This window comes from Winogradskyella sp. A3E31, from assembly GCF_046720935.1.
Lineage (GTDB): Bacteria > Bacteroidota > Bacteroidia > Flavobacteriales > Flavobacteriaceae > Winogradskyella.
The window spans coordinates 57672-269837 of the sequence record NZ_JBHNWH010000005.1 but is presented as its reverse complement, the minus strand read 5'-3'; the positions used below and the strand labels follow the sequence as shown (position 1 = coordinate 269837).

189 protein-coding genes, 1 pseudogene and 1 riboswitch (1 of these 191 cut by a window edge) are annotated in these 212166 nt (G+C 35.1%); of the genes and pseudogenes, 100 read left to right on the top strand and 90 right to left on the bottom strand.

Features of this window, described 5'->3' with window-relative positions:
* From ACFEMA_RS08370 to ACFEMA_RS08350, 5 genes are all read left to right on the top strand, one after another.
* Nucleotides 1–2082: T9SS type A sorting domain-containing protein (locus tag ACFEMA_RS08370; protein ID WP_411767687.1), on the top strand; the 2082-nt coding region annotated here is incomplete at its 5' end.
* Between the two features lie 179 nt (nucleotides 2083–2261).
* Nucleotides 2262–3356, top strand: coding sequence for a redox-regulated ATPase YchF (gene ychF / locus ACFEMA_RS08365; RefSeq protein ID WP_411767686.1), 1095 nt, complete (start codon nucleotides 2262–2264; stop codon nucleotides 3354–3356).
* A gap of 137 nt (nucleotides 3357–3493) precedes the next feature.
* Nucleotides 3494–5353, top strand: coding sequence for a DNA topoisomerase IV subunit B (locus ACFEMA_RS08360; protein WP_411767685.1), 1860 nt, complete (start codon nucleotides 3494–3496; stop codon nucleotides 5351–5353).
* The gene (locus ACFEMA_RS08355) at nucleotides 5350–5835 is read left to right on the top strand and encodes a hypothetical protein (RefSeq protein WP_411767684.1); all 486 of its coding nucleotides are present in this window, start codon (nucleotides 5350–5352) and stop codon (nucleotides 5833–5835) included. The genes ACFEMA_RS08360 and ACFEMA_RS08355 overlap by 4 nt, the downstream gene beginning before the upstream one ends.
* Nucleotides 5836–8529 (top strand): DNA gyrase/topoisomerase IV subunit A, encoded by a 2694-nt coding sequence (locus tag ACFEMA_RS08350; RefSeq protein ID WP_411767683.1) that lies wholly within the window; start codon nucleotides 5836–5838, stop codon nucleotides 8527–8529.
* Between the two features lie 52 nt (nucleotides 8530–8581).
* On the opposite strand, the gene ACFEMA_RS08345 is transcribed toward ACFEMA_RS08350, so the two are convergent.
* The 3 genes from ACFEMA_RS08345 to ACFEMA_RS08335 all read right to left on the bottom strand — a co-directional run bounded on the left by ACFEMA_RS08345 (nucleotide 8582) and on the right by ACFEMA_RS08335 (nucleotide 10201).
* Nucleotides 8582–9370 carry a TerC family protein gene (locus ACFEMA_RS08345; protein WP_411767682.1) on the bottom strand — a complete coding sequence of 263 codons (789 nt, stop codon included), beginning with the start codon at nucleotides 9368–9370 and terminating at the stop codon, nucleotides 8582–8584.
* A gap of 3 nt (nucleotides 9371–9373) precedes the next feature.
* Nucleotides 9374–9760, bottom strand: a complete 387-nt coding sequence (locus ACFEMA_RS08340) for a hypothetical protein (protein WP_411767681.1) — start codon at nucleotides 9758–9760, stop codon at nucleotides 9374–9376.
* Between the two features lie 81 nt (nucleotides 9761–9841).
* Nucleotides 9842–10201, bottom strand: a complete 360-nt coding sequence (locus ACFEMA_RS08335) for a helix-turn-helix domain-containing protein (RefSeq protein ID WP_411767680.1) — start codon at nucleotides 10199–10201, stop codon at nucleotides 9842–9844.
* Between the two features lie 302 nt (nucleotides 10202–10503).
* On the opposite strand from ACFEMA_RS08335, the gene ACFEMA_RS08330 reads away from it, so the two are divergent.
* The 3 genes from ACFEMA_RS08330 (at nucleotide 10504) to ACFEMA_RS08320 (ending at nucleotide 12795) form a co-directional block, all read left to right on the top strand.
* Nucleotides 10504–11652, top strand: coding sequence for a M14 family zinc carboxypeptidase (locus ACFEMA_RS08330; protein WP_411767679.1), 1149 nt, complete (start codon nucleotides 10504–10506; stop codon nucleotides 11650–11652).
* A 72-nt stretch (nucleotides 11653–11724) separates the two neighbouring features.
* Nucleotides 11725–12204 carry an Lrp/AsnC family transcriptional regulator gene (locus tag ACFEMA_RS08325; RefSeq protein ID WP_411767678.1) on the top strand — a complete coding sequence of 160 codons (480 nt, stop codon included), beginning with the start codon at nucleotides 11725–11727 and terminating at the stop codon, nucleotides 12202–12204.
* Nucleotides 12205–12285: 81 nt separating this feature from the next.
* The gene (locus ACFEMA_RS08320) at nucleotides 12286–12795 is read left to right on the top strand and encodes a DinB family protein (RefSeq protein ID WP_411767677.1); all 510 of its coding nucleotides are present in this window, start codon (nucleotides 12286–12288) and stop codon (nucleotides 12793–12795) included.
* Here ACFEMA_RS08320 and uvrA read toward each other — a convergent pair.
* Complete coding sequence (gene uvrA / locus ACFEMA_RS08315; protein WP_411767676.1) at nucleotides 12790–15579, bottom strand: excinuclease ABC subunit UvrA; 2790 nt, start codon at nucleotides 15577–15579, stop codon at nucleotides 12790–12792. The genes ACFEMA_RS08320 and uvrA overlap by 6 nt on opposite strands.
* Before the next feature lie 234 nt (nucleotides 15580–15813).
* On the opposite strand from uvrA, the gene ACFEMA_RS08310 reads away from it, so the two are divergent.
* The gene (locus ACFEMA_RS08310; RefSeq protein WP_411767675.1) at nucleotides 15814–16398 is read left to right on the top strand and encodes an RNA polymerase sigma factor; all 585 of its coding nucleotides are present in this window, start codon (nucleotides 15814–15816) and stop codon (nucleotides 16396–16398) included.
* A 234-nt stretch (nucleotides 16399–16632) separates the two neighbouring features.
* Here the strand turns inward: ACFEMA_RS08310 and ACFEMA_RS08305 are convergent, their stop codons facing one another.
* Together ACFEMA_RS08305 and ACFEMA_RS08300 are read right to left on the bottom strand one after the other, a co-directional pair.
* On the bottom strand, nucleotides 16633–17184 hold the full coding sequence (locus ACFEMA_RS08305) for a hypothetical protein (protein WP_411767674.1): 552 nt from the start codon (nucleotides 17182–17184) through the stop codon (nucleotides 16633–16635).
* A gap of 43 nt (nucleotides 17185–17227) precedes the next feature.
* Nucleotides 17228–17884 (bottom strand): endonuclease III domain-containing protein, encoded by a 657-nt coding sequence (locus ACFEMA_RS08300; protein WP_411767673.1) that lies wholly within the window; start codon nucleotides 17882–17884, stop codon nucleotides 17228–17230.
* A 35-nt stretch (nucleotides 17885–17919) separates the two neighbouring features.
* Here ACFEMA_RS08300 and bcp point away from each other — a divergent pair, with 35 nt between their 5' ends.
* Nucleotides 17920–18372 carry a thioredoxin-dependent thiol peroxidase gene (gene bcp / locus ACFEMA_RS08295; RefSeq protein ID WP_411767672.1) on the top strand — a complete coding sequence of 151 codons (453 nt, stop codon included), beginning with the start codon at nucleotides 17920–17922 and terminating at the stop codon, nucleotides 18370–18372.
* A gap of 34 nt (nucleotides 18373–18406) precedes the next feature.
* On the opposite strand, the gene ACFEMA_RS08290 is transcribed toward bcp, so the two are convergent.
* The gene (locus ACFEMA_RS08290; RefSeq protein ID WP_411767671.1) at nucleotides 18407–19861 is read right to left on the bottom strand and encodes a TonB-dependent receptor; all 1455 of its coding nucleotides are present in this window, start codon (nucleotides 19859–19861) and stop codon (nucleotides 18407–18409) included.
* Between the two features lie 90 nt (nucleotides 19862–19951).
* On the opposite strand from ACFEMA_RS08290, the gene ACFEMA_RS08285 reads away from it, so the two are divergent.
* Nucleotides 19952–20713 (top strand): MBL fold metallo-hydrolase, encoded by a 762-nt coding sequence (locus tag ACFEMA_RS08285; RefSeq protein ID WP_411767670.1) that lies wholly within the window; start codon nucleotides 19952–19954, stop codon nucleotides 20711–20713.
* Between the two features lie 2 nt (nucleotides 20714–20715).
* Entirely contained in the window at nucleotides 20716–21225 is a 510-nt protein-coding gene (locus tag ACFEMA_RS08280) for a hydrolase (protein WP_411767669.1), read from the top strand.
* On the opposite strand, the gene ACFEMA_RS08275 is transcribed toward ACFEMA_RS08280, so the two are convergent.
* From ACFEMA_RS08275 to ACFEMA_RS08255, 5 genes are all read right to left on the bottom strand, one after another.
* On the bottom strand, nucleotides 21222–21869 hold the full coding sequence (locus ACFEMA_RS08275; protein ID WP_411767668.1) for an alpha/beta hydrolase: 648 nt from the start codon (nucleotides 21867–21869) through the stop codon (nucleotides 21222–21224). The genes ACFEMA_RS08280 and ACFEMA_RS08275 overlap by 4 nt on opposite strands.
* Nucleotides 21869–22201, bottom strand: coding sequence for a DUF4870 domain-containing protein (locus ACFEMA_RS08270; RefSeq protein ID WP_411767667.1), 333 nt, complete (start codon nucleotides 22199–22201; stop codon nucleotides 21869–21871). Before ACFEMA_RS08270 ends, ACFEMA_RS08275 begins: the two co-directional genes overlap by 1 nt.
* Nucleotides 22194–23453 carry a dihydroorotase gene (locus ACFEMA_RS08265; protein ID WP_411767666.1) on the bottom strand — a complete coding sequence of 420 codons (1260 nt, stop codon included), beginning with the start codon at nucleotides 23451–23453 and terminating at the stop codon, nucleotides 22194–22196. Before ACFEMA_RS08265 ends, ACFEMA_RS08270 begins: the two co-directional genes overlap by 8 nt.
* Nucleotides 23450–25372 carry a BatA domain-containing protein gene (locus ACFEMA_RS08260; RefSeq protein ID WP_411767665.1) on the bottom strand — a complete coding sequence of 641 codons (1923 nt, stop codon included), beginning with the start codon at nucleotides 25370–25372 and terminating at the stop codon, nucleotides 23450–23452. The genes ACFEMA_RS08265 and ACFEMA_RS08260 overlap by 4 nt, the downstream gene beginning before the upstream one ends.
* 87 nt (nucleotides 25373–25459) lie before the next feature.
* Entirely contained in the window at nucleotides 25460–26467 is a 1008-nt protein-coding gene (locus ACFEMA_RS08255) for a glycosyltransferase family 2 protein (protein ID WP_411767664.1), read from the bottom strand.
* Nucleotides 26468–26558: 91 nt separating this feature from the next.
* Here ACFEMA_RS08255 and ACFEMA_RS08250 point away from each other — a divergent pair, with 91 nt between their 5' ends.
* Entirely contained in the window at nucleotides 26559–28451 is a 1893-nt protein-coding gene (locus ACFEMA_RS08250; protein WP_411767663.1) for a peptidase M61, read from the top strand.
* A 73-nt stretch (nucleotides 28452–28524) separates the two neighbouring features.
* Here ACFEMA_RS08250 and ACFEMA_RS08245 read toward each other — a convergent pair whose 3' ends face one another.
* The 5 genes from ACFEMA_RS08245 to ACFEMA_RS08225 all read right to left on the bottom strand — a co-directional run bounded on the left by ACFEMA_RS08245 (nucleotide 28525) and on the right by ACFEMA_RS08225 (nucleotide 34867).
* Nucleotides 28525–30012 carry a S10 family peptidase gene (locus ACFEMA_RS08245; protein WP_411767662.1) on the bottom strand — a complete coding sequence of 496 codons (1488 nt, stop codon included), beginning with the start codon at nucleotides 30010–30012 and terminating at the stop codon, nucleotides 28525–28527.
* Nucleotides 30013–30054: 42 nt separating this feature from the next.
* Nucleotides 30055–30825: a TIGR02757 family protein gene (locus tag ACFEMA_RS08240; RefSeq protein WP_411767661.1), complete on the bottom strand. Its 771-nt coding sequence runs from the start codon at nucleotides 30823–30825 to the stop codon at nucleotides 30055–30057.
* Between the two features lie 105 nt (nucleotides 30826–30930).
* Entirely contained in the window at nucleotides 30931–31392 is a 462-nt protein-coding gene (locus ACFEMA_RS08235; RefSeq protein WP_411767660.1) for a hypothetical protein, read from the bottom strand.
* A gap of 192 nt (nucleotides 31393–31584) precedes the next feature.
* Nucleotides 31585–31965, bottom strand: a complete 381-nt coding sequence (locus ACFEMA_RS08230; protein WP_411767659.1) for a RidA family protein — start codon at nucleotides 31963–31965, stop codon at nucleotides 31585–31587.
* 73 nt (nucleotides 31966–32038) lie between these two features.
* Nucleotides 32039–34867, bottom strand: coding sequence for a putative LPS assembly protein LptD (locus ACFEMA_RS08225; RefSeq protein ID WP_411767658.1), 2829 nt, complete (start codon nucleotides 34865–34867; stop codon nucleotides 32039–32041).
* An 84-nt stretch (nucleotides 34868–34951) separates the two neighbouring features.
* Between ACFEMA_RS08225 and ACFEMA_RS08220 the strand changes: the two genes are divergently transcribed.
* From ACFEMA_RS08220 to bshA, 11 genes are all read left to right on the top strand, one after another.
* Nucleotides 34952–36064, top strand: a complete 1113-nt coding sequence (locus ACFEMA_RS08220; protein WP_411767657.1) for an N-acetylmuramoyl-L-alanine amidase family protein — start codon at nucleotides 34952–34954, stop codon at nucleotides 36062–36064.
* 55 nt (nucleotides 36065–36119) lie between these two features.
* Nucleotides 36120–37064: an MlaD family protein gene (locus tag ACFEMA_RS08215; protein WP_411767656.1), complete on the top strand. Its 945-nt coding sequence runs from the start codon at nucleotides 36120–36122 to the stop codon at nucleotides 37062–37064.
* A 10-nt stretch (nucleotides 37065–37074) separates the two neighbouring features.
* Nucleotides 37075–38391: a 4Fe-4S dicluster domain-containing protein gene (locus ACFEMA_RS08210; RefSeq protein WP_411767655.1), complete on the top strand. Its 1317-nt coding sequence runs from the start codon at nucleotides 37075–37077 to the stop codon at nucleotides 38389–38391.
* Between the two features lie 14 nt (nucleotides 38392–38405).
* Complete coding sequence (locus tag ACFEMA_RS08205; RefSeq protein WP_411767654.1) at nucleotides 38406–39197, top strand: (Fe-S)-binding protein; 792 nt, start codon at nucleotides 38406–38408, stop codon at nucleotides 39195–39197.
* A gap of 5 nt (nucleotides 39198–39202) precedes the next feature.
* A complete protein-coding gene (locus ACFEMA_RS08200) occupies nucleotides 39203–39388 on the top strand; it encodes a hypothetical protein (RefSeq protein ID WP_411767653.1) in 186 nt (61 codons plus the stop codon).
* The gene (locus ACFEMA_RS08195) at nucleotides 39389–39904 is read left to right on the top strand and encodes a PH domain-containing protein (RefSeq protein WP_411767652.1); all 516 of its coding nucleotides are present in this window, start codon (nucleotides 39389–39391) and stop codon (nucleotides 39902–39904) included.
* Nucleotides 39891–41399 (top strand): PH domain-containing protein, encoded by a 1509-nt coding sequence (locus tag ACFEMA_RS08190; RefSeq protein WP_411767651.1) that lies wholly within the window; start codon nucleotides 39891–39893, stop codon nucleotides 41397–41399. The genes ACFEMA_RS08195 and ACFEMA_RS08190 overlap by 14 nt, the downstream gene beginning before the upstream one ends.
* Before the next feature lie 32 nt (nucleotides 41400–41431).
* The gene (locus tag ACFEMA_RS08185) at nucleotides 41432–41917 is read left to right on the top strand and encodes an ABC transporter ATPase (RefSeq protein ID WP_411767650.1); all 486 of its coding nucleotides are present in this window, start codon (nucleotides 41432–41434) and stop codon (nucleotides 41915–41917) included.
* Nucleotides 41918–41985: 68 nt separating this feature from the next.
* A complete protein-coding gene (serB, locus tag ACFEMA_RS08180; RefSeq protein WP_411767649.1) occupies nucleotides 41986–43209 on the top strand; it encodes a phosphoserine phosphatase SerB in 1224 nt (407 codons plus the stop codon).
* Nucleotides 43210–43328: 119 nt separating this feature from the next.
* The gene (locus tag ACFEMA_RS08175) at nucleotides 43329–46271 is read left to right on the top strand and encodes a glycoside hydrolase family 3 N-terminal domain-containing protein (RefSeq protein ID WP_411767648.1); all 2943 of its coding nucleotides are present in this window, start codon (nucleotides 43329–43331) and stop codon (nucleotides 46269–46271) included.
* Between the two features lie 91 nt (nucleotides 46272–46362).
* Entirely contained in the window at nucleotides 46363–47505 is a 1143-nt protein-coding gene (gene bshA, locus ACFEMA_RS08170) for an N-acetyl-alpha-D-glucosaminyl L-malate synthase BshA (RefSeq protein ID WP_411767647.1), read from the top strand.
* A gap of 50 nt (nucleotides 47506–47555) precedes the next feature.
* Here the strand turns inward: bshA and ACFEMA_RS08165 are convergent, their stop codons facing one another.
* Nucleotides 47556–48056, bottom strand: coding sequence for a hypothetical protein (locus tag ACFEMA_RS08165; protein ID WP_411767646.1), 501 nt, complete (start codon nucleotides 48054–48056; stop codon nucleotides 47556–47558).
* A 137-nt stretch (nucleotides 48057–48193) separates the two neighbouring features.
* Between ACFEMA_RS08165 and ACFEMA_RS08160 the strand changes: the two genes are divergently transcribed.
* A complete protein-coding gene (locus ACFEMA_RS08160; protein WP_411767645.1) occupies nucleotides 48194–51127 on the top strand; it encodes an FAD-binding and (Fe-S)-binding domain-containing protein in 2934 nt (977 codons plus the stop codon).
* A gap of 49 nt (nucleotides 51128–51176) precedes the next feature.
* Here ACFEMA_RS08160 and ACFEMA_RS08155 read toward each other — a convergent pair whose 3' ends face one another.
* Both ACFEMA_RS08155 and ACFEMA_RS08150 read right to left on the bottom strand, forming a co-directional pair.
* Nucleotides 51177–52028: a hypothetical protein gene (locus tag ACFEMA_RS08155; protein ID WP_411767644.1), complete on the bottom strand. Its 852-nt coding sequence runs from the start codon at nucleotides 52026–52028 to the stop codon at nucleotides 51177–51179.
* Between the two features lie 86 nt (nucleotides 52029–52114).
* On the bottom strand, nucleotides 52115–52963 hold the full coding sequence (locus tag ACFEMA_RS08150) for a UDP-2,3-diacylglucosamine diphosphatase (RefSeq protein ID WP_411767643.1): 849 nt from the start codon (nucleotides 52961–52963) through the stop codon (nucleotides 52115–52117).
* Between the two features lie 206 nt (nucleotides 52964–53169).
* Here ACFEMA_RS08150 and aroC point away from each other — a divergent pair, with 206 nt between their 5' ends.
* The 6 genes from aroC (at nucleotide 53170) to ACFEMA_RS08120 (ending at nucleotide 60648) form a co-directional block, all read left to right on the top strand.
* Complete coding sequence (gene aroC / locus ACFEMA_RS08145) at nucleotides 53170–54240, top strand: chorismate synthase (RefSeq protein ID WP_411767642.1); 1071 nt, start codon at nucleotides 53170–53172, stop codon at nucleotides 54238–54240.
* A gap of 85 nt (nucleotides 54241–54325) precedes the next feature.
* Nucleotides 54326–55771 (top strand): dicarboxylate/amino acid:cation symporter, encoded by a 1446-nt coding sequence (locus tag ACFEMA_RS08140; protein WP_411767641.1) that lies wholly within the window; start codon nucleotides 54326–54328, stop codon nucleotides 55769–55771.
* A gap of 49 nt (nucleotides 55772–55820) precedes the next feature.
* Nucleotides 55821–56858 (top strand): glutathione synthase, encoded by a 1038-nt coding sequence (gshB, locus tag ACFEMA_RS08135; RefSeq protein WP_411767640.1) that lies wholly within the window; start codon nucleotides 55821–55823, stop codon nucleotides 56856–56858.
* A 2-nt stretch (nucleotides 56859–56860) separates the two neighbouring features.
* Nucleotides 56861–57691, top strand: a complete 831-nt coding sequence (locus tag ACFEMA_RS08130) for an N-formylglutamate amidohydrolase (protein WP_411767639.1) — start codon at nucleotides 56861–56863, stop codon at nucleotides 57689–57691.
* Nucleotides 57691–59538 carry a flavohemoglobin expression-modulating QEGLA motif protein gene (locus tag ACFEMA_RS08125; protein ID WP_411767638.1) on the top strand — a complete coding sequence of 616 codons (1848 nt, stop codon included), beginning with the start codon at nucleotides 57691–57693 and terminating at the stop codon, nucleotides 59536–59538. The genes ACFEMA_RS08130 and ACFEMA_RS08125 overlap by 1 nt, the downstream gene beginning before the upstream one ends.
* Before the next feature lie 69 nt (nucleotides 59539–59607).
* A complete protein-coding gene (locus ACFEMA_RS08120) occupies nucleotides 59608–60648 on the top strand; it encodes a glutathione synthetase (protein ID WP_411767637.1) in 1041 nt (346 codons plus the stop codon).
* Nucleotides 60649–60678: 30 nt separating this feature from the next.
* Here the strand turns inward: ACFEMA_RS08120 and ACFEMA_RS08115 are convergent, their stop codons facing one another.
* Complete coding sequence (locus ACFEMA_RS08115) at nucleotides 60679–61095, bottom strand: thiol-disulfide oxidoreductase DCC family protein (RefSeq protein WP_411767636.1); 417 nt, start codon at nucleotides 61093–61095, stop codon at nucleotides 60679–60681.
* A 146-nt stretch (nucleotides 61096–61241) separates the two neighbouring features.
* The gene (locus tag ACFEMA_RS08110; protein WP_411767635.1) at nucleotides 61242–63410 is read right to left on the bottom strand and encodes an endonuclease MutS2; all 2169 of its coding nucleotides are present in this window, start codon (nucleotides 63408–63410) and stop codon (nucleotides 61242–61244) included.
* Nucleotides 63411–63497: 87 nt separating this feature from the next.
* Here ACFEMA_RS08110 and ACFEMA_RS08105 point away from each other — a divergent pair, with 87 nt between their 5' ends.
* A complete protein-coding gene (locus tag ACFEMA_RS08105) occupies nucleotides 63498–64172 on the top strand; it encodes a uracil-DNA glycosylase (RefSeq protein WP_411767634.1) in 675 nt (224 codons plus the stop codon).
* A 62-nt stretch (nucleotides 64173–64234) separates the two neighbouring features.
* On the opposite strand, the gene ACFEMA_RS08100 is transcribed toward ACFEMA_RS08105, so the two are convergent.
* From ACFEMA_RS08100 to ACFEMA_RS08080, 5 genes are all read right to left on the bottom strand, one after another.
* Nucleotides 64235–65089: a substrate-binding domain-containing protein gene (locus ACFEMA_RS08100; protein WP_411767633.1), complete on the bottom strand. Its 855-nt coding sequence runs from the start codon at nucleotides 65087–65089 to the stop codon at nucleotides 64235–64237.
* 23 nt (nucleotides 65090–65112) lie between these two features.
* Entirely contained in the window at nucleotides 65113–65982 is an 870-nt protein-coding gene (locus tag ACFEMA_RS08095; protein ID WP_411767632.1) for a nucleoside phosphorylase, read from the bottom strand.
* The gene (locus tag ACFEMA_RS08090) at nucleotides 65982–66911 is read right to left on the bottom strand and encodes a DUF1835 domain-containing protein (RefSeq protein ID WP_411767631.1); all 930 of its coding nucleotides are present in this window, start codon (nucleotides 66909–66911) and stop codon (nucleotides 65982–65984) included. Before ACFEMA_RS08090 ends, ACFEMA_RS08095 begins: the two co-directional genes overlap by 1 nt.
* Nucleotides 66912–66915: 4 nt before the next feature.
* On the bottom strand, nucleotides 66916–67245 hold the full coding sequence (locus ACFEMA_RS08085; RefSeq protein WP_411767630.1) for a translation initiation factor: 330 nt from the start codon (nucleotides 67243–67245) through the stop codon (nucleotides 66916–66918).
* A gap of 82 nt (nucleotides 67246–67327) precedes the next feature.
* A complete protein-coding gene (locus ACFEMA_RS08080; protein WP_411767629.1) occupies nucleotides 67328–68278 on the bottom strand; it encodes an isopenicillin N synthase family dioxygenase in 951 nt (316 codons plus the stop codon).
* A 143-nt stretch (nucleotides 68279–68421) separates the two neighbouring features.
* On the opposite strand from ACFEMA_RS08080, the gene ACFEMA_RS08075 reads away from it, so the two are divergent.
* Together ACFEMA_RS08075 and ACFEMA_RS08070 are read left to right on the top strand one after the other, a co-directional pair.
* Complete coding sequence (locus tag ACFEMA_RS08075) at nucleotides 68422–70425, top strand: thiamine pyrophosphate-dependent enzyme (RefSeq protein WP_411767628.1); 2004 nt, start codon at nucleotides 68422–68424, stop codon at nucleotides 70423–70425.
* Between the two features lie 138 nt (nucleotides 70426–70563).
* Nucleotides 70564–71040, top strand: a complete 477-nt coding sequence (locus ACFEMA_RS08070) for an Hsp20/alpha crystallin family protein (RefSeq protein ID WP_411767627.1) — start codon at nucleotides 70564–70566, stop codon at nucleotides 71038–71040.
* Nucleotides 71041–71091: 51 nt separating this feature from the next.
* Here the strand turns inward: ACFEMA_RS08070 and ACFEMA_RS08065 are convergent, their stop codons facing one another.
* Nucleotides 71092–72387, bottom strand: coding sequence for a dipeptidase (locus ACFEMA_RS08065; protein ID WP_411767625.1), 1296 nt, complete (start codon nucleotides 72385–72387; stop codon nucleotides 71092–71094).
* A gap of 546 nt (nucleotides 72388–72933) precedes the next feature.
* On the opposite strand from ACFEMA_RS08065, the gene ACFEMA_RS08060 reads away from it, so the two are divergent.
* Nucleotides 72934–73269, top strand: a complete 336-nt coding sequence (locus ACFEMA_RS08060) for a 3D domain-containing protein (protein ID WP_411767623.1) — start codon at nucleotides 72934–72936, stop codon at nucleotides 73267–73269.
* On the opposite strand, the gene ACFEMA_RS08055 is transcribed toward ACFEMA_RS08060, so the two are convergent.
* Nucleotides 73256–73822, bottom strand: a complete 567-nt coding sequence (locus ACFEMA_RS08055; RefSeq protein WP_411767621.1) for an ExbD/TolR family protein — start codon at nucleotides 73820–73822, stop codon at nucleotides 73256–73258. The two genes, ACFEMA_RS08060 and ACFEMA_RS08055, sit on opposite strands and share 14 nt — an antisense overlap.
* Before the next feature lie 129 nt (nucleotides 73823–73951).
* On the opposite strand from ACFEMA_RS08055, the gene ACFEMA_RS08050 reads away from it, so the two are divergent.
* Both ACFEMA_RS08050 and ACFEMA_RS08045 read left to right on the top strand, forming a co-directional pair.
* Nucleotides 73952–75466 (top strand): DEAD/DEAH box helicase, encoded by a 1515-nt coding sequence (locus ACFEMA_RS08050; protein ID WP_411767619.1) that lies wholly within the window; start codon nucleotides 73952–73954, stop codon nucleotides 75464–75466.
* Between the two features lie 99 nt (nucleotides 75467–75565).
* Complete coding sequence (locus ACFEMA_RS08045) at nucleotides 75566–76279, top strand: hypothetical protein (RefSeq protein WP_411767617.1); 714 nt, start codon at nucleotides 75566–75568, stop codon at nucleotides 76277–76279.
* Here the strand turns inward: ACFEMA_RS08045 and ACFEMA_RS08040 are convergent.
* Both ACFEMA_RS08040 and ACFEMA_RS08035 read right to left on the bottom strand, forming a co-directional pair.
* Nucleotides 76260–76829, bottom strand: a complete 570-nt coding sequence (locus ACFEMA_RS08040) for a pseudouridine synthase (RefSeq protein ID WP_411767616.1) — start codon at nucleotides 76827–76829, stop codon at nucleotides 76260–76262. The genes ACFEMA_RS08045 and ACFEMA_RS08040 overlap by 20 nt on opposite strands.
* Nucleotides 76830–76848: 19 nt before the next feature.
* Nucleotides 76849–77658, bottom strand: a complete 810-nt coding sequence (locus ACFEMA_RS08035; protein ID WP_411767614.1) for a DUF1853 family protein — start codon at nucleotides 77656–77658, stop codon at nucleotides 76849–76851.
* 81 nt (nucleotides 77659–77739) lie between these two features.
* Here ACFEMA_RS08035 and ACFEMA_RS08030 point away from each other — a divergent pair, with 81 nt between their 5' ends.
* The 4 genes from ACFEMA_RS08030 to ACFEMA_RS08015 all read left to right on the top strand — a co-directional run bounded on the left by ACFEMA_RS08030 (nucleotide 77740) and on the right by ACFEMA_RS08015 (nucleotide 81792).
* Nucleotides 77740–78858 carry a DEAD/DEAH box helicase gene (locus ACFEMA_RS08030; RefSeq protein ID WP_411767612.1) on the top strand — a complete coding sequence of 373 codons (1119 nt, stop codon included), beginning with the start codon at nucleotides 77740–77742 and terminating at the stop codon, nucleotides 78856–78858.
* A gap of 359 nt (nucleotides 78859–79217) precedes the next feature.
* Entirely contained in the window at nucleotides 79218–79982 is a 765-nt protein-coding gene (locus ACFEMA_RS08025) for a DUF6090 family protein (protein ID WP_411767611.1), read from the top strand.
* Between the two features lie 20 nt (nucleotides 79983–80002).
* The gene (locus ACFEMA_RS08020; protein ID WP_411767609.1) at nucleotides 80003–80743 is read left to right on the top strand and encodes a DUF6090 family protein; all 741 of its coding nucleotides are present in this window, start codon (nucleotides 80003–80005) and stop codon (nucleotides 80741–80743) included.
* 152 nt (nucleotides 80744–80895) lie between these two features.
* Entirely contained in the window at nucleotides 80896–81792 is an 897-nt protein-coding gene (locus tag ACFEMA_RS08015; RefSeq protein ID WP_411767607.1) for a polysaccharide deacetylase family protein, read from the top strand.
* 38 nt (nucleotides 81793–81830) lie between these two features.
* Here ACFEMA_RS08015 and ACFEMA_RS08010 read toward each other — a convergent pair.
* A pseudogene (locus ACFEMA_RS08010) lies at nucleotides 81831–82008 on the bottom strand (IS110 family transposase); the annotation flags it as partial.
* A 223-nt stretch (nucleotides 82009–82231) separates the two neighbouring features.
* Here ACFEMA_RS08010 and ACFEMA_RS08005 point away from each other — a divergent pair.
* The 9 genes from ACFEMA_RS08005 to ACFEMA_RS07965 all read left to right on the top strand — a co-directional run bounded on the left by ACFEMA_RS08005 (nucleotide 82232) and on the right by ACFEMA_RS07965 (nucleotide 90680).
* Complete coding sequence (locus tag ACFEMA_RS08005; RefSeq protein ID WP_411767605.1) at nucleotides 82232–84085, top strand: erythromycin esterase family protein; 1854 nt, start codon at nucleotides 82232–82234, stop codon at nucleotides 84083–84085.
* Nucleotides 84086–84184: 99 nt separating this feature from the next.
* Nucleotides 84185–84595, top strand: a complete 411-nt coding sequence (locus tag ACFEMA_RS08000) for a hypothetical protein (protein ID WP_411767603.1) — start codon at nucleotides 84185–84187, stop codon at nucleotides 84593–84595.
* Nucleotides 84596–84817: 222 nt separating this feature from the next.
* The gene (locus ACFEMA_RS07995) at nucleotides 84818–85582 is read left to right on the top strand and encodes a DUF6090 family protein (RefSeq protein WP_411767601.1); all 765 of its coding nucleotides are present in this window, start codon (nucleotides 84818–84820) and stop codon (nucleotides 85580–85582) included.
* An 83-nt stretch (nucleotides 85583–85665) separates the two neighbouring features.
* Nucleotides 85666–86481: a DUF6090 family protein gene (locus ACFEMA_RS07990; protein ID WP_411767599.1), complete on the top strand. Its 816-nt coding sequence runs from the start codon at nucleotides 85666–85668 to the stop codon at nucleotides 86479–86481.
* Nucleotides 86482–86643: 162 nt separating this feature from the next.
* Nucleotides 86644–87399 (top strand): DUF6090 family protein, encoded by a 756-nt coding sequence (locus ACFEMA_RS07985; RefSeq protein WP_411767598.1) that lies wholly within the window; start codon nucleotides 86644–86646, stop codon nucleotides 87397–87399.
* Between the two features lie 105 nt (nucleotides 87400–87504).
* Nucleotides 87505–88212: a DUF6090 family protein gene (locus ACFEMA_RS07980; protein WP_411767596.1), complete on the top strand. Its 708-nt coding sequence runs from the start codon at nucleotides 87505–87507 to the stop codon at nucleotides 88210–88212.
* Nucleotides 88213–88414: 202 nt separating this feature from the next.
* Nucleotides 88415–89017: a hypothetical protein gene (locus ACFEMA_RS07975; protein ID WP_411767594.1), complete on the top strand. Its 603-nt coding sequence runs from the start codon at nucleotides 88415–88417 to the stop codon at nucleotides 89015–89017.
* 67 nt (nucleotides 89018–89084) lie between these two features.
* Nucleotides 89085–89795, top strand: a complete 711-nt coding sequence (locus tag ACFEMA_RS07970; protein ID WP_411767593.1) for a CPBP family intramembrane glutamic endopeptidase — start codon at nucleotides 89085–89087, stop codon at nucleotides 89793–89795.
* Nucleotides 89796–89927: 132 nt separating this feature from the next.
* Nucleotides 89928–90680, top strand: a complete 753-nt coding sequence (locus ACFEMA_RS07965; RefSeq protein ID WP_411767591.1) for a hypothetical protein — start codon at nucleotides 89928–89930, stop codon at nucleotides 90678–90680.
* Between the two features lie 229 nt (nucleotides 90681–90909).
* On the opposite strand, the gene ACFEMA_RS07960 is transcribed toward ACFEMA_RS07965, so the two are convergent.
* A complete protein-coding gene (locus ACFEMA_RS07960; protein ID WP_411767589.1) occupies nucleotides 90910–93102 on the bottom strand; it encodes an acylase in 2193 nt (730 codons plus the stop codon).
* A 123-nt stretch (nucleotides 93103–93225) separates the two neighbouring features.
* On the opposite strand from ACFEMA_RS07960, the gene ACFEMA_RS07955 reads away from it, so the two are divergent.
* Nucleotides 93226–95106, top strand: coding sequence for a CocE/NonD family hydrolase (locus ACFEMA_RS07955; RefSeq protein WP_411767587.1), 1881 nt, complete (start codon nucleotides 93226–93228; stop codon nucleotides 95104–95106).
* Nucleotides 95107–95180: 74 nt separating this feature from the next.
* Here ACFEMA_RS07955 and ACFEMA_RS07950 read toward each other — a convergent pair whose 3' ends face one another.
* The gene (locus ACFEMA_RS07950) at nucleotides 95181–95621 is read right to left on the bottom strand and encodes a hypothetical protein (protein ID WP_411767585.1); all 441 of its coding nucleotides are present in this window, start codon (nucleotides 95619–95621) and stop codon (nucleotides 95181–95183) included.
* Between the two features lie 11 nt (nucleotides 95622–95632).
* Complete coding sequence (locus tag ACFEMA_RS07945; protein WP_411767583.1) at nucleotides 95633–95938, bottom strand: HPF/RaiA family ribosome-associated protein; 306 nt, start codon at nucleotides 95936–95938, stop codon at nucleotides 95633–95635.
* Nucleotides 95939–96064: 126 nt separating this feature from the next.
* On the opposite strand from ACFEMA_RS07945, the gene ACFEMA_RS07940 reads away from it, so the two are divergent.
* Nucleotides 96065–96538, top strand: coding sequence for a GyrI-like domain-containing protein (locus tag ACFEMA_RS07940; RefSeq protein ID WP_411767581.1), 474 nt, complete (start codon nucleotides 96065–96067; stop codon nucleotides 96536–96538).
* 1 nt (nucleotide 96539) lies between these two features.
* Here the strand turns inward: ACFEMA_RS07940 and ACFEMA_RS07935 are convergent, their stop codons facing one another.
* The gene (locus tag ACFEMA_RS07935; protein WP_411767580.1) at nucleotides 96540–97460 is read right to left on the bottom strand and encodes a peptidoglycan DD-metalloendopeptidase family protein; all 921 of its coding nucleotides are present in this window, start codon (nucleotides 97458–97460) and stop codon (nucleotides 96540–96542) included.
* 296 nt (nucleotides 97461–97756) lie between these two features.
* Here ACFEMA_RS07935 and ACFEMA_RS07930 point away from each other — a divergent pair, with 296 nt between their 5' ends.
* Together ACFEMA_RS07930 and ACFEMA_RS07925 are read left to right on the top strand one after the other, a co-directional pair.
* On the top strand, nucleotides 97757–98176 hold the full coding sequence (locus ACFEMA_RS07930) for a hypothetical protein (protein ID WP_411767578.1): 420 nt from the start codon (nucleotides 97757–97759) through the stop codon (nucleotides 98174–98176).
* Between the two features lie 6 nt (nucleotides 98177–98182).
* On the top strand, nucleotides 98183–99988 hold the full coding sequence (locus ACFEMA_RS07925) for an adenylate/guanylate cyclase domain-containing protein (protein ID WP_411767576.1): 1806 nt from the start codon (nucleotides 98183–98185) through the stop codon (nucleotides 99986–99988).
* 50 nt (nucleotides 99989–100038) lie between these two features.
* Here ACFEMA_RS07925 and ACFEMA_RS07920 read toward each other — a convergent pair whose 3' ends face one another.
* A complete protein-coding gene (locus tag ACFEMA_RS07920) occupies nucleotides 100039–100869 on the bottom strand; it encodes an alpha/beta fold hydrolase (RefSeq protein WP_411767574.1) in 831 nt (276 codons plus the stop codon).
* A 308-nt stretch (nucleotides 100870–101177) separates the two neighbouring features.
* Between ACFEMA_RS07920 and ACFEMA_RS07915 the strand changes: the two genes are divergently transcribed.
* From ACFEMA_RS07915 to ACFEMA_RS07905, 3 genes are all read left to right on the top strand, one after another.
* Nucleotides 101178–101729, top strand: coding sequence for a DUF4251 domain-containing protein (locus ACFEMA_RS07915; protein ID WP_411767572.1), 552 nt, complete (start codon nucleotides 101178–101180; stop codon nucleotides 101727–101729).
* Between the two features lie 177 nt (nucleotides 101730–101906).
* Nucleotides 101907–102500, top strand: coding sequence for a hypothetical protein (locus tag ACFEMA_RS07910; RefSeq protein WP_411767570.1), 594 nt, complete (start codon nucleotides 101907–101909; stop codon nucleotides 102498–102500).
* Nucleotides 102501–102650: 150 nt separating this feature from the next.
* Complete coding sequence (locus ACFEMA_RS07905) at nucleotides 102651–103232, top strand: hypothetical protein (RefSeq protein ID WP_411767568.1); 582 nt, start codon at nucleotides 102651–102653, stop codon at nucleotides 103230–103232.
* 2 nt (nucleotides 103233–103234) lie between these two features.
* On the opposite strand, the gene ACFEMA_RS07900 is transcribed toward ACFEMA_RS07905, so the two are convergent.
* On the bottom strand, nucleotides 103235–103954 hold the full coding sequence (locus ACFEMA_RS07900) for an arylesterase (RefSeq protein WP_411767565.1): 720 nt from the start codon (nucleotides 103952–103954) through the stop codon (nucleotides 103235–103237).
* 50 nt (nucleotides 103955–104004) lie between these two features.
* Here ACFEMA_RS07900 and ACFEMA_RS07895 point away from each other — a divergent pair, with 50 nt between their 5' ends.
* Together ACFEMA_RS07895 and ACFEMA_RS07890 are read left to right on the top strand one after the other, a co-directional pair.
* Nucleotides 104005–104694 carry an ABC transporter ATP-binding protein gene (locus ACFEMA_RS07895; protein ID WP_411767563.1) on the top strand — a complete coding sequence of 230 codons (690 nt, stop codon included), beginning with the start codon at nucleotides 104005–104007 and terminating at the stop codon, nucleotides 104692–104694.
* A gap of 44 nt (nucleotides 104695–104738) precedes the next feature.
* Nucleotides 104739–107237 carry an ABC transporter permease gene (locus ACFEMA_RS07890; RefSeq protein ID WP_411767691.1) on the top strand — a complete coding sequence of 833 codons (2499 nt, stop codon included), beginning with the start codon at nucleotides 104739–104741 and terminating at the stop codon, nucleotides 107235–107237.
* Nucleotides 107238–107315: 78 nt separating this feature from the next.
* On the opposite strand, the gene ACFEMA_RS07885 is transcribed toward ACFEMA_RS07890, so the two are convergent.
* The gene (locus ACFEMA_RS07885; protein WP_411767562.1) at nucleotides 107316–110561 is read right to left on the bottom strand and encodes a WD40/YVTN/BNR-like repeat-containing protein; all 3246 of its coding nucleotides are present in this window, start codon (nucleotides 110559–110561) and stop codon (nucleotides 107316–107318) included.
* A 118-nt stretch (nucleotides 110562–110679) separates the two neighbouring features.
* On the opposite strand from ACFEMA_RS07885, the gene ACFEMA_RS07880 reads away from it, so the two are divergent.
* The 10 genes from ACFEMA_RS07880 (at nucleotide 110680) to ACFEMA_RS07835 (ending at nucleotide 120903) form a co-directional block, all read left to right on the top strand.
* Nucleotides 110680–112701, top strand: a complete 2022-nt coding sequence (locus ACFEMA_RS07880) for a M13 family metallopeptidase (protein ID WP_411767560.1) — start codon at nucleotides 110680–110682, stop codon at nucleotides 112699–112701.
* A 178-nt stretch (nucleotides 112702–112879) separates the two neighbouring features.
* Nucleotides 112880–113386 (top strand): peroxiredoxin-like family protein, encoded by a 507-nt coding sequence (locus ACFEMA_RS07875; protein WP_411767558.1) that lies wholly within the window; start codon nucleotides 112880–112882, stop codon nucleotides 113384–113386.
* A 21-nt stretch (nucleotides 113387–113407) separates the two neighbouring features.
* The gene (locus ACFEMA_RS07870; RefSeq protein WP_411767556.1) at nucleotides 113408–113809 is read left to right on the top strand and encodes a VOC family protein; all 402 of its coding nucleotides are present in this window, start codon (nucleotides 113408–113410) and stop codon (nucleotides 113807–113809) included.
* A 110-nt stretch (nucleotides 113810–113919) separates the two neighbouring features.
* Nucleotides 113920–114834, top strand: a complete 915-nt coding sequence (locus ACFEMA_RS07865) for a mechanosensitive ion channel family protein (protein WP_411767554.1) — start codon at nucleotides 113920–113922, stop codon at nucleotides 114832–114834.
* An 85-nt stretch (nucleotides 114835–114919) separates the two neighbouring features.
* Entirely contained in the window at nucleotides 114920–115516 is a 597-nt protein-coding gene (locus ACFEMA_RS07860; RefSeq protein WP_411767552.1) for a 2'-5' RNA ligase family protein, read from the top strand.
* 130 nt (nucleotides 115517–115646) lie between these two features.
* Nucleotides 115647–116924, top strand: a complete 1278-nt coding sequence (locus ACFEMA_RS07855) for an aminotransferase class V-fold PLP-dependent enzyme (RefSeq protein ID WP_411767551.1) — start codon at nucleotides 115647–115649, stop codon at nucleotides 116922–116924.
* A gap of 70 nt (nucleotides 116925–116994) precedes the next feature.
* On the top strand, nucleotides 116995–118122 hold the full coding sequence (locus ACFEMA_RS07850) for a helix-turn-helix domain-containing protein (RefSeq protein ID WP_411767549.1): 1128 nt from the start codon (nucleotides 116995–116997) through the stop codon (nucleotides 118120–118122).
* Between the two features lie 88 nt (nucleotides 118123–118210).
* Nucleotides 118211–119752 (top strand): amidohydrolase family protein, encoded by a 1542-nt coding sequence (locus ACFEMA_RS07845; RefSeq protein ID WP_411767547.1) that lies wholly within the window; start codon nucleotides 118211–118213, stop codon nucleotides 119750–119752.
* 150 nt (nucleotides 119753–119902) lie between these two features.
* On the top strand, nucleotides 119903–120103 hold the full coding sequence (locus ACFEMA_RS07840; RefSeq protein WP_411767545.1) for a CsbD family protein: 201 nt from the start codon (nucleotides 119903–119905) through the stop codon (nucleotides 120101–120103).
* Between the two features lie 120 nt (nucleotides 120104–120223).
* A riboswitch (TPP riboswitch) is annotated at nucleotides 120224–120318 on the bottom strand.
* Nucleotides 120319–120474: 156 nt separating this feature from the next.
* Entirely contained in the window at nucleotides 120475–120903 is a 429-nt protein-coding gene (locus ACFEMA_RS07835; protein WP_411767543.1) for an FKBP-type peptidyl-prolyl cis-trans isomerase, read from the top strand.
* A 58-nt stretch (nucleotides 120904–120961) separates the two neighbouring features.
* Here ACFEMA_RS07835 and ACFEMA_RS07830 read toward each other — a convergent pair whose 3' ends face one another.
* Nucleotides 120962–121756: a sterol desaturase family protein gene (locus tag ACFEMA_RS07830; RefSeq protein WP_411767541.1), complete on the bottom strand. Its 795-nt coding sequence runs from the start codon at nucleotides 121754–121756 to the stop codon at nucleotides 120962–120964.
* A 416-nt stretch (nucleotides 121757–122172) separates the two neighbouring features.
* Between ACFEMA_RS07830 and ACFEMA_RS07825 the strand changes: the two genes are divergently transcribed.
* The 3 genes from ACFEMA_RS07825 (at nucleotide 122173) to ACFEMA_RS07815 (ending at nucleotide 127772) form a co-directional block, all read left to right on the top strand.
* Nucleotides 122173–123993 (top strand): transglutaminase domain-containing protein, encoded by a 1821-nt coding sequence (locus ACFEMA_RS07825; RefSeq protein WP_411767539.1) that lies wholly within the window; start codon nucleotides 122173–122175, stop codon nucleotides 123991–123993.
* Nucleotides 123962–125989 (top strand): hypothetical protein, encoded by a 2028-nt coding sequence (locus ACFEMA_RS07820; protein ID WP_411767537.1) that lies wholly within the window; start codon nucleotides 123962–123964, stop codon nucleotides 125987–125989. The genes ACFEMA_RS07825 and ACFEMA_RS07820 overlap by 32 nt, the downstream gene beginning before the upstream one ends.
* An 88-nt stretch (nucleotides 125990–126077) precedes the next feature.
* Complete coding sequence (locus ACFEMA_RS07815; protein ID WP_411767535.1) at nucleotides 126078–127772, top strand: transcriptional regulator; 1695 nt, start codon at nucleotides 126078–126080, stop codon at nucleotides 127770–127772.
* Between the two features lie 96 nt (nucleotides 127773–127868).
* Here ACFEMA_RS07815 and ACFEMA_RS07810 read toward each other — a convergent pair whose 3' ends face one another.
* Nucleotides 127869–128564 carry a LytR/AlgR family response regulator transcription factor gene (locus ACFEMA_RS07810; RefSeq protein ID WP_411767534.1) on the bottom strand — a complete coding sequence of 232 codons (696 nt, stop codon included), beginning with the start codon at nucleotides 128562–128564 and terminating at the stop codon, nucleotides 127869–127871.
* Between the two features lie 10 nt (nucleotides 128565–128574).
* Complete coding sequence (locus ACFEMA_RS07805) at nucleotides 128575–129570, bottom strand: sensor histidine kinase (RefSeq protein ID WP_411767533.1); 996 nt, start codon at nucleotides 129568–129570, stop codon at nucleotides 128575–128577.
* A 209-nt stretch (nucleotides 129571–129779) separates the two neighbouring features.
* Between ACFEMA_RS07805 and ACFEMA_RS07800 the strand changes: the two genes are divergently transcribed.
* From ACFEMA_RS07800 to ACFEMA_RS07780, 5 genes are all read left to right on the top strand, one after another.
* Nucleotides 129780–131024, top strand: a complete 1245-nt coding sequence (locus ACFEMA_RS07800) for a serine hydrolase domain-containing protein (protein WP_411767532.1) — start codon at nucleotides 129780–129782, stop codon at nucleotides 131022–131024.
* Between the two features lie 19 nt (nucleotides 131025–131043).
* On the top strand, nucleotides 131044–133041 hold the full coding sequence (locus ACFEMA_RS07795; protein WP_411767531.1) for a serine hydrolase: 1998 nt from the start codon (nucleotides 131044–131046) through the stop codon (nucleotides 133039–133041).
* 334 nt (nucleotides 133042–133375) lie between these two features.
* A complete protein-coding gene (locus ACFEMA_RS07790) occupies nucleotides 133376–134686 on the top strand; it encodes a DNA adenine methylase (protein WP_411767690.1) in 1311 nt (436 codons plus the stop codon).
* 7 nt (nucleotides 134687–134693) lie between these two features.
* Entirely contained in the window at nucleotides 134694–137153 is a 2460-nt protein-coding gene (locus tag ACFEMA_RS07785) for an ATP-binding protein (RefSeq protein ID WP_411767530.1), read from the top strand.
* Nucleotides 137153–138943 carry a hypothetical protein gene (locus ACFEMA_RS07780; protein WP_411767528.1) on the top strand — a complete coding sequence of 597 codons (1791 nt, stop codon included), beginning with the start codon at nucleotides 137153–137155 and terminating at the stop codon, nucleotides 138941–138943. Before ACFEMA_RS07785 ends, ACFEMA_RS07780 begins: the two co-directional genes overlap by 1 nt.
* A 512-nt stretch (nucleotides 138944–139455) precedes the next feature.
* On the opposite strand, the gene ACFEMA_RS07775 is transcribed toward ACFEMA_RS07780, so the two are convergent.
* The 3 genes from ACFEMA_RS07775 to ACFEMA_RS07765 all read right to left on the bottom strand — a co-directional run bounded on the left by ACFEMA_RS07775 (nucleotide 139456) and on the right by ACFEMA_RS07765 (nucleotide 143126).
* Nucleotides 139456–139971 carry a hypothetical protein gene (locus ACFEMA_RS07775; RefSeq protein WP_411767527.1) on the bottom strand — a complete coding sequence of 172 codons (516 nt, stop codon included), beginning with the start codon at nucleotides 139969–139971 and terminating at the stop codon, nucleotides 139456–139458.
* A 297-nt stretch (nucleotides 139972–140268) separates the two neighbouring features.
* Nucleotides 140269–142173 carry a tetratricopeptide repeat protein gene (locus ACFEMA_RS07770; protein ID WP_411767526.1) on the bottom strand — a complete coding sequence of 635 codons (1905 nt, stop codon included), beginning with the start codon at nucleotides 142171–142173 and terminating at the stop codon, nucleotides 140269–140271.
* Nucleotides 142174–142244: 71 nt separating this feature from the next.
* Nucleotides 142245–143126: an EamA family transporter gene (locus ACFEMA_RS07765; protein ID WP_411767525.1), complete on the bottom strand. Its 882-nt coding sequence runs from the start codon at nucleotides 143124–143126 to the stop codon at nucleotides 142245–142247.
* A gap of 241 nt (nucleotides 143127–143367) precedes the next feature.
* Here ACFEMA_RS07765 and ACFEMA_RS07760 point away from each other — a divergent pair, with 241 nt between their 5' ends.
* A complete protein-coding gene (locus tag ACFEMA_RS07760; RefSeq protein WP_411767524.1) occupies nucleotides 143368–143640 on the top strand; it encodes a hypothetical protein in 273 nt (90 codons plus the stop codon).
* A 123-nt stretch (nucleotides 143641–143763) separates the two neighbouring features.
* Here the strand turns inward: ACFEMA_RS07760 and ACFEMA_RS07755 are convergent, their stop codons facing one another.
* Both ACFEMA_RS07755 and ACFEMA_RS07750 read right to left on the bottom strand, forming a co-directional pair.
* Nucleotides 143764–144831, bottom strand: coding sequence for an alkene reductase (locus ACFEMA_RS07755; protein WP_411767523.1), 1068 nt, complete (start codon nucleotides 144829–144831; stop codon nucleotides 143764–143766).
* A 95-nt stretch (nucleotides 144832–144926) separates the two neighbouring features.
* Nucleotides 144927–145301, bottom strand: a complete 375-nt coding sequence (locus ACFEMA_RS07750; protein ID WP_411767522.1) for a hypothetical protein — start codon at nucleotides 145299–145301, stop codon at nucleotides 144927–144929.
* A 159-nt stretch (nucleotides 145302–145460) separates the two neighbouring features.
* On the opposite strand from ACFEMA_RS07750, the gene ACFEMA_RS07745 reads away from it, so the two are divergent.
* Nucleotides 145461–147722 carry a DNA topoisomerase 3 gene (locus ACFEMA_RS07745; protein ID WP_411767521.1) on the top strand — a complete coding sequence of 754 codons (2262 nt, stop codon included), beginning with the start codon at nucleotides 145461–145463 and terminating at the stop codon, nucleotides 147720–147722.
* A 115-nt stretch (nucleotides 147723–147837) separates the two neighbouring features.
* The gene (locus ACFEMA_RS07740; RefSeq protein ID WP_411767520.1) at nucleotides 147838–148329 is read left to right on the top strand and encodes a hypothetical protein; all 492 of its coding nucleotides are present in this window, start codon (nucleotides 147838–147840) and stop codon (nucleotides 148327–148329) included.
* Nucleotides 148330–148399: 70 nt separating this feature from the next.
* Here ACFEMA_RS07740 and ACFEMA_RS07735 read toward each other — a convergent pair whose 3' ends face one another.
* The 4 genes from ACFEMA_RS07735 to ACFEMA_RS07720 form a co-directional block, all read right to left on the bottom strand.
* Nucleotides 148400–148858 (bottom strand): cold-shock protein, encoded by a 459-nt coding sequence (locus ACFEMA_RS07735; RefSeq protein ID WP_411767519.1) that lies wholly within the window; start codon nucleotides 148856–148858, stop codon nucleotides 148400–148402.
* 343 nt (nucleotides 148859–149201) lie between these two features.
* Nucleotides 149202–149600 carry a hypothetical protein gene (locus ACFEMA_RS07730; RefSeq protein WP_411767518.1) on the bottom strand — a complete coding sequence of 133 codons (399 nt, stop codon included), beginning with the start codon at nucleotides 149598–149600 and terminating at the stop codon, nucleotides 149202–149204.
* Complete coding sequence (locus ACFEMA_RS07725) at nucleotides 149593–150528, bottom strand: M28 family metallopeptidase (RefSeq protein ID WP_411767517.1); 936 nt, start codon at nucleotides 150526–150528, stop codon at nucleotides 149593–149595. Before ACFEMA_RS07725 ends, ACFEMA_RS07730 begins: the two co-directional genes overlap by 8 nt.
* A gap of 31 nt (nucleotides 150529–150559) precedes the next feature.
* Nucleotides 150560–153040 carry a zinc-dependent metalloprotease gene (locus ACFEMA_RS07720; RefSeq protein WP_411767516.1) on the bottom strand — a complete coding sequence of 827 codons (2481 nt, stop codon included), beginning with the start codon at nucleotides 153038–153040 and terminating at the stop codon, nucleotides 150560–150562.
* A 145-nt stretch (nucleotides 153041–153185) separates the two neighbouring features.
* Between ACFEMA_RS07720 and ACFEMA_RS07715 the strand changes: the two genes are divergently transcribed.
* Both ACFEMA_RS07715 and ACFEMA_RS07710 read left to right on the top strand, forming a co-directional pair.
* Nucleotides 153186–153470, top strand: a complete 285-nt coding sequence (locus ACFEMA_RS07715) for a DUF3817 domain-containing protein (RefSeq protein ID WP_411767515.1) — start codon at nucleotides 153186–153188, stop codon at nucleotides 153468–153470.
* Between the two features lies 1 nt (nucleotide 153471).
* Nucleotides 153472–154713: a mechanosensitive ion channel family protein gene (locus tag ACFEMA_RS07710; protein ID WP_411767514.1), complete on the top strand. Its 1242-nt coding sequence runs from the start codon at nucleotides 153472–153474 to the stop codon at nucleotides 154711–154713.
* Between the two features lie 53 nt (nucleotides 154714–154766).
* Here the strand turns inward: ACFEMA_RS07710 and ACFEMA_RS07705 are convergent, their stop codons facing one another.
* Together ACFEMA_RS07705 and ACFEMA_RS07700 are read right to left on the bottom strand one after the other, a co-directional pair.
* Nucleotides 154767–155153, bottom strand: coding sequence for an acyl-CoA thioesterase (locus ACFEMA_RS07705; protein ID WP_411767513.1), 387 nt, complete (start codon nucleotides 155151–155153; stop codon nucleotides 154767–154769).
* A 43-nt stretch (nucleotides 155154–155196) separates the two neighbouring features.
* Complete coding sequence (locus ACFEMA_RS07700) at nucleotides 155197–156084, bottom strand: DUF72 domain-containing protein (RefSeq protein WP_411767511.1); 888 nt, start codon at nucleotides 156082–156084, stop codon at nucleotides 155197–155199.
* 230 nt (nucleotides 156085–156314) lie between these two features.
* Here ACFEMA_RS07700 and ACFEMA_RS07695 point away from each other — a divergent pair, with 230 nt between their 5' ends.
* Nucleotides 156315–156731: a glyoxalase gene (locus ACFEMA_RS07695; protein WP_411767510.1), complete on the top strand. Its 417-nt coding sequence runs from the start codon at nucleotides 156315–156317 to the stop codon at nucleotides 156729–156731.
* 3 nt (nucleotides 156732–156734) lie between these two features.
* Here ACFEMA_RS07695 and ACFEMA_RS07690 read toward each other — a convergent pair whose 3' ends face one another.
* The 6 genes from ACFEMA_RS07690 to ACFEMA_RS07665 all read right to left on the bottom strand — a co-directional run bounded on the left by ACFEMA_RS07690 (nucleotide 156735) and on the right by ACFEMA_RS07665 (nucleotide 160038).
* The gene (locus ACFEMA_RS07690) at nucleotides 156735–157412 is read right to left on the bottom strand and encodes a DUF2461 domain-containing protein (RefSeq protein ID WP_411767509.1); all 678 of its coding nucleotides are present in this window, start codon (nucleotides 157410–157412) and stop codon (nucleotides 156735–156737) included.
* 69 nt (nucleotides 157413–157481) lie between these two features.
* Nucleotides 157482–158048 carry a hypothetical protein gene (locus tag ACFEMA_RS07685; RefSeq protein ID WP_411767508.1) on the bottom strand — a complete coding sequence of 189 codons (567 nt, stop codon included), beginning with the start codon at nucleotides 158046–158048 and terminating at the stop codon, nucleotides 157482–157484.
* Nucleotides 158049–158090: 42 nt separating this feature from the next.
* The gene (locus ACFEMA_RS07680) at nucleotides 158091–158306 is read right to left on the bottom strand and encodes a hypothetical protein (protein ID WP_411767507.1); all 216 of its coding nucleotides are present in this window, start codon (nucleotides 158304–158306) and stop codon (nucleotides 158091–158093) included.
* Between the two features lie 11 nt (nucleotides 158307–158317).
* Nucleotides 158318–158488, bottom strand: a complete 171-nt coding sequence (locus ACFEMA_RS07675) for a hypothetical protein (protein ID WP_411767506.1) — start codon at nucleotides 158486–158488, stop codon at nucleotides 158318–158320.
* A gap of 95 nt (nucleotides 158489–158583) precedes the next feature.
* On the bottom strand, nucleotides 158584–159489 hold the full coding sequence (locus ACFEMA_RS07670; RefSeq protein ID WP_411767505.1) for a mechanosensitive ion channel family protein: 906 nt from the start codon (nucleotides 159487–159489) through the stop codon (nucleotides 158584–158586).
* Nucleotides 159490–159534: 45 nt separating this feature from the next.
* Nucleotides 159535–160038: a Dps family protein gene (locus tag ACFEMA_RS07665; RefSeq protein ID WP_411767504.1), complete on the bottom strand. Its 504-nt coding sequence runs from the start codon at nucleotides 160036–160038 to the stop codon at nucleotides 159535–159537.
* Between the two features lie 232 nt (nucleotides 160039–160270).
* On the opposite strand from ACFEMA_RS07665, the gene ACFEMA_RS07660 reads away from it, so the two are divergent.
* Nucleotides 160271–160492: a hypothetical protein gene (locus ACFEMA_RS07660; protein ID WP_411767503.1), complete on the top strand. Its 222-nt coding sequence runs from the start codon at nucleotides 160271–160273 to the stop codon at nucleotides 160490–160492.
* A gap of 62 nt (nucleotides 160493–160554) precedes the next feature.
* Here ACFEMA_RS07660 and truA read toward each other — a convergent pair whose 3' ends face one another.
* The 20 genes from truA to ACFEMA_RS07560 all read right to left on the bottom strand — a co-directional run bounded on the left by truA (nucleotide 160555) and on the right by ACFEMA_RS07560 (nucleotide 180617).
* On the bottom strand, nucleotides 160555–161340 hold the full coding sequence (truA, locus tag ACFEMA_RS07655) for a tRNA pseudouridine(38-40) synthase TruA (protein ID WP_411767502.1): 786 nt from the start codon (nucleotides 161338–161340) through the stop codon (nucleotides 160555–160557).
* A gap of 12 nt (nucleotides 161341–161352) precedes the next feature.
* Complete coding sequence (gene hisIE, locus ACFEMA_RS07650; RefSeq protein WP_411767501.1) at nucleotides 161353–161994, bottom strand: bifunctional phosphoribosyl-AMP cyclohydrolase/phosphoribosyl-ATP diphosphatase HisIE; 642 nt, start codon at nucleotides 161992–161994, stop codon at nucleotides 161353–161355.
* 70 nt (nucleotides 161995–162064) lie between these two features.
* The gene (gene hisF / locus ACFEMA_RS07645) at nucleotides 162065–162820 is read right to left on the bottom strand and encodes an imidazole glycerol phosphate synthase subunit HisF (RefSeq protein ID WP_411767500.1); all 756 of its coding nucleotides are present in this window, start codon (nucleotides 162818–162820) and stop codon (nucleotides 162065–162067) included.
* Between the two features lie 80 nt (nucleotides 162821–162900).
* Nucleotides 162901–163674 (bottom strand): 1-(5-phosphoribosyl)-5-[(5-phosphoribosylamino)methylideneamino]imidazole-4-carboxamide isomerase, encoded by a 774-nt coding sequence (hisA, locus tag ACFEMA_RS07640; RefSeq protein ID WP_411767499.1) that lies wholly within the window; start codon nucleotides 163672–163674, stop codon nucleotides 162901–162903.
* A 99-nt stretch (nucleotides 163675–163773) separates the two neighbouring features.
* A complete protein-coding gene (hisH, locus tag ACFEMA_RS07635; RefSeq protein ID WP_411767498.1) occupies nucleotides 163774–164421 on the bottom strand; it encodes an imidazole glycerol phosphate synthase subunit HisH in 648 nt (215 codons plus the stop codon).
* Between the two features lie 50 nt (nucleotides 164422–164471).
* Nucleotides 164472–165608, bottom strand: coding sequence for a bifunctional histidinol-phosphatase/imidazoleglycerol-phosphate dehydratase HisB (gene hisB, locus ACFEMA_RS07630; protein ID WP_411767497.1), 1137 nt, complete (start codon nucleotides 165606–165608; stop codon nucleotides 164472–164474).
* A 107-nt stretch (nucleotides 165609–165715) separates the two neighbouring features.
* Nucleotides 165716–166762, bottom strand: a complete 1047-nt coding sequence (gene hisC / locus ACFEMA_RS07625; RefSeq protein ID WP_411767496.1) for a histidinol-phosphate transaminase — start codon at nucleotides 166760–166762, stop codon at nucleotides 165716–165718.
* A gap of 130 nt (nucleotides 166763–166892) precedes the next feature.
* Nucleotides 166893–168179 (bottom strand): histidinol dehydrogenase, encoded by a 1287-nt coding sequence (hisD, locus tag ACFEMA_RS07620; RefSeq protein WP_411767495.1) that lies wholly within the window; start codon nucleotides 168177–168179, stop codon nucleotides 166893–166895.
* Nucleotides 168179–169036: an ATP phosphoribosyltransferase gene (hisG, locus tag ACFEMA_RS07615; protein WP_411767494.1), complete on the bottom strand. Its 858-nt coding sequence runs from the start codon at nucleotides 169034–169036 to the stop codon at nucleotides 168179–168181. The genes hisD and hisG overlap by 1 nt, the downstream gene beginning before the upstream one ends.
* A 332-nt stretch (nucleotides 169037–169368) precedes the next feature.
* Nucleotides 169369–170184, bottom strand: coding sequence for a prohibitin family protein (locus ACFEMA_RS07610; protein WP_411767493.1), 816 nt, complete (start codon nucleotides 170182–170184; stop codon nucleotides 169369–169371).
* A gap of 11 nt (nucleotides 170185–170195) precedes the next feature.
* Complete coding sequence (locus tag ACFEMA_RS07605; RefSeq protein WP_411767492.1) at nucleotides 170196–172229, bottom strand: vWA domain-containing protein; 2034 nt, start codon at nucleotides 172227–172229, stop codon at nucleotides 170196–170198.
* Nucleotides 172230–172277: 48 nt separating this feature from the next.
* Nucleotides 172278–173024, bottom strand: coding sequence for a 3-oxoacyl-[acyl-carrier-protein] reductase (fabG, locus tag ACFEMA_RS07600; RefSeq protein WP_411767491.1), 747 nt, complete (start codon nucleotides 173022–173024; stop codon nucleotides 172278–172280).
* 173 nt (nucleotides 173025–173197) lie between these two features.
* Nucleotides 173198–174070 (bottom strand): succinate--CoA ligase subunit alpha, encoded by an 873-nt coding sequence (gene sucD / locus ACFEMA_RS07595; protein WP_411767490.1) that lies wholly within the window; start codon nucleotides 174068–174070, stop codon nucleotides 173198–173200.
* 73 nt (nucleotides 174071–174143) lie between these two features.
* On the bottom strand, nucleotides 174144–174554 hold the full coding sequence (locus ACFEMA_RS07590) for a nuclear transport factor 2 family protein (protein ID WP_411767489.1): 411 nt from the start codon (nucleotides 174552–174554) through the stop codon (nucleotides 174144–174146).
* Between the two features lies 1 nt (nucleotide 174555).
* Nucleotides 174556–175491: a UDP-3-O-(3-hydroxymyristoyl)glucosamine N-acyltransferase gene (locus ACFEMA_RS07585; protein ID WP_411767488.1), complete on the bottom strand. Its 936-nt coding sequence runs from the start codon at nucleotides 175489–175491 to the stop codon at nucleotides 174556–174558.
* Between the two features lie 51 nt (nucleotides 175492–175542).
* Entirely contained in the window at nucleotides 175543–176109 is a 567-nt protein-coding gene (gene efp, locus ACFEMA_RS07580; protein ID WP_411767487.1) for an elongation factor P, read from the bottom strand.
* A gap of 14 nt (nucleotides 176110–176123) precedes the next feature.
* Nucleotides 176124–176912 (bottom strand): acyl-ACP--UDP-N-acetylglucosamine O-acyltransferase, encoded by a 789-nt coding sequence (lpxA, locus tag ACFEMA_RS07575; protein ID WP_411767486.1) that lies wholly within the window; start codon nucleotides 176910–176912, stop codon nucleotides 176124–176126.
* 2 nt (nucleotides 176913–176914) lie between these two features.
* Nucleotides 176915–178321 carry a bifunctional UDP-3-O-[3-hydroxymyristoyl] N-acetylglucosamine deacetylase/3-hydroxyacyl-ACP dehydratase gene (locus ACFEMA_RS07570; protein WP_411767485.1) on the bottom strand — a complete coding sequence of 469 codons (1407 nt, stop codon included), beginning with the start codon at nucleotides 178319–178321 and terminating at the stop codon, nucleotides 176915–176917.
* On the bottom strand, nucleotides 178308–179336 hold the full coding sequence (gene lpxD / locus ACFEMA_RS07565; protein ID WP_411767484.1) for a UDP-3-O-(3-hydroxymyristoyl)glucosamine N-acyltransferase: 1029 nt from the start codon (nucleotides 179334–179336) through the stop codon (nucleotides 178308–178310). Before lpxD ends, ACFEMA_RS07570 begins: the two co-directional genes overlap by 14 nt.
* A gap of 51 nt (nucleotides 179337–179387) precedes the next feature.
* Entirely contained in the window at nucleotides 179388–180617 is a 1230-nt protein-coding gene (locus tag ACFEMA_RS07560; protein WP_411767482.1) for an HD domain-containing protein, read from the bottom strand.
* A 35-nt stretch (nucleotides 180618–180652) separates the two neighbouring features.
* Between ACFEMA_RS07560 and ACFEMA_RS07555 the strand changes: the two genes are divergently transcribed.
* The 6 genes from ACFEMA_RS07555 to ACFEMA_RS07530 all read left to right on the top strand — a co-directional run bounded on the left by ACFEMA_RS07555 (nucleotide 180653) and on the right by ACFEMA_RS07530 (nucleotide 185385).
* On the top strand, nucleotides 180653–182206 hold the full coding sequence (locus ACFEMA_RS07555; protein WP_411767481.1) for a PglZ domain-containing protein: 1554 nt from the start codon (nucleotides 180653–180655) through the stop codon (nucleotides 182204–182206).
* A 255-nt stretch (nucleotides 182207–182461) separates the two neighbouring features.
* On the top strand, nucleotides 182462–182920 hold the full coding sequence (gene tsaE, locus ACFEMA_RS07550) for a tRNA (adenosine(37)-N6)-threonylcarbamoyltransferase complex ATPase subunit type 1 TsaE (protein ID WP_411767479.1): 459 nt from the start codon (nucleotides 182462–182464) through the stop codon (nucleotides 182918–182920).
* Between the two features lie 163 nt (nucleotides 182921–183083).
* Nucleotides 183084–183227: a hypothetical protein gene (locus tag ACFEMA_RS07545; RefSeq protein WP_411767478.1), complete on the top strand. Its 144-nt coding sequence runs from the start codon at nucleotides 183084–183086 to the stop codon at nucleotides 183225–183227.
* Nucleotides 183190–183723: a hypothetical protein gene (locus tag ACFEMA_RS07540; RefSeq protein WP_411767477.1), complete on the top strand. Its 534-nt coding sequence runs from the start codon at nucleotides 183190–183192 to the stop codon at nucleotides 183721–183723. The genes ACFEMA_RS07545 and ACFEMA_RS07540 overlap by 38 nt, the downstream gene beginning before the upstream one ends.
* A 77-nt stretch (nucleotides 183724–183800) precedes the next feature.
* The gene (locus ACFEMA_RS07535; protein WP_411767476.1) at nucleotides 183801–185000 is read left to right on the top strand and encodes an alanine dehydrogenase; all 1200 of its coding nucleotides are present in this window, start codon (nucleotides 183801–183803) and stop codon (nucleotides 184998–185000) included.
* 13 nt (nucleotides 185001–185013) lie between these two features.
* Nucleotides 185014–185385 carry a hypothetical protein gene (locus tag ACFEMA_RS07530; protein WP_411767475.1) on the top strand — a complete coding sequence of 124 codons (372 nt, stop codon included), beginning with the start codon at nucleotides 185014–185016 and terminating at the stop codon, nucleotides 185383–185385.
* On the opposite strand, the gene ACFEMA_RS07525 is transcribed toward ACFEMA_RS07530, so the two are convergent.
* Nucleotides 185382–186554 (bottom strand): proline dehydrogenase family protein, encoded by a 1173-nt coding sequence (locus ACFEMA_RS07525; protein ID WP_411767474.1) that lies wholly within the window; start codon nucleotides 186552–186554, stop codon nucleotides 185382–185384. The genes ACFEMA_RS07530 and ACFEMA_RS07525 overlap by 4 nt on opposite strands.
* A gap of 94 nt (nucleotides 186555–186648) precedes the next feature.
* On the opposite strand from ACFEMA_RS07525, the gene aroB reads away from it, so the two are divergent.
* A complete protein-coding gene (aroB, locus tag ACFEMA_RS07520) occupies nucleotides 186649–187719 on the top strand; it encodes a 3-dehydroquinate synthase (RefSeq protein ID WP_411767473.1) in 1071 nt (356 codons plus the stop codon).
* A 7-nt stretch (nucleotides 187720–187726) separates the two neighbouring features.
* Here the strand turns inward: aroB and ACFEMA_RS07515 are convergent, their stop codons facing one another.
* The gene (locus ACFEMA_RS07515) at nucleotides 187727–188803 is read right to left on the bottom strand and encodes a DUF3667 domain-containing protein (protein WP_411767472.1); all 1077 of its coding nucleotides are present in this window, start codon (nucleotides 188801–188803) and stop codon (nucleotides 187727–187729) included.
* Nucleotides 188804–189020: 217 nt separating this feature from the next.
* Here ACFEMA_RS07515 and ACFEMA_RS07510 point away from each other — a divergent pair, with 217 nt between their 5' ends.
* Nucleotides 189021–189710 carry a hypothetical protein gene (locus ACFEMA_RS07510; RefSeq protein WP_411767471.1) on the top strand — a complete coding sequence of 230 codons (690 nt, stop codon included), beginning with the start codon at nucleotides 189021–189023 and terminating at the stop codon, nucleotides 189708–189710.
* A gap of 171 nt (nucleotides 189711–189881) precedes the next feature.
* Complete coding sequence (locus ACFEMA_RS07505; protein WP_411767470.1) at nucleotides 189882–191315, top strand: hypothetical protein; 1434 nt, start codon at nucleotides 189882–189884, stop codon at nucleotides 191313–191315.
* An 84-nt stretch (nucleotides 191316–191399) separates the two neighbouring features.
* Here ACFEMA_RS07505 and ACFEMA_RS07500 read toward each other — a convergent pair whose 3' ends face one another.
* From ACFEMA_RS07500 to ACFEMA_RS07490, 3 genes are all read right to left on the bottom strand, one after another.
* Nucleotides 191400–192683 carry a glycosyl transferase family 1 gene (locus tag ACFEMA_RS07500; RefSeq protein WP_411767469.1) on the bottom strand — a complete coding sequence of 428 codons (1284 nt, stop codon included), beginning with the start codon at nucleotides 192681–192683 and terminating at the stop codon, nucleotides 191400–191402.
* Entirely contained in the window at nucleotides 192683–195121 is a 2439-nt protein-coding gene (locus ACFEMA_RS07495; protein WP_411767468.1) for a YfhO family protein, read from the bottom strand. The genes ACFEMA_RS07500 and ACFEMA_RS07495 overlap by 1 nt, the downstream gene beginning before the upstream one ends.
* An 85-nt stretch (nucleotides 195122–195206) precedes the next feature.
* Nucleotides 195207–195491: a DUF4834 family protein gene (locus ACFEMA_RS07490; protein ID WP_411767467.1), complete on the bottom strand. Its 285-nt coding sequence runs from the start codon at nucleotides 195489–195491 to the stop codon at nucleotides 195207–195209.
* Between the two features lie 106 nt (nucleotides 195492–195597).
* On the opposite strand from ACFEMA_RS07490, the gene ACFEMA_RS07485 reads away from it, so the two are divergent.
* Together ACFEMA_RS07485 and ACFEMA_RS07480 are read left to right on the top strand one after the other, a co-directional pair.
* Complete coding sequence (locus ACFEMA_RS07485; RefSeq protein WP_411767466.1) at nucleotides 195598–196491, top strand: transporter; 894 nt, start codon at nucleotides 195598–195600, stop codon at nucleotides 196489–196491.
* 43 nt (nucleotides 196492–196534) lie between these two features.
* Entirely contained in the window at nucleotides 196535–197653 is a 1119-nt protein-coding gene (locus ACFEMA_RS07480; RefSeq protein WP_411767465.1) for a GTP cyclohydrolase, read from the top strand.
* Nucleotides 197654–197701: 48 nt separating this feature from the next.
* On the opposite strand, the gene ACFEMA_RS07475 is transcribed toward ACFEMA_RS07480, so the two are convergent.
* The 3 genes from ACFEMA_RS07475 to ACFEMA_RS07465 form a co-directional block, all read right to left on the bottom strand.
* Nucleotides 197702–198961, bottom strand: coding sequence for an aminotransferase class I/II-fold pyridoxal phosphate-dependent enzyme (locus tag ACFEMA_RS07475; RefSeq protein WP_411767464.1), 1260 nt, complete (start codon nucleotides 198959–198961; stop codon nucleotides 197702–197704).
* A 200-nt stretch (nucleotides 198962–199161) separates the two neighbouring features.
* Complete coding sequence (locus ACFEMA_RS07470; RefSeq protein WP_411767463.1) at nucleotides 199162–200199, bottom strand: PLP-dependent cysteine synthase family protein; 1038 nt, start codon at nucleotides 200197–200199, stop codon at nucleotides 199162–199164.
* Nucleotides 200200–200268: 69 nt separating this feature from the next.
* Complete coding sequence (locus ACFEMA_RS07465) at nucleotides 200269–202329, bottom strand: S9 family peptidase (RefSeq protein ID WP_411767462.1); 2061 nt, start codon at nucleotides 202327–202329, stop codon at nucleotides 200269–200271.
* 76 nt (nucleotides 202330–202405) lie between these two features.
* Between ACFEMA_RS07465 and ACFEMA_RS07460 the strand changes: the two genes are divergently transcribed.
* Nucleotides 202406–202717 (top strand): YbaB/EbfC family nucleoid-associated protein, encoded by a 312-nt coding sequence (locus ACFEMA_RS07460; RefSeq protein ID WP_411767461.1) that lies wholly within the window; start codon nucleotides 202406–202408, stop codon nucleotides 202715–202717.
* An 80-nt stretch (nucleotides 202718–202797) separates the two neighbouring features.
* Here the strand turns inward: ACFEMA_RS07460 and ACFEMA_RS07455 are convergent, their stop codons facing one another.
* Nucleotides 202798–203817 (bottom strand): threonine aldolase family protein, encoded by a 1020-nt coding sequence (locus ACFEMA_RS07455; RefSeq protein WP_411767459.1) that lies wholly within the window; start codon nucleotides 203815–203817, stop codon nucleotides 202798–202800.
* Entirely contained in the window at nucleotides 203817–206231 is a 2415-nt protein-coding gene (locus tag ACFEMA_RS07450) for a zinc-dependent metalloprotease (protein WP_411767457.1), read from the bottom strand. Before ACFEMA_RS07450 ends, ACFEMA_RS07455 begins: the two co-directional genes overlap by 1 nt.
* 105 nt (nucleotides 206232–206336) lie before the next feature.
* On the opposite strand from ACFEMA_RS07450, the gene prfB reads away from it, so the two are divergent.
* The 4 genes from prfB (at nucleotide 206337) to ACFEMA_RS07430 (ending at nucleotide 210993) form a co-directional block, all read left to right on the top strand.
* Nucleotides 206337–207447 (top strand): peptide chain release factor 2 gene (gene prfB / locus ACFEMA_RS07445; RefSeq protein WP_411767456.1). Its coding sequence is split into 2 segments (ribosomal slippage): nucleotides 206337–206399 and nucleotides 206401–207447, totalling 1110 coding nucleotides; the frame shifts between segments, so codons are not numbered across the junction.
* A gap of 59 nt (nucleotides 207448–207506) precedes the next feature.
* Nucleotides 207507–207848: an arsenate reductase (glutaredoxin) gene (arsC, locus tag ACFEMA_RS07440; protein ID WP_411767455.1), complete on the top strand. Its 342-nt coding sequence runs from the start codon at nucleotides 207507–207509 to the stop codon at nucleotides 207846–207848.
* Nucleotides 207849–207858: 10 nt separating this feature from the next.
* Nucleotides 207859–208335 carry a hypothetical protein gene (locus tag ACFEMA_RS07435; protein ID WP_411767454.1) on the top strand — a complete coding sequence of 159 codons (477 nt, stop codon included), beginning with the start codon at nucleotides 207859–207861 and terminating at the stop codon, nucleotides 208333–208335.
* 120 nt (nucleotides 208336–208455) lie between these two features.
* Nucleotides 208456–210993: an outer membrane beta-barrel protein gene (locus ACFEMA_RS07430; protein WP_411767453.1), complete on the top strand. Its 2538-nt coding sequence runs from the start codon at nucleotides 208456–208458 to the stop codon at nucleotides 210991–210993.
* Nucleotide 210994: 1 nt separating this feature from the next.
* On the opposite strand, the gene ACFEMA_RS07425 is transcribed toward ACFEMA_RS07430, so the two are convergent.
* Nucleotides 210995–212166, bottom strand: partial view of a serine hydrolase gene (locus tag ACFEMA_RS07425; RefSeq protein ID WP_411767452.1) — the 3' portion only. Its footprint extends 196 nt past the window's final position; the window shows 1172 of its 1368 coding nt (coding positions 197–1368); its start codon lies beyond the right edge, outside the window; it ends in the stop codon at nucleotides 210995–210997.

Sequence of the window (212166 nt, the reverse complement as noted above, 5' to 3'; positions counted from 1 at the left end):
AACGCTTACAGTGCTGCAGACGGTACGACGATTTGGGTTCGTAGCGAGAATGCTGACGACAATAGTTGTTACGGAACGGCTTCCTTTATGTTGACAGTCTACGACAACCCGGACTTTGATGTTATGGACTTGGAGGATTGTGAAGAAGGCGAGACAGGTTCTCAGACTTTTGATTTGACATCAGCTGTCACCAATGCAGATCCAGGAACAGTTACATATAGTGATGCAGATGGTGTAATAGCTAATCCGGCAGCATATAGTGCAGATATAGGTACTACAGAGATTACGGTAAGAATAGATAATGACAATGATGGTGATGAAGGCTGTTATACAGAGAAGACTTTTGATGTTGATGTCTATGCTAATCCTGACGTAGATGTTCAAATAGGTGATACTACCTTATGTGTAGTCGCAGGTGATATAACAACAGTTACAGCAGCTCCATTACCTCCAGGGTCTTATGACTATGTTTGGACGGTACCTGTTGGTTGGACCGATCCAAATGAAATTATAGTAGGTGATAACCCAGGCAATGTAGCTAGTTTTGATACAGGTCTTATAGGAGTCTATTCTGTGACTATAACGAATACGGTTACAGGCTGTACAGCAATGGGTTCTGGAACAATAAACCCAGTATTTGAACAAGTAGACCCAATATCATTTGAAGATGATTATTGTGCATCTGATGCACCTGCGACCTTATTTGTAGAAGGACCTGAAGGTGTCGATTTAGTATGGTACAAAGTTGTTGATGGCGAGAAAATTCTTGTTCCAGATGACGAGTTAGGGGAAAATGGATACCCACTTGCTCCAACAGTACCAGGTGAATATCTATTTATAGTAGAGCAAGCCATTGGTGACTGTGAAACCTCATCAGATGCTTTAAGTACAATTACTGTTAACCCTAATCCAGATTGTGATATTTCTGGTCCAACTGATGTGTGTGAAGATATTCAACAGACATACACCTATTCAGGAGGTTCTGAAAACGTCAGCTATTTATGGAGCATTTCTGGAGCTGGGGATATTGATACTGACCCAACAGCGAGTTCTGTAGATGTTACGGGAAATGGTGTTGGTAGTTATACACTTACATTAATGGTTACAGACAATGAAACTGGATGTACATCAACGTGTAATTACGAAGTAACAACTTATGATTGCTGTGACTCTGAAACAGCCTTTGGTTATGATAATGGAGGAAATCCAGGAACATCTAATATTTGTTTCTTAAGTGATGAAGCAGAAGATTTAGGATTAAATACTAACCGTTGGGGATGGACAATTGAAGGTCTTGATTTAGAGACTGACATTAGCGCGGACCCTGGAAATCAGTATAACTCATACACTTTTGAGCTTTATGCTGCCAATGGTAATTCTTGTGATCCAAATGAGGGTCCTGGTACCTTAGTCGGTGATGTTACAGTAACAAGAGTTGGAGATAATTTGGTTGCTACTTATGATGTTAGTGGTGCACCAGAAGGGTTTGATTATAAATTATATACAGGTCATTTTAATGCATCGTGTGATCCATTCCCTATAAAACGTAAAGGAAGAATGAGTGGAGGTGGTAATCCAAGATTTGGTGGAATTATCAATTATACAGTTGCGCCAGGTCAATATACAGAATCTGCTGACGGCAATGGAGGTGATACGGTAGTGATCGAAATTCCTGTATCCGAAATGGATGGGTGTTTAAATGATTTCTACGTCATTGCCCATGCTGAAGTTGATATTTGTACAACAGAGCCATTCCCTAATGATGTTGTTCGTATTGCTGATATTATAGAGGAAGAGCCAGTTGACGAAGTTCAATTGACAGGAGACTTTAATATGTATCCAATTCCGTTTAAAAATGAAATTAATGTACAATACAATTTCAACTATGATACGGATGTGAACATTTCAGTTTATGACCTTAAAGGAGTTATGGTTTACAGTAAGACCTTTAATGGATATAGTGCTGATACAAAAGGAAGTGCAACAATCGATATGTCAAGACAGAGCAATCAGATGTTCTTTGTAAAAGTGTCTACCAACCGAGACGTTCTTACAAAAACAGCAGTATCAGAAGGCAAGTAACCTTCCAACCATGCATTGATTAATAGCGAATTTTTGCACAAAGAAGGCAGTCATTTTTTATAAAAATGGCTGCCTTTGATTTTGGATAAAACTGAAATTCAGACAAAAATTAAAATAACAGGTAATTAAATAATGTATTCATGTAAATACTTACATTTGCACTCCAAAAATAGCCAAATATGAAAGCAGGAATTGTAGGACTGCCAAACGTAGGTAAGTCAACCTTATTTAATTGCTTGTCTAATGCAAAAGCGCAAAGTGCAAACTTCCCGTTTTGTACCATAGAACCTAACATTGGAGTTGTTAACGTCCCAGATCCAAGATTATCAAAATTGGAAGAATTGGTTAATCCTGAGAAAGTGATTCCAGCAACGGTTGAAATTGTTGATATCGCTGGATTGGTTAAAGGGGCAAGTAAAGGTGAAGGTCTTGGAAATCAATTTTTAGCTAATATTAGAGAAACGGATGCGATTCTTCATGTATTGAGATGTTTTGATAACGATAACATTGTCCATGTAGATGGTAGTATCAATCCTATCAGAGATAAGGAGACTATAGATATTGAGCTTCAGCTTAAAGATCTAGAAACTGCAGAGAAAAAGCTAGATAAGGTAAAACGTGCTGCTAAAACAGGTAATAAAGATGCTCAAAAGGAAGAATCTATTCTTTTAAAAATAAAAGAAGGTTTAGAAACAGGAACTTCGGTAAGAGCATTAGATTTCTCAGAAGATGATTATGAAGATTTTGTAAAACCGATGCAGTTTATTACAGATAAGCCAGTGATGTACGTGTGTAATGTTGATGAAGGTTCTGCCACAACTGGTAATGCTTATGTAGAAAAAGTCAGAGAAGCTGTTAAAGGTGAAAATGCTGAAGTTTTGGTGTTGGCGGTAGGTACTGAAGCAGATATCAATGAACTAGATGATTATGAAGAGCGTCAATTATTTTTGGCAGATATAGGACTTGATGAGCCTGGTTCAGCAAAGTTAATTAGATCTGCCTATACTTTATTAAACCAGCAAACCTACTTTACTGCAGGGGAAAAAGAAGTAAGAGCCTGGACAGTGGATGTCGGAGCAACAGCTCCACAAGCAGCAGGTGTAATCCATACAGACTTTGAAAAAGGGTTTATCCGAGCAGAAGTGATAGCTTATTCAGATTATGTCGCTTATGGAAGTGAAGCCAAAGTAAAAGAAGCAGGAAAAATGCGTGTTGAAGGCAAAAACTACATTGTTAAGGATGGAGATGTTATGCATTTCTTATTTAATGTATAGAAATATAATAAAACGCAACAGAAGCCAATGTTCTCAACAACATTGGCTTTTTTATTGTTAATTACTTTGCCAATTCGGGGTTTCATTTTTTATGGTATAGTATTATATTAGCCTCCCATCATAATTTCCTTAAATCTATGACACAGCAAACTAACTATACTGAAGAAAATATACGCTCGCTCGACTGGAAAGAACATATCCGTATGCGACCTGGTATGTATATAGGTAAGTTAGGTGATGGTTCTTCGGCCGATGATGGTATCTACATCCTGCTAAAAGAGGTTATAGATAACTCTATTGACGAGTTTGTCATGGGTGCTGGGAAGACTATTAAAATTTCCATTGTTGGTGATAAAGTCATAGTTAGGGATTATGGCCGTGGTATTCCACTAGGGAAGGTTGTTGATGTAGTGTCTAAAATGAATACCGGTGGAAAGTACGATTCAAAAGCCTTTAAAAAATCTGTAGGGCTAAATGGTGTCGGTACAAAAGCAGTAAACGCATTATCATCTTATTTTAGAGTAGAATCCACAAGAGACGGAAAATCAGCGTCCGCGGAATTTGAACAGGGTAACCTCACCAATGAAGAGCTATTAGGTGACACCTCTCGTCGAAAAGGAACAAAAGTCTCCTTTGTGCCCGACGATTCCATCTTTAAAAAGTTTAAATACCGAAACGAGTATATCGAAAGAATGCTCAAAAATTACGTGTATTTAAATCCAGGACTAACCATTTTATTTAATGGTGAAAAGTACTATAGTGAAAATGGATTAAAAGATTTATTGTCCGAAAATATCAATGCCTCGGACATGCTCTATCCCATTATCCATTTGAGAGGTAACGATATTGAAATTGCCATAACGCACAGTAAGACACAATATAGCGAAGAGTATCATTCTTTTGTCAATGGACAAAATACAACTCAGGGAGGAACGCATTTGTCAGCTTTTAGGGAAGGTATTGTAAAAACACTACGAGAATTTTACGGAAAAAACTATGACGCTTCGGATATTAGAAAATCTGTAGTATCTGCCATTGCCATAAAAGTGATGGAGCCTGTTTTTGAGAGTCAGACAAAAACAAAATTAGGATCTACCGATATGGGAGGGGATTTACCGACCGTTAGAACTTATATCAATGACTTTGTAAAAACATACCTTGATAATTTCCTGCATAAGAACCCTGAGATTGCGGATAAAATCCAGAAAAAAATCCTTCAAGCCGAACGTGAGCGAAAAGAATTGTCTGGTATTAGAAAGTTAGCTAAAGATCGTGCAAAAAAAGCAAGTCTTCATAATAAGAAATTACGTGATTGCCGTGTGCATTTTGGTGATACTAAAAATGAACGAAGTTTAGAAACAACGCTTTTCATTACAGAGGGTGATTCAGCATCAGGTAGTATTACAAAATCAAGAGATGTTAATACGCAGGCAGTTTTTAGTCTAAAGGGAAAACCACTTAATAGTTATGGGCTGTCTAAAAAAATAGTCTATGAGAATGAGGAATTTAATTTGCTTCAAGCTGCGTTAAATATTGAAGAATCTTTAGAGGACCTAAGATATAATAATGTTGTTATTGCAACGGATGCTGATGTCGACGGTATGCATATTCGATTGTTGCTAATTACATTTTTCTTGCAATTTTTTCCAGAGATTATAAAAGAAGGACATTTATATATTCTGCAAACCCCACTATTTAGGGTTAGAAATAAAAAAGAAACCATTTACTGTTACTCCGAACAAGAGCGTAAAGATGCCATTGAAAAATTAAAGCCTAAGCCAGAAATTACACGATTTAAAGGTCTTGGTGAGATTTCTCCTGATGAGTTTAAACATTTTATCGGTCCGGATATTCGTTTAGACCCTGTGATGTTAGATAAGGACATGTCCATTGAGGAGCTTTTATCTTTTTATATGGGAAAAAACACACCATCACGACAGGAGTTTATTATTGATAACCTAAAAGTAGAACTAGATATCGTTGAGGAAGACATATGAGAACTGATAATGAGAAGGTAAGAGGCATTATTGTTTCGGTATATTTTGTTCTTATTATTTTAGCAATAATATTGGCTACGGTATTTGGGGCATTCAGTGAATTATCCGAAAATCCAGCACTTACGTTTTCTATTATCTTTTTGGTCTTTGTAGCGTTATTGTTAATGGTTTATCTTATTTCAAGATATTTTGAATATGATAGTGACGGAGTTAAGGTTGTGGTGACAAATAAAGGGCTTTTGTTGGGTGATAGATTTAATTACCGAGAACATAAGATTGAGTTTTATAAAAAGAATCTTGTTGGATTCAAATTCAGAAATTATCTTATTTATAAGACTTTAAAACTATTGATAAGACATTCCAACGGAAAAACAAAAAAATATGTTTTTAATGTCACTTTGGTTCAAAAGAAAAAACGAAAGTATATTAAAAAATCCCTTCGTAAAATGCTTAGGGAAAATGCAAAGAACAATACTGAATAGATGAGTGAAGAAAATGACGACTTAATGAATGAGGACTTACCTTCTGAGGATTCTGGAAATCAGGAAACCATCACGAAGGTAACCGGTATGTACAAGGACTGGTTTTTAGACTATGCCTCCTATGTTATCTTAGAACGTGCTGTGCCTGCAATTGAAGATGGTTTTAAGCCTGTACAACGTCGTATTATGCATTCCATGAAGGATTTAGATGATGGGCGTTACAATAAAGTGGCTAATATCGTCGGACATACCATGCAATACCATCCACATGGTGATGCCAGTATTGCTGATGCCATGGTACAGATTGGTCAAAAAGATTTGTTAATCGATACACAAGGTAACTGGGGAAATATCCTGACTGGTGACAGAGCAGCAGCTTCACGTTATATTGAAGCACGAATCTCAAAGTTTGGACTAGACGTTGTTTTCAACCCAAAAATCACGGAATGGCAATTGTCTTATGACGGCAGGAGGAAGGAGCCTGTAAATCTTCCAGTAATGTTCCCATTGCTGCTTGCACAAGGAGGTGAAGGTATTGCCGTGGGCTTATCTACCAAGATTCTGCCTCATAACTTTATTGAATTGATAGATGCTTCCATTAAACACCTTAATGGAAAGCGGTTTAAACTAGTGCCAGATTTTCCTACTGGCGGTATCATTGATGTTTCAGATTACAACGATGGTAATAGAGGAGGAAAAATACGTTGTCGAGCAAGAATTTCAGCTAAAGACAAAAACACCTTGGTCATTACCGAGATTCCATATACTACAACAACATCTTCTTTAATAGACTCTATTTTAAAGGCTAACGATAAAGGGAAAATAAAAATTAAGAAAATAGAAGACAACACAGCTGCTGAAGTTGAAATTTTAGTACACTTGCCTTCAAATATTTCTCCAGATAAAACTATTGATGCATTATACGCATTCACCAGTTGTGAGACTTCCATTTCTCCCTTAGGTTGTGTTATTGAAGACAATAGGCCTTTGTTTATAGGGGTTTCTGAGATGTTACGTCGTTCAACAGATAATACGGTCGATCTTTTAAAACAAGAACTAGAAATTAAACTCGGTGAGTTTGAATCCCAATGGCATTTTGCATCATTAGAACGGATTTTTATCGAAAACAGAATCTACCGAGATATTGAAGAGGAGGAAACTTGGGAAGGAGTTATTAAAGCTATTGACAAAGGTCTTAAGCCGCATACTAAGCATTTAAAACGTGAGGTTACGACTGAAGACATTACAAGATTAACTGAAATACGGATTAAACGGATTTCAAAATTTGATATAGACAAAGCCCAACAAAAGATTGAAGCTTTAGAAGATCAGATTGCAGAAGTAAAGCACCATTTAGCGAACCTTATTAACTATGCCATAGCCTATTTTGAAAGGTTAAAAAAGGAATATGGTGAGGGCAAAGAACGTAAATCTGAAATAGGAATATTCGACGATGTTGATGCTACCAAGGTTGTGATAAGAAATACTAAGCTATACGTTAATCGTAAAGAAGGTTTTATAGGTACGTCTCTAAGACGTGATGAATATGTCTGTGATTGCAGTGATATCGATGATATTATTGTGTTTACCGAAGAAGGAAAAATGATGGTCACAAAAGTGGACTCAAAAACCTTTATCGGAAAAAATATTATACATGTGGCAGTCTTTAAGAAAAAAGACAAACGGACTATTTATAACATGATTTACCGCGATGGTAAAGGTGGTCCTTCGTATGTAAAACGATTTGCGGTAACTAGTGTTACCAGAGACCGGGAATACGATATGTGTAATGGAAGTAAAAACTCTGCCGTATATTATTTTTCTGCGAACCCTAACGGGGAAGCCGAAGTTGTTACTGTACTATTGCGACAGGTAGGAAGTATTAAAAAATTGAAATGGGATCTCGATTTTGCAGAAATCCTTATTAAAGGACGAGGCTCAAAAGGAAATCTGGTTACTAAATATTCTGTAAAACGTATAGAATTAAAAGAGAAAGGGGTTTCTACCCTAAAACCACGTAAGATATGGTTCGATGATACAGTACAACGTCTTAATGTTGATGGTAGAGGCGAGCTCATAGGCGAATTTAGAGGGGAAGACCGTCTATTAATTATTAATCAGTCGGGTATTGTAAAAACAATTACCCCTGAGCTGACAACGCATTTTAGTAGAGATATGATTGTTTTGGAGAAGTGGATTCCGAAAAAACCAATTTCTGCAATTTATTTCGATGGAGAGAAGGAGCGTTATTATGTAAAACGATTTTTAATTGAAAACGAAGGTAAAGAAGAACTGTTTATATCCGACCATCCTAATTCCCAATTAGAGGTCATCTCTACAGATTGGAAACCAATGGCAGAAGTTGAATTCACAAAGGAGCGTGGAAAAGATAGAAAGCCAAACATGGAGGTAAACCTTGAGGAGTTTATTGCGGTTAAAGGCATCACAGCGCTAGGTAACCAGCTAACTAAGGAAAAAGTCAATCAAATAAATGTATTGGACCCATTACCTTACGAAGCGCCAGAAACTAAACCAGCCCAGGATATTGAGGTCGTTGATGAGGAGTCAGTCTCCGGTGATGATGAAAAGCCTGTTGAAGTGGAGTTGGACCCTAAGCCAAAGCGTAGTGATAAGAATAAAGGTGATGATGATGACTCAGAAAGTAACGATAATGGCCAAGGATCTTTGTTTTAGCTTTGGTTATTGATAACTGCCATAAATAATGAAAGAGTTATTGATTAAAAAATCATTTATCCTTTTTACGAATCCGGTGATTCAAAAACTCTACCATTAAAGAAAAAGCAATCGCAAAATACAAATAGCCCTTTGGTATCTCGCCGACACTTTTTCCAAAGAATGTAAAGTCAGATAAATGGGCGGATTCCGTGATTAACATAAACCCTATCAATATTAAAAATGAAAGACCAAGCACTTGAATGCTAGGGTGCGTGTCTATAAACTCCCGAATTGGATTAGCAAATACAATCATTATAATAATAGAAATAACAACAGCAATTATCATAAGGATTAGAGTGTAATCGCTATTGGGATGCAAACCATTTGTCATTCCAACAGCCGTTAAAATAGAATCTACGGAAAAAATAAAATCAATAATAAGAATCTGCGTGATTGCTTTCTTAAGGGTAGAAATCTTTTTCTTTTTTATTGCATTTTCATCATGAGAAGGTGCTTCTACCTTTTCCCTGATTTCTGAAGTACTTTTGTAGATGAGGAACAAACCACCAAATAATAATATTAAGCCTTGCCAACTCACACCAACTTGAAGCCAATCCCAATCAATAGTATAAAACGGTTCTTTAAGACTAACCAGTAAGGACACAAAGAATAAAAGCACGACACGCTGAACCATGGCAAGGATAAGTCCGATGTTTGTGGCTTTAGAACGCTGGTGCTCGGGCAATTTATTTGCAGCAATAGATATAAAAACAATATTGTCTATGCCCAATATTATTTCTAGAAATGTTAAGGTTAACAATGCGATAATAGCATCACTGCTCAATAAAAATTCTAACATAAATCAACGTATTACGTAAGCTGTACCTTTTTCTACTCGTAATGTGGAATTAGGTTTTTTTACAGCCAATTTGTATTCAAAAGTATATGAAGAGTCTGTTGTGCTCAATATTTTCATGTGTATTGGCGCTTCTTCTGCACGGGATTGAGGATTTATTTTAGTTTGAATAAATTCACAATCATTAATCCATCGTATGGATGCAGAATCGACTTTGCCTTCAAAGTAATCAATGTTTAAATCTTCTGTCCTCGTGAATTTCCCTGAGTGCTTTTCACCATTAACCGAATAGTTGAACGAAAATGTACCTTCTTTAAAGTCTTTGCAATTTCTTTCGTTTGAGTAACACCCATAGAGGCAAATTCCAATAATCAATGCTAAAATTCTCTTCATTTATATGATTTGTGCAAAGGTACTAATTATTGGGTATTGGCTGATGAGCTATTTAGCTTTTCAAGTTGAAAGTATAGCAATTTAGTTTTGGTAGCTTTTAAAACTACCGTCTTTATAGAAAATTATTATTTTTTCTATCTCTGAAGAAGTTTCAGAGCTATTTTCAGTAATAGGCTCTTTTGAAGCTTTTGCAATGTTTGGTGAGATTTTTTCTTTTTTAGGAAATTCTCCTTTTCCATTCATTAACCAATACAGTTCAACTTCGGGATAGGAGTGTAGCACTTTCATAACAAAGTCTAAACTCGGCTTATTTCTTCCAGATAAAATGTGTGAAATACTTGAGCGTTGGACACCAATTTTTTCAGCAAAACCAGATGCTGTTTCCTCGTAAAAATCAATGACTTTCTGCAAACGTTTAGCGAATTCGGTGTTGTTTATCACTGTAAACTTGAGGTTTTCATATTTAACGTTACAAAAGTAAACATTGTTGCGTTAATACTATAAAAATAAAGAAAATAATGTACATATAATCTAGAGTAAAACTTTATATAAATATGATTAAAATTCTGAAATATAATATATTAATTACATAATATGAATTTGATTAATAATATTTCAATGAGTATTTTCATTGTAAAGATTAAAACTTCAAATATGTTTATAAATGTAAATTTATTAGACATTATTTTTGTTTACAAATGTAAATTTACAATTGTATACCTTTGTCTTTTAAAAATTTCTGAATGACTTCAAAAACGTTGCACAAACTTTATATTTCTAATAAAGAAAAGACATTATCCGGACGGTATATTACTGTCGATATGATTGCTCCGTTAGTTAAGAAAATGACATCAAATTTTAAGGTCAATAAGATTGGGGATTCTGTTGAAGGTGTACCTATTCATTCCATAAAACTTGGCTCTGGACCAAAAAAAGTTTTATTGTGGTCTCAAATGCATGGCAATGAGTCAACGACGACTAAAGCTCTATTTGATCTTTTGAATTGCTTTTCTGAGAACAATGCTAGTGTCCAAAATATTTTAGAATCTTGTACATTGATGATAATGCCAATTCTAAATCCTGATGGAGCACATTATTATACAAGGGTAAATGCTAATGATATTGACCTTAACAGAGATGCACAAGATCTTTCACAACCAGAAAGTAAGATCCTTAGGGAGTTGTTTGACGAGTTTAAACCAGCGTATTGTTTTAACCTGCACGGTCAGCGCACTATTTTTGGAGCAGGAAACTCTGGAAGATCTGCAACACTATCCTTTTTAGCTCCAGCTATGGATGCTGATAAAAGTCTTCCGATGCATAGAAAACAAGCGATGTGTATTATAGCATCCTTACACTCTAGACTTAGTGTTGAATTAGATGGTGGTATTGGGCTTTATGACGATGGTTTTAACCTTAATTGTGTAGGAGACACGTTTCAAAACCTTGGCGCAAGTACAGTTCTCTTTGAGGCTGGGCACTTTCCAGACGATTATAACCGTGAAGAAACACGAAAATATATCTTTTATGCACTCTATCATGCTTTAACGCATATTTCAAGAGGTGTTGCGGTAGATGATTATCAGCAGTATTTTGATATTCCAAAAAATGAAGTGTGCTTTTACGATGTTCTTATAAAACACGCGAGGCTTTTTCAAAGTGATGAAAAGACTGTAGATATAGCCATACAATTCAGGGAAGATTTAGTAGGTAATAAAGTGGTATTTGTTCCAGAAATTATCAAAATCGAAGATTTGGATGGTTATTTTGGCCACAAAACTATCGATGCTAAAAATTCGGTAGTGTGCGATTCAAAAAATAAGACGCTTAAAGTAGGCTCCGAAATCGATTTCGTAATATTAAATAATCGTAAAATCTTGATAAAATCTTAAATATTTTAAAATTTTGTGCATTATTAATAATGAAATTCTTTTAACTTTGCACATTATTTAATAAAATGACTTATGGCTAAATTTAAATTAGACGAAATTGATCATCAGATTTTGGATATGTTAATCGATAATACACGTGTTCCATTTACTGATATTGCAAAAAAATTATTGATTTCCGCAGGTACTGTTCACGTAAGAGTTAAGAAAATGGAGGAGGCGGGAATTATCCGTGGATCATCCTTAACCTTGGATTATAAAAAACTAGGTTACTCTTTTATCGCTTATGTAGGAGTTTTTCTTCAAAATACATCGCAGACCAAGTTTGTATTGGAACGTATCAATAATATACCAAATGTTACTGTTGCACATATTACCACTGGTAAGTTCAATGTTTTTTGTAAAGTAAGAGCTAAAAGCACAGAACACGCTAAGGATATTATTTTTAAATTAGATGATATTGAAGGGGTATATAGAACCGAGACTATGATTTCTTTAGAGGAAAGTATCAATGATAAAAAGCGTTTGATGCATACTATTTTTAACGAACTCTAATTGTTATAATAAATTTTAAAGAGCCCTTAGCAGAAATGTTAAGGGTTTTTTGTTAGGTTTATACTCCTAATTAATTAAACTATGAAATTAAATCCGACCGAATATAACTCGTACTATCAGCCATATATCGATAAAGCAATTATTGATTCTACATTTTCTAATGCCTTGGAGGAAAATGGAGATGTAATCCATCACTTCTATAGCTTAATACCTGCAGATAAATTAGACTACAGTTACGCAGAAGGGAAGTGGACAGTGAAGGATATTTTATTGCATATCATTGACGCTGAGCGTGTATTTGCTTACAGAGCTTTAAGAATAGCGCGACGGGATACTTCTGAATTACCTGGTTTTGAACAAGATGATTATGTAGTTACTGGTAATGCCACTAAACGTTCTATTAAAAGTTTGCTCGATGAGTATAAAGCAGTGAGAAAGGCTACCGTAACATTGTTCAATTCATTTTCTGATGAAGATCTATTATCTACTGGTACTGCCAGTGGTTCATCGATTTCAGTACGAGCTATCGGCCACATCATTATTGGTCATGAAAATCACCATAAGCAAATCATTACTGAACGCTACTTATAGTTTTTCCTTTAAATAAGTGCCTGTTACAGATTTCGGGTTTTTAATAACTTCCTCTGGTGTTCCAAAGGCAACAAGTTCTCCACCGTGTTTTCCTCCTTTGGGGCCTAAATCTATAATGTGGTCAGCGCATTTTATCAATTCAATATTGTGCTCTATGACGATTATAGAGTGTCCTTTTGAAATTAAGGCCTGAAAGGATTTTAACAGCTTTTGTATATCGTGAAAATGAAGCCCGGTTGTAGGTTCATCAAAAATAAAGAGCGTATTATTCCCCCGTGTTCCTTTGCCTAAAAATGAGGCTAGTTTTATACGTTGTGCTTCTCCACCAGATAGGGTAGAAGAACTTTGCCCTAATGTTACATATCCCAAACCAACATCTTTTAACGGCTGTAGTTTGTTTGTGATTTTTGTTTGGTTATAAGTGTCAAAAAAGCCAACAGCATCATCAATGGTCATGTTTAAAACATCATCAATGGATTTACCTTCAAAAGTTACTTCGAGAACCTCTTTCTTAAAGCGTTTTCCATGGCACGTTTCACAGGAGAGGTGGACATCGGCCATAAATTGCATTTCAATAGTCACTTCACCTTCACCTTTACAAGTTTCACAGCGACCACCATCTACATTGAAACTAAAGTGTTTGGCCTGGAAATTTCTAATCTTGCTCAATTTTTGACTAGCAAACAGAGCTCGGATATCATCATAGGCCTTAATGTAAGTTACGGGGTTAGACCGTGATGAACGCCCGATAGGATTTTGATCTACAAACTCGAGCTGCTTAATATTTGTGTAATTTCCTTTAAGCTCCGTGAATTGCCCGGCTTTATCACCAAAGCCTGTTAATTCTTTTTGTAATGCCGGAAATAATATTTTTTTAATTAAGGTGCTTTTTCCACTTCCAGAAACGCCAGTAATAACTGTAAGCATACCAAGAGGAAAATTTACATTGATATTTTTCAAGTTATTTTCTCTTGCGCCAATGACTTCTAAAAAATATTTTGAAGTTCTTCGTTTTTCAGGCACTTTAATCTTGGCATCCCCATTAAGGTATCTTGCAGTTAGGGTGTCACTAGAGAGTATATTTTTAAAGTTGCCTGTAGCTACAACCTCACCGCCAAAAGTACCTGCTTCTGGGCCGATATCAATAATTTCATCAGCGGCTTTCATAATATCTTCATCGTGCTCAACAACAATAACTGTATTTCCTAAATCTCTTAAAGATTTTAGGACTCCGATTAAGCGTTCAGAGTCTTTTGGGTGTAGACCAATGCTGGGTTCGTCTAGGATGTACATGGATCCAACCAAGCTGCTTCCCAATGAGGTCGCTAAGTTGATCCGCTGACTTTCTCCACCAGAGAGTGTATTAGACTTTCGGTTTAGTGTTAGGTAGTCCAAACCAACATTTGATAGGAATTCGAGCCTTGTATTGATTTCTTTCAATAAGCGTTTAGCGATTTTTGTGTCATTTTCGCTTAGCTGTAAGTCTTTAAAGAATTCGGCTAGCTCGTCTAGTGGGGAATCTACTAAATCAGTAATTGTTTTATCTGCAATCTTAACGTAATTTGCCTCTTCTCGTAACCTTTTACCTTTACAAAGGCTACACTTTGTTTTTCCTCTATATCGAGAGAGCATCACACGATTCTGAATTTTGTAGGCCTTAGACTCCAATTCGGCAAAGAAGCTATCCAGGCCTTCAAAGTATTCATTACCAGACCAAATAAGAGTTTGTTGCTCCTCAGTTAATTCAAAATAAGGCTTATGTATTGGGAAATCGAATTTATGCGAATTATTGACCAACTGGTCTCTGTACCAGCTCATACTCTCGCCACGCCATGGAAAAATGGCATTCTCATAGACGGATAGGGCAGTATTTGGGATAACTAAATCTTCATCAAGGCCGATAACATCACCATAACCTTCACATTTTGGACAAGCTCCATAAGGATTATTAAAACTGAATAAATGAGCATTTGGCTCGAGGAACGTCATGCCGTCTAATTCAAACTTATTATTAAAAGTCGTTTGTTTTTTGTCTGACAATGATTCAATAATACAACTGCCATTACCTTCAAAAAACGCCGTTTCTATAGCGTCAGCAAGACGATTTAAGAAATCTTCATCCTCTTTGTATATAATTCTGTCAACAACTAAATACAAATCTTTAATTGAAGTGATATTTAACTTTAAAGCCTCTTCAATTCGGATAACCTCACCTTGATGCTTTAAACGCGCATAGCCTTGTTTAGATAAAGTCTCAATTTTATTTTCGATTGTTCTGCCTTCTTCAAGATAAATCGGGGACAGCAACAATAGTTTTGAACCTTCCTCAAAACGTGATATAAAATCGATAACATCTGAGGTGCGATGCTTTTTTACCAAATTCCCCGAAATAGGAGAGTAGGTCTTCCCAATTCTGGCAAACAATAATTTTAAATAATCATAGATTTCAGTAGTTGTACCAACTGTAGATCTAGGGTTTGTAGAATTTACTTTTTGTTCTATTGCTATAGCTGGAGCAATCCCTTTAATGTAATCCACTTTGGGTTTATTTAACCGTCCCAAAAATTGACGGGCATAACTACTTAGGCTTTCTACATAGCGTCTTTGGCCTTCGGCGTAAAGTGTATCGAAAGCTAAGCTTGACTTTCCAGAGCCGGATAACCCCGTAATAACCACTAATTTATTTCTTGGAATGACAACATCAATATTTTTGAGATTATGGAGTTTTGCTCCTTTAATAATGATGTTTTCTTTGGGATTAACGTCCAAAACAGGATTTGTCATAGCTTTTGAGGTGTAATTTTGCAAAAGTACAACTTCTATTTTACAGGAAAAAGCTACAAATCATTACTTTAAATGTTAAATTTTGGGGTCAAATTTTGTTTTTTCGGAATGATTGTTGTTATATTTGAAATCAATTCAATAACAAAAGAACTGCGTATTACATAATATTACTTTAAGAATTCAGCTAAACCCCTAACAAAGAAGGCAACTTCTATAGCTTAAAGTACTAATATTATGAAACAAGAACTTATCCAAGATGCAGTTTTAGTAAGCGATTACATAAACGGTGACGAAAACGCTTTAGCACAATTAATAAAGCGACACAAGCAAAGAATCTACAGTTTTATTTATTCTAAAGTGTACGATAGAGATATTACAGAAGATATTTTTCAGGACACTTTTATAAAAGTTATACGTACTCTTAAAAGAGGGAAGTATAATGAGGAAGGTAAATTTTTACCTTGGGTAATGCGTATTGCCCATAATTTGGTGATAGACCATTTTAGACGTAATAAAAGAATGCCAAAATTCGATAATTCGGGCGATTTTAATATTTTTTCCGTGATTAGTGATTCCTCATTAAATGCTGAGAAAACCATGATTAAATCGCAGGTGGAATTAGATGTAAGGCGTATTATTGAAGAATTACCCGAAGATCAGAAAGCCGTTTTAAAAATGCGGATGTATAAGGATATGAGTTTTAAGGAAATTTCAGAACGTACTGGTGTCAGTATCAATACAGCTCTGGGAAGAATGCGTTATGCACTCATAAATTTGCGTAAAATTATTGAGCAAAACAATATCGTTTTAACAAATTGATACAATAAAGAGAATTTAGTTGCGTTTACTGTTTTGTATTAACTTATAAACCCAGCAAATGGCAAAATTTTACTCTGATTGTACTCCAAAAAATGATCAACTTAAACCAAAAGACGAAACGGTTAGTTTCCTTTTGAGTTATTCAAAGGCTTTAAGTGTTAATTGTTATAAAAATCTGAAGTTTGAAGCACTTCTAAATTAATTTAAAGTGAAAAATCCTAATTAGTTTTCTAATTAGGATTTTTTTATAAACTTCAATTCCTCATAATTTTCAAAAGTAAGGTATTGGGATTTTAGTGTCTTTAAGTATTCAATGACCTGGTTTTTTAGTGGATGATTATCCAATAAACAATTTCTAATATCCTCGTCATAAACAGTTAATCTAATATACCAATGACCTTTTCTGCTGGTGTAATTATTGTCAAATAGTGTTGTATTTGCTTTTTGTTCAAGTGTTGCATCAATAAAAACTAGTGGTAAGTTAAGAGTTTCATCCATGCGTTCTATCTCATAATACGTAAGGTATAACGTTTCTCCATTTAATTCAAAAGGAACATTGAAGCCAACATTTACATGATCTAACTCATATTTTGAATTTATAAAATCATAAAAATCACCCGCATCTTTAGGGTCTTTAAAGATAAAGGAGGTTTCTCGTGGCAGCTTACGTTGAAACTTTTTGGCAACCATCACCCTATAGTCTTTATTCTTAAAACGAGGGGCAACTTTGACGGGGATACAAGATAGAATAGTGAATGAAAGGGCTAATAATAAGAGGCGTTGCATAGTTGGTTGTTTCCTGAGACACCACAACAATTATACCAGTAGCCTATTTTTTCTTTTTATAATACTCATCTAAGACTGACTTTCTTCCAATAGTTTTAGTAATGATATCTTTTTCTAAATCCCAGCCTCTTGCTGGTGAGTATTCGCGTCCATACCAAATAATCTGGAGATGAAGATCGTTCCATAATTCCCTAGGAAATAATCGTTTTGCATCTTTTTCTGTTTGAACGACATTTTTACCATTGGTCAAATTCCAGCGATACATTAATCGATGGATATGCGTATCTACAGGAAAAGCAGGAATACCAAATGCTTGGGAAAGGACTACAGCTGCTGTTTTGTGACCGACCGCAGGTAGAGCTTCTAAATCTTCATAAGTTTTTGGCACTTCTCCGTCATGTTTGTCAATCAATATTTTAGATAAGCCATGTATACCTTTACTTTTCATAGGGGACAACCCAACAGGTTTTATAATTTCCCTAATTTCTTCGACAGAGAGTTTAATCATATCATAAGGGTTATCAGCCCGCTCAAACAATAAAGGAGTGATTTGATTAACTCTTACATCCGTACTTTGTGCAGACATCAATACTGCTATGAGAAGTGTATATGGGTCTTTATGCTCTAATGGAATTGGAATTGTAGGGTATAGACGATTTAACGTATTTATAACGAATTCTACCTTTTCTTGCTTTGTCATTCATTGTATTTTTACAGAAACCAAAGTTACACAATATGACACATTTAAAAGTAGGAGATAAGGCGCCAGAATTTGAAGCTTTAGATCAAGATGGAAACACAGTAAAATTATCAGATTACAAAGGAAAAAAATTAGTGGTTTTCTTTTATCCCAAGGCGAGTACACCGGGTTGTACAACAGAAGCTTGTAATTTAAGCGATAATTATAAAACCTTTACAGACCAAGGATATGATATTGTTGGGGTATCAGCAGATAGCCAAAAGCGCCAATCTAACTTTAAAAATAAGTACGGGTTTCCATATCCACTTTTAGCAGATGAAGATAAAAGTGTTATTAATGCATTTGGTGTTTGGGGACGTAAAAAATTTATGGGGAGAGAATATGATGGTATACACAGAACAACATTTGTAATTGACGAAGATGGAAACATTGAAGATGTGATTACTAAGGTGAAAACTAAAGACCATACCAATCAGATATTAGGGTAATAAAAAAGCGATTCAATTTTGAATCGCTTTTATTTTAATAGTTTCTCATAGCTTCTTCAGATTCGCATCCGAAGAGGCTTTTTTCTTTAATCAGTTTTGAAACGCCTTCTGGTAACATTGGCTCCCATCCATCTTCTCCTTTAGCAATTTTGCTCAATACTGTTCTTGAGAAAATAGAAAGTATAGAAGGGTCATAGTCCGTGATATCAACAACCTTTCCATTGTACTTAAAGAACTTGTATAATTCCTTCATACGAGGATGTACCTTTAAGTTTTCGCTAGTTGTAAGTGAACCATCATCATTTTGCATAGGATAAAGGTATACTCGTAAATCTTTAAAAAAGAGCTTTCCAAAGGCTTCCAGTATGCCTCCACTCAAATGGCGATAATATTTTTCATCAAAAATATCTACAAGGTTATTCACTCCCATGGAAAGTCCCATTCGGTTTTTAGAGTATTGTGAAAAATACTCTACCAGTTTATAGTATTCTTTAAAATTAGAAATCAATACTGTTTGGCCAAGAGAGCATAACAATCGTGCACGGTCCATAAAATCCTGCTCATCAATCTCTCCTTCAGCCCTAAGGTTAGATAACGTGATCTCAAAAATTACTTGTGTTTGGTCCTTGTCAACCTTATTTTCTTTAATAAACATCTCGTAAGATTTCTCAAACATATCCATGTTTACTTTGGTCACAGGTCTAAAGCTACCTCTCAGCGCCAATATATTTTTTTTGTAAAGTACTCTTGCAGGTAAGACGTTGTTGCCATCTGGAGCAAACATTACGGCATCTGTCATTTCATTTTTAACCAATTGAAGACTCATCAATCTGTTGTCAATATCCTCAAAAACAGGTCCAGCAAAATTAATAGTATCTATTTCTAATTGGTCTTTGTCTAGGTGGTCGTATAAATAGCGTAACAATTTACGGGGCTCGTTATACTTATAGAAAGCTCCATAAATAAGATTGGTACCTAGTTTTCCTAAAGTTTCTTGTTGTAAACGTGCATCATTTTCCTTAAAACGAATATGGATTACAATATCATTATAATCTGCATCTGGTTTTACCTGAAACTTAATGCCCACCCAGCCATGGCCTTTGTATTTTTTTGCAAAATCAATTGTTGCAACCGTATTGGCGTAAGAGAAGAAGATTTTATTCGGATGCTTGTCACGGGTAATACGCTGTTCCATTAGCGTGATTTCGTGATTCAACATTTTTCTAAGACGTGCTTCTGTAACGTAACGTTTGTCATCTTCTATGCCGTAAATGGCATCGCTAAAGTCTTTGTCGTAAGCAGACATAGCTTTTGCAATCGTGCCTGAAGCTCCACCTGCCCTAAAAAATTGGCGTACTGTTTCTTGGCCTGCGCCAATTTCAGAGAAGGTGCCGTAAATATCTTCGTTTAAATTAATTCTCAAACATTTGTCCTTTAAGGATGGAATGTTTTCAAATTGTCTATCGGCTTCATATGTAATTTCGGGCATAACGATTGCTGTTTTAAGCTCTTACAAAGGTATGATTTTAGCCTATCAAACAAAAAAATAAACTTATTTTTGTGATAAATCTTAACGCTTTTGAAGATAACATTTTTAGGAACAGGCACATCTCAAGGTATCCCCATAATTGGAAGTGAACACCCTGTTTGTTTAAGTAATAATCCAAAAGATAAGCGATTAAGAGTGTCAGTTTTGGTCGAATGGGATACGTTTACTTATGTCATTGACTGCGGTCCAGATTTTAGACAACAGATGTTGCGCTCTAATTGTAAGAGAATTGACGGCATTTTATTTACCCATGAGCATGCCGATCATACTATGGGTCTTGATGATATAAGGCCATTTTTCTTTAGGCAAGGAGATATTAAACTGTATGCGCATGACCGTGTTTTTAAGGCTTTAGAAAGGCGATTCGAATATATCTTTGAAACGACAAACAAATATCCTGGAGCACCTAGTGTTGTTAAGCAGGTGGTGAAAAACGAAGCGTTTCCACTAGGAAATATAGAGGTGACACCAATTGACGGCTTGCACCATAATCTACAGGTGTTTGGATACCGTTTTAAGGATTTTGCTTATTTAACGGATATGAAAACAGTTCCTCAGAAAGAAGTTGAGAAATTAAAAAACCTGGAAGTACTTGTTGTCAATGCATTGCGTGAAGAACCCCACCAGTCTCACTTTAATTTAGAGGAAGCCTTAGAATTTATAGCAATTGTAAAGCCCAAAAAGGCTTACCTAACCCATATAAGCCATCTTTTGGGCTTTCATGATGAAGTACAACAAAAGCTCCCAAAGAACGTTTTTTTAGCTTACGATAACCTGCAGATAACGATATAATTATGAAGAGTAGAATTTTTATGTATTTGTTTATTTTTTCTGTTTTACTGATTGTTTTTCAGTATGTCAACTCAAAAAATATACTCGATAAGTATGAATCTGATATTGAAATATTAAAGAAGAAAAAGGCTGAGTGCGATTCTTTAACTGATCAATTAACCGATACTAATCTTGAACTAAGTTATTTTAGAATTGAAAATAATGAGGACGCTTTGAGTTATTTTGAAAGCTTTGGTTATAAAACAGACGATCTTATCCCAATTATAAAAGACGAATTATACAATCTCAATGATTACGAAGGTGATGATCACCCTATTGTGCCTTACGCTTCAATGACCGAAAATAAAATACTGATCAATAAGATTAGGATTTTAAATCACAAATGGTTGGTAGCAAACTTTACCGATGGAGAGCATTGGGGAGAGATCTTCGTCAATTATTCCATAGACGAGAATGATGATTTAAAGTTTACCTTGACGGATTACTTGATGTATCCTGTCAATCAATTTTAAATTCTTTTTTTGAGCCATTCGTTAAACTCGTAAAAATTTTGAGGAGCTACACCATGACCAACAGGGAATTCAGAATAGTGGTGTTCTACATTTAAGCCCTTAAGAAATTCTATCGATTTACGTGCCCAATCGACAGGAATAACCTGGTCAACACTACCGTGCGAACAGTAGAAACTGAGGTGCTCAAACTTGGATGGGTTCATATTCGTAGGTATGATGCCTGTGTTAACATAACCACTCAAAGCGATTATATTATTTACCTTTTCAGGATAGGTTAGGGCTACGCCATAACTTAGTATGGTACCTTGACTAAATCCAAGTAGTGTAATATTGTTGTTGTCAACAGGATAATTGTTACAAGCTTCGTCAATAAAATTGGCAATTAAGTCTCGAGAGGATTTAGCTTCTTCGTCATCGCTCCATTTACCTTTTTCAGCATCAAAATTTATAGTGTACCAAGCATTACCATAAGGTTGCATAGGATATGGAGCTCTAACTGAAATGATAAATAATTCTTCCGGTAGTTCAGAGGCAAAGGAAAATAAGTCATTCTCATCGCTTCCGTAACCGTGAAACATAATCAATAATGGTGCGTTGTCATTTAGGCTTGAAGGCCTTGTAATGTGGTGTAATAAAGAACTCATTATTGACCAATGTTTTTGAAGATGTTTTGAAAAAATGACCCTAGAATAGGCACTTCATTGTATTTGCCTGTGATAGCACCAATAATTCCGAAAATAAAAAGTACCGAAAAAAATATCCAAAAAGACATGGTAACCATCCAGCTGTCAAACCCACCAACAACATAACCTAAAATCATATACATCAACCATAGCCCAAGAGATTGCCTTATATGAAACGACGTAAACTCGTTACGCTTTTCCTGGTTCATAAAAAAGGCTATTAAAGTACCGATTAAAGTTAAATAAGCGACAAAAGCGTATGTTTTACCTTCGTTAATAGTATTGTTAGTCATGCTTTAGCATTATTTTATTATTCGCAATGCTTCCGTAAACTTCTCCTTTGAGTTTAGCTCCTAAGAAACATGAATTTTTAGATTTAGAAAGAATGTCTTTTTCCTTAAATTGATATTCACTAGAAGGATTAAATAAGGTAAAATCAGCATTGGCACCTTCCTCAACTAGTGTGTTTTGTATACCAAACCTTTCCTTTCCTTTAGTCAGCAGTGCGATTACTTTTTTTGTGGTAAAAATAGTTTGAAGTGCTCCAAAAGCAGATTCCAGACCGATTGTGCCATACATGGCATTATCGAATTCTACTTTTTTGTTTTCAATATCTATAGGGTTGTGGTCCGTAGTGACCATATCAATGGTGCCGTCTTTTATGCCTTCGATTAGTGCAAGCCTATCAGCCTCGGTACGTAAAGGCGGCAAAGTCTTAAAATTAGTTTCAAAATCACTCAGTGCGTCATCTGTGAAGAACAGATTCTGTATGGCAACCGAACACGTTATATTTAAACCTTTCGCTTTTGCTTCTCTGATTAAGTCAACAGACTTCGAAGAAGAAATTGTTGGTATATGTAATTTTCCTTCGGTGTATTCTAGCAAAAACAAGTCCCTAGCAACTTGAATCTCTTCAGCTAAACTTGGATTTCCTTTTAGTCCAAGCTTTGTGCTGTTAACATTTTCGTTCATCACTCCTAATCCAGTAATTTTTGACTCTTGAGGAAAAGCACACACCAGACCATTAAAATTACTTGCGTATTGCAAGGCAATTTTCATAAGATTAGGGTTGGTAATTGGTTGCTTGTAATCATAAAAGGCTACAGCACCTGCTTTGTGCATGTCGTATAGTTCCGCTAAATCAGTACCATTGCCCTGCCAAGTCAGTGCTCCAATAGGGTATAGGCTTACCAAATGGTCATTCGCTTTGGATTTAACAAAAGAAATATCTGCACTACTATCTACAACAGGATTTGTATTAGCATTTAAAGCGACGTGTGTAAAGCCAGAAAGTGCAGCAGTTTTTAATCCGTTTGCAATAGTCTCTCGTTCTTCAAACCCTGGCTCCCCAAACGACACGCTGCTATCAAACCAACCTGGGGAAACATGTAAATTGTCTAAGGAAATTTCTTTGTAACTCTTAGGGTTGGAAATCCGTTTAGAAATTTTAGAGACAACCCCCTTTTCGATTAAAATATCAACAGTTTCATTATGAAATTCACTTTTAGAATCAACAATTGTAGCGGATTTTATGAGTGCGTTCATTTAAGATATTTTAAGATGAGCTTTTCTGTAATCAGAAATATCACGGCAAAAATAACAAACCATTTCCATAGCTCATTAACATTTGTGCCACTTTTTATGTCTTCGATTGCAGAACTTAAGCTAGAACTCAAGGAATAGTCTGCATTTAAACTCATATTGTGGTAATTGAGATCACTTTCACTTCTGTTATAATTAAAACTGAGCTTTTTCAATACCTCTTGCTTGTCAACGACATCTATAATACCAGAAGCCTTAGGAAAATCATTTAAGGTTAAACTCACTTTATTACTATACGTTTGCTGTAAAGGAATAGTAGAAGCACCATCCGTTCTAAGCATTAAAATGTCATCTTGCCCTAGGTCGGTCTTAATGTCTATTGTATTTAAATTTCCGATAGTATAATACAGTTGAGGCAATTCTAAACTCTGTTTACCAATATTATATAATGCAGGAACAATTAATGGCGAACTTTTAAAATTACTATTGTCATTATTTAAAGATCCTGTAAAAACATAGACCTTGTCCCTGCCTGTTAAAAAAGGACTACCGTCTTCAAAAGCATAGATAGCATTAGAGGATGATGACATTCCATAACTTGTATTTGCTTTTGGATATTGAAAATTGGTGACTCTATTGTAAAAAGCGTTTGCTAAAACAGGATGATTAAATTGTATTGTAGTTACCTTTTTTTCAATGTCATTTAAGCCAGTATAGGTTGTGCTATTTAAAGTTGTAAGTAATTGGTTATAAGAATTAAAAATAATTTCAATTGAAGGAATGATTAATATTGAACCTCCATTAGATTTAAAGGTCTGTAAATTGGTTATTAATGGATTCGGAATACTTTCCAACTCGTTTAAAACAATAAGGTTTTGCTCAGATACAATATTGTAATTAAGGGTGTTAATTGAAGTGCTGGTGTACAGAAATTCATCATCCGTATAAATGCGACTTAAGAATTCATCATCCGTATTATTAATAGACAACACCTTTATTTTTTCTTCAGAATTGATATTAAAATAAAACGTATTATCATATTCAAGTCCAGAATCTTCAATGGACACCATGCCGTCTATTGGAGTATTTGTAGGCAATGTAAAATTAGTGATGTCAGAAGTGTTAAAATCAACCGCTGATTTTGCAAGTAATTCTGAACCATTATACAATGCTACAGATGCTGAATTATTAGTACTACCGGTTTTACTGAGCTTAACGGAAAGCTCAAGATTATCGGGTGAAACCGTATCTATAAATACAGAATCAATAGAAATGTTGGCTACATTAACAGGGTTAGATTGTACGATTTTTAAATTAATACCAGAGTCTTCTTCAAAGTCTAGCATATCTGACGCCTGCTGAAAATCGGATACCATAACGAAGTTTTTCAAGGTGCTGTCATCATTTGAAAAGTAATTGGTTCCCTTTAAGTAAGCAGCTTCATAGCTCAATTGATTAGGAGAAAAACCAAGACCAATAAGTTGATTTGATATTGCTTTAATGTTGGTGTCCTTAAAGACCTCGTCATTTGTAAAAATTGTAATGGGCTCCTCTTGAGAAATATGAGTGAGTAAAGCCTGTATGGCTTCGTTTAACAACGTGCCATTACTGCCTTGAGCGCCCATACTGTGGGAATTGTCAATATAAATAACCGTCTCTGATGCTGTTTTAAAATCTGTTTTATCAGAAGTATAAGGTTGTGCAAAAGCTAATATAACACAGGCTAATAAAAATAATCTCGTAAAGAGAATCAGCCATTTTTTTATTTGAGAGCTTTTCCGTGTTTGCTGAACGACATTCTCTAAAAATTTCACATTGGTAAAATCTATTTTCTGAAAGCGGCGTAATTGAAAAAGATGGATAATAATAGGAATAACAAGCAGCAATAATGCCCAAAGTAGTTCTGGATGTTTAAACTGCATTCCTGATTAATGAATTTTAAAGTTCAGTTGTAAATATAGACAAAGCCTGAGGAATTCCTGAATTCGATTTTGAGAAATTTAACGTTTCTAACAGAAAAAGAAATAATCGTAAACAGGTTTTAGGTTTAATGATTCAAAATAATTGACAATGGATTTTTGCTCATTATCATTAGCCACCGTTACAATGGTTTGTGGGCTTTTTAGGGAGGATAAAAATTCAAATGGCTGCAAGGTCTGTCCATAGATGTCTTTACCAATTTTTTTTGGGTTGTCGCAAATCCAATGAAACGGGACCTTATTTTTAATTAACCCTTTAGCAATAGTCTTGCCTTTAAAGCCTGCCCCCCAAACCGTAAGTGGCCTTTTGGGCTTGTGGTCTAGCTTTAAGAAGTAGTGCAATTTTATATCTAAAAAATAATTCTGGGCATAATGCTCATGGGTTCTCGAGGTCCGAGTAGGGTAGTCGCGCCAATAGTGTAAAAGTTGATTGGATGGGATGCATTTTAATCCGTGCTCATAAAACCGAAAGGTTAAATCGTAGTCTTCTGGGTAAAGATTAGGCTCGAATGCCCCGCATGTTATTAAATCATATTTATGCACCATCCAGCAGGGTGAAGGAATAACACACTCTTTATAAATTTCAGAATAATTGCTTCTGGTTTTGGTTAGTCGATTCAACCAAGCTTCATATTTAGCATAACCATCACTTATGCCAGCCTTACTGAAATACTTCACCAAGCCAAGAGCTACATGATTTTTACCATAGTCTTCAAGCTGTGAAACCATGTGTTCAAGCTTATTTTCAGCCATGATATCATCACTATCCATTCGTGTAACAAATTCTCCCTTAGATTTTTGAAAAGCCTGTCTTAAAGCCTCAATGATGCCATTACCTTCTGCTTTATAAACCTTGATTCTGTCATCTGATTTTGAATATTGATACAAGGTTTCATAAGAATTATCCGTAGAATGATCATCAATGGCTAGTAGTTCCCAATCTTCATATGATTGAGCAATGATACTATCGATACAATCTTGAAGATAGGGTTGAGAATTCTTAAACGGCATTAAAATGCTAACGAGACGGTTCTGCATGGCACGAATATAAGAAATGGGATTTTAACAATTCTTTACAGCAAAAAGTCTTCTATAATTGTAGATTTGTGCGTTTTAAAAATTTAATATAATGAAGAATGTATTTGCCATTATTGGCTTGAGTGTAATTTTAGTAGGATGCGGTCCTACAAAACCAAAGGTTGATGATTCAGCAGTTAATAACCCTATTGTAACGGCATTAGATCTTAACAATGTTGTTGAGGATAAAGTCCCAGTGACTATAAATCCCGGTCGTTTTAGCGTAGAAACTGTAACGTACAGATTGCCAAAAGTAGTACAAGGGACCTATTCTGTGAGTGATTTTGGAAAATATGTAGATGATTTTAAAGCATTGGATTATGATGGTAATGAAATAGCCTTTACCAAAGTCGATACCAATACCTGGTCTATTACAGACGCAACCAAATTAGATAAGATTACCTATTACGTTAATGATACTTTCGATATCGAATCTTCTGGTGGCATCGGAGGAGAGCAGCCATTTTCACCGGCAGGTACAAACATAGAATCTACAAACTATGTATTGAATCTTCATGGTTTTATCGGGTATTTCGATAGCCTAAAGAACAATCAATACGCTTTAGATGTTACAGCACCGATTGACTTTAAAAGGTCTTCTGCAATCCCTGAAAAAGCATTAACACCTTCAGAAGATGGAAAAAGTGCAACGACCAGTTATTTTGCGGATCGTTATTTTGAAATCACGGACAACCCAATGATGTATGGTGAGTTGGATGTCGAAGAATTTATGGTTGGTGATATTAAGATTGTATTGAGTGTGTACTCTCCTAATGGAACACATACCGCAGCAAGTATGAAGCAAACGGTTTTCGATATGATGAAAGCTCAAAAAACATATTTAGGTGATGTAGATAGCACTCCACGTTACGATATTTTCTTGTACTTATCTGATGGTGCAGATACCTCACCAAAAGGATTTGGTGCTTTGGAGCATCACACATCAACAGTAGTTGTATTGCCAGAGGCATCATCAAAGGAAGGTTTAGCTAAATCTATGATAGATGTTGTGGCACATGAGTTTTTTCATATTGTAACTCCTTTATCTGTGCATTCTGAAGACGTTCATTATTTCGATTATGCCAATCCAACATTCTCTAAACACTTATGGATGTACGAAGGTGTGACTGAATATTTTGCGCAACACTTCCAGGTGTATGAAGGGTTGATCGAAGCTGATGAGTTCTACAACGTGGTCATGCAAAAGATTAATGTTTCACGTCGTATGAATGACGCCATGAGCTTCACGATAATGAGTGAGAATGTTTTAAAAGAGCCTTATGCGGAACAGTATTACAATGTGTACCAAAAAGGAGCGTTGATTGGGATGTGTATTGATATTTTAATGCGAAAAGAAAGCAACGGCACAAGAAGTATGTTGTCTCTGATGAAAGAATTATCTGGTAAGTATGGAAAGAGCAAGCCTTTTGAAGATGACAACCTTATTGCTGAGATCACTGCAATGACATATCCTAGTGTTGGTGAGTTTTTAAACACACATGTTCAAGGAGATGTACCTATCAATTATAATGAATTTTTTGAAATGGTTGGTTTAACCGTAGGCGAAACTCAGGTGGCGACCAACTATATTTTTGCGGGTGGACAGAACATTATTTTTGACGCTGACCAAGCGCAAGGAACGATTTCCTTCTCTGCTGTAGCCTTAGAGAATTCTTTCTGGAAAGCTCAAGGAGTTCAAGCTGGTGATATCATCAAAGAAGTCAACGGTCAGGAATTAAAATTAGCAAACGCACAGCAAGTGATTGGTGGTATGTTCTCTTGGCAAGAAGGTCAAGATATTACTATGAAATTAGAACGTAATGGCGAGCCTGTTGAAATTAAAACTAAGTTGACCAAGGCTTATGCCATGTCCAAAGGATTGGTTGAAGCTGAGGATGCTACAGAAGAACAAAAAGCGTTAAGAACTGCTTGGTTAAAAGGGTAAGACTTATTTGTATATAATTAAAAAGGGCTTCAATTTTGAAGCCCTTTTCTTTTTAAATTATTTCGAATATTTCTTAATATTTCGCCGCTTTACCATTAGTTGAAGAATTCTTTATAAACTCGCGCAAATCGTCGTTGGCTTTAATAAGATCTTCGTTGCGTAAATACATCATGTGGCCACTGCGATAGCCTCTAAAATACATGCGGTCTTTCATTTTTCCGCTAGGATCAATTTGCCATTGGGAGTATTTTGCGGCAAAATAAGTCGTAGCCCCATCATAATAGCCAGATTGGGTCAATATCTTTAAATATGGATTTTGAGCCATGGCTTGTCTTAAATCGTCCCTAACATTATCATTGCTTCTGTCCCAATTACCGACATTGCCAAAGACGTTATATTTTACATCTGTTTTAAACCCTAATTCGTTTTGAATGTAATAATTAATGGCTGGGGTGAAAGAATGTAGCCAGGATGTTAATTCTGCACTATAATCAGGACCTATACCAGTTTCTACTTTGTCGATTCCTAAATATCGCGAATCTAAACGTCCAATCGTTTGTCCTGTTTTATCGCGTAATAATTCTTTCCAGAAGAAGCGGTTAGGCACGTCTAAATTTTGTTGCAGAATAACTTTTTCAGACAAGCCTGAATAGTAACTCATTTTTTTGGCAATAGCTTTTCGTTCTGAATCTGAAATAAATCCACCTTTTGCAATAGCAGGAATCAACTCATTGACCGCGAAATTTTCAGCTTCTGGTAAAACCTCCAGTAAATCTTTATTCTGAAGCTCAGAAGGCAACATGTTATGATACCACGCTGCGGCTGTGTAGTAAGGCAAGTTTAAACTAGAGGCGAGTGGTCCACCAACACGTAAGACTTTATAATCTGCAGGTGACACCATGATGACTCCGTTAAGGTACATCCATTGGCTGTTCTGTAGCTCTAATGCTAAGCCCATAACACGAGTGCCGCCGTAGCTTTCTCCAATAATATATTTAGGCGATTCCCATCGGTTATGTCGGGTCACAAAAGTATTGATCCATTCAGCTAAATATTCAATATCAGCGTTTATTCCGAAGAACTCTTTATCATCGGCATATTTACCATCAGCTAGTTTTACCTTTCGGGAATAGCCCGTATTCACAGGATTCACAAAAACAATATCGGCGACATCTAAAATTGAATTCGGGTTGCTTTTTACTCCATAGGGTTGAATAGGGTAGCCTTCATTATCAATATTCAACACTTTTGGACCTGTGTAAGCCACATGCATCCAAACTGAAGCAGAGCCTGGGCCTCCGTTAAATGAGATGATTAGTGGTCGTTTATTACCAGTTTTATCATTGGTGCGTTTATAATAGGTGTAATATAAAGAGGCTGTGACTTCGCCTTCTGAGTTCCAAACAGGCTGAAATCCTGTATTGGCAGAATACGAGACAGATTGTCCCTTAATGGTTGTTGTATGGCTGGTGACATAAGCTGTGTCTATCGGTATTTCTAAATTCTGGGAGAATCCCAATAGGCAAATAAGACTTAAGGTAAAGGAGTAATAAATTTTCATAATTAAGATTGGTGTTAAAAGCTTAAAGATAAGCAACAGCGATTAAAATCCTTCAAAAACACCCAAGCCAAATAATGCAAAATCATATTTAACGGGATCTGTAGGGTCTAATTTACGTAAGGCTTTGTCTAATTCAGACAGGGCTTTTGCGTCATTTTGTTTTCGTTTCAGCAGACCAAGCTTGCGTGCAACGTTCCCAGAATGCACATCGAGCGGGCAGCTGAGTTGAGAAGGGGACAGGGATTTCCAAATACCAAAATCGACACCGTTATTGTCATTCCTGACCATCCAACGTAAGTACATATTAATTCGTTTAGCAGCTGAATTTTTAAGAGGATCACTAACATGTTTTTTTGTTCGTTCTAAATGTTCGATTTCAAAAAAGTGAGTTTTAAAATGATGAATACTGTTTTGAAGCGAGTTCGATTCAGCATATTTGGAAAATACGGCTTCAAGACCATCATGATGCCTGTAAATGTGTTTTAAGCTATGTACAAACTGAATAAAATCATAACCATTAAACGTTCGGTGAACAAAGGGGAGTAGAGCTTTTAAATCTGCCTCTTTGTGATTCATGATAAAGTCATAAGGTGAGTTATCCAGCAGATGCATCATGCGATGCGCATTTTTAATGATACTTTTTCGATTTCCCCAGGCAATAGTTGCTGTTAAAAATCCTGCGATTTCAATATCTTCTTTTTTGGAAAACTGATGTGGGACTTGTATGGGGTCGCTCTCAATAAATTTGGGATGGTTATACTGAAGTACTTTTTCGTCTAGAAATATTTTGAGTTCGGTTTTGTTGAGCTTCAAGGTTAAAGATTGGATTATGGAACTACGAAAATAAAAAAAACCGCCTTAAAAAAGACGGCCTTTCTCCTAACTAAACTAATTAAACCAACTCAAAAATAAGTTTTATTAAAATCCAATTTTTACACGAGGAGTATTGATTCTTACTCCAGTACTAATAGTTGTGCTTCGTCGTGGGTAACGCTCATAATAATACGTTCTATAGCCATGGTGATAATAGGATGCATGGTAATAGTAATATTCATTATGATGGCAATGCGAGTTACAATGATTGTAATGCTCTGCATAGGCATCTCTCTTACCTTGCATATATGCTCTATAGGCCGCTCTGTCTCGTCTTTTTAACTCTTTTTCGTAGTCTTTTTGATCTTCCCAAAACTGTTCTTCTTCATCTTTACTTTCAGCTTTAAACTGTTGCTCAAATTTGGCATCTTCTTTAGCACGCTGTTCGTAATATGTTTTTTTATCTATGGTTTGTTCTGACTCTGACGTAGACTCTTGTGCTATTAATGGCACGTTATAGCCAATAGCTAGGGTAATTGCTAGTATTATTATTTTATAAGTTTTCATTGTTGTCATTTTTACTGGAACAAAAACGAATAACGCTTTTATTCCCTGTTTCTATAAGTAAGACAACTGAAAAACGATTTACCCTACCTTAATTCAAAAAATAGTTTGATTAGGAATTTAAAAAGTAAAAACAAGGGGTGATGAGACTTTATGAACTAAATCTCTTAAGAAAGGAGTAATGTGCTAACTAATTTATTTAACAGCAATCATACTAATCTCTACATTCACAAACTTAGGGAGATTAGCCACCTCAACCGTTTCGCGGGCTGGGGCAGTGGCTTCATTAAAATAACTGCCATAAACGGCGTTGATTTGGCTAAAGTTATTCATGTCGCTAATAAAAATCGAGGTTTTAATCACGTTTTCAAATGTCATTCCTGCTTCGGTCAAAACGGCTTTCATGTTTTCCATAACCTGTTTAGTTTCTGTTTTGATATCGTCCAAAACAAGTTCCATAGTTTCTGGGTGAAATGCTATTTGGCCAGACGTGTATAATGTATTACCAGATAAAACCGCTTGATTGTAGGGCCCTATAGGCGCTGGTGCTTTTGACGTATTGATTATTTTTTTCATAATATTTTTCTGCTATGGCAGAAATCGTTTTTAGATTAAACAATCCAAAGATAGGAAATCCAGCCCTTTAAATTTAATTACCTAAGCGGCGATCTGGTTGACGACGTTGCTCGTATTTAAGATCTTGTAGGAAATTGGATTTTATACCAATAAAGAAGTTCCAAGAAGAGCGATTGCTAAAAGGCACCCAACTAAAGTTCATTCGCCAGCTCAACAAATCTCGCTCAAAGCGTAATTGTGTATATGTAAAGCCTTTGTTGAGCACATCATAACCAGAAGAGCCTCCAACAGACCATTTTGGGGATAATTCAATATCACCCGAAAACATGATGGAATGTGATGAAATTTGATCATTTCGCCTTGTATTATTATAATTTACGGCATAGGCCAAACGCAAAGACCAAGGAATTTTATAGTTGTAGAGTTCAGATTCAGTGTCTTTTTTATCATTGTCATCAATACCAATACGGTTTGAAAAATCCTGGGGTTTACCAAAAAGGTCATCGTCCCGACCTCCAGACCGTCTCGATTCTTCCAAAGCTCTTTTTTCAGCATCATCTGTTTCCCCACCGTCTTTATCTTTTTCTTTACTAAATGTTTCGTTACTTAAGGAATAGCTAATGTTCATATTGGCAGAAGTTAATCGAAATAAGCTTCCCCCATTATTAATATTGAACTTGTCAATCTTGTTGTTATTGCTGTCCAAAGCATAAGGATCTAATGTAGCGCCAAAATTGACACTCATTTTATTGTTAAAAATTTGTGTACCACCACTCATTCTAACTGGAGAAATATTTAAGGAATCGGCTGCCAAATCATAGGCAGTTGAAAAATTTAAGTTGTTCAGTAGAATGATTTTCTTAGCCTCTGTTTCTGTAGAATCTTTCGGCCTTATCTTAGCTTCGATATTATTGCCTAATGAAAACCCTACAGAACTTGAGTATCGATTGCCTGGTGAACCAAACAAAGAATTTTGAAACCTGGTATAAGATACTTCATCGGACGTGGTACCATCAGCACTAACGACCTCATAAGTTTCATAATATTGATCAAAAGCTGGCGTAACCGTATAACTCAGTGACGGTCTAACGACATGCCGTATGGCTTGTATTTTAGGGTCTTTTCCTTCTTTTTGAAAATTAAACAACCCGTACAACGTGGTACCCACACTTGTACTGAAATTATAGGTTCTAAATGCGTCGAAACCATTTAGGTCAACAGTTTCTACATCACCAGTTGTTGTGTTTTGAAAACGACGAATGGTATTTAAAGTCCAAGTTTCCTGATAGTTGGTACTGGCACTAACGCTAAAGTAATCGAAGAGCTTAAAGTTAGTGGTAATTGGTAAATTATGTTGCATACCAGCGAGGGCATCATCGAACATTTCGCTTTTACCAAATAATGAATCCGTTGTACTGATGCGATATTCCGCTCGTGAGTTGTACTGAAAATTGATATTTTGAATAATTCCTTTTTTACTACCGTTTTTTGGTGCAAAAGGGTAGACCCTCCCAACGGACAACTGCATGGTCGGCAAGGTTAAATTAATGCTTTCTGTCTGTGTATTTTGAGAATGCGTAGCACTTAAGTTTAAGTTGACCTGTGGTTCCCCTTGAAAGGTTTTTGAATACGACACCGAGGACGCCAAGGTGTTATTTAAAAAATTCGATTGGTTCAGTTGGTTAATGGATTGCTGATAGTATTGGCTACTTCCTAGGTTGACGGAGGCAGAGAACCTTGAGTTTGGGTTTGCCTTGGCGTCTTGCGAGTGCGACCAACGAATATTGTATATGGTGTTTTGTGCAAAGTCAGGGAAACCACGTTCGCTATTAAGTAAGTTTTCGTACCTAAAACTCATGTTACCGCTAAATTTATAGCGTAAGGCATAATTAGATTCCATTCTTAAACCATAACTACCATTAGTGTAATAGTCTCCAAGCACCGCTAAATCGGCATAATCACTAATCGCAAAATAATAGCCACCATTTTGGATAAAATAGCCACGATCATTACCAGTATCTTCACCAAACGTTGGAAAAATAACACCAGAAACTTGTTTGTTCTTGGTTAATGGAAAATATGCAAACGGTAATGCAATCGGCGTTGGCACACCATAAATTTCCATAAAGGTAGGGCCGACAACAATTTTCTTATTTGGTACCAATTTTATTTTTGAGGATATGAATTGATACTCGGGGTCGTCTAAATTTTCTGCTGTTGTAAAGCGAGCATCCTTCATAAAAATGACGGAATCATTTTCACGCTTTGTAATAGGAGCAAAAATGTTGAATCCAGAATCTTCGGTTCTAGAATTGAATATAATCGCTTTACGTGTTTCAGAATTAAAAATAATCGAGTCAGGCTCAATCACGTTAGGCCCTTGCTTAAAAACTGGTGCTTGAGAGTAGCCTGTTGAATCTTTTATACGGCCTGCATAGACAAGATTAGTACTGTTGTCGATAACAATGACCCCGGCCTTTATTTCTAGGTCTTGATAATAGACTTCAGCTTCGTTGTAGAGATAGATTTTTTGTTCACGCTGATTAAAACGCACATAGTCCGTTGCTTTGTACTTTACAATATCATCAAGAATGCTTTTTTGTTTGGTACTATCTGTTTTTACCGAATCCACTTGTTTAATAGGAGGGTTGAGAGCTGCAATGGAATCTAAAACAACAGTTGTAGAGTCTATGGTCGTTTTAGGTTTTATAACGGGCTTGCCTTTTATAGGGATTTCTTGCGCAAAGCCCAAAGTGTTGATAAACACTGTAAAACTCAAGGCAAAAAGTATCTGTAGGCTATTTGTACGCAAACCTTTTAATGTATTTTTGTAAAAGTATGGCTCGGTTTTTGAAACGCCAAAATTACATATATTTTTTTGTTGAGGTTTTATTAACGGCATTAAACTTTCAAATTAAAAAGTAATATAAATTTAGACACAAAATAAGCAGAGTTCATTACCGTTAGGATTATGATGCAAACGAACATGATATACAGATTAGTATTTATCTCCCTTTTATTTATAATAGGTTTAACACCGCAAGGTATGGCCCAAGCTGACGATGATAAGTTTGTGGTTGTATTGGATGCTGGTCATGGAGGAGGAGACCCTGGCAATTTAGGGAATGGTTATAAAGAAAAGAATATTGCTTTAAAGGTTGTTTTGGAAGTTGGTAAGGCTTTGGAAGACAATCCAGATATTAAAGTCATCTACACCCGAAAGACCGATGTGTTCTTAGAATTACATGAGCGTGCAGATATTGCCAATAAAGCTGATGCTGATCTTTTTGTGTCGGTTCATTGTAATTCTCATCATACCCAAGCTTCTGGTACTGAAACTTTTGTTCTTGGAGCAGCCAATACAGCTAGAAACTTTGCCGTTGCCAAGAAGGAGAATGAAGTTATTTTCTTAGAGGATAACTATGAGAAAAACTACGCAGGGTTTGACCCAAGCTCACCAGAATCGACTATAGCCATCGGAATAGAACAAGAAATATATGTAGAGCAGAGTATAGTTTTAGCGCGTAAGATTGAAGATAATTTCGTTAAGAACGCCAAACGTAAAAGCCGTGGTTTAAAACAAGCCAGCCTTTTAGTCATTAGAAATACCTATATGCCAAGTGTATTGGTAGAGTTAGGTTTTTTAACCAATAACCAGGAGGGGCCATATCTCAATTCTAAAAGAGGGCAGCAGAATATGGCTGTGGCTATAGAAAAGGCCATTATTTCGTATAAAAATGAACTTGATCAAAATATTGGGGATAGTTTTCTGCAAGCCGCAGAAGACATAAAGCAACATACCCCATTACCTCAAAGAGAAACTAGGATTATTGAAGACGTTACTTTTAAAGTTCAGATAGCAGCAAGCTCCAGAAAGTTAGAGCCTAAACCGTATAATTTTAATGGTTTGGACGATGTTTCACGAGAGCAGGTAAATAATCTTTATAAGTATTACTATGGAGCTACGTCCGATTATAATGAGATTAAAAACCGTAAGCTGAGGGCTGCTAAAGTAGGCTATGATTCTTGCTTTATAGTAGCATTTAAGGATGGTGTGCAGATTTCCGTAGATGATGCTCTTAAATCCACTTCAAATTAAATCTTAAAGTTCTAAATTAATTCCTAATTTTGTTTGGAACAAAAGTTTCTAAGCATTGAAAATTTCAAGAGAAGTTAAAACAGCGATTCTGGTGATTTCCGGAATTTTGTTATTCATATATTTATTCAATTATCTAAAGGGTGAAAACCTGTTTGATGATAAGACCAATTTCTACACACAATTCGACTATAATGCCCTAACAATGTCTTCTGCTGTGACCATAAAAGGCAACAGAGTGGGCAAGGTTGAGGATATTAAATATGATTTTGAATCAGGAAAAACATTGGTGTATTTTTCTGTCGACCCTCAACTAAAATTTTCTAAGAACAGTACAATCCGACTCTATGAAACTGGCCTAATGGGCGGTAATGCTTTGGCTATTATTGATGCTGAAGATGGAGAAACTGCACAGAAAGGGGATTTTATTAAATCTGAAGTCCAGCCTGGGCTCATCACATCTTTAAAAGAGAATTTTACAGGTTTAGGTAGTAATTTAGACAGTACGCTTCAGTCTGCCGATACCCTAATGGTAAACTTAAATAAGATTGTTGCCAGTGATTCGGAAGACGGCTTAAAGGCTACCATTGCGGAATTGAACAAAACGATTAAATCGTTTAGAGGATTATCCTATTCATTTAACGAATTGGTTAAAAACAATGAAGATAAAATTGACTCCCTGTTGGGCAACTTTAACAATACCAGTAAAGAGTTGGCTATACTCGTTAAGGACTTAAACGATGCTGAAATTTCTAAAACCATTAAGGATTTTGATGCGACATTGCTAAAGATTAACGGGCTTATTGAAGGTCTTGATGCAGGTGAAGGTACTATGGGAAAACTGTTAAATGATGATGCTTTATACAAAAACCTTGAAGGTGCATCTAAAGAGTTAGAGCTGCTATTGTTGGATATAAAATTACACCCCGCAAGATACAGGCGTATTTTATCTAAACGGGAAATTCCTTACGAGCCTCCCACCGAAGAGCAAATGAACGACTAGAACAATTAACATGCAGTACCTTCCAAATATAATTTTTGCCATTATCCTTATTGCTGGGATTGGTTATTTTACTAAAAATGTTAGGCTTCTTATTAGAAATATTAAGCTGGGCAAACCTGTTGATGCTTCTGACAGTAGTTCTCAGCGATGGAAAAATGTAGTGCAAATTGCATTGGGCCAGAGCAAAATGGTAAAACGGCCTATTGCAGGTTTTCTTCATGTTATTGTGTATATAGGCTTTATTATCATCAATATAGAAGTCCTCGAAATTATCATAGATGGTTTATTAGGTACCCATCGCATTGGCTTAGAAATCCTTCCTTTATCTGTATATGGTTTTTTAATAGGAAGCTTTGAAATTCTCGCGCTTTTAGTATTAGTATCCGTAATCGTTTTTTGGTTACGTCGAAACATCATTAAGCTAAAACGGTTTCTAAGTGCCGAAATGAAAGGCTGGCCAAAACAAGATGGTAACCTTATCCTTTATTTTGAAGTCGTTTTAATGTGCCTATTCCTTATCATGAATGCTGCTGATATCGAATTTCAGAATATGGCATCTGGAAATATTATAAGTCAATTTATCGCTCCTTGGTTTGAAGGGTTTTCAGAAAACACACTTCATATTATAGAGCGCACTGCTTGGTGGTTACATATTGTTGGTATTTTGGTGTTCTTAAATTATCTCTATTTTTCAAAACATTTGCATATTATATTGGCATTCCCTAATGTGTATTATGGACGTGTTAATCCACAAGGGCAGTTCAATAACTTAGATGCGGTTACCAAAGAAGTGATGTTAATGATGGACCCTAATGCAGATCCTTTTGCTGCTCCACCAGAAAGTGAAGATGATGGTGAGCCAGAAAAGTTTGGTGCAAGCGATGTTATGGATTTAAGCCAGGTACAATTATTAAATGCCTATACCTGTACCGAGTGTGGGCGCTGCACGAGTGAATGTCCTGCAAACCAAACAGGTAAAAAGCTTTCTCCTCGAAAAATTATGATGGATACCCGTGACCGTCTTGAGGAAGTTGGTAAAAACATAACAGCAAATAAAGGTGTATTTAAACCCGATGATAAACAATTACTCAACGACTATATCACTAAAGAAGAACTTTGGGCCTGCACCAGTTGTAATGCTTGTGTTGAAGCATGCCCTGTGAGTATTGATCCATTATCTATTATCATGGATATGCGTCGTTATTTGGTAATGGAGGAGAGTGCAGCACCGATGGAGCTGAATAATATGATGACCAATATTGAAAATAATGGTGCTCCATGGCCTTACAACCAAATGGATCGTTTAAACTGGGCGAATGAGCAATAAATAATTAAGCAAGAATGAGCGAACAACTTAAAGTGCCAACAATGGCAGAATATATGGCAGAAGGAAAGCAACCAGAAGTATTGTTCTGGGTGGGATGTGCTGGTAGTTTTGATGACAGAGCTAAAAAGATAACAAAAGCATTTGTAAAGCTTTTGCATAAGGCTAATGTGGACTTTGCAGTTTTAGGAGCTGAGGAAAGTTGTACTGGGGATCCTGCAAAACGTTCTGGAAATGAATTCTTATTTCAGATGCAGGCAGTGACTAATATTGAGGTGATGAATGCTTATGAGATAAAAAAGATTGTGACGACATGCCCACATTGTTTTAATACTCTGAAGAATGAGTATCCTTCCTTAGGCGGCAATTATGATGTCGTACACCACACACAATTTTTAAAAGGCCTTTTAAATGATGGCAGAATTACCATTGAAGGAGGGCAGTTTAAAGGAAAACGAATCACATTCCACGACCCCTGTTATCTAGGTCGTGCCAACAACGTCTATGAAGCGCCGCGTGACTTGATTAGAAAACTTGACGCTGAGCTGGTTGAAATGAAAAGCTGTAAAAGTAGAGGCTTGTGTTGTGGTGCTGGTGGAGCACAAATGTTTAAAGAGCCAGAGCCAGGAAATAAAGACGTTAATATTGAGCGTACGGAACAAGCTTTAGAAACTAAGCCTCAAATTATCGCTGCAGGTTGTCCTTTCTGTAACACCATGATGACAGACGGCGTTAAGAACAAAGAAAAAGAATCTGAAATTCAGGTGATGGATATTGCTGAATTGATTGCAAACGCTCAGGATTTATAAAAGTTATGTCCGATAATAAACAGCTTATATATGCTGCATTAAAAAATGGACTGCTTTGGACGACAGTGCTTCTTATTCTTACCTACTTCAAAAACGGTCAAATTAATTGGGTATATATGCCCTTATGGTTTTTATTCTTTGCAGGTACAGGAGCTGCAAGAAAATATTATTTTTTATCAAAGGAAAAATAGATGTTCACAAATGCTCAAATAGAACTAGAATCATTGCCAAAATTGGATGACGTTACTATGACGCCAATATCCAAGAAGTATTTAAACATTATTCTCATTAATAAATTCATCCTATTCGCTATTGCTTATAGTGCATTAATTATGGCAAATATTTTTGCAAATGATGTGTTGTTTACAGAATATTTCTGGTATTTGATACTAGTATTGACAGTGATTCTAGCTGTTAATTTAATTTTTTCAGTTCTTGCCTTTCGTAAAAGAAAATATGCCTTAAGGGAAAAGGATGTTATTTATTCAAAAGGGCTTCTATTTCTTAAATTAACTGTTGTGCCGATTTCAAGAATTCAGCACATCGAGGAAACCAGGACTTGGCTTGCAAGACAGTTTGGTTTGGCGTCTCTTAAATTATTCACGGCAGGGGAGTCAGGTACAGATTTAAGCATTCGAGGCTTAACCGAGGACGAAGCCAGAAGAATCAATGATTTTCTAAGCGCCAAAGTTGATGCAGAAGATTGATTTTTCACAACCAGTAAGACAATCGCCAAAGGGAGTTATCGTCATTTTTGGTTTGAAATCGGTTCAGTTTGTTCGACGGTTTTTTGTCTTGTTTTTAGCGCTTGGGGTTTCAATTTTTAGAAAAAATTCTTTTGCTAATTTAAGCATTGCAGTCATCATAGGAATACTAGTACTGATTGTGATTGGTATATTGGTGTATTCAATCCTAAGATACCTCAACTTTAAATTTCATGTGAGTCAAGATGATTTCCACCTTTCTAGTGGCATTTTAAATAAAGACACTATAGTTGTTCCGAAATCTAAAATACAGAACGTCAATATAAAGCAGAATTTTTTACAACAATTGATAGATGTCGTCTCCATAAATATTGAAACTGCGGGCGATGATAAATCTGAAATAACGATTAATGCTTTAGATAGGGGCAATGCAACACGACTAAAAGAACAGTTGTTTGTAAGGCGCTCATTATCTGAAGAAGCTGACATTGATGTATCCAAAATTGATAAATCTGAGAAAAAGGTTTTTTTCAAGGCCTCAATAAAACGTTTGCTTTTAGAGGGTATTTCTGAGAATCACTTTAAAAGCTTTTTAATTATTGTTTCATTTTTTGTCGGTATCTATTATCAAGCAGAAGAGTACTTTGAAAGTTTCGGTATTGAAGAGCAGGTTGAAAACAACATCCAATTTGCTGAAACCGTTTTTATTGGGTCACTTTTTATTGCGCTGATTGCTGTTCTTGCTTTTCTGATTATTTCAATATTATTTTCAGTAATAAAAATGCTCATTATTAACTTTAATTTAGAAGTGATTGAGCACCATAAAAATATTGAAATCAATAAAGGACTTTTCAATAAGATGTCCTTGACGCTTACTCCAAGCCGCATTCAAAATATAGTCGTAAAAACAAATCGTATTAAAGAATGGTTAGGACTTTATAGACTTTCAGTAAAACAGGCAATGTCTAATAAAAAGCAACAGAAGAATTTCGCCATTGTTGCTTTAGACGGCTTACAGCTCGACTATTTAATCAATAAATTATTAAAAATCTATTCTAAACCTGAAAATTTTCTCAAGCCAGAAGGTTATTTTAAATACATTCTATGGTTGAGGCTTTTATTGGTTTTTGGATTACTGAATATTCCAGCTTATGCCGTCATCGGTAAAGGCTTCTGGCTAATAAATTTTCTGTTTCTTGTATTTATAGCAATTTACGTTTATGTACGTTACAGAAAATCAGGCTATTTAATTTCTGATAATTTTATTACAATAACCAGCGGTTTTATTGATACAGTTACCAATATTTTGGAAATTCATAAAATTCAATCTATAGAAATCAGCCAAACTATTTTTCAAAAACGAAGGGGCATCACATCGGTAATAATTGCAACGGCTTCCAAGAGCATTACCATTCCTTACATTAAGGAAATAGATGCGCAAGCTATTTGTAATAACCTGCTTTATAAGGTCGAATCCTCTAATAGGGATTGGATGTAATATTGTATTTTTGTTACTGAAAAAATTAATTTATGTTAGTAGAATTTGATAAGCTCCCGGATGAATCTAGAGTATGGATTTACCAAGCCAATAGATCTTTTACCGAAGATGAGATTGTTGAGATAAAACATAAGCTGTCTGAATTTTTAACACAATGGACTGCTCATGGACAAGATTTACAAGCTGGCTTTAATATTGTATATAAGCGTTTTATAGCTATAGCTTTAAACCAAAGCTTAAACACCGCAACAGGTTGCTCCATTGATGCTTCTGTACGTTTTATTCAACAATTAGAAAAAGAGTACAATGTTGATTTAATGGATAAAATGAATGTGTCTTATAAGCAAGGGGAGTATATTGCTTACAAACCTTTACTGGATTTTAAAAAAATGGCCAAGCAAAAGGCTGTTTCCAAAAACACCATCGTGTTTAACAATTTGGTAAACAATATTGCTGAGTTTAAGGAAAACTGGGAGGTACCAGCCAGTGAAAGCTGGCATAGTCGGTTTATTAAATAGTACTAACTTCAAATAAACTTTTATAATTCAATTAGAATAGCCATTTTTACGCTTCAAAATTTTGAACCTTGGCTACAGACATTTTTTTACTAAATATTTCAGGACAAGATAAACCGGGACTAACATCTGGATTGACCAGTGTTTTAGCTGAATATGGTGCAAAAGTACTGGATATCGGTCAAGCTAATATTCACGACACCTTATCTCTCGGTATATTATTCGAAATTCCTTCAGGTAAAAAATCAGCTGCAGTTCTAAAGGATTTATTGTTTAAATCTTACGAATTAGGAATTAAAGCTAAGTTTACTCCCATATCACTTGAGGATTATGAAAACTGGGTAACCCTTCAAGGCAAGGATCGTTATATAGTCACTATTCTGGGTGAAAAATTAGCGGCCAAGCAAATATCGGATGTCACTAAAATCATATCGGACAAAAACCTAAATATTGATTCCATAAAGCGTTTAACAGGACGTTTGTCCTTGGTGAAATCTGAGGAATATCCAAGAGCATCCATTCAGTTATCCATTAGGGGTAAAATTGAGAATAAGGCTGAGTTGACGGAAAAATTTGTCCAGATTTCAAAGGATTTAGATGTCGATATTGCATTTCAGGAGGATAATATTTTTAGACGCAATAGACGATTGGTGTGTTTTGATATGGATTCAACCTTGATTCAGACAGAAGTCATTGATGAGTTAGCGGAATTTGCAGGTGTTGGTGAGGAGGTTAAAGCGATCACTGAATCTGCTATGCAGGGCGAAATTGACTTTCAGGAAAGTTTTATAAGACGAATGAAATTGTTGAAAGGTCTAAAAGAAGAAGTTTTACAAGAAGTAGCTGAGCGATTACCGATTACTAAAGGAGCTAGACGTTTGGTTGATACCTTGCATAAATATGGCTTTAAAACGGCGATATTATCTGGTGGGTTTACGTATTTTGGGAATTATCTAAAAGAAAAATTAGATATTGACTATGTCTATGCCAATGAACTTGAAATAAAGGACGGTGTGCTTACCGGTGGTTATGTAGGTGACATTGTGGATGGCGATAAGAAAGCGCAACTTCTCAAGGAATTAGCTGAAAAAGAAGGCATAGATATAGGGCAGACCATTGCCGTTGGTGATGGAGCTAATGATTTGCCAATGCTCAATCTTGCAGGTCTTGGTATTGCTTTTCATGCCAAACCTACGGTAAAGGAAAATGCACAAAGTTCTATTTCTAGTATTGGTTTAGATGGTGTGCTCTATCTTTTAGGCTATCATGATCGTCATATTGATTTGTTGGAGTAACAGTCTCAAATTGTTAATTAAAGTCTTCATAAATCCCTCTTAAAATGCTTCTTACTTAGTTGCAATTATGCTAATTTGGCACAGTATTCGTTGTAAACCTATAAACGATAATATTGTTAATGCGAAACTTAGCCCTCTTTCTTTGCTGTTTGTTGACTCAATTCAGCTTTTCTCAAATAGATTTAGATAACCCATTACTTGCGGATGATTTAAAAGCCCAACAAAAATGGGTGGATAGCGCCTATGAATCTATGACGCTGAAAGAGCGAATAGGTCAATTATTTATGGTTCAGGTGTATTCAGATGAAAAACAACTTAATGTTAATGAGGTTGTAAAACTTGTAAAGGAACAGCACATTGGCGGAATTATATACACAAAGGGTGGCCCTTACAGACAAGCCAAGCTTAACAATGATCTTCAATTTGCGGCAAAAACACCTTTGTTGATTGGTATGGATGCCGAGTGGGGATTAAGTATGCGACTGGACTCTACTTATGCATTTCCATGGAACATGACGCTAGGCGCAATACAAGACAATAAACTTATTGAGCAAACGGGTTATCAGATTGGAGAACACTGTAAACGATTGGGAGTGCACTTTAACTTTGCACCAGTTGTAGATATCAATACAAATCCAAAAAACCCGATTATAGGCAATCGCTCTTTTGGTGAGGATAGAGATAATGTCACATCTAAAGGATTGGCTTTTATGAAGGGCATGCAATCTGCGGGAGTCTTGGCCAACGCAAAGCATTTTCCAGGTCATGGAGATACCGAAGACGATTCGCATCACACATTACCAACCATTAATTTTTCTAAGCAAAGAATTGATTCAGTTGAGTTACACCCGTATAAGACTTTGATTAAAGAGGGGCTTTCTAGTGTTATGGTGGCTCACTTAAATGTGCCCAATTTAGAATCCAAAGCAGGATTACCTTCATCACTTTCTAAACATATCATAACAGATATTCTAAAGAAACGCTTACAGTTTAAAGGCCTTATTTTTACTGATGCTCTCACCATGAAAGGAGCAGCGGATTTTAATGAAACGGGCGCTATAGATTTAGCTGCATTTATGGCGGGTAACGATGTCCTTTTAATGTCTGAAGACGTTTCAAAAGGCGCGGCAAAAATTTTGAGCGCCTACCAATCTGGTACAATTTCTGAAGGTCGCTTGTCGCACTCAGTAAAGAAGATCTTGATGGCAAAATATAAGGTAGGCCTTCATAATTATGAGCCTGTTGGGCTATATAACTTAGGCAAGGATTTAAACCGTATTAAGGACGATTTGTTGTATGGTGAATTGATGGAAAATGCCATATCCGTCGTAAAGAATGATTCAGACTTGTTGCCTATTAGGGCTTTAGAGCGCAAGCAAATCGCTTATGTGAAATTTGGTAACGATTCTGGTTCAGAATTTCTTTCTGAACTAAAAAAATACACCAAAGTCGATGAGATTAAGTCTGATGATTTAAACAGTTTAATTGTAAAACTTCAAAAGTACAACACTGTAATCATTGGCCTCCATAAATCTAACGATAACCCTTGGCAGGGCTATAAATTCACGGATAAGGAGTTAGTGTGGCTTCAAGAGATTGCTCGTACCAATCGGGTGATTTTAAATGTATTTGCAAGACCCTATGCTTTAATGGATATTACATCTATTGAGAATATTGAAGGCGTTGTAGTCAGTTATCAAAATAGTGACATTGCTCAACAAAAGTCAGCACAATTATTGTTTGGAGCTATTTCTGCAAAAGGAAAATTACCAGTATCTGCAGGTGAAAATTTTAAAGCGAATAACGGCATTGAGTTTAAAGCTATAAAAACCTTAGGGTATGCATTGCCAGAACGTGTTGGAATGGATTCAGAAAAATTAGCAAAGTTAGATTCTGTAGCTAACTATGCCGTCGATAATGGAATGACGCCTGGTATTCAGCTTTTGGTAGCTAGAAAAGGAAAAGTCATTTATAACAAGAACTTCGGAAAACATACCTACGAGGGTAAAAAAAAAGTAGAATTTGATGATGTTTATGATGTAGCATCACTAACCAAAATTTTAGCAACCCTACCGCTCTTGATGGAAATGGAAGAACAGCAAGTGTTCTCCTTAAATAATAGTCTTAGGGTACTTTTACCAGAGTTTGAATACAGCAATAAGTCTAGAATAACTCCAAAACAGATGCTATCGCATTATGCAAGACTAAAACCTTGGATTCCTTTTTATGTAGCGACCTTAGATAGTATAACAAAAAAACCATCAAAGGATTTTTATAGCACTAAAAAAAGTGATGTTTTTGCTGTTGAAGTAGCAGAAAACCTTTTTATGCGAACCGATTATCAAGATTCTATTGTTGAGATTATTAAACAGTCTGAGCCCTTATCCCGTTTGCGATACCGCTATAGTGATTTGCCATATTATATCTTTAAAAAATATATTGAAACACATTATAATAAGGGGCTTGACGAGTTGGTACAAGATCATTTTTATCAATCCTTAGGGGCGAATTACACGACGTATAAACCACGAGAAAAATTTGATTTAGAACAAATAATACCAACGGAGGTTGATGACTATTATAGGTTCCAAACCGTGCAGGGTTATGTACATGATATGGGTGCAGCCATGCAAGGTGGAGTAGGTGGGCATGCTGGTATTTTTAGTAACGCTAATGATGTTGCCAAGATCATGCAGATGTATCTTCAAAAAGGCTATTATGGTGGTAAACGTTACCTAAAAGAGGAAACCGTTAACAAATTCAATTTTTGTTATTACTGTAAAAATAATAACCGCCGAGGTATTGGTTTTGACAAACCTCAGTTAGGGGATGTAGGGCCAACCTGTGGCTGTATTTCCATGAAAAGTTTTGGACATTCTGGTTTCACAGGGACTTACGCTTGGGCGGATCCTGATGAAGAAATTGTTTATGTCTTTTTAGCCAACAGAACCTATCCTACCGCAGGGGCAAATCGCCTTTTAAAAGAGAATATCCGTACGGAAATTCAACGTCTTATTTATGAAGCTATTACAGAAGAAAAGGAAAGTTATATTGATCTTTAAACGTTAAAAATCCTTAATTTTTCATCACTTGTCTCACGGTTTATTGATGGTATAGTTACCTTTAAAGCTGAAGAATCAACTAAACATATAGATGAAAATAGGAATTGTTTGTTACCCAACTTTTGGGGGAAGTGGCGTTGTAGCTACGGAACTAGGTTTAGAACTATCTAAGCGAGGGCACGAGATTCATTTTATAACCTATAAACAACCAGTGCGTTTAGAACTTTTGGGTTCCAATCTTCATTTCCATGAAGTCCACGTGCCAGAATACCCATTATTCCATTATCAACCATATGAGTTGGCCTTGTCAAGTAAGTTGGTAGATATGGTAAAATTGCATAAAATTGAATTGCTCCATGTCCATTATGCCATTCCGCATGCCTACGCAGCTTTTATGGCGCAACAGATGTTGAAAGAGGAAGGACTGTTAATTCCCATTGTAACGACTTTACATGGGACAGATATTACTTTGGTTGGTAGTCATCCATTTTATAAGCCTGCTGTAGCATTTAGTATTAATAAATCCGATGCGGTGACATCGGTATCAGAAAACCTAAAAAGAGACACGCTTCGATTATTTAATATCAAAAAGGATATTTCTGTAATCTCCAATTTTATAGATTTGGACAAGCATCAAAATGGTTTTACGGATTGCCAAAGGGACATGATGGCGGATGAGTCCGAACGTATTATAACCCATATCAGTAATTTTAGGGAGGTTAAAAACATACCAGACGTTGTGAGTATATTCAATGGTATTCAAAAAGAGATACCTGCAAAGCTAATGATGGTAGGTGAAGGGCCAGAAAAGGTGAAGGCTGAGAAGATGATTGATGATCTTGGCCTGCAAGATAAAGTGGTGTTTTTTGGAAACAGTAACGAAATTGACCGAATTCTCTGCTTTAGCGATTTATTCTTATTGCCATCTCAAACAGAAAGCTTTGGTTTGGCGGCCTTAGAAGCCATGGCATCAAGTGTGCCTGTGATTTCAACAAACTCTGGCGGGTTGTCAGAAGTTAATATAGATGGCTTTTCAGGATATTTAAGTGATGTTGGTGATGTAGAAAGTATGATTGAAAATGCATTGAAGATTTTAAAAGATGAAGATACACTCCAAACCTTTAAAGCGAATGCAAAAGCACAGTCACTAAATTTTGATTTACATGCTATTGTTCCTAAGTACGAAGCCATTTATGAGCAAACGCTTAAGCAGTACCTCATGACTTTTAAATAAAAAAAAAGCCATTTCATCAGAAATGGCTTTTCAATATATTTTAAACAAGTTTAGAACTGATATCTTATACCTAAAGCAATATCAAAGTCTAGGTCATCATTGTCAAAACGGTCATCTCCGAAACCAAACTCTGGTCTAAAATCCAAAGACAATAATAAAGGGATATCAAAATTGTATTCTATACCAATGTCTCCAGCGATAAAAACAAACGTATCACTAAAATCATCATCAAAATCATTATTCCTGTTATCAAATTCGTAAGCACCTAGTCCGCCACCTACGCCGGCATACCAGTTAAAGCCTCCATCAATGTTCCATACCCATTGGTATAATCCAGCAATTTTAAAACCATCAAAATTATTTCCATCTCTCCATCCGAGGGTAAATTCTAAACGTTCGTCTGAAGCAACTGCTCGTTGATAAGAAATTTCACCACCAAATCCATCACTATCACCGAGACGTAAACCTAGTGCGTTGTCAGAAATTATTTGTGCATTAGATAATGCTGTAAAGCCTATAAAGGCAACCACTACCAAAACTATTTTTTTCATAATTAAAATTTTAAGTTAGATTGTTTTAAGGATGTCATCCATCCGGAAATTATAACGACAAAATTATGTTAAAATTGGATGAATAGCTTTATTTTTAGGACAATTTTATAATTCATTTCACACTAAGATTAACTCTAATGCTAGTAGAGCACCCCATAGATTTTACCACAATTAAAGAAGAGTTTCAGGGGGAGTTGTCTGCAGACCATTTATTGAAACTTTTATATGCTACAGATGCTTCAGTATATAGAAAGTTGCCTTTAGCAGTTGCCTATCCAAAGACCATTGAAGACCTAAAGCTACTTATAGATTTTGCAAAGCAGAATAGTACATCTTTAATTCCCAGAGCTGCAGGCACGTCATTAGCGGGTCAATGTGTTGGAAAAGGGATTATTGTTGATGTTTCTAAACATTTTACTCGTATTCTTAGTGTCAATGAGGCGGAGAAAACAGTTACGCTACAGCCAGGTGTCATCAGGGATGAGTTGAATAACTTTTTGAAACCATTCGGATTATTTTTTGGACCAAATACATCCACCTCTAACCGTTGTATGATTGGAGGCATGGTTGGCAATAATTCTTCAGGAACTACGTCCATTCAATATGGTGTGACCAGAGATAAGGTTGTTGAATTGAAAACACTTTTAAGTGATGGTTCTGAAGTCGTATTTAATACTATAAATAAAGAGGGGTTTCTAAAAAAGGTAGAACTTCAATCATTGGAAGGGGCTATCTATAAAACGGTTTATGATGAATTGAAGTCCAAAGAAGTTCAAAATAGAATTAAGAGAGATTTTCCACGGTCTGAAATTCATAGACGTAACACTGGCTACGCTATAGATGCTCTTATTAACAACAATGTATTTACGGAAACGCAGGATGACTTTAATATGTGTCAACTTCTTTCTGGTAGTGAAGGTACATTAGCCTTTACCACAGAAATCACTCTCAAGTTAGGTGAGTTACCACCTTTAGAAAGTGCTATGGTCGCTCTGCATTTTAAAAGTATTCAGGATTGTATGTCTTCAGTTAAAAAAGTTATGCAGCATCACTTGTATACTTGTGAAATGATGGATGATACTATTTTAAATCTCACCAAACACAATAAGGCACAAGAAGCAAATCGCTTTTTTGTGGAAGGCAGTCCTAAGGCTATATTAATGTGCGAATTAAGGGCTGTAGATGAAACATTATTAAATACTCAAATCAATGCGTTTCTTCAAGTTGTTGAAAAACAAGGTCTGTCTTATGCAAACCCTGTGCTCAAAGGTAATGATATAGAGAACGCATTAGAGCTTAGAAAGGCAGGTTTGGGTTTGTTGGGAAATATGATTGGTGATAACAAAGCTGTGGCTTGTATTGAGGATACAGCTGTTGTCTTGGAAGATTTGTCGAGCTACATCAATGAGTTTTCCAATCTAATGGAATCTTATAAACAGAAACCTGTATACTATGCGCATGCTGGTGCAGGGGAGTTACATTTACGGCCAATCCTGAACTTAAAAAAAGAAGAAGACATCATTCTTTTTAGAAAAATCACTACTGATGTTGCCAAATTAGTCAAAAAATATAATGGTTCCCTGTCAGGGGAGCATGGTGATGGTTTGGTCCGTGGAGAGTTTGTTCCCTTTATGATCGGTAAGGAAAACTATGAAATTCTAAGACGAATTAAAGCCGTATTTGATCCGCAAAATATTTTTAATCCTGGGAAAATAGTAGATCCATCACCGATGGATAAAAATTTGCGCTATGAGCCAAATAGAGAAGAACCTGAAGTTTCAACATTACTGGACTTTTCATCGTCTAAAGGTATTCTACGAGAGGCTGAAAAATGTAATGGCTCTGGGGATTGCAGAAAACTTCCAGAATTTGGTGGTACCATGTGCCCAAGTTATCGTGCGACTAAAGACGAAAAGGATACTACAAGAGCTCGTGCAAATGCGCTTAGGGAGATTTTGACACATTCGGAAAAGAAAAATCGCTTTGATAGCGAAGACTTAAAAACTGTTTTCGATTTGTGTTTAAGCTGTAAAGCATGTAGCAGTGAATGTCCGAGCAGTGTTGATGTGGCAAGTCTTAAAGCAGAATTTCAATACCAATACCAAGAAGAGAATGGCTATAGTTTTAAGAATCGATTTTTTGCTAATGCCACTAAGTATAATAAGATGGCGTCTAGATTTCCGGGATTGTATAATGCTATTTTTCAGAACCTCTTGACTTCAACCCTTATTAAAAAGTGTTTAGGGATTCATCCGAAACGTAGTTTGCCGAAAGTCTCAAAATCATTTTCTAAAATAAATACTTTAAATAAAGGGCTGGGAGAAAGACAAAGTCAATCAACACAAAATAAAACAGTGTATTTATATATAGATGAATTCACTAATTATTTAGAATCTGATATTGCCTTAGACACCAAATTGGTATTAGAAACTCTAGGGTACAAGGTAAAATGTATTGACCATTTAGAAAGCGGACGTGCTCACATATCTAAAGGCTTTTTAAAGGAAGCTAAGGCTATTTCAAATCAAAATATTTCATTTTTAAAAACAATAATTGCAGAAGATACTCCTCTGGTTGGCATTGAACCTTCTGCAGTTTTCAGTTTTCGGGATGATTATTTACGCTTAGTTGATGATAGAGAAGGAGCGAAACATATTTCAAAACATGCATTTTTAATTGAAGAGTTCATTCAAAAAGAAATAGGATTGGGTTATATAAACAGCCATCAATTTACTGAGGAGTCTAAAACCATTAAGCTTCACGGACATTGCTATCAAAAAGCATTAGCTAACACAAAGTCTAGCTTTGATATGCTAAATTTGCCTAAAAACTACTCCGTGACTATAATACCAAGCGGGTGCTGTGGAATGGCTGGCAGTTTTGGATACGAAAAAGACCACTATGATATTAGTATGACCATAGGCGAGCAAACACTTTTTCCAGCGATTAGAAAATCGTCTCAAAGCACAATCATCGCTGCAAACGGAACGAGCTGTCGCCACCAAATTAAAGATGGCACTAATCGTTTGGCATTACACCCCATAACCATATTAAAAAACGCTTTAAAATAAGAAAGCACCGCTGATAGCGATGCTTTACTCATATTTATTCGATGTTTTTTTAATTGACGACGTAACTGTCAATGTCTTGAGTGTTGGACACGCTTAACGTTGTTGGAAAATCTAACGTTAATCCTAACAAATCTAATATACTTACAAAATTAGCATCTAATGTATAGGTTTGATTTGCTTCAGACTTAATTAAACCAATATCTTCTGCAAAATAATTTTTGATGACCAAGACATCTTGACTTTCTATTATTGTCACATTAGTACTCACGTCATTAACAACTACAGTAGTTGACAAGTCGAGGTTTAAGGTTATTTCTGATGTTATGACATCTGTAAAGGTTTCACCGTCCACATTAATAGAAGAAACATTTGATGTTCTGGTGTTAGTTATGCTATAAACTGCAGTCAACGGAAAAGAACTTCCATCAATATCGATAGTTTCATTAAGAACTCCTTCTAGTGTTGAAAGACCTGAGTTTATTCCTGCATTTAAATCATACAGTAAAAAATTAGTTAGTGTTAAAGACGTTTCAGATAAAAAATCTAACTCGGCTGGTAATGGCAATTCACCATTTAAGGCCAAGGTCGATGCAGAACGGGTTAATGTTCCAGTATTTAAAATAGCATTCATTAAACCAAATTCTGGTGATGTATCGCTATTGACATTAATTGTAAAAGAACTTCCGGTTTCAGAATTAATGGTGACTAAATCCGTACCAGTATAATCCAATTCAGGATTTGAAGTACTGCTATTATCAACATTATAAATCCATGTGTTATTCGCTGATGACGGATAATAGTTTCCTTCGATAGGTTCACTAGGCGTGTTAGAATCATCACTAGATGAACAGGCAGTAATAAGTCCAAGAGTAAGTAGAAATAAAAGGGCTTTATGTTTCATAATTAAGTATTTAAGTGTCAAATTTAATAAATTATTAAAGAGATTTGTGTTTTTTTACGTTTATGTTTAACGCTTAACTTAATTATCTATTGCTTTGTTTCTTCAGATTGTTGCACAATAGTAATCGCTGCAATTAGATCTTTGACCTCAAGTTCTTTAAGGTCTTCGTCAACAGAAAACGGAATGAGTTTGTCCTTGTTGTAGTTGTAGATTTTCCAACGCTTAAATTGGTACTCAAGAGCAGTAAAATGTTCAACCCAGTCACCAGAATTTAAATAGGTGGTCTTCCCTTTGTTGTTTTCTATGATTTCTATTTTGGGTTGATGTATATGGCCACAGATCACATAATCGTAGTTATTCTCAATGGCAAGGTCGGTTGCGGTCTTTTCAAAATCATTAATGTACTTAATGGCTCCTTTGACACTATTTTTTATATGCTTTGATAAAGAAAAACGTTCTTTGCCCAATTTTTCTAATGTCCAGTTAACAACTCGGTTTAGGAGAATGAGCAAATCATAGCCATAGCCACCTAATTTGGCAAGCCATTTTGCATTTTGAATTGAAATATCAAACACATCCCCATGGAAAAACCATGCTTTTTTTCCGTCTAACTCTAAAACTTTCTTGTCAACAATCGAAATATTTCCAATAGTAGTACCGCTAAATTTTCGCAACATCTCGTCGTGGTTTCCTGTGATATAGATGACTTCTGTACCATTTGCAGCAAAATCCATTATTTTTTTAATGACCTTTAGGTGCGATTTAGGAAAGTAACGTTTGCTAAACTGCCACATATCCACAATGTCTCCGTTAAGTATGAGGGTTTTTGGTTTAATACTGCTTAGATAGTTGACAAGTTGTTTGGCATGGCAGCCATAGGTACCCAAATGAACATCTGAAATGACCACAACTTCAAGTTTACGTTTTAGATCCAAAGGCAAAGTGTTTATTATTACAAAGAACTTATTTATGGGTTAATTAAACGTTATAGCATAATTATTTAATGATGAGGGAATTGTTAGATTAATGTTATAGCTAAACGCTGTATGTTAACTTAATAAAAAGTAAAAGCTGTTTTAAAAATCGCATATCCATTTTTGTTTCTGTGTATTTACATTTACTTTAGCGAAAATTAATTATAATGGCAGGCAATTCCTTCGGAAAATTATTTAAGCTTACTACTTTTGGTGAATCACACGGTAAAGCCATTGGCGGAATTATTGACGGATGTCCGGCCGGAATACCCATTGACTTCGAAGCAATTCAGCTCGACATGGATCGCCGTAAACCTGGTCAATCTAAAATTGTAACACAACGAAAAGAGCCAGATACTGTTGAATTCTATTCAGGTATATTTGAAGGAGTAACGACTGGTACCCCTATTGGTTTTGTTATTCATAATACAAATCAAAAATCTAAGGATTACTCCCATATTAAAGATGTTTATCGTCCTAGCCATGCCGATTATACGTACGACAAAAAATATGGTGTTAGAGATTACAGAGGAGGCGGGCGAAGCTCAGCACGCGAAACAGCGTGTAGGGTAGTTGCAGGTGCTGTTGCTAAACAGTTTTTAAAAGATTTAAAAATAAATGCTTTTACATCTGCAGTTGGTGATATTAAAATTGAAAAGCCGTATCAAGAATTAGATTTTAGCTTAATAGAATCTAATGTTATCCGATGTCCAGAACCTGAAACTGCTGAAAAAATGATCGCTAAAGTTCAGGATATAAAAAAGCAAGGCGATACTGTTGGGGGAGTTATTACGTGCGTGTTACAGAATGTTCCTGTCGGATTAGGAGAACCTGTTTTTGATAAACTCCATGCCGAATTAGGTAAAGCCATGCTGTCGATTAATGCCGTAAAAGGTTTTGAATATGGTAGTGGTTTTATGGGCTCTACGATGAAAGGCAGTGAGCACAATGATTTATTTAAGGAAGATGGAACCACTACGACTAACCTCTCGGGTGGTGTGCAAGGAGGCATTAGTAATGGTATGGATATTTATTTTAATGTGGCATTTAAGCCCGTAGCAACTGTCCTTCAAAAGCAAGATGCGTTGAATAGTTCTGGCGAAATTGTAGAAATGCAAGGCAAAGGGCGACACGACCCTTGTGTAGTGCCTAGAGCCGTGCCTATTGTGGAAGCTATGGCTGCTTTGGTTATGGCGGATTATTCGCTCCTGCGCAGACAAGAGTCACGTGATTGGTAAGTTTAATATAAAATAATAGATTCCTGCCTTGCGCCACCGCTAAAGCTTTAGCGCACGCGGTCGCAGGAATGACAAATAAAAAAACATGAAAAAACTCGCTTTACATTGGAAAATTATCATCGGTATGGTACTCGGTATCATTTGGGCTTTGTTATCGAGCTCAATGGGCTGGAGTGAATTTACCATAAATTGGATTGATCCTTTCGGAACAATTTTTATCAATTTATTGAAACTCATTGCCGTACCTCTTGTTCTGTTTTCAATCATAAGTGGAGTTGCAAATATTGGTGACCCTAGTAGTTTAGGACGTATGGGAGGTAAAACCCTTGGTATTTACCTTTTAACAACAATTATGGCTATATCATTGGGTTTAATGTTGGTCAATGTTATAAAGCCTGGTAAGTTAATAGATGAAGAAAGTCGTATTGACAATCGTATTAGTTATGAAATTTGGGCAGATAGTCAAGGGTATGAAATTAAGGACGGTGTCAATTATTTAAAGGATCCAGAATTTCTTCAGCGTGCCCAAGAAATTTCGGAGCTTTCTAAAAGCGAGTTACAAGAAGCTGCTGTTGCTGATAAAATGGAGACTGTAAAAAGCAGAAAAGAAACAACACCACTTCAACCATTAATTGATATTGTACCTAGCAATTTCTTTTACTCCTTATCTAATAATGGATTAATGCTTCAAATTATCTTTTTTGCTGTGTTTTTTGGGGTGTGTTTGCTTTTCATTCCAAGTAATAAATCAAAACCTGTTTTAAACTTGGTGGATGGTATAAACGAAGTCTTCTTAAAGATGGTGGACATTGTGATGCAAGCTGCACCATTTTTTGTGTTTGCACTTTTAGCAGGTGTGGTATCTAAAATGGCGGGTAATGATATTGGTAAGGTAGTAGAGATATTTAAAGGGCTGAGTTGGTATTCATTGACCGTTTTATTAGGACTTCTACTAATGATTTTTGTAATCTATCCAATAGTGCTAAAACTCTTTGTAAAGAAAATACCATATTCCGGGTTCTTTAAATCCATGAGTCCAGCACAAACATTGGCATTTTCTACATCTAGTAGTGCTGCTACACTTCCTGTTACTATGGAGTGTGTTGAGCAGAACTTAGGTGTTGACAAAAAAATAAGCAGTTTTGTATTGCCTATTGGTGCTACGGTTAATATGGATGGAACAAGTTTATATCAGGCTGTTGCAGTAATTTTCTTGGCTCAAATGCACTTAATTGATTTAACATTAGGTCAACAGATTACTGTAGTACTTACGGCAACTTTGGCATCTATCGGTTCTGCAGCTGTGCCGAGCGCAGGGTTAGTGATGCTCATTATTGTTTTGGATTCTGTAGGGTTAAATCCTGCATGGATTGCCATTATTTTTCCTGTTGATAGAATTCTTGATATGTTCCGAACTGTAGTTAATGTAACGGGAGATGCTACTGTATGCTCAATAATTGCTGATGGCGAGAATATGTTAGAGTATTCAGGAAAAGAAGATCCTTCAGAAACGTTCGATTTGGACTCATAGTTTAGGCTTAATTTTGTTATATTAAGCACTACTTAAAATTTAGAGACCAATGAATATCTGCTTTATAATGTACCCTTGGGAAAACATAGATCCTGAGAACGATACCAGTTTAGCCCTAATAAAAGAGTGTGTTAAAAGAGGGCATGGTGTAGCTATATGTACTCCAGCCAATTTAACCATCCGTGATAGTGTTACCAATGCTTTTTGTAAAGTCATCGGCCGTATGGACAAAACTCCAAGTACCTTAAAGGCGTTTTATAAAAAAGTTCAATTAAGAGATGAAATGCTGCCGCTTGCAGGTTTTGATACCATTTTTTTTAGAGCAAATCCACCGCTTGATCCTATAATGTTGAATTTTTTGGATTCTGTTAAAAATGATGTCTTTATCGTTAACTCATTGCAAGGTATGCGAGAGGCCAATAATAAGCTCTATACAGCAGCTTTCGGTGATGCACATAGCAATATTATTCCAAATACCCATGTGTCAAAAAACAAGGATTATTTAACCCAACAGATTAAAGAGTCTAAAGCAGATAAAATGATTTTAAAGCCATTGAATGGTTTTGGAGGTTCTGGTGTTATTCTCATTGAAAAATCTGCAATGAATAATATCAATTCCTTGCTCGATTTTTACATCACTTCCGGTGATGGTGAATCTAATTATGTCATACTTCAAGATTATATTGAAGGGGCAGACCAAGGAGACGTAAGGATTTTATTATTGAATGGAGAGCCTGTTGGTGCCATGAAACGTGTTCCAGGGACCGATGATCATCGCTCAAATGTGTCTGCTGGCGGTTCTGTTCAAAAGCATTCTTTGACTAAAGCAGAAAAAGCGTTATGCAAACAGATTGGCCCAAAATTAGTTAAGGATGGTCTTTATTTTGTTGGTATTGATGTCATCGGCGGAAAACTTGTTGAAGTTAATGTAATGTCACCAGGCGGTATTACCTATATCAATAAAGTCTATAAGAACAAGCGTAAGGTTGAAGAAAAGGTTATAGACTTTCTAGAAAGTAAGGTATTGGATCAGCTTCAGGCATTTGATCGAAGAACACGATTGCGAAAAACAGTAGAGGAAGCATAATTATGGAACGACTTTCAATTTCAGAAATTATTGAAAAAATCAATAATGAAGAAACCTTTCATGCTGTTTCCGAAGATTATTCACTTACATTAAAAATTGAAGATTACACCTACTATGCCTGTGCAGCAATTCATAATGGACATCAGTTCAGAAAGTCGTTGTGGAAAAATTGTATGCATACTGAATACGAGCGCTGGTACGAAGAAGATCCGGAAACTAAAACGATGATACAATCCCATCCTATAGTTTTGGCAGGTTATGATTCACGATTTGAATATGACCTTAACCGAGATTCTGAAAACGCTGTGTTTGAAACAGCTTGGGGGAAACAACTTTGGAAACATCCTTTGGAAGAATCAGAAAAAGAAATAAGCCTTAATAAACATGCCAATTTCTATAAGGTAGTGGATGCATTACTGTCTAAATTAGAAGAGAAATTTAAAGTCGCCATAGTTTACGATATGCACAGTTATAATTGGCAACGTTGGGATAGGGAAGTGCCAACATGGAATTTAGGTACATCTAATGTTGATAACGAACGCTTTGGTGACATTATTGAATCTTGGAGACAATCCTTGGCATCCATTGAGTTACCTCATAACATAAAACAAACATCTACTATAAATGATGTGTTTCAAGGCAATGGTTATTTTTTAAAACATATTACAAATACCTTTAAAAACACTTTGGTTTTAGCTACAGAAATTGCAAAAGTATATTGCGAAGAGTATCAACAAATAATTTACCCAGAGGTGGTGTGTTCAGTGGAAACACAACTAAGGGAGCTTTTACCTAAGCATGCTGAAGCATTCTATAATCGATTTAAATCTTAATGGCACCAGTAAAAACAGTTCATAAAATTGAGGATTCGGTTATTGACAGAATCTGTAATACGATTAAAAATCAAAAACCGGTTAATGAAGTACTTCCGGAAAAAGGGATTATTCATATTGATAAATTGATGCCTTTTATCTGTATTTATAGGTTTAGTGAGTTAGATGTCTATTTCGCTAGAATTATAAGAACCCAAGCATCATATGTATTGGTAAATGACCAAGTTGATATTTCACATTTGCTTGAGTCCATTAGAAAAGTAACCTCAAAAAAATTTGAAACTTTTTTAGTACTCGAGTTCTGGCCTGAACAAGACAATCAAAGTACTACCTTCAACATTTCTTGCCCGGTAGGAAAGTCTCCAGCAACCATATCCGCATTACAAAGCGGGTTTAAAACACTAAATGAAACCTACCCAAATATTAAGGTAGATGTTGATGATACGCATCAAAGGCATCCTAAGCACCTAGAGCCATTATATAATACTGAAGACTCCAAAAAGAAAGGTGTTTTATTTATTGGTGTAACCATGCCTATTCTTTATAAGAACAATAATACGGAGGAACTGTATTCGCTATTTTTTAGGCAATATTACTCTGTGTTTTCAGAGACGATTAAACGTGCTGTTTTCGAATTTATTAGGGTGCAGACTTCTGATGATTTTGAGCATTATTTAATGCTAGGTAAAACCAATATTGATGAAGTAACACTTAAATCGGATAAGGATTTAGCAAAAATAAGTGAAGGGATGTCTTTTTTGTTGAGAACGACTCCTGTTAACAGTAATGAAGAGTGGAAGAATTTCAAAAAAAATAATTTCAAAAAAAATCCTTCTTTTAAGTATCGACTGATCGCTTTAGATCCTGAGCAAGAAAAACGAAAACTTTACAATATACCAATAGATGAAGTTGATGACCCTACGATAGCATTTATTTTGAGAGGAAAACGGCTAGAGATAGAAAAGCAACTCACGATGCTAGAGGAAAGAGGCACCAAAAACTTTAGGTTTGTCGGTGAAAGCTTATATGGGGTTATTAAAAAGAATGTCCTTAAAGAAGCACGAAAAATTCTAAAAGCCTTTCCAAAACGAGTAGAGGGAAAAAACAACAAGAGGTTAAATTGTCATGAATTTGCAGATATTGCAAACGAAGAACTCGCATTCTACAATAAAAAATTTCCTGATATTGAATTATCACTAGAGATTAGAGATGATGTTGCCGGAATTATGGTATCCAAGTCAAAACTATTGATAAATAATGAAGTTACTTTTGGTGAGGACAGAGCAGATGCATTGATACAGCACGAAATCGGGACACATCTATTGACCTATTGCAACGGAAAACAACAGCCCTTTCACCAAATGTATGAAGGTTTTGAAGGCTATGACCAGTTGCAAGAAGGTTTGGCAGTTATTGCCGAGTACCTTGTAGGAGGCCTTACTATTAATAGGCTACGTTTGTTGGCAGGTAGGGTTGTAGCTGTCAAATCTATGACCGACGGTCGTAATTTTATAGAAACCTTTAGCCTTTTACGAAAACGACATGGTTTTTCAGAACGTATAGCGTACTATATTACCATGCGGGTCTATAGAGGTGGAGGGCTAACAAAAGATGCAGTATATCTGGCAGGATTGATAGACGTTTTAAATTATCTTAAAAATGGGGGAGAGCTCGAAAATTTATATTGCGGTAAATTTAATACCAACCACATTGAATTAGTAGAAGAATTATTATACCGAAAGGTTCTAAAAAAACCAATATCACCAAGATTCCTTGAGCGTGACGAAGTAAAAAAACGATTAAAAAGACTCCGTAAAGGAATTGAAATAACAGAGCTAATAAATTAAGGGATACCGTTAATACATATCTTTTATTAGAAGTAGTTTGCATTAATTAATCTGTCTAAATATGTATTTATGAAACTCGCCTTTATTATAAATGACCATGAGACTGAAAAAGCAAACTATACAACACCTTCTTTAGGCTACTCCGCTTACAAGAGAGGACACGATGTTTATTTTATAGGGGTAGGTGAATTATCATACGCTTCTAGAGGGCATTTAGCCGTTCGTTGTAAAACTATTTCGGGACGAAATTTTAATAGTGTAGATACGTATTTTAAAGCTTTACAAAAAGAAAAGTTGACTAAGGTTACGTCTAAGGATTTGGATGTTCTTTTTTTAAGAAACAATCCGTCGGACGAAATAAATGAAAGAGATTGGGCACAAAATGCTGCTTTTATTTTTGGTGAAATTGCTATGAGGAATGGTGTTTTGGTGCTTAATCACCCTAATAGTCTGGCAGGTGCAGTTAATAAAATGTATTTTCAGCATTTTCCAGAGATTATTAGGCCTAAAACAATAATCACGAGAGATCATGATGAAATAAAGGCGTTTTTTAAAAAACAGAAGCAAAAAATGATCTTAAAGCCATTACAAGGCTCAGGTGGTACCAATGTTTTTTTAATGGATAAAAAAAATGAGCACAACCTTACGCAAACCATTGATGCTATATGTAGAGATGGTTTTGTAATTGCTCAAGAGTATTTATCCGAAGCACCTAAAGGGGATACACGTTTATTTCTTATGAACGGTGAGCCGCTTATGGTTAATGGACAATACGCCATTATGCAGCGGGTTAATGCTACTGGTGATATTCGTAGCAATATTCATGCAGGAGGAAGGCCCGAAAAAGTTAAGATGACAGATAAAATTCTTCAACTAGCAGATGTGGTACGTCCAAAATTGGTACAAGATGGCATGTTTTTGGTGGGAATTGATATTGTCGGGGATAAACTCATGGAAATTAATGTGTTTAGTCCTGGCGGTTTAAATGTTATGGGAGATATGTACGATCAAGATTTTTCTACCATAGTTATCGAAGCCATTGAGAAAAAAGTGTATTACAAAAAGTTTTATTCAGACTATTTATTTAATAGTAGGTTGGCGACATTATAATTTTTTAGAATAAATTAAAACCTTAGACACTTAATCCAAAAACTTAGCCTTTAACTCTGGAGTGGGAATCATGCATTGCTCTTTTTTACCATACCACTTATAGCGATTCTCAGCAACAAAGTCATAGACCCAATTTCTAATGAATCTGGGAATTATAAAAAAGACTGCAGAAAGATTTAAAGGGAATTTCAGTTTTTTAGCGACATGCAGTGCTGCAGAAGACTTTGTTTTAATTCCAAAATCAGGGTTATATAAAATTATTGAGTCTGTTTCTTGAGAATCAATATTATACTTTGAAATAATTTGTTGCCCAATATCGCCTTGTAGTGGTGCGAATAAAAAGTGATCTTTCGGATCGTTCTTTATTACCTTTAATACTGAGCTATTGCAGAGATTGCAAACACCGTCAAAAAGAATTAATTGCTTGTCTTTGGGAATTTCTATCATAATTTGTCATTCCTGCGAAGGCAGGAATCTATTTTAATATGTGATCCTAACTTATGGATTCCTGCATACGCAGGAATGACATAATCCTACAAAGATACGACTACCACTTATAAGGTATTTAAAAGTTCCGTTAAAACAATAATGTTCTATTTTTTAGCCTCTACCAATTCCAATAAATCCATACTGATGTTTGTCGTAAATAAGCCATAGTTTACCGTGGCTTTATTTTTTTCAATGGTATCAATACTACCAACAGCTCGTCCGTCGTGCATACGTACGCGGTCACCAACTTTTAATATTGGTTTAGGTGGTGAAGGTTTCTCTTTTTTCTTTTTCCTTTCCTCCTTTTTCTTCTGTCTTATGACTTCAACCTTCTTTTCGGCTTCCTGTTTTACTTGTTTTTCCTTAGCCTTTTCTGCACGCTTTTGTTTAGCAGATACTTTTTTACGTTTGGAATTTTCAATCTGAACCAATTTAAAAAGCTCTCCCATTAATTCACGCTTCCGTTTATTATCCATAAACTTTTCTGCTAGGTCATTGACTTTCTGACCTAAGTAAATGAGGCGTTGGTTACTATCGTACAATTCTTGATAGCTTTCTAATTTCTTTTGGATTCTATCATTAGTTACCTCTAATTTCTCAGCTTCAGAAAGTTTCTTTTTTTCATTGGCTTTTAACGATTGTTCAGTTTTTTCTAATCGACTTCTTTGTTTCTGAAGTTTTGCTATAGTAGCATCAAACCTCACTTTACCGCGTTCTATTTTCTTTTTGGCCTTATTGATTAGGCTGTAAGGAATTCCATTTTTTTGAGCAACTTCAAAAGTAAATGAACTACCAGCTTGTCCTGTTACCAATTTGTACATAGGCTCTAAACTTTTCTCATTGAATAGCATATTGGCATTCTGCATGTGAGGTAATTCATTGGCCAACAGCTTTAAGTTTGAGTAGTGGGTGGTTATGATTCCGAATGCTTTTCTATCATAAAACACCTCCAGAAATGCTTCAGCTAAAGCGCCACCGAGCTCTGGGTCACTTCCCGTCCCGAACTCATCAATTAAGAAAAGGGTTTTAGCATTGCATTTTTTTAGAAAATAATTCATCTGCTTCAGACGATAACTATACGTACTTAGATGATTTTCTATAGACTGGTTATCACCAATATCACTTAGAATCCGTTCAAACAGGCAAACAGTACTTCGCTCGTGCACAGGAATTAGAAAGCCACTCTGAATCATTACTTGTAATAAGCCAACTGTCTTTAGTGTAATACTTTTTCCACCAGCATTGGGACCTGATATTACAATAATTCTACTGTTTTTATTTAGTCCGATGGTCTGTGGATAGGTGGTTTCTTTCTTTTCTTTATTAGTTAAATAGAGTAGTGGGTGATAGGCATCTTTTAGAAACAGCTCTTTGTCGTTTGAGATTTCTGGCAAAACAGCATCCATGCTTTGTGCATATTTAGCTTTTGCTGAAATAACATCAATCTTAGTTAAAAACTCTTGATAAGAATTTAATAATGGTAAATAATCACGAATGAGATCAGTCACCGATTTTAAAATCTTAATGACTTCTTCTTTTTCTTCGTATTCTAAATTATTAAGTTCTCTAGAGTACTGAAGCGTAGTTTCTGGTTCTATATAAACAATACTACCTGTTTTACTTCCTCCCATTATGGCTCCCTTTACCTTACGGCGATACATGGCTTTTACGGCGAGAACACGCTTATTATCTACAACGGACTCTCTTATATCATCTAAATAATCGAGATTGTGATACGTGTTTAAGGAAGAACTAAAGCTGCTGTTTATTTTTCCTTTGAGTTTATTAATGCCTTGTCGTAATTCTGACAAAAGCGGTGAGGCATCATCTTTTACATCACCAAAGCGATCTACGATTCTATCTACTTCATCAACGATCTCTGTGGTTACTTCAATATGTTGGCCTAATAGGTTTAAGTTTGGATAGTACTCGTTGAACTTTTTTAGAAATTTTAAAATAGAATTCGAGGTTAAGGATATACTTACTAATTTTTGGAGGCTTTTTACTTCGAGATATGTGTTCTCAATACCCAAAAGCTTTAATTCCTTGGTAATAGCTTCAAATCCATGATTAGGAATACGGTTGTCGTTTGCAAAAGACGCTACATACTCATTGGTGTAATGTAGTTCTCTTTTTAAAGTTGATTCATCTTTGTAGGGTATAATGGATAACACCTCCGATTTACCCAGAGCAGTAATACATAATTCAGCAACCTGTAAGAGTACTGTTGGAAACTCTAAATCCTTTAACGTTTTTGGATGAATGTTAATCATTAGATGTAAAAATGAGTTGCAAATTTAATTGAATTATAAGGATATGCCTAATGCAAGTTTACCACCCATTCCTATTATATTTGTTATATGAATGTGAGCATAGACAACAGTTGGAAACCATTACTCAAGCCTGAATTTGAGAAGCCCTATTTTTCTGATTTGGTCAATTTTGTAAAACAGGAATATAAAAAGCATACATGTTACCCAAATGGTCAAGATATTTTCAATGCATTTAATCATTGCAGGTTTGAAGATTTAAAAGTAGTCATTATCGGTCAAGATCCTTATCACGGCCCAAACCAAGCCAATGGATTGTGTTTTTCTGTACATGATGGTATTCCGCATCCACCATCATTAACCAATATATTTAAGGAGCTAGAATCGGATTTGAAATTACCTTATCCTACAAGTGGTAATTTAGAATCTTGGGCAGATCAAGGTGTATTGTTATTAAATGCGACATTAACCGTGAGAGCTCATACTGCGGGAAGTCATCAAAATAAAGGGTGGGAAATATTTACAGATACTGTCATCAAAACCATAAGTGACCATAAAGAAAACGTTGTTTTCCTTTTATGGGGTGGTTTTGCAAAAAAGAAGACGAAACTAATAGACCCTAAGAAACATCATATATTAACATCTGGGCATCCATCACCACTTAGCGCAAATCGAGGCTATTGGTTTGGAAATAAACACTTCAGTAAGACTAATGAGGTGCTACAGCAAGACGGGGCTGAGAAGATTGACTGGTCGTTAATTTAGGATTCGGCTGGACTACTTAGGTTTTCTAAGTTGCACCCTTAATAGATAAAATGTATTGTCGATTATAGTTGCTTGACTATCTGTTGGTAGGGCCATTTTTCAGGAATAATATTTAGATCAAATAATTCATTCTGAACATTACTAATTGTACGCTCCGGGATCAAGGTCTGAGACCATTCAGTAATAGATAGCCACTCTTGCACGTCTTCAAGCTGTTGATGATAACGCTTGGCAATAATTTGGTCAACCTCTTGCACATCTTTAAATTCTTCAGTGTACTTGTTTATGATTTTTAGAATGGCACTTAAGTCCTCTGGGTTCTCTTTTATAAAACGGTCTGTTGCTGCAATCACAAAACATGGCCACGGAGAAGGGCAATTTCCTATTCGTCTAAAAACATTAGTATCAACAAGTGGTTTTGTCGTAAACTTTTCCCACATAAAATAATCGGCATCTCCGTTTGTTAAGCCATTGACTGCTCCTTCTAAGTTTTTTATGACCTCAAATTTTAAGTCCTTTTCAAGATTCCATTCTTGGTTTTTGGCGTTGACATAGGCCATGAGGTGAGATCCAGAACCATAACGACTAATAGCCGCTCTTTTTCCTTTGATATCTTCTAGTGTTTCAAAACCTGAACCATCAGCTACGTGAATGCCCCATATCAAAGGGGTTTTTACATAGGTTTGGACAATTTTTGAAGGATTATCTGCAATGATGTCTTTTATGATGCCCTCAGTTAATATTACGGCAAGGTCTATGTCATCATTTCTCAACGCCTTGCACATCTCGCCAGTACCGCCATGGTAGTCCTCCCATCGAAGATTAATGCCTTCGCTTTTAAAGTCTCCATTTTTTAGTGCAAAATACCACGGTAGGTTAAAATGTTCTGGCACGCCACCAATTTTTACTTTTTTCATTTGACTAATCTATAAGTAACCTACTATTCTACCAATTTATTTAAAGTATAAACAATCAATTTTTCTATCAATTTAGATGGGTTTTCACTAAACTCACCTGTGGCTCTGTTTGCTAAAATTGCATTCATGGAAATCGCGTTATGCCCTAGTAGTTTTGATAAACCATAAATACCAGCAGTTTCCATTTCCAGATTTGTGATCTGCAGATTATTGTATTTAAACTGTGCCAACTTCTCATTTAGCTTATTATCCTTTAATTTTAATCGTAATACACGCCCTTGGGGGCCATAAAACCCAACGTTAGTTCCTGTAAAGCCTTTAAAGGTATGTTTTGATGATAACTTATTAAAAAGTTCCTTTGAACAAGAGACGACATAAGGATGGGATTTAAATTCATCCCAACTTGTAGCTTCTTTTAACGCTTTTGTAACGTCCTTTTCTTGGACTGAATCACTTTGGTAATAGTGTAGTAAGCTATCAAACCCAACAGCATATTCACTTATTAAAAATGAGTTAATTGGAATGTGTTTTTGTATAGAACCAGAAGTGCCAATCCTAATAACATCAAGAGTTGTTAAAGTATCTTTAACCGTTCTTTTTTTTAAGTCTATATTAACTAGGGCATCTAATTCATTTAATACAATGTCGATATTGTCGGTACCAATGCCCGTAGAGATTACAGTTATCCGTTTGCCTTTGTAAGTACCTGTTTGGGTATGAAATTCCCGCTTTTTTATTTTAAATTCAACGCTGTCAAAATACGTTGTAACAGAATCTACCCGATCTGGATCTCCTACAGTAATTATTGTGTTTGAGATATGCTCTGGTCTAAGATTAAGATGATAAACACTCCCATCAGGGTTTAATATGAGCTCTGAAGCAGCTATTGACATTACAGGACTTTTATAAGTTTGTTTTCTTCGTTATCGAAATAATAACGCAGTCGGTTAACAGCACCATAGGTTATGTTATTGCTTAATTTCATTTCGGAATTCACTTCTCCGCTCAATACATTTTCGCCCTTATCAGTTAGAGTAAAACCATTTTTAGATTCACTAAAAAGATGCTCCATGTGACTTAAAAGTCTTTCAAATTGTATATCACCATAACCGTAATACCCTTGGTGATTAAGGCAAAGCCCAAGTAATTGATTTCTTGTCGTTACCTTGTTTTCTTTAATTAATTTTAAAATTGTTTCTTCCAGCACAGATAATCCATTTTTAGAATTTGGAAAACGCTTTAGATGGGCTTTTAAACAGTTGCTTAAGTATTTAAAAGAAGACCCTTGGGTAATGTACATTTTAAAGATGTTATGGTCAGTGCCATTATAGGTTCTCCACAGGGCTATCATTAACTCCATATCTTCTTTGACTAATCGTGTTCGAGCTTCATAATGATCTTTTAGCTCTTTGGAGTTAAGCTCACTTAGCCCAGTAAGTTCTTTTCTGCCTTCAACACGACCACTGCACACTAAGGATAAAGGGGTTTTAATTTCTTTTTGATGTAAAAGGTTAATGACACCAATGAGGTTGATATGGCAAAACAAATCGTACTCAAACCATAAAACGATTTCATCAAACTTGTTTGCGTCATCTAATAATGCTAATTCTGTTTCTAGTTCTTTTTGATTGACCTCAATGTCATAAAATTCTTTTAAAAATTCCGTACGGATGTTGAAGAACTCAGCAGAATCAATTTTTGGTATTGTCGGTCCTTCACACAGCATTTCTTGCCAGGTGAGGATTTCGTCAGTATACCCAAACCTTACCATGTTGTTGGTAAGGCTATATCCATTAGTGATATGTAAAATTTGTTTTGACATGTATCTAACCGCCAACCCGTTTAACATTAAAACCTAACGATTTTAGTGTCGTCATAATCTTATCTCTATAATCTCCCTGTATGATTATGACGTCATTCTTAAAGCTGCCACCAACACTAAGGTCTTTTTTTAGCATTTTGGTCAATTCTTTAAAATCTTCATTGGCACCAGTATACCCTTCTAGAATCGTAATTGGTTTTCCTTTTCTTTTTTCATACTTACAGATGATAGGATCGTCTTGTAACCAAAGGCCGTGGTCTATATCTTCTTTTTCGTCAGTTTCTTCGGGTTCATGGTCCGGAAAAAGATTTTTGAGCTGGTCTTGTAAATCCATTGGTTCAGTTTTCAGTCTCAGTTTTCAGTCCCAGTTATTAATTTGTGATAGCCAAATGTCTACTGTGACTGCATACTGGATTCTATTTTTTAATTAGTCCTAATTCTACCAATCGTTGGTTTAGGAATTCGCCAGCTGTGATGTCACTGTACAATTTAGGATGCTCATCATCGATACAATTATCTAGAACGTCCAATTTCATTTCGCTGATAGGGTGCATAAAAAATGGAATGGAATAACGAGATGTACCCCATAATTCGCGAGGTGGATTTACAACACGATGGATTGTAGATTTTAATTTGTTATTGGTGTGGCGCGATAACATGTCACCAACATTGATCATAAGTTCGTCCGGTTCGGCAATAGCATCAATCCATTCGCCCTTATGGTTTTGAACTTGCAAGCCTCTTCCTTGTGCTCCCATTAAGAGGGTGATTAGGTTAATATCTCCATGGGCAGCAGCTCTTACAGCATTTTTTGGCTCTTCAGTGATTGGTGGATAATGGATTGGTCTTAAAATGGAATTACCATTATGGATATATTCATCAAAATACGTTTCTTCCAAACCTAAATATAAAGCAAGTGCTCGGAGTACATATTTAGCCGTTTTTTCTAGCATACCGTAGGCTTCTTTTCCAACCTCATTAAAATGTGGTAACTCCTTTACTTCAACATTTTCAGGATATTCTTTACGAAGTTCATCATTATCTTCAACATACTGTCCAAAATGCCAAAACTCTTTTAAATCACCTTCTTTTTTACCTTTAGCACTTTCTTTTCCGAAAGAAACATAGCCGCGTTGACCACCAATCCCCGGGATTTCATAACTTTCTTTTACCTCTAAAGGAAGCTCAAAGAAATTTTTAACTTCTTGATAAAGATTATCTACTAGCTCATCATCTAGAAAATGACCTTTCAGTGCAACAAAGCCTATATCTTCATAAGCTTTTCCAATATCCTTGATAAATTGCTCTTTTTTAGTGTCGTCGTTAGAAATAAAATCTTTTAAATCTACACTTGGTATTCTTTCCATCAGTCTATTTTACTGTATTAAACATCACGTAAAGATACTAATTTCGCTTTATAAATCTAACGCTATTACATCGAGAGCATTAAATATTTTAATAATATTTGTGTCTATTTTAAGTACATTTGGTTGCGAGTATAACATAATTTATGGCAACAGAACAAACACAAGGTATTACATATAAAAAAAATCATGGCTTAGATGCTGAGACTCTTTTAAAGCTCTACTATAATATGTCGAAACCGCGACTTATAGAAGAGAAAATGCTGATTTTATTACGTCAAGGGAAAATTTCAAAATGGTTTTCAGGAATAGGCCAAGAAGCAATTTCTGTTGGGGTAACAATGGCCTTACATTCGGATGAATATATTCTGCCTATGCACCGCAATCTTGGGGTTTTTACCACAAGGGAAGTGCCACTACATAGGTTGTTTTGTCAATGGCAAGGCAAAGCTAGTGGTTTTACAAATGGAAGAGACCGCTCTTTTCATTTTGGAACGCAAGATTATAAACTCGTGGGAATGATTTCTCATTTAGGACCACAACTTGGTGTGGCGGACGGTATTGCTTTAGCTAATCTTTTAAAAAATGATGAAAAGGTTACAGCCGTGTTTACTGGAGAAGGAGGGACAAGTGAAGGTGATTTTCATGAAGCTTTAAATGTTGCTTCTGTTTGGCAATTACCGGTATTGTTTTGTATTGAAAACAATGGCTATGGTCTTTCGACACCAACGAAAGAGCAATACAATTGCAAGGATTTGGCGGATAAAGGTATAGGCTACGGAATGGAACCTCACATCATTGACGGAAATAATATTATAGAGGTCTATTCTACTTTAAAGGCATTAGCCGAGAGCGTCAGAAAGACCCCAAGACCTATTTTATTAGAATTTAAAACATTTAGACGTAGAGGACACGAAGAAGCCAGTGGCACAAAATACGTTCCCGATGACCTTATGGAGGAGTGGGAGGCAAAAGATCCAATTGATAACTACAGAAATTTTCTTCTATCTGAAGGAATTTTAACCTCTGAAGCCGATACAAAAATGAGAGAGGACATCATGTCCGAAATAAACGAAGGATTAGACTCTGCTTATGCAGAACCAGACATTATCCCTGATTTAAGTAAAGAACTAAATGACGTTTATAAACCATTTCAATATCAAGACATTGAATCTAATTCAGAATCTAATGAAATACGTTTAATTGATGCCATTTCAGATGGCTTAAGGCAATCGATGGAACGGCATAATGATTTGGTTATCATGGGTCAGGATATTGCTGAATATGGAGGTGTATTTAAAATCACTGATGGGTTTGTTGAGCAGTTTGGTAACGAGCGTGTAAGAAATACACCTATTTGTGAATCTTCAATTGTCGAAGTCGGAATGGGGTTGTCCATTGCAGGAATGAAAGCAGTTGTAGAAATGCAGTTTGCTGACTTTGTGTCTTCAGGATTTAACCCAATCGTCAATTATTTAGCGAAGTCCTATTACAGATGGGCACAAATTGCAGATGTTGTTATTAGAATGCCTTGTGGTGCTGGTGTTGCTGCAGGTCCGTTTCACTCCCAAACAAATGAGGCTTGGTTTACAAAAACACCAGGGTTAAAAGTAGTATATCCGGCTTTTCCTTATGATGCTAAAGGGTTATTAGCAACAGCTATCAATGACCCAAATCCGGTATTGTTTTTTGAACATAAAGCTTTGTACAGAAGTATACGACAAGAGGTTCCAACGGATTATTTTACGCTTCCTTTTGGTAAAGCTTCACTATTAAGGCAAGGGGAAGATATTTCAATCATTACTTATGGTGCAGGAGTTCATTGGGCTTTAGAGACATTAGAAAATAACCCTACCGTAAAAGCAGATCTCATTGATTTAAGAACGTTACAGCCTTTAGACATGGAGACTATTGGTGAGTCCGTTAAAAAGACAGGCAAAGTCATTATTTTACAAGAAGATTCTCTTTTTGGGGGTATTGCCAGTGATATTTCTGCCACAATCATGGAAGACTATTTTGAAGATTTAGATGCTCCAGTAAAACGAGTCGCTAGCCTCGAAACACCAATTCCGTTTTTAGATAAATTGGAAGATCAATACTTGCCGAAACAACGATTTGAAGAAGAATTAATTCAGCTACTTAATTATTAAAATTCACATAAACCTCTATTTAATAGAGCTTTACAGTGAAATTATGTCAGTTATTCTGAAATTTTTTCAGTCAAATGACTTTGGTATTTAATTTGCTCATTATACATAAAACAAATGTTTAATTTAAAATTTAATATTATGAGTAATTTAATTGCAACAAAAAATGGCACTGAAAGAAACTCTAGATTAGGTTTTAGTGCACTTCCGAGTATATCATCTTGGATGGACGATATTATCAATACTAATTTTGGTAATGAATTTGTTTCTAATTTTAATACAGGTATTACATTGCCGGCAGTAAATGTTTTGGATAATGATGAAGAATATAAGGTTGAAATGGCTGTTCCTGGATTAAAGAAATCTGATTTTGATATCAGTTTAGATAATCAATTATTATCTATTTCAGCTGAAACTAAAATAGAGGATTCAGAAGAGAACAATAACTTTACTAGACGAGAATTTGGCTATTCTTCGTTTAAAAGGACGTTTTCGTTACCAGAAACGGTAGAAACAGATAAAATAAATGCCAAATACGAAGATGGAATTCTAAAAGTGACTTTGCCTAAACGTGAAGAAGCTAAAAAGAAACCTCTAAGACAAATAGAAGTTTCCTAAATTAGACTTGAATACATAATTAAAGGCTCGCATTTGCGAGCCTTTTTTATATCAAAGTGTTTTCGAAATCGCTTGGACTTCATCCAGTACTCGAAGTAAATTACCAGACCATAATTTTTCTATCTCTTCCTCAGTATAACCACGTTTTACCAATTCATGAGTGACATTAAAAGTCTCAGAGGCATCGCTCCAGCCTTCAATCGCGCCACCACCATCAAAATCACTACTGATGCCCACATGATCAATACCCATTTTTTCGACGAGATAGTCTATATGGTTTACGAAATCCTCAACATTGACAGGCTTAGGGTAATCTTCCATAGCCGCAATTTTTGTTTCGGCTAAATCATTGATGGTTCTTAAGTAACCAGACTCTATTATAGAATCTCTTAGAGTTTGTTCTAGCCCTCTTAATTCTCTCCGACCATAGTATGTAACACCCATAGAATCTGCAATCGACTTCTTAATTTCTAATTCTTTATTATTTCTAACTTCGTACTTTTCAGTATTTAAATACGATTTAAAAGCGACGGTCTGCACTACGCCACCATTGTCTTTTATCCATCCTAGTTGCTCATCATCTAGATTTCTACTATGATCACATAATGCTCTTGCAGATGAATGCGAAGCTATAACAGGTGCTTTTGATAATTCTATCATTTGTCTAATGGCTTCTTTGGACGGGTGTGAAACGTCAATCATCATTCCGACCTTGTTCATTTCCTTTACGACCAACTTTCCAAAATCACTTAGACCGTTATGTAACCAAACATCATCTGCTTCACCAGTATTGCTATCACTCAATTGACTGTGCCCATTGTGAGCCAATGACATATAACGTCCGCCACGATCATAGAATTTCTTCACGTTACTTAAATCCAAACCAACGGGATATCCATTTTCTATACCGATCATAGCTACTTTTTTACCAGCATCAACGATACGCCTTACATCATCAGAATTAAGGGCTAATTCAATTTGGTCTGGGGCTATTTCTTTAGTTAATCGGTGAATGGCATCAAATTTTGAAATGGCATTCTCATACGCTTTTTCAAAACCAGCTTTATTTAAAGAATCTTGTCCTGTATAGACTATGAACCAAGCAACGTCAAGACCACCTTCATTCATTTTAGGGAGATTTACCTGATTGTCTAAGCGCTGTGTGTAATTGATAGAGTCCGTAAAATTTTTGACGTTAATATCGCAGTGCGTGTCTAAAGTGATGACGCTCTCATGTATAGCTTTAGCTCTTTTTAAAATGCCTTCAGGGCTGTTGTCAACTTCCTTTTTACAACTCATGGCACTTATTAAAATAATTAGAAATAGGGTAGTGGTTTTAAATTTCATTGGTTTAAGATTTCCAATAAAAGTAAATAGAATACTCACTCAAAACAAAAAAACCAACACATTTACGTATTGGCTTTTTCAGACTAACTCAAATAAAGAGGTTTCTCTCATGCTTTAAAAGTTTCTAGGTCATCATCTAAGCTGTTAGATGTATTGACGATTTTGTTTAGAATTTTCATTGTGATTTGATTTTGTTGATTGATGAATAATCCGTTGTGCTTAACGGTAACGTCTCTTACTGTTCCAATTAAAAGATCTGGTTTCAGTACTTGTACTCGACAGTTGATTGTTGTTTAATGTTCTCATGATTGTTCGTTTTTAAATTGATTTGATTTAATTGATGTTATACTATATAGACGACTATTAAAAAACAATGTTACATGATTTGCTTGTTTTTAACTTTCGTTAACGTTATGTAACATTAGGGTAACGCTATAATTTTTGTTGTATATTTTCAAAATGAAAAGGTTAACTGTCGTCTTCTTATTTTCTCTGCTATATTCTTGCAACCAGCCTAAGATCGATAACTCTTTTACTTGGGAATGTATGAAGGTGAGAGCATCGGCTTATAATTCATTAGCAAACCAAACGAGCTCAAACCCGTTTATCACTGCGTTTGGGGATAGCATAAAACCAGGAGATAACTATATAGCCGTGAGCCGAAATCTATTGTGGGGGCCATTAAAAGAGAATACCATCGTGAGTATTGAGGGTTTAGATAGTCTTTATATCGTAAAAGATAAAATGAACCGTCGCTACTGGAATACCATTGATGTGTATATGGGACTGGATGTAAAAGCGGCCCGCAAATGGGGCCGCCGTAATGTGACTATTTGTTACCAAGTTAAAGTACTTAAGGACTCCATTGTTAATCAGCCCTAATGGTTTTAGCTTCAGAAAGTATAAAAGGATAAGCGTCTTTTACAGCTTTTAATTCTTCTTGGGATAAAGCTTCAGGTGATTTGTTATAGATGTTTTTTGCATAAGCTTCACGCAACTCATAGTATGCTTTAGTGAGCTCATCCTGTACTTCTATAAACAATTGGTATTTAGTAAAAGCCCCGTGTTGTAAAGAGATGACAGCGTTTTGCGGTGACGTTGAAGAATTATCTAACTGATTGCCATTGCAATACTCACAAGTACCATTACCGTTATTATCAATAAAATTCTTAGCTAAACCCTTTACTTCAGAAAGTGTTACAATGTCATCCTCAATCATAATCTCTTGGTTGTCATTAATCAAAATGCGAAGTACATTTCGTTCTTTTAAAGGTTCCGAGCAAATTTGTCCAGGAGGACAGTCCTTGGGTAATTTTCTTAAAATGCCTTTGTCTGCCGAAATAGTCGTAGTGACCAAGAAAAAGATTAGTAACAAAAAGGCAATGTCGGCCATAGACCCTGCATTTACTGATGGGGCGTTGCGTCTAAATCTCATAATGTTGATGTATTGGTGAGTTAAAGAAGTCACAAAAACAGTACCAGTTTTCAAATGTTGTTAACAAGAGCTTTGATAACTGTTATTATGTGTTATTTTTGCAAAATTAACTTGTCGCAAGTCCAAGATATGTCTACAACTACTACTATAGAAACAGAAAAGTCTAACAAAAAACGTCTTTATGACTACCAGGTTGCTGACCTCAATCGCATTTTTGAGGTTATGGATAGTTGCTCAGATGATTTTAATTTGCTCTACCAATTGCCTACTGGTGGTGGTAAAACGGTTGTCTTTTCTGAAATTGTAAGACGTTACATTAAGGAAAAAAATAAGAAAGTTGTTATTTTAACCCATCGTATTGAGCTGTGCAAGCAAACCTCAAATGTATTATCTGGTTTTGATGTTAAGAACAAGATTATCAACAGCAAAGTAAAGACCTTGCCCGATCAAGATGATTATCAATGCTTCGTCGCTATGGTCGAAACCCTGAACAATCGTCTAACTGAGAATGATTTTGAATTGCGTAATGTTGGTTTGGTCATTATCGATGAGGCGCATTATAATTCGTTCCGAAAATTATTCAAGTTTTTTGATAATTGTTTTATTCTTGGTGTAACGGCAACGCCTTTGAGTAGTAATATTAAACTACCGATGAAGGATAATTATGACCAGTTGATTGTTGGTGATGACATTTCTACATTGATAAAAAATGGGTTTTTAGCAGAAGCCGAAACGTATTCGTACGATGTAGGCTTAACGTCTTTAAAAGTTGGGATCAATGGTGATTACACGGTAAAATCTTCAGAGGTATTGTACACCAATAACATTATGCAGACCAAGTTGATTGGCGCTTATGAAGAAGTTGCAAAAGGGAAGAAGACGCTTATCTTTAATAACGGAATTCACACCTCTCGCGAAGTGTATTATACCTTTAAAAAAGCGGGATATGATGTTCGGCATCTCGATAATACAGCAAACAAACAAGAACGTAAGGAAACTTTAAAATGGTTTAAAAAGACCCCAGGAGCGATTTTGACTTCTGTGAGTATTTTGACCACTGGTTTTGATGAACCATCTGTAGAAACTATCATCTTAAATAGAGCAACACGATCTTTAACCTTGTATTTTCAGATGATAGGTCGTGGCTCTCGGATATACAAGGACAGAAAATCTTTTCAAGTTGTGGATCTAGGTAATAACATTGCTAGATTTGGGCCTTGGGATCAGCCAGTAGATTGGCAGCATATCTTTAAATATCCAGACTACTATTTAGAAAACATATTGGATGATGAATCCCTTGAGCGTGATTTTACTTATGAAATGCCAGAATCCTTGCGCTTAAAATTTAAAGGTTCTAAATCTTTGGATTTTGATGTTAAATCTGAATATAAGGACGTATTAAAATCTGGCAAAAAGTCGTTTACAGTTATAGAACGTTCTATAGAACAGCATTCTAAAATTTGTATTGAAAACTGTGAGGATGTTTTTGAAGCTCGTGAGCGCATTAAGGATCTTCAAGATGAAATTGCGTATCGAATAAAGCAATATTGTTATTGCATTATGAATAGTACACAAAACTACAAAGATTGGTTGTTTGAAGAATATAACAGACGTCTTCGACTATCCTTTAACGGAAAGTTTTAACTTTTTTTTGAAAGGTTTTCAATTTTTATCCGTTTAATTTGAAATAGGAATGATTTTTGATTCATATAGAATGAATTTAAATCACTTTTTTAAATTATTATGAAATACCGTTTTATCATAACCTTATTCACTTTTGCCTTCGGCATGATGCTGAATGCGCAAGGTCCTGATAAAGAGAAAAAATCGATTCGTATTCCTGCTGTAAAGTCTGAAAAGGAAAAGGATTCTACTCCCAAAAAAATAAAAGTCGCTCCAAAAGATAAACCCTCTAATGAAAAGGATTCTTTAAAGTCTGGCGGAGATGAAAAAGAACTTAAAAAATTTGTGATTAGAGAGTCTGAGAAGCCATTTTCAATGATTGAAGATGATGGGTTGAGAAGTGCCGGTGAAATCTTTGAAGAGCGCTGGAACAAGAATGCAGAGAAAATCGGTATTAGACGCACCATGTCTGACCAATTTTTGGGAGAACACCGCATAGATAGCAAGTTTGTAAATATTGTGTGTCGAGATCATCAATATCCAGATGGAGATCGCGTACGTATTTTGGTTAATGAAGAAATAGTTCACCTCAATGTTTTATTAACAACCCAATACCGCAGGTTAAAAATAGATTTAGCGGACGGCATTAATAAGATCGATATTCTTGCGTTAAACCAAGGTGATTCTGGACCAAATACTGCTGAATTTGTGGTGTACGACGATAAAGGTCAAGTCGTATCGTCAAAAGAATGGAATCTGTTGACAGGTGTAAAGGCGACTATTGTTTTTATTAACGAAAAAGTGACTATTGTTCCTAAGACTGCTCAGAATTAATTGCTTTAAAGTTCCCTGGTTGCAAATCATCAATTTTATAATCCCCAACTCTAACTCTTACCAATCGTAGTGTCGGAAAACCAACTTTAGCTGTCATTTTACGAACTTGTCTAAACTTGCCTTCAGTAAGAGTTATACTAATCCAAGATGTGTCTCCGTGTTTATCATCCCTTACAAAACGTTGGATAATATGGGATGTGTTTTTAAGCATAGAAACTTCACAAGGCTTAGTCGGGTATGGTTTTCCGTTTACAGAGATGTCAATACCATTTGACAATTTTTCTATGGCTTCATTAGAGATAATACCGTCCACCATGACATGATATTCTTTTTCAATTTCAGAACTTGTAATGTGTTGGCTAAATTTTCCGTCTGTGGTTAGTAACAAAAGGCCTTCAGATTTTTCATCTAATCGACCTACGGCCATAAGACCTTCAGGGATTCCTTCAATATCACTCAATAATTTTTTATTCCGACGTTTATTTTGGTGATTGACGAATTGACTTAAATAGCCGTAAGGTTTATAGAGTTTATAATATGTATATTTCAAATTATGAGTTATTATCAAATTATGACCACCAAGTCACAAAACACTTTTGAAGGGAGCCATTTTTATCTTTTAGCCATAGCATCGGGGATCTTTTTGATTCTAATAAAGCGTCCAATTCAGCTTTAAGATTAGTATAAGTGTCCCATTGCACAGACAAATGAGGTTCTATCAACCAATCTAATTTTTCTGGGATGTAAAGCTCATAGCCTTCTAATAGAATACGGTTATTTTGGTTGAGATAAAAGCCATAAATACAGTCCTTATTTAATGGACTTATATCTATAGCGTCTATTTTAAGAGGCACAAAAAGTTGCGCTTTAAAACAAATCTTTTGAATGATGTCGTCTGAAGATAAACCCAGTTGATGTAAGGCAGATTTACATTCAGGATGGTAGAGTAGTGGTAACTGTTTTTCTTTGAGCTTTTTAATCTTTAAACTCAGATGATCCTTTCGATTGGGACCAATCCAGCAATCTAAAGTTTGTTTTCTGATATAGTTGGGGTCAAACAAATAGAACTTATAGGCTATTTCTAAATGGATGGGCTGATGATTCTGTAAAAATAGCATGTCTAATTCTCCAATGGTTTCCCTGTCTTTTTTAATCTGAATATTCTCAGCAAGAATATTTATGTCTTTTGAGTGTTCCAACTGGACATTAAGAAACTGTTCTACGCGCTTACCCAAGCGCCGATTGTAATTAATAGTATCAGCTATTGTTATAGCAATGGTGTCTTCAAACTTAAAATGCTGTAATCCATAAAGATCATCTTTCCATAAATATGGTGTATTTAAAAAGCCTGAATATTGTCTTTGAATTCTATTGCTCATTGGGATGTCAAAATACAAAGAAGCGTTCAATTATTCTTTAAGCCATACTATTAGTTTTACCTTTGCAAAAATTATAGATGTATGTCCACGTTTAAAGATCTCGGTGTAGAAAAACCTTATGTAAAGCGTTTGTTAGAGCTTGGTATCGAAACACCTACACAAATTCAAGAAGCTGTTATTCCTTTGCTCTTGCAAAATAAAATGGATTTGGTGGGTTTGGCTCAAACAGGTACTGGTAAAACGGCTGCTTTCGGATTACCATTATTACATCATATAGACCCTAAGTTAGATCATGTGCAAGGATTAATTATTGCACCTACACGAGAATTGGTACAGCAAATACAGAAACAGCTATTTAAGTTTACCAAGCATGTAAAAGATAAAATTTTTGTTGAAGGTGTTTATGGAGGTGAAAAAATGGATATTCAAATGAGAAATTTGAATAGAACAACCCATATCGTCGTTGCGACACCAGGTCGTTTACTGGATTTAATTGAAAGGGCTGCTGTGGATATTAGTAAAGTCAATACGCTAGTGCTAGATGAAGCGGATGAAATGTTAAGTATGGGTTTTAAGGAAGACTTGACTAACATTTTAAAGTTTAATACTGGGAATCGACATACGTGGCTATTTTCAGCAACGATGCCAGATGAGATTAAGCAAATTATTAATAATTATATGGCCAAAGATGCAGTGCGAATTGAAGTGAATAAAAATGCATTGGTCAATGAAAATATTTCTCACCACTATATTCCAACAACCATCAAGGAAAAGTTGAGTACTATCATGCGGCTCTTGGATAAACGTCCTGAAGATAGGGGAGTGATTTTTTGTAGAACAAAAGCAGGAACAAATGCTTTAGCCAAAGAGTTAAAGCACGAAGGTTTTGCCGTTGATGCCTTAGAAGGCGATATGCAACAGAAAGAACGCGACAAAGTGATGCGCGCTTTTAAAAACCAATCCCTTCAGGTTTTAGTATCTACTGATGTTTCTGCTCGTGGTATTGATGTTAATAATTTAGCGTTTGTCATTCACCATCAATTGCCAGATCATTTAGACTATTACACGCACAGAAGTGGTAGAACGGCACGAGCTGGTAAAACAGGGCAGTCGATTGCGCTCATTATTCCTGGAGAAATGCAAAAAATAATAGATATCCAAAAAGAATTGGGAATTACATTTAAGGAAATGCGATTGTAACATAAAATTATCCCAAGCTGTTCACTGAGGTATCACACTGAGCTTGTCGAAGTGCTCTCGAAGTGATCGAATGACCATCCAATTTAATATTCTAAACATACTTATGTGGCTTAGAGAACATATTTACGTACCCAAGTGAGCCGTCTCAGCTATTAAAAATGTAGGTTTTCTAAAAAGTGCCTATATTGAACTTTGAATTATTGAACCAAAGCGATAGGAATGTAAAAAATTACGAAAAACCGTCGCTATCCCTCCAAATAGGTATTTTATGGAACATACGATAACGGATATAAACAAGTTGTGCTTCATTATTCCTACGCTGAAGCTTCGGAATAGAAACTATGACCAACCAATAACCAATGATAAAATTCTTTAGAAAAATTAGACAAGATTTACTTTCAAAAGGTAAAACAGGAAAGTATCTAAAATATGCCATTGGAGAAATTATTCTTGTGGTAATTGGAATTTTGATTGCCTTACAGATTAATAACTGGAATCAAGAACGATTAAATAATAAGCAAGAACAGCAAATTCTTTTGCAACTTAAAAGTGAATTCAGGGAAAATCTTAACGAATTGGACAGAAAAGATATAATGCGAGACAGAATGATTTTGTCAATAGAACAGTTGTTCAAGATTAAAAAAGCTAGCAACCATACTGAATTTACTATTGACTCTCTTAGGCAATACATTTCATGGACCTATAATACACCTACTTTTGATCCCGTCATGGGAACAACAGGTGAACTTTTAGCCTCAGGAAAACTTTATATATTAAGAAATAATGAACTAAAAACCAGACTAACAAATTGGTCTGGTCAAGTAGATAGATTGAGGGAGTACGAGCAAGATTTACGACAATATATCGCTATTACTTACGACCCTTTTATAACTCAGAACTTTTCAATTAAGTATCTGTTTGATGGTATTTGGCAAGAAAAAGAATATTTTACAAATAAGGAAAACAGAAATAAGGCAGTTAAAGAATTTATTGAGAATAACGCTATAGACGACTATTTGTTCAGTATTATATCAATAAGCAATGCAGCAAAAGAGGAGTCGTTTCTGGTAAGAAACTATTTAAACGAGATCTTAAGACTCATAAATAACGAACTAGAAAGTTAATGTTTAATTGGGGCAAGAAAATGATAAAATTCTTTAGAAAAATTCGCCAAAAATTACTCACTGAAAATAAATTCAGCAAGTATCTGTTTTACGCTATTGGAGAAATCGTACTCGTGGTTATTGGTATTTTGATTGCTTTACAAATCAATAATTGGAACGAAAACAGAAAACAACAGATAAAATTACAGCAAATTTACCATGAAATACTAGCAGATCTAAAAAGAGAAAGAGATTATGCAAATTTTATCATTAACAAGTTTGAAGGGCAACGAAAAGCTTACTCGGATTACCTTGAGAGTTTTAGTAATACAAAAATCACAAGAAAATCAATATACCGAAAGCTACTAGAGCTTAATATGGAAGGGTATCCGATAAATTCTAATTCGAGTATTGTTGAATCCTTACAAAATAGTGGCGAGATTGTCCTATTACCTCAATCAATAAGAAACAGACTTATCAATTTAAGGCGTCAACAAAATAAAATCATAGTGGATGAAGGCTTGGATAATCGGGGAAGAATGGGTGTTATGGAACGACTAACGATGCTCATTGGTTCCTTAAGTTTAGATGAAAGATTAGAGAATCAAAAAGAACTTAGATCTGAATTAAAAATTGAAGAAAACATTAATCAAATTGTATTAGGTCTGGAAGCTGCACAAGCATGGATGGATTTTTCCGAATCAAAATCGATACGCCTATTAAAGGAATTTGTTAATGAAATTAATGCAGTAGAGAAGCTGATCTTAGAAGAAACTAAATAACGAAAGTACAACAACGGCTATAGTTCATTGCGGCGGAATTTCCTCTTGGGAATTCCTGCACTTTTGCTATCTTTCGGTTTACGTCGGAATAACACTGCGTGTCATTCCGCAACGAAACCATACACTAGACTGGTAGCTACAATTTGAAAAAAATGAAACGATTAATCATTATAATCTATGGTTGTTTTTCGCTTTGCTCATCCTGCATCGAAAAACCAAGTTTTATTGACTTCACTTACCCAGGTGGTAAATACAAAGCATTAGTATTAAGTTATGATGATGGAACTATTCAAGATATTGAGTTAGCTCATTTGTTTGACCAAAACAATCTTGTTGGAACATTTAATCTTAACTCAGGATATTTAGGAGTTATTCGTGGTTGGCCACAAACAGATGGAGACACTATTTTTCAAAAATATGTTCCAAAAGATTCATTATTGATTATCTATAAAAACCATGAAATTGCCGTACATGGTGCTCTACACAAAAATTTCACTGATATTACGAACGATAATATTCTTGAAGAAGTAAATACTGACCTAGAAGTTTTAACTCAACTTACCAATAGAGAAATAATCAGTATGGCATACCCTTTTGGAAATACCAACGGTAATATTTCAAAATTGATCGCCAAAACAGGAGTTATAAATGGAAGAACAGTTGCTGATACTTACAAGTTTGATTTACCACAAAATTATATGATATGGAATCCAACCTGTCACGATAGTAAAGCATTAGATTACCTAAATGAATATTTAGATTTGGACAGACAAGAATTATCGCTTTTCTATGTTTGGGGTCACTCATGGGAATTTGGGGATCAGAAGCGCTGGGATAATATGGTTGAGTTTTGTGAAAAAATTGGAAAATCGAACGACATTTGGTCAGTTGGCAACGGCAAACTAACACAATATCTACAAGCTATTAAAAAAGTTCAAATTGACAGCGATAAGATTACTAATCCACAAGAAAACCAGGCAATATGGTTAAAACTATCAACTGGAATTGAAAAGCTTGAAGCTGGTGAAACAATTGAAATAAAACTGTAGCCAACAAAGTACTGTGGTAAAAACCAAGTAAAAAAGTATTAATTTTTCACTAAAGTACTTCTATAACTATCATCATATACCAATCCTGATTTTGCTATTGCAAAAGCCTGTTTCAAAAGCTTATTACACACAGCTATCAATGCCAGTTTTTTACTCTTGCCTTTAGTAACCAACCTGTCATAAAGTGCTTGAGACCTTATTATATTTGCACGCTGAGAACACTGCAATAAGCCCAGTGTGCCATTCTGAGCCATCTAAAAGGGTGAGATTTTCTAAAAAGTGACTATATTGAGGAATGAATTATTGAACCGAAGCGATATGAATGGTAGAAATAACAAAAAACCATCGTTATCCTTTCAAATTAACAGTTGATTGAACATTCAATAATGTATATAAACACGTTGTATGCCATTAAGTACAATCCGATAGTTTAATATTAATGACAGTTAAAACGAACCTATTACTAGCCCTTCTATTATTGGTTTCCTGTGCTGAGAAATCAGCCGAAGACCACGTGACTGAATGGATATCTGAGAATGCAATTCAAATAAGCACTGTAGAACCTGGAAATGGATTTGAAGACCTATTACCAATTGGTGAAATGATTGGTGATGCTCGTATCGTATCCCTAGGCGAACCTACTCACGGAAATCGCGAGGTATTTCAACTTAAACATCGGATGATTGAATATCTGGTAGAGAAAAAAGGCTTTAACATTTTCGCACTTGAATGTCCTTTTGGCGCAGCTCGCGATATCAATCGGTACGTAGTAGATGGCATAGGAGATCCTGAAAAAGCACTAGCTGGTATTTATATGTGGGCGTGGGATACTGAAGAAGTTCTCGACCTTATTGTATGGATGCGCGAATACAATTCAAACCCAGATCATAAGGAAAAAGTTAAGTTCTATGGATTTGACCCTCAGCACCCAGAAAGAGCGGCAAGGGTTATGCTTGATTATCTTGCTAAAGTTGACCCGCCTTTGGAGGGTAAAGTTCGCCCAGAACTTGGCATATTGGAAATACCTTTTTCAAATCCTGAGATTATAGGGCTTCGACAGTGGATACCTCAAGAATGTGATTCATTATCCTTTCAAAACATAAGTCTAGTAATGGATTCATTTGATAAAAACAAGGATCAATATGTTCAAAATTCCAGTGCTTCAGAATGGGAACTCGCTAAACAACATGCACGACAAGTAGAAATTTACATCGAAGAAAATTCCGAAGGGGCAGATTATAATAACGTAAGAGATCTAGGTCAGGCTCATAATTTAAAATGGATTATGGAGCATGAAGGCAATGATGCCAAGATGATAACATGGGCCCATAATTGCCATGTATCGAATGCTTCTTTTGAAGGTGTCAACCATATGGGGTTTAATCTGAAAAAATGGTATGGAGATGACCTAAAAATATTTGGTTTTTTCTTTAACCAAGGTAGTTTTAAAGCCATAGATGGAGGTGTTCCTTCAAAAGGAATCCATGATTTTTCTGTAGGTACAGCTCCTGAAGAAATTTTTGAGTATACCATGGCAAAGACAAAAATGTCTCTAGCAGCGATTGATCTAAGTAAAATTAAAGATAAAGGGGTTGTTTACGATTGGTTTAATCGAGAACATAGAACGAGACATTCTGGAGGATGGTTCAATGAAAAAGAACCTTTCTACTGGCCATATAATCTAGCAGAAGCTTACGATGGTCTTATATATTTAGACTCAACCTCTGCAGTAGTTGATATTAATGATGCCGATCAAGACCATATGTGGCTGATTACCAAAAAAATGGATCAACCTACAAATACCGATTTTGAAAATAATCGTCCCGGAGAAGCTCCAGATGGTTGGGTAGCTTGGTCTAAGTTTGAACGCTTAGGTGTGAAAATGACAGTAAGTGATGAAGATCCTTACAAGGGGAATTACTCAGCCATGTTGCAGCGTGCAGAAGGTTTAAAGTATGGAGAAATTGCGGCCAATCTGAGACAATATATAGATGCCGAGCCTTACCAAGGAAAAACTATAATACTTAGGATAGCAGCTAAGGCAGAAATTGCTGAATCCAACTTTGCCTTTCTCAGATTATCTATAGACGCTGACCCCTTCAGTGATGCATATTATGACCTGCCACCACTTTTTGATAGTCTTGACAAATATCGAGTGGAATCAAACGAATGGAAAATCTATGAAATTGAAGCCCAAGTAGATGATAAAGCAGATATGATACACTATGGAGTTTATCTACGTGATTTTGGAACGGTTTGGATAGATGATGTTGAGATTGAAATTGTAGAATGACATGAATAATAAAAAATAAAAACGGCATACAACATTGTATATAAGCCATTAAAATGGTTCATATACGAAGACGTTAGGCAATATTAAAATAACATAACAATGAAAAAAATAGGTTATATTTTAAGTACAGTAATTATTTTGACTTTTATTTCTTGCCAAGATAAAACAGAATCAAAAATTTCAGGCACAAACAATGTTACTATGGAAGAGAAAAAGAAAGGAACAATAATGCAAATCGTTAAATTAAAAACGGAATTGTCAGAAGAAGAACTTTTAAAAATAGCGAAAGAGCGAGAACCACAATTCAAAGCGATTTCTGGAATCGTTCAGAAATACTACGTTAAACTTGGAACTTCAGGTGAATATGGAGGTATATATATATGGGATTCAATGGAATCATTGGAGAAATTTAAAAAATCTGAACTTGCAGCTAGCATTCCAAAAGCCTACAAAGTGGTTGAAGCTCCGTCAGTAGAAATCGTTGATATAATGTTTAAATTAAGGGAATAAAACATTGCCTAACACTATATACAAATTATTGCTAGTTCAAGCCTACTTACGAAAATTGTTAGCGCCAGTTCGCTTCGCTCGTGTCTTGCGGATTTTCTATTCGGGTTGTATTTGCTAACTTAGTTTCCTAAACAAAACAAACCATGCACAAAAACGTTGTGTTTCATTATTTAAAGTTCACTATTTGATTTAAAGTCATACATTTAGAGAAACTAACCTCTAATGATAAAATTCTTCCGGAAAATTCGTCAAAGATTATTGACTGAAAATAAATTTAACAAATATCTGCTATATGCAATCGGAGAGATTGTTCTTGTTGTTATTGGAATTTTAATTGCATTAGGAATAAATAACTGGAATCAACATCGCATTCAGAATAAAGAAGAACATCAGGCTTTAATAAATTTAAAGCTGGATTTTGACTATAATTATATTACCCTAGATAGTATTATAACCAGAACTGAAAAATCTATTGCACTACAAACTACTATTCTAAATCATACTGGCAATAAACCACGTCCTAATACAGAAACTGAGTTCGATAACGCAATTAATGCCCTAGCGGCTTTATCAATATATTTTCCAAAGAATGGTTATTTGAATGACCTGTTAAATTCTGGGAAATTAGACATTCTTAAAAACACAAACCTGAGGAATAGATTGTCATCTTGGAATTCGGTTTTAAAAAATATTAAAGACAAAGAAAGAAATGTAGAAGATCAAATAGATAAATTCTATAATATTATGTATAAGCGAGGAAGTTGGTTAAATCTTGATGAAGTGGCAACAATTTCGGTCCTCACAAATGATCCACTTCCAAAATCCGGTTTCGATATTGATAATAGACATTTGTTAGACTTAATAGAGTTTGAAAATACAACTGAAAATATAATATTTCAAAATAGATCTGTTTTAATACGTCAAAAATTGGGTTTAGATTTAATTAGAGAAATCAAAGAGTTATTAGAAAAAGAAATTAAAGAATAACGAAAGCGCAACAACATGTATAATCCATGGCTATTCTCTTACTTCAAAATTAATTAACCTACCTTTAGAGAAACCAATCTCTAATGTTTAAATTCTTTCGAAAAATCCGTTACGACCTTATGGAGAACCCGCCCGAACGTACCAGTTCGGTACGGGCGGGAAATAAAACCAGTAAGTATTTAAAATATGCCATTGGTGAAATTATTCTTGTAGTTATTGGAATTTTAATCGCACTAAGTTTAAATAACTGGAAAGAAGATCTTGCCGACCAAGGAGAAGAAACGCGAATACTTGGAGGGTTGAAGCAAGAATTCGAAGTGAATCTCGCTGAAGTTAGCAGAAACATTAAATTAAATACTTCGACAAGAGAATCGACCATAGCTCTTATCCAACTTATTCATACGGATGAACCCTTTGCGAATCAACGCTATTTAGATAGTCTTTTAAATGAAGTTTACATGTTTGGGTCCTTCGATGCGCAAACAGGATTGGTCAATGAAGTCATCAGTTCTGGTAAATTATCCATTATAAAAGATACAGAGTTACGGAGTAGATTAACTGGCGTTTCAGGGCTTTTGGATAATCTTGAGGAAGATTATATAATTCGTAATGACTATTATTATAATCATATCATTCCATACTTAAGCAAATATGTTTCGATTATCAACCAAGACAAATTCATGAATTTTTCAGGGTGGTCTCAATCTTATGAATCAAATAAACTAGAAGACTCGCCTTTTAAACAGAAATATAATGACATTGATCTACTTCAGTTTGAAAATTTATTCGCAATACATAAAGTGAATAATGATTTCGTTAATCTGGATGAGTACGATTTGAAAGAGTTTTTTACTCAAACCCTAGAAATTATCAATAATAACTTAGATCTTAAAGAATAAAAAAATGAAAGCATTAACCAATGATTCAATTTTTTAGATTATCGAAACTCAATTTTGCTTTGCAAAATCAAATGTCTTGCTTGTCCGAAGAAGCACTTTGTGCGAAGGCGGATAGACATTTGCTTGAGATAGCCTCTTGCGGAAAAACTAAAAGTTCAAAACATGATTAAGTTCTTTAGGAAAATACGTCAGCGATTACTCACTGAAAACAAATTCAGTAAGTACTTGCTTTATGCAGCAGGAGAGATATTACTCGTCATGATAGGGATTCTGCTGGCCTTGAAAGTAAACTCTTGGAATGAAGAGCGAAAACATCGCAAGAAAGAAGTACAGCTGTATGAAAATCTTCTGGAGAGCTTGGCCGCGGATTCTGCAGATTTGATAAGAGTTCGGGGGCTTTTTGATCAGGGAACAAATGCGCTTCGCTTCGTCATCAGCAAATCAAGTCAAGAACACCTCTATGAGAATAGCCTTCATGCACTCAAGGATAGCATTGAAATGACAACAAATATTGGTTTCAGCTTCTTCCCCAGATACAGTGCCTATAATCAGATAACCAACAATGGATATTTGGACCTGATACGCTCTGAAGAGATCAAATCAAAACTGGCAGAGCTGTATGACAGGACTTATGTGCGCTATCAACATGTTGATGCCTCTATGGATGAGAAATCTGAATTCTATCTTGAACCGATCATGCGGGGAGATTTACAGATAATGGAATCTGAATCTGGCCTTCCTTATAAAAAGGACCTGGATCAAGAACTTTTCTTAACTCATTACCCCAGGTTTAAACGCGAATGCCTGAGCATTTTAGCGACATCTGTCTATGCCGAACGTTCGCTCATAGAATGCTATGAAGGCAACCTTGAACTATTGATACTCATCCGAAATAAACTAGAATCATCGAATCCATGATAAAATTCTTTAGATTATCGAAAAATAATTTTGCATAGCAAAATCAAAGGTCTGGTAGACCTTTGTTTGAGATAGCCGCTTGCGGAAAAAATAGAAACGAAAAACATGATTAAATTCTTTAGGAAAATACGACAGCGATTACTTTCTGAAAACAAATTCAGTAAGTATATGATTTATGCGATTGGAGAAATTATACTTGTTGTTATTGGAATTTTAATTGCATTAAGCATTAATAATTGGAATGAAACAAACAAAAATGAGCAAGAACAGATTGTTTTTTTAAATAATCTAAAAAACGACCTCACAAACGATTTAAAACAGTTAGATGAAATATTAAAATTTCAAAAAGAAAAATTAAGCTCAGTCAATGAATTAAAAAATCAATTATTGACAAACAGAGATTTTGAGAAAATCGAACAGCTTTTTGCCAAAATTTCATCATCAGGTAATGACACCTATTTTCCTAACACTGGTTCATACACAACATCAGTGTCGTCGGGTAAAATAGCTTCTCTAAATCCAAGTTCTCTAAGAATAGCAATTACAAATCTATACGAACGCTTTTATTTTAGATTAATTTACAATGGAGAAATTTACGATAAACGAGATGACGAGGTTGCATTTAGTCAAGGGAAATTTTTCAACAAATTAACATTAAAACTAAACAGCAAAGATGTAATTGAAGATAGTGAGTTTGTAAATTTGATCACAATTGTGTTTGACGACAATTCAACTTATGTGCAGAGAGGTGATGAAACCAAAAGTGAAATTTTAAATGTTCTAAAATTAGTAGATCAAAGACTTAAGGAATAACGAAAGCACAACATTGGATATTAGTAACCAGCCCGACAAGCTGGTCTGGTGGATTGCTTGCCTGCCTGTCGGCAGACAGGTTCTCGCCAACTTCTTAAAATCCGCAGGAATTTTCTAATTGGGTTGTATTTGCTAAATTACGTACTTAAACACGCAACTAATCTCGATACAACAACGTTTCCATTAATACCGAAAAAACAGAATGCAGAAATTTTGGAAGATAAAAGGTTCTAAATCTAATAAGCTGATTTATATAAAAGACAAAACAATTTATAAGGGAAACCCTAAACAGGAAGAACTGAATAAACTGAATGCTGAAACCTCAAATTTATCTTTTTTAGAAAACCTTTTTAGTATTCCTTATTCTTACATTAAAAGAATTGAGAATCAAAGCGGAAAAAATGAAATCAAAATATTTTATGGGAGTGGTTCTGAAGATGAATTAATTGTTAAAAATAGAGTCATTAAACAGGAAATATTTGGTTTTTTAAAGTCAGACTTACCTAATTTTAATTATAGCTCTAAAATTCCAAGTATTCTAAATTACGGTAAAGCTCAATTTTTTGCCTTATTATTTATGACAGGGATTTTTGTTTGGTCACTTTATTTAGCAATTCAAATTCAAAATGGAGCTGAATATGAAATTATTGGAAGCGGTCGAAGTATAACTGGGGTCGTATTGTTTTTGGCTAATTTTGGAATAATAAAGAATATTATCGGATACATTGTAATTTTATTTATAATAATAATTTCTCTTGTGAAAAAATTAAAATCAAGAAGTGAAATGGAAATTTTAAAGAGATAAAGTACTAATGGCAACATCTTATAACCACAATTTACCCACTAATGTTTAATTTAAACCAACTAAGTCAATGATAGGAATATTAGTAGCAATTGCCATTTCCTGGTTACTTCTATACTTAATTGAAAAGAAAAATATTTTAGCATTAGGATTTCTTCCAATCTCCAAAAGATTAAAACAATTCTTAATCGGATTTTTGATAACTGGGATACTTTGTGTTCTTGCCCAATTATTAGAAGCATATCTAAAGTCATCAACTTGGATTTTGAATGAAAATATGACCGTCGGAACTATTTTAAAATCATTTTGGTGGGATGTCAAATCCGTATTGACTGAAGAATTGATTTTTCGTGGAGCTTTACTCTATATTCTAATCCAAAAAATAGGATCAAAAAAAAGCATATTGATTTCTGCAATTGCGTTCGGAATTTACCATTGGTTCTCCTATGGAGTTTTAGGAAATGTAATGGCTATGATTTTGGTCTTTATCGGCACTGGACTAATGGGTTACGCTTGGGCTTTGGCTTTTTTAAAAACCAAATCAATAATGCTACCGTTTGGACTTCATTTGGGCTGGAATTTTATCTATAACACCATATTTTCCAATGGTCCATTAGGCGAATTATTACTAATTTCAAAAGGTGGAAACGAATTGACGGATTGGATGTCGCTATTGAATTTTGTGAGTGGTTTAGTTATTGTTCCAATTTTAGTCTTAATTTACGTCAAGTATTTTGTTAAAGATGACACTGAATCAAACTTAAGAGGTATAAAAAAATGACTATTTTAGGCTAATCTTAAAGCTTGTTTCACGTTTGCTACGTTTGCGTTTCCTTCGGAAAACCCTCAAACGCAAACCTGTATCTTTTCATATGTAAAACTATAGCGCTTCATTATAACCAACCATTAACCAATGATAAAATTCTTTAGACACATACGGCAACAATTACTTTCAGAGGGTAAAACTGGTAAGTATTTTAAATATGCCATTGGGGAAATATTACTCGTAGTTATTGGGATTTTAATTGCCCTTCAGATTAATAATTGGAATGAAGAAGTTGGTAAATCACAAGTTGAAAAGGAAATTATACAAGAGATAATATCTGATCTCAAGGAAAGTAGAAACAAACTTATAGAACTGTCAAAAAAGGATAGCGGAAAGTTGCCTGAATATATAAGGTCAATGAAGTTGGTTGAAGATTATTTTATTGACCAACCAGTTTACAACGATTCTATGGGTATTCATTTTACCCGAATCTTTAATTTTTCAAATATTGAATACAAAATAACAGGTTACGAAACACTTAAGTCAATTGGATTTAATATAATTAAAGATAGAGAAATAAGAAAGGATATAGGTATATACTTTACTCAAACCGTACCTCAAACTTATAGACAGTTTGAATTGGTGGAAAAGGAACAATATGAATATATAACTGAACATCAAAAAAAAGACTTTAATACAATATTTTTAGAAAATTCTACTGAAAGTAAAGTTATTCATATACCCATTGATTATAAAAATTTAAGACAAAATAGAGATTTTAGACAAGCTGTAAAAATGTATCGTTTTATCACTGACTTATACTTTGAAAACACGAAAGAATCTCTTAGTGAAACTAATAAACTGATTTCAACACTAGAAGAATATCTTAACAACTATTAAAGATATAAAAGTTGCTTATAAAAATTAAATTAGGAAGAAAACAAAATTAAGACAGCTATAAGTAACCAGCCCGACAAGCTGGTCTAGCTGGTTGCTTGCCTGCCTGTCGGCAGACAGGTTCTCGCCAACACTTCGGCAAGCTCAGTGCATCGCTTCTTAAAATCCGAAGGGATTTTTAGCTTGGTGTCTATTTCTAAGGTTGAGTACTAAACTACTCACAACTAAACCACTATTCCTTATCCCGCTGCCCTGGGTGGTATTCTTCCTCAGCAACTTTTAAAACATCGTCTTTGTAATACGGAACGGTTTTAAATTCTTTATCTGCATAACGCTGTGCTTGGTCATTAAAATGAGGCGAATCTGGGTCACCACTTTGCCCACCGGCTAGCATACTTTTTGCCTTTACGGTATCACCAAATTCAACAACAGCAACAAAACTGTTACCTCGTGTACCATAAATCTTTTTGGCTTCCGGATTGGAATAGCTTACACCATAAGCGGCCAATGCTCCCCAACGACCCGATGCAAATCCAATAGGAATACTTGGCTTGCTGTCATCAAACTCTTGTTGAATATCGCCATTTAATCTCTGGTAACGATTGACTTCACCCCAAGACAGTTGCCAGGTTCTAAAATCCGTTTCTAAATCTTTTATAACAGACTCAAAAATTTCTAAACGTTCTTCTTCAGGGGACTCTTTCCCAAAGTAGATATGTGCCTCTATAGCATTATCAATATGATTAGGCCATTCTGCATCACGATACATTGCAGTACCATAAAAATGGGCTAAGGTCATCGCAATTGAAGATTTTGAAGTTTTAAAATCCCAATTCCTCAGAATATCAATAGCAGGTTTCAGACTTTCGTTTTTAGGACTTGAATTGTTATAAGCGCTAACCAATCCAGGGATAAGGTCCTTAAAGGCTGGCAAATAAGGATCGTGAGCCAATTCAATAACAGAGTCTAAAGTGTAGTCTTTGTTGTTTGATAACAAATCAATGGCGTGAATTCCTCTAAAGTTTTCTCTATCTACAGACATATAATTTGGGTAATTCTCACGCTTTGGACTAAATTCTGCCGCCGAAGTAAATGGAGTGGAGTTGCAATTTTGAAGCCATCCATTTTCAGGATTTAAAAGCGTAATGTGGTCATCAACGTCATGTAGGCCTTGCCAATCCGTATTAGGGTTACTGCCATCCACTGGTTGTCTGTAATTAAAAGATGTATCCCGCTTTGGAATAAAATTGCCGTGAAAATATGCAATATTCCCTTCAGCATCAGCATACACGGTATTATTAGACGAGTTGGTCTTAATGTCCATCATCTCCCTAAACCCTTTATAACCGTCTTGCTTTGTCCTGATAAAAGATTGCTCTAATGCTTTCACAGGTTCCCACATCATCGCCGTTGCCGTCCATTTGCCGTCATTTGCATGGGTAATAGGCCCATGATGCGTTCTGTACATAGGAAACGTTTTTTCAGAAAGACTATCACCATCTTTAAATTTTAAGCTCACTTCTGATGTTTCCACTTCTCGTAATTCTTCACCATAGCGATACATGAGTTTATCATCAATTTTAACCAGATCCTCTTTAAATTCATCAATAACGTCTGTATAGGTCGATGTATGCATCCAACCTGTTTTTTCATTAAACCCTTGATACACAAAAAACTGCCCCCAAGTTACAGCTCCATAGGCATTAAGGCCTTCTTCACTAACCACATGAACTTCCCCTCGAAAGAAAAATGAGGTATGTGGATTGATAAGTAAAATTGGATTCCCCGACTGCGTCAATTTTCCTGAGATAGCAATGCCATTAGAACCAGCAGGTTCCAATTCTTCTTTTTTAGATTGAATTGAATCCAGTTCTGCAGTAGGAATTTCCATATCCCCTTCATAAAAAGCTTTTATTTTTTGGGTAGAAACGCGTTCAATATCACCACCAATAGAGCCTTCAGAAAAATACATGGGCATCCATGGTTCAAATTTTGTCAATAGTTTTGGAGTAACTTCTGGGTGTGTGTGTAAGTAATAATTTATACCATCAGCAAAGGCATTACAGAGGTCCTTTAGCCATTCGGGGCTTTTTTCATAATTCGCTTTGGCTTCATCTTCGGTCATAAAAAGCTTTGCCCTTAAGTCACTATAAATAGCCTCTTCACCTTCAACTTCGGCCAATCGACCAGTTGCCCATATATAATTCTGTTCTACACGATTAAAATCATCCTCACATTGCGCATATAACAAACCAAAAACGGCATCAGCATCAGTTTTACCATAAATATGGGGAACACCAAAACCATCACGGATAATGGTAATATTCTCAGCTTGTTGCTGCCAACGTTCTACATCAGAATTTGCACTTTTTTTACTGTCACACGCCGTTAAAAGGAAAAGAAATAGGAATGGAAAATATTTCATGTCTCTAAAATTTGATGCGTGAAGTTAAAAGTCTAAACAAAGAAATCCTAAAAAAGTAAGGACTAAATTATTGCCCATTTTTTGAGTATCTTTAGTCAATTCTAACTAAACCAATCTCAAACAATGAAATTCAGATGTGTATTGTATTTATGGGGACTACTTTTTGTGGTACCTCAAATGACTATTAACGCTCAAAGTGATATTCTCGAAGAACTTTCCGAAATAGCCATTATCGATCAAAAAGTAATGATGCCTATGAGAGATGGTATTCGTTTAGCTACGGATATTTATCGACCTAAGACTAATGAAAAAGTACCCATTATTTTTTCTAGAACTCCGTATAATTTTAACTCTTGGGGTGATGGAGAGCAGCGTACCAGAACCGCACAAAGAGCTTATGAAGCTGTAAAAAGAGGATATGCTTATGTGGTACAAAATGAGCGTGGTCGGTATTATTCTGAAGGCGAATGGGATATTTTAGGTGTTCCGTTGACTGACGGTTATGATGCCTTTACTTGGATGAAAGACCAATCGTGGTCTAACGGAAAAATTGGAACCTTAGGGTGTTCATCAACGGCAGAATGGCAAATGGCCGTTGCAGCATTAGATCATCCTTCTCATGCAGCCATGGTACCTCAAGGTTATGGCGCTGGTGTTGGTCGTGTTGGCAATTTTATGGAACAAGGCAATTGGTATCGTGGTGGAGTAGAGCAGATGTTATTTTTCTCTTGGTTATATGGGGTGGAACACGATCAATTTAAACCTCGTATTCCAAAAGGAGCGACACAAGAAGATTTAATTCGTATTTCTAGATTCTATGATTTGGCACCTGAAAATCCTCGTGTAGATATGGCAGAAGCATTACAGCATTTGCCGATTCAAGATATATTGAAAAATATTAACGGGAAAAAAGAAGTGTTCGATAAAATGGTACGTAGAAAACCTAATCATGCAGATTGGTATAAAGGCGGACTGTACCACGATGATATGGATTTTGATGTGCCTAGTTTTTGGTTTGCATCATGGTACGATGTGTCTATAAGTCCGAATTTGGCACTTTTTAATCATGTAAGGACTAATGCAACTTCTGAAGAAGCTAGAGATAATCAATATTTGGTAATTGCTCCGACTCTACATTGTGGATACACCAGAGCTACTGAAAATACTGTTGTAGGTGAACGTCATATAGGTGATGCACGTTTAAACTATGACGAGCAAATATACGCTTGGTTTGATTTATGGTTGAAGGGCGAATCCAACGATTTTAAGGAAACCACTCCGAGAGTTCAATACTATACCATGGGAACTAATGAATGGCAATCTTCCGAATCATGGCCACCAGAAAGTACCGAAATGGTCACTTATTATTTAAACAGTGGAGGTGACGCAAACAGTCTTTTTGGTCATGGAACCTTGACCACAAATAAACCAACTGATGACAATCCTGATAGTTTTACTTACGACCCAATGAATCCGGTTAAATCCTATGGAGGAAATGTTTGTTGTACAGGAAATGCTGTGCAAGGAGGAGCTTTTGATCAGCGCATCATGGAAACCCGAAATGACATCTTGGTCTATACTACTGATGTATTGCAAGAAGGTGTTGAAGTGTCTGGATTTATCGAATCTACCTTATATGTATCATCTGATGTCAAGGATACTGACTTTACCATAAAATTAATTGATGTACACCCCGATGGAAAAGCGTATAACTTAGATGAAACCATTCAGCGGGTTCGTTATAGAGAAGGTTACGATAAAGAAGTTTTTATGAAAGAAGGCGAAGTTTATAAAGTGGATTTAACACCAATGTCCACAAGTAATTACTTCAAAAAAGGGCATCGTATTCGTGTTGAAATATCGAGTAGCAATTTTCCGAGATTTGCAAGAAATCTGAATACCGGAGGGAACAATTATGATGAGTTTGAAGCTGTTGTTGCACATAATAAAGTGCATCACTCTAGTGTGCATCCTTCTCAAATACGTTTACCGATAAAGAAATAAAACAATATCAATAAAGAATCCCTAACTATATGGTTAGGGAATCTTTTGGTGTTAAAATGTTTAGATGTACTTATCTAAGAAATAAAATTGTCGTTGTCAGAAGTTTTCTTTGTTGTAGGGTCTTCAGTATGAAACGTTTTGTTTAATCCTGCTGAATCTACATCCATATGCTTAAATAGAGCAGTCGTAGAAAAAACATGCTCAGTAATATTACCGTTGGTTATAATTGCACCTTTAAAGCTTGAAGGATTTTTTTCGATAACCTTTATCCAATCTTTTTCAGAATAGTCAGAAACATCATCTATTTCTTCAACTGTAGTTTCATCTATAAAAGATTTTACACTTGTACTTAATGTTTGAGCCAATTCTGCCCAAACCGTCTGTGAGGGCATTGTTTTCTCAACATCAATAGCAATAGAAGACTTTTTTAAGGATTCTAAATACGCCTTCAATTGTTTACCTAGGTTTGAAGACCCTGCAAATATTAAATTAACCTGATTTTGATGTCGGCTCATCACTCCCATTTTTAGTATGTTTTCATTTTTTGCTTGCGTTTTTCAAGTTGTCTTAGCAGCTCTGTCACTGTCACGTCCACAGACTCTTCAAACGTATTTTTTGAAGATTCAGAAAACAAGCGTGGACCAGGTGCACTTAATCTTATACCACATTTCTTGCCTGTTTCGTCATTAGAAGTGTTTTCCGTCTTAAAAAAGACATCAGCTCTAATAACAAACTCATATCTATCAAAAATCTTATTCAATTTTTTTTCAGCAAACGCTTCTAAACGTTCACTGGCTTTGACATCTTTATATTCAAATATAACAGTTCCCATAGTTTTTATTTTAGTTCTTCTAATTTACGAAGAAATGATACCGTACCCAAGAAATTAATAGAAGTTTAGTAGCTAGATAGCAAATGAGCAAATAATAATTTAATTTAGGCGCATTAAAAATAGAGTATGATATCGCCAAAAATTGTTGAGCTAAAAATGAGACATTCTGTTGGGTTAAAGAAGACAATGTCAATGGCTCCAGAACACATAAAAAGTCTTTGGCAAGAATTTATGCCACAACTGCATAAAATTGAAGGCAGAAAGAGTCAAGAGTTAATAGCACTTCAAGATTTTAGCAATTCCGATCCAAATAATCCGACAGATTTATTTGATATGTGGGCATTAACTGAAGTAAAGGAGGAAAATGCTTTTCCAGATGGTATGACGCCATTCAATATTCCAGAAGGGGTGTATGCTGTATTTCTTCTAAAAGGCACAGATGTGCAGGGCTTAATGACGTTTATTATGAAAGATTGGCTACCGCATTCTGAATATAAGCTAGACGCTACTCGGCCTCATTTTCAAATTATGGGCAAAACGTATAAAAACAATCATCCCGATTCTGAAGAGGATTTTTACATTCCGATCTTGAGAAAGTAATCTAAAGGTGTTCTATTAGAATTTTTTGACCCACTTTAATGACTGAAGACCTGCTAATTTTATTAGTCTTGCAAAGTGCTGCTATAGACACATTATTTCGTCTAGAAATTCTTGAAAGTGTGTCTCCAGGCTTAACCGTATAATACGTCAGCTTAGGCAACAAGTTGGCTAATGCCAATTCCTCATTATCCAAAATATCAAACTTGCTTAATCTATAGGCACTGTGTAATTGTGGATTGGTGTGCTTTCTAGTGATCCAAATTTCACTTGCTCTGATGCCATTATCTTCTGAGAAATCGAACAAATATTCTGGATGGATAAAATTGCCCTTGTAATTAGCAACCAAGTGCAAATGGCTACCTGTAGAACGTCCTGTATTGCCTCCTTTGCCCAATAAATCACCAGCCTTAACGGAATCATTAGGCTTTACTTTTATTTTTGACAAATGCGCATACACTGTCTCTAAACCGTTGTAATGCCTAACAACTACGGTATTGCCATGTCCATAACTATACTTTGCAAAACGCACAATACCATCGAGCATGGAAACCACGCTATCCCCAGTAATTAAATCAATGTCAATACCTTTATGAGGACGCCCTCTGCGCCAGCCATAACGAGAAGTAATCACTTTTTTGCGGGTTATTGGAGAAACATAAACGGAATCATTAAATTCTATTTTGATAGGGTATTTTACTAGAGCTTCCTTATAAGGATTAAAAACTGTGGTATCCCAATATTCGGAAGTAATATCCACAGAGGTATCTTTTTCTTTGACAGGAATGACCAAAGGGCCAATTTCCTTACCTTTAATTGAAGTTGCCTTCAATTCAATTTTTATGGAATCTTTAGTCTCTTGAGACTGTGAAAACAATTGGCTTGTAGAAACTAGAATACAAACCACAGCAATAAAATATTTCATTCTTAATTAATGATGACTGATGAACGGTAACTTTTTTCTGATGATTGGCAAATAAACGACATTCGTTCCTAAATTATTGTTTAGTATTTGTTAAATCTTGAGTTATACGTTTAGGATGCTCAATTGGATGTGTAGGTAATAATTTTTCAAGATTTATTAGGTGTACATTCAAAATAATAGCGTATATTTATGATTATCAATCACTTCCCTAAGTTTACTCTTCACCATTTGCGTTAAGGTTACCCTATAGATAATTAATAGCATTATTTAATTTGTAACCAATTAAACTTTATATTATGCCTAATCCAACAAACACTGTTGTAACATTATTAGTAAATACTGCTACGATTAATCAAAACAACAAGAACAGCAAAGTTACGTTTAGTGATAATCAAGGAGATCCTGCAGAAAATCCGGGAAATCCAAATGTATATTACTCGAGTGTAAATGTAGGTGCCCAAATTTCGTGGATCGGTCAATCTGAAAATGGAACTGATACAGTACAAATAACATCGGTTTCCCAAAAAACTACTGATGGGGGATCTGATATTCTGCAGTCAATCGGTAACCCTAACAATGGTCAAGTTACTGCTATTGCTAGAAGCGTATATGTGTCAGGTGATGAAAATTATAATGTCTCATTTACCATAAACAACAACACATCTAATCCTTATACCATTGATCCTAAAATTAGAATGAAAGAAGGTGCAAAATAAATATTTATGCTAATTAATATTAAGACCTATTGTATAATAGGTCTCTTTTTTTTTGGGTTTCATAAGTCTTATGGTCAAGATCAGCGGAGAGCTGATAGTATTAAAATTTTATATAAATCAGGAGATTATAATTTAACAGAGTTTAGAATCTTATCACGTATTTCAGAATTAGAAACGAATCCAGATTCTTCTTTATATTATGCAAATATTTTAATAAAAATAGCAGCTAGTGTTTCCCCTAAAGATTCGTCACTATATGCCTTTCGAAACGGGTATTTAGCTAAGGGTAACGCCTATTTATTTAAAGGAGATAATTCTAAAGCCATTAAGGCTTATTTAAGCAGTCTTGATTATGCAGAACAAATGAGAGATCGGCGTTCAATTGCATATTTACAAATTTCGTTAGCCGATACCTATGCACTAATGGAAAATAATGAGAATGCCGAAATGTATTATATACGCGGTATAGAATTATTGAGAGAAGCTGAAGACCATGATAATTTGGCATCTGCACTTTTAAATAAAGGGGATTGGCTATTTAATAATGGCAAATATGATGAGTCCCTAAAATATTTTGAAGAGTCTTCAATTATTTGCGAACAAATAGATTTTCAATTAGGTAAAGCATACAATCTAGGTAATATAGGCTTAGTTTATGCAGAACAAGATAAAGATGAACTTGCTGAGGAAAATATCAACAAAGCCATTCACATATTAGAAGGTTTAGAAGATTATTATCCAGTATCAGTTTACCTAACCTATTTGGCCGCTATATATGTCGATAAAGGGAATAATGAAGAAGCCTATAAATATGCTGAACGAAGCCTTGAATTAGCAAAGAACTATGGACTAAAGGAACAAATTAGTGATGCAAATCTTAAATTATATGAGTTGCACAAAATCTCTGGCAATCTAAATAAAGCATTAAACCATTATCAAGAATATATAATCTATAGAGATAGTGTAAGGAATATCGAAGAAGTACAAAAAATTGCAAATGAAGTGACGCAGCGACAACAAACAGAAAATCAATTGTTGACTCAAAAACAAAAAACCAACCGTATCATTATGTATTCAACGGCAGGTGCAACGCTCTTTATTGGCATTTTTGCTTTTGGTTTATACCGAAGAAATAACTTTATAAAGAAAACCAATAAAATCATTTCAACTGAGAAAGAACGCTCAGATCATCTGTTGCTAAATATATTGCCAGAAGAGACAGCACAAGAATTAAAAGAAAAGGGTACAGTAGAGGCTAAAAAGTTTGAATCGGTAACGGTTTTATTTTCAGATTTTAAGGGCTTTACCCATTATGCTGAAAATTTAGAGCCCGAAGAATTGGTGAGCACCGTTGATTATTATTTTTCTGCGTTCGACGATATAGTAGAGAAATACGGTCTGGAAAAAATAAAAACAGTTGGTGATGCTTATATGGTTGCAGGAGGCTTACCTTTTGAAACTGAAGACCATGCAGTTAAAATGACAAAAGCTGCCTTTGAAATGGCAGAATTCGTAAATGCTTCAAAAGCAAATGAAGCTACATCAGCTACGTTTGATATCCGAATAGGCATCAATACAGGACCGGTTGTTGCAGGTGTTGTTGGCAGCAAAAAGTTTGCCTATGATATTTGGGGTGATGCCGTAAATATTGCCTCTAGGATGGAATCTAATTCTGAGCCAGGAAAAATAAATATTTCGGAGAATACCTATAGTATTATAAAACCTGAGTTCAATTGTACCTACCGAGGAGAATTAGAAGTTAAAAACCGAGGTAAACTCAAAATGTATTTTGTAGATTCAGAACAAACATAAAGGACAGCCAAAAATGGCTGCCGTTTATTTTTATGATTATAATTTTTGTACTAGGATTTCAAAAAATCCAATAAAATTGAATTCAATTTGTCTTTGTGTGTAAGGTTCAATCCATGAGGACCATCCTTGATAATTTTATAGGTAGAATTACTGATACCTTTTGCGGCTTGATCACCAGAAGTAGCTTTTGGCACAATATTGTCGGCATCACCATGTACCACTAAAGTAGGGACGTCAACATTTTTTAATTCTGCTCTAAAATCCGTTTTGGCCCATGCCAATGCTGCCTGTATGGTTGCATTTGGTGACGCATGAGAAGCGATTGAAAAATCATAATCCAATTGCGCTTTACTTACCGTTTCATTGTCTTCGGTATAGTTATAAAAGTTTTTATGGAACTTTTTTAAGAAACCAACGCGATCATTTTGTAATGCTTTAATAATTTCCTCTAAATTTTCCTGAGGAACACCATCTGGATTATCATCTTTTTGAGCAACCAACGGAATTATAGAACTTACCAACGCAACTTTAGATATGTTAGATGTTCCAAAATCTGTGCAATACCGAACAACCTCACCGCCACCCATCGAAAACCCAACGATAGTTACATCTTTAAGCTCTAATTGGCTGATTATGGCATTTAAATCTGAAGCTAAAGTGGAGTAGTCATAAGATCTCCAAGGAGCTGATGAGTTTCCAAAACCTCTTCTGTCGTAAGCGATACAGCGATATCCGGCTTCTACAATTGCCCAAGTCTGCTGCTCCCAAGCTTGATGGCTTAAAGGCCAACCATGTATTAAAATTACGGGTTGACCATGACCGTGATCTTCAAAAAAAATATCTACGTTTTGAGTTTCTGTTTCGTGTGTTAAAAATGGCATGTCTGTATGTGTGTTTTGAATTAATACTACGTTTAATTTCAATATAGAATATCGTATGGAAATCGTTAACTCTAATCATTGAGATAAGTGCTTAATTCCTTTTACATTTATAATAGATTGAATAATGGCTTATTAAATGAGTGAAATGGTCTTATCAATGAGTTAAATGTCACTGTAGTTGCCTCCAATTTTTGTAACTTGGTAATAAAAATTAAAGCTATGAAACGAGCATGTTAAAAGCCTATCAATCAAGGGAATGATTAATAGCGAACTGCATGTGGCCGTTAAAAAACAATAAATAAAAACTCATGAAAACATATATTTATTTTCTCGTATGTATAAGTCTTTTGCTTTGTAGCTGTGCCTCGTCAAAGTCTAAAGCATCACCTCAAGACATTGAAAACTTAAAGGAATTAGTAGAGTCACAAGACTTTCGTATAGAATCAGATTGGGCTTTTCCACAAACTACATTTGCTGTTCAGCAGGTGATGAATACCTTACTTTTACCTCAAAACGGTTCAGCAAATAGAATAAATCTTATTGGCAATAGTAATTTTCTAGAAATAAAAGGGGATAGTGTTTCTTCTTATTTACCATATTTTGGAGAACGCCAAATGAATGTACAGTACGGAGGTAAGGATAGTGCTATCCAACTCAAAGGGTTGATGGAAAATTTTTCAGTTGAAGAAATTAAGGGTAGTAATTACCTTATTAAGTTTGATGCAAAAAGTAGCAATGAAAGCTTTCAGGTCTATCTAACATTAACACCTGGTTTGAGTTCTAACCTTATTGTTAATAGTAGTTCTAGGCGTACCATTCGATATTCTGGACAGGTTGAACCCTCAGAAGAAGAGCTTTAACATTATTTATTAATCACGTTTAAAATAGTGCACAATTTCTCAACTACATGATATCCATAAATTTATACCGTATATCGAAAAGCATTCTTTTTATCGGATTTTGTATATGCTTTATATGATTTTTTAGGGGTAACTGTGTTTATGGGATAAATTTATCTCATTAAATAAGCCCCTATTATGAAAACTTTAAAACTTCTAGTCTTAGTCGCCTGCATTTTAAGTGCAGTTGCTTTAAGTGCCCAAAATGTTGAAATCAGTCCCACAAGTGAGTTTGCCTTAGATCAATTAGATTCTGAAGCGACTATAACTGATTATGATTCCCAAGATCAAAAACTTAAGATTACAGGAACTGTTTTTAAAAGTGATGGTGTTACTCCAGCAAAGGACGTTATTATTTATATAGATCAGGCCAATGCAGATGGAGAATATATTTACGAAGAAAACGATAAAATTAAACACCGTACCGCAATAAAAACTGATGCCAACGGTAATTACACGTTCTATACATTTGTTCCTGGGTCAGCATACATACCAATGACGTATCCAAAACGATTGGGTATGAAAACCATTAATATGGTCGTAAAAGCTCCAGGTACTCTGGCTTATGATTACGATCCTTATGTTTTTGCAGACGATCCTTTAATGACAAAGCGTTGCCTTAAAAGATTAAAAAAGAAACATTATACTGGGATTCTTATTCCCGAATTAAATGGTGATATTCTCGAAGCACACCGCAATATTGTATTGGATGTTAGCTATGCAATGAAGTAGGATTTGAATTTTAAAATTTTAAACCACCGTCTTATAAGCCGGTGGTTTTTTTATATGTCAAACTTATCCTGTATTAAGTTTGACATTCTTTTTGCATTTTTTTATAACCAATAATCAATTGGTACTCTACTTTTACCTAAAATTATCTATATGAAATTTAGCTATTACATAATTATACTACAATTGCTCAATGGTTTTATGGCAGTAGGTCAGGAAGATAAGGGGCTGCATATTTTAGTGGCTGATAGTACTTGGGGTAAGGAAATTATTCCTTTTCCAATTGATTGGGCACCAAAAGTAACTTTGAGCGGTTTTGAAGAACTTCGTTTTGCTCCCAATTGGTCTAAGCCTGAAAGTGATACCTTTTGGTCTTTGGTCATGGCTTGGAAAGTAGATATGGATGAGCCTCTTTCTTCAAAAGATGTTGGCGTTAACATTAAAGGTTATTTTGATGGTCTTATGAAACCTAATCATTGGGCAACGAAATTTCCGGATCCTGAAGTTTCGCTATTAGAAACTGACACGGAATTATCTTATACAGGATCTATGAAACTATTCGATGGTTTTTATACGGGGAAAGTGATACAGCTAAATTTTGAAGCTAAGCAGTTTTGGTGCCCAAGACTAAAGCAATCAGTATTGATTATCTGGTGTTCGCCTCAAGAGCGTTCCCATAAAATTTGGCAAAAACTAAAGGAGGTTTACGTACAGACTGATTTCTGTAGTAATTAGGTCTACAACATTGGTTTTAAAATCGTCCAAACATTTTCTGCTACAATTTTGTGACCTTCAATATTAGGGTGAATTCCATCTCCTTGATTGAGTTCTGCTATACCACCAACATCTTCTAAAATAAAGGGGATATAGTCTGTATTGTTTTTTTCTGCTAATTCTGAAAAGATATCTTTAAACTCAGTAGTGTATGCTTCACCCATATTTGGGGGTAACTGCATGCCTGCTAAAATTATTTTTGTACTTGGGTTTCTCTCACGAACCATATCGATAATTGCTTGAAGGTTAGCTCTGGTTTCAGATAAAGGAACACCCCTTAAACCATCATTAGCACCTAATTCTAGCAAAAAAATATCTACCTCCTGATTTAAAACCCAATTCACCCTACTACGACCACCTGCAGATGTCTCGCCACTTAATCCTGAATTAATAACGGTATAGTCCAAGCCAAGCGAGTCAATTTTAGATTGTAATAAGGCAGGATAGGCATTATTGGTGTCATCAAGTCCAAAGCCAGCAGTGATGCTATCTCCAAAGCAGAGAATTATTTTATCGGTATCAGTTGTACTCGTGGATACTTCCTCTGATTCGGTTGCAATGATGTCTTCTTTATTGTTTTCATTTTTTGCGCCATTACCACAAGAGAAGAAAAAGAGAACTGAAATAAAATAACAAAACTTTAAGAATTTCCGCACAGCATAATACTGATGAATTAAAACCATTTGTTTATTTTGAGCCGTGTACATAAATAGTAGAATAAATTTGTGATTGCATGTCAAAGATATTAAAGATTGATGGGCTAGAAAAGACATATACTAGCGGTTCTAAACAATTAACAGTTTTAAAAAATATTTCGTTCGAGGTAGATCAAGGACAGACCTTTTCTATAGTAGGACCATCAGGAAGTGGAAAAACGACCTTATTGGGTCTTTGTGCTGGGTTAGATAATCCTAATGTCGGTAACGTTGAACTCTGTGGTTATGATTTAAATACTTTAAACCAAGATGAACGCGCACAGTTACGAAACAAAGAAGTAGGATTTATTTTTCAGGATTTTCAGCTACTACCAACTCTTACAGCATTAGAAAATGTTTGTGTGCCCCTAGAATTACAAGCCGCAAAAGACAGTATTCAGCGCGGTAAGGAATTATTGGATAAAGTTGGGCTTACGGACCGTTACCATCATTATCCATCTCAACTATCTGGTGGAGAACAACAACGCGTTGCATTAGCTAGAGCATTTTCAAATAGACCATCTATTCTGTTTGCAGATGAACCAACAGGAAATTTAGATGCCAAAACAGGGGAAACAGTAACACAATTATTGTTCGACCTTAATAAAGATGCTGGTACAACAATGGTTATTATTTCTCACGATTTAGATCTAGCCAATAAAACGCAACAAATTCTTCAGCTTAAGGGTGGTGAAATAGTGTCTAACCAAATGACTCAAGTCCATTGAGAGATCAGTTAAAAACAAAACAACCTATTTCCTGGCTGTTTAAAATGGCTTGGAGGGATGCTAAGGCGAGTAGAGGCCGCTTGGTTTTATTTATGGCTTCCATAATATTAGGTATTGCAGCTTTAGTTTCTATTCAATTATTTCGTGATAATTTAAGGGACAACATTCAGCAACAGTCAAAATCATTGATGGGTGCTGATTATATTATAGACAGTCGGCAAGAGCCCAACGAAAGAGCTCTAGAGCTAATAGACTCTTTAAAGCCTGATGCTTCCGAAGTAAATTTTGTGTCGATGGTCGCCTTTCCTAAGAATGGTGGTACTAAATTGGTGCGTGTTAGAGGAATTCAAGGGCCATTTCCATTTTATGGCGCTATGAAAACGCAGCCAGAAACTGCTGGGACTAACTATCAAAATGAGGGTGGAGCATTAGTTGATGCGACCCTTTTATTACAATTTGATATAAAACCAGGTGATTCCATCAAAGTGGGAGAATTAACCCTACCCATTTCAGGAGCCTTAAATTCAATGCCAGGGAGTTCTGCAATTTCTACATCTGTAGCACCACCAGTAATTATCCCTAATCGTTTTATTGATAAAACAGAGTTGCTTCAATTTGGAAGCAGAAAAGAGTATCAATACTTTTTTAAAGCTTCGGACACGTTGAATTTAGAGCGACTAGAAGACCAGTTAGAGCCTCAATTTGATGCAGAAAATATTGATTTAGACACACATACGAGCACAAGTAGACGACTCGGAAGACGCTATGAAAATGTAGGACGCTTTTTAAATTTGGTCGCCTTTATTGCTCTATTACTTGGGTGTATTGGGATTGCAAGTTCTGTTCATATTTATATAAAAGAAAAGCTGAAATCCGTTGCCATATTAAAATGCATGGGAGCAACGAGAAAACAAAGTTTTTTAATATTTCTTATTCAGATTTCTGGGATAGGGGTTTTAGGAGGGCTTATTGGCTCTGCAATAGGAGTAGCTCTTCAGGAGGCCTTTCCATACATACTAAAAGACTTTTTACCCTTTGATGTTGTTATAACAATTACAATGAAACCTATTGTTATGGGGATCGTTCTCGGTTTCATAATGTCCATTCTTTTTGCTGTTTTGCCATTACTAAAAACGTGGTATGTATCGCCTTTGGAGGTTCTCCGTGTTGGCGGAAGCCCAGTTAAACAATCCAAAAGGGCTAGGTTTCTTGTACTTGCTGCTATTCTTTTGTTTCTATACCTTTTTTCTTGGTGGCTCATAAAAGATGTAATATTTGCCTTTGCGTTCGTTATTGGTGTATTGGTCACTTTTTCAATACTTGCTGCAATTGCATGGTTATCCATGAAACTCATCAAAACCTATTTTCCAAAATCTTTTGGGTTCACCACAAGACAGAGTTTGTTAAACCTTTTTAGGCCTAATAATCAGACTTTGGTCTTGATTTTAGCCATTGGTTTGGGAACATTTTTAATCAGCACGTTATATTTTACTAAAGACATTTTATTAGCTAAAACCAATGTCGGACAAAGTGAAGCAAGCGCCAACCTCATCATTTTGGATGTGCAGAGTGATCAGCGAGAAAATCTAAAAAAATTAGTGCTATCTAAAGATTTAGAACTCATTGACAATATTCCGTTGGTTACTATGCGTATGCAAAGCATAAAGGGCAAAACTGTTAATACCATTAGACAAGATACTACATCTCGAGTAAGGGGTTGGGTTTTAAATCATGAGTTCAGAACCACCTATCGTGATTCTCTAATAGCGTCTGAAGAAATTATTGAAGGTGAATGGATATCAAAATATGAAGCAGGTAATGCCATTCCCATTTCCATTTCAGACAATGTCGCTGAGGATGCTAAGGTAACTGTTGGAGACAGTATTGTCTTTAACGTCCAAGGGGTATTGATGAATACCGTGGTTGGTAGCATTAGAAGGGTAGATTGGGGGAGATTACAGCTCAATTTTTCAGTCCTATTTCCTGAAGGTGTTCTAGAAGATGCCCCGCAATTTAGTGTGATGACCACAAACGCTCCTAATGAGAATAGTTCAGCGGACTTGCAGCGTAACTTAGTGGCTCAATTTCCTAACGTGACTATAATAGACTTACGACAGGTATTTACAATTGTAGAGGATATACTAGATAAGGTGTCTTGGATTATCAATTTTATGGCCTTCTTTAGTATCCTTACTGGTATTATTGTATTGATTGGTTCTGTAAGAAATAGTAGATATCAGCGTATAAAAGAGAGTGTTTTATTGAGAACTTTAGGTGCTAAAAACAATCAGATTTTAAAGATATCTGCACTTGAATACTTGTTCTTAGGTATTGTTGGCAGCTTAGTCGGCATCATACTGGCCTTATTTGGTAGTTTCTTATTGGCTGTCTTTGTATTTGAGGTTCAGTTTGTCCCTTCATTAATGCCATTTTTAGTGCTGTTACCTGGAATTGCAGGGTTGGTTGTTTTAATAGGGCTTGGAAATATTCAATCAGTACTGCGAAGCTCACCGCTTAAAGTTCTGCGCGGATCAAAGCTGTAAACGTGCTTTAAGACACACCAGTATATATAAAAAAGGTCTGCATTTGGCAGACCTTTTATTCAATATAATTAATAATTTTTAATTCTCAATATAAGGGGCTCCAGCCTTTTGTAACTGGTTCTCAATAGTTGAAAGTTGAGCTTTAATATTTTCTAATTTAGTATTAGCAGCATTCAATTGTTTTTCTATGATTCGCAATTGTTCTTTATGGCTTGTCGTCGGACCATAAGTAGAACGTTCTAAGCCTCTGTATATAGCAAACATTCTTTCATTAACCGTTGGCGGATTTTTTTCACCCACTTCAAATTTTGCAGTATTACCATAATATGAAGATTGTAACTTGTATAAGTTCTTTTTAGCTTGGGCTATTGATGTCATAATGGACTGCGGAGAAGCTGTACTTCTCAAAAAGGCAACTTCCATGGCTTTGACTCGTTTAGTGGCTTTAGATACTTCTGAATCAAACTTTGATGACATGCGCATAGCGTCCTCATAAGATCTCCAAAATTTAGAAGCTAAATCTGGACTTACCCCTTCTAGTGCTCCATTGTACAGAGATTTTACCGTAAATGACACCGATTCAGATAGTTTTTCTACACTGCCATTATGATTTAGGTACATAGTCACAGAATAATCACCTAGAGGTGCTAATAATCCACTAAGTTCTTCACTTTCATTATTTCCTAATAATATTGGACTCATATCTGCATACCTCAAATCCCATGAGGCTCTATTGATACCAGCCTTTGCAGGCACTCTTATGTTTCTAACAATTTCACCTGATGAATTTGAAACTTCAAAAATCAAGTGCGGTTTTGTATCTAATAGCTCTTCTTCTAAGGCATCCCACCCAGGAAAAGAAACATCACCTTTTAGTGACTTTTCTTTAGATTGTCTCAACTCTTCTTTTGTTTTAGGGACTTCCTTTAAGAAATAGGTAAATACCGCTCCAAAATCAGGATTAGGAGCTACAAAATGAGAATCTCCTTGACTTCCTTTGCCACTATCAAAGCTTAGGTGAGATCTCGGAATATACCACCATGCATCTCTTACTGAAAAGAGTTTAGCCTTTTGTTCTAAAGTGGATGCAGTCATTTCTCTTAATGAGGAATAATCATCAAGAATATAAAAGCCTCGTCCAAAAGAGGCAGCAACTAAATCATTTTCACGTTTTTGAATCGCTAAGTCCCTAAAAGAAATGGTAGGAACATTGCCATTTAGCTCATTCCAATTATCACCACCATCAATTGAGAAAAATAGGCCAAATTCAGTGCCTATAAATAGTAATTTTGGATTGATATGGTCCTGTACTAATCGCCATACCAAATGCTTTTCTGGAATATCGCTAGACAAAGACACCCAGCTATTCCCTTTATTTGTGCTTTTTAATAAATAAGGCTTAAAATCACCATATTTATGATTATCTAAAGCCACATAAACCGTATTTGCATCATGAAGGTCAGCTTTTATATCATTAACAAATGCAGTAGATGGTACACCTGGTAAATCACCAACCTTAATGGACTTCCAACTGCCACCATCGTTTTCACTAATATTTATTAAGCCATCATCCGTACCTACATATAACAGCCCTTTTTGTTTTGGCGATTCTGCTAAGGATGTTATAGTGTTATAATTAGACATTGCTGACACATCCCATGCATTATCCCAGGATTGTGTACCTCCCATAATAGGTAGAGCTAAGCGTTCTTCATTTTTAGTTAAGTCACCAGAAATAGCTTCCCAATCGTCACCTCTGTTTTCAGATTTCCAAACGCGTTGAGATGCAAAATAAATGGTAGTAGGTGAGTGTGGGCTCACTAAAATTGGGGCATCCCAATTAAAACGTTCATGAACTTCGTTCTCTCCAGCTTGTGGTTGAATATCTATAACCTCACCCGTACTGATATCAATTCGCGATAAAGTTCCTTCTTGGCGTTCAGCATATATGATATTGGGATTTCCAGGCTCCGTTGCTGGCTGATGGCCATCCCAATTTAATACAACACGCCAATCACTATTTTGAATACCATGTACATTATCAGTTCTAGATGGACCGCCTTCGGTACTGTTATCTTGTGTGCCTCCATAAATATTATAAAAAGGTTCTGCATCATCAACAGCTAATTTATAAAACTGTGTAACTGGCAGGTTTTCAATATATTTCCATGACTTAGTTAAATCAAAAGATTCGTATAAACCACCATCGGTTCCAACCAATAGATAATTAGGGTCATTCTTCTTAAAGGCTATAGCATGGTTATCCCCGTGTTTACTTCTGTTATTCATTCGGTAAAAGGTCTTTCCGCCGTCTTCAGAGATTTGCATCGTATTATCCATAAGATACAAACGTCCTTCTTGATGTGGTGAAGCAAATAGCTCTTGGTAATAATGAGGTCCTGTACCACCAGAAACCGTATTGGATAATTTTTCCCACGAACCTCCGCCATTTTCAGAACGATATAAGCCGCCTGTTCGTCGATCTAGCTCTATGGCTGCATAAAGCACATCTGGATTATGTTTTGAGATATCTAGCCCTATTTTACCCATTGATGATTCAGGTAGTCCATTACTTAATTTATTCCAAGTATCACCAGCATCATCACTACGATACAATGCCGTTCCGGGCCCACCGCCCAAATAGGCTGCAACCGTCCTGTGTCTTTGCCAAGTTGCGGCATACATTCTGTTAGGGTCGCGTGGGTCGTAAACAAGTTCCGTTACTCCTGTCCAAGCATCGTCACCTAACGTTTTATTCCAACTTTTGCCACCATCAACAGTTTTATAGAGTCCACGGTCACCACCTTTATTCCATAACGGTCCCTCAACGGCAACCAAAACGACATTACTATCTTCAGGATGAATGATAATTTTAGAAACATGCTGAGAATTCTTGAGTCCCATATTAGTCCATGATGTTCCTCCATTAGTACTTTTATAAACCCCATCGCCAAAGCCGACATGGCGACCACCAACGTCTTCACCTGTACCGACCCAAATGGTTTCAGGATGGTTAGGGTCTATGGATACTGTACCAATAGAGTAGGAGCTTTGGTCATCAAAAACGGGTGTCCACGTGGTTCCTGAATTTTCAGTTTTCCAAACACCGCCAGAACCAACAGCCACATACCAGATACTTTCGTTGTGGGGATGGATAGCAACATCTGCAATTCGTCCACTCATAAAGGCAGGACCAATACTACGGAGTTCTAACCCTTTAAAAGGATCTTCTTTCTTGTTTTTGTTTTTGTCTTGTGCATTAAGTGCCAAGGATAAAAAAAGAATACATGCGAGTTTGCATGTTTTTTTGATACGGTTTTTCATTATAAATTACGGTTAGGTTAGACTTTAAATTTACGGAATATTTCTGTTCTTTTTTCTGCAATTAAAGTCACAGCACATTTATAACTAACTATTCTTATCTTTGAGAAAACATCAGATCATGAAACACTTATCTTTTCTTTTATTAATTCCTATTATTTTATTATCCTGCAAAAACGACACTGAAACCTCAGAAAAGGCAGAAGTTAAACCTGTCGTTTTTGACGGTATTTCCGAATCCATTAAACCTGGGGATGATTTTTTTAATCATGTCAACAAAGTTTGGATGGACTCGGCTCAAATCGCTGATGACCAAGTTGGAGTAGGAGCCTATCGCTTTTTAAATATTCCTCAACAGGAATTATTAAAAAACATTTTAACTGAAGTCTCAGAACAAGACCACCCCAAAGGCAGTATTGAGCAAAAGGTTGGTGATTTTTATGCTTCAGGAATGGACACCATCAGTATCAACAAACGTGGCATGACCCCCATACAGACGATTTTAGATCGTATTGAAGCTATAAGCGATGTGTCATCATTAAACACATTTGTAGCAGAGCAAATCCCTACTGGAGATTATTCAATGATTGCAGGTTATATTTCACCAGACCAAAAAGATAGTAATAACAATATTTTACATTTTGTGCAAACAGGTCTAGGTCTTCCAGATCGTGACTATTACTTTAGAGATGATGCTTCAGTTAAAGAAATTCAAGAAGCTTATAAGACATACATGATGACTGTATTTGAATTAGTGGGAGATGCCAATGCAGAGGAAAATGCAAATACAGTTTATGAGATAGAAAAGCAATTGGCAGAATCCCACAAAACACGAATAGAACGTCGTGATGTACAAGCCAATTATAATAAAATGTCAGTGTCTGATTTAGACAAAAAACATTCTAATATTGATTGGTTAGCAATGTTTGGGATTATAGGTTTTGAAACGGACTCAGTAGATATGCGCCAACCTGAGTATTATGATACTTTAGATAAAATGCTTGCATCTGTACCATTAGACGATTGGAAATTATACCTAAAAGCTAATTCCATTGGCTCCCATGATGGTATTTTAAGCAAGGAATTTGAAGATGCTGCCTTCGCTTATAGTAAGGTGATTTCTGGACAGTCAGAACAACAATCAAGAAGTAAACAGATGGTACGTCGCGTGGATAACCAATTAGGTTTTGCACTTGGGCAATTATATGTTAAACGTTATTTTAATGAAGATGCAAAAGAAAGAGCATTGGATTTGGTCAATAATTTTCAGAAAGTATTAGAAAAACGAATTGACGCCTTGGACTGGATGAGCGATAGCACTAAGGTTAAAGCTAAGGAAAAACTATTCGCCATAAATAAGAAAATTGGCTATCCAGATGTCTGGAGAACCTATGATGTTGACATCAACAGAGATGAGTTTTTTGAAAATGTTGTAGCGTTACGAAAAAATGACTTTCAGTATGAATTACAGCAACTTAATAAACCACCAAACCTTGACGAATGGGGCACCACACCGTCTACTGTAACAGCTTATTACAACCCATCACTGAACGAAATTGTATTCCCAGCAGGAATCTTACAGTCACCTTATTTTGATTTGTATGCTGATGATGCTGTCAATTATGGTGGTATTGGGATGGTCATTGGCCATGAGTTTACACATGCTTTTGATGACCAAGGGGCGCAGTTTGATAAGGATGGGAATGTTAAAAATTGGTGGACAGAAGACGACTATACTAAGTTTAAAGCCAAGACAGACCAAATTATTGAACAATACTCTGCATTTACTGTATTAGACAGTGTGCATCTCAAAGGAGCACTTACGGTAGGGGAAAACACTGCTGATAATGGAGGTATTGCCATAGCGTATGATGCTTTTAAATTAACCGAGCAAGGTAATGACTCTACTAGGATTGGTGGCTATACTCCAGACCAACGTTTCTTTTTATCCGTTGCTAATATTTGGCGTGTAAAAATGCGAGATGAATTCCTTCGTAATTATGTGGCTAATGATCCACACTCACCACCGCGATGGCGTGTTAATGGACCATTAATGAATTTTACACCATTCTATGAAGCATTTAATGTTAAAGAAGGAGAAGTTAATTATAGAGCAGAGGATGGGCGTATTAAAATCTGGTAAATAAATAATGTAAATTAAATATAAAGGTCTCCTCTGAGACCTTTTTTTTATTCTTTTGTTGAGAAATACATCTTATGCTTAATAACTGTATAGTTCTTGGGTTTTTCAATCAATATTTATAGCAATAGAGTTCTATATTGGTTTTTATCTATTGTATTTTATTGTTAAACAATAAATTATGATAAAACCTAGAGTAAAGACACCAGACTTGTCAATTAAACTGGTTAATGGTGCAGAATGGACACTGAGTAAGCAATCCCCAGAATCTTTTACAATGATTGTTTTTTACAGAGGACTACATTGCCCTGTTTGTAAAAAATACTTAGAAGAATTTGAATCTAAATTATCTGATTTTCAGGATTTAGGGGTTAATATAATTGCTATTAGTAGCGATACTGAGGAAAAAGCGAAGACAACACATGATGAATGGGATATTTCAAGCATTCCATTAGGCTATGACTTTCCTATTGAAGAAGCTAGGGAATGGGGTCTATACATTTCATCAGGAATAAAAAAAGAGCCTGATTATTTTATTGAGCCAGGACTATTTGTAATTCGCCCAAACCAAGAACTTTATTGTTCCTCGATACAAACCATGCCATTTGCAAGAAATGGAATAGACGATTTAATTAAAGCCATAACGTTTGTGAAGGATAAAGATTATCCTGCACGCGGAGAGGCTTAATAACTTATAAAACAAAATATTATGAAAGTACAACCGTATTTAGCCTTTAAAGGCAACTGTAAAAACGCATTAGAACATTACCAGTCAATTATAGGTGGGGCCATTACCAATGAGCAAACCTATGAGGATGCCAAAATGGATATTCCGAATGATTATAGACATAAGCTACAGCATGCAGAACTGAAAGGAGATGGATTTCATATCATGGCTTATGATGCTTCGCCAGATACCCCATTGACTAGCGGATCTAACATTAACATGAGCGTAGATTTGGAGACTAGGGAAGAGGCAGAGCAAATTTTTAACCAGCTAAGTCAAGGTGGTAAAGTACATACACCTTTTCAAGATGTACCTTGGGATGCTTGCTATGGAAGATGTTCTGATAAGTACAATGTAAGTTGGATGATCAACTATAAAAAATAAGTCGCATCTAATTAGGTGTATATTATTTAGAATTCATTGGCTAATCCATTTTGAAAGGATAAAGGCTTCCTAAGTCTCAATTAATTGAGGGAAGAACAAAAACACAAGCAATGACATTGAACTTACAATCAGCTACAGAAATGATTACGAATTCTGTAGAAAATTATTACGAAAAGTTACTGACTCTTCTACCGCGCATTACATTAGGTATTTTAGTGGTAGTTGCAGGAGTTTTAATCGCCAATTTATTAACCAGTATCTATAGAAAACGTATTCTCAAAAAGGCGGAAGACCCCTTGATGGCTCGATTTCTTGCACAAGCTATAAAAACAATATTAGTAATTATAGCAATATTGTTGGCCTTACAAGTCGCTGGATTAAGCGGTGTAGCAACAGGAATATTGACTGCTGCAGGTGGTGCCGCAATTATCCTAGGGTTTGCTTTTCAGGACATAGGGAAAAACTTTTTAGCAGGAATTATATTGGCTTTTAATCGACCATTTAATGTCAATGATACTATAAAAATCGATTCCCATTTTGGGAAAGTTAAAGCTTTAAATTTTCGATATGCGCACATCAAAACTTTTGATGGTCGTGACATCTATGTGCCAAATAGTGATGTTTTAACCAAGCCTGTTGAAAATTATACCGCAGATGGATTTTTTAGGAGAGACTTTGTGGTAGGTATAGGTTATGAGAATGACATAGATTTAGCAAAGCAAATTATTATTGATATTCTTGAAAATAACGAATATATAGTCCATGATGAAGAGCACGAAAATTTTGTCTTTGAGGACGAACTCGCAGCGAGCACGGTCAATTTAAAAGTATACTTTTGGGTGAATACTTTTGATTATCGTAAATCTGCCATAGTTGTTCGTGGTGGTTTAATAAGGTCTGTTAAGGAAGCACTAGAAAAAGAAGGCTTTAATCTTCCGGCTGATATCAAAGAGTTGAAGCTGTATGGTAATGAGGAAGATATTCCTTTACGTGTGCGAAAAGACACTAGTGATATAGAAAGATAACCTTTTTAATTATTCTTATTGAACTTTGCTTAATTTTATAAAGCCTTTAATGTTAAGAAAAGAGAATTTAATAATAAATCAGAAGATGGATATATTAAGATTTGACAGTAAATTGAATGGTCACACTGTTTCTTTCGGGGTGAGAGAATACCTATTCATCCATAGCCCATCAATATCAATCAGTAATGATGTTCAAAGGTTTAAGAAAGACTTAAGTAATCGATATGGCGAGTTTCGGTATGGAAATTCTAAGGCTCATATTTCACTGAATCATTTTTTAACTTTAACGACACCAGAAAGAACAATAAAGAAGGAATTATATCTTTCGTTTCATCAATGGAAAAGCTTTAATGTTAATATTTTAAATTTTGGAATGTTCCCGAATTCCAGAACTATTTTCTTGAATACATCAAGCCATGAAATTTTAAAATTGCAAAATTATTTGAGGACTATATTGAGACAACGTGTAAAAGTTCCAAAAAAGTTTACACAACCCTTAAGCAAACCTCATATTACAATAGCCAGTGATATTTCTAAAAACATATTTGACGAGTGTTGGAATTACTTCAGTAATAAGACTTATGAAGAGCAATTTGTTGCTAACAGAATAACTGCACTATGTAGAAACCTTTCTTTAGAGGAAACTAAATTCAGAAAAGTTTTTGAGATAGAGTTTAATTAAATTAAGAGTAGACATTTGGTTGATTGTTTGAGTGTGTTTTATATTTTGTAATCTACTTTAGTATCAAAACAGAAATATTACAATGTAAAATTATGTAACTTAAAGACGTAATATTATAACTTCACTAGCCATGACACAACGTAGAGCTTTTCTAAAATCTGCAGCTTTAGCAGCACTCTCAACTCCCTTTTTATCGTTCGACTATAAGCAAGACTGGTCATTGTCACCACTTCTTAAATCATTTGAGAATTCTGAAGACTATTGGAATATGGTCCGAAAACAGTTTCCACTAAAAGAAGGGCAGACCTATTTTAACAATGGGACCATGGGGCCTACACCAGGTTACGTGCTAGATACCATGATTAACCACATGCTGCATTATAACAAGGAAGCGGCAACTATTGATTATAAAGACGGCTCAGGACCAGAATTACTCAGTGGTTATTTTCCTTATGTTGAATTGCGTACAAAATTAGCTAAACTCATTAACTGCAATTATCAAGAAGTCTCCTTGACCCAAAATGCCACATTTGGGATGAATTATGTTGGTATGGGTCTTGACCTAAAAGCAGGGGATGAATTGCTCAACACCAATCAAGAGCACGGTGGAGGCTTCGGTGCTTGGCAAACTTTGGCAAAACGTAAAAGTTGTATCTATAAACAAGCGGTTATGCCAATGCCAGCTAATGATCCTCAAGAGATTATCGATGCCATATTCAAAGAGGTAACACCAAAAACCAGAGTAATAGCCGTACCACACATTGTGTCTGTATACGGCACTGTTATGCCGGTAAAAGAAATCTGTGCCGAAGCTAGACGACGTGGTATTTTTACTGTGTTAGATGGTGCCCAATGTGTAGGGCACATTGATGTGGATGTTCAAGATATTGGCTGCGACGCCTATTACAGCAGTTTACACAAATGGTTATTGGCACCTGCAGGAAGTGGGTTGTTATACGTCAATAAAGATGTGGTCACTGATATTTGGACTACCGTAGCCAGTTATAATTGGGACAATGAAGATGATCATGGCTTCCGATTAATGCAAAATGGTACAGGAAACCCAGCTATGATTGCAGGTTATAATGCTGCAGTAGAATTTTTTAATACTATAGGTAAAGACAAATGGTTAGCACGGATTAAGGAGTTAGGACACTATTTGCGCAGTGGCTTAAAAACAATGCCACATGTTACGATATCATCTTCTACCAACGAAGCCATGGCTGCTGGGATTACGACCTATGCTGTAAAAGGCTTAACAGGCCCCGAACTTCAAAAAACACTATGGGAAAAAGAACGATTGCAACCGCGTTCTGTAGGTGAGGACCTTATGCGGCATTCGGTACACATTTATAATTCTAAAGCTGAGATTGATAAAGCGTTGAATGTTATCCAAACATTAGGGTAATAAACAACTAAATCTTAAAATGGAATAGCTTAAAAGTGTTTCAAGGGTTATCTTTGAACAAATTTTGTTAGTGGAATTACTCTCCGACTTTCTTTTTATTTCTGCGCTAGTCTTTGTAGCTCTTTATATATATACCTTATATAAGGCCAAGGATAAAGGGTTACATAAAACTATTTTGATTTTATTTTTTGCAATACTTGGGTTTGTTTTACTAGATTATTACGCTTATTTGCATCAAGTAAAAAGCATAAGATATTTAAGTTTTTTACCCTCACATAGTTCAAAATTTATCTTAGGGCCTTTTTTACTTGTCTATATAAAAGCACTATTTTTTGAGGATAAAAAGGTTTTAAAATCAAGTTATAAATACTTTATTCCATTCATACTATTCTTTAGTGTTGTTAGCGTTCCGTATTACATCCATACAATTTTTAGTGATTTTGATTCAGCCTATGTATCTTGGATTATAGATAATGGCCAAATCATTCGAGTTATATCGGATTTGGTATTGTTATCCTTTTTAATTCTTTGTTTTAGAACTTTTTCAAACTTTAAAGCTGCTCTTAAGTGTCAGTATTCACATATTGAGCACAACAATTTTATATGGGTTCGTTATTTGTTAATAGCTACAACAATGATTACTCTATTGGACATTTTCTTTGTAGGTAACCAGTTAATATTTAATATTTTTAATTTAAGAACGCAAAATATAGTTGTAGCTTTATTAGGACTTTCATTAATATATGGAGCCTATTATGGTGCTCGGCAATCTAAAGTCCTTATACCATACTTTTTGTTAGATAAACAAACTGAAAATGAAACACCTAATCAAGCATTGATTGGTAAGCAAGAAAAAGAATTTGAAACTTTAGCATCTTTACTAGAAAAGTCAATAAGAACTGAAAAACCTTATTTAAATGAAGATCTCACTCTTAATTCTTTAGCGCAACTTATTGGGACAACCGATAAAAAATTATCAGCGTTGCTCAATAGTTATCTAGACACTTCTTTTTACAATTATATTAACCATTACAGAATAGAGGCTTTCAAGAAAATGGTGCAAAACCAAGACTATCAAGAATATACCATTGAAGGGATTGCTAATGACTGTGGCTTTAAATCTAAAGCTAGTTTTTACAGACTTTTTAAAAAGGAAACTGGTTTATCCCCTTCAGAATATATTAAATCAAAGAAATAATATAATTTCTTGTCTCATTAGATGCAGTGAGACTCTGAGTCCTTAAGATTTGTATTGTTTTGCATTTTAATCAAAAAATGTAAACAAAATGAAATCAAAATTATCAATTAAACAATGTGTTATTGGCTTTATTGTCTTAATTACTATTGCTACTTCAGCAGTATCTTGTAAAATGATGTCCGAAATTAATCATGTTTTAGGGAAGCATACCGAGGTAGTCGACACCTCTCAATTTAAAGTTTTCTACGGAAAATTAGCAATTACACATATCAATGTGCTATCTGAGGATTCAGAATTAATGATACCTAATCAAACGGTATTAATAAACGGCAATAAAATTGAAGCCATAGGGGATTCTATTCATATTGCGAGTGATTATAAAGTCATAGATGGTAGTAAAAAATATCTTATCCCTGGGCTGATAGATTCTCACGTGCATATTAAAAAAAGTAAAAACGATTTACTATTGTATTTGGCTAACGGTATCACACAAGTCGGAGAGATGACAGGAATGAAAGAGCATTTTGAATACCAAATGGAAATCGAGAATGGAACTTATTTAGGTCCTAAGACATATATAGCGTCACCTAAAGTTAGTAGTCAAAAAGGTCTTAATGCAACTTTTAGAAGTTGGTTTGAAAGGAGACAACAGAATTACCCATCGTCCAATAAAGCCCGAAAGGCTGTTAGAAGTTACAAAGCTAAAGGCTATAAGGCCATAAAAATAAGTTCAGACCTTTTTGACAGGGAAATCTACTTTGCAGTTATAGATGAAGCTAAAAAACAAAACATGCCAGTAATTGGTCATTTGCCTCCTTATGTATATATGAAAGATTTTTACAGTTCAGGGCAATCGCAGATGTCCCATATTGCATCGATCACCCAATCCGAAATGAATGAATATGGTGGTGTGAATGCGGAAAATGCAGAAGAGTTTTTAGAGTCTTTCAAAGCTAAGGCAGATAGTATTGCCATTAAATTAAAAGAAAGTAATATCACGGTAAGTTCTACCATTTGGATATATGAAAGTATGCCTAAGCAAGATTTTGATCTTACTAATTTCCTTAAAACTATTGAGCTACCGTATCAAAACCCAGGTTGGGTAGAAGGGTCTAAAATATCTGGAGGTTGGTTGCCAGGACGTGGTAACTCATATGAAAATCCAAATAATTTAGATACAGAAAGCAAACGAAAAAGCGAAATATTTTGGACGACTCAAACAGAGGCTATTTATGTCATGACACGTGCCTTGATTCGACATGGGGTGACGATTACAGCAGGAACAGATGCGCATGGGGCTAATGGAGCAATACCTGGGTTTTCTTTACATGATGAACTAGAATCTCTAAATAAAATCGGTATGAGTAATGCGCAAGTATTGCAAGCATCAACTTTGGCGCCGGCAAAATGGATGAATATCACCAGCGGTAAAATAAAATCTGGTTATAACGCTGATCTTGTTATATTAAATAAAAATCCATTGACGAATATTAGGCACACAAGAACGATTGAAGCTGTTATTGCTAACGGAAAATTTATCGATAAAAACACTACTGATGCTATGCTCAAAGCGGTTAAGGAGGCTAACAACAGAAGTAGGGAAGTACCTATTAATGCCTATCTTAATTAGTATTAAGAAAGATTATTATATATGCCTTTAACGGTTTATAGTGTTTGTATCAAAAATTAGTGGTTTTGTGGCAATCTTTGTTTTCGAATTACTATAAATTGATAGAAGTGATCCAAGGCGGATTATATATTAACTTAAAGCAAACGAATTATGCCTAAACCATGGCAAGATAAAGCAGAAGGTAATTGGAATATTGCCAAAGGAAAATTAAAACAAGAATGGGGAGATCTCACAGATGATGATCTGGACTACAAAGAAGGTCAGGAAGATGAATTACTTGGCCGAATACAAAAGCGTACTGGGGAGACCAAAGAACGCATTAATGATTTTTTAGATAGTCTCAAATATTAATATTCATAATAATACATAGAAAATCCCGTCTTACACGGGATTTTTTTTATGCTTTATAATCTGGTAAGCTACTTCATTAAATAAACAAAGGGAATTGAAAGATGCGTTACATCATTAATTCCCTTTGGTATCCTAATTCCTTCAGTTGGCATTATCCGTCGAAGTTCAATGGGTCTATTTTCAGCTGTTTAACTTAAGCACCCCAATTAAGATGACTAAATATAGGAAAAATAGTTGATATAACCAAGTGTATTGCACTAAATTCTATATGAGTGGTTTTCAATCTCTAATGTTTTATGGAATTCATTCTTTAAGCCATTTTATACTTCTTATGTTTGCACCGTTTTATTAAAAATCACAAACAGATAATTATGAGTAAAGTAAGAGAAAATGACGTTGTAAAAGTACATTACACAGGTAAACTAAGTAATGGACAGGTATTTGACAGCTCATTAGAAAAAGAGCCATTAGAAGTTTCATTAGGTCAAGGTCAATTGATACCAGGATTTGAAAATGGACTTATTGATATGGAAGTGAACGAAAAGAAAACAATTACAATAGGTAAGAAAGATGCTTATGGCGAGGTTAACTCTGAGCTTTTTCATAAAGTACCAAAATCAAATTTACCTGAAGATATTAAGCCAGAAGTTGGTATGGGCTTGGTAGGTTCTAGCGCAGATGGATCTCAACAGCAATTTAGAGTTGCAAAAGTTGAAGCTGAGGAGGTTATCTTAGACGCCAATCATCCCTTGGCAGGTCAGGATTTGGTGTTCGACCTTCAGTTGGTTGAAATATTATAGAAAAGCAAATCCAAACTATATATATATAAAACGTCTTACCGCATTGGTGAGGCGTTTTTTATTTCCCTTTTTTAACCTGTTCGCGTTCCCAAAGTGTTGGACTCCCAAAAAGGATATTCAAGGTCTTTTTTGGACGTTTCCAGACATCTACCACTAAATCTCCCCAAGCATGAAATACTAAATACAAGGGGTTGAACGAGTTTACTGGTTTTGTAATACCATAAATGGCCTGTTCATTTTCAGCTTTAAAAGACCCAAACATACGATCCCATATAATTAGAGTAGAACCGAAATTTTTATCGATATACTCATCATTTACAGCATGGTGCACACGATGGTGAGATGGAGTTACAAAAACGTATTCAATAGGTCTTGGAAGTTTACGTATCAATTCGGTATGAATCCAAAATTGGTAGAGGATTTCTAGTTGGTGCACAATAATAAACACAACTGGATCGAAACTTAACATAATCACTGGTAAAAAGAAGACTAGCTTTAGGTTTTGCACCCAAGATAAGCGAAAAGAAGTTGAGAAATTATAATATTCAGAACTATGGTGTACCACGTGTGTAGACCACCAAAAACGCTGAAAATGTGAGATTCTATGCGACCAGTACCTCACAAAATCCAGACACACAAAACAAAGTAAATAAGACCACCATGTATGTGGAATACTCCAAGGGGTGATGTTGTAGCAAATAACAACAATGTAAAAAATACCGACTTTGGTTAGTGCATTGACAAACAAATTACCAAAACCGATAGTGGCTGAGGCTAAAAAGTCTTTGCCGTGATAAAGTTTTTTATTCTGTTTTGTTGAGAGATAATATTCTATAGCCACCAAAAGGAACATTATAGGTGCAGCAATCCAAATAATAGTATTAAAATCTAATTGAAGTAAGGCGTCTAGGGTAAGCTTCTTGTTTTCGATGCTAGGGTAAATTATAAATATTCTTAATAAAAGTAAAAGCGTATTAATTTAGTATAAGCGCCATTACTATAGTTTTTAACGAAAAATCTGCAAGTTACGTATTCAAAAGTGAACTAAAGTATTGTTGGTCATATAATACAGAAAACTTTTGCGTAATGTTATTTATTAATCCCATTAACTTACCAAAAGCTTTGTCTTTATAGCTTTTAAGAAATGAGTAAAAGGATTTTTAAATGCTGACTCATAATAATCTGTTTTTAAAACAGAACGAAATTTATTACTTTGGTGTTTCGGTAATTTAAATTACCAGCCTTAAATATGCTAAAACTATAACGCCTTTGAATAAACTACTATATAACCTACTCCTTTTATTATTTGTAATTACTCAAGGGTTTAGTCAGGATATTGCTATTAAAAAGCATTATGAAAAGATACTAGTGTCTAATGACACTTCTTTTGTGAGGAATGTGAGTATTATATTTAAGAAAATGGATAATTCTACTGTTTTTCCAATTTTCTACGACACTAAACTAGAGAAGGTTTCAAACATTCAAGTTTATTATAAGAAGGGTAGAAAGTATAAACCTGTAAAGAAAGTTAGGGTAGAAGAAAAAGAACTAGAATTGGACTATATCTCTAGTAAAAGTGTTAAATCTGTAATTCTTTTCCCAGAGTATGAAGCCAAAATAACATATACGGTTGAATGTCCAGAGTTAATGTACTTCTCTAATCTTCCGCTTTTTTCATATAATGCTACAGACACACTCGAATACGATATTCAAATACCTAATAAATTCTCCTTCCTACACAATACCATTCACTCTGACTCACTTAATTATATGGTAATGGATTCTACAGCTATTGACAGTTTTATTAAGTACAATATTGCTGCAGTACCCAAAAAAGCAAAGACAGATATTTTAACTTTGTTTGGGATATATAAGGATCAGAGAAATCCATTGATAAGAACTTTAGTCGTTCCAAAACCTTACAACAACAATGGTAGAAAATACATAAATGATTGGTATCTAAATGAGGTCGATAAAAGAAAAGGCTTAAGCCCTAGAGCACAAGCAAAGATTAATGAGCTTACACGAGGCGTATCTGACAAAAAGAAAATTATTGAAATTTTATATAATTATGTACATCACAATTTTAAGTATGTTGCTATTGAAATAGGCATGGGTGCATTTATTCCGTCACATGTAAATGATGTATATAATAATAAAGAAGGCGATTGTAAGGATCTTTCAAATTTTCTATCAGAAGCATTGACCTTTAAAGGTATACATAGTGATATAGCGCTTGCTGCAACATTTCATCATATTAGCGATTGTGATTTCCCCTCTCTGATTTCTGCTAATCATGTTGTTTGCATTGCATATCTAGATAATGAGCCAATTATTTTAGACCCGACCGACCCTATTCATTATATGGAATCACCCGTAGAAAGTCTTCAAAACAGAACAATTTTAATTATCAATAAAGAGGGTGGAGATTGGTTAAAAGTGAAAGCCAATAGTAATCAGCAAAATTTAATCGAATATAACATCGATTTAAAGGTAAATTCAGAAAAGACCATAATTGATGGTAATTTTTCAGTAAACTATCATGGCATTTCTGGTAATTTTCTAAAAAGAGAATTTCATTATCTTAATGATAATGATGAGATTAATTTAACAAAAGATCATTTAATATCTGTTTTTGGCAATCATTCTGTGTCAGATTTCACCATTAAAAAATCAAATAAAATCATAGAGGCCAAGGGAAGTCTTAGTATTAATAGTAGAATTTTTAATGATGCTGAAAATCAGATATTGATACTTGATTTTTTACCACGCCTTATAGAAGCAGAAGAAAGAGACGAAATGATAGTAGGCAGCCATTTGGGTACAAACTATGAAAAGGTGTTAAAATTAAGAATAGAATTAGATCAACCATTTTTAGATTTTGAGCCGAAAGAATTAAATAGCACTAAAAATGGTGTCGATTTAAACTTGAAAATAGAAAAGACTTCTGATACTGTCATTGACTGTGTCTATACCTTTAATATAGACCATCAATCTGTTGAAGCTAATAATTTAGAAATTATAAATGAAACGATTCAATCATTTAATACTACAATAAATGAACCTATTATACTTAAAAAGAAAGGTTAAGCCCATAATCATAGTGATTTTTGCTTCATTGGCTTGCTTTAGTTTTATATCTAAGGACTCTTCTTCAGAGAATGATTTTTTAGAGATATGTAAAAAATCTGATGCCTACTTTATCCATAACTATACTGATATAGCCTTTACAAAAAACTGGAGTGGTAGTTATAACAAAACGGTTTCGATTGTCACAAAATTGGTAGTTAATAATAGTATTGGTGTAGATAAATACGCATATTTAGATTTGTCTGAATTTGTAAGTAATAATATTAAGAAGATTGATGTAAAAACTTTAAAAGTAAACGGTTCGGTTATAGAATTAGACTCTAGCCTTGTATTTCCTAAAAAAGCAAGGAACGAGGACTTTGGTGCAATACATTATCCTATTCCTGGAGTTGAACCTGGTGATACTATTTCTACAAGTTATACCTATTCAGAAAATTTAAGAAAATATGAAATGAATGGGTTTGGCTATCTCTATTCCGAGTTGCCAAGTTTAACTACGGAATTCACAATTCGAAGCACTCCTTCACTTACAGTTATGTACAAGCAGTATAACGAATTTCCCGATCCAGAGGTAGTTACAAACAAAAACTTAATTTATTGTCAATTTAAAATGAACAATGTCATAGGGTTAAAACCAAATGAGTATACCTGTATACCTTGCGAATTGCCATATATGTACTACTCTTTAGATACAGAAAATAGTGAACTGACAACATGGAAAGATGTCTATAATGAAGAATTTAATTTTATTACCCAACCATTGTCAATTGACTCAAATAATTCTACCTATTACAACCGGTGGAAGAGAAGAGTATTGGGCGAGGCTAAGGATAGTAGTAAGTACCATCAGTTTAAAAAGCTACATAAGTATATATTGGACGAATTTGATGTAGAGGACTTAGAAGGTAGTGAAATCGTAAAATCAGATGGTTACTTCTTAAAACAAAATCGTTTCGACCCCTTAAGTATACGTCGTATGTATAGGCGTATGTTAGAGGATTTGGAAATAGACTATTGGGCTGTATTTGCAAGGAGTAAGCGGGCAGGGGCGATAGATCCAGATTACATAAGGAAGGGAGAGTTTGATCATATTTTTTTCGCATATAGAGACGATAACAATCGAATGAATTTATTATATCCGCATGATACTCAGTATAAATATCAAATTAATGAAATACCTACTTCCTTATACAATACTCAGGCGATAATGGCAAAGCCAATTCTTTCGGACAAGGAGAAAAAAAAGAATAGATTTATCGATCTCGATCTAGAATTAGCCGAAGCAGATTCAGTATCTATCAACTTGGTTAAGTTACCGAGTCCGTCAGCAGACCATAATAAAGTCAACCAATTAATCTATAGTAAAGTAGATTTGGTCAATAAGAAGACACCTTTAAAGTACCGTTTTTCAGTTTCAGGTGGCATGTTTACAGAATTACAAGCTTTTTTTACACTATTAGAGAATAATAAAGAAATGAGCGACCTTTATGATGCGGTATGGGAAGTAGAAGGAGATAAAGAAGCGATAGTTATAGATTCTATTACTGATTATAGTTTTAAAGAAGTGAATCCGTTTAGCTATACCATGAGTGCTACGGGGAGTTTAAAAGAGGTGATTAGTTTTTTAAACGATGATTTAGTGAGTATTTCATTAGAGCATATACTTGATCATAATCAGGTAGAAAGTGAAGATGGTACTCTAGACTTTAATTATTATTTAGATTTTGGTTATACAGACCAATTTATGGCCATTTTTAGTTTTCCTAGTGATATTGAGATTTTAGGTATTGATGATTACAATGAAAGTATAAAGAATGATACAGGTGAATATTCCTTTAATTTAAAGCATATTGGGGGGAATGAAGTCACATTGCAATCCATTTATAAAATCAATAGCGATATAATACCTAAGGACGATTTGTCCAATTTGGAAGCCATAAACCAATTAACAAATAAAATAAAGAACAAGCGCTTAGTTATAAAAATAAAAAAATGATAAAACTTATTGGTAGCAAGCTTCTTAAATACAAAAAATAGAAGCATATTTCACGTATATTTGGTAAACCAACCAACTTCCTTTACAATTGACACTATTAAAACGAGTTCTACTCATAGCGTTATTATTTCTTTCCAATAGAGCGCAAGCCCAAGACCAACTAACTAGCGAGGAAGCCCTAGCCAAATATAATGAGATTAAGCAGACGATTAGGTCCAAAAAATTGGCGTTCACCAGTGAAACCTATTGGTCATACTATTTTAAATTAGATGGTTTAGTAAAACAAATGCCCCATAATCACGAGGTTGTTTCTCTTTATTATTACAATACAGGATATAATTTTAGGTATTTAGGTTTACCAAAGGAAGCTATAAAAAAATACAAACAATTTTTTAAGTACCATGATGATCATGATTACCATTTAACAGCGAAAGAAAAGGAATACTTTATTCACTATCGGGCACACTCCTATGGTTATTTAGCTGATATGTATGCCAAAGCGTCGTATTTGGATAGTGCAAATATTATGCACCAAAATAATATAAAGCTGACAAGCAATATAAAAAAATTAAACCATGCATCGGCCCTCAATAATTATGGTTTGTTCTTTTATTGGACTAAGAAGGAGTTAGATTCTGCATTAATATATTTTAATAAATCTTATGAGCTTACAAAAACGATTTTGCCTATCGATCATTTACTAGGAAGCGTAAGAGATAATATTGCAGATGTTTATGTAGAACAAGGCAAAATAGATGAAGCCAACACCTTGTATCAGGAGAATTTTGAATATTATAAAACATCAGAAACTGAAGCTTACAATGGAATAGATTCTAAGCGACTGGTGGCTGCCGGTGTGCAGCTCATAGATACGTCCATTGAACTTGGGGAGTTGAACTTAGTCGAGACTATCTTAGATCAAATGAATGCGATACTAGACGATACTACTGGTACTATAAGACTATTTCCCATTTCTAAACTTCACTATTTACAGGCCAAAGAGCGTGTCTTATTGGCGCAAAACAAAACCGAAGAGGCCTATATGGTGGCTAAAGACGTTAAACACTTATCCGACAGTATAACGGCTATAGACAATGCCAATAAAAATACTGTGGAATCCACCATTAGTGAGTTAACGTTTCAACGATTAAAAACCGAACACCTATTAGAAAAGCAAGAAAAGGAAAGTAAAATATACAATCAGCGCTTAAAACTCTGGATTGTCTCCATCACTTCGATTGCAATATTAGGGTTTATCATCGCTTTATATATGCGTAGAAAGCAACGACTGGTCAATGCACGTATAAAGCAGCAGGTGACCGAATTACAGAACGAAAAACTAAATACTGAAATAGAAGCAAAGCAGCGCGATTTATCGGATTTTGCCATAAACCTAACACAAAACCAAGCTTGGGCTGCGGAACTGGCTGATAAGTTAGAGCAATTAAAAACCACCAAAGGGCGAGAACGCAAAAAGCTATTCGATGCCTTTGAGCAAGATGTACAGAATAAAATACGTTTCGATGATAATACAAAGGAGTTTTACCAACGCTTAGATACACTTAGTGACGCTTTTTACAGTAAGCTACAAAATGAGTTTCCTAAGCTCAGTAAAACAGAAAAACGCTTGTGTTCCTTAATCCGTCTTAAAATGGACAGTCACGATATTGCAACATTGCAGAACATAACAGTGTCCTCTTTAAATACAAGCCGCTATCGTTTACGAAAGAAACTAAATTTAGCTCCAGAAGAGGATCTCGATGAGTTTATACAAGGGTTGTAAAAGGCCCTACTTAGTTAATGGGGTGCTCTTTTTTGTGAAGGGGTAGGGTAGCGGAATAAAATGTATATGGAACAGTTCAGAATTGTGGTAAATGTTTTATAGCTTCGCTAAAGCTTCTATTTTTTTAAAAACAAGAACCTTATACATAGCACTGACAGGGACTTTAGTCGTTTCAATATACAAATGTGTTTTGGTGGTTTTTGTAACACGTTCTAAATTGGCAATGTATGATTTATGTGTGCGTTGGAAATTTTCAGATAATAGCGTTGTAATATTAATAAGTGTTTCGGAGATGAGATACATTCTCGCATCCGTAAAAATCTTCAAATAATTTCCAAAACTCTGAATGTACAATATTGACATAAAGGGAATATTAACAGGAACACCATCGTGTTTTATTTGAAGTGCTTCATTTTCTGTGTTCTTTTCAGGTGGTGTTATTTTTGAAGCCACAACTTTGTTTATGGCTTTTAAAAAACGTTCAATCTTAATCGGTTTTAGTAAATAATCGACAACACCATAGTTATAACTTTCTAAGGCATACTCTGAATACGCCGTCGTTAAAATAACTTTGGGTGGTTTTATCATAGAACGCAAAATTTCCATGCCGTTAAGTTCTGGCATTTGTATGTCAAGAAAGATAAGGTCTACATCATTTTGCTGAACGAAATTGACAAATTCAAGAGGATTACCAGTACTTAAAACCAATTCAAAGTTGTCAATTTTAGAACAATACTCTTCTAACACTTTACGTGCCAACACTTCATCATCTATAATACCAATTTTAACCATGCTCTGTGTATTAGTGTACGTTTAAATCTATGGATAAATTTACTTCATATTCTTTTTTTCTATCATCAATTTCTAATGTGTGAGCATCAGGATATAATAGTTTTAAACGTCTTTTTACATTGTCTAGACCCATGCCTTTTCTTTTTGAGGTCGTATCCATTTTGGGCTTAGAATTAGCTAGTAGAAAATGAAGTGTGCTATTTTTAACTGTGGCAGAAACACTAATTGTACTTTGCTCATTGGTACTTTGAGCACCATGTTTAATGGCGTTTTCAACAAATGAAATGAGTAACATTGGAGCGATCTTTAGGCCCAATACATCTCCATCAATCGAAAACTCAATACTACAGCGTTTGCTCAATCTTTTTTCTTCAAGTAACAAATAGTTTTCAATAAATTCTAGCTCTTCCTTTAATAAAACCATATCCTTTTTAGAACTTTCTAATTGATATCGCATTAATTCTGAAAGCTGCATCACAAGATCAGGAGTTTCTGGTGATTGCTGTCTAGACAGTGCATAAATACTATTTAAGGAGTTGAATAGAAAATGAGGATTTACCTGCTCTTTTAAATAGGTAAGCTCCAGCTCTTTTTGTAATTTTTCTTTCTCGTCATTTTCTCTTCGGACTATTATATTTCGCCTTAAAAAAAAAGCAGCCATACCAGTGCCTGTAGTGTAAACAAGAAAAGAAGACATTTTAGTAATACCAACCCAGTTAAATTCCGGATATATTTTTATACTGACTCCAATAAATATAGCTCCAATAAGCAGGAGTCCGTATAAAACATATTTTTTCTTATCAAAAAAATATGGGATAAGCACAAAATGATTGACCCATATAACTACCATAATACTGATGGTATAACCAAGCCCCCATAAATAAAAAGAATAAAGTGTCTCATGTTTATCTATAAGCATCCATCCACCTAATAGCTCAAGGATGAGCACCAATACAAAGGCACCTATGTTAAGGAGTAGTGTTTGCTTTAAAGAGGTTTTATTCATAAGTACTTTTATTAAAATCTAATAAAGATACTATCTATAGCTAAAAATGTCACGATTTCTTTACAAAAGGGGGATATCAATGACGACATGCTTTTGTCATTTAATTGTTGGGTTTATCAACTTTAAGGTATTAAACATTGATTATACTCTATTTTTAGACAACACTTAATGAATAAATCTAAACCAAATATTTATAAATAATGAAAAGCATGAAAAATATAACAGCACTACTACTTATACCTCTTCTTTTTCTTGCATGTAAAAACGAACCAAAAACGGACGCTGAATCATTAAACACTTTAAGTCCAAAATATGAAACGTACAATTACACTGGATTTACAAAAGAAGAGATTTATGGATTCCATAAACACATTCACGAAGGTGGACGCTGGACTACATATGGTGATTTAGAACGCTATTTTTATCTGAACTTTTCCGAAGTACAGAACCACTCGCGCATACTTAGGTCGGATACGCCAAAAATTCTAGAAGAAACACCAAGAGATGATGTGAAGAATTTTATGCTGCCTGCAGATTTAAAAAAAGGAGGCGGACTATCATTAAATGACTATGTACAGCAAGTAGAAGTTAATGGTTTAATAATCATTCATAAAGGCAACATCGTCTTTGAAGGTTATCCAAGAATGTTCCCAACCGATTTGCACGTTAATTTTTTAATCACTCAAGTCTTTGTGAGTACTTCAGTAGCTATTTTGGAGGATAGAGGTTTAATCGATACTAGCAAACCTATAGATGACTATTTTGAAGCTCTTAAAGGCTCAGGTTGGGAAGGTGTTCCCGTAATCGATATTCTTGCTATGAGTTCTGGAATTGAGCGTGCGCCATTGGAGAACTATGAGAAAAGTTTTGACCCAATTGAAGATTTGGCTACCGCGAATTCTGACACCCCTTCAGGAACAGAATATCAATTTTCGAATGCTGATACGATGCTATTAACCTTACTCGTTGAAAAAATTAGCGGTCTTATGTTTAAAGATTTTGTGGAACAAGAAATTTGGAATAGGATAGGAGCAGCGTATAGTGCGCTTTTAGGAAACAACACTAATGGAACATCTTTGTCGTATCTCGCTGGCATGTCAACAACGCTTCGAGACCTTGCTCGATTTGGTTTGGCGTTTACACCCAGTGGTAGAAAAAGCGACAATCCATTAATTTCTGATGCACACTTAACTAAAATCCGAGATGTGAATGAAAACCTTAAAGTAACATCACGTTCTTTAGGAGAGGATATTTATAAAAGTTATCAATGGGGCGCAGTTTACGAAGATGGTGATTTTTATAAAGGCGCACATGGCGGACAAGGTCTTTATATATCGCCTTCTAAAGATTTGGTTATTGCATTTTTCGGAACTTCCAATATGGATCGCGAAAGGAATCAACTTGATGTCATTTCTCGACAACTTTCCAAATCTGGACTGTTCGATATTGAGTAAAATGACTAAAAAAAATAATATGAAATATCAAGGCTTAAGTAAACAAATACTAAAACCCATGAAAAGCAAAACAGGACTACTACTATTAATTTTTCTTATACAATTAAATAATAGCTTTAGTCAAGAGACCAATGGCTCTTCTTTAGTATTACCACAAATTCAAGTTGTTCCAATACAAGATTCTAAGACTGAAAGAAACTATGAATTGTATATAGAATTGCCAGAAAGTTATTCAGAGAACGAAAACAAATCGTATCCTGTTCTTTATTATACAGATGCGATGTGGCATCTCGAAATGCTATCTGGTTCTTCAGAATTTATACTAGAAGATGTTATTCTAGTTGGGATTTCCTGGCAGAAGGGCATTTCAGAAGATTTAATGCAAAAGTATGGAGCACATGCCAGCCGATTTACCGATTATTCCTTCTGGAAAAAAGCCAATCCTAATCATCCCTTACTTAAATTTGGCGAAGCTAAAAATCACTTGACCTTTATTCGCAACGATGTTATCCAATACGTAGAGAACAACTATCGTACTGACCCAAACAGTCGTTCCTATTTCGGTTACTCACTCAGTGGTGCATTTGGTGCTTATATATTATTGACACAACCTGATACGTTTCATAATTACATTCTTGGCAGTCCATTAAATAAAGGCTTAGTGCCTTACCTTACTGAGATTAATGCTGAACTAGGAACTGTAGAGTCAAATAAGAACACTGCATGGCATGCTAACGTATTTATCGGCTATGGTACCTTAGAAAAAGATAAAGACGAACCTATCGACGACTATCTTAACTTACTGGATGACAGAAAAAATTTAAGCTTATCCATTCAAAATAAAGCCATTGATGGTGATCATAGTACAGCCTTCCCAATGGTTGCTGTACAAAGTGTTGCTTGGTTGTCGTCCATGATGAATCCTATTTCAAATACTACCGAAGAGCTCTCATTTTGGTCGATGCCGCATCTCAATAATCCATATGTCAGTACAACACCAGAGGACAGAAAAGACGGCATATTGGTTGATACATTATCAGTAAATAGCAATGATAAAAACGCAATGATAAACCTTTCACAAGAAATCTTTGAAAGCAAACATGGAAGCTATGATGCCTTACTCATTTCACACAAAAACAAACTCGTTTATGAATCCTATTACAAAAAGGGCCGCATCAATGTACCTCATGGGCAAGCATCAGCTGTAAAGGCGTATACCAGTTTGGTTTTAGGTAGAGCCATTCAAATGGGTTACTTGTCTATGGAAGATCTAAACAAACCCTTGATGAGTTTCCTTAAAGATACTGATCCCCAAAAACTTACCGAAGGCGCAGAAAAAATCACACTTCATAAAGCACTGACCATGCATGGTGGACTCAATATAGATAGCGATAAATGGAAAGCCATTGAGAAAGATTCACTACGCCTAAAAGGCCAAGGCTTTGTTAAAACCTTATTTGAAGAAAGCGCACCCATAACTTCCGCGTCTCAGACCTATTTGTATGGTAATTATAACCCAATGTTGGTGATGACAGTCATTGACGCTGTTGTTCCAGGAACAGCTGAGGACTTCATTAAGACAGAGCTATTGGACAAACTCGGTATTACAAATTACAAATGGTCCACACATAGTAGTGGTTTTCCAGAAGCAGGATGGCGTGCCAGTCTCTTGTCTCGCGATATGCTCAAATTAGGTCATTTGGTTCTTAATAAGGGCAAATTAAACGGCGAACAACTTATTTCTGAGGACTATCTTGCCAAAGCTACCAGTGGCATTGTGAAACCTACTCAAGATTGGATGCCCAAAGACTATCGTTATGGTTATTTTTGGTATCAAACACCTATAATGGTTGGTGATAAAAATTATGATGCCACCTTTGCTTGGGGAGGTGGCGGACAACGTGTTATCGTGATAGAAGAACTTGAGGTAACCATTGTCATTTCTGGTCATGATGGTGATGATAAAATAATGACTCAAATTTCTGAAATTGTTATACCTGCGTTTGTAAAACACTAATACTATTTGGTCAAAAGCTCATTTTAAATAATACTTTCGGTTAAACGAAGAGAAACCAATTAGCTCAAAAGAGATTCACGAATACCTATTAAAAAATATAAACCACATGAGTAAAGGGTAGAGTAGTGGTGGTAAAATCGTGCTTGCGAGATTCACGAATACCGATTTGATGAAATGATTCTCCACGTGAGTAAATGTGTGTGGAATGGTTTATAAAGTGTAAATTTGTTTTAACAATTCAATTTATTAAGTTCTTTAAAAAACATATAATAAGTTGAAAATTGTTTTATGAAATTGTGTATATTATCCATTTGAAAATAATACTTTGACACCAGTGCCAACAACAAATCTTATAAAAAAATCTTTAGAATCTATTAGTATTGAAACACTTAATGGAACTAACTTTAATAAAAATGATTTTGCGAGAAAGATAATAAACTATCCTGCTATGATGGTTCCTAGTGTTCAAGAATCAATCATTAAACACCTTGTTTCTTCTCTACCAAATAATGCATCACTGATTGATCCATTTATGGGAGCTTCTAGTACATTAGTTACTGCAATGAAGTATGGTATAAATGTATCAGGACAAGATATAAATCCACTATCAATTCTAATTAGTCAAGTTAAAACCAATATTTATACTGATAATATCATAGAGCAATTCAACTCTTTATTGACTTCAATTTCTCGTTCTTGGTCTATTAAACCAGATGCTCAATTTAAAAATATAAATAAGTGGTTTAAAGAAGATGTTCAAGTAGAATTGTCTCAAATATCACGAGCAATTAAAAGAAGTGACGATTTATATTTTAGAAAGTTTTGTTGGGTAACGCTTGCGGAAGTAATTAGATTGACAAGCAATGATCGTACTTCAACATTCAAAATGCACGTTAGACCTATTGAAGAAATTAATCGGAGAGAGTTATCACCAATGCAATACTTCGAAAAGATTGGTAAACGAAGTATAAATGATTTATTAAATCTTAAGTCTGTGTTACAAGAAAAAGGATTAATAGAAAATGACTCTTACGTTCGCAATATTGAAGTTAAATGGGGAGATTCTAAAAAGGGACTTGTTTCAGAAAGAATACATAATTTATTAGTAACATCACCACCATATGGTGATAATCAAACAACAGTAACTTATGGGCAATTCTCATATTTACCACTGCAATGGATTCCTGTAAGTGATATTGATGACACCATAGATTTTGATTATTTATCCGTTATTCAAACGATTGATAAAAATAGCTTAGGTGGTAAAAAAGCAAATAACTATTCGGAGATTGAAGAATCGTTATTTGCTAAATCTAAAACTCTTAAATCCTTCTTTGATAAGTTAAATAAAGAGGAGAAATATAAAGCTATGAAAGTAGTTGTATTTCTTAATGATTTAGATATTACAATAGATAATTCATTAAATAAATTATCTGATGAAGCTTATTTAGTTTGGACTGTTGGAAACAGAAATGTCAATAACAGAGAGGTTGAAAATGACAAAATTTTAAGAGAATTAATGAACTCAAAACGAGTGAGTCATATTACCGATTTAAAAAGAGATATTCTTGCGAAAAGAATGCCAGAAAAAAATAATTTTTCTAAAACTATGAGTAAAGAAAAAATTTTAATCTTTAAGAAGTAAAAAATAAATGGACGAAGATTATCATTTTGATATAACACCACATATTGTAAAGCAATTAGGAGAACAATTAGTTTCTGATGAAGTTACTGCACTTCTTGAATTAATCAAAAATTCGTATGATGCTGATGCTAGTTATGTGTCCATAGAAATAAACACTACTGGGACATACATAAAGGACGGATTATTTTATGAAAAACACAAAGGCTATATAATAGTTGAAGACGATGGTTTTGGAATGAATAAAGAAACCATTATGAAGTCATGGTTGGTAATATCGTATTCGCAAAAAAGGAAGTTTAAAGAAGAGAAAAGAAAAACACCAAAAGGACGAACACCTTTGGGTGATAAAGGTTTGGGAAGATTAAGTACGCAAAGGCTTGCTGATATTTGTGAAATTTACACAAATGAAAACCCAAAAACTGGAACGCATATAGCCTTTAATTGGAAGGATTTTGATAAAGAAGAAATATTAAGTAAAGTAAAGATTCAATCTAAAAATTTTGTCCCCACTGAGAAAAAAGGAACAACATTAGTCCTTTCCAACATTAAAAACTTAGAGGTTTGGAAAGGTAAAAATCTTGAAAAATTTAAAGGTCAAGTATCTCAAGTAATTTCACCTTATAAAGAAAATAGACCATTTGATGTTTTCATTAAAATTAATGGTATTACTGTTGATATTGAAAAATCGAATGAAAATTTAAGAGATTTAGCAATTTCTCGATTTCGTTTTAGTTTTAATGGTTCAGAGTTATCTATTTCTGGAAAAACTAAACTTTCAAAGTTTATCGGGCAAAAAAGAGAGGAATATAGAAATTATATTGAAGCGGATTCTGGAAAGAAATTCATAGAATTTATTAAAAAGAAAAATAAGGATATAAAAATATCTTCTGAAAATAAATTTGTCTTTAGTTTTAAAAAAAAATTCGAGTTTTCTAAAGACATTGGAGGCTTAGAGATTTTTGATGGTGAACGTGCTAATCCAGGAGCATTTAATGGAGTTATAGATGAATTTTCTTTAGACAGTTGGTTGTCTGATGATGAAAGACTTCAAAATCTTTTTGATAATATTTCAAATTATAAGACATTCGTTAAGAGTCAAATAGGTATTAAAATTTATCGTAATGGAATTGCGGTAATTCCATATGGCTTAGAAGAAAATAATGATTGGTTAAATTTAAAAGAATCTCAAACTAAAACTTCTTTTTATGATTTAAGACCAAATAACGTGATTGGTTATTTTTCTATTGATGAAGGAGTAAATTCTAAGTTAAAGGATAAAACAGATAGAAGTGGATTAGATAATAATGCTTATAAAAGAAACTTTTTTGTTTTAGCCTATTTCATAAGAGATGAAATAAATAGGTATCAAAGAAAAATTCGTAAAGCTCATAATGAATATTTAAATATTTATAAAACGGAGAACAATAAAATTCGCACTACAACTGAAGCTTTTGGTACTATCAAGAAATTAGGTACAGACTCTAAGGAAACTATAGCTGAAGCTAAAATTGCTAGTGGAATTTTAGATTCAACTGTAAAACAAGAGGAAAAGGAAATTCAAACGGTGGAAAAAAATCCTTTGTTTTCTTCAGATATAGATAAAAAAAACCTTGAAAAATCTAAAAATTTACTAGAAAAACTAAAAACTATACAGGTTACTCTTTTAAAATTAGAAAAAGTAGTTTCTAAAACAGAAAAACTTAATGAAGTAATTGATGTTTTAGAGCCTAAATTACAAACTTTAGAAGAACAGCTTGACAATTTCTCTGAGTTAGCTGGTTTAGGTCTTACAGTTGAAGCTGTTAGTCATGAATTTGCTTCTATAGCTGATAGATTAGCTGAAAAATCGAGCTTTTATTCAAGCAAATTAGAAAACAATAAATTGTCACAAAACGATATTTATGTTTTAATGGAATACATTGAAACAACTGTTAATGGATTAAAAGTACAACTACGTCATTTGGATCCAGCATTAAAGTACCATAGAGAGAAAAAATCAGTTATTTCTTTTTCAGAATTTTTTAAACAAGAATCAGCCTATTATTCAAATAGATTTGAAAAATCACAGATTTCTTTTGAAATAAAGATAGATGATGATTTTGAAATTAATGCTAATCAAGGGAAACTTACTCAAATTATTGATAACATTTTTAATAATTCTGAATACTGGTTAAAGCAAAAGAAAGAGAATGAAAAATCTTTTAATCCTGTCTTAACAATAAGAGTTGAAAAACCATGGGTTTATATTTATGATAATGGTTATGGGATTTCTAAGGCTATAGAGAATCATATTTTCGAGCCTTTTGTAACTACAAAACCAAAAGGAGAGGGTCGAGGTTTAGGTCTTTTTATTGTGGTACAACTAATTGATTCTTTGGGATGTTCTATAGCATTAGAACCTAAAATCAATAAGGAAGGAAGGAAATATATTTTTGCTATAAACTTCTCAAATATTATTGAAATTTAATGAGTACTACTACAGAGATAACTCCAGAGCAAAAAATAAGAAACAAAAAGATTGCTCAAGCAAAATCAGCAATAGAAAGTTTCTTAAGAGAACTTAATATTAATAAAATACTTTATGTTGATGATAAATGTTCTATTAATGATTTAAAAGAAATATTTATTGGTAATCTATTAATTCTAAAAAGAGATAATCCAAAAGAAGAGTTATTTGGAAGTTGGTCTGGATCTAATATAGCTTTTAAAAGTCGTGTTACAAAACTCTGGGATGATGGGAGCGAAGCCGAGAAAAGAGAATTATATGTAAAATTACTTGAGTTTGAGGGTAACCAAGAAGATATTGAAAACTCCATGGCACCACTTAAATTGAAAGAGCATTTAGGTAATAAAATAGATCTTTTTTCACCTACTGAATGGGTTAATCAAAAAGATGCAATTTTTGCACGATTGAATTCAGATTCAAAGGTACTATGTTTATTTGATATTGATTTTGGAACTGCTCCACCACCAGATGGAAGAGATGGTAAGGATTTAGCTGTTGAAGTTCTCTCAATAGACGCTATTAGTGATTTTGTATATTGTGGTATCTTTTCTCATTTATTCAATGTTAGCCAAGAGTTTGAACAAAGAAATGAAATTTCTGAATCACATAGTTTGGATAAAAACAAGTTTTATACCATTTCTAAAAAACGTTTTACTGCATCGGATTATTTACCCGCACTAGCAGAAGGTATTAGAAACACATTATTAATTAGTGAAATCGAATATTTAAAGAAAGAATCAACAGCAATTATTAAATCCTCATTTAATAAATCTTTAAAAGAATTAAAAGAGCTTACACCTGATACATTCAATCACATAATACAAAAATCTTCTAAAAAAGAAGGGAATTGGGAAATGACTAATTTATTGCGTATCAACTCGATTATTAATACAGATAAATCTTTACATAATTTATTGTCAAAAAGCAAAAGAGAAAAAATAAATAAAAGCCTTTCCAAAATAAGACGAGTAGAAAAAATAAAAACTGGTGGTGACACACCTTATGATAAAGATCAAATTATTAGCCTAAGGAAACGAGAGATTTTTGTTGATGCTAAAATATTGAACGAATTACATTTTCCAATTTCAAATGGAGATATCTTCAGAGTTGAGGATAAGAACTATATACTATTAGGCCAACCGTGTAATTTGGCTCTAAGGTCTAGTGGCAAAAGAGATATTCGAGGTGGTCAAATATTTAGTACTGCCTTCTTACTGGAAATAGAGGTAGTTGAAAATTCAGTATTATCTAAGGTCGCAAAAAATCAATTACTAACAATGGGCTTTATTGAAAAAACTGATATTCCAAATGATAAATCAAAAATTATTAGGTTTCCGTTATTTAAAACTATTAGCCTGGCACCATTGGACTTAACTGTTTTTAATAGTAACGGAATTGCAAGTATTGACTTAAATCAAGAGGAATGTTCCTCACAAACACTTCAAGATTCTTGGAAAGTTAGATACATTCAATTGCACAAGCAATTCAGTAATTATAGAGATAACATAAGAATATTTAAAAAGTTAAAAAGTACTGAGAAAGATAATTTAAAAAATTCCATTTATTACGGAAGTATATTTAAAGGATTCAAGATTAACAATGAGGAGTGTCTTAATGCCAGATCAACTAAACTAACATTAAATATTGAGAGGACTGGTCATTACAAATCACCTTATTCAGCTGATTTACTTCAACAATTTATGAACTATTTATCAAGAAATGCTTTCGAAAGAAATTTTTTAAATGACTAGTTTTCATTAAACTAAAAAGTTTTATTTTTAGAGAATCGACCTCATAAAATTTTGGTTTAAACAGGGCAGAACGTTAAGAATTAGTCCAGTGGAATAATTTAGTGAATGAGCCAGCTGGCGCAAAGGAAATTAATAATGCAACTCACCATTGCAAGCCTCTGAGAATTAGTTAGAATTTTTTATCACGTACATTTTGTCGTTTACGGAATTTATGGTGAGCCACAATTAGCTCAACATAATCATTATCGTTATAGTACACTACGTGATGCTAGAACTATGATTACATTGAATATCGGCCCAAAGGCGTTATTACGCTAATTGTTATAGTCAATAATACTTTAAGGTATTATAACAATCATATAGTTTCTATTTGTTTTAATATGTAATCATCCACTGGATAATCAAATATTAAAAATGTCCTATAATTTACATTATGTAAAATAAGATGTAAAGACGGTAGGTGCCCTCTTTTGCTTAGGCACCTACATAATGTTTAACTCAGTTAAACAATCTTAAATGGTCAATCGCACGACTTTACGATCGGTATCGTTGAGTAATTCAACTTTATAATTAATAGTCTTTGTAGCGCTCTGTGTGTTATAATCTATCTTACACATCGTGTTCCCAATATGATAGCCTGGATTTTCCTTGATTAATTTTTGGCTAACGCTTAGCGGTAATCGGATATCCTTATAGACTTCCTTGCATTGTAAAATATTACCATTGTTGTCATAGGTTGCTATAACCTTGTTTTGCCCTTCTTTAAAATTAACGGTATACACGGATTTTTCCTTAGCGTCATACTCGTCTGAGGTTTTCAAATTGTATGCTGCAACAAGGGTTCTCAATTTTAAGGCGCGTTCTGCCATAGCCTCAGTATCAATACTATTGAGGTAATTGGCGTTTGCCTTCATTGTTTTACTACTGGCCTTAGTGAGTTTAAGATTGGTCACTGCGGCAATGTCATTCTGTGCTGTTGTTGTGTGTAGTATGCCTATACAAAGACATATCATTAAGTACGTTTTCATCTGTAATACGGTTTTTGGTTAATAGTCTTCTATCTCTTAGGATTCATAAAAAAGAATCCAAACTACATAGGGTGAAAAAAGTACTCTGCAAAGTTGTTATGCTTTCGCACAACGGTTTTTGATTAATCATACTCTAATGTACATTACAACACTGGTTTAAACTAATATTGGCAATAGACAAATAATGAACAAAGCATTGAACAGATGCTCAAAACCCCTGTAAACACTAGGGTTTAAAATGCTTATAAACTTTAAGGAAAGGATTATGACTTATGATTAAATACGACCAATAGCGTCTTAATTTTTAGCAATCATAGCCAGATATAAAGGATCTACAGACCGGATAATGTCTTTTAATTGTGAGTTACTGAGTTTGTATAATTGGGTCAATAGCGGTTTCGACGTGTCGTATCCTTGTATTTGTTTTGTTTTGGCTTTCATCCAATCGACATAGACGTCAATAATCATTTGGTTCGATTGTCCTGTTGGTGTTGAACTCACACCGTTGAGCATGTTTGCCAGTTCTAATTTTGGGGCATCGCTAAACGCAATCTGGGACAAGCGCCCTCTATATTCTATGTTTTTAGGCCCTAGAGCTCTGTAGTTTTCTAACACTACTCGGTCAATGGAATGCCTGCCTTCATGGGCAAACATGGTGGCATTATCTCTTAAGCCTTCGTACTGCTCAATAAATTTAAGTTGTAACTCCACACCGGTATAGCCTTCAGAATTCAAAGATGTATAAAGCTCATCTAAGGCATCTAGTTCCATTTTTTTAGATAATGCGGTCAATACCACTTTTGTATCTGCTGTGCTATTGGCCTCTAAGAGATTGTTTTTAATGTCGGTTTCTATCTTTTGCCGCCGCACGTTATCCGTTACTTTATCCCAGGCATTTATGGCAAGGCCTTTATACATGGTGCTAATTCTAATAAACCCGTTGGGTAAAGCATAACCACCAGCACCTCTATCTTCCCAAAACCAGCTTGGATAGCCGTTAGACACCATCATATCTAATTCTGTAAAGGTAAAATCAGCACTATGACCATATTGTTCTATGGTTCTGATACGTTCGTTTGCAACATGACCAAAAACCAAACCCGTTGCACGCGATGCACTTGTGCTAGACACCATAAATACACTTCCGAAGGTTTCGTTAATCAAATTTCGAAAATGAGATGACGAAAAGTCTTCTGCATTGGCATCACCTCGTGTTAATACTCCGTAGAGTTTGGTGTTTTCGGTTTCTAGGTGATTGAGAAACGTTTCGCTATGGCCTTTATCGATACTCACCTGACGGTAATAGGTATTGGTCAGTGTTTCAATAGTGTCAATATACTCAGCATAAGTAATGATATGATTTACCTGTTCCATACCTATAAGTTCTTCATTATTTGCACTCAGCGCGAAAGCCCTGGCATAGATATAAAAGCGAGATTTCGCTAATCCAGAAATGATGTTTTTATAATCTAATTTGGATACTGATGGATTATCCAATTTTGGAAGGTATGTATTTAGGATTCTGGCTGCATCACGAATATAGGGATATGCACTCTCACTATATGCCAATCGAAAATACGATAACCATGCTTCTAGAGCGGTGTTGCCATCATGTAACAATAATGAGATGCCTAGAAGTTTATCAGCAGAATTGGTGTGCGTCGGATTCTCTTTTAGCCTAGTCTTTAAAAGCTCTTGTGCTTCTTTGAGTTGTGGTTTGTCTATACTTAATCTCGCATTTACCTGGTGGAGCGCTTTTGCTAAAATAATTTTGCAATAGGTATAATTGGCATAATTTTTATCGGATTGTGATGCTGACAACTGCAATGCTTTTTGAGATGCCTCAAGTGCCGCATCGAAATTTTTGGATTCTAGCTCTACCCTAGCCATAACCAACCAGGTTTCAGAACGGTAATCACCTACTGTATCGGCATATTGTAGATTTTTGATGGCCTCTTCCCTATTATTGAAATATTTCCAGTTGATAATGGCTAATTGCCTTAAAGCAGTCGATCTGTCCTTTGCTGAAGCTTCGTCATTTTCTACGACTTTTTCAAAAAATGCTTTCGAATCAAATACCTTTAATGAGCCATGTGCCGCAAAACCTGCCTGAAGATTTGGGTCTTCAGCATTGGACTGTGATGCCAAGATCGTTGGAAAAAGACATAATAGAAGAATAAAAACTCTGTGTATAAACGGCATAGTTGGAACTATTTACAATTCAAATATAACTAAAAAATTAGTTTTAACTAAAAAATTAGTTATATGATGTATTAATCCCTTTTAGAATTGATAAAATACACTCCTCCTAACAGTAATACAGCAGCTACAATAGTTTGAAGCGTAATGACTTCATCCAAAAAGTACCAACCCAACAGCAATGCTATTATAGGATTAACATAGCCCGATGTGGCCACTTTCTCTGTAGAAACATTTTTGAGCAGATAATTAAAAGATGTAAATGCTGCAATACTTCCAAAAAGCACCAAACAGAGCATTACCCATTGGGTCCTACTACTCCACTCTAGCGGTGACGACCAATCTTCCCCAAAGGCAAAACTGCCTATCGCCAGCATAATACCTGCAGCTACCATTTGATAGCCTGTATTGATAAAAAAGTTCCTCGGTAAATCGGCTTTAGACACAAAAACGCTACCGACACTCCAGCTTATAACGCAAGTAAAAATCATGAGGATGCCTGTTAGACTGCCTTCCTCAAGTATCAATTCATTTTGACTCACCAACACATACATACCGATAACTCCAAGGGTAATCCCGATGATGGACTTTAGCTTAATCGGTTTTTTATCGTAAACCCTCATAATGATTAAGATCATCAAAGGGTTTATGGACGTTTCGAGTGCTGCAAAACCACTATCCACATATTTAAGAGCCCAAACAAACACACCGTTGCCATAAACCAAAAAGAGGAATCCGGCAATAATGCTGTTAATGAGCTGTTTTTTGGTGATGGCAATTGATTTCTTTAGGGAAATTGCAATGGCCAGTATGGCAACTCCAGAGAGTCCAAAGCGAATTGAAGCCAACATAAAAGGATCTAATTCAGCCACAGCCATTTTATTCCAGAGATAGGTAGAGCCCCATATCACATAGATGGCAAAGAAAGCGAGGACGATTAAATACTGTTTTTTCATGCTTGGCACGGTCGGCCGAAGCGACGTGTTGGTTTAGGTGTAAAGATATTTATTCTCTATAGCCTTTGCTCTAGTTTTATATAAATTTTAGTAATGATATTATAGTGTATTTCATCTTATAAAATGACTAGTTCTATTTATTACAGCGAATATTTAAGCGTTTCGTCCTGTTTTAAGATTCCCTTTAACAGTTCAACTCTACATTGCAACTACCCTCACAAATCTATTAAAACCTACGATTATGGATGAAAATTTAGCATTATTCAATCAGATTAACAGCCTGTCTTATTGGTTGTTAAAGGAAAGTGATTACAAAAGTTCTGTATCGCTCGATGCTACGGATGACAGTTATTTTATTTCCATTAAAAATGGATTGGAGTCCATTTACAAGCATCATATTGAAAATTTCAGCAAAAAAGACAGCCGCTTTTTAAAGTTTGAATTGTCTTCTATCGTTAATCATTTATTACACATTAAGCGCTCATTACAAGATCAGCAGCCTATTGCTGTGTAATGATTTCGTCAGTTCGAGTGGTTATTTCAGTCGTAACTGAAATAATTGTATCGAGAACCATAGAGTATTAAAATTAAGTTCTCGATACGATTCACTATGTGAATCACTCGAACTGACGTCATTTTAATAATCCGTATAACCTTCTGCTCCTGGCGTGTAGAATAAATCGGAGTTGGGTTCTTTTAAGTCACCACCGTTTTTCAATTTATCAACTAAATCTGGATTGGAAATAAATGGTCGTCCAATATAAACAAGATCATAACCTTGATTGATAATCTCTTCGACGTCTGACTTGCTATTGACATCACCACCAGTAATAATAGTGCCATCAAAATTTAGTTTAATGGTGTTTTTAATATCGGTTTTAAAATCCGGTGCTCCCATTGTTCCCGTATGGTCTACAATGTGAATATAGGCTATGCCTATTTTTCTCAGTTCTTGGGCTAAATACGAATATAGTTCGACGATATCGTCATAATTATGTTCAACATCATTCATGGCACCATAAGGCGAAAATCGTATGCCTAATTTTTCAGCTCCAATAGCACTTGCCACTTTTTTTGCTGTTTCTATCACAAACCTGGCACGGTTCTTAAAATCACCACCGTAATTATCCGTTCTTAAATTAGATTTCGGGTTCAAAAATTGGTCTAATAAATAGCCATTAGCTGAGTGCAATTCTACGCCATCGATACCTGCTCTTATCAATTTTTGGGCACTATCCACAAATTCTTGTTGGGTTTCATCGATATGTTCTAAAGGAACTTCTTGTGGTGTTGCATGGGCTACCATTCCTTTAGAGTCTGTGTACATCTTACCTGCAGCCTTTAAAGGACTTGGAGCTACGACCTTACCTCCATCTGGAATATTCTCTGACGCCGCAATTCTTCCACAATGCATTAATTGCACAAAAATATTTCCATCCTTTTTATGTACAGCATCAGCAATGGTTTTCCAGCCAGCAATTTGTGCAGGACTATACGCACCTGGTATTCTGGCATAACCAATTCCATTGATGGACGGTGATGTGCCTTCAGTGATAATTAAACCCGCAGATGCTCTTTGGCTATAATATGTTGCCATTAGATCGTTAGGAATATTATCAATGGCTCGACAGCGCGTCATTGGTGACATAATAACTCGGTTTTTTAATGTTAACTCTTTAAGCTCATAATTTTCAAAAATGTTCATTTTTTTTCTTCGTTTTTGTTATCAATTTTTATTTGTTGGAATAAAAAAAGCAGTTCCATAAATTATGTAACTGCTTTTTAAAGATAAAAGGTGCATTACCTATTATCTGGGTCTTCAACCACCGCTAAGGGCTGAAGCTTGGGTTTTAATTTTTTGTATAAGGTTAACTGAGGCTGTGTTAAAATATCTCCCATTTCTTTAGTCTCCAAAGTTCTCAATGCGTGAAGCCGATTAAGTTTGGTTTTACCTGTTAAACTCTGGTGGATGCGTTCTTCCCTGATTAAATACTCTTCTACTTTTTTCTGAAAAAGTGTGACTTGCTTCCCTGTTAACCCCAATTCTTTATTGTAAGCCTGGGTTAAATCAAAAGCGATTTCCTCAAGAGTATCATTATCTTCTTGTAAAATAGGATCCTGACCGTAAGACGTGTAGGTAAAAAAAACGATAACGATTGCTAATAACTGTTTCATGGTACTGTTTGTTTATTAAAACTAAAGATAGATAATTGAAATAGAATCCTTTGATGCAATTAAAAAAACTATTGGTTCAATTGCTTATTTTTTTAGCAAAGTTGAAGCTTTAAAATTTCTAAAATTCTGTAATTTGCCAACTTTAAAAGTTGTTATAATTTGAAAGTCTGTATTGCAGAAAAACCGAGTGTTGCTAGGGAAATTGCCGCTGTTTTGGGAGCTTCGACCAAAAGGGATGGTTATTTTGAAGGTAATGGTTACGCCGTAACATACACCTTCGGGCATTTATGCACGCTAAAAGAACCTGCAGATTACAAACCCTACTGGAAAAGTTGGGACTTGAACAACCTCCCGATGTTACCCGATAAATTTGAAGTTAAGGTATCGGACAATGATGGTATAAAAAAGCAGTTCAATATTGTAAAATCACTTTTTCAAAAAGCCACAGAAGTTATTAATTGTGGTGATGCAGGCCAAGAAGGAGAATTAATTCAGCGCTGGGTGATGAACGAAGCGCAATATAAAGGCACGGTAAAACGACTCTGGATTTCGTCCTTAACAACAGAAGCTATTAAAGAAGGTTTTGAGAGCTTAAAACCGTCTGCTGATTATGATAATTTGTACTACGCAGGATTTTCTCGTGCCATTGGAGATTGGTTGCTTGGTATTAATGCAACCCGACTTTATACTGTAAAACACGGTGGTTATAAACAAGTATTATCTGTAGGGCGAGTACAGACCCCTACTCTAGCGATGCTCGTTAGCCGTTATAAGGAGATTGAAGATTTTAAGCCTCAGCCCTACTGGGAACTGCAAACACTATACAGAGACACCCTTTTTAATTATGAGGAAGGCCGTTTTTATAAAATGGAAGATGGGGAAACATTAGCCAATAAAGTAAAAACGGAAGATTTTGAAATTGTATCCATTGCTAAAAAGAAAGGTACTGAATATGCACCTAAGTTATTTGATTTAACAGGACTTCAAGTGTATTGTAACACTAAGTTTGGGCTATCTGCCGATGATACGCTAAAAATCGCCCAGAAGTTATACGAACTTAAAGTGGTGACCTATCCAAGAGTGGACACGACATTTTTACCAAATGATATCTATCCTAAATCTGCAGGAATTCTCAAAAAGCTGACTAAATACAGTCAGTTTACTGAATCCATCTTACAAAAGAAATTAAAGAAGTCAGCCAAAGTTTTTAATGACAAAAAGGTAACGGATCACCATGCTATTATTCCAACAGGTATCGAAATTCCACTACAATCTAGAGAGCAGCAGGTCTATGATATTATTGTTCGGCGATTTATTGCTGTGTTTTATCCGGATTGTAAGGTGTCAAACACCACAGTTATTGGTAAAGCTGCCGATGTCAACTTTAAAACTACAGGCAAAGAAATTCTAGAAAAAGGATGGAGAGTCCTATTTAAAGGTAAATCAGGGAATGAAAAACTATTGCCAACGTTTGAAAAAGGTGAAAAAGGGCCGCATGAGCCTTCTTTTATAGAAAAGCAAACCAAACCACCAAATCAATTTACTGAGGCTTCTCTCTTGCGCGCTATGGAAACTGCGGGCAAACAGGTTGATGATGATGAGCTACGGGACTTAATGAAGGAAAATGGTATTGGACGACCCTCTACCCGAGCCAATATTATTGAAACTCTTTTTAAAAGGAAATACATTAAGCGTAATAAAAAACAAATCCTTCCAACGGTGACAGGCATTCAGCTTATTGATACCATTAAAAATGAATTATTAAAATCTGCCGAATTAACAGGCACTTGGGAAAAGCAACTAAAGGATATTGAAAAAGGCGACTATTCTGCTGCTGCATTTATAAAAAGCATGAAGCGTATGGTTGATGCCCTAGTCTATGAAGTCCGTACAGAGAAGGTGGAACAGCGAATTTCGGCAGTGAATAACAAACCTGCTAAGACTAAAAAGTCTAAAACTAAAAAAGAATCAATTGTTGGTGCTACTTGTCCTAAATGCGAGAAAGGTACTTTGGTTAAAGGGAAAACGGCTTATGGCTGTACCAATTACAATTCGACCTGTGACTTTCTATTACCATTTAAATTCAAGAATAAATCCATTTCCGACACTCAATTAAAGCGTCTTATGCAAAAAGGCAGTACAGTAAGCCTTAAGGGATTTAAATTAGATGGAAAATCTACAGAAGGTAAAGTGACATTTGATACTGATTTTAAACTACAACTTGAAACAAAAACTCCAACAAATCAATGCCCAAAGTGTAAAAAAGGCACTATAATTAAAGGAAAAACTGCCTATGGGTGTTCCAATTACAACACTGGATGTGATTTTAGGTTTAGCTTTGATAAACTTCGAGAAAAGGCTGAAGGACAAGCCATCACAAAAGAACTGGTTCAGAAAATAGTACAGGCATCAGTCAGCTAAACAATTCTTATCAGAATCATTCATTATAATTTGAGTTAATTTTTTTCGTTTATGAGGTAGGATATTTGCCTATAAATCTGTTATATACATATATAACCTATTATATATTTTAATCATGAAACGCAATTTTTTAAAACCATTAGTCATAATGCTAAGTTTGGGCTTAATGTTTTTTACGTGTTCATCGGATGACGACGGAGGAACACCAAATGACAACTCTATTCAAATTGCGGAACTCACAAGTATTGCCATTGACGGTACTTGGGAAGTTCAAAGCTATATTGACTCAGGACAAGACGAAACCAGTGATTTTAATGGCTATACATTTATTTTTACCTCAAGTGGAGATATAACTGCAACAAGTCAGACTGCCACAAGAACAGGTACATGGTCCATTACAGACGACAGTAACAGTAGTGATGATGACGATGGAAATGTCAGTGATATCGATTTTAATATCATGTTCGCTGTAACCAGTTCAGAAGATGAATTTGAAGACTTGAATGATGATTGGGATGTACTATCCTACTCTAACTCTCAAATTCAATTACAAGATGTGAGCGGTGGTGACGGTAGTATAGATACCTTGGTGTTTGTTAAGAATTAATATCGTGATGAGCCCTAAATTACGATGATAAAGTCAGCTACTGTTAAAGTAGCTGGCTTTTTCTTGTCAATTATAGTTTTTTAACTTTAACGGCGTTCATACCACGCTGACCTTTTTCTAATTCAAATTGTACGTTGTCATTCTCGTCAATTTCATCGAGAATACCGCTGACATGCGTAAAGTACTTTTCATTATTTTCATCATCAATGATAAAACCAAAACCTTTAGAATGGTCGAAAAAGGAAACTTTTCCATTTCTAACAGGATCAAATTCTTCTTTATCTCCTGGTGCTGTTTTTGGGATACTCACCTCTATTGTTGAGGCTTTAATTTTTACTTTTTGTGATGGGTCTGGTGGTGTGTCGGTTAAATTTCCATTGTGGTCAACATAGGCAATTGGAATGCCATCCGTTCCATTAGCTTCTTTCTCGGCCTTACGAGCCTCCATTTTTTTACGTTTGTCTTCGCGCTTTTTTAACCGTTTTTTTTCTTTTTCACTTTTATTAAAAGTCTGTTGTGATCTACCCATTAATTTATTTGCAATTTTTAGGCTCTAAAGATAGTCTATAAAATTGCCAATTAAGAATAATCAACCACTTATATTTTATACAAAGATCTAACGATTACTTTTTAGAGGCGCTTCAATCAACAGTTAAATAACATAAAATTAATACTTTTTAAGTATATAATATTAAGTGTATTGTATTACTTTATTAAAAGTATAAGTTTATATATGAATGTGATGTAAATGATTCAATTTTATCACAAACAATTAGGTCTGCTTTTATCGGTTTTTGTATATGAAATCTAGTGGATTTTTATGCACTAACTTTTCGGTTTATAACTGGCCTTTTTTTTATTACTTATCTTTTTTACTTGGTTTTTACCACAGTACTTTGTTGAAGCCAGTTATTTCTATGTTTTTTCTTGAGTAAATAAAACCCAGCCCAAAGAAATATAATACTAATTACCATACCTATAATTCCTAACTGTTGATCTAAATGATTTTCAGTAAAAGGCTTTACGAAATAGTTCATTACTCCTATGAAAATTCGCAATACAGACCAAACAATTAACGAAATTGCCCAAAATTTAATACTGATTATTAATAGTTTAATTTTTCTTCTTGAAATTAAGAACACTCCCAAAACAACTAGAGAAAGAATAATTGGGACATAACTGCTAATAAACAAATACATAATGCCCTTTCCAATAAATGCAAGAATCGAAAGTGAAAGCACAAAAAAGTAGGTGTTCATTGTTCTATTCATTTTCATTGTTTTTAGAGACTAATGTTTTAATTACTTCATAAACAAGATTTGTACTGGATTCTAAATATTCAAAATTTATAGTATTAAACGTATCATTTGGTGTATCCTTAAAGGGACTAGTATCTTTATTGACATATTCTTCCGTAATCCCAACAGCATTAATTCCGATATCTCTAAAGGATTGATGATCGGTTGAGTTTACTCTAGTTGTATGAATAGGAATGCCTGATTTGATGCCTTGTTCTTTATAAATTTCTTCTAGTTCAATGGTCGGCAACTCTAATTCTATGGCCCTATCTTTATCTTTATCCCAGCCAATTTGGTCAAAAGTATGTACCGAAAGAATTTCAAACTTTTTTTTCTGAATATATCTTGCAAATGCCTTGCTACCTATTAAATCCTCTTCTTCTTGGTCAAAGAATACGACTAAAACATTAACCTTTCTCGTTGAGATTTCAGAAAGTCTTTTGGTAACTCCATATAATAAAGCAATCGCAGAAGCATTATCATTTGCTCCGGGACAACCTCGCGCTGTATCGTAATGAGCTCCTAAAATTATGTACTGATTGGTGCTTTTACTGGCTGGTATAACACCATAAATATTCGTTCCTTTAAATGGGCCTATCAGGATATCAACTAATGAATTAACGTTCTTTTGTCTATAGTTTTGTTCGATTGGTTTAAGAGATAGTTTTTTTAAAAGCTCAATTAAATAAGCTCTTGTCAAATCACGCTCTTTTACAGTTGCCCTTGCATTTAATTCTACACCTATTGGTTGCATTGGTTGGTGTCCTGAAAGCGATGAAACTATTTCAATTTGAGCTTGATTTATGTCTTGCGGAAAATTATCAATAACAACCTTTTCTTCATAACTCTTTGAGCAAGAGGTAAAAACAAAAATCATTATTATAATTAAATGCCGTTTCATTTTTTAATTGGCTACAACGAATAGGTATGTCTTATTTCGGGTTTAATACGGCATCAATACGTTCAATAATATCTCTATAGTGGTATTTAGTTTCAGTATTTACCCCTCTATTTACAGCAGATTGAAGTGTGTTTATCAAGGTATTTAACTCTCCTCTCACCAATGCTCTTACGTCCGACTGATTGACATTGTAATACTGTCTGGTGCGCTGAGGGTTTAATTCTTCGGTCATTAAGTAGATCATACGATCCACATACACACGCTGTAAATTACGTCTGTATATATCAACATTACTCGTGCTGTTGGCTTCGGACCAGATACCAGTTCTAACATCTCTTAGCATTTCTAATGCCGAATAGTTTGAAGCGTCTAAGGCATTATGGTCCATTAAACGACCTAATGTTTCAAAGTCCAATAATCGATTTAAGTGTCGCGCTTGTAAGCTTCTAAATGTGTTGGTGTAGCCTGCATAATCCGTATTCTTCAAAATACTGGCATCAACTAACCATGTTGGTGACGCAAATGCATTTTTATGCAACCAAACCATAGCCGCTTTTTGTTGCTCTTTTGCTACTGGATTATAGACATCTCCATTTTGATCAGGGTTTTTATAATCTTCGTACACACCTCCTATATGGGTTACAACGTGACCAATGTAGCGGCTCCATACACCTAGCATTTCTCCGTATAATTCTTCCAAATCATCATAATCATTGGTTTGGTTGCTAGTCCAGTCAGGAAGATTTTCGGCTACAATTTTCAAGTTTTTAAGCCCATAAGTACTAGCCTTTATACTGTTATTTCCTATGTCCTCAGTTTGTGACCTTGGATCGAATCGACTACCTTGACTACCAAACCTATACTTAGGATCTCCAGCTTTTTCAATCACCCATTGGTTTAATGTTTCTTTCTCTGCTTCAGGTGAATTTGCATCAGGAATATAGCGATAACCGAAATTAATGGCATAATCGTCATAAGGTCCTAACTGTCTTATAAAGCGGATATTGGTATCACCGGGTTGGGCTATATAATTGTAACGGGCATAATCCATTATTGTGGCTGCGATTCCATTTTTCTGGGTGAATGCACCGTCTCTGTAATTTTCTACATCATAGGCGTAACTTGCACACATGTTATGAGGCAATCCAAGTGTGTGTCCTACCTCATGAGCTATTACCATTTTCATCATTTCTCCGATTTCTTCTTCTGGAGTGTCTAACGTTCTTGCCTTTGGGTTTGCAGCTCCTGTTTCTAATAAATAGCGGTTTCTGTAAGAACGCAGATGGTTATGATACCAAATGATATCACTCTCAATAATTTCACCAGTTCGGGGGTCAGAAACACTTGGGCCAGTTGCATTACGCGTCGTACTTGCCACATAACGGACAACGGAATACCGAATATCCTCAGGGCTAAACTCAGGATCTTCTTCTTTGGTTGGAGGATCTTTAGCGATAATGGCATTTTTAAACCCGGCAGCTTCAAAAGCTTTTTGCCAAAGCTCAATACCCTCTTTCATATACGAACGGAATTTTTCTGGAGTCGCAGGGTCTAAATAATAAACAATTGGTTTAATAGGCTCTACCAATTCTCCACGCTTGTAGGCTTCAATGTCTTTAGGCACTAATCGCCATCTTCGGATATATGTTTTACGATCAGACTTTAATTTTTCACTACTATAATCGTATTTACTCAACGTAAACCATCCGACGCGTTCATCAAAAAAACGAGGTTGCATTTTATCTTTTGGCAACAATATCATGGACTGGTTCATTTGAACACTAATCGTTTCATCTCCAGTATTAACAGGTGGATTGGTTGCATTGTACGTCATGTCTTGAATGACTTCAATATTCTCTGGAAAACTACTCATGCTATTGATAAAGCTTCGAGAATTATCTAGATTTCTCACTTTATAAGCGGTTCGCATGCGTGAAGAAAGGCCACTAATAGCCTTAACATCCGTGCTATAAAATTTAGTAACATCTATAACTACAGCACTCGAATCTTTTGAAAATGCTTCGATGTCAAAGGCATACAATGTAGGCTCATAATTATTGGATCTTACCGAAATATCTATAGGCAAGCTATCACCGGCAACCGCACTGTATGATTTTTCTTTTATTAAGATTTTATCTTTAAACCGCTGCCATTGAATTAAACGGGTATTGGTTTTTGAACCTGCATTAACATAACCACCTCCTAAATTTGAAGGCAATTTTGCAAAGCGGCTGACAAGCAGCATATCTGTATCTAGGTAATCCTTTGGCACCTCAAAATAGTACTTATCCCCTACTATATGGACATCAAACAGGCCTTCATCAGTCTTAGCCTCTTTGGTAATGACCTTGTCATAATCCTTAAACTTACTTTTTGTTTTTTGTGTTGTTGTCTTTGCTCCTTCGGAGTCAGATGTAGTTTTATTCGTGGACTTTTTTCCTGATTGCCCGTCTAATGAGGCACAGGTAAAAAATAGAAAGGAGATTAAAATTAAGCTGGTTAGTTTATTCATCAGAAAGAGTGTTATGTTAGGCGTTTTCATTAAAATTCGTCTAAATATAAATAATACATTTTTAGTTTTAAGAAATTTCTTAAAAGCTGTTAAAACAATCGATTTTTCTTTCTTTCTGCTGTACTTTTGCACAAATTTTAGGTGCATGAAAAATACTAAAGCATTTTTTAGGTTAATAGCTCTTTTAGAAGGGGTATCATATATATTGTTATTATTTGTCGCTACACCGATTAAGTATCTACAAGGTGACCCTCAGTATGTAAAATTATTAGGTATGCCACATGGTATTTTGTTTATGGCGTATATTGTTTTGGCAATTTGGCTAAAGCCAGAGTATAATTGGAATCAACGCTCATTTATTACCGTACTTATAGCATCTATTATTCCTTTTGGAACCTTTTATGTAGATAAAAAATTCCTTAAAAACTAGAATGGAAAAAATCAAGCATTTTATATACGACCTATTACTTGAAAGAGGACTTTCAGAAAGTACGGCTGCTTTTTTAAATATGGTGGCTTTGCTACTAGCACTCTTAATAGCAGCTTTTGTCATAGACTATATTACCAAGCGCTTATTATGGAAGTTTTTTGAAGGCGTTGCAAAACGCACTAAAACAAATTTTGATGATATTCTTGTACAAAATAAATTACCTCGTGCCGTTGCCCATATTATTCCATTGGTAATCCTGATTGAGTTTGTGCCAGATGTTTTTTTCGATTATGAGTTTTCAGAGTCCATCATTGAAACAGTTTTAAAGGTATTCGCCATTCTATTGGCTCTTCAGATTATTAGGCGCCTATTGCATTCTGTCAGGGATTATCTTAAGACCTTGCCCCAATACAAAGACAAGCCCATTGATAGCTATATCCAGGTCTTTATGATCTTTGCATGGTTGCTTGGTATGTTTTCAATTATTGCGATGATAACCGGTATCTCCTTTTTGAAGTTTGCAACGACTCTTGGAGCCGCTTCTGCTGTTATTATCTTGATTTTTAAGGACACTATTTTAGGTTTTGTAGCCAGTATACAAGTGTCTATAAACGACATGGTACGGATTGGAGATTGGATTACGTTTGAAAAGTACGGTGCTGATGGTGATGTCGTTGAGATTAATTTGGCAACGGTTAAGGTGCAAAACTGGGATATGACGATCACCACGATTCCGACCTATGCATTGATTTCAGATTCTTTTAAAAACTGGAGAGGTATGATGGCTTCTGGTGGACGTCGTATTAAGCGTTCCGTGATCGTAAAGACATCTACCATTAAGTTTTTAACGACTGAAACTATTGAAGATTTGAAAAAGATTCAATTAGTTACCGAGTATTTAAATGCTATTACCAAAAAGCTCGATAAGCAAAATAAAGAGCAAAATGCGGATAAGTCCATTTTAATCAATGGAGTTAATTTGACGAATTTTGGGGTGTTTAGAAAATATCTTGAAACCTATATTGAAAACCACTCAGCCATTAACAAGGATATGACCTTAATGGTGCGTCAGTTAGAACCAACACCTCAGGGTATCCCGATGGAAATATATTGTTTCAGTAAAGATCAGCGTTGGCAGAATTACGAGTATATAATGGCTGATATTTTTGATCATGTCCTTGCTTCTGTAAATTATTTTGATTTGGAAATTTATGAATTGGCTGTGGCTTCGCCTAAAGATTAATTTCTCTAAATTACGTCACTTCGAGTAACCTTAGTGACCAAGTAGGAATAACATCAAGACAACCTATCCTTAACAAATTCTACCTCTGTTTTACCATGAGGTGCGGGCTTACCGTCTTCGCCAAGATTAACCATAATGAGTTTATCGACAGTGAGTATGGTTTCTCGGGTCATCTTGTTTCTAACTTCAGACTTTAAAGTTATAGATGAGCGACCAAAATTGAGCACTTCAATTCCGATTTCAATAATATCACCTTGTTTGGCAGAGGCCATAAAGTTAATTTCGGACATGTACTTGGTAACAATCCTAGAGTTTTCTAATTGAATGATCGTATAGAGTGCGGCTTCTTCATCTATCCAAGCCAATAGTTGGCCACCAAATAAAGTTGCGTTAGGATTTAAATCTTCGGGTTTTACCCATTTACGTGTGTGGAATCTCATGTGTTTAGATTTTGACTATTAGCTTTTTACCTTTAGCGTTGAGTTATAATAACTTTTGCTGTTGATCGTCATTAGGAATTTTTAAATCCATTCCTAATTCAGTGTTCAATTGCTTTATAAAATAGGCTGATAGTAAAGGAGATTCTTTTTCAATATTCTGATGTACAAAAAAATCAACTTCTTCAATACCATTGTCTTTCCATAATTTTAATCGTTCTACCCAATCATCTAAGCGTGTGTAATCACTTTTATGGTTTGCACCGACATAACGAATGAAAGCTCTGGAATTGGTCAAACGCATGTGCATTAAATCGCGTCGTCCCGCAGTATCGACAATAATGTTGGATATGTTATTTTCTTCAAGTAATTGATATAAATCTTCGGCAATAGACTTGTCATTATACCAATCGGTATGCCTAAATTCTATGGCTAACGGAATTTCTCTTGGCCAACTTTCAACAAAATTCACCACCTTTTCAAAATCCTTAGGTGCAAAATTACTGTGCATCTGTAGAAACACACACCCTAATTTTTCTTTTAAATTAATAGCACTGTACAAATAGTTATCGACTACAGGTTTTGACTCCTCATTTAGTCGCTTCCAATGGCTGATTTCTTGACTAAGCTTTGGGAAAAACCGAAAATTGGTTGGTGTTTTTTCTGCCCATTTGCTAAATTGTTCAGGTGGAAAAATTCTATAGAATGTTGCATTCAACTCAATAGAATTGAATTGTTGAGAATAATATTCTAATTCGTCTTTTGTACCACGAGGATAAAACCCCTTTAGGTCTGCCTTATTCCATTTGGCACAGCCCACATAAATATCTGTACTGTTACTGGGATTCTTTTTTAGGGTTTTTAAGGTATCTGGATGATCTTTTGGTAAGGTGAAATCTATATCTTCTGGGTTGTCTACACTTCCGAATTTCATAAGTAATGTTGTTTTTACAAAGATAAATTTTATTGAACAAATAGTCATTGAAAGATCCCGTTGTAAAAACGGGATTAATTCAACTAGTAAAATTGAATTCACCATGAGGCTTTTCAATATTTGGTTTCATTGAATGTTAATAACACCGTTAACAACAATACCAGGTCTGGTCTTTTCTGTGTATCATAATGGTTAAATTTAATTCCAAATTTGAACTAAACCATACTACTATGGCTACCCGCACAGAAGAACTACTCGCTATTCGTCCTGTTATTTCATCTGCCAAGATTTATGAAAACATGAGTGCTGACGAGGCTTTTCAGAACAAAACATTACGCCCAATTATTAAAATGCAACACCAATTGTTGTTGGTTGTATTTAAAAATTATATTGCTAAGCGTAAGAATGTGTTTTATGAGCTCTCATTACAAAAGCAACTAGACTATATTGAAAATGCAATACATAAGGATATGAAATTCCGAAACTCAGTAAAAGGCATGATTATAGGCCAGTTTACAATTGAGGAATACAGTCTTTATATAAACAACTCTTCTGCATTGAACAAGCGGATGATGAACATTGTAAAGGAACGCTTAATTGATAGTATTCAGGTTTTTGCCAATCCTGAATTACTAGAAGCTGTGTAAGTTTTATAAAAGGGATTCTCCATTAAGATTTGTTGTGAGCACATCGCTCATATAATCAAAGTAAGGTCTAATAACCTTAAAGTCGTCGTTTACGGTTTCTAAAAACCCAGGGGCTTCCACTTCCTTGTCTGTAAATGGTTTTGTAAAGATGAATTGTTTTCGTCGTATTAAATCTATTGCAGGATGCTCCTTGTCGAATCCTTTTGGTGCGGTTTTTAATGCGTCACCAACAAACCCTCCCCATGTCTTTTTAAAGGTTTTATTATTAAGGATGTTTCGCATTTCGCCATCGTCCATTTCAAACTCTTTTCTAATCCTAAAAAGATCCTCTTTATTGGGATCCCAAAAGCCAGTAGCGATAAAGGACTCGTTATTAGGCTGAATATGTAGATAATAGCCACCTCTAAGTTCTGGCTTTACCCTTGAGAAGGAGCCGCCAAAATGTGTTTTATAGGGCAACTTATTTTTTGAAAACCGTACATCTCTATAAATGCGAAAGATTTTGACTTTTTCGATTCGGTCGTGAGCGTTGAGTAATGATGCCAATTGATTGTAAGCGTTCTTTACGTCTGCCTCAATAGCCTTGAATTCTTTTTTGTGCTCATTGAACCAATCCCTATTATTATTTTTTGAAAGTGCTTTTAGAAAGACAAAAGTGTCCTTTGGTATGGTTTGATTCATGGTATCTTTTTTATAAAAATAAAAAAAGCCGTGCATTTTACACGGCTTTTAGAAATATATATGAACTTTTTAGTTGTCCATTTTTTTCTTGCTCATCTTTTCCCTGTTGTACTCTTCTACAACTAAGATGTCTTCATCTTTGTCATAATATTCAATGACAAACTTGTTTCCTTTAAAGTACCCTATACCAGAATATTCATCGGTGTTTATCATATAAAAGTCTTTGTTTATAGACTTTCTTGCATTCGCCATTAGAGAGTTTTCAACGGAATTTTCGATAGCAAAACCATTATTCATAGGCGTAAAGTTATATATGTCTCCGTTGTAATCAACATAAGAGTAATTAACTTTTTCATCAAAGCTCATATCATCATCATTATCAATCATAATCTCTTTGGAGACCTTAACTGGGCCATCAGTATTACGACTTTGATTTGTTTTGTTTGAATCACTCGCTTTAAGAGAAACATCATTGGTCTTTGTTGTACTTACCTTGATTTTCTTTTCTACAATCTTACCATTAACTTTTACCTTAATGATTTTAGTCTTAGATTCTTTTACGACTTCTTTTGGCTTTTCTTGTGCATTCATTCCTATAAAGGAAAAAATGGCCAGTATCATTATTATATTTTTCATTGTTTCTGTTTTAAAAATTAAAATTCATTTAAATCCGAGACTCTAATTGTCATCGGAGTTTTCTTCTTTCACTTCTTCTATTTCATCTTTAAGATCTTCAGCAGCGTCTTTTACATCGTCACTTGCTTCATCTAATTCTTCACTAACGTCTTCTAAAGCTTCTTCTACTTTTTCGTCAGCTGATTTTTCTTCCCTACAGCTTGTTACTGTAATACCTAAAGTGAAAATAAAAAGTAAAATATATATTGATTTCTTCATAATAGTTGCTTTTAATTGTCATCCATGGCATCTTCCACATCATCAGCGGCGTCCTCAACCGCATCACCAGCATCGTCCACTGCCTCTTCAATTTTGTCTCCTGTATCCTTTTCTTCTCTACAGCTTGTTGTTAGTAAGCTCAAAGAAAATAGTGCGATAAATAAATATGATAATTTTTTCATTTGTAATAGGTTTTAAGTTAATAATACAAATATTGCTTATAGAATTAAGAGTCCTTACTTCTATTCAGTAATAGTTTAACTCATTTACAGTAGAATTAATTTTTTGAGACGGTCTCCTTAAACTGAATAGGTTGGTCTATACTTAAGTTATTGTCAAACTGCAAGGTTCTGATTGGGAATGGAATATTGATACCTTCCTTGTCATAAGCCTTCTTTACAGCAATAATTGCCTTGTTCTTAGTTCTAAGGCGTTCTATAAAACTTGTAGATTCAATCCAAAAACGGCAGAGGTAATTAATAGAACTTCCACCAAATTCTGTAAAGTAAAACTCAACTTCATCTGCAGATTCTACATTATCAATAGCTTTAGCAATGGTTTCCTTGGTCAATTGCTCCACCTTTTCGAGATCAGACTCATAACCTACCCCACACTCTAATGACATACGCATTCGATTGGTCAAAGAATAATTTTTTAAAGGATTTTCTAATATTGTCTTATTAGGAATGACCACCATATTATTGTCGGTTTCTTTCAAGATGAACTCTTTAAGATTAATATCTATAATCTCACCAGAGAAACCGTTTGTCTCAACCCAATGACCGATCTGTATTCTTTTTCTAAAGGATAAAACAACACCGGCAAAAGTATTAGAAATAGTTCCTTGTAGCGCTAAACCAACAGCTAAACCTGCAACACCAGCACCTGCCAACAATGAGGTTAAAGCCTTACTTAAATTAAGAATACCCAAGGATAAAAATAATGCTCCAAGGACTATGACTACTGCTGAAATTCGACCGATTGTTTTGCTGATGGATGGCTGATCTACTTTCTTATCCATAGCCTTAGTCACTAATTTGTTGATTTTCCTAGCGATATAGTAGGACACAATCATGACGAGTACCACCAATATAAAATTTGGAATATATTCTATAATGGTATTAAACCAGCCTTTTAGTTTTTCTATTAGGTTTGTAATTGCTATTTCAAATTGCTCTTTCATCTCTTTGTTTTAAATTAATAGTTAGTGTTTAAATTCTAATAAAGTCTATCCTTCAACAACACTTTCCTTTAATTTAGACGTTGTCTTTTTAGTAAATGCATCTAGCATCCAACTGGCTTTCTCTAATTCTCTAATGTATGCACCAATAAGATCTATGGTTCCTTCATCTTTAATCTCTGATGCTTTTTCGACAACAGAACCCATTTTTTGCAATAGAATTTTATGATTTTCTAAAGTGGTCAGTACCATTTCTTTATCAGACATGTGTGATTTCACCTCTTTTATTTCCGATATCTTTAAATATTCAGAAAGATTACTCATCGGATGATAACGTAGTGTTAAAATACGTTCTGCAATTTCATCGATTTTAACTCTTGCATCAGAATACAGGTCTTCAAATTTTTGATGTAATTCAAAAAAGTTTTCGCCTAAAACGTTCCAATGAAAATTTCTGAGATTTTGGTAATAGATGTGATAATTGGCCAAAAGAGCGTTTAATTCTACTACAGTTGGCATTAATGTGTCGTCTTTTATATTTAAATAATTCATGTGTAATGTTTTTTATGATTAACTATATATATTATAGCACGAAAAGTGTCCAATTACAAAGGCTTAACATCGTTTAACTTATTTTTTGACTACTTAACTTAAATTGTGTTAACGAGTTAGATGAAATGTTAAAGGACTTTAACACAGAAAGGACGCCAAAACCAGATTATATGTTTGTGTATTGAAAGAATTTTCACTATAATGCGAAAGTTTTTTAAGATAAATTATATTTATGGGTAGACCAGCAACACGACCAACTAAATTGAAAGATGGTTATTATATTGAGATTCGTAACAAAGGATCCAGATCAGGAGTAAAACTTTATAGTCAATCGAAATTACAAATGCACCGTGCTATTAAAATGTACGAGCGTTCTAAAGAAGTCCTTATTTTAGGGGAGTCTGTAGATGGTAAATTTGTTGACAAAGAACCAGTTCTGCACGTAGCGGATTAAGGTTTTAAGTTTAATGATTATAAAAAAAGTGTTAGAATTCTAACACTTTTTTTATGCTTACATTATTGAAAACGTATTTTATGAAGAATAAGGCCAGAGGCGGGTGCAATGTAATCCATTACTTCTGCGCTATCGGACTTTAGGGTTTGTTCAATATAATCTAGGGTAACCTCTCCCCTGCCTAATTTTATTAAGGCTCCAAACATTAACCGAATCTGATTTCTCATAAATCCTTTACCAACAACTTTGAAAACATAAGATTGTTCAGGGAAAAAATTTGCAGTGTATAAATCGTTGTTAACGATTTCTGAAAACTCTACTGTTCTTTGATATTTTCCTTTATCTGTTGCACGGTAACAATAGGTTTTGAAATTATGGGTGCCTTCAAATAATTTGGCTCCTTTTTTCATAAGCTCTACATCCAGAGGCTCTAGGATCGTAGTTAAGATTGGTGCGCAAAACGGATGGTTCTTTTGTCCTTCCGAAAACACATAATGGTATTCCTTTAATTTTGAATCTTGAATAATATTGAACTCCTTGTTAACCTCTTTAATTGATAGAGCACGAATGTCTTGTGGCAAATTATGATTAAACAATTCTAAAAATTCATCGAAATCTGCAATAGGTTCATTATAGATGAATAATTCTAAAGCAGCTTCATTGGCTGATACCATAGCATCTGTTCGCCCCGCTCCTAATGTTTTAAATTTTATATCCTTTAAAATAAACTTTAAGGTACGGTCAATCATTAAATGGATCGTTTTTACATCTGGCTGTTTTTGCCAACCATGGAAACGATAGCCTAAGTATTGAATTTTTATAAGGTAATAATAACGCTTATTGAACATTATAAATATAGGTTATTGATGGCGTTTTTCTAGTAGGGATACTATATCATTAAGCTTAAAACCTTTTGCTTGTAGCAACATTAAATAGTGAAAGAGTAAATCAGCACTTTCCTCTAGGAATAACTCGTCATTACTGTCTTTAGCTTCAATAACAACTTCCACAGCTTCCTCCCCTACTTTTTGAGCCACTTTATTTATGCCTTTGTCAAAAAGAGACACAATGTAGCTCTTTGTGTCATCATCACGAAGGTCAGGATCTATTTTAGAAATAGCTATGCGCTCAGCAATAGTATCTTCTAATTTTGAAATGAACCCGAAAGATTGCTTATTATCTTCATTCCAACATGTATCTGTTCCTTTATGGCATGTTGGTCCTAGTGGTCTTACAGTAACTAAAAGTGTATCGTTATCACAATCCAATTTTATATCAACTAAATTTAGGACATTACCACTCTCTTCCCCTTTGGTCCAAAGTCTATTTTTTGTGCGACTAAAGAATGTGACCAACCCAGATGCTTTAGTTTTTTCTAAGGCCTCTTCGTTCATGTAGCCTAACATCAATACATTTTTAGTTGTGGCATCTTGAATGATTGCTGGGACTAAACCGTCCGAGCTTTTTTTGAAATTTATGTTCATTACAAACTTGTTTGTCATTCCTGCGTAGGCAGGAATCTATTTATTAATAAAGATTCGTTGTGGATTCCTGCTTTCGCAGGAATGACAATTATATTCTCACAGGAATCCCCTGCTGTTTTAATTCTTCTTTTAATTCTAGTATTGGTATTTCTCCAAAATGAAAAACACTTGCTGCCAATGCAGCATCGGCCTTTCCTTCTTTAAAGGTATCGGCAAAATGTTGTATTGTTCCAGCACCACCCGAAGCTATAATTGGAATATTGACCAAATCTGATAATTTTGCTAATGCCTTATTCGCAAATCCTGCTTTGGTTCCATCGTGATCCATAGACGTGAATAATATCTCACCTGCTCCTCTCTGTTCTACTTCCTTTGCCCAATCAAATAATTTAATGTCTGTTGGTATGGTTCCGCCTGCTAAGTGCACAAACCACTCTTCGCCAATTTGTTTCGCATCAATAGCAACAACAACGCATTGGCTTCCAAATTTTTCTGAGAGTTCATTAATTAAGTCTGGACGCTTTACAGCTGAAGAATTGATAGACACCTTGTCTGCACCACAATGCAATAAGGCATCAACATCATCAACAGAAGAAATTCCACCACCCACCGTAAATGGTATGTTCACTTGTTCAGCCACTTTTAAAACCATATCGTGCATGGTTTTTCTGTTTTCTAGTGTCGCTGCAATATCTAAAAAAACCAGTTCATCTGCTCCTAATTCCGCATACTGCTTTGCAAGTACAACAGGGTCGCCTGCATCTCGCAAATCAACAAAGTTGACACCTTTTACGGTTCTTCCGTTTTTAATGTCTAAGCATGGTACGATTCTTTTTGTTAGCATAACTCGTATTCGTTATTGCGAGGAACGAAGCAATCTGTTAATTAAAAAAAGAGATTGCCGCGCTACGCTCGCAATGACATTTAATTGTTAATTATAAAATTCTCTAATTGTTTTAAACTAATTCTATTCTCATAGATGGCTTTACCAATAATTACTCCTTCGCACCCTAATTGTTCTAATTGAGGTAATTCGCCGTAATTTGAAATGCCTCCAGAAGCAATTAATTTAAGGGATTCTTCGCTTCCGCCTTCGTTAAAGCTTCGTCGGGCAAGTCGCTCTGAATGACATTCTCTTAATATTTTGGAATACAATTCAAATGAAGGACCTTCTAACATACCATCCTTAGAGATATCAGTACAAATCACATACGACACACCTTTTGTTTGATAGTCTTTGATGAATGGGATCACTTCTAGATCACTTTCTTCTTGCCAGCCTGAAATTGCTATCTTTTCATTATTACAGTCCGCTCCAAGGATAATTTTATCAGACCCAAATTTAGAAATCCAACTTTCAAATAGTTCTGGTTTTTTTACGGCTATACTCCCACCAGTTATTTGATGAACACCAGACTCGAAAGCTATTTTTAAATCGTCGTCAGACTTTAAGCCACCACCAAAATCTATCTTAAGATTTGTCATAGTAGCAATTCGCTCTAAAACTTTATAGTTAACGATATGACTCGCTTTTGCGCCATCTAAATCTACAACGTGCAAATATTGTATACCTGAATCTTCAAATAGTTTGGCGACTTCCAAAGGGTTTTCATTGTATACCTTTTTGGTGTTATAATCGCCTTTAGTGAGACGGACACATTTTCCGTCTATGATGTCTATTGCTGGTATGATCCTCATAACATTTCCCGTGAAAATGGGAATCTCTTTTAATTAATATTTTTTCTTTCATTGTGGATTCCGCATCAAGTGCAGAATGACAAATCGTTTAAATGCGGTTTATAGCTCAAGAAAATTCTTCAACAACTGCTCTCCTACTTTAGATGATTTTTCAGGGTGAAACTGAACTCCGTAAAAATTATCTTTTTTTAATGCCGACGCATACTCTATGTCATAATCTGAAGCTGCAATTTGTTCATCACAATGTTCAGCATAATAGCTATGAACCAAATACATGTAATCACCTTCAGAAATATTCTTAAATAAATCAGATTTTAAATGCTTTATAGTGTTCCATCCCATTTGAGGCACTTTTACATTATCTGAAAAACGTTTGACATTGGTATTGAAAATTCCCAAACCTTTAGTATTTCCTTCTTCAGTATGGTTACACATTAATTGCATGCCTAAACAAATACCTAAAACAGGTTGCCTAAGTTCTGGAATCAATTCATCTAGACCACTTTCTTTAAGCATTTTCATTGCTGAACTGGCTTCACCTACTCCTGGAAAAATGACTTTATCTGCATTAATTATGTCGTCCGGTTTATCAGATAATACAGCATCATATCCCAAACGCTGAAAAGCGAATTGAATACTCTTTATGTTACCAGCTCCGTAATTTACTATTGCTATAGTAAAAGCCCCATCTAACTTCCCCGAAGGGGAAGAACTTTCACTCAAGTCTATATTTTCTATATTATTCATTATTATCCGTAATTAGTTCCTTCCCTCTGGGAAGGTTAGGATGGGCTTTTTTACAAAACTCCTTTTGTACTTGGTAATATCATTTTCTCAACATCTTGTTTTACAGCCATTTTTATAGCCTTTGCAAATGCTTTGAAAATAGCTTCAATCTTGTGGTGTTCGTTAGTACCTTCAACCTTTATATTTAGATTACACTTAGCTCCATCTGTAAAGGATTTAAAGAAATGGTAAAACATTTCTGTTGGCATTTTCCCTATCATTTCGCGTTTAAATTCCGCTTCCCAAACTAGCCAGTTACGCCCGCCAAAATCTATAGCAACTTGTGCTAAGCAATCATCCATTGGCAATGAAAACCCATAGCGTTCAATGCCCAATTTATTACCAAGTGTCTTTGCAAAAACTTCTCCCAAGGCGATAGCTGTGTCTTCTATGGTGTGATGCTCATCTACCTCTAAGTCACCATCTACTTTAATATTTAAATCCAGTTGACCATGACGCGCAATCTGGTCTAACATGTGGTCAAAAAAGGCAATGCCTGTATCTATTTTGCTTTTTCCTGTTCCGTCTAGATTAAGGTCTATTTTTATCTTCGTTTCATTGGTATTTCGTTCTATACCTCCAACACGTTCTGTTGTTTTCAAAAATCTATATATGGCTTCCCAGTCATTTGTTTCTAAAGCAATGTAGTCTTGTAATTCCGAGTTACTAACAGTGACTTCATCTGTACCTAAATTTGTATTGTCATTAATGAATATGCCTTTGGCGCCAAGATTTTTAGCTAACTCTATATCTGTTAGTCTATCACCTATGACGAATGAATTTGCTAAATCGTAATCCTCAGAGAAATACTTTGTCAACAAACCTGTATTTGGCTTTCTGGTCGGTGCATTATCCTTTGCGAATGTTCTGTCTATAAATTGTTCTTCAAAAATAACACCTTCACTTTCAAAAGTCTTTAAAACAAAATTATGAACTGGCCAAAAGGTGTCTTCCGGATAAACATCAGTTCCTAACCCATCTTGATTTGTAATCATTATGATTTCAAAATTCAATTCTTTTGCAATCTTACTTAAGTATTGAAACACTTTTGGGTAGAACTCTAATTTCTCGAATGAATCTATTTGTTCGTCAGCAGGTTCCTTGATTAAGGTGCCGTCGCGGTCTATAAATAATATTGGCTTTTCCATCTTTTTTATCATTCCTGCCTTTCGACTATCGCTCAAGATAAACTGCGGCAGGAATCTATTTAATTTTAATTAATTGTGGATTCCGCATCAAGTGCGGAATGACAATCTTAGTTTAATTCGTTCAATATTTTAATTAGTTGTTTGTTTTCAGATTGAGTTCCAATGGTAAACCTTAAACAATTCTCACACAAAGGTTGCGTTGTCCTATTTCTAACAACAACTCCTCTTTCTATTAATTGCGCATAACGCAGATTAGCATCATCTACTTTAACTAAAAGGAAATTAGCATCAGATTTATAAATAGTATTAACAAATGAGATTGAACTTAAATCTTCTGATAATGCTTGGCGTTCAGTCAAAATTGAACTCACTTCTTGTTTAACTTGTTCTAAATCATTCAAACGCTCTATTGCTCTATCTTGGGTCAATTGATTGACATTATATGGTGGCTTTATTTTGTTTAAAACTGAAATAATAAATTCTGAAGCATAACATATTCCTAGTCGAATTCCTGCTAAACCATAAGCTTTAGAGAGTGTTTGGGTCACTACTAGATTATGGAAATCATTTAATCGACTCACCCAACTGTCGCAGTTAGAAAAGTCTATATACGCTTCATCAATAACTACAATGCCATTAAATCCATTTAGTAATTCTTCAATTTTATGTGCACTGAAACTATTCGCTGTTGGATTATTTGGTGAGCACAAGAACAGTATTTTTGAAAATTCATTCTGAGTATCAAGTATCTCATTAACCCTTGGCTCAAAATTATCATCTAATAAGACGCTCTGTATTTGTACAGCATTCAAATCTGCCAATACCGAATACATACCATACGTTGGTGGTAATGTGATGACATTATCTCTATTAGGCTCGCAAAAGGCTCTAAACAATAAATCCAACACTTCGTCGCTTCCATTACCTAATAGTATTTGAGTCGTCTTTACACCCTTAAGGTCTGCTAGTCGTTCTTTAACTTTAGATTGTTGTGGATCTGGATATCTATTGACATTGGTTTGAAACGGGTTTTCATTTGCATCAATAAATACCATATCAGCCGTTGCATCTTTGTACTCATCGCGTGCCGATGAATAGGGTTTGATGTTTTTGATATTTTCTCTAATGAGATTGTCTATGCTAAAATTTTTCATTCTAATACTTCTCGATACAATTTCTCATCCTTCGAAATCACTCGAAGTGACACTTGGTTATTTGTTTGTCATTCTGAGTGAAACTAAGAATCTATTTATGAGATTCCTCACATACGCTCGGAATGACGGTTTACTCTTTTAAATCATTTAGTCGCAAGGTTACTGCATTCTTATGTGCTTCTAGTCCTTCTGCTTCTGCCATTAATTCAATTGCAGACCCAATATTTTGTATTCCTTTTTTTGATATTTTCTGAAACGTCATGCTCTTTTGAAAACTATCTAAGTTGACACCAGAATAGGCTTTAGAAAAGCCATTCGTTGGTAGTGTGTGGTTAGTTCCGGAAGCATAATCTCCAGCACTTTCTGGTGTGTATTTACCAATAAAAACAGAACCAGCATTACCTATATTTTCTACAAAAAAATTATTACTAGTAGTGGAAACAATAAAATGTTCTGGCCCGTATGTATCTATTAATTCTAGTGCTGTTTCAAAATTATCAATCACGATAGATTTTGAATTTTTAATGGCATCTTTAGCGATTTGTTTTCTAGGCAACTTTTGTAACTGTAAAGCAACTTCTTTATTTACCTGTTCAGCGAATAATTTTGATGTAGTGACTAAAATAACTTGACTATCTGAACCATGTTCAGCCTGACTCAATAAATCTGATGCCACATAAGCTGGGTTTGCAGACTCATCTGCCATAACTAACAATTCGCTTGGTCCTGCTGGCATGTCTATCGCCACTCCATATTTTGTTGCTAATTGTTTCGCTACTGTGACAAATTGATTGCCCGGCCCAAATATTTTATAGACCTGTGGAATGGATTCAGTGCCAAACGTTAATCCAGCTATAGCCTGTATGCCTCCAACTTTTACAATTTTAGTAACACCACAAAGGTCTGCTGCATATAAAATTTCATTAGCAATCTTTCCTTCTTTGTTTGGTGGTGAACATAATACAATCTCTTTACATCCTGCAAGAGTCGCCGGAACCGCTAACATTAAAACTGTTGAAAATAAAGGTGCAGTTCCTCCAGGTATATATAAACCCACTTTTTGGATAGGTCGCTTTTCTTGCCAACATTCTACACCTTCCATTGTGTTAAGAAAAACCTTCTCAGTTTTTTGCGCTGAGTGAAACTTTTCAATATTTGATTTTGCCAATCGGATGGCATCCTTAAGTTCATTAGAAACTGATGTTACAGCACTTTTAATTTCGGCTTTGCTGACGATATTAGATTCTAAAGTAACACCGTCAAACATTGATGTATATTTTTCTATGGCTTGGTCTCCATTTTTGCTCACATCACTAAAGACCTGGTTAACAGTAGCCTCAATATCATCAACAGTTTGGGTTGGTCGTTTCAGTAACTCTAACCAAGATTGTTTAATAGGGTTTTCAATTATTTCCATTACAGCACCATATTTTCGATTGGACAAACTAAGATCCCTTCTGCCCCATTGGCCTTGAGTTCATCAATAACATTCCAAAAATCATTTTTATTGATTACAGAATGTAATGAGCTCCAGCCTTCTTTTGCTAAAGGTAAAATAGTTGGGCTATTCATTCCCGGTAAAATCTTAGTAATAGCGTCTATTTTTTCATTAGGAGCATTCAATAGCACATACTTGTTTTCTCTTCCTCTAAGCACTGATTTTAACCGAAATTGTATCTTTTCAATCAGTAGCTTATTCTCATTGGAAATCTTTGGCGAACTTGCCAAAACAGCCTCAGATTTCAACAAAACCTGAATTTCCTTTAGTCCATTCTTAAACAAAGTACTTCCGCTAGAAACAATATCGCATACACCATCGGCTAAACCTATATTAGGAGCTATTTCGACAGAGCCATTAATGATATGAAGATTCGCTTTAATCTTTTCCTTTTCCAAAAAAGAATTTACTGTGTTTGGGTAAGATGTCGCAATCCTTTTGCCCGCAAGCTCTTTTAGGGAGTTAATTTTTGATGATTTTGGGACAGCAATTGAAACACGACACTTAGAAAAGCCTAAGCGTTCATTAATTTTAATATCCTCTCCCTTTTCAAAAAGTACGTTCTCACCAATAATAGCTGCATCTACAACGCCATCTCTTAAATATTGTGGTATATCGCCATTACGCAAATAAAACACCTCTAGTGGAAAATTTCGTGCAGAGGCTTTGAGTTGATCTTTACCATTGTCGATTGAGATTCCTATTTCCTTTAGTATTTTCATGGAATCGTCATGAAGTCGGCCAGATTTCTGTACTGCAATCTTTAATTTATTCATAATATTTTCCGTGAAAACGGAAATCTTTTTTAATTATACTTCCTTCTTTTGTCATAAGATCCCAACCTGCTTTGGGACTGTTTTCAAATGTTTTACAAAACATTTGAAAATGAAAAACCCATCTGATTTCTCAAACGGGTTTTAAAATATATTTTGAATTTATTCAATACACTTTCACCTCGCTTGAGCGATTGTATGAAAATGATGATGTAATTGAATAAATGTCATGTTCTTTTTTGTTGCTACAAATATTGCTAAATAAAATTTATTTATCCTAATTATTATCTAATGAAATTTAATTTTTAGCAAATCTTTAATATTTGAACTTTAAATTATTGATTACCTAAAATAATTGGCATACCACTATCACCAGAACCAATCACAATAACTTTGCTGTTTGGCGACTCAGATAATTTTATGGTAGCATCAATACCTTTGTCCTGCAAAATCTTATCTGTTAATGAAGCGCTTAAAATTCTATTAGCATCAGCTTTACCTTGAGCTTCAATACGTACTTTTTCAGCTTCTTTTGAAGCCGTTACCAGTCTAAATTCATATTCTAAAGACTCTTGTTCCTGTCTGAGCTTACGCTCAATTGCTTCTTTAATTGTGTTTGGAAGTGTAACGTCACGCACTAGAACTTCATTCAGTTGCACATATTGTTTTTCTAATATCAATTTGGTTTCTTCAAAAATTTCATCTTGAATGGCATCTCGCTTACTTGAATATAATTGCTCAGGAGTATATCTACCAACAACACTTCTTGCTGCAGATCGTATGGCTGGTTGTATAACACGTTGTAGATAACCTTCACCTAAATTTTGATGTAGTTTTCCTAAATCAGAATATACTGGTTCGTACCAAGCAGATGCATCAATTTGAATTTCAAGACCGTTGGATGACAACACTTTCATTTTTTCAAACAATTCTTGCTGACGTACTTCATAAACAAAAACTTCGTTCCAAGGTGCTACTATATGAAATCCTTCTGACATTGGTGGCTCGTCTATTACAACTCCTTCACCGAAAGTTTTAAAAAGCACACCAGCTTCACCAGAATCTATGGTAACAGCAGATTTTGCAAGTACAACAATTAAAAATACTACTCCTATCAAAATGGGTAGTCCTATTTTTGGTAATTTATCCATAATTCAATTTTTTATATTAGTCCGTTATATTTTCTTATAAACCACTCCAAAGATAAGGTTAAAACAATGAAGCCCAATAGATATTTCCAATCAATTAATTGCACCACATCTGTTTTCTGCTTTTGTATTGTAGCAAACCGTTGATCTTCCAATAAGTTAGGAATTAATCTCGATGTATTATCGATAAAATATGAGCTTCCCCCATTATTTGCTGAAAGCGCTTGCATTTTTGTGACATTAGCATTTAAAAACTGCTGTTCTACATTATACTCCAAAACCTTAAACTCACCTGATGCAGAAATTGGCTCATCCGTATTTCTGACCGTAAATGAATATTCTCCTGATGCAATTCCGCTTAAGTCAACTGAGTATGTGCTACCTTTTAAAAGTAAAGGAAGCTCTTGGGTAGATTGATCTTCTTTATTTTCTAAGTTGATTAATAGATTAGCGTTAGGGTCGAATTCAAAATTGTTATTAAAATATTGTGCGTTGATGATAAGGTTTTCATTGCCGTTATAAAAAGACCTATAGTCTAATGTCATTCGGCTACGTTTTTTATTAGAACTTAAGTACTGTACCAATTTGCCTATGATATTATCAAAATCGTTAAAAGTGCCTTGTTGTAAAAATGAATGTGCACGCCACCTCCAAATACCTTCTCCATTTAAAATAGCATGTTTTTGATTATCAATTTCAAAAGTGCTTAATAGAGGCTGATTGGTATTAATTCCATTGACTGTTTTATACAACAAGGTTTCCTGCTGTACTTTAAATTGAAGCTCACCAAACTCCGAAACCATTGGAGGAAAGTCTTCAAAGTTTAAATCATCAACAATAAATGGAGAATAATTGACATTAAATTCAGCTTGATAGTCTTCTGTCTGGTTGGTCACTTCTTGTTCGTAGAATGACTGTACACTATTCAGTAAATTCCAATCTGTTGTAGGTCCTGTTATAACTAAAGTATTTCTCTTTTCCTCAAAAAGTTCTTTTAATACATTGTTAAAGCTATTATTTGGTTGATAAATGATAAATAGTTGAAAATCATTTATTTTTGAATTTATTTCAGAAGGATTTAAAACACTAACACTTCTTTGCTCATTGGTTTCTATAGCTTTCTTTAAAGCACCTAAGTCTGGATGTAATTGCTCTGATACCAATGCAATGTTTGTCTTTTGATCAATAACTTCTACTGCAAAATTCTTTATGTTGTTTACAGTATTTCTTTCTTCAGATAGCGGTGTTATAGAAACTCTATAGGATTGTACACCAACTCTATTTGCAGGCAAGGTCGTCGATATTATTTCAGACGTCTTGTCTGCATTAAATTGAATATTTTGAGAATAAATTGACGATGAGCCAGATAAAACTTCAAGTCTTGAACTTACTGGTGCTGTCCCAGAGTAATTAACGACGATCTCTACAGGAAATCTATTCTTTAAATATACATATCTATTAACATTGACCTGTTTGATGCTTAAATCTAAATATGTAGTTGTATCACCTAATATGACTGTATTTATCTGAGCGTCATTCTTATTATTTACGTATTGATAATCTTTACCAAAGGTTTGGTTACCGTCAGAAATAAAAATAATGGATGTTGTATTATCTGGGTATATGTCTTCAACTTGTTGAAAAGCCTCAAAGGCATTAGTTTGTTTGTCTTTAAAATTTAAACTGTCTAAGCTCTTAAATTCGGATCCAAACTTAAACACATCAATATTAAACCTGTCTTTAAGATCTTGATTTTCCATTAAACTACTGACTAATCTCTTCGTGCTCTCATCCTGATTGAGATAAGCAATGGATTCTGAGTTATCCACAGCTATGATTAAGCTCGGTTTTTCCTCATAGTAAGTAACTGCATTAAACTTTGGATTGATCAATAAAATAAGGATAGCAAAGAGACTTAAAAATCGTAGTAACGCAAGAGTTTTATTTAGCTTTTTTCGTTGTTTATACCCATATATATACTGAAACAGCGCTAACAAAAGCGCTGCTACTCCAGCAAGTATTATATAAATTATTGTTTCGGTATTCATCTAAATTTAAGACTTGAAGCTATGAGATTCCTATTGCACAGGAATTTGTTAAGTCAGCATACCTCCATCAACATTTAAGGTTTGTCCTGTAACATAAGCACTCAAGTCACTTGCCAAGAAGACACAGGCATTCGCAATATCTTCAGGAGTTCCCCCTCGTTTTAAAGGAATAGCATTTCTCCACCCTTTTACAGTGTCTTCATCTAATTTAGCCGTCATTTCAGTCTCAATGAAACCAGGAGCAATTACATTACTTCTTATGTTCCTTGATCCTAATTCTAACGCTACAGATTTTGAAAAGCCTATGATACCAGCTTTAGAAGCTGCATAATTGGTTTGTCCAGCATTTCCTTTAACGCCAACAACAGAACTCATATTAATAATGGAACCTTTTCGTTGTTTTAGCATGGTTCTTTGGACAGCTTTAGTCATGTTAAAAACAGACTTTAGATTGACCTCGATCACTTTATCGAAATCCTCTTCACCCATTCGCATTAACAAATTATCTTTTGTAATACCTGCGTTATTCACAAGGATATCAATACTTCCGAATTCTTCAAGTACATCTTCAGCTAATTTCTGAGCTTCGTCAAAACTTGCGGCATTACTTTGGTAACCTTTAGCCTTAATTCCTTTTGCATTTAATTCTTTTTCTAATTCTTGAGCCGCCTCAGCTGAAGAGCTAAATGTAAATGCTACATTCGCTCCTTGATCTGCAAAGATTTCAGCGATTCCTTTACCAATTCCTCGGCTTGCCCCAGTGATTATTGCTGTTTTTCCTTCTAATAGTTGCATCTTATTTTGATTAGTTAGTTTAATATTTTAAAAGCGATACATTTCAAATATAAACATTACAAATTGCATCAAATAAAAAAACCTCACAAGATTTTGTAAGGTTTTTAACAGTAATTTGAAGAAATTATCCTTCAAATTATGCTGAATTTATTTCAGCATCTATATTCTATAATTTAGCGTAATGCTTCAGCAACTTTTTTACCAATTTCAGCTGGTGAATCTACTACGTGAATCCCACATGCTCTCATAATTTTCTTTTTCGCTTGTGCCGTATCATCACTACCTCCTACAATGGCTCCTGCATGCCCCATTGTTCTTCCGGCTGGTGCTGTTTCCCCTGCAATGAAACCTATAACAGGTTTTTTGCTACCACTCTCTTTATACCAGTTTGCTGCATCAGCTTCTAACTGACCGCCAATCTCACCAATCATAACTACAGCCTCAGTTTCTGGGTCATTAATTAATAGTTCAACAGCTTCTTTGGTTGTTGTTCCAATAATTGGATCTCCTCCAATCCCGATAGCTGTTGTAACACCTAAGCCTTGTTTAACAACTTGGTCAGCAGCTTCATACGTTAACGTACCAGATTTAGATACTATACCTACTTTTCCTTTTTTGAAAACAAATCCAGGCATGATGCCAACTTTAGCCTCTTCAGGAGTTATTACTCCTGGACAGTTTGGACCAATTAATCTACAATCTCTATTTTTTATATAGTCTGAAGCTTTAATCATATCCGCAACGGGAATACCTTCAGTAATGGTAATAATCACTTTAATACCCGCATCTGCAGCTTCCATTATAGCATCAGCAGCAAAGGCAGGTGGTACAAAAATTATAGTTGTATCCGCGCCAACTTTCTCTACAGCTTCAGCAACAGTATTAAATACAGGCTTGTCTAAATGTGTTTGTCCCCCTTTTCCTGGTGTAACACCACCTACAACATTTGTTCCATACTCTATCATTTGACCAGCATGAAATGTTCCTTCACTACCAGTGAAACCTTGAACAATAATTTTTGAATCTTTGTTAACTAATACGCTCATGAATATTACTATTTATTTTGTGTTTTTAGACGGTGCAAAAATACGAGTTTTGAAACGTATTTAAGAGTCTTGTTTATATTTTTCTTTTAGAATAAGATGCTAGACTTTCTAAATCACTCTCATTTGCTTGTTGACTAATTTCATAACCCCTATAAAGTTTACCATCCTTTACCTCCCAGATAGTTGAAAAATGGCCTAGTGCTATTTCATTTGTGGAATTTTCTATAGCTGAACCATAGAGTGTATGTCGTGTTACAACTGTTGAATCTTTACTAATAACATGTGTGAATTCAAATCTTAGGTGATGAAAAGCCTTTCTGGTTTGAGCAAAAAAATCTTCAAGGTCATTGTAATTTAGTCGTTTAAACCCTTCGCTACTTGTCCAATGTAATTCACATTCTTTATGAAAAAATTTTGAAACGATGCTTTCATCATTAGCCAAATCAGATTTATAAAACGATATAACAATATTTTTTGCTGACAATTTACAAGTCTTTTAATTTTTTAAGAATATCCGGAATCTGCTTTATGGACGCTAATTCTTTATACTTTGTTCTGAAATCTTCCGCAGGTGTGCCAAAATAATGTTTATTCGCTTCAAGTGATTTACTAACGCCAGATTGTGCAGAAATAACAACCTTTTCTCCTATGGTTATTCCACTTGTAATTCCGACTTGACCCCATATTGTCACATTATCGCCAATAACCACACAACCGGCTATTCCTGTTTGTGAAGCTATAAGACATTTTTTTCCAATAACGGTATCGTGTCCCACTTGAATTTGATTATCCAACTTGGACCCTTCACCAATCGTGGTGTCTCCAGTAACTCCCTTATCAATAGAGCATAATGACCCAATATCAACATTATCTTCTATAACAACTCTGCCTCCAGATTTTAATTGATCGTAAGCTTCAGGCCTGTTCTTATAATAGAAAGCGCTCGCTCCTAGAACTGTTCCTGCATGGATCGTAACATTATTACCAATAACTGTGTCATCGTAAATACTAACGTTAGAATGGATAATACAGTTTTTTCCGATTGAAACATTGTTGCCGATAAAACAATTTGGCTGAATGATAGTCCCCTCTCCTATTTTAGCATCGTCTGCAATTGCAGAATTAGAAGGCCTAAATGGTTTAAAGTGTTCCGTCAGTTTATTAAAGTCACGGAACGGATCGTCCGAAATTAAGAGTGCCTTACCATCTGGACATTCTACTTCTTTATTGATAAGAACAATAGTAGCCGCAGATTGTAACGCTTTGTCGTAGTACTTAGGGTGATCTACAAAAACAATATCTCCAGGCTCAACAACATGTATTTCATTCATTCCAAGTACAGGGAAATCTGAATCGCCAACAAACTCACAGTTAATGAGCTTGGCTATTGATTTTAATGTGTGTGGTTTGGGAAATTTCATAGATTCCTGCCTGCGCAGGAATGACAACCCACGCAAAATTTTAATAAAAAATTACTCCTTAACACGTTCTTTATACGTTCCTTTTTCTGTCTCAACCTTAATTTTATCTCCTTCGTTGATAAACAGAGGCACATTGACTTCTGCACCAGTTTCTACAATTGCAGGTTTAGTCGCGTTAGTTGCTGTATTTCCTTTGACACCAGGTTCAGTTGATGTGACTTCTAAAATTACGCTAGCTGGCAATTCTACAGATAACGGCATGTTATCTTCAGAGTTAATCTGGATAGTTACAATTTCCCCTTCCTTCATTAATTCTGGACGGTCAAGAGCAGATTCTAATAGTCGGATTTGTGTATAATCGGCTTCATTCATAAAGTGATAAAATTCTCCGTCAGTATATAAATATTGAAACTTATGAGTTTCTACTCTAACATCTTCAATTTTATGCCCAGCAGAAAATGTATTGTCCAATACTTTTCCTGTTGTGACACTTTTTAATTTAGTTCTGACGAAAGCAGGACCTTTACCTGGCTTTACGTGAAGAAATTCTATAATTTTATAGATATCGTTATTATATCTAATACATAATCCGTTTCTAATATCTGAAGTACTTGCCATTTTTTAATTTACGATTAAGAATTTGATTTAAAATACCCTTTCATGATTCCTCTATGAGAGTTTTTGATAAATTGAAGAATTTCATCTCTTTCGGGAGTTGCCTCCATTTCTGCTTCAATCAAGTCAGAGGCTTGGGTATTATTATAATTTTTCTGATATAATATTCTATATATATCCTGAATTTCACGAATTTTATCTGTCGTATAGCCTCTTCTCCTAAGCCCAACAGAATTGATACCAACATAAGAAAGTGGCTCTCGAGCAGCCTTTACATAAGGTGGAACATCCTTTCTGACTAAAGATCCTCCTGTTACAAAAGCATGATTTCCAATAGAGCAAAATTGATGCACGGCTGTCATACCAGCTAATACCACATAATCACCAACTGAAATATGACCTGCTAGCGTACTATTGTTTGAAAAAATACAATTGTCACCAACGATGCAATCGTGAGCAATATGACAATAGGCCATAATTAAGCAATTATTACCTACAACAGTCTTCATTTTGTCTGTAGTTCCACGATTTATAGTAACACATTCTCTAATGGTGACGTTATCACCAATTTCTACAGTGGTGTCTTCATCGTTATATTTTAAATCTTGTGGTACAGCTGAAATTACCGATCCAGGAAAAATGTTACAGTTTTTACCTATACGGGCACCTTCCATTATGGTAACATTACTCCCTATCCATGTACCCTCTCCAATCTTCACATTGTTATGAATGGTTGTAAAAGGTTCTATGACTACATTCTTGGCAATTTTTGCACCAGGATGCACATAAGCTAAAGGCTGGTTCATAATTATTTTACTTTAGTGATTTGTGCCATGATTTCTGCTTCCGATACTAATCTTCCATTAGCATAAGCTCTACCTTGCATTTGGCAAATGCCTCGTCTTATTGGTGCTAATAAGTCTAATTTAAAAATTAATGTGTCTCCAGGAACGACTTGATACTTATATCTCACATTATCAATTTTCAACAAATATGTGAGGTAATTTTCAGGGTCTGGCACTGTACTTAGTACTAAAATTCCACCTGTTTGGGCCATAGCTTCAATTTGTAAAACGCCTGGCATTACTGGTGCTCCTGGAAAATGCCCCACAAAGAACGGTTCGTTCATGGTGACATTTTTTATGCCAACAACATGTTCTTCCGAAAGTTCTAAGATTTTATCAACCAAAAGAAACGGTGGTCGATGCGGTAACATTTCCATGATTTGATTGATATCCTTAACTGGTTCGGCATGTAGGTCAACCACTGGCACATGGTTACGCCTTTCATTCTTTATAATTTTAGACATCTTCTTGGCAAACTGGGTATTTACATAATGACCTGGTTTGTTTGCAATGACTTTACCCTGCAATCTTGTTCCTATTAAAGCAAGATCTCCTAAGACATCCAATAATTTGTGTCGTGCTGCTTCATTAGGATGATGCAAAGTTAAATTGTCTAATATGCCGTTGGGTTTAACAGCAATGCTATCCTTATTGAAGGCTACTTTTAGTTTTTCAACTGTTTTTTGGGATATTTCCTTATCCACATAAACAATAGCATTATTGAGATCGCCACCTTTTATTAATCCATGTTCTAGCAAGGTTTCTAGCTCATGTAAAAAACTAAAGGTTCTAGAGTCTGCAATATTTTCCTTAAAATCGGATATGGTATTTAAGGTAGCATTTTGCGTGCCTAATACTTTAGTGCCAAAATCGACCATAGTCGTTATTTGATACTCTTTTGCAGGCATCAAAATTATTTCACTTCCGGAATCTTCATCGGTGTAAGATACAATCTCATTGACGACAAACACTTCACGTTTAGCATCTTGCTCAACTGTTTTAGCCTTTTCAAGCGCCTCGACAAAGAATTTTGATGACCCGTCCATAATTGGAGGTTCAGAAGCATCTAATTCTATAATAATATTGTCTATATCCAAACCAACCAAAGCTGCTAATACGTGCTCACAGGTTTGAATGATTACCCCATTTTTTTCAAGGCAAGTCCCACGTTGTGTATTAGTTACATAGTTTGCATCTGCCTCTATGATAGGCTCGCCTTCAAGGTCAACGCGTTTAAATGCAAAACCAGAGTTTTCTGGAGCAGGCTTAAATGTTATGGTTACATTCTTACCAGTATGAAGGCCAACACCTTTGAGTGACACCTCTTGTTCAATGGTTTTTTGGTTATCTTCAATTTTAACTATTGCCATCTACTTTTTTTTCTAATTCGTTAATCGTTTTCACCAATTTAGGAAGGTTTTTAAAATATACATAAGACTTATTAAAATCCCCATAACCTAATGCAGGTGATCCTTGTAAGACTTCATTATCCTTAACATTTCTTCCTATACCAGATTGTGCCTGTATCTTAACGTTATTTCCAATACTTATATGCCCAACAATACCAACTTGGCCACCAATTTGGCAGTTTTCACCAATTTTTGTGGAACCAGCGATACCTGTTTGTGCAGCTATTACCGTATTTTTCCCGATTTCAACATTATGAGCAATCTGAATCTGATTATCTAACTTTACTCCTCGCCTAATTATTGTGGATCCTAAAGTGGCACGATCAATAGTTGTCCCTGCACCAATATCCACGTAATCTTCTAAAATTACATTTCCTATTTGAGGTACTTTATTGTATTCCCCATCTTCATTTGGAGCAAACCCAAATCCGTCAGCACCTATAATAGCTCCCGAATTGATAACACAGTTTTCTCCAATAACACAGTCTGAATAAATTTTAGCACCCGCAAATACTATGGTATTGTCTCCTATCTTTACATTGTCACCAACATAACTGTTTGGAAATATTTTTACATTATTACCAATCGTTACGTTATCCCCCACATAACTAAAAGCTCCGATATAGATATCATCCCCTTTTTTTGCACTATCAGATACAAAAACAGGATTTTCAATTCCTGTTTTATTTAACTTAATCTGATTGTAATATTCTAACAATTTTGAAAAAGACTTATAAGCATCTTCCACTTTAATAAGTGTCGTCTTTATGTCATGCTCGGCTTCAAAATCCTTACCAACAATAGTAATAGAGGCATCCGTAGAATAGATGTAAGACTTGTATTTAGGGTTTGCCAAAAATGTGAGCGACCCAGACGTGCCTTCTTCTATTTTTGAAAGTTGAGACACTTCAGTTTCAGCATCACCAACAACCTCTCCTTCTAAAATACCTGCAATTTGTTGTGCTGTAAATTTCAATGGACTGTTTTTTGGTCTTTGTTTGGTTTCCGCAAAAATAGAAAAAATACCTCACAATCTGTTTTTGGGATAGCAGATATAATATTTAACTACAGGTTTGCTCAATGCTTTTAAATTTAATTGATCGGATGCTTTTACTATATCCTTGACCTTACCGTTTTTAAATTTAATATTGATATTCTGTCTATCTTGCTCATAAGCTTGATTGGAAATACTACCACTAAACACAAAATAGTCTGCTTCATGTTCCGATATATTATATTTTAACATTAAGGCATTCTTATGTTTATGCAATTGTGTTTCAATAATTGGATTGTTCTTCAGCTTAACTTTTAACAAGTCCCTGTTAATAAGCATGTCGCACAAATTGCTAAGTACAAAATCATCGTGATATTGCCATACTTTCATTGCCGACACTACATCATAATCGTCTAATTTTGAAAACTTTTCTAAAGCCAATTCCTTAAAGCTAGAAGCATCAATAGCATTGTTTAAAAAGAATTTAAGAGGCTTACTAGCTTCCAAATCGAACCCGTCTAAAACTAATTCATTGGCACGTTTTAAAACCCTAATTAATAATTGCTCCGCAACAATTCCTGTCTTGTGTAAATATACCTGCCAGTACATTAAACGGCGAGCCACTAAAAATTTTTCAACACTATATATGCCTTTTTCCTCAATAACAATATTATCGTCAACTACATTTAGCATAGTAATGATACGTTCGCTATTAATGTTTCCTTCAGCAACACCTGTGTAAAAACTATCGCGTTTTAAATAATCAGCCCTATCCATATCTAATTGACTAGATATAAGCTGACACATAAACTGCCTTTTGTAATTTCCTTTGTAAATTTCTATCGCTAACGTTAATTTTCCGTTAAACTCTTCATTGAGTTTTTGCATAAAATGAAGTGAAATAACCTCGTGAGAAACGTTATTAACAATACTATGTTCCATAGCGTGCGAAAAAGGCCCATGACCAATATCATGCAATAAAATGGCTATATAAAGGGCTGTTTCTTCGTCTTTGGAAATTTCAACTCCTTTAAAACGAAGGACATTGACCGCTTTTTGCATTAAATGCATACAACCCAATGCATGATGAAATCTTGTATGATGTGCACCAGGATAGACCAAATATGATAAGCCCATTTGACTTATTCTTCGTAATCTTTGAAAATATCGATGCTGAATAAGATCAAAAATTAGGGAATTGGGAATGGTAATAAAACCGTAAATTGGGTCGTTAAATATTTTGAGTTTGTTCTTTACTGGCAAACCGTTAATTTAAATTGTAATAAAAACAAATATACATGAACGAAATCAATATCCTTTGGGTCGATGACGAAATAGATTTACTAAAACCTCATATTATCTTTTTAGAGCAAAAACAATATAAGGTGACTAAATGCCAAAGTGGAACGGAAGCCCTTGAAGTATTAGATGATACAAATTTTGATATTGTTTTCTTAGATGAAAATATGCCTGGTCTTACGGGTTTAGAAACTCTAAACGAAATAAAAGAAAGACGTGCCAATCTACCTGTTGTAATGATCACCAAAAGTGAAGAAGAATATATAATGGAGGAGGCTATTGGTAATAAAATTGCTGATTATCTTATAAAACCAGTTAACCCAAATCAGATTTTATTGAGCCTAAAGAAAAATTTAGACCATTCTCGTTTGATTTCAGAAAAAACAACCTCTAATTATCAACAGGAATTTAGAAAAATCGCCATGGACTTGTCCATGGTCAATTCTCATGAAGAATGGGCAGACCTCTATCAAAAATTGATTTATTGGGAACTACAGCTCGAAAATATTGAAGATGTTGGTATGACATCCATATTAGAGTCTCAAAAAACAGAAGCCAATTTACAGTTCGGGAAGTTTATTGAGAAAAATTACCAGGATTGGTTTCAATCAAATGGTGACGGTCCTCTAATGTCCCATAATTTATTTAAGGAAAAAATAGTACCCGAGATTAATGATAAACAGCCCACTCTATTAGTTGTTATTGATAATTTACGGTATGACCAATGGAAAGCCTTTGAACCCATTATCAATAACTATTACAAAAAACAATCTGAGTCTTCCTTTTTCAGCATACTACCCACAGCGACTCAATATGCGCGAAATGCAATTTTTTCTGGGTTAATGCCAGCGGATATGGAAAAATTATTCCCTCAATACTGGAAAAACGACACCGACGAGGGAGGAAAAAATATGCACGAAGATGATTTCCTAAGAGAGCAATTAAAACGATTGGGCTTAAATCATCTTAAATATGAATATCATAAAATCACTAATTTAAAGAGTGGTAAAAAATTAGTCGAAAATTTTAGAAGTTTAAAATCTAATGATCTAAATGTAATTGTTTACAATTTTGTTGATATGCTTTCCCATTCAAAAACAGAGATGGAAGTGGTGAAAGAGTTGGCATCCAATGATAAAGCATACCGATCTTTAACTGTAAGCTGGTTTAAAAACTCTCCATTACTGGAAATGATTCAATTGTCACAGCAACTGGGTTTCAAACTTATTTTAACCACAGACCATGGAACCATTAATGTCAATGCACCTACAAAAGTTATCGGTGATAGAGATACGAGTTTAAATCTGCGTTATAAAACAGGTAGAAGTCTAACATACGAAGATAAAGATGTTTTAGCTGTTAAAGATCCAAAGTCTGTTCATCTACCAGCGTTGACAATGAGCAGCTCTTTTATATTTGCCAAAGGTGACCTATTCCTCGCCTACCCTAACAACTTTAATCATTATGTAAATTATTATAGAAACACTTATCAGCATGGAGGTGTTTCTTTAGAGGAAATGATTATTCCATTTGTGGTTATGGATCCGAAGTAGCAGTAAGAGTATTGATGTCATGCTGTCCCGATAACTATCGGGATGTTTCAGTATCACATATTGTAAATACCATGGTGGTCTGGTCACTGAGGCTCTCTAAGTGACCATTTTTTAGAAAAACACTGCACATTTTTCAGATATGGTTCAAGCTAAATAATTCCTTTAAATGCAAAAAAATCCGACGAAATACACTTTTTCTTAGGTTTTTACAATATTTATATGTAATATTGTTTCGTAATTAAATCATTTATTTAATTGAAAAGTGAAACATTAACATACCGGCTTAATGACATTGATACTGTTGCAGAGTTCATCCTGAAGGGTTTAAAATCTAAAATAGTATTGTTTTATGGTGATATGGGTTCTGGTAAAACCACATTGATAAAAGCCCTTTTAAAAGAAATGGGATCTAAAGATGTGGTATCTAGTCCGACCTTTTCTATTGTAAATGAATATGATATTGAAAATGACAAGGTATTTCATTTCGACTTTTATCGTATCGAGTCTTTAGACGAAGCTTACGATTTTGGTATTGAAGACTATTTAGACAGTAATCATTGGCTTTTTATTGAATGGCCAGACCGAATAAAAGATCTTTTACCGAATGATGCAGATACCATTGAAATAACAACAAATACAGATAATACAAGATCCCTCAAATTAAATAAAACAACAATAAATTTAACCGAAAACTATGCCGAAAACAGTCTTTAGATTCTAACAAAATCTACTAACATTCTAGTTAACCGAGATAGCCAAGTGCGGGAAAACCGTAATTGAAACATCAAAATTCATCGGATTTTAACAGTATTGCATTTTACTAAGCGCAGTGATGCCTTTAAATTTGTGGTATATTAATTAATTAATCCCTTGAATTATGAAAAGCAAAAAATTAATTTTAGCTATTGCCATTTTCGGTGGAATGTTATTTACTGTTTCAGCAACTAACATTATAGACTTAAATGAGCAAGCAATCAACAAAGTTGACAAACGTAAAATTAAAGTCGCGTCTAACGGATAAAAAATCCTATAACCGCAAAATTTTACTTGGGAGTATCATTGCAACATTAATTGCAGCGACTCCCTTTTTGTTTTATTTATATGAGTATGTTCCTGATACTCAAACTTGGAATACCTGGTTAGGTACTTATAACAGTAATTATTATCAAAGTGCCAATGTTGGGATTTGGGTGTTAATGATGAAGTTAGTGCCATTGGTTTTATCTGTTTTATGGTTTTTTACTTGTAAACATTGGTGGTACCATGTCTTAATAATTCCAATTGCAATGTTTTCCTTTCAAACACTTAGTGCATTTAATGACGAGATCATTTTTATAGATGAAATGCATATTATATGGCTACTTCCTTTTATGGCGGTAATTATTCCTTCAGTGTATTTGATTCGAGCAAAAATGTTTAATCAGATTAATCATGCTGATAAAACTATGGAAGAACTTGAAGAAGAGTTTATGATTAAGCCTAAGACCTTTTGGGCTAAAGTAAAACAGTATTTTTAAACCTAACTAATAGGCTAAAATCATAAATTTATCGTAATTTGACTTACTAATCATTAGCAACAAACTCAATTTAACCAATGAGTAAGTCATTAAGTCCATTTACTAAATCCCAGTTATTACCCCAAGAAGAGACCTTAGAAATCTTAAAACAAAAAGGGGATTTATTTATTGGGATACCTAAAGAAACCCATTTTCAAGAAACCAGAGTATGCCTTACACCCGATGCTGTTTCTGCTCTAACAGCTAATGGGCATAGGGTTATGTTTGAGTCTGGTGCTGGTCTCGGTGCAAACTTTAAAGACAAAGATTATAGTGAAGCAGGTGCGGAAGTCACCAAGGATACTGCAAAAGTGTACTCCTGCCCTATTATTCTTAAGGTTGAACCACCTTCACTTGATGAAATTAAATTACTCAACCCCCAAACCATACTTATTTCCGCGCTTCAGTTAAAAACCCAAGACAAATCTTATTTTGAAGCATTGGCAAAAAAAAGAATCACAGCTTTAGCTTTTGAGTTTATCAAAGATGAAGATGGTGCTTACCCTGCGGTACGCTCATTAAGTGAAATTGCTGGAACTGCATCTATTTTAATTGCTTCAGAATTATTGAGTAATGTTAACGGAGGTAATGGACTAATGATGGGCAATATCAACGGTGTTCCCCCAACGGAAGTTGTGATATTGGGTGCTGGTACTGTTGGCGAATTTGCCGCAAGGTCTGCTCTAGGGCTTGGTGCCAACGTCAAGGTTTTTGACAACTCTATTACCAAACTTCGTTGTGTACAGGCCAATTTGAATAAAACTATTTACACATCGACCATGCAGCCTAAAAATGTCTTGAAGGCTCTAAAACGATGCGATGTGGCTATTGGGGCCGTCAGAGGGTCTAACAGAGCTCCAATTGTGGTAACCGAGGATATGGTCAACCACATGAAGCCTGGATCATTGGTCATCGACGTTAGTATAGATATGGGTGGTTGTTTTGAAACGAGTGAAGTGACGACACACAATAACCCTACCTTTGAGCATAATGGGGTTGTTCATTATTGTGTGCCTAATATCCCAGCCCGATATTCTCGTTCCGCATCAGTGTCAATTAGTAATATTTTTACCCCCTATTTACTCGAAATTGGTGAAAACGGTGGTATTGAAAATACATTGCGTTTTGACAGAGGATTGCGAAATGGTTTGTACTTTTACCACGGCATTTTAACTAACAAATCTGTTGCCGATTGGTACGGTTTGGAATTTAGTGATGCCAACCTTTTAATTTTCTAATTATTACTTATTTATGAAATTTGTACAACGTTTAGGCTATTACTTAGGTGGCTTTGCCATTGGATTAATCATCCTCGCTTTTTTTCTCAATGGAAAAGATGCTTCATGTGATTACGGACCTAATGCCAGAACAACAAAAAATATTGCTTCAAAACAATTACAATTATCATCTGGGGTTGAAGCGAATTTTTTATCTAGACAAATTGATTCTACAATAGCCAAACAATTGATTCGCTACGGAAATGTGGACTTTTCTGAAAGTGATGTTAAAGCAAAGCCTTGTAAAGTATATCATATTGAAAACAGTTATAAGGACGAGCCAGTGGTTCTTAAAGTCAGAAACTGTGATTCTATTGCTACAATATTGAGTGCGCGTTTTAACTAGAGCTTACGACGTTTCATTTCTTTTTTAAGAAGTTGAAGTTCTCTACTTGTTTGCCCTGCTACAGATGTATTTTCTTCTGCCCTTCTTATTAAATATGGCATCACATCTTTTACTGGACCAAAAGGCACATATTTAGCAACATTATACCCTTCTTTTGCCAAATTAAAACTGATATGGTCGCTCATGCCATACAATTGCCCAAACCAAACATTATTATCTGTTTTAGAAATGTTCAGTTCTTTCATGATTTCTAAAGCTTTTAAGCAGCTAATCTCATTATGAGTTCCTATGAAAATCGAAATGTCGTTAAGGTGTTCTAAAATATAATGCAGAGCTGCATTAAAGTTGTCATCCGTGGCTTTTTTATTCAAACAAATCGGGGAATCATAACCATATTCAAGCGCACGCTCACGTTCCTTTTCCATATAGGCTCCACGGACAATTTTCATCCCTATTTTAAAACCGTCTTTTTTTGCACGTTTGTGCAGTTCCTGTAAATACTCAAAACGATCCCAGCGATAGCATTGTAAGGTATTATAAACTATAGGCTTTTCAATATTATAAACCCGCATCATGTCTTCTACCAAATCATCAGCGGCTGTCTGCATCCAACTTTCTTCACCATCGATTAACACCTCAACATCTTTATCTTTTCCTTGTTTACAAACCTTATGAAACCGATCTACTATCCTATTCCATTCTTCTTGTTCTTTAGGCGAAAAGGGTTCACCTTTAGATTTCTTTTCATACAAATAAAATCGGCCAAACCCTGTGGGCTTAAACACAGCGATAGGCATGGCCTCACGATCATCCGAAAAATTGATAATCTTAATCGTTTTCTCAACCGCAGCGTCAAAATGCTCTTCAATAGCTTTGCCTTCTACCGAATAATCTAAAACAGAACTTACTCCTTCTTCATACATCTTGTCAATAACAGACAGGCAATCATCCTCGTTAACTCCCCCACAAAAATGATCAAAAACCGTTGACCTAATCAACCCTTCAACAGGCAAGTTAGCTTTTAAGGCTAGGTTTGTAGCGGCAGTCCCAATTTTAACCAAAGGCTCAATGGCTATCATTTTGAACAAAAAATATGCCCGCTGTAACTCTGAGTTGGATTTTAATTTAAATGCGGTTTCCGTATTTTCGAATAATGACTTCTGGGACATTTTTAATTTTTAGCTGAACAAAAATATGGAATATGCCCCTACTTTTACTAAAAATCTGAGTATTTTCACACCCTGAAATTTAGAGATTAAAAGCATGACTTCTATAGAGACAAAAGATGCCGTTGTACACTTCAATAACAAGGTATATTTAGCTTTAAATGACTTTTTAAAAGATTGTTTAACTTCTAAAATTTTTGTTATCGTTGATGAGAATACTCATGTAGACTGTCTACCTGATTTCCTTTCTAAAATTGAAACAGATATTGCTATAGAAGTGATTGAGATACCTGAAGGTGAGCTTCATAAAACTATTGAAACTTGTATAGGAGTTTGGAATGCACTTTCAGAATTAGATGCCGACAGAAAAAGTTTAATTATAAATTTAGGTGGTGGTGTGGTCACTGACCTTGGTGGTTTTGTGGCTTGTACTTATAAGCGTGGTATAGAATACATCAATGTGCCCACCTCTTTATTGGCAATGGTTGACGCCTCTGTTGGTGGAAAAACAGGCGTAGATTTAGGGTCTTTAAAAAACCAGATTGGTGTAATTAGTGAACCTAAAATGGTTTTAATTGATACCGAATTTTTAAATACTTTACCTCAAAATCACATGAAATCTGGTTTGGCTGAAATGCTAAAACATGGTTTGATTAGAGATGAAGCCTATTGGGACAAATTGTCTTCCTTAGAACAACTTTCAATTGAAGATTTAGATCAATTAATTTATGATTCTGTTGTCATAAAAAATAATGTTGTTACAGAAGATCCTACTGAGCAAGGGCTAAGAAAAATTCTAAACTTCGGACACACCCTTGGCCATGCTATTGAATCCTACTTTTTAGATGCTAAAGACAAAGCAGCCCTGTTACATGGTGAAGCTATTGCCATAGGTATGATTTTGGAAACTCATTTATCAACTAAGTATTGTGGGTTTTCTAAGGACGATTTAAATACTATTTCAGCTACGTTCTTAAAAACCTTCAAAAAAGTGACAATCGAAAATAAAGATTTTGATCCTATTGTTGACTTAATGAAGTATGATAAAAAGAACAGTCATGGTAAAGTAAAATTCGTTCTGTTGAATAATATCGGAAATCCAGAAGTTGATTGTGAGGTCAGTAATAGTGATATCTTTGAAGCCTTTAAGTATTACAATGCTTTGTAGGTGTTGTCTAAAACATAAAGGTAAGTCCTACTAAAACCACAAAAGCCATCGGTAGTACAAGCGACAAGAAAATAAAGCTAATCAGTCCACTTTTTAGAAACGTCAATATCCAATGTTGCTTGTAAAATTGCTGTAATGCCAACAAAAAATAAAAGAATGTTGACAGGGCAATTAGCCAATCTATCCAATCAGGTATATCTACTATAAATCTGTTAATGGCAAAAACAATACTGAAAACAGTAAACAAAAATGAAAAGAAGTAAAAACTAAACACTAAATGATGTGCATACCTTCCTTTGTTTAAATAAAACAGTTTTAGTATCAGCGCAAATAAAGGCATTAAGAAAAACATAGCTATTGGTATGGTGTCAAAGAACTTTTGCACCAAAGACCCTGCTCCACTCCCTTTTAGCAAATTAAGCCATGTTTGATATATTTTTCTTTGAAAATATCCTGCATCGTCATCCATACCCATTTCTTTATAAATGACTTTATCTTCTGCACCAACTGCTATTAAAGAATCTACCTTTTTCTTATTAAAATCAAAAGAGGTGTTGATATTTCGTGTGGAATCAATTTCTTGATTAAGAAGGGAGTCTGCCAATTTAAGATCCTCATCCTTTAACCCAAATTGTGTCTGATTTTTCTTAATCGACTCCATAACTTTTTCTTTATCCATTGAGTCTTTGAGAGAAAAATTATTTGCAGTTGAATCTTTTTCAATATCGAATTGGACGGCTTGTTCATTGATTTTATCGGCTTCTTTTACCCAATCTCGTGTATTAAATGACAATAGAAAGAAAAAAATAACTGATATAAAAAGATACATCTGTGCTGGATGTAAGTATAAAAGCCGTTTGCCTTCAAGAAACTTAGAGGCCAAATAACCAGGCTTGAACATTAATGGGATAAAACTCTTTAAAAATCTGGCATCGAAAGAAAAGTAATTACTAATGGCATTGTAAAATAATACCCCGATAGTTAAGTCTTCATTCGTTTTTTGCCCACAATGTGGACAAAACTCAAAACCATCTTTAAACGGTTGCTCACAGTTTTGGCACTTATTAGTGTTTTGTTGGTCCATTGGTTTTGGTTAGTTGAAATAAAATTACAAAAACTATAAAAACAGGTACTAAAAAGTCCAAAGAATATAACATTGCCTATCTTATTTTATTTAAAAAATTTACCAACAGCTTGCATAACAAAGGTTTATGATTTTGGCATACTAATTGAAACCTTCAAAACAAATAGCGTAAGCCGAAAAGCTAAATACGAGTAGGCACAATCTAAATTTTAGTACTATGAAAAAAATAGTTTTACTTTTTACAGCAGTGTTAATGGGATTAACATCTGTAACCGCAGCAGAAAGCAGTTCTGCAATTTTAAATAAAGATTTAGATCTTACATCACGCTATCGTTATGCCCAACCTGTAACATTCATTGAACGTGGTGTAGAGTTTCTAATCTTTGCCGATGGTAGTTTTGATTTTAATACAGATTTGATTTCTCCTCGTAGAACCGGTTTGTATTTACAGAGAAATACCAGAAGAAGTTCAATAAATGTAGCCATTGGTGCACCTGGCACTTCTAACTCTCATTATGGCTCAAGAGGAACTCTTGTAACACATGATCGACTGGGACGTGTACGACGTGTAGGCAATGTGTTTATTAATTATGACCGAAACGGACGAATTAAAAGAGTTGGTTCGGTTTATGTGAGCTATAGACATGGTTACCTTCGACAGGTTGGTGGATTAAAACTTCAATACAATAGAAAAGGTCGATTAATCCATACTAAAGGATTTGTCAATAGAAGCAACCAAGATTGCAACTTTTGTGGAATTTCTGGATGTGATATAGATCACCGCAATAGATTTGATGACTTTAATAGATGGGACGATGATTATATCGATGATGACAACTACTACTATTTTAAACAAAATGGTAAGGTGAAAAAGCAGAAGAAATTAAAGTCTAAAAGAAGGAGGTAACATTTCTACAATTATAACCGCTGGGCAATTTATTGCTCAGCATCCTAAACCCTGTAAACCCCCAATTTACAGGGTTTTTCATTTATTTGAGATTTAACTAATCTATTGGTTTAGGGTTTTGGCACGCTGTTTGATTCTTATAATATGAATTTAATTTAAAACCCTAAAAACATGAAACGGATATTATTCTTAATAGCAGGTTTTTTACTCTCAGTAGGATCTGTTGCAGCAAAAACCACCAACAGTACAGAAGCCACCTCATCTAATTTTTATAGAGGATATGGCAACTCATTTATCTTTGTTGAGGACGGCATAGAATTTTCCGTTTTCCCAGATGGGCAATTTGATTTTTATGCACAAGCTTATGGACCAAACGTAAGTGTAGGTATACATTCAGGGCCAGTAAGTTTTAGTTTTAACTCAGGTTACAACTATAACCCTTATGTACAGTATGATAGTTTTGGTGCTGTGATTCAAATTGAAAACACACCTATTTTCTATGATTACTTCGGAAGGGTATCCCAAATCGGTGATATTTTTATCAACTATAATAATTTTGGGAGAGTTAGTGTTATAGGTGGATTAAATATTTTCTATAGAAATAGAGTGTTTTCACACTTTACAGGGTATATCAATATTTATAACAGATCTTATGTGTATAGACCATGGCACCGTTATTATGCAATACCGGCAGCAAACTATTGTATAGTAAATACAGTTCCTTATAGACGGTATTATGTACCTGTAAGACATGTGTACTACAGACCTTACGCGAACAACTATAGATATGCCAGAAACTTTAACAGAAACGTATATTCAAGAGTTGGAAGAAGAAGTAATGATCGTTATTACAGTCGTTATGCACAATCTCCAAGAAACACAAGAGAGCGACAAATACAACGTCGTGTTGAGCGAAGATATTCTAGTATAGCTTCATCAAGAAGCAGTAATAGACGCTTGGCAAGTGCAGATACAGGAAGACGCTACAATACTAGTGCAAGAAGCAATTCTAGTAGCTCTAGAAGATCTAATGATGCAGTGAGCAGAAGCTCTAGAAATGCTGGAGTTGCTCAAAATAATGGAGCAACTCGTACTAATAGAAATGTTATTGGCAACACGAGAGATAGAAACGAACGTTCTAATACTGCTGTAAGAAGCAACCAAAGAACGGAAAGGTCTAATAGTAGAGTTGGTAACACATCTAGGACTTCTAGGTCTAATACTAATGCTAGGGTTAGTCAGTCTTCTAGTACAAATAGATCAAAGTCTAATGCAAGAGTTGGACAGTCATCAAGAACTAATAAAAGTAGAAGCGCTACTATAAACAGAAACTCTGGACGTCAAAACACAAATGCACAAAGAACCCAGAGAAGTACGAGAGTAAAACAAAATGCTAGAGTGTCAAAACCAAGCAGTTCTAATTCTCGTAAGTATAGTAGAACGCAGACACAATCTAGACAACAATCAGTAAAACAGTCTAGAAGCAGTCAGCCTAAAGCAAGACAAAAGACAATACAGAGAAAGTCTTCTGCAAGTCAAAGATCAACAAGTAGACCCTCAAAATCAAAATCTACGAGATCTAACAGTAGACGCTCTAGAGGATAAAATAATTTTTTTGGTTGGTTAGTGGAACGTCCCGCAGGAGTATGCCTCAAAGCACCTTGCGGGATGTTTTTTTATTGTATTAAATTATTTTTTCAATAATTCAGAAAGAGATTTTGTCAATGATCTACGGCTAAATTGTTGAATATCCGTTCTGTTTTTTTCTGACGTTCCATTTTTATAATTCGAAAACTGTTGTAGAATTTCTTTTCGGATATCTTCTTTTTGGCTGTAAGTATAATACTTACCTGAGTTGGTTGATTCTAAAATAGTCTTAACATCAGAACCCTTTGGGCCAACGGCTAAAATCGGGTTTTTAGAATGCATGTATTCAAAAAGCTTCCCCGGTATGATGGATTTAGTATCTTCAGAATCAATTTCTATTAAAAGTAACACATGAGATTTAAGCTGTGCTTTTATAGCTTCATTATGCTCTAGATAGCCCCTAAAATTAACATAATCATTAAGGCCCAATTGTTGAATCGTCTGCATAACGGACTCACTTACAACACCTATAAGCTGCAACATAAAATGGGAACGGAAGTCTTGGTTTGTTCTAACAAGGTCTGAAAGTGCTTCCCAAAGTGCCAGTGGATTTCTGTCGGAAAGCAACGATCCTATATGAGAAATCGTGAATTTATCTTCTTTGCTCCTAACCTCTATGTTATGTTCATCATACCCATTGGTAATCACTTTTATAGGTTGATTTGTTTTAGTTCTAAATTCCTTTTTGGTATGGCTACTTGTCACGGTAATAATATCGGCAGAACGTAATACCTCCAATTCGAGATTCTGATGCTCCTTCATTGCAAATGGTAATAACTTCAGAGCCTTATGATAACCAATAGTCGTCCAAGGGTCTCTAAAATCTGCTAACCAGGTGATATTGTGATTTCGCTTTAACCTCAATCCAATAACATGCATACTATGGGGTGGCCCAGTGGTAATGACTGTTTTAATATTTTCCTTTTTTATAATACTGGACAAATAATGTACTGATGGATTTATCCAGTTTTTTCGGGCATCTGGAATAAAAAAATTCCCCCTAATAAAAAGTAACAATCGCTCTAAGAGTGATTGTTTCTCTTTTTTGGGAATTACACCAGAGCTAATAGATTTTGTTGTCTTCTTAGAAAATAAATTAGCCAATTTATAGGGCTCACTAATAGGCTGTTTTAAAACAGTGATGTCTTTAGGAATATCTCTTAGTAGGCTTTTATCTTCAATAGGATAACTAGGGTTTTCTGGACAATATACAATAGGTTCAAAACTAAATTCTGGTAAATACTTTACAAATTTCAACCAACGTTGTACTCCCGGTCCACCTGCTGGTGGCCAATAATACGTTATAATTAAAACCTTTTGTGGCATTACTGGTTTTGCTTAGTCTTTCTGAATTTATAAAACAACCCTGTAATTAATAGCAGTACGAATACTATGGAACTTGCCAATGCAACCTTGCTACCTGTTTTTACGACTTCAGGTTCAAACTTAAATTCTATAACATGATTCCCTTTTGGTACGGAAACCCCTCGCAAGGCATAATTTACCCGCTGATGTTCTACTGCGTTTCCGTCTATATATGATTGCCAGCCTTCTGAATAATACACTTCCGAAAAAACAGCAAAACCATCGTTTGCATTAGAAGATTCGTATTTAAGATAATTGGGCTTATACTCTACTAATTCTATTGATGCTAAAGAATCTATAGCATATACTTTATCCAGCCCTGCTGAATTAAAATCAGGCATTGCTATCACGGCTTCATTCTTTGTGTCCAGACTATCTAAGGCCTTAATCTCTGCGTTAGCAGATTCAAGTGGTTTTAATTTTGAAATAAACCAGGCATTACCGTTGGCATCCGTATTGGTATACGGAAATACCTGCCCTTGATCTTCTGCAATAATATATTTAGTATTGAGCATGTTGAGCACATTCATATTATTCTGATAAATATGAAAGTTCAACAAATCATCAAATCGTCCTAATTTAGCAGCATGATAGCCTGATAAACTGTTATGGAAATAGGCTGCTCTAGCTGGAGCTCTCTGACCTTCATTAGACATGTCTAATACTCTAAAGTGCCCGTCATCTTTTAATATCTCCTGATCTGCTGCATTTGGTAGATAAGGTCTATCGACTTGTCTGGCTGAGATAAAATTGTCATTATTGACATAGTTTCTATCGACCCCAACCAAATCGAATAAGATGAGTCCAGCAAAAAGAACAACAACAATTTTTTCCGAAAGCTTTTTCTTAATATAGAAATAGATTGTGCCAGCAGATAGCAATACAAGAATTAACGTTCTCAACGTATCAGCATTGAATATGGCTTTTCTATCTTCAATTAAAGCATCTACAAAAGGTTGTCCGTAAGCTTGTCGTAATTGACCATCTCTTGCGCCTACAAAATCGAACAAAGACGACTTAAATAATAAAAAGAGTATGGCTAATCCTGCTGTTATAGCTGTAGCGTACTTCAAAGCCTTCAATTTTTCATCGTCTTTTTCAAAATCGTTGAATAACCGAACCAAGGCAAAAATGCCCAAGACAGGAATGCACAGTTCTAATATCACCTGGATGGAACTTACCGCTCTAAACTTATTATATAGCGGAACATAATCAATAAAAAAGTCCGTTAGAAGTCCAAAATGTTTCCCATAAGATAATAGCAAAGACAACAACGTACCACCAACTAACCACCATTTGAGACGTCCTTTAACCATAAACAAGGCCAATACGAACAAGAATAAAATTACTGCGCCTACGTAAGCAGGTGCCTCTACTATGGTTTGCTCCCCCCAATAGGTATATGCATTTCTAGAGCCTTCAAGTGCTTGTATAGGGTCAGCACCCAAATTGATTAATGCTTTATAGGTTTCGGAATCCTTGCCAATATCTTCTGTACTTCCTCCACCCATAAAACGTGGGATATAAAGGTTAAATGTTTCTAATATTCCATAACTGTATTCCGTGATATATTCTTTACTCAACCCCGTGGTTATCTCTTTTTCACTACCATCGGGATTAATGGTTAATTCACTTTGTCCACGCGTACTTTCCTTTACATATTCTTGTGTAGCTAGAATACTGGTTGCATTTAGACCAATAGCAATTAATACTGCTACTGATAATAATCCAATGGATTTAAAGTAATGCGGTATTTCTTTTTTTCTATAGGCATCTATTAAATACGCTACACCTAAAACGATGACTAAGAGCAATAAATAATAGGTCATTTGGAAATGATTGGCGACTATCTCTAATCCCATGGCAACGATTGTGAGTAAAAATCCAAGAATATATTTTTTCCTGAATACTAAAATAATCCCACTAAGTACAAGTGGCATATATGCAATGGCGTGAGCCTTACTATTATGACCAACACCTAAGATTATAATAAGATAGGTCGAAAATCCAAATGCCAGAGCCCCAAGCGCTGCGAGCTTAAAATCTACTTTTAGGCTTAATAATAATATATAAAAGCCAATGAGGTACAAGAATAAATAATCAGCTGGTCTTGGTAAAAAGCGAAGATTTAAATCGAGTTTTTTTATGTAGTTGTGCGGATATTTTGCACCTAACTGGTATGTTGGCATACCTCCGAAAGCACTATTGGTCCAATAGGTTTCTTCATTTTCAGCAGCCCTAAACTCTTTTTGCTGCTGAGCCATCCCAATGTAATGCATTATATCACTCTGAAAAATCTTTTTTCCTTTTAATACTGGATTAAAATAAGCTAAGGCAATAACAACAAAACCAATAGTTATAAGGAAATGCGGAAGAATTTTTTTAAACGGAAAGGACATGAAACTATTTTGAATAAATATGACTGAAAAGTACTTATATTTTTCGAAAAAGTGAGACCAAAATCAATAAAGACTCATAATAGCCCTACTCTATTTCCTCATAATCGATGTACTCGCCAACATCCTTATTCGATTCTTTGTCGGATTTCGGTACCTTATCGATTACAGTTTCCCCCTCTTTGTGTTTCTGCTGTGACTGCTGCCTTGGATCTTGGCCAAATTGCTGTCCAAAACGTTCCTCGGCTTTTTTCGCCACAAATTTTAATAAAAAGGGAGCAAATAATCGTGCTAAAATCTTAACACCAAAATATATAAGTAATATGATGAGTATGGTTCTCAGTAAACCATAAACAGATGCTGTATAAATCATGCCTTAGTAAACTAATATCAAAAATACAATTTACTGTATTTATAAACCGTTATTATTCCTTAAAAAAAAATTAAAATCTATATATTTGACTTCTAACATTAAGCCAATGTCCAAATCCAAATCCTTTTTTTTAGTCTTTATTTTTTGTTTTGCCCAAATCTCGTATGCACAATATACAGAGGTTATAAACTCTAACCGTCCTGGTGTTTCTAAAAGTGCTTTTTCTGTTGGCACTAATGTTATTCAGCTCGAATTAGGTGGTTTTACGGTAAAAGAAGAACATACCCCTCTTAGATATGAAGTTGAAGGCTTTGGTGTTGATTTTTCTGCACGTTATGGACTTTTATTTGAAGAATTAGAAATCAATATCGAAGGGATTTACCAAAATGATACATTTAGAAGTTTAAATGCCGCCATACCGTTTGAAGACACACGATCTAATTTTAAACAATTTGCATTAGGTGCCAAATATTTAGTTTATGATCCTTATAAAAATGCTGAAGAGGACAAACCCAATTTATATAGTTACCATGCAAACAGGCAATTTAAGTGGAAATCATTAATCCCTGCAGTAGCAGTTTATGCTGGGGCAAATTTTGACTCAAAGGATAATCCATACACTCCACCAGGTATTGAAGGTTTTAGCCCAAAGGTAATGGTGGCTACTCAAAATAACTTTGAAGGTGGTTGGGTTTTTGTCATGAATTTTATAAAAGATAGAATAGGAACAGACTATTCAGATTTTCAATACATATTAACATTAACCCATTCGTTTAGTCCTCAGTGGGTTATTTTTGGAGAAACACAGGGGATTAAAAGTGATTTTTATGCAGATAATTTGTTGAGATTTGGAGGAGCTTATTTATGGACCAAGGATTTTCAGTTAGATGCCAATATCGCTTTTAACACTAAAGACACTCCCTCAGTATTTAACATAGCTTTTGGAGCGTCATATCGCTTCGATTTTCATCAAGATAAGGAAATAGACAATGGCTTTTAATTAACAAGCAGAACTACCAACTAACCAACTAAACGACTAATGAATGATTGAAATTAAAGAAGCTATTTCTAAAAAGGAACTTGCCATTTTTGCTAAGTTTCCTTTTCAGCTTTATAAAGGCTCTCCGTACTGGGTTCCCCCAATAATTAAGCAAGAATTAGAAACTTTCAATAAGGATAAGAACCCAATTTTCAAAGACGCTGATGCCAGATTTTTTCTAGCTTATAAGGACCAAAAGCTTGTAGGAAGAGTTGCAGCCATCATTAATTGGTTAGAAGTAAAAGGTCAGAGCCAAAAGAAGATGCGTTTTGGGTGGTTTGATTTCATTGACGATTTGCAAGTAAGCAAAGCTTTATTGGATAAGGTTGAATCTATCGGAAAAGAAAACAATCTTGAATATACAGAAGGGCCTGTAGGCTTTTCAAATTTAGATAAGGTTGGTGTAATTACTGAAGGTTTTGATACCATGAGCTCTATGATTACATGGTACAACTATCCCTATTACGCAGATCATTATGTGGCACATGGTTATGCGCCAGAAAAACATTATGCAGAAAGCCGTTTTCCATTTTCTAACGTTAATCCAGAAACCTTTGTAAAGGCTCAAGACTTAATAAAACGACGCTATGGTCTTAAGGCATTGTCATTTACAAAAACTGAGGAGGTTATGCCTTATGCCGATCGCATGTTCGATTTATTTAATGAAACCTACTCTACTTTGTCGTCCTTTGTTGCTATAACCGATATTCAGAAGGCTTATTTTAAGGAGAAGTTTATCAGTTTTGTTAATCCAGAGTACATAAAATTTGTAGTTGATGCGTCAGATAATTTAATCGGTTTTGCAATTGTATTACCGTCATTTGCAAAAGCATTAAAGAAAGCCAATGGGAAACTTTTTCCACTAGGATTTTCGCATATCCTAAAGGCCAAAAAGAACAGTAAAGATGTTGTTTTCTACTTGATAGGTATTCACCCAGAGTACCAGAACAAAGGAGTTCATGCTGTTATTTTTAACGAATACTATAATGTTTTTACTGAGCGTGGCATACAAGATTGTTATCGTACACCAGAGCTTGAAGATAATGAGGCCATAAAGAAAATCTGGAAGCACTTTTCGCCTGTTGTTTACCGAAGACGGAAAACATTTAGAAAAGACCTATAAAAAAAAGCCACAACTGAGTGTGGCTTGTTATATAATTTATTAAGGAATTTACTCTCCCATAGAAGCCATTAAGGCTGCAGACATTCTTTTATAAGTTCCGTTGATAAGACGCTCTCTAATAGCATCAAACGCATCTAATGTTTCCTTAACATCTTCCAACGTATGGGTTGCTGTCGGAATCATTCTTAATAAAATTAATCCTTTAGGTATAACAGGGTAAACTACTATAGAACAGAATATTCCGTAATTTTCTCTTAGATCTCTTACTAAGGCCATTGCTTCAGGAATACTACCTTTTAAGTAAACAGGCGTCACACAACTTTGGGTTGTCCCAATATCAAAACCTCTTGCCTTTAAACCTGATTGTAATGCATTAACAATTTTCCAAAGGTTTTGCTTTAATTCGGGCATTGTTCTCAACATATCCAAACGCTTCAATGCACCAACAACAAGCTGCATCTGAAGGGATTTAGCAAACATTTGAGACCTTAAGTTGTATTTTAAATAGTCGATTATTTCTTGGTCACCGGCGATAAAAGCACCAGTACTAGCCATTGACTTAGCGAAAGTTGCAAAATACACATCGATATCGTCCTGTACGCCTTGTTCCTCACCTGCTCCAGCACCAGTAGCACCTAGAGTTCCGAAACCATGGGCATCATCAACAAATAATCTAAAATTAAATTTCTTCTTAAGCGCAACAATTTCTTTTAATCGTCCTTGCTCACCACGCATACCAAACACACCTTCTGAAATCACAAGGATTCCACCACCTGTCTGCTCTGCCATTTTGGTGGCTCTTTCGAGATTTTTCTCTAAACTATCAACATCATTATGCTTGTAGGTAAAGCGTTTTCCCATGTGCAGACGCACACCGTCAATGATACATGCATGAGCATCGACATCATAAACAATAATATCGTCCTTAGAAACCAGAGCATCAATAGTAGATACCATACCTTGGTATCCAAAATTTAAAAGATAAGCTGCTTCTTTATTCACAAAAGCAGCCAATTCATTTTGTAACTGCTCATGTAAGTCGGTATGACCAGACATCATTCGCGCACCCATTGGGTAAGCAGACCCGTATTCGGCAGCTGCTTCAGCATCCACTTTACGTACTTCAGGGTGATTAGCCAAACCAAGGTAATCGTTAATACTCCATGTAATAACATCTTTACCCTGAAACTTCATTCTATTTGAGATTTGACCTTCAAGTTTAGGAAATACAAAATATCCTTCGGCTTGAGCAGCCCACTTCCCTAACGGGCCTTTATCTCTATAAATCTTTTCAAATAAGTCCTTCATGTTCTTCTTTGTCTTAATAAGTCAAAAATTAAGCGTTTTTCGACGTATTAATTTTATGTTAAAATAGTTTAGTCAATTGGCAAAATTAGGCATTATAATTAGGAATGCATAATTTATTTTAGCAATCTATCCACTGACTTTTAAACATAAAAAAGCCTATCAAAATTGAAATAATGACAGGTTTTTTTATTGTTATTGTATTACTTAACGTAATTGATTTTAGCTTTTGGAATTGCAATTTCATCCATAAAGCCTTGCTCTTCCATCCACTTGTCACTATATATCTTGCTCATATATCTAGATCCATGGTCAGGGAAAACAACCACAACTTTATCCGAAGGCTTAAACTCACCTTCCTCATTTAGTTGCTTTAAGGCTTGCATTGCTGCACCACTCGTGTATCCCACAAAAAGTCCTTCTGTACTAGAAATTTCTCGTGCTGTATGCGCGCTTTCGGCATCAGTTACCTTTATAAATTTATCAATTAAGTCAAAATCAGTAGCTGTAGGTATCAAGTTCTTCCCCAACCCTTCTATACGGTATGGATAAATTTCTTTTTCATCCAATTCTCTAGTTTCATGGAATTTCTTTAAAACTGAACCGTAAGCATCAACACCTATGATTTTTATGTTCGGATTTTGCTCTTTTAAATATTTAGAAATACCAGAGATTGTACCTCCTGTACCACTACACGCTACTAAATGAGTAATCTCACCACCTGTTTGCTCCCAAATTTCTGGGCCAGTGCTTTTGTAATGTGCGTCTAAATTAAGTTTGTTGAAATATTGATTGATATAAATAGACCCTTCATGTTCTTTATGAAGACGTTTTGCGACTTCGTAATAAGATCTTGGGTCGTCTGCCTTTACATGGGCCGGACATACATGCACCTTTGCTCCCATTGACTTTAGCATGTCTATTTTATCTGCTGAAGATTTAGAACTTACTGCCAAAATACATTGGTATCCTTTAATGATACTTACCATAGCGATACTAAAACCTGTGTTGCCTGAGGTCGTTTCAATTATGGTATCACCAGGTTTTAAAATGCCTTGTCGCTCTGCTTCTTCTATAATATGAAGTGCAATACGGTCCTTTGATGAGTGACCTGGATTAAAGGCTTCTACTTTAGCATAGAACTCACCTATAAAGCCTGAAGTAATAGTGTTTAACTTAATGAGTGGTGTGCTACCGATAAGCTGAAGCACATTATCATAAACATGGTTGTTTTTCTTCATAAAAGCTATTAATCGAAATAAAAATACTATTATTTCTATAAACCGGGCAAAAATACAAATTTTTTTTAACTAGGTGTTAATACCTTCAAGGTCAAGTAAAAAGGCATATTCTTCTGCATCTTCTTTTAATGCTTCAAAGCGACCTGATGCCCCGCCATGTCCCGCATCCATGTTAGTTCTTAACAGCAATATATTATCATCTGTTTTAAGTTCTCTCAGTTTTGCAACCCATTTGGTCGGTTCCCAATACTGCACTTGCGAATCATGCAACCCAGAAGTCACAAACAAATGCGGATACTCTTTGGCTTCAACATTATCGTAAGGAGAATAAGACTTTATATACTCATAATACAATCTGTCATTAGGGTTTCCCCATTCATCATACTCCCCTGTGGTCAAAGGAATGCTATCATCTAACATGGTCGTTATAACATCTACAAAAGGAACTGCCGCAATAACACCATTGTATAATTCTGGTGCCTTATTGATTATTGCTCCCATCAGTAAACCACCGGCGCTGCCACCCATAGCATATAAATGTTTGTTTGAAGTGAAGTTTTCTGAAATTAAAAACTTTGAGCATGCTATAAAATCAGTAAACGTATTTTTTTTGTGCAACAATTTACCATTGTCATACCAGTGACGACCAAGGTATTCTCCCCCACGAACATGACATATTGCATAGATAAAACCTCTATCGAGTAAACTTAAACGAAGTGAGGAAAAGTAGGGGTCGACTGTAGAACCGTAAGACCCATAAGCATATTGTAACAAAGGATTGCTGCCATTTAACTCAACACCCTTTCGATATACTAACGATATCGGAACTTTTGTTCCATCATCTGCCGTAGCCCAAATTCTTTGGGACTCATAGTTTTCCTTCTTAAAAGTTCCACCTAAAACCTCTTGCTCTTTTAATACGGTCTCCGTCTGGGTCTTCATATTAAAATCGATAACCGATGAAGATGTAGTTAAACTATTATAACCGTAACGCAGAATTTCAGTATCAAACTCAACGTTTGTCGTGGTATATGCTGTATATGTTTCACTCTTAAAAGGTAAATAGTAATCTTCAGAATTATCCCAACGCTTAATTCTCAATTGGTGCAAGCCGTTAGAACGCTCACTTAGCACTAAATAATCCTTAAAAATGTCAATATTCTCTAATAAAACATCATCTCTATGTGGAATAACCTCTGACCATTGGGGTAAAGCAGTATCATTTTCTGGCGTTTTCATCAATTTGAAATTGAATGCCTTGTCTTTATTGCAAAGTATATAAAAGTGATCATCGTAGTGTGAAATACTATATTCCAAACCTCTGACGCGCTGCTGAAAAAGCTTAAATTTCCCTAAGGGCTCATCAGACTTAAGAATATGGTATTCATTTGTAAGCGTACTATAGCAAGCTATAATGATATACTTTCTGCTTTTAGATTTATATACAGCCACTCCAAAGGTGTCATCAGCTTCTTCAAATACCAATTCGCTTTTATTTGACCCTAATTGATATCTATAAATTTGAAATGCCCTCAAGGTCTTTTCGTCCTTTTTGGTAAAAAACAAGGTTGTATTGTCATTACCCCAAGTGGATGACCCTGTAGTATTTTCGATATTATCATTCTCAACAACACCAGTTAACAAGTTTTTAATTTGAATGGTATATTGACGCCTACCACTTAAATCGAGACCAAAAGATACTTTAGTATTATCTGGACTAATAGAGATTCCCACCAATTTAAAATAACTGTGCCCTTCAGCCATTTTGTTACAATCGAATAACAATTCCTCAGGATTATCTAGACTATCTTTTTTACGAGTGTAAACAGGGTAGTCTTTGCCTTTTTCAAATCTTGTAATGTACCAGTAGCCATTATATTTATACGGAACAGACGCATCATCTTCCTTTATTCTGGCCTTCATTTCCTCAAACAATGACTTTTGAAATGCTTTGGTATGGCTCATTTTAGCATCACAATAGTTATTCTCAGCATTTAAATAGTCAATAACTTTAGGGTTTTCCCTGTCATTCATCCAAAAATAATTATCGACCCTTATGTCATTGTGAATTGATAACTCTTTTGGGATTTTATTTGCTACAGGAGGAAGAATATCTTTAGGCTTTGCCATATGATTTAGTAAAAAATTAAGCTGAAAAGTGGCGCAATTTACTAATTTTGAAGCGTAATAATTAAAAGACTTGGATATGTTTGGAGATATGATGGGCATGATGAATAAATTAAAAGAAGCCCAAAAGAAAGTTGAAGCTACAAAAGAACGGTTACATACCGTCATGATAGATGAATCGAGCAGCGATGACAAATTAAAAGTCACTCTAACAGCAAATAGAACTATAAAATCAATTACTATCGACGAAAGTTTACTTGAAGACAAAGAGATGTTAGAGGATTATTTAATACTTACTTTAAATAAAGCCATTGACAAGGCAACCAAAATTAATGAGGCGGAATTAGCTGCTGTTGCCAAAGAGGGTATGCCGAATATTCCAGGACTTTAAAATAGTTTTCAGTCTCAGTTTACAGTGGACTGAATGCGGTAATAGGTTGAAAAACAATTGATTGTACTATTGTTTTAAAACTAGATCTGAATAAGTGTTTGCAAAAGTTTATCGTGCATGTCATCGGTATAGTCTAGATGCGTTACCATGCGTAATTTATTACTTCCCATACCAATGATATGAATATCGTTTTGAGTTAATGCATTTAAAAACGTTGCTTCATCAATATGTTCATGCAATTCAAATATGACAATATTGGTTTCAATAGGTTCCACAATTTTAACGGCATCCATTTCGTTGAGCACCTCTCCTATTTCCAGCGCTTTTTGATGATCTAGGTCTAAGCGTTCAGTATGGTGTTCTAAAGCATACAATCCAGCAGCGGCAAGATATCCTACCTGTCGCATACCTCCACCTAATATTTTTCGCACTCTAATAGCTCCTTCCATAAGATATTTATTACCTAATAAAACTGAACCTATTGGGCATCCCAAACCTTTACTCAAACATACTGATATGGTATCGAAAAGAGATCCGTAGATTAGCGGAGATTCTTTTTTAGCAACGAGGGCATTCCATAGTCGTGCACCATCAAGATGATAGCCTAAGTTATGCTTGTCGGCAATACGTCGGATTGCTTTCAGTTCTTCAAAATCCCAGCAAGCCCCGCCACCTTTATTGGTCGTATTTTCAATTTCGATAAGTGAGGTTAACGGACTGTGATAGAAATCTGGTGGGTTAATCGCAGCTTCCGCCTGTTGGGCAGTAAACATACCACGATGACCGTCGATTAATTTACAGGAAATGCCACTGTTAAACGATGCACCACCGCCTTCATAATTATAAATATGTGCGTATTTATCACAAATCACTTGTTCCCCCGGATTGGTATGTAATTTTAAAGCCGTTTGATTGGCCATACTTCCAGTTGGAAAGAACAACGCTTGGTCCATACCAAACATCTCAGCCAACTTTTCTTCCAAGGCATTTACTGATGGATCTTCTTTATATACATCGTCACCAACATCCGCAGATAGCATAGCATCTAGCATGCCTTTGGTTGGTTTTGTTACCGTATCGCTTCGTAAATCTATTCTCATTAATTAGGGTTATAAGTGCATAAATCAGTTCCGATTGGCGAACCATCTGGTATTTGTGGTGCAGCCTCAATTTTAAATTTCTCAGGGTTATCAAAAAATTCCTTAATCATTAAGCCATATTGAAAACCTATAGCATCTCCTCGTGTACTACTAAACATACTTTTTGTTGCTAAATCTGAAATGGTCTTATTGGCAATCGCCATAACTTCAAAATAACTTTGATTGTTTACGGCTAAATTCATGATGTATTTCATTACATTGTGATTCACTTCATGCTGAATGGCATTGTGATAGTTGTTAGCATTAGAGTTATTAAAGGACGCTGATATAATTTTATCTAAAACCTCTTTTAGTCCTAATTGATTATCATCCAAACCTTTTTGTAATACCAAACGATTGGCGCGTTGTGGATGTAATAAAAACTTCAACGTCATGTCACTAGCAGTAGTTGCTGCTCCAATAGGATCGAAAGCAACTCCTGTTTGCCCTTTAAAGGACTCGCGTGATCGTCCATAACCAAAAGCCCTAGGTGGAAATAAGTCTAATTTATCTTTAGGAATGGCTAAAGCATTTGGCTGAATTGTTTTTAACAAAGCATCAAGTGCTTCTTCTTGTGCCTTTCTATCCACATACTTAGTCGTTAATTGTCCATCACCTTTTACAGCATAATTATAGTCTAATCCTCCAACGACTTTGGTAGTCGCTTCAGTTTGATAGCGATGAAAGAAATATAACGGCACAAACACATCCTCTAAAACAGAATATGGAGTATTGGTCTTTACATTATCTACGGAAAAATTAGCCATTGCCACTTTCCGGACTTCCAAAACGTCATTTAATTCTTCTGCGGCGGATGCTCCATTATCCCATAAATGAGCCAAGGCATGAGCTCCCCCAGCTGCTCTTGCGTCAGAATCTGAAATAAAACGCAATCCATCATTTTTAGCCTTTTCTAAAACGGCATTGAGTTCCTCTTTTTCATTAGCATTTTTACCAAATTCAGAATAACTGTAAGCTACTGTTACTTTATCCCACTCCCCGATTCCTGTATCATAAGCATCACTAAAATCGATATTACCATTTTTCAATGTAATCTGCGGATGTGGATAATCCATAACAGAAGCCCTATCATTTGTGCTCGCTGCAAAATTATGTGCAAACCCTATCGTATGCCCAACTTCATGGGCGCTAAGTTGTCTAATGCGTGCCAGAGCCATATCTAACATCGGTTGATAATTATCATTACCCTCTGCAAAAGGCTTATCCATTAAGGCTTGTGCAATCATAAAATCCTGACGAATCCTTAAACTTCCCAAGCTTACGTGACCCTTAATAATCTCACCTGTTCGTGGATCGACCACCGACGCCCCATAACTCCAACCACGAGTAGAACGGTGTACCCATTGAATCACATTATAGCGACAGTCCATAGGATCTGCATCTTCAGGTAACATTTTAACCTGAAATGCATTTTTAAACCCAATAGCTTCATAGGCTTCGTTCCACCAACGTGCTCCTTCTAATAAGGCTGATCGTACAGGCTCAGGAGTCCCTGGGTCTAAATAATAGATAATAGATTCTTTGGCCTCACTAATTGCTGCATTAGGGTCTTTCTTTTCTAAACGATGCCGAATGACAAATCGCTTTCTAATATCTTCTTGTATTGGTGTGGCATAGTCTAAATAAGACATCGGGATAGCACCACTTCTAGGATCAAACACTCTTGGAGTGTAGTTGTCGTCTGGTAATTTTACAAAAGAATGGTGCTGAATTACTGATACCAAAGACGATGTAGGCGTTACGGAACGTAAATTTCGCCCTGTTGACTCACCTTTAAAGGTTAATAGAGCTTCGAATTCTACATTATTTGGAAATGCTTTTGTCCGTTCTAGAGATAATGCGCTTTTTGAAGCATCAATCTTATACGTGCCTTCCTTGTTTCGTTTTAAGGTGTTTGCCACTCCTTGCGCATCTTCCATTAAAAATGGAGTGAAATCAATGATGTAAGTACTGTTTTCTTCAGATTTAATAGGAAAACCAAATAATACAGATTTTGCAAAGGCCTGCTCTATACTTTTCTTTTCTAAAGCATTATCAGTGTTGGCTCTATATCCTTGATTAGGTTGAATGAGCAATAACTTATTACCGGCTTTTTTAAAATGAACCACACGCTCATTACCTAATTTGCCACGATCTAGACCAATATCGTTACTGCCAACTCCCGTCGCTAAAGAATTGACATATAAAAAGTCCGTTTCAAGCTTATCAACTTTTAGATAGATTTTATCTTCGGAATCGTCGTAATAAAAATCAAAAAATCCTGAATAGGATTCTAAATTAGACTTGTTCAAGACTTGAGCAATGCTGCAGAAACTAAGTGCAAAAAATACAGGTAAGAGTAACGCTTTTTTCATAGAATAGAATTGAATCATAAAACTAATGAAAATTTAAAAATTACTTCATAAAAATCCATACAGGATACATTAGAGCATAGTATATTTGTTGAAAATTATTTTTCTATGATTACTTCAGATCAAATTAAAGATCTTAATACCCGCCTAGATGCACTTAGGCACTATCTTTGACTTAGATGCCAAAAAGATAGAAATCGCTAACGAAGAAGAGCAAACCTTCGACCCCAATTTTTGGAATGACCCCAAGGAAGCCGAAAAAGTAATGAAATCGCTTCGTGAAAAGAAGAGCTGGATTAACGATTTCGAAGCTGCTTCTACACTGTATGAAGACCTAGAGGTCATCTATGAATTCTTTAAGGAAGATGAAGCCCCAATGGAAAATGTCGAGGCACGCTACGAAAAAGCTGTCAATGCCATTGAAAAATTGGAGTTTAAGAATATGCTTTCTGAGGAAGGTGATAGCTTAAGCGCGGTGCTTCAAATTACCGCTGGTGCTGGCGGAACTGAAAGTTGTGATTGGGCAAGCATGTTGATGCGCATGTACCTCATGTATGCTGAGAAAAGTGGTTTTAAAGTCAAGGAACTCAATTTACAAGATGGTGATGTAGCAGGTATTAAAACAGTGACCTTAGAAATTGAAGGAGATTTTGCCTTCGGTTGGCTTAAAGGTGAAAATGGAGTTCATCGTTTGGTACGTATTTCTCCATTTGATAGTAACGCCAAACGCCATACTAGTTTTGCATCCGTATATGTTTATCCGTTGGTTGATGATACAATTGAGGTGGACATCAATCCTTCTGACATTGAAATAACCACAGCAAGATCTAGTGGAGCTGGTGGACAAAATGTGAATAAGGTTGAAACAAAAGTGCAATTATTACATAAACCATCTGGAATACAAATTCAATGTTCAGAAACACGCTCACAACATGATAACCGTGCTCGTGCGTTACAAATGCTGAAGTCACAGTTATACGAGATAGAACTGCAAAAGCAAATGTCTCAACGCGATGATATCGAAGCTAGTAAAATGAAAATTGAATGGGGAAGCCAAATTCGTAATTATGTGATGCATCCTTATAAATTAGTGAAGGACGTAAGGTCATCTCATGAAACCGGAAATGTAGACGCCGTCATGGACGGGGATATTGAACCTTTTTTAAAGGCCTATTTAATGATGATGGGGCAGCAAGAAACATCAACCGAAAACCTCTAAGCCTTTACTTTTTGCTCGTATTATTGTATCTTTGCAGTTCATTTGAAAATGAGAAGATTATGATAGAGATATACCACAATCCAAGATGTTCAAAGTCTAGACAAGGTATTGCTTTGCTTGAGTCCTATGGGGCACCTTTTAAAGTGGTACGGTATTTGGACAATACCCCAAATGAAAAGGAGCTAGAATCACTAATTGATAAATTGAATATTAAGCCCATCGAGTTGGTTCGTAAAAATGAAGCCATTTGGAAGTCGGATTTTAAAAGCAAGGACTTAACGGATTCCGAAATTATTTCGGCTATGGCACAACACCCAAAGCTTATAGAACGGCCTATTGTTGTTAAGGGACGAAAAGCTGTTATAGGTAGGCCTACAGAAAAGATTTCTACGCTTTTATAATATGTATAATATGAAAAAAATTGCCATATTTATTATTGTCTTAATCGGATTTTCATCTTTTGCGGATGCACAAGTGATGCGTCGTGGTGGCCGAATGCAACAAAATAGAATTCCGCAATCCCAACCTTCCGAGGAAGAGATAAAAAAACAGCAAGAGAAGTTTGAAAAGGAGATGAAAGAGCGCCAAGAAGAATATATTGCTAATTTCCTGACGACCTTAGATGCTGATGCTTTTCAAAAAGAGATTATTAAGCAAACCATTAATGAGTATTTTGAAAAGAAGATTGCCTTATTTAAAATACCTTATGAGAGAGTTATTGAACGTGAGGATGCCGTTAAGAACCTTAATAAAACCCATTTTGAAGAATTAAAAAAATTGATTTCCGAAAGTGATATGGAAAAAATCAATGCCATGATTGAAGGGGATTTTGAAGAAAAGGACGTCAAAAAGAAAAAGAAGAAGCGGAGAAAAAAAGATAAAGGGTAAAATCCTACATAGCTAACGTCTATACCGTATAGTAAAAACCCATTAGGCTTTAACAGAAGATTAACTAATCTGGGTTAAACCCTCCTCTATTTTTGCAGTCATACACTGTAAAAATAGAACATGGACTACCAAAAAATCACGTTATTTCTTCTCTTATTAATTATTCCAAATTTCTTATTAGCTCAAAAAGACATTACCGTTAAAGGTAAAGTTGTTGAACAGGGTACAAACTACCCTTTAGAATACGCCACGATTACATTTAAAAATGTAACTGATAATTCTATAGTCAATGGTGGTGTAACAGATACCGAAGGTGTTTTTAGTGTCGATGTCCCATCAGGTACTTACAATATTTCCGTTGAATATATTTCCTACAAAAAAAAGAACTATCAAAACCGTACTCTAACTAGTGATATTGATTTAGGTACTGTGAGCTTAGCTTTAAATGTCGAGGCTTTAGATGCCGTTGAAGTCATTGCTGAGCAAACAACGGTACAGATTAAATTAGATAAAAAGGTCTATAATATAGGTAAAGATTTAACCACTGCTGGAGGAACAGTTAGTGATGCCCTTAATAATGTACCATCTGTGGCTGTTGATATTGATGGCGCCATAAGTTTGAGGGGAAATGAAAATGTTCAGATATTAATTAACGGAAGGCCTTCAGCATTAGCCGGTTTTGGGGATAGTAACATTCTTAGTCAACTACCCGCCGAAGCTATAGAAAGAGTAGAAGTTATCACATCGCCCTCTGCACGTTACGATGCTTCTGGTACAGCAGGAATATTAAACATCATTTTAAGACAGAAAGAAACCCTAGGGTTCAACGGAGCTTTTAATTTCACCCTCGGAAACCCCGATAACCTGGGGCTTTCGGCTAATATTAATTATAGAACCGAAAAGTTTAATCTTTTCACCAATTTAGGTTGGAGATATTTTGATGCTCCAAGATATAGTTTTAGTGACGTTACACGTTTTGATAGAGTAGAAAATGGAACTGTAATAGAACCACAATATCGAAGAATTATTGAAGATGAAGATGTTGAGCGCCTAAATAGAAACTATAATGGAAATTTTGGAATGGAATATTTTTTGAGTGATAAATCTTCAATTACTGGAAGCATATTTTATCGCTTAGGAAGTGACGCTGACTTAAGCCTAAATAATAGTGATAGGTTTAATGATGGGTCAATCGTAGAGGAAACATTAAGACGAGAAAAACAAACTGAACAGGATAATAGTTATCAGCTAGCTCTAAATTTTAGACAACAGTTTGGTGAAGATAGTGACCACAGCTTAACTGCAGATTTTCAATATGAAATTGATAATGAAGAAGGATTTACTTTTTTAAACGAGGATTATATTTCGACGGACCAAACAGACCCGGAACCATTTCAACTAGAGCAAGAAACGGAAAATCAAGATCAGACCGAATACTTACTGCAAGCTGATTATGTACTTCCACTTGGTGAAGATTCAAGATTTGAAGCAGGTTTTAGATTAAATTATGAAAATCAAATCACCGATTATGTCCTAGAGCAAGAAAATATACAAACTGGACAACTCGTAGTAAATGACACTATAACTAACGTATTTGATTATGATGAAAACGTAAATGCTGTTTACACCCAATACGGTTCAAAATTCGGGAAATTTTCATTTCTAGCAGGTCTAAGATTAGAGCATACACAACTAAAGGGCAATATTGATTCTAGACTCACAGAAGCAGAGTTACAAGAGGCCTATGGCTTTCCTATAGATACAGAATTTGACAATAATTATGTAGGTCTTTTCCCTACGCTAAACCTTATTTATAACTTAGGTGGAACCGACTCTGATACTGAAGAGAGTATAACTCTTGGATATAACAGGCGAATTAATAGACCTAGAGGCTATTTTGTCAACCCATTCCCTTCTCGCTCAAGTAGAACGAATGTTTTTCAAGGTAATCCCAGTATACAACCTGCATTTGCCAATGCCTTCGACCTCGGATACTTAAAACGATGGGATAAAATAACTTTTACATCATCTGTATATTATCAAAGAGAAACTAATTCATTTGAACGTATAGAAGAAAATACGGGGCGCCAAACTACTGATGGTATTGATATTATTAGAAGTATTCCTATAAATTTATCTACCAATGACCGAACAGGTGCAGAATTAGGTGTATTATACAATCCAACGAAAAAGTTAAGATTTAATGCGAGTTTTAATTTCTTTCAGTTTAACACCGAAGGTGAGTTTAATGGTGTAGACTTTAGTGCTAAAAATACAAGTTGGTTTGCTAGATTTAGTTCAAATATTAAACTTCCTTGGCAGATAGACTGGCAAACAAATGCGAGATATCGTGGCGCGCGACAAGATGCACAAAGTGATACCGATGGTATACTATCGATTGATTTAGCATTTAGTAAAGAAATTTGGAATGGCAACGGAACTATATCCTTAAATGTACGTGACTTGTTAAATTCAAGAAAGAGACAATCATTAACTACAACCGAATTCTTTGAGCGCTATAGTGAATCACAGCGAAGATTGAGACAAGTCAATCTTTCTTTCATTTATAGGTTTAATCAGCAAAAAAACGAAAGGCGGAGAGATGGTGGTGGCCGCCAAGATGATGGTGACGGAGAAGACTTTGATTTTGAAGGATAGATTATTCTATTTTCTTCCCAGGTACGTCTTGTCCATTTTGATGCAAAGTCATACTAACAATATTGCCCGCTTCATCTTTATTAAATGTAATGCTAGCTTCTACGACTTTGAGAAAAAATTCATTGTCGGCTGAAGGGAAAATTTCAAATTCTGGTTGACCTGTAGCTTGTGCTACAAGTTGATTATCCTTTCTACTAACGGTTATAAAAAATTGAGGTGTTAGTTGGTATTTACCCACATATGAGTCTAAAATATCATTTGATAAGACCACAACCTCAGGGTATACTCTTTTTTCAGGGATTTTTAGTTCTAATGGTTGGCCCAGTATTTTTAACCCTATATTATCTACACTAAATGTAGAATTTGTAAATACAACCACGCCTTTATTACTGTCTTTTAAGAAACCTGAAAATGCTCTATAACCACCTGTTCCTCCATTATGCCAAACAATACTATCACCGTTTGAATAATGCCAGCCTAAACCAATATTAAAAGTTTTAGCATCGTTAGTATAGGCTATTTTATGACTTAGTGCCATTGCCTTATATAAGTCTGAGCCATCATCAGTTAAGTTTGCTTTTACAAACTTTACCATATCACTTGTTGTAGATCGAATAGCACCTGCACCAGCTAAAGTTGTAATGTCCCAATTACTCGTTGTTTCTAATTGCTCATTATGACCAATAGCAAGATGAGACTTCATTTTATCTGTAAATTCAATTTGTGTGTCAGCCATGTCTAGTGGCTTAGCAATTCGATTGACCACAAGACTCTCATAAGTTTTACCTGTATGCAGTTCTAAAATATGCCCCAATAACCCCATTCCTAAATTTGAATATTCATATTGAGAACCTATGTCTCTTGGTAATTCATAATTTGATAAAAAATCATATAATTGTTTTACTGAATAATCTGCAAATGGATTTTTTAAATCTGCAGGTTTAAAGTTGCCGGGCATTCTTGGCAAGCCAGACGTATGAGTGGCTAAATCTTTAAGCGTAATAACTTTATCATTTCTAACTGGGACAGTTACAGATTCTGGCAAATAATCTTGTATAGGGTCAGATAATTTCATCTTTCCTTTCAGAATTTCATCAGCCAACAGTATAGTTGTAAAGACTTTAGATATAGAGCCTATTTCATAAACTGAGTGTTTATCTACTGATTCTCCAT

Coding starts and splice junctions, on each gene's coding strand:
- ychF (WP_411767686.1), top strand. CDS start 2,262: ATGAAAGCAGGAATTGTAGGACTGCCAAACGTAGGTAAGTCAACCTTA.
- ACFEMA_RS08360 (WP_411767685.1), top strand. CDS start 3,494: ATGACACAGCAAACTAACTATACTGAAGAAAATATACGCTCGCTCGAC.
- ACFEMA_RS08355 (WP_411767684.1), top strand. CDS start 5,350: ATGAGAACTGATAATGAGAAGGTAAGAGGCATTATTGTTTCGGTATAT.
- ACFEMA_RS08350 (WP_411767683.1), top strand. CDS start 5,836: ATGAGTGAAGAAAATGACGACTTAATGAATGAGGACTTACCTTCTGAG.
- ACFEMA_RS08345 (WP_411767682.1), bottom strand. CDS start 9,370: ATGTTAGAATTTTTATTGAGCAGTGATGCTATTATCGCATTGTTAACC.
- ACFEMA_RS08340 (WP_411767681.1), bottom strand. CDS start 9,760: ATGAAGAGAATTTTAGCATTGATTATTGGAATTTGCCTCTATGGGTGT.
- ACFEMA_RS08330 (WP_411767679.1), top strand. CDS start 10,504: ATGACTTCAAAAACGTTGCACAAACTTTATATTTCTAATAAAGAAAAG.
- ACFEMA_RS08325 (WP_411767678.1), top strand. CDS start 11,725: ATGGCTAAATTTAAATTAGACGAAATTGATCATCAGATTTTGGATATG.
- ACFEMA_RS08320 (WP_411767677.1), top strand. CDS start 12,286: ATGAAATTAAATCCGACCGAATATAACTCGTACTATCAGCCATATATC.
- uvrA (WP_411767676.1), bottom strand. CDS start 15,579: ATGACAAATCCTGTTTTGGACGTTAATCCCAAAGAAAACATCATTATT.
- ACFEMA_RS08310 (WP_411767675.1), top strand. CDS start 15,814: ATGAAACAAGAACTTATCCAAGATGCAGTTTTAGTAAGCGATTACATA.
- ACFEMA_RS08305 (WP_411767674.1), bottom strand. CDS start 17,184: ATGCAACGCCTCTTATTATTAGCCCTTTCATTCACTATTCTATCTTGT.
- ACFEMA_RS08300 (WP_411767673.1), bottom strand. CDS start 17,884: ATGACAAAGCAAGAAAAGGTAGAATTCGTTATAAATACGTTAAATCGT.
- bcp (WP_411767672.1), top strand. CDS start 17,920: ATGACACATTTAAAAGTAGGAGATAAGGCGCCAGAATTTGAAGCTTTA.
- ACFEMA_RS08290 (WP_411767671.1), bottom strand. CDS start 19,861: ATGCCCGAAATTACATATGAAGCCGATAGACAATTTGAAAACATTCCA.
- ACFEMA_RS08280 (WP_411767669.1), top strand. CDS start 20,716: ATGAAGAGTAGAATTTTTATGTATTTGTTTATTTTTTCTGTTTTACTG.
- ACFEMA_RS08275 (WP_411767668.1), bottom strand. CDS start 21,869: ATGAGTTCTTTATTACACCACATTACAAGGCCTTCAAGCCTAAATGAC.
- ACFEMA_RS08270 (WP_411767667.1), bottom strand. CDS start 22,201: ATGACTAACAATACTATTAACGAAGGTAAAACATACGCTTTTGTCGCT.
- ACFEMA_RS08265 (WP_411767666.1), bottom strand. CDS start 23,453: ATGAACGCACTCATAAAATCCGCTACAATTGTTGATTCTAAAAGTGAA.
- ACFEMA_RS08260 (WP_411767665.1), bottom strand. CDS start 25,372: ATGCAGTTTAAACATCCAGAACTACTTTGGGCATTATTGCTGCTTGTT.
- ACFEMA_RS08255 (WP_411767664.1), bottom strand. CDS start 26,467: ATGCAGAACCGTCTCGTTAGCATTTTAATGCCGTTTAAGAATTCTCAA.
- ACFEMA_RS08250 (WP_411767663.1), top strand. CDS start 26,559: ATGAAGAATGTATTTGCCATTATTGGCTTGAGTGTAATTTTAGTAGGA.
- ACFEMA_RS08245 (WP_411767662.1), bottom strand. CDS start 30,012: ATGAAAATTTATTACTCCTTTACCTTAAGTCTTATTTGCCTATTGGGA.
- ACFEMA_RS08235 (WP_411767660.1), bottom strand. CDS start 31,392: ATGAAAACTTATAAAATAATAATACTAGCAATTACCCTAGCTATTGGC.
- ACFEMA_RS08230 (WP_411767659.1), bottom strand. CDS start 31,965: ATGAAAAAAATAATCAATACGTCAAAAGCACCAGCGCCTATAGGGCCC.
- ACFEMA_RS08225 (WP_411767658.1), bottom strand. CDS start 34,867: ATGCCGTTAATAAAACCTCAACAAAAAAATATATGTAATTTTGGCGTT.
- ACFEMA_RS08220 (WP_411767657.1), top strand. CDS start 34,952: ATGATATACAGATTAGTATTTATCTCCCTTTTATTTATAATAGGTTTA.
- ACFEMA_RS08210 (WP_411767655.1), top strand. CDS start 37,075: ATGCAGTACCTTCCAAATATAATTTTTGCCATTATCCTTATTGCTGGG.
- ACFEMA_RS08205 (WP_411767654.1), top strand. CDS start 38,406: ATGAGCGAACAACTTAAAGTGCCAACAATGGCAGAATATATGGCAGAA.
- ACFEMA_RS08200 (WP_411767653.1), top strand. CDS start 39,203: ATGTCCGATAATAAACAGCTTATATATGCTGCATTAAAAAATGGACTG.
- ACFEMA_RS08195 (WP_411767652.1), top strand. CDS start 39,389: ATGTTCACAAATGCTCAAATAGAACTAGAATCATTGCCAAAATTGGAT.
- ACFEMA_RS08190 (WP_411767651.1), top strand. CDS start 39,891: ATGCAGAAGATTGATTTTTCACAACCAGTAAGACAATCGCCAAAGGGA.
- ACFEMA_RS08185 (WP_411767650.1), top strand. CDS start 41,432: ATGTTAGTAGAATTTGATAAGCTCCCGGATGAATCTAGAGTATGGATT.
- ACFEMA_RS08175 (WP_411767648.1), top strand. CDS start 43,329: ATGCGAAACTTAGCCCTCTTTCTTTGCTGTTTGTTGACTCAATTCAGC.
- bshA (WP_411767647.1), top strand. CDS start 46,363: ATGAAAATAGGAATTGTTTGTTACCCAACTTTTGGGGGAAGTGGCGTT.
- ACFEMA_RS08165 (WP_411767646.1), bottom strand. CDS start 48,056: ATGAAAAAAATAGTTTTGGTAGTGGTTGCCTTTATAGGCTTTACAGCA.
- ACFEMA_RS08160 (WP_411767645.1), top strand. CDS start 48,194: ATGCTAGTAGAGCACCCCATAGATTTTACCACAATTAAAGAAGAGTTT.
- ACFEMA_RS08155 (WP_411767644.1), bottom strand. CDS start 52,028: ATGAAACATAAAGCCCTTTTATTTCTACTTACTCTTGGACTTATTACT.
- aroC (WP_411767642.1), top strand. CDS start 53,170: ATGGCAGGCAATTCCTTCGGAAAATTATTTAAGCTTACTACTTTTGGT.
- ACFEMA_RS08140 (WP_411767641.1), top strand. CDS start 54,326: ATGAAAAAACTCGCTTTACATTGGAAAATTATCATCGGTATGGTACTC.
- gshB (WP_411767640.1), top strand. CDS start 55,821: ATGAATATCTGCTTTATAATGTACCCTTGGGAAAACATAGATCCTGAG.
- ACFEMA_RS08130 (WP_411767639.1), top strand. CDS start 56,861: ATGGAACGACTTTCAATTTCAGAAATTATTGAAAAAATCAATAATGAA.
- ACFEMA_RS08125 (WP_411767638.1), top strand. CDS start 57,691: ATGGCACCAGTAAAAACAGTTCATAAAATTGAGGATTCGGTTATTGAC.
- ACFEMA_RS08120 (WP_411767637.1), top strand. CDS start 59,608: ATGAAACTCGCCTTTATTATAAATGACCATGAGACTGAAAAAGCAAAC.
- ACFEMA_RS08115 (WP_411767636.1), bottom strand. CDS start 61,095: ATGATAGAAATTCCCAAAGACAAGCAATTAATTCTTTTTGACGGTGTT.
- ACFEMA_RS08110 (WP_411767635.1), bottom strand. CDS start 63,410: ATGATTAACATTCATCCAAAAACGTTAAAGGATTTAGAGTTTCCAACA.
- ACFEMA_RS08105 (WP_411767634.1), top strand. CDS start 63,498: ATGAATGTGAGCATAGACAACAGTTGGAAACCATTACTCAAGCCTGAA.
- ACFEMA_RS08100 (WP_411767633.1), bottom strand. CDS start 65,089: ATGAAAAAAGTAAAAATTGGTGGCGTGCCAGAACATTTTAACCTACCG.
- ACFEMA_RS08095 (WP_411767632.1), bottom strand. CDS start 65,982: ATGTCAATAGCTGCTTCAGAGCTCATATTAAACCCTGATGGGAGTGTT.
- ACFEMA_RS08090 (WP_411767631.1), bottom strand. CDS start 66,911: ATGTCAAAACAAATTTTACATATCACTAATGGATATAGCCTTACCAAC.
- ACFEMA_RS08085 (WP_411767630.1), bottom strand. CDS start 67,245: ATGGATTTACAAGACCAGCTCAAAAATCTTTTTCCGGACCATGAACCC.
- ACFEMA_RS08080 (WP_411767629.1), bottom strand. CDS start 68,278: ATGGAAAGAATACCAAGTGTAGATTTAAAAGATTTTATTTCTAACGAC.
- ACFEMA_RS08075 (WP_411767628.1), top strand. CDS start 68,422: ATGGCAACAGAACAAACACAAGGTATTACATATAAAAAAAATCATGGC.
- ACFEMA_RS08070 (WP_411767627.1), top strand. CDS start 70,564: ATGAGTAATTTAATTGCAACAAAAAATGGCACTGAAAGAAACTCTAGA.
- ACFEMA_RS08065 (WP_411767625.1), bottom strand. CDS start 72,387: ATGAAATTTAAAACCACTACCCTATTTCTAATTATTTTAATAAGTGCC.
- ACFEMA_RS08060 (WP_411767623.1), top strand. CDS start 72,934: ATGAAGGTGAGAGCATCGGCTTATAATTCATTAGCAAACCAAACGAGC.
- ACFEMA_RS08055 (WP_411767621.1), bottom strand. CDS start 73,822: ATGAGATTTAGACGCAACGCCCCATCAGTAAATGCAGGGTCTATGGCC.
- ACFEMA_RS08050 (WP_411767619.1), top strand. CDS start 73,952: ATGTCTACAACTACTACTATAGAAACAGAAAAGTCTAACAAAAAACGT.
- ACFEMA_RS08045 (WP_411767617.1), top strand. CDS start 75,566: ATGAAATACCGTTTTATCATAACCTTATTCACTTTTGCCTTCGGCATG.
- ACFEMA_RS08035 (WP_411767614.1), bottom strand. CDS start 77,658: ATGAGCAATAGAATTCAAAGACAATATTCAGGCTTTTTAAATACACCA.
- ACFEMA_RS08030 (WP_411767612.1), top strand. CDS start 77,740: ATGTCCACGTTTAAAGATCTCGGTGTAGAAAAACCTTATGTAAAGCGT.
- ACFEMA_RS08025 (WP_411767611.1), top strand. CDS start 79,218: ATGATAAAATTCTTTAGAAAAATTAGACAAGATTTACTTTCAAAAGGT.
- ACFEMA_RS08020 (WP_411767609.1), top strand. CDS start 80,003: ATGATAAAATTCTTTAGAAAAATTCGCCAAAAATTACTCACTGAAAAT.
- ACFEMA_RS08015 (WP_411767607.1), top strand. CDS start 80,896: ATGAAACGATTAATCATTATAATCTATGGTTGTTTTTCGCTTTGCTCA.
- ACFEMA_RS08005 (WP_411767605.1), top strand. CDS start 82,232: ATGACAGTTAAAACGAACCTATTACTAGCCCTTCTATTATTGGTTTCC.
- ACFEMA_RS08000 (WP_411767603.1), top strand. CDS start 84,185: ATGAAAAAAATAGGTTATATTTTAAGTACAGTAATTATTTTGACTTTT.
- ACFEMA_RS07995 (WP_411767601.1), top strand. CDS start 84,818: ATGATAAAATTCTTCCGGAAAATTCGTCAAAGATTATTGACTGAAAAT.
- ACFEMA_RS07990 (WP_411767599.1), top strand. CDS start 85,666: ATGTTTAAATTCTTTCGAAAAATCCGTTACGACCTTATGGAGAACCCG.
- ACFEMA_RS07985 (WP_411767598.1), top strand. CDS start 86,644: ATGATTAAGTTCTTTAGGAAAATACGTCAGCGATTACTCACTGAAAAC.
- ACFEMA_RS07980 (WP_411767596.1), top strand. CDS start 87,505: ATGATTAAATTCTTTAGGAAAATACGACAGCGATTACTTTCTGAAAAC.
- ACFEMA_RS07975 (WP_411767594.1), top strand. CDS start 88,415: ATGCAGAAATTTTGGAAGATAAAAGGTTCTAAATCTAATAAGCTGATT.
- ACFEMA_RS07970 (WP_411767593.1), top strand. CDS start 89,085: ATGATAGGAATATTAGTAGCAATTGCCATTTCCTGGTTACTTCTATAC.
- ACFEMA_RS07965 (WP_411767591.1), top strand. CDS start 89,928: ATGATAAAATTCTTTAGACACATACGGCAACAATTACTTTCAGAGGGT.
- ACFEMA_RS07960 (WP_411767589.1), bottom strand. CDS start 93,102: ATGAAATATTTTCCATTCCTATTTCTTTTCCTTTTAACGGCGTGTGAC.
- ACFEMA_RS07955 (WP_411767587.1), top strand. CDS start 93,226: ATGAAATTCAGATGTGTATTGTATTTATGGGGACTACTTTTTGTGGTA.
- ACFEMA_RS07950 (WP_411767585.1), bottom strand. CDS start 95,621: ATGAGCCGACATCAAAATCAGGTTAATTTAATATTTGCAGGGTCTTCA.
- ACFEMA_RS07945 (WP_411767583.1), bottom strand. CDS start 95,938: ATGGGAACTGTTATATTTGAATATAAAGATGTCAAAGCCAGTGAACGT.
- ACFEMA_RS07940 (WP_411767581.1), top strand. CDS start 96,065: ATGATATCGCCAAAAATTGTTGAGCTAAAAATGAGACATTCTGTTGGG.
- ACFEMA_RS07935 (WP_411767580.1), bottom strand. CDS start 97,460: ATGAAATATTTTATTGCTGTGGTTTGTATTCTAGTTTCTACAAGCCAA.
- ACFEMA_RS07930 (WP_411767578.1), top strand. CDS start 97,757: ATGCCTAATCCAACAAACACTGTTGTAACATTATTAGTAAATACTGCT.
- ACFEMA_RS07925 (WP_411767576.1), top strand. CDS start 98,183: ATGCTAATTAATATTAAGACCTATTGTATAATAGGTCTCTTTTTTTTT.
- ACFEMA_RS07920 (WP_411767574.1), bottom strand. CDS start 100,869: ATGCCATTTTTAACACACGAAACAGAAACTCAAAACGTAGATATTTTT.
- ACFEMA_RS07915 (WP_411767572.1), top strand. CDS start 101,178: ATGAAAACATATATTTATTTTCTCGTATGTATAAGTCTTTTGCTTTGT.
- ACFEMA_RS07910 (WP_411767570.1), top strand. CDS start 101,907: ATGAAAACTTTAAAACTTCTAGTCTTAGTCGCCTGCATTTTAAGTGCA.
- ACFEMA_RS07905 (WP_411767568.1), top strand. CDS start 102,651: ATGAAATTTAGCTATTACATAATTATACTACAATTGCTCAATGGTTTT.
- ACFEMA_RS07900 (WP_411767565.1), bottom strand. CDS start 103,954: ATGGTTTTAATTCATCAGTATTATGCTGTGCGGAAATTCTTAAAGTTT.
- ACFEMA_RS07895 (WP_411767563.1), top strand. CDS start 104,005: ATGTCAAAGATATTAAAGATTGATGGGCTAGAAAAGACATATACTAGC.
- ACFEMA_RS07890 (WP_411767691.1), top strand. CDS start 104,739: ATGGCTTGGAGGGATGCTAAGGCGAGTAGAGGCCGCTTGGTTTTATTT.
- ACFEMA_RS07885 (WP_411767562.1), bottom strand. CDS start 110,561: ATGAAAAACCGTATCAAAAAAACATGCAAACTCGCATGTATTCTTTTT.
- ACFEMA_RS07880 (WP_411767560.1), top strand. CDS start 110,680: ATGAAACACTTATCTTTTCTTTTATTAATTCCTATTATTTTATTATCC.
- ACFEMA_RS07875 (WP_411767558.1), top strand. CDS start 112,880: ATGATAAAACCTAGAGTAAAGACACCAGACTTGTCAATTAAACTGGTT.
- ACFEMA_RS07870 (WP_411767556.1), top strand. CDS start 113,408: ATGAAAGTACAACCGTATTTAGCCTTTAAAGGCAACTGTAAAAACGCA.
- ACFEMA_RS07865 (WP_411767554.1), top strand. CDS start 113,920: ATGACATTGAACTTACAATCAGCTACAGAAATGATTACGAATTCTGTA.
- ACFEMA_RS07860 (WP_411767552.1), top strand. CDS start 114,920: ATGGATATATTAAGATTTGACAGTAAATTGAATGGTCACACTGTTTCT.
- ACFEMA_RS07855 (WP_411767551.1), top strand. CDS start 115,647: ATGACACAACGTAGAGCTTTTCTAAAATCTGCAGCTTTAGCAGCACTC.
- ACFEMA_RS07845 (WP_411767547.1), top strand. CDS start 118,211: ATGAAATCAAAATTATCAATTAAACAATGTGTTATTGGCTTTATTGTC.
- ACFEMA_RS07840 (WP_411767545.1), top strand. CDS start 119,903: ATGCCTAAACCATGGCAAGATAAAGCAGAAGGTAATTGGAATATTGCC.
- ACFEMA_RS07835 (WP_411767543.1), top strand. CDS start 120,475: ATGAGTAAAGTAAGAGAAAATGACGTTGTAAAAGTACATTACACAGGT.
- ACFEMA_RS07830 (WP_411767541.1), bottom strand. CDS start 121,756: ATGTTCCTTTTGGTGGCTATAGAATATTATCTCTCAACAAAACAGAAT.
- ACFEMA_RS07820 (WP_411767537.1), top strand. CDS start 123,962: ATGAACCTATTATACTTAAAAAGAAAGGTTAAGCCCATAATCATAGTG.
- ACFEMA_RS07810 (WP_411767534.1), bottom strand. CDS start 128,564: ATGGTTAAAATTGGTATTATAGATGATGAAGTGTTGGCACGTAAAGTG.
- ACFEMA_RS07805 (WP_411767533.1), bottom strand. CDS start 129,570: ATGAATAAAACCTCTTTAAAGCAAACACTACTCCTTAACATAGGTGCC.
- ACFEMA_RS07800 (WP_411767532.1), top strand. CDS start 129,780: ATGAAAAATATAACAGCACTACTACTTATACCTCTTCTTTTTCTTGCA.
- ACFEMA_RS07795 (WP_411767531.1), top strand. CDS start 131,044: ATGAAATATCAAGGCTTAAGTAAACAAATACTAAAACCCATGAAAAGC.
- ACFEMA_RS07785 (WP_411767530.1), top strand. CDS start 134,694: ATGGACGAAGATTATCATTTTGATATAACACCACATATTGTAAAGCAA.
- ACFEMA_RS07780 (WP_411767528.1), top strand. CDS start 137,153: ATGAGTACTACTACAGAGATAACTCCAGAGCAAAAAATAAGAAACAAA.
- ACFEMA_RS07775 (WP_411767527.1), bottom strand. CDS start 139,971: ATGAAAACGTACTTAATGATATGTCTTTGTATAGGCATACTACACACA.
- ACFEMA_RS07770 (WP_411767526.1), bottom strand. CDS start 142,173: ATGCCGTTTATACACAGAGTTTTTATTCTTCTATTATGTCTTTTTCCA.
- ACFEMA_RS07765 (WP_411767525.1), bottom strand. CDS start 143,126: ATGAAAAAACAGTATTTAATCGTCCTCGCTTTCTTTGCCATCTATGTG.
- ACFEMA_RS07760 (WP_411767524.1), top strand. CDS start 143,368: ATGGATGAAAATTTAGCATTATTCAATCAGATTAACAGCCTGTCTTAT.
- ACFEMA_RS07755 (WP_411767523.1), bottom strand. CDS start 144,831: ATGAACATTTTTGAAAATTATGAGCTTAAAGAGTTAACATTAAAAAAC.
- ACFEMA_RS07750 (WP_411767522.1), bottom strand. CDS start 145,301: ATGAAACAGTTATTAGCAATCGTTATCGTTTTTTTTACCTACACGTCT.
- ACFEMA_RS07740 (WP_411767520.1), top strand. CDS start 147,838: ATGAAACGCAATTTTTTAAAACCATTAGTCATAATGCTAAGTTTGGGC.
- ACFEMA_RS07735 (WP_411767519.1), bottom strand. CDS start 148,858: ATGGGTAGATCACAACAGACTTTTAATAAAAGTGAAAAAGAAAAAAAA.
- ACFEMA_RS07730 (WP_411767518.1), bottom strand. CDS start 149,600: ATGAATAGAACAATGAACACCTACTTTTTTGTGCTTTCACTTTCGATT.
- ACFEMA_RS07725 (WP_411767517.1), bottom strand. CDS start 150,528: ATGAAACGGCATTTAATTATAATAATGATTTTTGTTTTTACCTCTTGC.
- ACFEMA_RS07720 (WP_411767516.1), bottom strand. CDS start 153,040: ATGAATAAACTAACCAGCTTAATTTTAATCTCCTTTCTATTTTTTACC.
- ACFEMA_RS07715 (WP_411767515.1), top strand. CDS start 153,186: ATGAAAAATACTAAAGCATTTTTTAGGTTAATAGCTCTTTTAGAAGGG.
- ACFEMA_RS07710 (WP_411767514.1), top strand. CDS start 153,472: ATGGAAAAAATCAAGCATTTTATATACGACCTATTACTTGAAAGAGGA.
- ACFEMA_RS07705 (WP_411767513.1), bottom strand. CDS start 155,153: ATGAGATTCCACACACGTAAATGGGTAAAACCCGAAGATTTAAATCCT.
- ACFEMA_RS07700 (WP_411767511.1), bottom strand. CDS start 156,084: ATGAAATTCGGAAGTGTAGACAACCCAGAAGATATAGATTTCACCTTA.
- ACFEMA_RS07695 (WP_411767510.1), top strand. CDS start 156,315: ATGGCTACCCGCACAGAAGAACTACTCGCTATTCGTCCTGTTATTTCA.
- ACFEMA_RS07690 (WP_411767509.1), bottom strand. CDS start 157,412: ATGAATCAAACCATACCAAAGGACACTTTTGTCTTTCTAAAAGCACTT.
- ACFEMA_RS07685 (WP_411767508.1), bottom strand. CDS start 158,048: ATGAAAAATATAATAATGATACTGGCCATTTTTTCCTTTATAGGAATG.
- ACFEMA_RS07680 (WP_411767507.1), bottom strand. CDS start 158,306: ATGAAGAAATCAATATATATTTTACTTTTTATTTTCACTTTAGGTATT.
- ACFEMA_RS07675 (WP_411767506.1), bottom strand. CDS start 158,488: ATGAAAAAATTATCATATTTATTTATCGCACTATTTTCTTTGAGCTTA.
- ACFEMA_RS07670 (WP_411767505.1), bottom strand. CDS start 159,489: ATGAAAGAGCAATTTGAAATAGCAATTACAAACCTAATAGAAAAACTA.
- ACFEMA_RS07665 (WP_411767504.1), bottom strand. CDS start 160,038: ATGAATTATTTAAATATAAAAGACGACACATTAATGCCAACTGTAGTA.
- ACFEMA_RS07660 (WP_411767503.1), top strand. CDS start 160,271: ATGGGTAGACCAGCAACACGACCAACTAAATTGAAAGATGGTTATTAT.
- truA (WP_411767502.1), bottom strand. CDS start 161,340: ATGTTCAATAAGCGTTATTATTACCTTATAAAAATTCAATACTTAGGC.
- hisIE (WP_411767501.1), bottom strand. CDS start 161,994: ATGACAAACAAGTTTGTAATGAACATAAATTTCAAAAAAAGCTCGGAC.
- hisF (WP_411767500.1), bottom strand. CDS start 162,820: ATGCTAACAAAAAGAATCGTACCATGCTTAGACATTAAAAACGGAAGA.
- hisA (WP_411767499.1), bottom strand. CDS start 163,674: ATGAGGATCATACCAGCAATAGACATCATAGACGGAAAATGTGTCCGT.
- hisH (WP_411767498.1), bottom strand. CDS start 164,421: ATGAATAATATAGAAAATATAGACTTGAGTGAAAGTTCTTCCCCTTCG.
- hisB (WP_411767497.1), bottom strand. CDS start 165,608: ATGGAAAAGCCAATATTATTTATAGACCGCGACGGCACCTTAATCAAG.
- hisC (WP_411767496.1), bottom strand. CDS start 166,762: ATGAAAAATTTTAGCATAGACAATCTCATTAGAGAAAATATCAAAAAC.
- hisD (WP_411767495.1), bottom strand. CDS start 168,179: ATGGAAATAATTGAAAACCCTATTAAACAATCTTGGTTAGAGTTACTG.
- hisG (WP_411767494.1), bottom strand. CDS start 169,036: ATGAATAAATTAAAGATTGCAGTACAGAAATCTGGCCGACTTCATGAC.
- ACFEMA_RS07610 (WP_411767493.1), bottom strand. CDS start 170,184: ATGGATAAATTACCAAAAATAGGACTACCCATTTTGATAGGAGTAGTA.
- ACFEMA_RS07605 (WP_411767492.1), bottom strand. CDS start 172,229: ATGAATACCGAAACAATAATTTATATAATACTTGCTGGAGTAGCAGCG.
- fabG (WP_411767491.1), bottom strand. CDS start 173,024: ATGCAACTATTAGAAGGAAAAACAGCAATAATCACTGGGGCAAGCCGA.
- sucD (WP_411767490.1), bottom strand. CDS start 174,070: ATGAGCGTATTAGTTAACAAAGATTCAAAAATTATTGTTCAAGGTTTC.
- ACFEMA_RS07585 (WP_411767488.1), bottom strand. CDS start 175,491: ATGAAATTTCCCAAACCACACACATTAAAATCAATAGCCAAGCTCATT.
- efp (WP_411767487.1), bottom strand. CDS start 176,109: ATGGCAAGTACTTCAGATATTAGAAACGGATTATGTATTAGATATAAT.
- lpxA (WP_411767486.1), bottom strand. CDS start 176,912: ATGAACCAGCCTTTAGCTTATGTGCATCCTGGTGCAAAAATTGCCAAG.
- ACFEMA_RS07570 (WP_411767485.1), bottom strand. CDS start 178,321: ATGGCAATAGTTAAAATTGAAGATAACCAAAAAACCATTGAACAAGAG.
- ACFEMA_RS07555 (WP_411767481.1), top strand. CDS start 180,653: ATGAACGAAATCAATATCCTTTGGGTCGATGACGAAATAGATTTACTA.
- ACFEMA_RS07545 (WP_411767478.1), top strand. CDS start 183,084: ATGAAAAGCAAAAAATTAATTTTAGCTATTGCCATTTTCGGTGGAATG.
- ACFEMA_RS07535 (WP_411767476.1), top strand. CDS start 183,801: ATGAGTAAGTCATTAAGTCCATTTACTAAATCCCAGTTATTACCCCAA.
- ACFEMA_RS07530 (WP_411767475.1), top strand. CDS start 185,014: ATGAAATTTGTACAACGTTTAGGCTATTACTTAGGTGGCTTTGCCATT.
- ACFEMA_RS07525 (WP_411767474.1), bottom strand. CDS start 186,554: ATGTCCCAGAAGTCATTATTCGAAAATACGGAAACCGCATTTAAATTA.
- aroB (WP_411767473.1), top strand. CDS start 186,649: ATGACTTCTATAGAGACAAAAGATGCCGTTGTACACTTCAATAACAAG.
- ACFEMA_RS07515 (WP_411767472.1), bottom strand. CDS start 188,803: ATGGACCAACAAAACACTAATAAGTGCCAAAACTGTGAGCAACCGTTT.
- ACFEMA_RS07510 (WP_411767471.1), top strand. CDS start 189,021: ATGAAAAAAATAGTTTTACTTTTTACAGCAGTGTTAATGGGATTAACA.
- ACFEMA_RS07505 (WP_411767470.1), top strand. CDS start 189,882: ATGAAACGGATATTATTCTTAATAGCAGGTTTTTTACTCTCAGTAGGA.
- ACFEMA_RS07500 (WP_411767469.1), bottom strand. CDS start 192,683: ATGCCACAAAAGGTTTTAATTATAACGTATTATTGGCCACCAGCAGGT.
- ACFEMA_RS07495 (WP_411767468.1), bottom strand. CDS start 195,121: ATGTCCTTTCCGTTTAAAAAAATTCTTCCGCATTTCCTTATAACTATT.
- ACFEMA_RS07490 (WP_411767467.1), bottom strand. CDS start 195,491: ATGATTTATACAGCATCTGTTTATGGTTTACTGAGAACCATACTCATC.
- ACFEMA_RS07485 (WP_411767466.1), top strand. CDS start 195,598: ATGTCCAAATCCAAATCCTTTTTTTTAGTCTTTATTTTTTGTTTTGCC.
- ACFEMA_RS07480 (WP_411767465.1), top strand. CDS start 196,535: ATGATTGAAATTAAAGAAGCTATTTCTAAAAAGGAACTTGCCATTTTT.
- ACFEMA_RS07475 (WP_411767464.1), bottom strand. CDS start 198,961: ATGAAGGACTTATTTGAAAAGATTTATAGAGATAAAGGCCCGTTAGGG.
- ACFEMA_RS07470 (WP_411767463.1), bottom strand. CDS start 200,199: ATGAAGAAAAACAACCATGTTTATGATAATGTGCTTCAGCTTATCGGT.
- ACFEMA_RS07465 (WP_411767462.1), bottom strand. CDS start 202,329: ATGGCAAAGCCTAAAGATATTCTTCCTCCTGTAGCAAATAAAATCCCA.
- ACFEMA_RS07460 (WP_411767461.1), top strand. CDS start 202,406: ATGTTTGGAGATATGATGGGCATGATGAATAAATTAAAAGAAGCCCAA.
- ACFEMA_RS07455 (WP_411767459.1), bottom strand. CDS start 203,817: ATGAGAATAGATTTACGAAGCGATACGGTAACAAAACCAACCAAAGGC.
- ACFEMA_RS07450 (WP_411767457.1), bottom strand. CDS start 206,231: ATGAAAAAAGCGTTACTCTTACCTGTATTTTTTGCACTTAGTTTCTGC.
- arsC (WP_411767455.1), top strand. CDS start 207,507: ATGATAGAGATATACCACAATCCAAGATGTTCAAAGTCTAGACAAGGT.
- ACFEMA_RS07435 (WP_411767454.1), top strand. CDS start 207,859: ATGAAAAAAATTGCCATATTTATTATTGTCTTAATCGGATTTTCATCT.
- ACFEMA_RS07430 (WP_411767453.1), top strand. CDS start 208,456: ATGGACTACCAAAAAATCACGTTATTTCTTCTCTTATTAATTATTCCA.